General features: G+C 38.4%; 225 protein-coding genes, 2 pseudogenes, 2 riboswitches and 1 other annotated feature (2 of these 230 only partly in view). Of the genes and pseudogenes, 78 read left to right on the top strand and 149 right to left on the bottom strand.

The genetic code is table 11. The features are described from left to right. From ACQKEV_RS01420 to ACQKEV_RS01375, 10 genes are all read right to left on the bottom strand, one after another. Nucleotides 1-782, bottom strand: the 5' portion of a protein-coding gene (locus ACQKEV_RS01420; protein WP_427442653.1) for a S66 family peptidase. 220 nt of this gene lie to the left of the window's left edge; 782 of the gene's 1002 nt are visible here — the first part of the coding sequence; its start codon is at nucleotides 780-782; the stop codon falls past the left edge of the window. Nucleotides 783-930: 148 nt separating this feature from the next. After that, nucleotides 931-1719, bottom strand: a complete 789-nt coding sequence (locus ACQKEV_RS01415) for a YqhG family protein (protein ID WP_427442651.1) — start codon at nucleotides 1717-1719, stop codon at nucleotides 931-933. Between the two features lie 26 nt (nucleotides 1720-1745). Then, nucleotides 1746-3278 (bottom strand): DEAD/DEAH box helicase, encoded by a 1533-nt coding sequence (locus ACQKEV_RS01410; RefSeq protein WP_427442650.1) that lies wholly within the window; start codon nucleotides 3276-3278, stop codon nucleotides 1746-1748. Nucleotides 3279-3493: 215 nt separating this feature from the next. Next, the gene (locus ACQKEV_RS01405; RefSeq protein ID WP_427442648.1) at nucleotides 3494-3913 is read right to left on the bottom strand and encodes a hypothetical protein; all 420 of its coding nucleotides are present in this window, start codon (nucleotides 3911-3913) and stop codon (nucleotides 3494-3496) included. A 503-nt stretch (nucleotides 3914-4416) separates the two neighbouring features. Further along, nucleotides 4417-7311: an EAL domain-containing protein gene (locus ACQKEV_RS01400; RefSeq protein ID WP_427442646.1), complete on the bottom strand. Its 2895-nt coding sequence runs from the start codon at nucleotides 7309-7311 to the stop codon at nucleotides 4417-4419. After that, complete coding sequence (locus ACQKEV_RS01395; protein WP_427442644.1) at nucleotides 7271-7984, bottom strand: MHYT domain-containing protein; 714 nt, start codon at nucleotides 7982-7984, stop codon at nucleotides 7271-7273. Before ACQKEV_RS01395 ends, ACQKEV_RS01400 begins: the two co-directional genes overlap by 41 nt. A 565-nt stretch (nucleotides 7985-8549) precedes the next feature. Then, nucleotides 8550-9389, bottom strand: a complete 840-nt coding sequence (locus tag ACQKEV_RS01390; protein WP_427442642.1) for a TIGR03943 family putative permease subunit — start codon at nucleotides 9387-9389, stop codon at nucleotides 8550-8552. Between the two features lie 13 nt (nucleotides 9390-9402). Continuing rightward, nucleotides 9403-10293, bottom strand: coding sequence for a permease (locus ACQKEV_RS01385; RefSeq protein WP_427442640.1), 891 nt, complete (start codon nucleotides 10291-10293; stop codon nucleotides 9403-9405). A gap of 807 nt (nucleotides 10294-11100) precedes the next feature. Next, a complete protein-coding gene (gene helD / locus ACQKEV_RS01380) occupies nucleotides 11101-13404 on the bottom strand; it encodes an RNA polymerase recycling motor HelD (RefSeq protein ID WP_427442638.1) in 2304 nt (767 codons plus the stop codon). Between the two features lie 304 nt (nucleotides 13405-13708). Further along, entirely contained in the window at nucleotides 13709-14272 is a 564-nt protein-coding gene (locus ACQKEV_RS01375) for a DUF4256 domain-containing protein (protein WP_427442636.1), read from the bottom strand. 450 nt (nucleotides 14273-14722) lie between these two features. Here ACQKEV_RS01375 and ACQKEV_RS01370 point away from each other — a divergent pair, with 450 nt between their 5' ends. Further along, entirely contained in the window at nucleotides 14723-15553 is an 831-nt protein-coding gene (locus tag ACQKEV_RS01370) for a lipase family protein (protein ID WP_427442634.1), read from the top strand. Between the two features lie 36 nt (nucleotides 15554-15589). Beyond that, complete coding sequence (locus ACQKEV_RS01365; protein ID WP_427442632.1) at nucleotides 15590-16420, top strand: lipase family protein; 831 nt, start codon at nucleotides 15590-15592, stop codon at nucleotides 16418-16420. Nucleotides 16421-16697: 277 nt separating this feature from the next. Here the strand turns inward: ACQKEV_RS01365 and ACQKEV_RS01360 are convergent, their stop codons facing one another. Both ACQKEV_RS01360 and ACQKEV_RS01355 read right to left on the bottom strand, forming a co-directional pair. Further along, entirely contained in the window at nucleotides 16698-17471 is a 774-nt protein-coding gene (locus ACQKEV_RS01360) for a TerC family protein (RefSeq protein ID WP_427442630.1), read from the bottom strand. 590 nt (nucleotides 17472-18061) lie between these two features. Further along, nucleotides 18062-18196, bottom strand: coding sequence for a hypothetical protein (locus tag ACQKEV_RS01355; protein WP_427442629.1), 135 nt, complete (start codon nucleotides 18194-18196; stop codon nucleotides 18062-18064). 297 nt (nucleotides 18197-18493) lie between these two features. Here ACQKEV_RS01355 and ACQKEV_RS01350 point away from each other — a divergent pair, with 297 nt between their 5' ends. From ACQKEV_RS01350 to ACQKEV_RS01335, 4 genes are all read left to right on the top strand, one after another. Continuing rightward, nucleotides 18494-19405, top strand: coding sequence for a glycerophosphodiester phosphodiesterase family protein (locus ACQKEV_RS01350; RefSeq protein ID WP_427444788.1), 912 nt, complete (start codon nucleotides 18494-18496; stop codon nucleotides 19403-19405). Nucleotides 19406-19711: 306 nt separating this feature from the next. Next, complete coding sequence (locus ACQKEV_RS01345) at nucleotides 19712-20038, top strand: nucleoside triphosphate pyrophosphohydrolase (protein ID WP_427442628.1); 327 nt, start codon at nucleotides 19712-19714, stop codon at nucleotides 20036-20038. A 790-nt stretch (nucleotides 20039-20828) separates the two neighbouring features. Beyond that, complete coding sequence (locus ACQKEV_RS01340) at nucleotides 20829-21113, top strand: hypothetical protein (protein WP_427442627.1); 285 nt, start codon at nucleotides 20829-20831, stop codon at nucleotides 21111-21113. Further along, the gene (locus ACQKEV_RS01335) at nucleotides 21074-21523 is read left to right on the top strand and encodes a hypothetical protein (protein WP_427442626.1); all 450 of its coding nucleotides are present in this window, start codon (nucleotides 21074-21076) and stop codon (nucleotides 21521-21523) included. Before ACQKEV_RS01340 ends, ACQKEV_RS01335 begins: the two co-directional genes overlap by 40 nt. Before the next feature lie 139 nt (nucleotides 21524-21662). On the opposite strand, the pseudogene ACQKEV_RS01330 reads toward ACQKEV_RS01335, so the two are convergent. From ACQKEV_RS01330 to dndB, 12 genes and pseudogenes are all read right to left on the bottom strand, one after another. Beyond that, nucleotides 21663-21909 (bottom strand): annotated as a pseudogene (locus tag ACQKEV_RS01330) (IS21 family transposase); the annotation flags it as partial. Between the two features lie 333 nt (nucleotides 21910-22242). Beyond that, nucleotides 22243-24693, bottom strand: a complete 2451-nt coding sequence (locus tag ACQKEV_RS01325) for a hypothetical protein (protein ID WP_427442625.1) — start codon at nucleotides 24691-24693, stop codon at nucleotides 22243-22245. A gap of 42 nt (nucleotides 24694-24735) precedes the next feature. Next, nucleotides 24736-25197, bottom strand: a complete 462-nt coding sequence (locus ACQKEV_RS01320) for a DNA phosphorothioation-associated protein 4 (protein ID WP_427442624.1) — start codon at nucleotides 25195-25197, stop codon at nucleotides 24736-24738. Then, nucleotides 25190-27184: an AAA family ATPase gene (locus ACQKEV_RS01315; protein WP_427442623.1), complete on the bottom strand. Its 1995-nt coding sequence runs from the start codon at nucleotides 27182-27184 to the stop codon at nucleotides 25190-25192. The genes ACQKEV_RS01320 and ACQKEV_RS01315 overlap by 8 nt, the downstream gene beginning before the upstream one ends. Beyond that, nucleotides 27184-27360 carry a hypothetical protein gene (locus tag ACQKEV_RS01310; protein ID WP_427442622.1) on the bottom strand — a complete coding sequence of 59 codons (177 nt, stop codon included), beginning with the start codon at nucleotides 27358-27360 and terminating at the stop codon, nucleotides 27184-27186. Before ACQKEV_RS01310 ends, ACQKEV_RS01315 begins: the two co-directional genes overlap by 1 nt. Before the next feature lie 24 nt (nucleotides 27361-27384). Next, on the bottom strand, nucleotides 27385-28836 hold the full coding sequence (locus ACQKEV_RS01305; RefSeq protein ID WP_427442621.1) for a DEAD/DEAH box helicase family protein: 1452 nt from the start codon (nucleotides 28834-28836) through the stop codon (nucleotides 27385-27387). Nucleotides 28837-29034: 198 nt separating this feature from the next. Next, nucleotides 29035-29253: a hypothetical protein gene (locus ACQKEV_RS01300; protein ID WP_427442620.1), complete on the bottom strand. Its 219-nt coding sequence runs from the start codon at nucleotides 29251-29253 to the stop codon at nucleotides 29035-29037. Between the two features lie 207 nt (nucleotides 29254-29460). Beyond that, nucleotides 29461-30579: a cysteine desulfurase family protein gene (locus ACQKEV_RS01295; RefSeq protein WP_427442618.1), complete on the bottom strand. Its 1119-nt coding sequence runs from the start codon at nucleotides 30577-30579 to the stop codon at nucleotides 29461-29463. Nucleotides 30580-30587: 8 nt separating this feature from the next. Then, a complete protein-coding gene (locus ACQKEV_RS01290) occupies nucleotides 30588-30959 on the bottom strand; it encodes a DndE family protein (RefSeq protein ID WP_269927372.1) in 372 nt (123 codons plus the stop codon). Next, on the bottom strand, nucleotides 30956-32944 hold the full coding sequence (dndD, locus tag ACQKEV_RS01285) for a DNA sulfur modification protein DndD (RefSeq protein ID WP_427442616.1): 1989 nt from the start codon (nucleotides 32942-32944) through the stop codon (nucleotides 30956-30958). The genes ACQKEV_RS01290 and dndD (ACQKEV_RS01285) overlap by 4 nt, the downstream gene beginning before the upstream one ends. 15 nt (nucleotides 32945-32959) lie before the next feature. Continuing rightward, entirely contained in the window at nucleotides 32960-34552 is a 1593-nt protein-coding gene (gene dndC, locus ACQKEV_RS01280) for a DNA phosphorothioation system sulfurtransferase DndC (RefSeq protein WP_427442614.1), read from the bottom strand. A gap of 1 nt (nucleotide 34553) precedes the next feature. Then, on the bottom strand, nucleotides 34554-35651 hold the full coding sequence (gene dndB, locus ACQKEV_RS01275) for a DNA sulfur modification protein DndB (RefSeq protein WP_427442612.1): 1098 nt from the start codon (nucleotides 35649-35651) through the stop codon (nucleotides 34554-34556). 187 nt (nucleotides 35652-35838) lie between these two features. Here dndB and dptF point away from each other — a divergent pair, with 187 nt between their 5' ends. Genes dptF through dptH form a run of 3 tightly spaced genes read left to right on the top strand, consistent with a single transcriptional unit; the run spans nucleotide 35839 to nucleotide 44790 of the window. Beyond that, nucleotides 35839-38124, top strand: coding sequence for a DNA phosphorothioation-dependent restriction protein DptF (gene dptF / locus ACQKEV_RS01270; RefSeq protein ID WP_427442610.1), 2286 nt, complete (start codon nucleotides 35839-35841; stop codon nucleotides 38122-38124). A 5-nt stretch (nucleotides 38125-38129) separates the two neighbouring features. Then, on the top strand, nucleotides 38130-39536 hold the full coding sequence (gene dptG, locus ACQKEV_RS01265; protein WP_427442608.1) for a DNA phosphorothioation-dependent restriction protein DptG: 1407 nt from the start codon (nucleotides 38130-38132) through the stop codon (nucleotides 39534-39536). Further along, nucleotides 39517-44790 carry a DNA phosphorothioation-dependent restriction protein DptH gene (gene dptH, locus ACQKEV_RS01260; protein WP_427442606.1) on the top strand — a complete coding sequence of 1758 codons (5274 nt, stop codon included), beginning with the start codon at nucleotides 39517-39519 and terminating at the stop codon, nucleotides 44788-44790. Before dptG ends, dptH begins: the two co-directional genes overlap by 20 nt. 32 nt (nucleotides 44791-44822) lie before the next feature. Here dptH and ACQKEV_RS01255 read toward each other — a convergent pair whose 3' ends face one another. The 8 genes from ACQKEV_RS01255 to ACQKEV_RS01220 all read right to left on the bottom strand — a co-directional run bounded on the left by ACQKEV_RS01255 (nucleotide 44823) and on the right by ACQKEV_RS01220 (nucleotide 51793). Then, nucleotides 44823-45191, bottom strand: coding sequence for a hypothetical protein (locus ACQKEV_RS01255; RefSeq protein ID WP_427457668.1), 369 nt, complete (start codon nucleotides 45189-45191; stop codon nucleotides 44823-44825). A 4-nt stretch (nucleotides 45192-45195) separates the two neighbouring features. Continuing rightward, entirely contained in the window at nucleotides 45196-47211 is a 2016-nt protein-coding gene (gene dndD, locus ACQKEV_RS01250; protein ID WP_427442602.1) for a DNA sulfur modification protein DndD, read from the bottom strand. Between the two features lie 10 nt (nucleotides 47212-47221). Next, the gene (locus ACQKEV_RS01245; RefSeq protein WP_427442600.1) at nucleotides 47222-47407 is read right to left on the bottom strand and encodes a DNA modification system-associated small protein; all 186 of its coding nucleotides are present in this window, start codon (nucleotides 47405-47407) and stop codon (nucleotides 47222-47224) included. A gap of 198 nt (nucleotides 47408-47605) precedes the next feature. After that, nucleotides 47606-48595 (bottom strand): HNH endonuclease domain-containing protein, encoded by a 990-nt coding sequence (locus tag ACQKEV_RS01240; protein WP_427442598.1) that lies wholly within the window; start codon nucleotides 48593-48595, stop codon nucleotides 47606-47608. Between the two features lie 298 nt (nucleotides 48596-48893). Beyond that, entirely contained in the window at nucleotides 48894-49160 is a 267-nt protein-coding gene (locus ACQKEV_RS01235) for a hypothetical protein (protein WP_427442596.1), read from the bottom strand. A gap of 257 nt (nucleotides 49161-49417) precedes the next feature. Next, on the bottom strand, nucleotides 49418-49939 hold the full coding sequence (locus ACQKEV_RS01230; RefSeq protein ID WP_427442595.1) for a topology modulation protein: 522 nt from the start codon (nucleotides 49937-49939) through the stop codon (nucleotides 49418-49420). 30 nt (nucleotides 49940-49969) lie between these two features. Further along, nucleotides 49970-50836, bottom strand: a complete 867-nt coding sequence (locus ACQKEV_RS01225; protein WP_427442593.1) for a phosphotransferase family protein — start codon at nucleotides 50834-50836, stop codon at nucleotides 49970-49972. 123 nt (nucleotides 50837-50959) lie between these two features. Beyond that, nucleotides 50960-51793: an STAS domain-containing protein gene (locus tag ACQKEV_RS01220; RefSeq protein WP_427442591.1), complete on the bottom strand. Its 834-nt coding sequence runs from the start codon at nucleotides 51791-51793 to the stop codon at nucleotides 50960-50962. Nucleotides 51794-52028: 235 nt separating this feature from the next. On the opposite strand from ACQKEV_RS01220, the gene ACQKEV_RS01215 reads away from it, so the two are divergent. Next, nucleotides 52029-52574 (top strand): hypothetical protein, encoded by a 546-nt coding sequence (locus ACQKEV_RS01215; RefSeq protein ID WP_427457665.1) that lies wholly within the window; start codon nucleotides 52029-52031, stop codon nucleotides 52572-52574. Further along, on the top strand, nucleotides 52546-52854 hold the full coding sequence (locus ACQKEV_RS01210) for a TIGR04104 family putative zinc finger protein (protein WP_427442586.1): 309 nt from the start codon (nucleotides 52546-52548) through the stop codon (nucleotides 52852-52854). Before ACQKEV_RS01215 ends, ACQKEV_RS01210 begins: the two co-directional genes overlap by 29 nt. Before the next feature lie 64 nt (nucleotides 52855-52918). Here ACQKEV_RS01210 and ACQKEV_RS01205 read toward each other — a convergent pair whose 3' ends face one another. After that, on the bottom strand, nucleotides 52919-53614 hold the full coding sequence (locus tag ACQKEV_RS01205) for an ABC transporter ATP-binding protein (protein WP_427442584.1): 696 nt from the start codon (nucleotides 53612-53614) through the stop codon (nucleotides 52919-52921). A gap of 3 nt (nucleotides 53615-53617) precedes the next feature. Next, nucleotides 53618-54685 (bottom strand): ABC transporter permease, encoded by a 1068-nt coding sequence (locus ACQKEV_RS01200; protein WP_427442582.1) that lies wholly within the window; start codon nucleotides 54683-54685, stop codon nucleotides 53618-53620. A gap of 180 nt (nucleotides 54686-54865) precedes the next feature. On the opposite strand from ACQKEV_RS01200, the gene ACQKEV_RS01195 reads away from it, so the two are divergent. From ACQKEV_RS01195 to ACQKEV_RS01175, 5 genes are all read left to right on the top strand, one after another. After that, a complete protein-coding gene (locus tag ACQKEV_RS01195) occupies nucleotides 54866-55180 on the top strand; it encodes a hypothetical protein (RefSeq protein ID WP_427442580.1) in 315 nt (104 codons plus the stop codon). 1 nt (nucleotide 55181) lies between these two features. Then, a complete protein-coding gene (locus ACQKEV_RS01190) occupies nucleotides 55182-55865 on the top strand; it encodes a CPBP family intramembrane glutamic endopeptidase (RefSeq protein ID WP_427442578.1) in 684 nt (227 codons plus the stop codon). Between the two features lie 211 nt (nucleotides 55866-56076). Then, nucleotides 56077-56916 (top strand): CPBP family glutamic-type intramembrane protease, encoded by an 840-nt coding sequence (locus ACQKEV_RS01185; protein ID WP_427442576.1) that lies wholly within the window; start codon nucleotides 56077-56079, stop codon nucleotides 56914-56916. Next, complete coding sequence (locus ACQKEV_RS01180; protein WP_427442574.1) at nucleotides 56916-57590, top strand: hypothetical protein; 675 nt, start codon at nucleotides 56916-56918, stop codon at nucleotides 57588-57590. Before ACQKEV_RS01185 ends, ACQKEV_RS01180 begins: the two co-directional genes overlap by 1 nt. 15 nt (nucleotides 57591-57605) lie before the next feature. Beyond that, nucleotides 57606-57872: a hypothetical protein gene (locus tag ACQKEV_RS01175; RefSeq protein ID WP_427442572.1), complete on the top strand. Its 267-nt coding sequence runs from the start codon at nucleotides 57606-57608 to the stop codon at nucleotides 57870-57872. Between the two features lie 119 nt (nucleotides 57873-57991). On the opposite strand, the gene ACQKEV_RS01170 is transcribed toward ACQKEV_RS01175, so the two are convergent. Both ACQKEV_RS01170 and ACQKEV_RS01165 read right to left on the bottom strand, forming a co-directional pair. Further along, nucleotides 57992-58588: an NADPH-dependent FMN reductase gene (locus tag ACQKEV_RS01170; protein ID WP_427442570.1), complete on the bottom strand. Its 597-nt coding sequence runs from the start codon at nucleotides 58586-58588 to the stop codon at nucleotides 57992-57994. 17 nt (nucleotides 58589-58605) lie between these two features. After that, a complete protein-coding gene (locus tag ACQKEV_RS01165) occupies nucleotides 58606-59589 on the bottom strand; it encodes a ring-cleaving dioxygenase (protein WP_427442568.1) in 984 nt (327 codons plus the stop codon). A gap of 442 nt (nucleotides 59590-60031) precedes the next feature. Between ACQKEV_RS01165 and ACQKEV_RS01160 the strand changes: the two genes are divergently transcribed. After that, nucleotides 60032-61246: an MFS transporter gene (locus ACQKEV_RS01160; RefSeq protein WP_427442566.1), complete on the top strand. Its 1215-nt coding sequence runs from the start codon at nucleotides 60032-60034 to the stop codon at nucleotides 61244-61246. Between the two features lie 232 nt (nucleotides 61247-61478). Here the strand turns inward: ACQKEV_RS01160 and ACQKEV_RS01155 are convergent, their stop codons facing one another. The 6 genes from ACQKEV_RS01155 to ACQKEV_RS01130 all read right to left on the bottom strand — a co-directional run bounded on the left by ACQKEV_RS01155 (nucleotide 61479) and on the right by ACQKEV_RS01130 (nucleotide 66899). Beyond that, nucleotides 61479-62006 (bottom strand): AAA family ATPase, encoded by a 528-nt coding sequence (locus tag ACQKEV_RS01155; protein WP_427442564.1) that lies wholly within the window; start codon nucleotides 62004-62006, stop codon nucleotides 61479-61481. A gap of 379 nt (nucleotides 62007-62385) precedes the next feature. Continuing rightward, complete coding sequence (locus ACQKEV_RS01150) at nucleotides 62386-62826, bottom strand: NUDIX hydrolase (protein ID WP_427442562.1); 441 nt, start codon at nucleotides 62824-62826, stop codon at nucleotides 62386-62388. 75 nt (nucleotides 62827-62901) lie between these two features. Continuing rightward, a complete protein-coding gene (locus ACQKEV_RS01145) occupies nucleotides 62902-63852 on the bottom strand; it encodes a DUF2268 domain-containing protein (RefSeq protein WP_427442560.1) in 951 nt (316 codons plus the stop codon). 155 nt (nucleotides 63853-64007) lie between these two features. Next, nucleotides 64008-64292 carry a YiaA/YiaB family inner membrane protein gene (locus tag ACQKEV_RS01140; protein WP_016428722.1) on the bottom strand — a complete coding sequence of 95 codons (285 nt, stop codon included), beginning with the start codon at nucleotides 64290-64292 and terminating at the stop codon, nucleotides 64008-64010. Nucleotides 64293-64492: 200 nt separating this feature from the next. Next, nucleotides 64493-64678 carry a Spo0E family sporulation regulatory protein-aspartic acid phosphatase gene (locus ACQKEV_RS01135; protein ID WP_427442557.1) on the bottom strand — a complete coding sequence of 62 codons (186 nt, stop codon included), beginning with the start codon at nucleotides 64676-64678 and terminating at the stop codon, nucleotides 64493-64495. A 286-nt stretch (nucleotides 64679-64964) separates the two neighbouring features. Next, nucleotides 64965-66899 carry an endonuclease MutS2 gene (locus tag ACQKEV_RS01130; RefSeq protein ID WP_427442555.1) on the bottom strand — a complete coding sequence of 645 codons (1935 nt, stop codon included), beginning with the start codon at nucleotides 66897-66899 and terminating at the stop codon, nucleotides 64965-64967. A 612-nt stretch (nucleotides 66900-67511) separates the two neighbouring features. Here ACQKEV_RS01130 and ACQKEV_RS01125 point away from each other — a divergent pair. Beyond that, on the top strand, nucleotides 67512-68699 hold the full coding sequence (locus tag ACQKEV_RS01125; protein ID WP_427442553.1) for a CapA family protein: 1188 nt from the start codon (nucleotides 67512-67514) through the stop codon (nucleotides 68697-68699). A 343-nt stretch (nucleotides 68700-69042) separates the two neighbouring features. On the opposite strand, the gene ACQKEV_RS01120 is transcribed toward ACQKEV_RS01125, so the two are convergent. The 5 genes from ACQKEV_RS01120 to ACQKEV_RS01100 all read right to left on the bottom strand — a co-directional run bounded on the left by ACQKEV_RS01120 (nucleotide 69043) and on the right by ACQKEV_RS01100 (nucleotide 74392). Then, complete coding sequence (locus tag ACQKEV_RS01120; RefSeq protein WP_427442551.1) at nucleotides 69043-70131, bottom strand: GerAB/ArcD/ProY family transporter; 1089 nt, start codon at nucleotides 70129-70131, stop codon at nucleotides 69043-69045. A gap of 150 nt (nucleotides 70132-70281) precedes the next feature. After that, nucleotides 70282-71487 carry a Ger(x)C family spore germination protein gene (locus ACQKEV_RS01115; RefSeq protein WP_427442549.1) on the bottom strand — a complete coding sequence of 402 codons (1206 nt, stop codon included), beginning with the start codon at nucleotides 71485-71487 and terminating at the stop codon, nucleotides 70282-70284. Further along, entirely contained in the window at nucleotides 71484-73001 is a 1518-nt protein-coding gene (locus ACQKEV_RS01110; protein ID WP_427442548.1) for a spore germination protein, read from the bottom strand. The genes ACQKEV_RS01115 and ACQKEV_RS01110 overlap by 4 nt, the downstream gene beginning before the upstream one ends. A 196-nt stretch (nucleotides 73002-73197) precedes the next feature. Beyond that, nucleotides 73198-73488 carry a hypothetical protein gene (locus ACQKEV_RS01105; RefSeq protein WP_427442546.1) on the bottom strand — a complete coding sequence of 97 codons (291 nt, stop codon included), beginning with the start codon at nucleotides 73486-73488 and terminating at the stop codon, nucleotides 73198-73200. Between the two features lie 82 nt (nucleotides 73489-73570). Beyond that, nucleotides 73571-74392 carry a Ku protein gene (locus tag ACQKEV_RS01100; RefSeq protein WP_427442544.1) on the bottom strand — a complete coding sequence of 274 codons (822 nt, stop codon included), beginning with the start codon at nucleotides 74390-74392 and terminating at the stop codon, nucleotides 73571-73573. A 115-nt stretch (nucleotides 74393-74507) separates the two neighbouring features. Here ACQKEV_RS01100 and ACQKEV_RS01095 point away from each other — a divergent pair, with 115 nt between their 5' ends. The 5 genes from ACQKEV_RS01095 to ACQKEV_RS01075 all read left to right on the top strand — a co-directional run bounded on the left by ACQKEV_RS01095 (nucleotide 74508) and on the right by ACQKEV_RS01075 (nucleotide 79510). Further along, entirely contained in the window at nucleotides 74508-76352 is a 1845-nt protein-coding gene (locus tag ACQKEV_RS01095) for a DNA ligase D (RefSeq protein ID WP_427442542.1), read from the top strand. 60 nt (nucleotides 76353-76412) lie between these two features. Beyond that, a complete protein-coding gene (locus tag ACQKEV_RS01090) occupies nucleotides 76413-76637 on the top strand; it encodes a hypothetical protein (RefSeq protein WP_269927422.1) in 225 nt (74 codons plus the stop codon). A gap of 380 nt (nucleotides 76638-77017) precedes the next feature. Further along, entirely contained in the window at nucleotides 77018-78295 is a 1278-nt protein-coding gene (locus tag ACQKEV_RS01085) for an IS110 family transposase (protein WP_427442538.1), read from the top strand. Nucleotides 78296-78743: 448 nt separating this feature from the next. Then, nucleotides 78744-78953, top strand: coding sequence for a hypothetical protein (locus ACQKEV_RS01080; RefSeq protein WP_427442536.1), 210 nt, complete (start codon nucleotides 78744-78746; stop codon nucleotides 78951-78953). 173 nt (nucleotides 78954-79126) lie between these two features. Continuing rightward, entirely contained in the window at nucleotides 79127-79510 is a 384-nt protein-coding gene (locus tag ACQKEV_RS01075) for a hypothetical protein (protein ID WP_427442534.1), read from the top strand. Between the two features lie 235 nt (nucleotides 79511-79745). On the opposite strand, the gene ACQKEV_RS01070 is transcribed toward ACQKEV_RS01075, so the two are convergent. Continuing rightward, nucleotides 79746-80372, bottom strand: a complete 627-nt coding sequence (locus ACQKEV_RS01070; RefSeq protein ID WP_427442533.1) for a hypothetical protein — start codon at nucleotides 80370-80372, stop codon at nucleotides 79746-79748. A 218-nt stretch (nucleotides 80373-80590) separates the two neighbouring features. Then, nucleotides 80591-81076, bottom strand: a complete 486-nt coding sequence (locus ACQKEV_RS01065; protein WP_427442531.1) for a hypothetical protein — start codon at nucleotides 81074-81076, stop codon at nucleotides 80591-80593. 795 nt (nucleotides 81077-81871) lie between these two features. Between ACQKEV_RS01065 and ACQKEV_RS01060 the strand changes: the two genes are divergently transcribed. Beyond that, nucleotides 81872-82579: a DNA alkylation repair protein gene (locus ACQKEV_RS01060; protein ID WP_427442529.1), complete on the top strand. Its 708-nt coding sequence runs from the start codon at nucleotides 81872-81874 to the stop codon at nucleotides 82577-82579. A 210-nt stretch (nucleotides 82580-82789) separates the two neighbouring features. Here the strand turns inward: ACQKEV_RS01060 and ACQKEV_RS01055 are convergent, their stop codons facing one another. Continuing rightward, the gene (locus ACQKEV_RS01055; RefSeq protein WP_427442527.1) at nucleotides 82790-83773 is read right to left on the bottom strand and encodes an ornithine cyclodeaminase family protein; all 984 of its coding nucleotides are present in this window, start codon (nucleotides 83771-83773) and stop codon (nucleotides 82790-82792) included. 66 nt (nucleotides 83774-83839) lie between these two features. Next, nucleotides 83840-85144 (bottom strand): MFS transporter, encoded by a 1305-nt coding sequence (locus tag ACQKEV_RS01050; RefSeq protein ID WP_427442525.1) that lies wholly within the window; start codon nucleotides 85142-85144, stop codon nucleotides 83840-83842. A gap of 174 nt (nucleotides 85145-85318) precedes the next feature. On the opposite strand from ACQKEV_RS01050, the gene ACQKEV_RS01045 reads away from it, so the two are divergent. Both ACQKEV_RS01045 and ACQKEV_RS01040 read left to right on the top strand, forming a co-directional pair. Further along, entirely contained in the window at nucleotides 85319-85834 is a 516-nt protein-coding gene (locus ACQKEV_RS01045; RefSeq protein ID WP_427444786.1) for a helix-turn-helix domain-containing protein, read from the top strand. A gap of 125 nt (nucleotides 85835-85959) precedes the next feature. After that, entirely contained in the window at nucleotides 85960-86859 is a 900-nt protein-coding gene (locus ACQKEV_RS01040) for a thermonuclease family protein (RefSeq protein ID WP_427442523.1), read from the top strand. 211 nt (nucleotides 86860-87070) lie between these two features. Here the strand turns inward: ACQKEV_RS01040 and ACQKEV_RS01035 are convergent, their stop codons facing one another. Beyond that, on the bottom strand, nucleotides 87071-88258 hold the full coding sequence (locus ACQKEV_RS01035; RefSeq protein WP_427444784.1) for a hypothetical protein: 1188 nt from the start codon (nucleotides 88256-88258) through the stop codon (nucleotides 87071-87073). Between the two features lie 315 nt (nucleotides 88259-88573). Here ACQKEV_RS01035 and ACQKEV_RS01030 point away from each other — a divergent pair, with 315 nt between their 5' ends. Continuing rightward, complete coding sequence (locus tag ACQKEV_RS01030) at nucleotides 88574-89671, top strand: MBL fold metallo-hydrolase (RefSeq protein ID WP_427442521.1); 1098 nt, start codon at nucleotides 88574-88576, stop codon at nucleotides 89669-89671. A gap of 319 nt (nucleotides 89672-89990) precedes the next feature. Next, a complete protein-coding gene (locus ACQKEV_RS01025; RefSeq protein WP_427442519.1) occupies nucleotides 89991-90740 on the top strand; it encodes an aminoglycoside phosphotransferase family protein in 750 nt (249 codons plus the stop codon). Nucleotides 90741-91029: 289 nt separating this feature from the next. On the opposite strand, the gene ACQKEV_RS01020 is transcribed toward ACQKEV_RS01025, so the two are convergent. From ACQKEV_RS01020 to ACQKEV_RS01010, 3 genes are all read right to left on the bottom strand, one after another. Then, nucleotides 91030-91311 (bottom strand): DUF6509 family protein, encoded by a 282-nt coding sequence (locus ACQKEV_RS01020; RefSeq protein ID WP_427442517.1) that lies wholly within the window; start codon nucleotides 91309-91311, stop codon nucleotides 91030-91032. 85 nt (nucleotides 91312-91396) lie between these two features. Continuing rightward, nucleotides 91397-91723 (bottom strand): VOC family protein, encoded by a 327-nt coding sequence (locus tag ACQKEV_RS01015; protein ID WP_427442516.1) that lies wholly within the window; start codon nucleotides 91721-91723, stop codon nucleotides 91397-91399. A gap of 15 nt (nucleotides 91724-91738) precedes the next feature. After that, the gene (locus ACQKEV_RS01010) at nucleotides 91739-93391 is read right to left on the bottom strand and encodes a M20/M25/M40 family metallo-hydrolase (RefSeq protein ID WP_427442514.1); all 1653 of its coding nucleotides are present in this window, start codon (nucleotides 93389-93391) and stop codon (nucleotides 91739-91741) included. A gap of 109 nt (nucleotides 93392-93500) precedes the next feature. Here ACQKEV_RS01010 and ACQKEV_RS01005 point away from each other — a divergent pair, with 109 nt between their 5' ends. After that, entirely contained in the window at nucleotides 93501-93797 is a 297-nt protein-coding gene (locus ACQKEV_RS01005) for an MGMT family protein (protein ID WP_427444782.1), read from the top strand. A 33-nt stretch (nucleotides 93798-93830) separates the two neighbouring features. Then, a complete protein-coding gene (locus ACQKEV_RS01000) occupies nucleotides 93831-94352 on the top strand; it encodes a GrpB family protein (protein WP_427442512.1) in 522 nt (173 codons plus the stop codon). Between the two features lie 228 nt (nucleotides 94353-94580). Here the strand turns inward: ACQKEV_RS01000 and ACQKEV_RS00995 are convergent, their stop codons facing one another. From ACQKEV_RS00995 to ACQKEV_RS00980, 4 genes are all read right to left on the bottom strand, one after another. Beyond that, the gene (locus ACQKEV_RS00995; RefSeq protein WP_427442510.1) at nucleotides 94581-95540 is read right to left on the bottom strand and encodes a nuclease-related domain-containing protein; all 960 of its coding nucleotides are present in this window, start codon (nucleotides 95538-95540) and stop codon (nucleotides 94581-94583) included. Nucleotides 95541-96135: 595 nt separating this feature from the next. After that, nucleotides 96136-96693 carry a M15 family metallopeptidase gene (locus tag ACQKEV_RS00990; RefSeq protein WP_427442508.1) on the bottom strand — a complete coding sequence of 186 codons (558 nt, stop codon included), beginning with the start codon at nucleotides 96691-96693 and terminating at the stop codon, nucleotides 96136-96138. A gap of 130 nt (nucleotides 96694-96823) precedes the next feature. Next, complete coding sequence (locus tag ACQKEV_RS00985; RefSeq protein ID WP_427442506.1) at nucleotides 96824-97783, bottom strand: ABC transporter permease; 960 nt, start codon at nucleotides 97781-97783, stop codon at nucleotides 96824-96826. Further along, complete coding sequence (locus ACQKEV_RS00980) at nucleotides 97752-98675, bottom strand: ABC transporter ATP-binding protein (RefSeq protein ID WP_427442504.1); 924 nt, start codon at nucleotides 98673-98675, stop codon at nucleotides 97752-97754. Before ACQKEV_RS00980 ends, ACQKEV_RS00985 begins: the two co-directional genes overlap by 32 nt. Nucleotides 98676-98849: 174 nt before the next feature. Here ACQKEV_RS00980 and ACQKEV_RS00975 point away from each other — a divergent pair, with 174 nt between their 5' ends. Together ACQKEV_RS00975 and ACQKEV_RS00970 are read left to right on the top strand one after the other, a co-directional pair. Further along, the gene (locus tag ACQKEV_RS00975; protein ID WP_427442502.1) at nucleotides 98850-99566 is read left to right on the top strand and encodes a serine hydrolase; all 717 of its coding nucleotides are present in this window, start codon (nucleotides 98850-98852) and stop codon (nucleotides 99564-99566) included. A gap of 302 nt (nucleotides 99567-99868) precedes the next feature. Then, nucleotides 99869-100153, top strand: coding sequence for a hypothetical protein (locus ACQKEV_RS00970; protein ID WP_427442500.1), 285 nt, complete (start codon nucleotides 99869-99871; stop codon nucleotides 100151-100153). 251 nt (nucleotides 100154-100404) lie between these two features. Here the strand turns inward: ACQKEV_RS00970 and ACQKEV_RS00965 are convergent, their stop codons facing one another. Further along, a complete protein-coding gene (locus ACQKEV_RS00965; protein ID WP_427442498.1) occupies nucleotides 100405-100836 on the bottom strand; it encodes a YkvA family protein in 432 nt (143 codons plus the stop codon). Nucleotides 100837-100889: 53 nt separating this feature from the next. Continuing rightward, nucleotides 100890-101624: a sulfite exporter TauE/SafE family protein gene (locus ACQKEV_RS00960; RefSeq protein WP_427442496.1), complete on the bottom strand. Its 735-nt coding sequence runs from the start codon at nucleotides 101622-101624 to the stop codon at nucleotides 100890-100892. Nucleotides 101625-101738: 114 nt separating this feature from the next. Here ACQKEV_RS00960 and ACQKEV_RS00955 point away from each other — a divergent pair, with 114 nt between their 5' ends. Continuing rightward, nucleotides 101739-102254 (top strand): GNAT family N-acetyltransferase, encoded by a 516-nt coding sequence (locus tag ACQKEV_RS00955; RefSeq protein WP_427442494.1) that lies wholly within the window; start codon nucleotides 101739-101741, stop codon nucleotides 102252-102254. Nucleotides 102255-102317: 63 nt separating this feature from the next. On the opposite strand, the gene ACQKEV_RS00950 is transcribed toward ACQKEV_RS00955, so the two are convergent. Further along, on the bottom strand, nucleotides 102318-102707 hold the full coding sequence (locus ACQKEV_RS00950; RefSeq protein ID WP_427442492.1) for a hypothetical protein: 390 nt from the start codon (nucleotides 102705-102707) through the stop codon (nucleotides 102318-102320). A gap of 83 nt (nucleotides 102708-102790) precedes the next feature. On the opposite strand from ACQKEV_RS00950, the gene ACQKEV_RS00945 reads away from it, so the two are divergent. Then, complete coding sequence (locus ACQKEV_RS00945; protein ID WP_427442490.1) at nucleotides 102791-103426, top strand: histidine phosphatase family protein; 636 nt, start codon at nucleotides 102791-102793, stop codon at nucleotides 103424-103426. A 101-nt stretch (nucleotides 103427-103527) separates the two neighbouring features. Here ACQKEV_RS00945 and ACQKEV_RS00940 read toward each other — a convergent pair whose 3' ends face one another. The 5 genes from ACQKEV_RS00940 to ACQKEV_RS00920 form a co-directional block, all read right to left on the bottom strand. Further along, the gene (locus ACQKEV_RS00940) at nucleotides 103528-103791 is read right to left on the bottom strand and encodes a 2TM domain-containing protein (RefSeq protein ID WP_427442488.1); all 264 of its coding nucleotides are present in this window, start codon (nucleotides 103789-103791) and stop codon (nucleotides 103528-103530) included. Nucleotides 103792-103947: 156 nt separating this feature from the next. Beyond that, nucleotides 103948-104520: a GNAT family N-acetyltransferase gene (locus tag ACQKEV_RS00935; RefSeq protein WP_427442486.1), complete on the bottom strand. Its 573-nt coding sequence runs from the start codon at nucleotides 104518-104520 to the stop codon at nucleotides 103948-103950. Between the two features lie 70 nt (nucleotides 104521-104590). Further along, nucleotides 104591-104857, bottom strand: coding sequence for a hypothetical protein (locus ACQKEV_RS00930; protein WP_427442484.1), 267 nt, complete (start codon nucleotides 104855-104857; stop codon nucleotides 104591-104593). Between the two features lie 55 nt (nucleotides 104858-104912). Next, nucleotides 104913-105701, bottom strand: a complete 789-nt coding sequence (locus tag ACQKEV_RS00925; protein WP_427457661.1) for a class I SAM-dependent DNA methyltransferase — start codon at nucleotides 105699-105701, stop codon at nucleotides 104913-104915. A gap of 105 nt (nucleotides 105702-105806) precedes the next feature. Next, on the bottom strand, nucleotides 105807-106019 hold the full coding sequence (locus ACQKEV_RS00920) for a hypothetical protein (RefSeq protein WP_427442480.1): 213 nt from the start codon (nucleotides 106017-106019) through the stop codon (nucleotides 105807-105809). 625 nt (nucleotides 106020-106644) lie between these two features. On the opposite strand from ACQKEV_RS00920, the gene ACQKEV_RS00915 reads away from it, so the two are divergent. Then, on the top strand, nucleotides 106645-107466 hold the full coding sequence (locus ACQKEV_RS00915; protein ID WP_427442478.1) for a protein-glutamine gamma-glutamyltransferase: 822 nt from the start codon (nucleotides 106645-106647) through the stop codon (nucleotides 107464-107466). Between the two features lie 399 nt (nucleotides 107467-107865). Here ACQKEV_RS00915 and ACQKEV_RS00910 read toward each other — a convergent pair whose 3' ends face one another. From ACQKEV_RS00910 to ACQKEV_RS00860, 11 genes are all read right to left on the bottom strand, one after another. Continuing rightward, nucleotides 107866-108321, bottom strand: a complete 456-nt coding sequence (locus ACQKEV_RS00910) for a GNAT family N-acetyltransferase (RefSeq protein WP_427442476.1) — start codon at nucleotides 108319-108321, stop codon at nucleotides 107866-107868. A 191-nt stretch (nucleotides 108322-108512) separates the two neighbouring features. After that, nucleotides 108513-108986 (bottom strand): acyl-CoA thioesterase, encoded by a 474-nt coding sequence (locus tag ACQKEV_RS00905; protein ID WP_427442474.1) that lies wholly within the window; start codon nucleotides 108984-108986, stop codon nucleotides 108513-108515. Between the two features lie 82 nt (nucleotides 108987-109068). Next, the gene (locus tag ACQKEV_RS00900; protein ID WP_269926805.1) at nucleotides 109069-110031 is read right to left on the bottom strand and encodes an ABC transporter ATP-binding protein; all 963 of its coding nucleotides are present in this window, start codon (nucleotides 110029-110031) and stop codon (nucleotides 109069-109071) included. Beyond that, nucleotides 110028-110969, bottom strand: a complete 942-nt coding sequence (locus ACQKEV_RS00895; protein WP_427442472.1) for an NlpC/P60 family protein — start codon at nucleotides 110967-110969, stop codon at nucleotides 110028-110030. The genes ACQKEV_RS00900 and ACQKEV_RS00895 overlap by 4 nt, the downstream gene beginning before the upstream one ends. Nucleotides 110970-110982: 13 nt before the next feature. After that, on the bottom strand, nucleotides 110983-112086 hold the full coding sequence (locus ACQKEV_RS00890; protein ID WP_427442470.1) for a mandelate racemase/muconate lactonizing enzyme family protein: 1104 nt from the start codon (nucleotides 112084-112086) through the stop codon (nucleotides 110983-110985). A gap of 19 nt (nucleotides 112087-112105) precedes the next feature. Further along, nucleotides 112106-113029, bottom strand: coding sequence for a S66 peptidase family protein (locus tag ACQKEV_RS00885; protein ID WP_427442468.1), 924 nt, complete (start codon nucleotides 113027-113029; stop codon nucleotides 112106-112108). A 111-nt stretch (nucleotides 113030-113140) separates the two neighbouring features. Beyond that, entirely contained in the window at nucleotides 113141-114784 is a 1644-nt protein-coding gene (locus ACQKEV_RS00880) for an ABC transporter substrate-binding protein (RefSeq protein ID WP_427442466.1), read from the bottom strand. Between the two features lie 62 nt (nucleotides 114785-114846). After that, nucleotides 114847-115974: an ABC transporter ATP-binding protein gene (locus tag ACQKEV_RS00875; protein WP_427442464.1), complete on the bottom strand. Its 1128-nt coding sequence runs from the start codon at nucleotides 115972-115974 to the stop codon at nucleotides 114847-114849. A 5-nt stretch (nucleotides 115975-115979) separates the two neighbouring features. Further along, on the bottom strand, nucleotides 115980-116933 hold the full coding sequence (locus ACQKEV_RS00870; protein ID WP_427442462.1) for an ABC transporter permease: 954 nt from the start codon (nucleotides 116931-116933) through the stop codon (nucleotides 115980-115982). Beyond that, nucleotides 116933-117868 carry an ABC transporter permease gene (locus ACQKEV_RS00865; protein WP_427442460.1) on the bottom strand — a complete coding sequence of 312 codons (936 nt, stop codon included), beginning with the start codon at nucleotides 117866-117868 and terminating at the stop codon, nucleotides 116933-116935. The genes ACQKEV_RS00870 and ACQKEV_RS00865 overlap by 1 nt, the downstream gene beginning before the upstream one ends. A gap of 12 nt (nucleotides 117869-117880) precedes the next feature. Next, nucleotides 117881-118705 (bottom strand): M55 family metallopeptidase, encoded by an 825-nt coding sequence (locus tag ACQKEV_RS00860; RefSeq protein WP_427442459.1) that lies wholly within the window; start codon nucleotides 118703-118705, stop codon nucleotides 117881-117883. A gap of 518 nt (nucleotides 118706-119223) precedes the next feature. Further along, nucleotides 119224-119436, top strand: a binding site (T-box leader). Nucleotides 119437-119513: 77 nt separating this feature from the next. Between ACQKEV_RS00860 and trpE the strand changes: the two genes are divergently transcribed. The 8 genes from trpE to ACQKEV_RS00820 all read left to right on the top strand — a co-directional run bounded on the left by trpE (nucleotide 119514) and on the right by ACQKEV_RS00820 (nucleotide 126427). Beyond that, nucleotides 119514-120881 carry an anthranilate synthase component I gene (gene trpE, locus ACQKEV_RS00855; RefSeq protein ID WP_427442457.1) on the top strand — a complete coding sequence of 456 codons (1368 nt, stop codon included), beginning with the start codon at nucleotides 119514-119516 and terminating at the stop codon, nucleotides 120879-120881. Then, the gene (locus ACQKEV_RS00850) at nucleotides 120878-121459 is read left to right on the top strand and encodes an anthranilate synthase component II (RefSeq protein WP_427442456.1); all 582 of its coding nucleotides are present in this window, start codon (nucleotides 120878-120880) and stop codon (nucleotides 121457-121459) included. Before trpE ends, ACQKEV_RS00850 begins: the two co-directional genes overlap by 4 nt. Before the next feature lie 32 nt (nucleotides 121460-121491). Beyond that, a complete protein-coding gene (gene trpD / locus ACQKEV_RS00845) occupies nucleotides 121492-122523 on the top strand; it encodes an anthranilate phosphoribosyltransferase (protein WP_427442454.1) in 1032 nt (343 codons plus the stop codon). Next, the gene (trpC, locus tag ACQKEV_RS00840; protein ID WP_427442452.1) at nucleotides 122520-123308 is read left to right on the top strand and encodes an indole-3-glycerol phosphate synthase TrpC; all 789 of its coding nucleotides are present in this window, start codon (nucleotides 122520-122522) and stop codon (nucleotides 123306-123308) included. The genes trpD and trpC overlap by 4 nt, the downstream gene beginning before the upstream one ends. Then, nucleotides 123308-123922, top strand: coding sequence for a phosphoribosylanthranilate isomerase (locus ACQKEV_RS00835; RefSeq protein WP_427442450.1), 615 nt, complete (start codon nucleotides 123308-123310; stop codon nucleotides 123920-123922). The genes trpC and ACQKEV_RS00835 overlap by 1 nt, the downstream gene beginning before the upstream one ends. Next, nucleotides 123919-125133, top strand: coding sequence for a tryptophan synthase subunit beta (gene trpB / locus ACQKEV_RS00830; RefSeq protein WP_427442448.1), 1215 nt, complete (start codon nucleotides 123919-123921; stop codon nucleotides 125131-125133). The genes ACQKEV_RS00835 and trpB overlap by 4 nt, the downstream gene beginning before the upstream one ends. Beyond that, a complete protein-coding gene (gene trpA, locus ACQKEV_RS00825) occupies nucleotides 125126-125914 on the top strand; it encodes a tryptophan synthase subunit alpha (RefSeq protein ID WP_427442446.1) in 789 nt (262 codons plus the stop codon). Before trpB ends, trpA begins: the two co-directional genes overlap by 8 nt. Before the next feature lie 231 nt (nucleotides 125915-126145). After that, nucleotides 126146-126427 carry a hypothetical protein gene (locus tag ACQKEV_RS00820; RefSeq protein WP_427442445.1) on the top strand — a complete coding sequence of 94 codons (282 nt, stop codon included), beginning with the start codon at nucleotides 126146-126148 and terminating at the stop codon, nucleotides 126425-126427. A gap of 5 nt (nucleotides 126428-126432) precedes the next feature. On the opposite strand, the gene ACQKEV_RS00815 is transcribed toward ACQKEV_RS00820, so the two are convergent. The 4 genes and pseudogenes from ACQKEV_RS00815 to ACQKEV_RS00800 all read right to left on the bottom strand — a co-directional run. Then, nucleotides 126433-126642, bottom strand: a complete 210-nt coding sequence (locus tag ACQKEV_RS00815) for a hypothetical protein (protein WP_427442443.1) — start codon at nucleotides 126640-126642, stop codon at nucleotides 126433-126435. A 318-nt stretch (nucleotides 126643-126960) separates the two neighbouring features. Next, on the bottom strand, nucleotides 126961-128388 hold the full coding sequence (locus ACQKEV_RS00810) for an aldehyde dehydrogenase family protein (RefSeq protein ID WP_427442441.1): 1428 nt from the start codon (nucleotides 128386-128388) through the stop codon (nucleotides 126961-126963). Nucleotides 128389-128432: 44 nt separating this feature from the next. Beyond that, a complete protein-coding gene (locus ACQKEV_RS00805) occupies nucleotides 128433-129413 on the bottom strand; it encodes a DUF4003 family protein (protein ID WP_427442439.1) in 981 nt (326 codons plus the stop codon). A gap of 23 nt (nucleotides 129414-129436) precedes the next feature. Beyond that, a pseudogene (locus tag ACQKEV_RS00800) lies at nucleotides 129437-129874 on the bottom strand (phosphotransferase enzyme family protein); the annotation flags it as partial. A 49-nt stretch (nucleotides 129875-129923) separates the two neighbouring features. Between ACQKEV_RS00800 and ACQKEV_RS00795 the strand changes: the two are divergent. From ACQKEV_RS00795 to ACQKEV_RS00780, 4 genes are all read left to right on the top strand, one after another. Continuing rightward, complete coding sequence (locus ACQKEV_RS00795) at nucleotides 129924-130184, top strand: YusW family protein (protein ID WP_427442438.1); 261 nt, start codon at nucleotides 129924-129926, stop codon at nucleotides 130182-130184. Between the two features lie 108 nt (nucleotides 130185-130292). Further along, a complete protein-coding gene (locus ACQKEV_RS00790; protein WP_427442436.1) occupies nucleotides 130293-131297 on the top strand; it encodes an NADP-dependent oxidoreductase in 1005 nt (334 codons plus the stop codon). Between the two features lie 117 nt (nucleotides 131298-131414). Next, a complete protein-coding gene (locus ACQKEV_RS00785) occupies nucleotides 131415-132236 on the top strand; it encodes an aminoglycoside N(3)-acetyltransferase (RefSeq protein WP_427442434.1) in 822 nt (273 codons plus the stop codon). A gap of 66 nt (nucleotides 132237-132302) precedes the next feature. Continuing rightward, entirely contained in the window at nucleotides 132303-133640 is a 1338-nt protein-coding gene (locus ACQKEV_RS00780) for a M20/M25/M40 family metallo-hydrolase (RefSeq protein ID WP_427442432.1), read from the top strand. A gap of 1 nt (nucleotide 133641) precedes the next feature. Here the strand turns inward: ACQKEV_RS00780 and ACQKEV_RS00775 are convergent, their stop codons facing one another. After that, a complete protein-coding gene (locus ACQKEV_RS00775) occupies nucleotides 133642-133803 on the bottom strand; it encodes a hypothetical protein (RefSeq protein ID WP_427442430.1) in 162 nt (53 codons plus the stop codon). Nucleotides 133804-133858: 55 nt separating this feature from the next. Beyond that, a complete protein-coding gene (locus ACQKEV_RS00770) occupies nucleotides 133859-134467 on the bottom strand; it encodes a zinc dependent phospholipase C family protein (RefSeq protein WP_427442428.1) in 609 nt (202 codons plus the stop codon). Between the two features lie 223 nt (nucleotides 134468-134690). Beyond that, nucleotides 134691-134873, top strand: a riboswitch (Lysine riboswitch). Nucleotides 134874-135008: 135 nt separating this feature from the next. Between ACQKEV_RS00770 and ACQKEV_RS00765 the strand changes: the two genes are divergently transcribed. The 6 genes from ACQKEV_RS00765 (at nucleotide 135009) to ACQKEV_RS00740 (ending at nucleotide 139781) form a co-directional block, all read left to right on the top strand. After that, entirely contained in the window at nucleotides 135009-135848 is an 840-nt protein-coding gene (locus tag ACQKEV_RS00765) for a transporter substrate-binding domain-containing protein (RefSeq protein WP_427442427.1), read from the top strand. A 60-nt stretch (nucleotides 135849-135908) separates the two neighbouring features. Beyond that, the gene (locus tag ACQKEV_RS00760) at nucleotides 135909-136655 is read left to right on the top strand and encodes an amino acid ABC transporter permease (protein WP_427442425.1); all 747 of its coding nucleotides are present in this window, start codon (nucleotides 135909-135911) and stop codon (nucleotides 136653-136655) included. A gap of 16 nt (nucleotides 136656-136671) precedes the next feature. After that, on the top strand, nucleotides 136672-137412 hold the full coding sequence (locus ACQKEV_RS00755) for an amino acid ABC transporter ATP-binding protein (RefSeq protein ID WP_427442424.1): 741 nt from the start codon (nucleotides 136672-136674) through the stop codon (nucleotides 137410-137412). A gap of 260 nt (nucleotides 137413-137672) precedes the next feature. Then, on the top strand, nucleotides 137673-138170 hold the full coding sequence (locus ACQKEV_RS00750) for an NUDIX domain-containing protein (RefSeq protein WP_427442422.1): 498 nt from the start codon (nucleotides 137673-137675) through the stop codon (nucleotides 138168-138170). Nucleotides 138171-138201: 31 nt separating this feature from the next. After that, nucleotides 138202-138972, top strand: coding sequence for an alpha/beta hydrolase (locus ACQKEV_RS00745; protein WP_427442420.1), 771 nt, complete (start codon nucleotides 138202-138204; stop codon nucleotides 138970-138972). A gap of 29 nt (nucleotides 138973-139001) precedes the next feature. Continuing rightward, a complete protein-coding gene (locus tag ACQKEV_RS00740) occupies nucleotides 139002-139781 on the top strand; it encodes a hypothetical protein (RefSeq protein WP_427442419.1) in 780 nt (259 codons plus the stop codon). Nucleotides 139782-139884: 103 nt separating this feature from the next. On the opposite strand, the gene fosB is transcribed toward ACQKEV_RS00740, so the two are convergent. From fosB to adh, 5 genes are all read right to left on the bottom strand, one after another. Then, nucleotides 139885-140298 (bottom strand): metallothiol transferase FosB, encoded by a 414-nt coding sequence (gene fosB, locus ACQKEV_RS00735; RefSeq protein WP_427442417.1) that lies wholly within the window; start codon nucleotides 140296-140298, stop codon nucleotides 139885-139887. A 3-nt stretch (nucleotides 140299-140301) separates the two neighbouring features. Further along, nucleotides 140302-141063, bottom strand: a complete 762-nt coding sequence (locus tag ACQKEV_RS00730) for an NUDIX domain-containing protein (RefSeq protein WP_427442416.1) — start codon at nucleotides 141061-141063, stop codon at nucleotides 140302-140304. A 57-nt stretch (nucleotides 141064-141120) separates the two neighbouring features. Then, entirely contained in the window at nucleotides 141121-141327 is a 207-nt protein-coding gene (locus ACQKEV_RS00725) for a hypothetical protein (RefSeq protein WP_427442414.1), read from the bottom strand. 285 nt (nucleotides 141328-141612) lie between these two features. Further along, complete coding sequence (locus ACQKEV_RS00720; protein WP_427442412.1) at nucleotides 141613-141981, bottom strand: DUF779 domain-containing protein; 369 nt, start codon at nucleotides 141979-141981, stop codon at nucleotides 141613-141615. Nucleotides 141982-141999: 18 nt separating this feature from the next. After that, entirely contained in the window at nucleotides 142000-143520 is a 1521-nt protein-coding gene (gene adh / locus ACQKEV_RS00715; RefSeq protein WP_269926837.1) for an aldehyde dehydrogenase, read from the bottom strand. 205 nt (nucleotides 143521-143725) lie between these two features. Between adh and ACQKEV_RS00710 the strand changes: the two genes are divergently transcribed. Continuing rightward, entirely contained in the window at nucleotides 143726-145324 is a 1599-nt protein-coding gene (locus ACQKEV_RS00710) for an SWIM zinc finger family protein (RefSeq protein WP_427442410.1), read from the top strand. Between the two features lie 125 nt (nucleotides 145325-145449). On the opposite strand, the gene ACQKEV_RS00705 is transcribed toward ACQKEV_RS00710, so the two are convergent. Genes ACQKEV_RS00705 through ACQKEV_RS00695 form a run of 3 tightly spaced genes read right to left on the bottom strand, consistent with a single transcriptional unit; the run spans nucleotide 145450 to nucleotide 147716 of the window. Beyond that, nucleotides 145450-147102 (bottom strand): b(o/a)3-type cytochrome-c oxidase subunit 1, encoded by a 1653-nt coding sequence (locus tag ACQKEV_RS00705; protein ID WP_427442408.1) that lies wholly within the window; start codon nucleotides 147100-147102, stop codon nucleotides 145450-145452. A gap of 2 nt (nucleotides 147103-147104) precedes the next feature. Next, nucleotides 147105-147572, bottom strand: coding sequence for a cytochrome c oxidase subunit II (locus tag ACQKEV_RS00700; RefSeq protein WP_269926839.1), 468 nt, complete (start codon nucleotides 147570-147572; stop codon nucleotides 147105-147107). A 15-nt stretch (nucleotides 147573-147587) separates the two neighbouring features. Next, a complete protein-coding gene (locus ACQKEV_RS00695) occupies nucleotides 147588-147716 on the bottom strand; it encodes a cytochrome C oxidase subunit II (protein ID WP_427442406.1) in 129 nt (42 codons plus the stop codon). A 59-nt stretch (nucleotides 147717-147775) separates the two neighbouring features. On the opposite strand from ACQKEV_RS00695, the gene ACQKEV_RS00690 reads away from it, so the two are divergent. Continuing rightward, on the top strand, nucleotides 147776-148081 hold the full coding sequence (locus tag ACQKEV_RS00690) for a hypothetical protein (protein ID WP_427442405.1): 306 nt from the start codon (nucleotides 147776-147778) through the stop codon (nucleotides 148079-148081). Here ACQKEV_RS00690 and ACQKEV_RS00685 read toward each other — a convergent pair. After that, entirely contained in the window at nucleotides 148049-149017 is a 969-nt protein-coding gene (locus ACQKEV_RS00685; RefSeq protein ID WP_427457658.1) for an NERD domain-containing protein, read from the bottom strand. The genes ACQKEV_RS00690 and ACQKEV_RS00685 overlap by 33 nt on opposite strands. 181 nt (nucleotides 149018-149198) lie before the next feature. Between ACQKEV_RS00685 and ACQKEV_RS00680 the strand changes: the two genes are divergently transcribed. Continuing rightward, on the top strand, nucleotides 149199-149345 hold the full coding sequence (locus tag ACQKEV_RS00680) for a hypothetical protein (RefSeq protein WP_427442402.1): 147 nt from the start codon (nucleotides 149199-149201) through the stop codon (nucleotides 149343-149345). Nucleotides 149346-149361: 16 nt separating this feature from the next. Here ACQKEV_RS00680 and ACQKEV_RS00675 read toward each other — a convergent pair whose 3' ends face one another. Further along, nucleotides 149362-150057, bottom strand: coding sequence for a Crp/Fnr family transcriptional regulator (locus ACQKEV_RS00675; protein WP_427442400.1), 696 nt, complete (start codon nucleotides 150055-150057; stop codon nucleotides 149362-149364). Nucleotides 150058-150310: 253 nt separating this feature from the next. Here ACQKEV_RS00675 and rluF point away from each other — a divergent pair, with 253 nt between their 5' ends. Together rluF and ACQKEV_RS00665 are read left to right on the top strand one after the other, a co-directional pair. Next, entirely contained in the window at nucleotides 150311-151015 is a 705-nt protein-coding gene (gene rluF / locus ACQKEV_RS00670) for a 23S rRNA pseudouridine(2604) synthase RluF (RefSeq protein ID WP_427442396.1), read from the top strand. 24 nt (nucleotides 151016-151039) lie between these two features. Next, a complete protein-coding gene (locus ACQKEV_RS00665; protein WP_427442394.1) occupies nucleotides 151040-151759 on the top strand; it encodes a DUF6904 family protein in 720 nt (239 codons plus the stop codon). Between the two features lie 135 nt (nucleotides 151760-151894). On the opposite strand, the gene ACQKEV_RS00660 is transcribed toward ACQKEV_RS00665, so the two are convergent. From ACQKEV_RS00660 to ACQKEV_RS00645, 4 genes are all read right to left on the bottom strand, one after another. Then, entirely contained in the window at nucleotides 151895-152743 is an 849-nt protein-coding gene (locus ACQKEV_RS00660; RefSeq protein WP_427442392.1) for a hypothetical protein, read from the bottom strand. Further along, nucleotides 152740-153258, bottom strand: a complete 519-nt coding sequence (locus tag ACQKEV_RS00655; protein ID WP_427442390.1) for a cupin domain-containing protein — start codon at nucleotides 153256-153258, stop codon at nucleotides 152740-152742. Before ACQKEV_RS00655 ends, ACQKEV_RS00660 begins: the two co-directional genes overlap by 4 nt. Before the next feature lie 117 nt (nucleotides 153259-153375). Then, nucleotides 153376-153645 carry an RNA polymerase sigma factor gene (locus ACQKEV_RS00650; RefSeq protein ID WP_427442388.1) on the bottom strand — a complete coding sequence of 90 codons (270 nt, stop codon included), beginning with the start codon at nucleotides 153643-153645 and terminating at the stop codon, nucleotides 153376-153378. 249 nt (nucleotides 153646-153894) lie between these two features. After that, nucleotides 153895-155079 (bottom strand): MFS transporter, encoded by a 1185-nt coding sequence (locus ACQKEV_RS00645; protein ID WP_427442386.1) that lies wholly within the window; start codon nucleotides 155077-155079, stop codon nucleotides 153895-153897. Nucleotides 155080-155277: 198 nt separating this feature from the next. Here ACQKEV_RS00645 and ACQKEV_RS00640 point away from each other — a divergent pair, with 198 nt between their 5' ends. After that, entirely contained in the window at nucleotides 155278-155634 is a 357-nt protein-coding gene (locus ACQKEV_RS00640) for a hypothetical protein (protein WP_427442384.1), read from the top strand. Between the two features lie 141 nt (nucleotides 155635-155775). On the opposite strand, the gene ACQKEV_RS00635 is transcribed toward ACQKEV_RS00640, so the two are convergent. The 6 genes from ACQKEV_RS00635 to ACQKEV_RS00610 form a co-directional block, all read right to left on the bottom strand. Continuing rightward, on the bottom strand, nucleotides 155776-156498 hold the full coding sequence (locus ACQKEV_RS00635; protein WP_427442382.1) for an amino acid ABC transporter ATP-binding protein: 723 nt from the start codon (nucleotides 156496-156498) through the stop codon (nucleotides 155776-155778). 15 nt (nucleotides 156499-156513) lie between these two features. Continuing rightward, nucleotides 156514-157176: an amino acid ABC transporter permease gene (locus ACQKEV_RS00630; protein ID WP_427442380.1), complete on the bottom strand. Its 663-nt coding sequence runs from the start codon at nucleotides 157174-157176 to the stop codon at nucleotides 156514-156516. A 30-nt stretch (nucleotides 157177-157206) separates the two neighbouring features. Beyond that, a complete protein-coding gene (locus tag ACQKEV_RS00625; RefSeq protein WP_427442378.1) occupies nucleotides 157207-158013 on the bottom strand; it encodes a transporter substrate-binding domain-containing protein in 807 nt (268 codons plus the stop codon). Nucleotides 158014-158033: 20 nt separating this feature from the next. Beyond that, the gene (locus ACQKEV_RS00620) at nucleotides 158034-158909 is read right to left on the bottom strand and encodes a MurR/RpiR family transcriptional regulator (RefSeq protein WP_427442376.1); all 876 of its coding nucleotides are present in this window, start codon (nucleotides 158907-158909) and stop codon (nucleotides 158034-158036) included. A gap of 180 nt (nucleotides 158910-159089) precedes the next feature. Beyond that, nucleotides 159090-159650 carry a 3D domain-containing protein gene (locus ACQKEV_RS00615; RefSeq protein ID WP_427442374.1) on the bottom strand — a complete coding sequence of 187 codons (561 nt, stop codon included), beginning with the start codon at nucleotides 159648-159650 and terminating at the stop codon, nucleotides 159090-159092. A 544-nt stretch (nucleotides 159651-160194) separates the two neighbouring features. Beyond that, nucleotides 160195-161103 (bottom strand): NAD(P)/FAD-dependent oxidoreductase, encoded by a 909-nt coding sequence (locus ACQKEV_RS00610; protein ID WP_427442372.1) that lies wholly within the window; start codon nucleotides 161101-161103, stop codon nucleotides 160195-160197. Between the two features lie 150 nt (nucleotides 161104-161253). On the opposite strand from ACQKEV_RS00610, the gene ACQKEV_RS00605 reads away from it, so the two are divergent. After that, nucleotides 161254-161760, top strand: a complete 507-nt coding sequence (locus ACQKEV_RS00605) for a cupin domain-containing protein (RefSeq protein WP_427442370.1) — start codon at nucleotides 161254-161256, stop codon at nucleotides 161758-161760. 90 nt (nucleotides 161761-161850) lie between these two features. On the opposite strand, the gene ACQKEV_RS00600 is transcribed toward ACQKEV_RS00605, so the two are convergent. The 3 genes from ACQKEV_RS00600 to ACQKEV_RS00590 all read right to left on the bottom strand — a co-directional run bounded on the left by ACQKEV_RS00600 (nucleotide 161851) and on the right by ACQKEV_RS00590 (nucleotide 168132). Then, nucleotides 161851-163677: an APC family permease gene (locus ACQKEV_RS00600; protein ID WP_427442368.1), complete on the bottom strand. Its 1827-nt coding sequence runs from the start codon at nucleotides 163675-163677 to the stop codon at nucleotides 161851-161853. Between the two features lie 137 nt (nucleotides 163678-163814). Then, a riboswitch (cyclic di-AMP (ydaO/yuaA leader) is annotated at nucleotides 163815-163963 on the bottom strand. A gap of 271 nt (nucleotides 163964-164234) precedes the next feature. After that, a complete protein-coding gene (locus ACQKEV_RS00595) occupies nucleotides 164235-164861 on the bottom strand; it encodes a spore coat protein (RefSeq protein WP_427442366.1) in 627 nt (208 codons plus the stop codon). A gap of 202 nt (nucleotides 164862-165063) precedes the next feature. Beyond that, nucleotides 165064-168132 carry an efflux RND transporter permease subunit gene (locus tag ACQKEV_RS00590; RefSeq protein WP_427442365.1) on the bottom strand — a complete coding sequence of 1023 codons (3069 nt, stop codon included), beginning with the start codon at nucleotides 168130-168132 and terminating at the stop codon, nucleotides 165064-165066. A 134-nt stretch (nucleotides 168133-168266) separates the two neighbouring features. Between ACQKEV_RS00590 and ACQKEV_RS00585 the strand changes: the two genes are divergently transcribed. Continuing rightward, complete coding sequence (locus ACQKEV_RS00585; protein WP_427442363.1) at nucleotides 168267-169130, top strand: TetR/AcrR family transcriptional regulator; 864 nt, start codon at nucleotides 168267-168269, stop codon at nucleotides 169128-169130. Between the two features lie 103 nt (nucleotides 169131-169233). Here ACQKEV_RS00585 and ACQKEV_RS00580 read toward each other — a convergent pair whose 3' ends face one another. From ACQKEV_RS00580 to ACQKEV_RS00565, 4 genes are all read right to left on the bottom strand, one after another. Further along, complete coding sequence (locus ACQKEV_RS00580; RefSeq protein ID WP_427442361.1) at nucleotides 169234-170139, bottom strand: HD domain-containing phosphohydrolase; 906 nt, start codon at nucleotides 170137-170139, stop codon at nucleotides 169234-169236. A gap of 124 nt (nucleotides 170140-170263) precedes the next feature. Further along, the gene (locus ACQKEV_RS00575; protein ID WP_427442359.1) at nucleotides 170264-170692 is read right to left on the bottom strand and encodes a hypothetical protein; all 429 of its coding nucleotides are present in this window, start codon (nucleotides 170690-170692) and stop codon (nucleotides 170264-170266) included. Between the two features lie 182 nt (nucleotides 170693-170874). Further along, a complete protein-coding gene (locus ACQKEV_RS00570; protein ID WP_427442358.1) occupies nucleotides 170875-171270 on the bottom strand; it encodes a DUF1761 domain-containing protein in 396 nt (131 codons plus the stop codon). Between the two features lie 767 nt (nucleotides 171271-172037). Beyond that, entirely contained in the window at nucleotides 172038-172991 is a 954-nt protein-coding gene (locus ACQKEV_RS00565) for a TRM11 family SAM-dependent methyltransferase (protein WP_427442356.1), read from the bottom strand. Nucleotides 172992-173223: 232 nt separating this feature from the next. On the opposite strand from ACQKEV_RS00565, the gene ACQKEV_RS00560 reads away from it, so the two are divergent. Continuing rightward, a complete protein-coding gene (locus ACQKEV_RS00560; protein WP_269926861.1) occupies nucleotides 173224-173418 on the top strand; it encodes a hypothetical protein in 195 nt (64 codons plus the stop codon). A gap of 87 nt (nucleotides 173419-173505) precedes the next feature. On the opposite strand, the gene ACQKEV_RS00555 is transcribed toward ACQKEV_RS00560, so the two are convergent. From ACQKEV_RS00555 to ACQKEV_RS00540, 4 genes are all read right to left on the bottom strand, one after another. Then, complete coding sequence (locus ACQKEV_RS00555) at nucleotides 173506-174162, bottom strand: DUF2642 domain-containing protein (protein ID WP_427442354.1); 657 nt, start codon at nucleotides 174160-174162, stop codon at nucleotides 173506-173508. Between the two features lie 17 nt (nucleotides 174163-174179). Further along, nucleotides 174180-175538: an arsenic transporter gene (locus ACQKEV_RS00550; protein ID WP_427442353.1), complete on the bottom strand. Its 1359-nt coding sequence runs from the start codon at nucleotides 175536-175538 to the stop codon at nucleotides 174180-174182. Next, nucleotides 175531-175677, bottom strand: coding sequence for a hypothetical protein (locus ACQKEV_RS00545; RefSeq protein WP_269926864.1), 147 nt, complete (start codon nucleotides 175675-175677; stop codon nucleotides 175531-175533). The genes ACQKEV_RS00550 and ACQKEV_RS00545 overlap by 8 nt, the downstream gene beginning before the upstream one ends. A gap of 156 nt (nucleotides 175678-175833) precedes the next feature. Next, nucleotides 175834-176832 (bottom strand): hypothetical protein, encoded by a 999-nt coding sequence (locus ACQKEV_RS00540; RefSeq protein WP_427442351.1) that lies wholly within the window; start codon nucleotides 176830-176832, stop codon nucleotides 175834-175836. A gap of 215 nt (nucleotides 176833-177047) precedes the next feature. Here ACQKEV_RS00540 and ACQKEV_RS00535 point away from each other — a divergent pair, with 215 nt between their 5' ends. The 4 genes from ACQKEV_RS00535 to ACQKEV_RS00520 all read left to right on the top strand — a co-directional run bounded on the left by ACQKEV_RS00535 (nucleotide 177048) and on the right by ACQKEV_RS00520 (nucleotide 179818). Then, the gene (locus ACQKEV_RS00535) at nucleotides 177048-177356 is read left to right on the top strand and encodes a YciI family protein (RefSeq protein WP_427442349.1); all 309 of its coding nucleotides are present in this window, start codon (nucleotides 177048-177050) and stop codon (nucleotides 177354-177356) included. 82 nt (nucleotides 177357-177438) lie between these two features. Continuing rightward, the gene (locus ACQKEV_RS00530; protein WP_427442347.1) at nucleotides 177439-177624 is read left to right on the top strand and encodes a YfhD family protein; all 186 of its coding nucleotides are present in this window, start codon (nucleotides 177439-177441) and stop codon (nucleotides 177622-177624) included. 30 nt (nucleotides 177625-177654) lie between these two features. Then, on the top strand, nucleotides 177655-177843 hold the full coding sequence (locus tag ACQKEV_RS00525) for a hypothetical protein (protein ID WP_427442345.1): 189 nt from the start codon (nucleotides 177655-177657) through the stop codon (nucleotides 177841-177843). 301 nt (nucleotides 177844-178144) lie between these two features. Further along, nucleotides 178145-179818, top strand: coding sequence for a ribonuclease J (locus tag ACQKEV_RS00520; RefSeq protein ID WP_427442343.1), 1674 nt, complete (start codon nucleotides 178145-178147; stop codon nucleotides 179816-179818). 346 nt (nucleotides 179819-180164) lie between these two features. Here ACQKEV_RS00520 and ACQKEV_RS00515 read toward each other — a convergent pair whose 3' ends face one another. The 7 genes from ACQKEV_RS00515 to ACQKEV_RS00485 form a co-directional block, all read right to left on the bottom strand. Next, the gene (locus ACQKEV_RS00515) at nucleotides 180165-181268 is read right to left on the bottom strand and encodes a GerAB/ArcD/ProY family transporter (RefSeq protein ID WP_427442342.1); all 1104 of its coding nucleotides are present in this window, start codon (nucleotides 181266-181268) and stop codon (nucleotides 180165-180167) included. A gap of 96 nt (nucleotides 181269-181364) precedes the next feature. After that, nucleotides 181365-182480, bottom strand: a complete 1116-nt coding sequence (locus ACQKEV_RS00510; RefSeq protein ID WP_427457655.1) for a GerAB/ArcD/ProY family transporter — start codon at nucleotides 182478-182480, stop codon at nucleotides 181365-181367. Nucleotides 182481-182513: 33 nt separating this feature from the next. Further along, on the bottom strand, nucleotides 182514-182747 hold the full coding sequence (locus ACQKEV_RS00505; RefSeq protein WP_427442339.1) for a hypothetical protein: 234 nt from the start codon (nucleotides 182745-182747) through the stop codon (nucleotides 182514-182516). Between the two features lie 2 nt (nucleotides 182748-182749). Further along, nucleotides 182750-183943: a Ger(x)C family spore germination protein gene (locus ACQKEV_RS00500; protein ID WP_427442337.1), complete on the bottom strand. Its 1194-nt coding sequence runs from the start codon at nucleotides 183941-183943 to the stop codon at nucleotides 182750-182752. A 3-nt stretch (nucleotides 183944-183946) separates the two neighbouring features. Continuing rightward, entirely contained in the window at nucleotides 183947-185566 is a 1620-nt protein-coding gene (locus ACQKEV_RS00495) for a spore germination protein (protein ID WP_427442336.1), read from the bottom strand. A 349-nt stretch (nucleotides 185567-185915) separates the two neighbouring features. Beyond that, a complete protein-coding gene (locus tag ACQKEV_RS00490) occupies nucleotides 185916-186512 on the bottom strand; it encodes an SET domain-containing protein (protein ID WP_427442335.1) in 597 nt (198 codons plus the stop codon). A 139-nt stretch (nucleotides 186513-186651) separates the two neighbouring features. Further along, a complete protein-coding gene (locus ACQKEV_RS00485; RefSeq protein ID WP_427442333.1) occupies nucleotides 186652-187557 on the bottom strand; it encodes a TIGR01777 family oxidoreductase in 906 nt (301 codons plus the stop codon). A gap of 312 nt (nucleotides 187558-187869) precedes the next feature. Here ACQKEV_RS00485 and ACQKEV_RS00480 point away from each other — a divergent pair, with 312 nt between their 5' ends. Further along, complete coding sequence (locus ACQKEV_RS00480; protein ID WP_427442331.1) at nucleotides 187870-188370, top strand: SRPBCC family protein; 501 nt, start codon at nucleotides 187870-187872, stop codon at nucleotides 188368-188370. A gap of 61 nt (nucleotides 188371-188431) precedes the next feature. Here the strand turns inward: ACQKEV_RS00480 and ACQKEV_RS00475 are convergent, their stop codons facing one another. Continuing rightward, nucleotides 188432-189730, bottom strand: a complete 1299-nt coding sequence (locus ACQKEV_RS00475; RefSeq protein WP_427442329.1) for an NCS2 family permease — start codon at nucleotides 189728-189730, stop codon at nucleotides 188432-188434. A 274-nt stretch (nucleotides 189731-190004) separates the two neighbouring features. Continuing rightward, on the bottom strand, nucleotides 190005-190757 hold the full coding sequence (locus ACQKEV_RS00470) for a hypothetical protein (RefSeq protein WP_427442327.1): 753 nt from the start codon (nucleotides 190755-190757) through the stop codon (nucleotides 190005-190007). A 188-nt stretch (nucleotides 190758-190945) separates the two neighbouring features. Here ACQKEV_RS00470 and ACQKEV_RS00465 point away from each other — a divergent pair, with 188 nt between their 5' ends. Next, nucleotides 190946-192100 carry a polysaccharide deacetylase family protein gene (locus ACQKEV_RS00465; protein ID WP_427442325.1) on the top strand — a complete coding sequence of 385 codons (1155 nt, stop codon included), beginning with the start codon at nucleotides 190946-190948 and terminating at the stop codon, nucleotides 192098-192100. 112 nt (nucleotides 192101-192212) lie between these two features. Here the strand turns inward: ACQKEV_RS00465 and ACQKEV_RS00460 are convergent, their stop codons facing one another. The 5 genes from ACQKEV_RS00460 to ACQKEV_RS00440 all read right to left on the bottom strand — a co-directional run bounded on the left by ACQKEV_RS00460 (nucleotide 192213) and on the right by ACQKEV_RS00440 (nucleotide 196795). Continuing rightward, nucleotides 192213-192926: an ABC transporter ATP-binding protein gene (locus ACQKEV_RS00460; RefSeq protein WP_427442323.1), complete on the bottom strand. Its 714-nt coding sequence runs from the start codon at nucleotides 192924-192926 to the stop codon at nucleotides 192213-192215. Further along, complete coding sequence (locus ACQKEV_RS00455) at nucleotides 192923-193702, bottom strand: ABC transporter ATP-binding protein (protein ID WP_427442321.1); 780 nt, start codon at nucleotides 193700-193702, stop codon at nucleotides 192923-192925. The genes ACQKEV_RS00460 and ACQKEV_RS00455 overlap by 4 nt, the downstream gene beginning before the upstream one ends. Next, nucleotides 193692-194642: a branched-chain amino acid ABC transporter permease gene (locus ACQKEV_RS00450; RefSeq protein ID WP_427442319.1), complete on the bottom strand. Its 951-nt coding sequence runs from the start codon at nucleotides 194640-194642 to the stop codon at nucleotides 193692-193694. The genes ACQKEV_RS00455 and ACQKEV_RS00450 overlap by 11 nt, the downstream gene beginning before the upstream one ends. 12 nt (nucleotides 194643-194654) lie before the next feature. After that, nucleotides 194655-195530: a branched-chain amino acid ABC transporter permease gene (locus ACQKEV_RS00445; RefSeq protein ID WP_427442317.1), complete on the bottom strand. Its 876-nt coding sequence runs from the start codon at nucleotides 195528-195530 to the stop codon at nucleotides 194655-194657. A gap of 86 nt (nucleotides 195531-195616) precedes the next feature. Further along, nucleotides 195617-196795 (bottom strand): ABC transporter substrate-binding protein, encoded by a 1179-nt coding sequence (locus tag ACQKEV_RS00440; RefSeq protein WP_427442315.1) that lies wholly within the window; start codon nucleotides 196793-196795, stop codon nucleotides 195617-195619. Nucleotides 196796-197169: 374 nt separating this feature from the next. On the opposite strand from ACQKEV_RS00440, the gene ACQKEV_RS00435 reads away from it, so the two are divergent. Then, nucleotides 197170-197493 (top strand): hypothetical protein, encoded by a 324-nt coding sequence (locus ACQKEV_RS00435; protein ID WP_427442313.1) that lies wholly within the window; start codon nucleotides 197170-197172, stop codon nucleotides 197491-197493. Between the two features lie 24 nt (nucleotides 197494-197517). Further along, nucleotides 197518-199515: an ABC transporter permease subunit gene (locus ACQKEV_RS00430; protein ID WP_427442311.1), complete on the top strand. Its 1998-nt coding sequence runs from the start codon at nucleotides 197518-197520 to the stop codon at nucleotides 199513-199515. A 63-nt stretch (nucleotides 199516-199578) separates the two neighbouring features. On the opposite strand, the gene ACQKEV_RS00425 is transcribed toward ACQKEV_RS00430, so the two are convergent. From ACQKEV_RS00425 to ACQKEV_RS00405, 5 genes are all read right to left on the bottom strand, one after another. Continuing rightward, nucleotides 199579-200118 (bottom strand): dihydrofolate reductase family protein, encoded by a 540-nt coding sequence (locus ACQKEV_RS00425; RefSeq protein WP_427442310.1) that lies wholly within the window; start codon nucleotides 200116-200118, stop codon nucleotides 199579-199581. A 32-nt stretch (nucleotides 200119-200150) separates the two neighbouring features. Continuing rightward, on the bottom strand, nucleotides 200151-200714 hold the full coding sequence (locus ACQKEV_RS00420) for a maltose acetyltransferase domain-containing protein (protein ID WP_427442308.1): 564 nt from the start codon (nucleotides 200712-200714) through the stop codon (nucleotides 200151-200153). Between the two features lie 26 nt (nucleotides 200715-200740). Then, nucleotides 200741-201301 carry a shikimate kinase gene (locus ACQKEV_RS00415; RefSeq protein ID WP_427442306.1) on the bottom strand — a complete coding sequence of 187 codons (561 nt, stop codon included), beginning with the start codon at nucleotides 201299-201301 and terminating at the stop codon, nucleotides 200741-200743. A 275-nt stretch (nucleotides 201302-201576) separates the two neighbouring features. Beyond that, entirely contained in the window at nucleotides 201577-202158 is a 582-nt protein-coding gene (locus ACQKEV_RS00410) for a TetR family transcriptional regulator (protein ID WP_427442305.1), read from the bottom strand. After that, on the bottom strand, nucleotides 202158-203153 hold the full coding sequence (locus ACQKEV_RS00405; RefSeq protein WP_427442303.1) for an aldo/keto reductase: 996 nt from the start codon (nucleotides 203151-203153) through the stop codon (nucleotides 202158-202160). Before ACQKEV_RS00405 ends, ACQKEV_RS00410 begins: the two co-directional genes overlap by 1 nt. Nucleotides 203154-203566: 413 nt before the next feature. Here ACQKEV_RS00405 and ACQKEV_RS00400 point away from each other — a divergent pair, with 413 nt between their 5' ends. Together ACQKEV_RS00400 and ACQKEV_RS00395 are read left to right on the top strand one after the other, a co-directional pair. Continuing rightward, nucleotides 203567-204001: a MarR family winged helix-turn-helix transcriptional regulator gene (locus ACQKEV_RS00400; protein WP_427442301.1), complete on the top strand. Its 435-nt coding sequence runs from the start codon at nucleotides 203567-203569 to the stop codon at nucleotides 203999-204001. Between the two features lie 140 nt (nucleotides 204002-204141). Beyond that, nucleotides 204142-204666 (top strand): NAD(P)H-dependent oxidoreductase, encoded by a 525-nt coding sequence (locus ACQKEV_RS00395; RefSeq protein WP_427442300.1) that lies wholly within the window; start codon nucleotides 204142-204144, stop codon nucleotides 204664-204666. Nucleotides 204667-204775: 109 nt separating this feature from the next. Here the strand turns inward: ACQKEV_RS00395 and ACQKEV_RS00390 are convergent, their stop codons facing one another. The 3 genes from ACQKEV_RS00390 to ACQKEV_RS00380 all read right to left on the bottom strand — a co-directional run bounded on the left by ACQKEV_RS00390 (nucleotide 204776) and on the right by ACQKEV_RS00380 (nucleotide 208072). Further along, on the bottom strand, nucleotides 204776-206416 hold the full coding sequence (locus ACQKEV_RS00390) for a hypothetical protein (protein ID WP_427442298.1): 1641 nt from the start codon (nucleotides 206414-206416) through the stop codon (nucleotides 204776-204778). Beyond that, a complete protein-coding gene (locus ACQKEV_RS00385; protein ID WP_427442297.1) occupies nucleotides 206409-207209 on the bottom strand; it encodes an ABC transporter ATP-binding protein in 801 nt (266 codons plus the stop codon). Before ACQKEV_RS00385 ends, ACQKEV_RS00390 begins: the two co-directional genes overlap by 8 nt. Before the next feature lie 455 nt (nucleotides 207210-207664). Continuing rightward, complete coding sequence (locus tag ACQKEV_RS00380; protein ID WP_427442295.1) at nucleotides 207665-208072, bottom strand: organic hydroperoxide resistance protein; 408 nt, start codon at nucleotides 208070-208072, stop codon at nucleotides 207665-207667. 294 nt (nucleotides 208073-208366) lie between these two features. Here ACQKEV_RS00380 and ACQKEV_RS00375 point away from each other — a divergent pair, with 294 nt between their 5' ends. Beyond that, nucleotides 208367-209653, top strand: a complete 1287-nt coding sequence (locus tag ACQKEV_RS00375; RefSeq protein WP_427442293.1) for a GntP family permease — start codon at nucleotides 208367-208369, stop codon at nucleotides 209651-209653. 19 nt (nucleotides 209654-209672) lie between these two features. Next, complete coding sequence (locus ACQKEV_RS00370) at nucleotides 209673-210449, top strand: 3-hydroxybutyrate dehydrogenase (protein WP_427442292.1); 777 nt, start codon at nucleotides 209673-209675, stop codon at nucleotides 210447-210449. Nucleotides 210450-210509: 60 nt separating this feature from the next. On the opposite strand, the gene ACQKEV_RS00365 is transcribed toward ACQKEV_RS00370, so the two are convergent. Next, nucleotides 210510-211982: a glutamate synthase subunit beta gene (locus ACQKEV_RS00365; protein ID WP_427442290.1), complete on the bottom strand. Its 1473-nt coding sequence runs from the start codon at nucleotides 211980-211982 to the stop codon at nucleotides 210510-210512. A 22-nt stretch (nucleotides 211983-212004) separates the two neighbouring features. Beyond that, nucleotides 212005-216597, bottom strand: coding sequence for a glutamate synthase large subunit (gene gltB, locus ACQKEV_RS00360; RefSeq protein WP_427442288.1), 4593 nt, complete (start codon nucleotides 216595-216597; stop codon nucleotides 212005-212007). Nucleotides 216598-216969: 372 nt separating this feature from the next. On the opposite strand from gltB, the gene ACQKEV_RS00355 reads away from it, so the two are divergent. Continuing rightward, nucleotides 216970-217113 carry a hypothetical protein gene (locus ACQKEV_RS00355; RefSeq protein WP_427442286.1) on the top strand — a complete coding sequence of 48 codons (144 nt, stop codon included), beginning with the start codon at nucleotides 216970-216972 and terminating at the stop codon, nucleotides 217111-217113. 272 nt (nucleotides 217114-217385) lie between these two features. Then, nucleotides 217386-218699, top strand: coding sequence for an MFS transporter (locus ACQKEV_RS00350; protein ID WP_427442284.1), 1314 nt, complete (start codon nucleotides 217386-217388; stop codon nucleotides 218697-218699). Between the two features lie 57 nt (nucleotides 218700-218756). On the opposite strand, the gene msrA is transcribed toward ACQKEV_RS00350, so the two are convergent. From msrA to ACQKEV_RS00335, 3 genes are all read right to left on the bottom strand, one after another. Beyond that, the gene (msrA, locus tag ACQKEV_RS00345) at nucleotides 218757-219716 is read right to left on the bottom strand and encodes a peptide-methionine (S)-S-oxide reductase MsrA (protein ID WP_427442282.1); all 960 of its coding nucleotides are present in this window, start codon (nucleotides 219714-219716) and stop codon (nucleotides 218757-218759) included. Nucleotides 219717-219798: 82 nt separating this feature from the next. Beyond that, nucleotides 219799-220830 (bottom strand): phosphotransferase enzyme family protein, encoded by a 1032-nt coding sequence (locus ACQKEV_RS00340; RefSeq protein WP_427442280.1) that lies wholly within the window; start codon nucleotides 220828-220830, stop codon nucleotides 219799-219801. 57 nt (nucleotides 220831-220887) lie between these two features. Next, the gene (locus ACQKEV_RS00335) at nucleotides 220888-221316 is read right to left on the bottom strand and encodes a DUF1801 domain-containing protein (protein ID WP_427442278.1); all 429 of its coding nucleotides are present in this window, start codon (nucleotides 221314-221316) and stop codon (nucleotides 220888-220890) included. 258 nt (nucleotides 221317-221574) lie between these two features. On the opposite strand from ACQKEV_RS00335, the gene ACQKEV_RS00330 reads away from it, so the two are divergent. After that, nucleotides 221575-221808 carry a hypothetical protein gene (locus tag ACQKEV_RS00330; RefSeq protein WP_427442276.1) on the top strand — a complete coding sequence of 78 codons (234 nt, stop codon included), beginning with the start codon at nucleotides 221575-221577 and terminating at the stop codon, nucleotides 221806-221808. Between the two features lie 89 nt (nucleotides 221809-221897). On the opposite strand, the gene ACQKEV_RS00325 is transcribed toward ACQKEV_RS00330, so the two are convergent. The 7 genes from ACQKEV_RS00325 to ACQKEV_RS00295 form a co-directional block, all read right to left on the bottom strand. Next, a complete protein-coding gene (locus ACQKEV_RS00325) occupies nucleotides 221898-222761 on the bottom strand; it encodes a proline iminopeptidase-family hydrolase (protein WP_427442274.1) in 864 nt (287 codons plus the stop codon). An 83-nt stretch (nucleotides 222762-222844) separates the two neighbouring features. Continuing rightward, entirely contained in the window at nucleotides 222845-223129 is a 285-nt protein-coding gene (locus ACQKEV_RS00320) for a hypothetical protein (protein WP_427442272.1), read from the bottom strand. 14 nt (nucleotides 223130-223143) lie between these two features. Further along, nucleotides 223144-223938 carry a hypothetical protein gene (locus ACQKEV_RS00315; protein ID WP_427442270.1) on the bottom strand — a complete coding sequence of 265 codons (795 nt, stop codon included), beginning with the start codon at nucleotides 223936-223938 and terminating at the stop codon, nucleotides 223144-223146. Between the two features lie 135 nt (nucleotides 223939-224073). Then, nucleotides 224074-225456: an MATE family efflux transporter gene (locus tag ACQKEV_RS00310; protein WP_427442268.1), complete on the bottom strand. Its 1383-nt coding sequence runs from the start codon at nucleotides 225454-225456 to the stop codon at nucleotides 224074-224076. Between the two features lie 129 nt (nucleotides 225457-225585). Continuing rightward, entirely contained in the window at nucleotides 225586-226773 is a 1188-nt protein-coding gene (locus tag ACQKEV_RS00305) for a NupC/NupG family nucleoside CNT transporter (protein ID WP_427444781.1), read from the bottom strand. Nucleotides 226774-227539: 766 nt separating this feature from the next. After that, entirely contained in the window at nucleotides 227540-228775 is a 1236-nt protein-coding gene (locus ACQKEV_RS00300; RefSeq protein ID WP_427442266.1) for an ATP-binding protein, read from the bottom strand. 457 nt (nucleotides 228776-229232) lie between these two features. Then, the gene (locus tag ACQKEV_RS00295) at nucleotides 229233-230282 is read right to left on the bottom strand and encodes an LLM class flavin-dependent oxidoreductase (protein ID WP_427442264.1); all 1050 of its coding nucleotides are present in this window, start codon (nucleotides 230280-230282) and stop codon (nucleotides 229233-229235) included. A 288-nt stretch (nucleotides 230283-230570) separates the two neighbouring features. On the opposite strand from ACQKEV_RS00295, the gene pgeF reads away from it, so the two are divergent. After that, nucleotides 230571-230686: the beginning of a peptidoglycan editing factor PgeF gene (gene pgeF / locus ACQKEV_RS00290; RefSeq protein ID WP_427444780.1), read on the top strand. It continues 658 nt past the right edge of the window; 116 of the gene's 774 nt are visible here — the first part of the coding sequence; its start codon is at nucleotides 230571-230573; its stop codon lies off the right edge, out of view.

The following is a 230686-nucleotide window of genomic DNA, read 5'->3' as shown; positions in this document are numbered from 1 at the left end:
GCAACCTTTTCAAATACTCCATTTAGTTTTAATAGATTAAAGTTCTTTTCAACGACGGATGCCGTTTTCATTGTGTCCTCCAAGAGGAGAATATCCCCTCTCTGGATAACCGGCATATAAGGACTTCCCCAAATGCCATACATGGCATTTAAATTGCCACCAACTAATCGGCCCTGTGCCATTCCTTCATTAACGCATACCCATTCATTATCCCTTTGTTCTTTATCACCCGTTTTAACTTCCCAGTTTAAAGGTTCATCCGTCCAGATTGGCGGTGTTGGGATGTCATAAGGAAGTCTTTGTTCTTCTATTAACATGTCTTTGAAATAATCATATGTATAGTCTAGAAATGGTTCAAATTCTCCGAAAGAAGGCACCAGGGCCGGTCCATAGAATGTTGGAATTCCTGTTTGCGCATAGATTCCTAGCAACACCGCAGTAGCATCGGAGTACCCAATCATGATTTTCGGGTTGGCCTTAAAAGCCTCGTAATCAATATACGGTAACAGCGCATTGGAATTCGTACCGCCGATCGTTGACATAATCATTTTAATCTCTGGGTTTCGGATTAATTCGTTTAATTCGTCGGCTCGTTCTTGTATGGTTCCCGACCGGTAATGATCATATTTGCCGGTAAGATTTCCTTCAACGATTTCAAACCCTTTGGATTCCAAAAAGCTTTTGGCTCGATGATAGCGTTTCGGTGAAGAATAGGTTATGGGTGACGATGGTGAATAAATGCCGATTTTATCCCCTTTTTGCAAGCGATTTAACAGTGTCATATATGGTTCTCCTTTTCAATAAACAGGTTTTTCTTGTCTAGGAGTAACAATAGCATGTAGCGTAATATCTGAATAGTCATTAAATTAGGCTTTTTTATAAACAACACGAAAAAGCTAAAAAGCTTTTCAGCCTTCTAGCTCCCATTTATTAAACCGATTGCATGTAAAACAATCCACCGTTCACGATGTCAATGTTAATTCGTGTCTGGTACTGCTCGTCCATTGCCTTTTTCTCCATCTCGTAACACTCCGGCTTTTTGTCCATTGCTTCATAGAAATGTTCCAAAACTTGTCTGTCCTTTTGCCATCTACTTTTCGCTTCATCCGCCCAGGTATGGTCGTCTTGCTGGATGAGGCTTTCAACTGCAGCATCCAATCGCTCCAGGCCGCGCAGCGGTTTAATGATATACATCAAATCGAAGGCATTTTTCGGTATGGTAGAATCCAAATCCAGGTCCCGAATTTCTTCTTGAAAACTGTGTTTCATTTCACCTGTCATCAAGTTAATCCCTAATGAGTACAGCATTTCTTTCGTCTGGTCGCTAAAATACGATACTTTATAGTTCACACCTAACCATGGGGTTAAGATGGGTTGTGAATTTGAGTTCATGGATACTTGTTCATACATATGCACAAATGAACCGAGGTCATTGGTTGCTTGAAAGATTTGATTGAGCCGCGGCGAACCAAAATGCACAACTTCCCCTTTGATTTCTTCTTCCAATTTGTTTTGATCGGTAATTAACGTAATTTGTGCCGGACTCGGAACTCCATCTGTATTTTCAATGTATTGCCAGTAATAGGGACGGTTCATGATTTTTTTGTCCATGTCGATGGTCAATTGAACCGTGATGTAGTGGTCATGTTCTTTCACAATCTGGCAATTGTTTTCTTTGAAAAATCTTACTAAGTACTCGTGGATTTGTTGTGGATACATATGATTCCTCCTCTAGATGATGCAGATCAAATGGATTGTTTATATGTGGATAAAATACTATCCAGCTCACCCACTGCTTTCTCAAATACATCGATTTTCACATGGAGCAATTCCAAAATATCTTCTTCAATCGTTTGTTCAATGGCCAAGTTGTAAATATGCACATCATGTTCCTGTCCCAATCGGTGGACACGTCCGATTCGTTGCTCCAGCTTCATTGGGTTCCATGGTAAATCATAGTTTATGACGTGGTGACAGAACTGTAGGTTTATTCCTTCCCCACCCGATTCAGTCGCAATAAGCACTTGTGCATGGTCTTTAAACAATTGCTTCATCCAGTCCCGTTTACTCGCCTTGAACTTCCCGTTAAAAATAACGCTTGTGATTCCTTTCGAATGTAAATACCACTGCAAATACGCTTGGCTAGCACGGTATTCGGTAAACAGGATCACTTTATCATTGGCCTCGGTAATAATTTCATAAGCTTTTTCCGCTTTTGCGTTGATTTCCAGGGCTATCAGCTTTTGAATGATTTCTTCGATATAGCGAACTCCTTTTGGATCCGTGCATTTTTGACGCATTTCGTTCAAGGTTAAATACGTCGCTTCTTTACTGCTGCACATTTCCTTTTGCAGCGTAATCATCGTGAACGGACTAGAAAATTCAGGTGAGATATTTTTCAGTTCCAAAATCATATCGTAAACTTCTTTTTCTTGTTGGGTAAACTGAATAGGAATCGTCTGAACACGTCGGCTGGTCCATTCAATACCTGTGTCCTGTCTACGATTTCTGACCATCACTTGATTGACCAGCTCTTTTAAGAACTCATCATTTTCCCAGTTATGCTTGCTGGCAGAGAATGCCGCTTGAAACGTCTCATAATCACCAAGATGTCCAGGTTTCAGCAAAGATATTAAATGAAACAGTTCAAACAAGTTATTTTGAATAGGCGTGGCCGTCAGCAACAAACAAAACTTTTTCTTTAACTCTTGAACAAACTCATAGTTTTTCGTTTTATGGTTCTTTAACTTATGCGCTTCGTCCACGATGATTAAATCATAGTCCTGCTCATAGATGTGTTCTTTATGAGGGCTTCTCTTCGCCATGTCCATACTCATCACCACAACGTTGTAATGATCCAATCCGTAGTTTTTGCGATAAGCGATGGCTGGAATATAAAACTTATGGTTCAACTCTTCCACCCATTGATTAATTAAAGATGCTGGGGCTAAAATTAACGCTTTTTTCACCAAACCCCTAACGAGATATTCTTTCATAATTAAACCAGCTTCAATGGTTTTACCGAGCCCCACTTCATCTGCGAGAATCGCTTTTCCATTCATACGCTCAATCACCATTTCAGCCACTTCTAGTTGATGTGGCAGAGGCGTCAAGTTTGGTAAGTATTTTGGAGATTGCAAACCTGTAAAATCAGTAATCAAGTTTGTCTTTACTACGTCATAACTCATCTTATATAGCGTCCAGTTATCCCAATTTTCTCGATTTTCCAAGCGTTCGATAAAGCCTTCTTTCCAAGCAGACGACCTTTCAATGATCATATTATTCACCTCATACAGCTTCTTCTTTCTAATAAGATGTCCCAAAAAGGATTTGCTATGATTTATTAATGAAATTTCCCAATTTAAGTACCTTTTTGCTCAAAAAAACCAAAAATAAAAAAGCTGATTGAAGTGGTAATATCCCTCCGATCAGCTTTTCTTCTTAATCTCTCAAGTTTTCATTTATGTCACTTTCAAGTTATCATTGTTGTTCGTCATACCCATTTACACTTATACCTATTTGAAGAAACTACTTCCACCTCGAACGTCCTGATTAATTCACAGATATTATAAAAGGCAAGTATATTCCGTTCTGTTAAACCTTTCAGATCGTCATCATCGATATACACAATCGCATCATCCTTTTTATCAAAATGACGTTTCCTTGAATATAACGGCGTGTTATTCAAACTACTTAAGCCATTTTTCGCGATATCAAAAGTAGACAACTGGAAAATCGACCCTTCAATATAGTCTCTTTCCCACGAAAAGATCAAAACTAAATCGTATTCTGTGATTACGTGTATCGTCTCTTCTTTTGTTAAGAGCATGACTTCAACCGTCTTCCCAACGAATTCTCTTAATTCTTCCATTGCATGTACTGTCAGTGAAGGTTTTCTTTTTAGTATAAACATACTTTCACCTCTTTCTTATTTAAGAAACAGCAAAGAACCCCATTTTCCCAAAAGAAATTAGTTTATCTCTTCTCTTTTTGTAAGTTAACTAGTTCTCCAGTATCCCGTTTTAGTCACTTGAACATTTAAAAATAATGTAAATTTTCAATTCATGATGTCTTTACTCTAGTTCGTTTAAAAATTTAGTTTTATTCTTAAAAGATACGATTTGCAGCAATTCTGTGCGTTAAAAAAATTCTATTAAACGTATTATACAACCAACTCTTTTATCATACAATAGTACCGTTTTTAATTATTTTAAATTTCCATACAGTCATTTAGTCACTTTAATTATTTAGTTATATAGACCTTGATTACTTCTTATCGAAAACTTTAAATTGTAGGTATTTGTATTCACTTGTTTTTCATGAAAATAATAGCCAACCTCAGAAATGAAGTTGGCTATTAATACTTCAGAATTACTTTTTTAGTCGTCACACTTTTACTCTTTAAATCTCCGTCCTTCAGATGTTCAGCAGTTGTTTTTGTTTCGTAATATCTCTTTCCACAATGATTAACTGTTCCACTTGACCGTCACCTGCAATGACTGGCGAGATTTTTGCTTCCAAGTAAATCAATTCCTTATTTTGGTGAACGTACCGATACTGCACCACACTGGACGTTTCCGACTCCCTAACCTCGTTGAATGCATTTTGAACTCTTTGTAAATCAGCCGGATAGACGAATGAATAGGCAGTTATCCCCTTTAATTGATCCACTTGGTAACCCTTCACTATTTCACTGGCTGGAGAAGTATAAACAACGACATTGTGCTCGTCTATTACCGAAATGACATCCGTCGTATTTTCGGCTATTAAACGATAGTTATTTTCACTATGTTGCAACGCCCGTTCCACACGTTTTCTTTCTGTAATATCTACACACGAAGCGATTACCTCCACTACTTTGCCTCTTCGGAAAACAGGACGTAAAGTCGCAAGATAAACTATGCCATTCTCTTCTCCTTCGTAGGAGACATTTAGTTCCCCTTGCCACGCTCTTTGGTAATACTTTTCTTTCTTTCGAGCTCTTTCTATAGGAAGAATTTCCGCAAGTTCTTTTCCTACGACCAGCTCCGGAGATAATCCGATTCGGTAAACCAATTCCCCATCGCACATCGTGTGAATTAATTTTCCATCTTTTAATTTATATTTAAGCGTCATACCGTTTTGTAAACGAATGGTTTCTTGCAACTCTTGTTTCGCCATCTCCAATTCTCTTTCCAGCCACAATCGATGGCTGATTTCGCTGGTCAGTCCGTACTTTCTAATAATCCTTTGGAAGTTAGGAAATTGTGCTTCTATGTTTTCTGCAGGAATCGGCTTACTCAATAAATAACCTTGGACTGCATCGCATAGGTTTTGTTGAAGAAAGTCCAAATGCTCTTTCGTTTCCACACCCTCAGCAATCACTTGAATATTCAAGTGATGAGCCATCGATATGATTGTTTTGACAATCGTGGCATTGCTTTGATCTTGATGGCAATCCCGAATAAAGGATTGATCAATTTTCAAGCAATCAATTGGGAATTCTTTTAAATAAGACAAAGAGCTATAGCCAGTTCCAAAGTCATCTATACTGATTTTTACACCTAACTTTTTCAATGCCTGTAAAGTATTGATCGTTTGCTTTACATCAACGGTCATACTTTCAGTAATTTCTAGATCCAAGTACTTCGCTTCTAGTTTTGTTTCAGCCAATACACTCTCCACAACTTCCACTAGATTACTTTGCGAAAACTGTCGAGAGGAAAGGTTGACCGATACGACGATTGGCGGGAAGCCAGTCAGTTGCCATGCTTTGTTTTGGGCACAAGCCGTTTTCAAAACCCATTCACCAATGGGGATGATGAGCCCTGTTTCTTCTGCTATCGGAATGAAATGGAACGGTGAAACCATTCCTCTTTTCGGATGATTCCAACGTATCAATGCTTCATTCCCAATATATTCACCCGTACTTAAATGGAATTGCGGTTGATAATGGAGGATTAATTCATCATTTTCAATCGCTTTGTATAAATCCATTTCGAGCTCGAGGTTCTCTCGTGATTTCCCATTCAAGTCTGCCGTGTAAAAATGATAACTATTATTGCCATGTTTTTTGGCAAAGTTGAGCGCAGAATTGGCCATATCCAATAATGCTTCAGTCGTATTCCCGTCATTTGGATACAGACTTATTCCGATACTCGGGTTTACATACACATCTTGTTGGACATTGGTCAACGGTAAGGTGACGGCCTCTAAAATCAATTGTGCGATTCGTGCTGCCCGTTCATGATCCGTGTTAGGCACTAGTATGACGAATTTATCTTCCTGCCAGCGAGTCAATAAATCCCACTCTCCTAGCACCTGTTGGATTCGTTCACTTGCCAATAATACAAGGGAGTTCCCTGTTTCCTGACCTACTGTATCTTTAATCGTTTTCAGACGATCCAACTCCAGCAATAAAATAGCTGTTTCTTTTTGATCATGAACCAATTCTTGTAGCCGTTCATTTAAAAAATTGCTATTGGGTAAGCCGGTCAAATGATCATAATACGCCATATGTTGTATCGTTTCTTCCGATTTTTTGCGGTCTGTAATATCAACAATGGTTCCAATTAGTGCATTTTCCCCTTTATATCGCGCTACAGATCCATGGACTTCCAAATAAGCCATTGTGCCATCTTTTTTTATGGCCCGATATTCATATCGAACGGATTTTACGCCCTTATTAATTCTTTTGGAAATATTTCCGGACACAAGCGGAAGATCTTCTTCATACACATAATCTTGCAGCTTGAGATTGTACATTTCCTCCTGGCTATACCCCAGGATTTCCTCCAGGCGTGGATTAGAATAGACGATTTTGTGGTTGTGATAAATATAAACACCCATGATGGATTGTTCGACTAAACTGCGATATTTTGATTCCGCTTCTATCAAAGCCTCTTCAGCACGTTTGGCTTCAGTAATGTCATTGATAATCCCAAAAACGCCTACAATCTCTTGGTCAACAACAATCGGGATTCCCTTAACCTTCAAATCCTTACGAAACCCATCTTTATGAAAAATCACTGTTTCATAATTAACTGTTGTGCCCCCTGCAGCTAAACTAAATTGGTGAATCGTATGTTCCAGAAAATCTGGATGAATGAGCGATGCGAAACTTTCATGCCTCAACTCATCAATCGTATAACCATATAGAACATTTACGGATTTATTAAAGTCTATAAAATGACCTTCTAAATCAAATAATAAGACAGCTTCTGAATTTTCATCAAATAGCGATTTATAGTATTGTTCATTAACGTTTAATCGCGCTTTCTGAACAGAAAATTTAACGTCTACATATGAACTGATTAGTACCAAAGCTATCATAAAAATTGCACCGATCCCTTATACCCAGTGCCAGCTGAGTTTCTTCAACTGTTTGGAAATGTATCTCATGACCTTGGAATGTGTATGTGAATTTGGTGCCATACATTGCGATATAATGCATGGCCGATATGGAAAGGGCCATCAAAATGCCTCTAACCGCTTTTGTATGAATGGATAAGTGGAATTCTTTTATGCGGGTATCATAGATGGTTTTATAAAAAATGATGGATGAAATAAATGCCAGTAGGACAGAGACAAGGATACTGAAAGGATGATAGGTAAACGTTGCATTAGCGTGTATGGCTCCCATTCCGATATATTGCAACCCAATAAAGCTTGTAGCCAGAATGAAACAGCCAAATACGAAATTAGCTCTGTTTACTTGATCTTGCGAGACAATCAGTAAAGTAACAAATGAAGAAAATAAGGTCACAGCCAAAGAAATACTCAAAATCATGATGTTGTAATGAATGGTTGCCGGCATCATAAACGCAAGCATCCCAATAAAATGCAGTGCCCCTGCACCCATCGTAAGTGAACCAACTATTAACCACAAGATTCTTTTTCGGTTGGAGACACGCGTCATCCTAGCCGCAATATCAAAAACGGAAAAGGACGTAAACAATATAACGATAAAAGATAATAAAACGAGTAAAATATTATAATTCCCCATTATTGTATGCCCCACAATAACACCACCCTACTTTTTTCTAAGATTTTCACATCATACCTTCGAACGACTGTAAACATTCTTCGACAAATTTCTATATTCCTTATATCATATCAGTGGTTACATAGTCCTGTTAAGCGAAAAATTAAAAATAGTTCAAATATACTGAATAAGATTATTTAATTTTTATAACCCTCCAACATCACTAGGACACAAGACATAACAAAATGAACACATTCCCCTTTTTCTTACTTGGTATATTCAAATATTTTCGTGAATCCAACCTCATGCGATTAATTTTGATATCAAGCGTAATCATGGCGAAAATCTTATTCTATAAAAAAAGCGAATCGAGAGTGACATTGTCACTAGCCGATTCGCTCTTTTTCTTAAATTGGGCTCTCGGTTTTTATACACAAAGTAAATCGTGAATATAAATAATTTCTGCAGTATCTGCCTAAGGATTCCCTGGTAAACAATAACGAATGATATAAAATGGCCACCATTAAAACTATACGGCGGCCATTTCTTTACGTGTATGAATATTCATCTTTATTTACAATGCAATTTAACTTCCCCGATAAACGTAAGGTTCTTTTGGTTCTTTCATACTTTTCCAATCTGTGACATTCAAGATAGGAATGGTAGATTTAAATGGTTGATAGTAGACGGAGGATATTGTTCCCTTCACATGTACCCATTCGTCATCTTTAATATCGATATCCTTTGGAAATTCAACTAACATCCCAAAAACACCCGAATCAGCTACACAGTGTATGATGCCGAACCGCAGGACAAAGAGCTGTCGATCATTAACCGTTTCACCTTTAAAAGAAAACCCATCAAATTCAACCGTTTTACCAAGAAAATCACCGGGATATTTATAGATTGTCTCCAATCCTTTCAAATAATCAGTATCTTTTAACACAATATTCTTTTTAGATAAGTATTTTTTCTTTTCAATATCCATTAACTCATCGTAGCCTTCTTTGCCATAGTAAATACTTGTGTCAGGTTTCAAATATTGAGTTTGAGCATATTTTTCGGTTGTTTCAATTGCTTTAAAAGTAAAACCTTTAGATTTAACAATAGTCGAATCCAACGTTGAAATAGGAAGGAAAAATCCTGTTACTAATGGAAATATAAAAACGCAATAAATGAACCATCTCTGAAAAAAAGGTTTGCTTCGTTCGTCACTATGGTACTCATCACAACACGTTTCATCAAGTGAATTTTTTTCTTTCTTTATGTCCGTATAGATTTGCACAACGGTAAGAATACCAAATATAAAAATGGCACTATATGATAAATAAGCATATTTCATATTAATATATTTCGTAATATTTCCTGAAGCATGTAGATGTGCAAAGAAAAAAGTGAAAAGTAGTAAAATATAGGTTCGTAACATCACTGCCCCTCCTTCATATGAAAAGTGAGCCAACTAAAACAAAAATGGCTATATAGCCAATCAGAATGAAAATAAAGCGTTTATTAAATACGCTAATCATCATAAGCGTATTTTTAATGTCTACCATTGGTCCAAATACAAGAAACGCAACGATAGAACCAACTGAAAAAGTACTACTAAATGAAGACGCAATAAAAGCATCTGCTTCTGAGCAAAGTGACATGACAAAGGCAAGGAACATCATAACAAGCGATGAAGTAACCTCAGTGTGACCGATATCTAGTAATGTAGACGTTTTTAAATACGTTTGCATCGAAGCTGCAATAAATGCCCCAATAATTAAGTATTTACCTACTGAGAAAAATTCGTCTACTGCATGTTTGAGCATATCAACGAATTTATTCATAAATGTCTGATCTTTAGAAGAATGATGATGATGATGGTGAGTATTTATCGTTCCCTTTTCTAAAAGTTGATTTCCTTTGAACTGAAACGACAAGATTATACCCACCAATATCGCTACTATAAGAGCAAGACCACTTCGGTATACCACCATATCCCACTGATTTCCAAAAGCAATAAAAGTAGAAAATAATACGATTGGGTTAATGATAGGACCAGTTAACATAAAAGGTATTGCAGCGTGTAGAGGCACCCCTTTCAAAAGAAGCCTACGAACAATTGGTACAATCCCACACTCACATGCAGGAAATATTGCCCCAAATACGGTACCAGACAAGACAGCTAGAAAACGGTTTTTAGGTATTATCCGTGCAATCATTTCTTCAGATACAAACATCTGAATAAAACCTGAAATAAACACGCCAATCAGTATAAAAGGAATTGATTCTATTAATATGCTTATAAATATTGTATTTAATTGCAAAAATGATTGAAAAAACATTAACATACCCCATTATCTATAAACCTAAAATGACTAAAATATGATTATAACATTGATAATCCGGATAAAAGGTGGTCTCTATTTCCATCTTTCGAAGACATTGTGTACTTTCACTTCCTTATGCAAAAGAAGAAATCATCAAAATATGAAGGAAATTGGATATATTTTTCCATTAAATTTCATAGCAACTTTTACAAATTGATCACGGTAACTTGTAATTGGACGCTAAAGATTCTTATTTGTTCCAAATGCACACTACATCTTGTTTCAGAAGTAACATAAGTAAATACAGTGTAGGAATTGATTTATGCCGTTTTACTGCTTCATTAGTTTCACCCGGTATCAGAAACATTTCGTTTGCGAAAACTTTCATGATTGTTGAAAATTCCACGATTGTTTTTGAGAGAATGGCGCATTTCGAACACCAATTCACTGCACACTAACCAAGAAATAGAGCCAATCTAAGTGACGTCGTCACCCCGATTGGCTCTATTTCTTTCTTCTCCATATTACTTGCGTCTTTCTCTTCACTTCAACCTACACGCACAGGAATTTTTGATATTGTTATACGCTAATTTTAGACAGTCTATTATGCATGTTTTCACAATAAAACCAGACAGAAATTTGATGGAAAATAAAATCTTTTTGGAACTAGGATTTTCTTGGGTGGCACCACTTAAATTATGACAATTTACAAAAATGAATATTTATTCAGGTTCTCAATTTCAATGCTCCCCACCTACAAGTTTCAGGTAAATTCATATGCAATTGTCGTGTATAATCTGAATAGTTTTTTGCACAGGTACCTCATAAAAACGGAGTGGGTTCTCCCAAGCTATAAAGTTGCAAGTGATGCATTGCTCGCGTGCAAACGGTATAGAAGACGCGACGAAGGCTTTCATCTCCGTAAACATGCGTCGATGCATCGTACACAATGACCGCTTCAAATTCAATTCCTTTTGATAAATAAGAAGGAATCACAACTACTCCTTGTTCATATTCCATAGAGCCTGTCGTCATCAACTTCAATTCGGGAATAGTAGATAACCCTTCATAGGCATAACCACTTTCCTCAACAGATTTACAGATGATTGCAATACTCTGGTAGCCGCACTCTTGCAACTGCTCTACTTTCTTGATGATGTGTTGATGAAGTTCTTCTGCACTGTCTACTCGTTCTAACCGAGGGCTCTCTCCGTCACGTTCAAATGGAATAATTTGATTGCCGTTTGGTATGAGTTTTCTGGTGAAGTCGACGATCGGCTTTGTCGAACGGTAACTTCGGGCTAAATAAATGACCGTTGCTTCGTCTGGTCCGTACAAATCCAATAGAGACTGGAAATCATTCATTTGACGAGCATGCGCAAAAATCGCTTGATTAAAATCACCGAGCACCGTCATTCGTGCTGCAGGAAACAAACCTTTGATAAATCCAAACTGAAATGGCGAATAGTCTTGCGCTTCATCAATTACAACTTGTTTAATGGAACGATTAGCCTGGAATCCAAGGATTAACTCTTTTAAATAGACGTATGGCGTCGCATCTTCATACAACAGGTTGCCTTTATCCAATTCTCCACATGTTCGTTCACAAATTGACGGCCACTCTAGAGGTAACTCGTGTGATGAGAAGCGTCGCATGCTTGTAGGATCCTCAAAAAGCTGTCTGTAAAGCTGGTTGAAATCCACAAAATGAAACGCTCGAACTCGTTTTCGCAAAGTGTTGAGTTGTTGACGGACGATCAACTGCGCGAGTTCTTTTGGGCTCATATCGTAATCCGCCATCGCCTCCCTTTCATAACCATGTTTCTTGGCTAAGTACCGATGCGCTTTATGGTAGGCTTCGTCACTTAACAAGTCCATCTTTTCTTGAACCCACGGTTTTTGCCACTCCATTTTCGCCACTTCAGCGATTTTTTTTATGAGCCAGTCCCGTAATTTTTCGATTCGATTGAGTAGTCGAAGTGACGTGTGGTGCTCATAAAACCACTCTTCCATTTGTTTTGCGCTCACCATGAGTTCCCTTCGAAAGCGAAGATCTTGGAAACACATACCAGCGCTTTCCAATGATCTGTGATAGGTATTGATCGCATCAAAAAAATCTGTCGAAGCCTTCCATTCAATACTGGCCAATCGTATGTGGTAGGAAGGGTCTTTCGTTTTTGTATAGACATACTCTAATTGATCAAATGGATTCTCCACTTGAAATTGTTGATCGAGTCGTTGATGCAAGTATTGTTGAAAAGTCACTTGGTGCATGTTTATTTCACCGAGTTCCGGAAGCACATTGGCGACGTAGCTGTTAAACATAGAGTTTGGGGAAAATAAAATGATTTGATCACTCGTCAGACTTTCGCGATAGTGGTAAAGCAAATAGGCAATCCGTTGCAGCGCGACCGAGGTCTTGCCGCTCCCAGCTGCACCGTGTACAATGAGCAATTTCCCATGGTCATGACGAACTATTTGGTTTTGTTCCTGTTGAATGGTGGCGACTATCGAATGCATTTGCTTATCAGTGCCTTTTCCAAGCACTTGTTGCAAAATCTCATCACCAATTGTTAAAGTGGTGTCCAATATCGTTTCTATATTGCCACCACGTATGATGTATTGCCACTTTTTTTCTAATGTCCCTTCAACGATATCTCCTGGAATCGTATATTTTGCTGGACCTGGCTGATAATCGTAATACACACTCGAGATTGGTGCTCGCCAGTCATAAATGAGAAAATCATCCCCACTTCCGTCTTTAAGTGTGGAGATCCCGATGTAGATTTTTTCAGACGAAGATGTCCCGTCTTCTAAAAAATCAATTCGACCGAAATAAGGGATTTCTTGCATGCGATGAAGTGTAGCTAAGCGTTTTGATGTATGGCGATGCAAACTTTGACTGACAGCTAATGCTTCCGCTTCTTGACGCAAACCAATAATCGTTTCTAAATAATCATCAAATGAATCTGTACTTACTTTCACTTCTTCCCAAAAGTGTTTCCGAATGTTGATGACTTCTTTTTTTCGTCGTGACGTATCTCCATCAAGTTTCTGTATTTCGTTTGTGATGACGTCCATGACATGATCCAATCGTTGTTGTTCCTGTTTCGGTTCAAGTTTCATCGCAATCGCCCCTTAAAAAGTTTTCTCAAAACGCTTGACTATTGACGAATCGATATTGTATACTTAAAGTAAGGAAAACTATATCATTCGTAAATATAAGCATATCTTTATAATTTTATCATATACAACAGAACCTGTCACTAGTCGAATCGCTCTTGCGGATCGATTCCTATAAAAAAACCGACCTTGATCTCAAGGTCGGTTTTTTATGTTTGTTGAATTGTTGTGGAATTACAATTGAACATATACCAAATAAAAAATTAAGACCATCTGAGATAAACCCTGCGATTAGTATATTCCAAATTTAAACCTTCAATAATCCCCTAAACCCTCTCGCAGCATAATATGAATCAGCTCCATTGTGGTACACAAAGACCGTGTCATAGCGACGATCACAGAACAATGCGCCGCCGAGTTTGCGGATATTGTCTGGTGTTTGGACCCAACTGGACGTCTTGGTGTCAAATTCCCCAAGCGTCTGGAGGTGTCGGTACTGTTCTTCGTTTAACAATTCGATGCCTATTTCCGCCGCTACGTCTACCGCAGTATTTTCAGGTTTGAATTTTTTGCGTGCGTCGAGGGCCGCGCGGTCGAAGCAGAAACTTCTGCGCTCTTTCGGACTTTCTTTGGCGCAGTCGCAGAAAATGTATTTGAGAGCTTCTTCATCATAACCAATGACATCCGGTTCCCCGCCAGTTTGTTCCATTTCGTTTAGGGACCAAAGCTTTTCTGGACTGTCTTCTAACTTAGATTGCACGTCTTGCCAGTTAATTCCTTCATGGCGTTCTGCGTGTTTTTCAAAACGTTTTTGCAGTGTTTCGAGTAATATGTTTTGCTCTTCAGATGATAAGGTTTTGGTAGGGTTCATCGCTTTTCTCTCCCTTTATTAAGTTTCTAGTATTTATGTTATATCGTTTTTACTACTTTCACAAATTGGATTCTTTTTTTCTGCACTTTAAGATTTTTGAATCGTACTCACTATTAAAAAACCAGTCTTAGAAAAGCGAGTTTTCATGCAGGTAACTCTCAAGATCTGAACAGAAAAACATATAGACTAATTATTAAAATTCCAGACTAATTCCCCCTGGGTGGCACCGCGTAATTTATGACTATTTATATAAATGAGGATTTATTCAGCCACCCTTTTAAGAAACCCCTTACCTACAACTTTCAGAAAAAACATATGCAATTGTCGTTTATAATCTGAATTATTTTTTGCACAGGTACCCGTTAACCCAACACTATTAGTAATTCAGGACTTTAATTCATATGTTAACGTAGACAAAATTGAGCCTAAATTAGGAAAGGGATTGTGTATATGGTTTTTTCAGATAAAGACATTGTTTTTAATAGTAAAATCGCGATATTCCTTGCAGCAATGAGCTATCAGACATATCCATTCTTTTTAGAAGGGAAGCTTTTTTTACCAATAGACTTTAAACTTCGATACACCATTCGTGCTTTTGCTGACGTGGAGAATCCTACGGAATTAGTATTTGGTTTTATTGCTGAATCTAAAGAACAAATCGTTATAGCATTTAGAGGATACGCGGCATATCCTACAGATCTTTTAGCATCCTACGACATACTTCAAGTACCTTACCCTTTTGTTAGAAATGGGGGGAAATCGTCACGTGGCTTTACTTGTATTTATCAATCAACAAGAAATAAATTAATAAGCGAATTAAACAAACTGCCTGACTCAAAAAGGCTGTTTATTACCGGTCACAACTACGGAGGAGCTTTGGCCACGTTAGCGGCATTAGATATTGCAGTAAACACCAGATTTAAAAATCCCTATGTTTATACTTATGGCAGTCCGCGTGTTGGAGACCCTGACTTTGCCTTCCGCTTCAACAAAGAGGTCAAAAATAGTGTTCGTGTTGTAAATATTCATGACTCTTTTCCAACTTTCCCAGCAAAGAAATATCCACCTCCTTTTACGGAGAAAGGATTAGTTTATCAACATGTTGATACAAAATTCCCCATCTCATTTCAGTTAAATAATACGACCCGTAATGATGCGATTGGCTGTTATTTTAAATACCTCAGTAAAATGAATCCTGTTTTTTCTAAATCATTATGTTTCGAAAATCCAGGTTTTTGTCCAAATACAGAAATGTGTTTTCCTTTTCGAGGAAATTGTTAGCGTTTGAGGTTTTGAATAAAAGAAAGGAGCTGCAAAATGAATTCAACAAAGAATATTTTTAATACGAAAGATGCGATATTGCTTTCGGTCATGATTCACCAGTCCTATCAACTTTTTGAAAATGGAAAGCTGATCTTACCAAAAGGCTATAGTCTCCGATATACCATTCGCGCGCTTGCTGGTGTTGAGGAGCCAGAGTCGGAAGTATTTGGTTTTATTGCAGAGTCACAAGAAACAATTATTGTAGCTTTTAGAGGAACGCGGACATTTAAGGATAATGAGTCGGATCAAGACTTATATCAAGTACCTTATCCTTTTGTCAGAAATGCAGGAAAAACGCATCGCGGATTTACATGTATTTATCAATCGACAAGAAATGAATTTATCAGAGAATTAAACAAGCTTTCTCCAACAAAACAACTGTTAATTGCTGGCCACAGTTTAGGAGGAGGTTTAGCAGTATTAGCTGCTTTGGATATTGCGGTGAACACCGGGTTTAAAAATCCTTCCGTGTATACATATGGCAGTCCGCGTGCAGGAGACCCGATCTTTGCTTCCACGTTCGACCAAAGGGTAAAGAATAGTGATCGCATTTACAATATCCACGACATTATCCCGACTTTACCGGATCAAGCGTATCCGCCTCCTTTTACACAGAAAGGATTATACTATCAGCATGTTAACAGGAAGTATGCCCTCTCTTTTCAGCTGAATAGTGTAGCAGTACGGAACCATGAGATTGTCTGCTATTTTAAAAACCTAAGCCAACAGAATCCTAGTTTTACTAAAGCTTTATGTGCTAATAATCCGGGTTATTGTCCCGATACGGGATTATGTGTTCCGTTTATTGGAAAATGCGGTGAGTAGCTCCACAAATAATTAAGTTTTTGAAAAAAATAAGAAGCAAAGGCAGCATCAAACTGCTTTTGCTTCTTAATTTTCCGATTGGACAGAAAGAGCCGGCCACCCTGTAAAGGCAGCTAGCTCTTGGAAAACTTACTATATTTATTGTTTATTTCCGAAAATAAACTCTTCTTTTTGCTGTCTAATCTTAATCATTTTATCCAAGCAATTGTTACTAAAAGAGCGATAAGGTACTCAGCTTACATAAAAACTTATACTCACCCTCATCTTATTTTCTCATTTATAATTCTTCATTCTCTAACGAATTATTAGCCGGTGCAAACCAACCGAGTAGAGCAATACCAATTAATACTCCATAGAAAATCAGAGTCCAAATGGTACTGTGGGGAAAATCATGGTCTAGAACACCAATATCATCATGGGCAAGAGTAATTACAGCAAGCTTGACACCGACCCAAGCCACAATTGCATATGCCGTAGTTTCCAATGCTGGTCGTTGATCGAGTAGCTGGACAAACCAGGTTGCTGCATACTTAATCAGGATAAGACCCGCAATCCCTCCAAGAAGCACAACAATAAACTTTCCTCCATCCATGCCGCCAAAATCATCGAGTGGTGAATCCGGAAGACCAAGGGCTATAGCTACCGCTGCTAAAATCGAATCAATTGCAAAAGCAAGATCAGCTAAACCAATCTTCCCTACTGTGGGCCAGAACCCTTTCCCTGCAGATTCTTCTTTAACTTCCTCGCGAATATTCTCATTTTCTTTCCCGAACTTGGCCTGAATAACATGCTTTAAGCCCAAGTAAAGAAGATAAGCTGCTCCTATCGCCTGTACTTGCCAGACGTTTGCGATAAAAGAAATGGCAAAAAGTGCAGCAAATCGGAAAAAGAAGGCCATGATAATGCCGTAGTTTATCGCTCTTTTTTTCTGATCTTCGGGTAAATGCTTAGCAATTACTGCTAGGACAAGTGCATTGTCAGCCGACAACAAACCTTCTAATCCGATTAGAATTAATAACGCCCAAGCATATTCAATCCAGATAGACTCCATAAATAACTCTCCATTCTAAAACTTGAATTGTGATGTAATAATTTCGCTAAAAATACTATTACCCTTACCATCTAAAGATAATCTTATGTTGGCGATTCATTGTTGTCCAACGATAAGAACCATCTTTTATAGACAAGTTTAAGGACTGGTTCCTATAAAAGGTACCAGTCCTTTTTTAATTGCTAATAGTTCGGATCGACTATTCGAAGAAACTTTCTAGAAATCAGTTCGTTCTGGTTCAATTAATTACGAGGGTTCCAAGAATTTTATTTTTAAATAGCCAACAGATAGAGTGTAATCAAAAAAGTGGTGATTCCTGATTTTTTTATTAGATTTGCGTTTACAGGACATACAAGACGAATAGTATCCAAGTTTCTCACCTCAATTAACATACTAAGTAAGTCAAAAATTTTGATTAGTTAAATCCAAGGTGTGTGTGATGAATTTGAATAAGATAATCTCTTTGCTTTAGCCCTTTGAGTGGACTTAATTAAGAAGTCGATAAATCGGATCAAAAAAATGTTTTCCCAAGATTTTCGTTGAATTTCCACGTTAATGACTCTCCTTTAAATCGCATTTTTGTTTTTCCTTTATCTAACTTTTAAAGGGATCCGTTGCCGTTTATGAAATGGAAACGTAGCAAAAGTTCCAGCGACTCCACTGATGACTAAAAATGAAAGGATAGCGATAGGTAGTGGTCTCTTTTTCAAACGTGTTTGATTCATGTAGAACCTCCTTGGATTAGAGCTTGCACCTTAAGTGTAGTGGATGAATATGGAGAGGATGTTAATGATGTATTAAGACATTGTTTAGAAAATGGATTTTTTTATGAAATTATGAACTTGAACTTGAACTTGAAAAAGAGAAACTTAATTTACGGCCAATTAGATGTATAACCCATGAACCATAAGTAAACGGTTGACGTCATATTAGGAAATTTTAAATTTGAGGAGGGAAAATCGTTGAAGCGAAAAAAGTGGTTAAGGAATTTATTCCTCTTTGTCATTGCACTGATCTTGTTCATGTTTTTCAACAATAGCTCGTACTTCACGAAAGAACGACAGACTGAGCCCTTCCTTCTTGCCCATCGGGGTCTTGGCCAAACGTTTAGCATGGAAGGAATCGAAGGGGATACATGTACGGCGGAGCGAATATACGAACCAGATCACCCTTATCTTGAAAATACAATACCATCGATGCAAGCAGCATTTGATGCCGGTTCCGATATGGTCGAGCTGGACATCAAGCCAACAAAAGATGGACAATTCGCCGTGTTTCACGACGGGACTTTGGAATGCCGCACCAACGCCAAAGGAATGGCCAGCGATTATACAATGGACGAGCTGAGGAAAATGGATATTGGCTATGGCTATACAGCCGATAACGGCAAAACCTACCCCTTCCGTGGAAAAGGTGTCGGTCTCATGCCTACCTTGGATGAAGTGTTGACTCATTTTCCAAATCAATTGTTTTTGATTCATATTAAAAGCAATGATCCAGAAGAAGGTGAACAACTAGCTGATTTCCTTTCCCATCTCCCTGAAGATCGACTCGAGCAGTTGACGGTCTATGGTGGCGATGAACCCATTGCCTCTTTGCAAAAACGTATGCCACACTTGCGTGTCATGTCAAAAGAAACTTTAAAAAGTTGTGTTCTACCATATATAGGTGTTGGCTGGACTGGCATAATGCCTAATGCGTGTAAACATTCACAGATTCATATCCCTGAAAATTATGCTCCGTGGATATGGGGCTGGCCTAACAAATTCCTAAACCGTATGGACAAGGTAGATACGAGAGTCATTGTAGTGGCAGGTGACGGAGGTTGGTCGGAAGGATTTGATTCGAAAGAAGACTTGAACAGGTTGCCTCTTAATTACTCTGGAGGGATTTGGACTAATCGAGTTGATTTGATTGCACCGAGCGTGAAATGATAGCCTTGTTAAATTAGGAAATTTCATGTTATGGATTTAGGTTTTTGGGGGATCAATGGACGTTTATTGGCTGCACCATAACTCAAGGGAGTAAAAGAGCGAATGGGTTCGTCACTCTCCTTCAACCTACTGTATTGGTTTTTTATTTTGGTCTACTAAAGAATAAAGAATTGACCTTCCTATAGAAAGAGTAAGCAGCCGAAGATGCAATTTCGGCTGCTTGTGTAGACCTAATCTCACAATAACAGAAAAATAGAATGCTATAATTCTTAATAATTAAAGAGATTTATGGAGGAGACTCTTATTATGCCCATCTACAACAAACTAGTTCGAGACGGAATCCCTTCTATCATTAAAGCAAAAAACCAAAAATTCAGGATGAATATCCTGGACACAGATCAACATGCCATTGAGATTATGAATAAATTGGTTGAGGAGTTGACGGAGTACCAGGAAGCTCCTACTAATGAAGATGCTGTTGAAGAACTAGCAGATTTATTGGAGCTAATTTATGCTGTGTTGCCACTCCATGGTTCTAGTATAGAGGAATTAGAGAAAGTGCGTTTGGCTAAGCGAGAGAAGCGTGGTGGGTTTGATAAAGGCTTCTACTTGATTGAAGTTGAAGACAAATAAAATCCTTGGGATGGTTATCATTCCAAGGATTTTATTATGAAGGAGCCCAGCCCTATTCAAAGGCGTTTAGTTCTTCGTAATTCATGTAGTTTTACAAACCGGGTAAAGTAATAGTTTTCGAATTAATAGTTTCGGGTACCCAATATTAACTTACCACTTAATCGCACTCTTATCTTTCCTCGTAGCCTGACGAATTCCTTCATAACTTACTTACCTCCAAAGAATGGTGTTATAAGCAGTAAGATTCATCGATTGTTAGTCAATTCAAATTCATGTAAATATATTGTTTTTTGTTGGCTTTACAACTCTTAGCCTTTTCAATTTCAATTTGAAAAGGCTCGAGAATCAGTTCGGTTAAAACACAATCATATAAAACGATTAACTGAACTTCGGATTTTTTTATAAGGACTTTTTCTCAATTTAAATCTTTTCTGTTATATCGGATGCATTAATTCAAAAATATTTTTAAAAAGGATGTATTGGCAAGTGACATTATTAAATGAAATTTCATACATATTTTACTTGCCAAATACAATGTGACTTTTCAAAAAGACATACCTGGAGTATTCATATTGAAACATCAAGTATTACACCCATTCTTCTCTACCTTTTAAAAGAAGCGGGGCTATTAGTGAAGAATAAAATGTATTTGAATAATACTTGGTACCCTCTAAAGTCACCTTCAGTAAGTAAATACCTAATGGCATACATTAAACCCAACTTCAAAAATATAAATAATACAATCACAGGAAACATACATTAGAAAAATAATGAAATGGAGTGAGTTTATTTGGCTGAAGATCAATCTATCTGGGAAATCATACTTCCTTACGATTATGTTAGCTCAAGTCTTGACATGGGGTTATATCTAGCGCACCCAAACAAAATGAAGCCATCCTTTGTTCCACATCCTAGTGAAATTACTTTATCTAGTTTTATTAATTTGCAAAAAGAGAAGGATTATCTTTTTGTTATGAATGAATTAAAGTTCATTAATGAATTTGGAAAAAAAAAATCATCTCTATTCCGGAAAAAATGGATGTTGTTGCGTTTGCTTTTAGATGGTTTGATTTAGGTCTCCAAGGCGGTGATTATGTTTATCAACCAACAATATTCCAGTCAAGATATAAGCTTGTTACATTTTGTACCTATAGTATGAATTCGGATGGTTTAGCAAATCTTAGAATTTTGACCGTTAATTTAGATGAAAACACGATACATGATCAGTGGTGGGATGATGAGTGGACCGAGGCACTTGAAAAGAAAATACCTGCTGTATTTAATCATTTAGAATGGGGAGAAAATAACTTACAGATATATCTTAATGCCTCAAGAGACGAATTGATTGCAAATTCCTCTTTTAACCAAATAGATGTTGTTATTCACTTCATATGGAATGAAAGTAGTTGGTTTTTAAAATCAATAAGTCTAGAACCTTTAGATACCTATATAAATAGAGTTGGATTCATAATAGAAAAGCTATAGAAAAAAGAAATAAAGTATTTACATTTACGTCCAAAATAGTTTACCGAAAAATATTTTCAACACGCTTCTGCTCAGGCGACCCAGAGTGGTACAGTCGATCTGAAGCTACTTACCCATCGGTTGTTATCGGTTATTAAACAATGGCCTCTTGTTGCCTCAAAATCGCTTTTTCTCAATTTGATAGATTTCACGCACTTCACTTACATATAAAATGGATAACACTCCAAAAGCCAGTCTTGGATCTGCGCCGCACTTAAATGCGGGTACTCTTCTAACCATGAGACAATCCAATCCCGAAAAGGATCAAGTTTCTTCGCTTTCCGATGAGAATTCCCTAAGTACTCTCGAGCTTCTTCAAATCTCATTTCTAAATATTTATAGACACTAAGCCCGGCCATGATGAAGATGTACGAAAATGCAGAGTATCAGGAACTGAATGAGCGAATTAAACGGGCATTGACTACTCTAGACTCCCATAAATAAATCACAATTGAATAACCTTCAATCGAGTAGGAAGGAAGTATTACTTCGTCCTCTCACCTAACGGTTCGTAACGTTCGGTGAGAGGACGTTCAAAACTCCTGTCAGTCCTTATCGTAAGGATTAACCTAATTTTGTACAAAGGAAGGAAAGGTCTTTTATAATGAATGAAGTCAGATGGTAACCCTTCCAAATCCACTAGAAAAGGGCTATGGTCATAATTAAAGGGAAAACGTTACTTATTTATTTTTTAATCTCTTTGATCGTTGTAATTCAAACAATTTCTTTCTTACCACATCTACGTGGCGTTTCAATCTGTTACTTGCAATGGGCAGTACTTCATATGGTGTAAGATGAGCAAACTCCACAAATATTAGATCATTTAGTAGTTTCATATCTTCATCTGACCAATTCAGTTCTTGGTCTAACTTAATGGCATAAAATTCCTCTTTTAAATTTTCCGAAACCTTATTACTCCAATATGATTGACAAGCAGTGGCTGAAATCCCAATTTCTTTGGATACATCTTCTGTAATGGATCTTAACGTTCGTCCCTCACGAGTTCCATCTAATATCGATGAAATAAGAAGATTTTCTTTCGCTAAATCCCAATTATTAGGATTAGCTGTATTATTTATGACTAATTCTTTTTCGTTTTTGATTTTTTTCTCTTTGTTATTTCTATCATCTTTATCACTCATCTTTACATCATTTTCATTATTTAACAACTTTTCATTCCCAAAAAATTGTATTAAAGCTTCTTCTAAGACCATCGATTTACTTATCATATTCTCTTCAGAGTAATTATCAATTTGTTTAAGTATTTTATTATTTAATCTAAAAGTTACCTCTAAATTAAGATCATTTTCTATTGCTTTACTACTTTTTTCAGCTTTCCATTCTAATAGCATTTGACGTAATAATTTTGTTTCTTCTACATCAAATACTTGTTGATTCTTGCTATTATTTTCTTTGTGCTCATCGTTCATAATCACATCATTTTCATTTTCACCTTTAGACAAAGAAGTTGTTGCATCACTTGATATATTATCATTCTTAAGTTCATTGTTATTTATTTTTGCATTAATTTGATTCATTACTGAATGATGTTGAATTTCTTTAGTTAGAGCAGAAGTGTTTACCCCTCTTTGTTCTAACTCAGTGAGTGTTTGTCTCCCTTCTTTTAAATCTTCAGACACTTCTTTTAGTAATTCGTTTCTATCTTTTTTTGTCCATAACTTAAAGAAGCCATCATATTTGTACCCTTTACTTTTTAATAGAAGTCTTAACTCTGAATTTTTTATGCCAAATGTGTCTACTACCTTCACAAACGAATTCTCTTTATTAAGAAAACTTATTATCTCCTCAATATTTATCTCTTTTTTAGAATTGTCATTTTTTTTTGTATTCTTTAAGTCTTTTTCAGTTTTGTTATTATTAATCCATTTTTTCATTTCCTTGTTATAAAGGTATCCCTCGTATTCTAATCTAGCCTGTAAATTTGTAACAAATGGCACTCTCAATTTTCTGTTTATTACAAATTCATTAGATACATCATACAGTGATTCTCCTTTATTCAACCTATTTACTATCTTTTCTAAATATTCTACATCTTTTATAACTTTCTCTAATGGAGTATGTTGTTTATATGAAACATTTTGGAGTATATCCGTCGTATGTTTAAGTATATTTTCATTTTTTATCATTTCATCATTTTTGGTCTGGATATTAGTTATACTATTTTGATTTTCGATTTGATGGTCACGTTTTAGGTATTCCAAATCTCTAAATTGGATAAAATTGCCGTTCTGATTACTTAATTCCGCTAATAATTTTAATCCAAATTCACTAAATAACATTTCAAACTGCGTTGCATTAAGAGAAGGAATTGCAAGATTTATTTTTCTTGTAATTTCTTTATTAAGCTGTAAAAAATGTTTGTTCAATATAAATTTATTTGAAGATAGACTAAAAAAGTAGTTCGAATTTATTCCTAATATAGTATTAACTTGAAGACTAGTATAAAATTTTGTCCCACTAGTTATAATATGTTCCAGTGTTCCTGTATCTAAATCTCTTACAATTGTAATTCCTTCAATATATGTCTCGATTTTCGAAGCTTCTACTTTCGATTCTAAGGTCCACACCTTTCGAAAGTTAGCTTCTTTAAGCGTTTCTTTTAACTCATTTATTTCAATTTTTAATTGATCTGCCACATCTTCAATACTTTTCTTCTTGGAATTAAGTAAATTTACAATCTTTAATACATCCGATTGTATTAAGGATTGATTATTAGCATTATAAAAAGAAGTCCAACGTTTTTTATAGTTATACCTTATTAATGTTTCTATCAAAGTATTTATTGATACATTATATTGATCGGCCAAATCATACAAATTACTTCCGTAGAATAATTTGAACGGAACAGTACTTATTTGTTCAGCTGAAATATACTCTCCTACTACTTCTTCAGACTGGTTTTCTTTTAACCATTTATTGGAATTAAAATCAAGATAGTAGTTTTCTTTTTTAAGATAATTTTTTATTATACCGGGTTCTACTTTATACAAACTGGATAACTGTTCAAGACTGTCTCCACCATTTAGTTTAGTTACAATATCATGAAGTTTGTCTACTACAAGAAACTCTCGATCCTTAAGATGAGAATTCACAATATCTAGGATATCCATTCAAGTTACATCCTTCTCTAATTATTTCTATTGTTTAAATGCCTAAAAGGATAGCATATCTGCTATACCTCTTAAATTTCTGTCTTTATCATTCACTTCATCTTCCATACTCATAATAAAATCAAATAACGAAGTTAATGCAACCTTGGGATTATCAGTCACAAGGTTATAAAGTATCTCAAAACCACCTGCTGCATATTCTTCAAAAATTTGCATCTTTTTATCAAACGAATCTGGATCATCCTTAAGAATGGAGATATCTTCCGTTTCTACTAACGCTATTGCATTAATTATAGTCTCATCTGTATCTAATGTGAAAACACTCCAAGGAATTCCTTCTGCAGAACTTGAGAATTTCATTCTTTTTTGTTCCATAAACCCAATGGCCCCAGAAGTCATAAATACATCTTTGTATGTTGAAAAAACCCCAAATTCTTCCGAATCTATGAGTGTTTTATAACCGTCCTCTTGATTCTTAGGTCGTTTAATTCTTCTATTAGACATTTGTACTAACCACCTCTACAACTTCGGTATATTCATAAGGTCTTACTTTATTTTGTCGTGGATCATTGTAAAGGAGTTTATATTCTTTTCCAATATAATCCTTTAAATGCTCACTTACTTCTCCTTTCCATTGAGAGGAAGACACTATTACAACAACTTGATCAGCGAGTTTATAAATTCCATTTGCAATTCTTTCTCTATGATCCGAATCGAGAGCTCCAAATGGAGAATCCATTACGAGAGGATATATACCGCCTTCATCAAAATCAACTTTTTGATCTTTATAGTGTTCTCGTGCAATGTCAACTATTGCCCCTATGAAAGATAGGCTAGTAATCTGTCTTTCTCCTTGGGACATTCCAACAATATTTTTGTTTTCGTTTAAGACATTCAATTCATAGTTATCTGCAAGCTGAACGTCATAACCTTTTCTTAAAAACTGAGAGTAAACTTTAGTTATTCTCTCTTGCAATTGTGATTTAACAAGCTTTTCCCGTACTTTTAGGATCTCTTGCATCACAATCTCGAGCTGCTGCAATGCATCCATGCGTTTTTGGGTCAATAATCCTTTTTCTTCAAGTATTTGATACTTTTTCTGTTCAGTAGTTTTTTCTTTGATATTTTTTAGGACGGTCTCTAAATCATTTTCTATAACACCTAATCGCCTTTCAACCAAACTTTTTTGATTTACTAGTGCCACTCTTTTATTTTCTAATTCAACAATTTCTTCAGTCTCTTTACCAGTTAGCTTTGAGCTTATTTCGTCAAGTTCTTCTGACAACATATTTACCTTTTGTATTTCAGTAATTTCATTTTTCTTCAATTTTTTTAATTCAGAAATAAGATTTATCTTTCGTTCTTTAATGACTTTTAAATTGCCTATCATATCATAAATATTATTTTGGTAGGTGTTAAGATTTAAACTATCTTTTAGGAGTTTTAGTTGTTCTAAATGTATGGAATTTGATGTTAGGGAACTCCCACAGATACATTGACCTTTAGAAATGATTTCCTCTATAAATACACTACTAACACCTGTAAATACATCTACGGCACTATTGTTTTTTTTGATAATTGTATCCGCTTTTTGAGTGGCTGAGTAGCTAAATGCAAGATAACCGATTTTACTCATTTTTTCTTTGAGATTTTTTCTTATTTCTTTAATCGTTTGTTTAATCTCAAGCAGCTCTGTTTGTTTATTGTCTCTTTGAGATTGTAATTGTTTTGCTCCTTCTATTTGCTTTAACCGGGTTTCAACTTCAATTATTTGTTTATCTAATGCACTTAAGTTACTTTTTTGAAGAATTTCTTGTTCTTTTAATTCTTCGCGGTTTCCTTCTAATTTATCAAGCTCTTCAATGATGTTAATAATTAGAGAATTACCAAACTTCTTTAGCTCACTTCTAAATCTAATCCTAGCTTTCTCTGTATGTGTAATGGCTCTCTCAAGTATTTCAAGACCCATAATATTTTTGATTGCTTTTTTTATATCTTCTGTTCCACTTTCTTTTGATAAGTTATCTATTCTTTCTCCATCGAAAAAGAAATAAGTTCTTAAATCTTCAGGAAGTATTCTATTTAATTCAACAGTAGGATTATTTACTGTTCTAAATAATCCACCTTTTTCTATATAATTTACTTGAACTTCTGGTTCAAAATATGTAACTTCACCATGTAAGGATTTTTTCGCTCTAATCTTTCGAGTTACAGTATATTCTTTTCCACTATCAATAAAATTAATCGTAACTGAACCTTCTACTTCTTCTATTGCTATTGCAATTGCATGCTCATTTATGATATCTTTCTCATTTGGAAGATTATGCAATCCATACAAACACCAACTAAATGCATTTAGAAGAGCCGTTTTACCAGATCCATTTTCACCGTGTATAACCGTAACATTTCTATTAGCCGATCTAGAGAATTCAATCGTTTGTTCTTGATAATATTGTCTGAAATTTTTTAATTTAATGTATTGAATTAACATTATTCATTAATCCTCTCTTTTACAATGTTAACAATATCGTTAATAATTGTAGTCCCTTGTAAATTTTTCAGATGTAAGACTTCTTTTTCTGCTTGTAGTATTTCTTTCAATATTAAAGCGCTAGAATCAGGTAACTCAGCTAATAAAGATTCTATTTTCTCTCTCTCCATGCGCATACAAAACTCCTCCTTAAATTTTCTCTATATGTCTAATAAATTATAAGCATGCTTTATTTGATCTAATTTTTGGTGAGCTAGCGGACCATTTATAGCTAGACTAGCAAACTCACTAAATCTATTTAATTCTCGTTTTATCATATTTCTTTCAGTATTAAATAAAGTTTGTTCAATATATTTTATATCCTCTAAGTTTCTAGGTATCACAATAAAATCATGTATATAGGAGTATTTCTTGTTTGGATGTTTTCTTAGAACTCTTCCTCTTCGTTGAATGAATTCTCTTGGATTTGAACTACTTGCTAATATAAAAGCTCTTTGTGTTGCCGGGACATCTACACCTTCATCCAGACATTTAATGGCTACAAGAGTCTGCAACTCACCTGACTCAAATTTTTCTAACAAATTCTTTCTGGTTTTCCCATCTTCACGTGAAGTAAATGTATGCACTTTCATATTTAAATCTGTGCCAAGTAATTTTACAACAGTATCTAATTGCTTCTTACCATCTACATTACTATCACCACAATAAACGATATTATGACTATCATCTTTATGCTCCAGCATAATTTCTTTTAATTTTCCGATCTTATTTCTAGCATGATTAATAACTCGTGCACGCTCAATTAATAAACCTTCAATTGATTTATTATCATCTCTGGAAGTATCTTCTTTTGGATACATTTTCATTATTTTTCTTGTAATTTCAAAATACTTCTCACTCTCATCTTCCTCTAATACGATTATGTGAGGATAATAATAATATTCAGTAAGAAATTGTCCTATTGCTTGATTTAATCCAAACTCAAATACAACTTTCCCCCCAAAATAGTTAATTAATTCTGAAGTACCTTCCTCATCAAACCATCGATTTGGGGTTGCAGACAATGCAAGCCTATAGGGGAAATTTTCATTTAAATGCTTCCTGCTTTTTGCAGCACCTAAATGATGTGCTTCATCAGCCACAAAAACAATGTCTCCCTTAAAGGAACTAATTATTTTTTGCATTGTAGCAGTGGCATACGTGGCATTAGTTGTAATTAAACAAAAGTGATTAACTACTCCACTATTAAATGCCGAAACATAATTAGCTAGATCATCTTCCCATAATTTCCTTGAACGGTAAGCAACAATCGGAGACATATTAAATAGAATTATATCTTTAACCCACTGGTCAACTAAATGTGTATAGGGACAGACTATAATCACAGCAATGCGTTTAGTTACCTCTCCTAATTTTGCTATAGCTGATAGAGCTGTAATTGTTTTTCCAGTACCCGTTGCCATTTCTAATAGGCCTTGACAATCGTTACGAAACCAACTCTTAATTGCATTTTGTTGATATAATCTAATCTGGAAATGAGGTGGAATCAATGGGTAATATTCTTTAATTTCTTCTTTATTTTCTTCTATATAACTTACCTCCGGATCTGAAATAATACTGGCATCTTTTTTATGCGGAATTTTCTTTTCCAAAGGGACCGAACTCCTTTTAAACCTCTTTTATCATAAATAAAACCACTTCAAGCTAAACGATTTGAACAAGCAAACTTTTCTATTAACTTACTTTCTATTGTAGATTAGTTCATTATTAATTTATATATATTGGAAATAAAAAAAAGACCCATCCTTTAATAGGACAAGCCAACCAAGATATGTTTTTATTTTCTACTATTATTTCATCACTTTAATAAAGATTTTAGCTTCCTTTATTTTCCCAGAGATTCCTGCTTCACTCATCTCTGCTAAAAAAACATTTGCTTCTCGACGGGAGTTAAATCGTGTGGCTAGTTCTAATACTCCATCCAAAACTTTCCCTTCAAAAACTTCATCTTCCACTACATATAAATCTTCTAATGTTTCAATCACATATACCGTTTCTAATTCTTCCATTTCAGATTCTCCTTTTGAGTTCTTAAATACTTCTCAGAGATATTGTAATAACTAATATCATATTTTTATAGATAGAAAATGATCGTTCTCAATAAAACTTAGTAGTTTATAAAGGCGCAAGTGAACGACTGAAAGTATTTCTCAGACGTCTCTCCCTTTATATATATTTATACATATATTCCACATAAGTCTTCCATAAGTCATTAACTATAGTTCATTAAAAATATTTAAGTCTTCATTTTCAATAGTTGGAGATAATGAAAATCTAATCGTATTTCTCACTTGATCAATGGACAAACCAATTGCATCGAGTACATGTGAAGGTTTACTTGAGCTACATGCAGAACCTGTAGAGGCGGCTATGAAAGGAGCTAACTTTTTTACTAATATTTCATTATTTATCCCTTTAAATTGAACGCTTAATATTCCTGGAATCTTATGCTCATTATCATGATTAAATATTAGCATATCCTTAAATTTACCATTCAGTATAGTAGTTAAATACCCCTCTAAAACACATAATTTCTTAATATTGTTTGAGAGGTTCGTTTGCGCCATTTCTCCAGCTTTGCCCATACCGACAATATTATGAACTGCTGATGTACCACTTCGATAACCCTCTTCTTGACCCCCTCCATGCATTAGGGGGGTAATTTTTGCTAATATGTCATAACGATCTTTACGTATGAAAGCTGCTCCAATTCCTTTAGGTCCATGAAATTTATGAGCCGAACATGACAAGAACTTAATGCCAGGAAACTCTATTAAATCGATTCCAACTTTACTAACTACTTGCGTTGCATCTGTATGCAAAAAAACTTCTCTTTCAAGGCAAATTTCAGAGATTGCTTTCATATCATTTAAAGATCCCAACTCATTATTACCCCAAATAATCGAAACCAATATAGTTTCATCAGTAATGCTCGAGGATAGTTCACTCAAATCCACTCTTCCGAAGTTATCTACATTTAAATATGTAACTTCAAATCCTTTTGTTTCTAAGAATTTACAAGTTTCTAAAACGGAAGGATGTTCTACCTTAGTGGTAATAATATGATTACCGTTTTTAGAGTAATAATCTGCAACTCCTTTAATAATCATATTATTACTTTCAGTTGACCCACTAGTAAATATAATTTCTCGCTCTGTACAACCAAGCAAGGATGAAATAGAATTCCTTGCTTCTTTTACAGCATTTTTAGCATTTTCAGCTACTAAATAATATTTACTAGAAGGGTTTCCGTATTCCTCCATTAAATATGGAAGCATTGCACTTCTTACTTCCGGTAAAATTTGTGTAGTTGCACTATTGTCTAAATAGAGCATTTCATCACCTATTCTTCCAATTTTAATAGATTCAATAATAATTTCTCATAATTCCCTGCATGCTTATATTCATTTTCAAGGAGGATGATTCCTCGTTCTAAATGAGCATTAAACAAATCGGGAAAGTATTCTTCGTCAGATATACTTGATTGGGCATGTTGTCTAATAATCGCTTTAAATAGGTAATCATTTTCTCCCGTTAAAGCATTACGATGAATATCAACCCCTGCTTTATCTTCTACTTTTGGAGGTTGAGCAGGATTTTTCACCGATAGTGCTATAGCAATCCGGGCCAAAACGTTCCATGTTAGGTTTGTGCTACTCTGAAGAGAATTTAGCAATTCTCCGGTATGTTTAGATGTTTTAAGTCGAAAATTCATATTTTCACCTCATTTTTAATGACAGGAAAATAATAATTCTTAATATGGGTTTCTTTGTTAATAACGTCAAAATCTAATATATATTCTTTAGAGATATGATTTTTCAACATTTTATAATGTACCTCATCTATTTCAGTATCAGTGGATAAGATAATTGCCTGTCTACCACAATTCGGGATAAACTCTGTTAACAAAGTTGATTTATGTGTTTTATCCAATCTACCTAATAGAGAATCAAAAATGAAAGGAACTTTTCTTCCCGAACATTTAAAAATAGATCCAATTAGTGAAATTATTAAAATTTCTTTTTCTCCAGCAGATAACGTTGTTTTTTCAATTTCTTCGCTTTGGGAATCAAGCAATACAACGTTATAAGTTTTCGGATCAATTCTAATCGAGTTTATATAATTTTGCTTTCTAAACATTTTTTTCAGCAAAACCGATGCTTCAATTTGAACTTCCTGAAGTTTTTTCTTGAGTTGTAATTCTCTAAATCTTTTACTCAATTCTATAATTTTTTGAGATTCTAGATAAGAACTTTTTGTTTTTTCCGTATCTTTAATAACTAATTGATGCTTTTCAATTGATGTGGAAAGATTATTATATTTATTTCTTAAATCCGTTATTTTAGAACCAAGATTCACTATTTTTTGATCTATATTAACTAATTGTATTTGCAGTTTCTCCATATTACTTAGCATAGAATTAAACTCATTGGTGGAATCATTTACTTTTAGTTTTCCACGAAGAACTTGTAGATTTTCAAGCTTTTTTCTATTTTCACTGATCATCGAAGTAATACCGATAGCCTCGGTAGAACAAACAGAATGATACATATTTTCAACTAAACTACTTTCAGAAAATGATGCACCATGAATTTGTCTAATTACTGTTTCAGGTTTAACTAGATCCAATAACGATATTTTTAATTTGGCAGCTATATTTTCATCACTTAGTTTATCAGAAAACAAACTAATCAATCCTTCTAATTTTTCAGGTGATAACTTTTGGTCTAACTGTCTGAATAAATGGTTAGATTCTTCATTAACAATTTGACTTCTTGTTCTAGTTAACAATTGTTTTGATATTAGGAAAGGTAAAAGTGTAGATACGAATTCTTTAATCTTTTCTGTGTTTTGTTTTCTTTCCTGCTCTAATATATTTATTTCTTTTAAGATCTGATCTCTTTGAGCTTTGATTAGTCCACCATGTGTATCAAAGTCTTTTTTAAAAGAGATATATTCCTCAGTGTATTCTTGCTTTTGTTTATTAAGATCCTCTAATAAAGCAGTTACTTTATTAATTTCTTCTTTTAAATGTTTTTCTTCTTCATTTAAACGGAATAATTCCTTTTCAAATGATGTCATTTTGTTAAAATCAAGTGTTTGATTTGAATATGTCATCAAGTCGGTTTCAAGAACCTCAAATAGATCTAAATTAAAAACAACTCTCGATAACTTACTTAAGTATTCAGACAATAAATCCTTATTGACAATTCGTGCTATTTCTTCACCGTCAAATAGGCAGAAATCTAATAGCTGAGGAGGCATTACTTCCTTAAGTTGTGATTGAAATAGATCTTTCTCGGAGTCACTTAAGTGTTTGCCATTTGCAAGAATATCGTACGTTTCTTTAAGAGTCATTTTCTTTATATGCCATGTCCGATATAAAGAGTAGTTAATTTTTTCGAAATTGTTAATTAGAGTGAAATCAAGTTTTATTTTAAAATCATCGCTTTCTTCTTTCTTCGCTTGATGATTCAACATGCTTTTTATTCTTTTAAAATACTCATTACTTTCATTTTTATGCCCAAAGCTATACGCTCCAAACAAGCCTAGTTTAATTGCATTTAACAAGGTAGTTTTACCTGCTCCGTTTTCGCCCCCAATGAGAATGACATTTTTACCGTTCTCTGTGCGAAGGTCAAAGCGGTTGAATCCTTTATATGGCCCAATATTTGTTAACTGAATCTCATTAATAATCATAGTTAAACCTCATTTTTACAAATGTAAGTAGTCTTGTTTCAAAGTCTTGCCGATTTCTTCCATTAAACCTCGTCTTACTTTATAGCCTGCATAGTCTTTTTCAATGGAGATAAGTTTTTTCATAACTTTTAGATCAATTTTGTATTGATCACATAAAAGCTCTAAATCGGATATTTGTTCTTTGTTAAATAGTGGTCGATCGTCTATTTCCCAGTCATAAGAGAGACCTATAATGTTCTCGTAGATAGCAGGTATAGAATCTTCCCAGTTTCCAGTTTTAAACCATATTTTACGTATAGCCTTAAGTTCTTCTACACTGATCAGTTCGTAGTGTGGATCGTCAGGATGTTGGAGATTTTTTTGAGCCATTAATAATTTTTCTAAGATTTCTTTTCTTGTATCTAAATTAAATGGTCCTAGACCTAAAAGTGCATGTTTTATGACAATCTGGCCATCTAGAGATTCTTCTTCATACTGCACAAGAATTTTATGATCATTTTTGTTACTAAGATCTATATTATTATTTGCTACATATGTTTTTAGATCATTTTTCTGAACTATTGTATAGTCATCAACCGGTATATAGTGCTTAGCTCTGCTTGACTTTTTGGGAATCAAAACTTGCTTTTTCCCGTCCTTTTCTTCTATTTTAACTTCTTTAAAATAGACTTGGCCATTCATTCGATATTTCATTCTTTTTGTACGATCATCTCGGATAGAAGCCAACCAGTTTCTGAAGTCTAACAATGGTTTCATCCAATCGTGGCCACTTTGTATAAAACCAGTAAGTGCTTTATCTTCATTTACAACAGTACATACCCAACAGCCAAATCGACTGTTCCCACAAGACCCAGCACTTTCTTTTATAGATTTATCAACGATTAATGGACATTCCCCGCTACTAGAATCTTGATATAATCGATGTAAATCAAAATTGTCGTCTCCCCAAGGTGATGGATGGTTTAATAGGTAATCCCAAACATCATCCAATGCAAACGAACGAATTGGTGCATATACAAATGCATTTGAAAGTGTAGTATGTTTCATAAATAGTTTTCCTTCCACAGTATGGGAACGAATCACATTACCTCTTGTTGTACTTTCATCTTCTCGCACTCCAAGAACCATTACTACTTCTCCAAAAGAAGAAACTTTATCCGTAACAAACTGATTTGCTGGATCTATCTTTAAACGATCAGTACACCATCTAAACTGTTGGTTAGGAGAGGGATAACCTCTACCAATAATATTTACCCAAAAGGATTGATCAACTTTCGGCTTTACTTTATGAGTTTCAAAAGGCAAGTCTCTATTTAAAGCCTCATCTTGAATTCTTCTCAAAGTTTGATTTATTGAATTAATTATTAAAGGTGTCTCTACCAAAGTATCTGAAGAGATGATATATACTTTTTTGTGAAGCTCTTCTTTTTTCATTTCACTCAAAGCCTCAAAAACCAACTGTACAACCACAGTAGAATCTTTCCCACCACTATATCCTACTACCCATGGTCGATCATCCATTTTATACGCTGTTTTTATTTGAGTTTTAGCATCTTGAACGATATTTAATTTATTTGTGAATATGTCGCTAATTAATCCAACGCTCATTTCATTCAACTCCTTTATTAAACTTATCTTCGTTTTGCTTTTCTGTGTCAGTTAGAGGCAAACCTATAAGATTCTTAATTTGAATAGCCGTCAACTGTATTGTCTGGCTTGTTTTTTGTATACGACCATTATGATTAAAAGCACGCCCTAACCATAGAGAGTTATTTGTCCTATGCCAATCTATATTTGATAATTTTTTTATATAAGTAGTCCAATCATCTGAGTGATATTCACGTAGATATTTCCCAACCACTCCTAATGCTTCAACAAAAACCGCATGTCCAACAATATAATTAGCACGTAATTCTCTTGTATTAATCTCTTTTTTCAAAACAGAATTCCATTCAATTATCGAGTTACATAATAAGGACCAAAATTCATACACAAACTCCTCATCTTTAATGGAAATATTCTCACCCTTGTTTTTACCTAGTAATTTCAAATTAGTATTATAGATATGATTCAACGCTAATATTTTTGGGGAATTCTTAGATAGGGAAACCCTTTCCTTATCGGTGTATCTTGTTAATAAAGGAATCTTCGCAATTATATCTTTTGTTATGATGGATAATTTATCACGATGATCATATAAAATCCCAATTGATGAAGTGGTGTTTACCGCATGTCTGTTTAGATCCGAAAATATTTGCTGCGATTTTTTTAACCCATGATCATGAAAAAATACAACAGAAATTGTCTCACTTCCCAACTCTGGAGACAACTTTAATGCTTCCTCAATTGCTGCTCGACGGTGCTGCCCATCATTAATTAAAAATCGAGCGTCCAGAGCAATTCTTAATTGTCCTAAATCCTTTGAATTAGCATCTTGATTAAACGGTGTGAAATAAAGATCACCATCAACAGAAGCTGTAATCGAGGAAAAAACATAATCATTTATATTATCTACAATGTAGTTGGTCATCTCAGGAATTCGAGCCTTGTTCAGAATTCTTTGAGAGCGATGTTCCGGTGGAATCTCATCTTCATCAAATAAAAATATCTTCGGTATAATTCTGAGTGGACACATCGCAACAAAATATTCCTTGCCTGCTTGGATACCTCTAATCGCAGGGAAATTATAACTAAAAGTCGCGTCCAATGTAATACCCTCCATTTACGTACGTAATTTTAATATTATTATAAAACCGTTTCACATAAAATACAAGGAAAAAGACGAACCTTTATTCGTATTGTATGAATAAACTCGCATTAAACTTAACTTCCTTATTATTTACAATCCCCTATGTTAAAATGTAATTAATATGAAATTTCGGAGTTGATAATTGATGACCTTCAACGGAGGTTTTTTAAACTTTTTAGAAGATAGTAGCCCTATAGGAGCTCAAATAGCAAAAAAAATGGAAGAATTAATATTCGAGGATCCAAGTAGTTCAATAATAAAAGCTCGAGTTTTTGCTGAAGAAATTATTTCCCAAGTATTTAAGCATGAAAATATTGAGGTTTTTTATCTTTCATTAAACGATAAAATATCATTCCTTTCTAAAGAAGGTTATTTCAAGAGAGATATCCAAAAATCGTTTGATATTATCCGTTTAGCTGGTAACAAAGCTGCACATGATGGGCAATTTAATGATATTACAGAAGCATTTAAGCTACATAAGGAAATGTACAATATTGGGGTTTGGTTTTATGAGGTCTATTCTCTTGAACAACAATTAAAAATACCTTTATATCAAACACCTCAAATAAAACCAAAAGAAAATATAGAGGACATTGTTAGGAAACAAATTGGAGAACTTATCGGGTTAGTTAATTTTAACCATTTGAAACCTGAAAATTCTTTTAAAACAGACATTACTAAAGTTAAGTCAGATGAAAAAATAGAAACGTCATCTAACATTCTCACAAAGGATTTACAAAATGATCAAAGTTATTTATTAAGGGAACTGACACGTTTAAAGGATTCTTCACAAGAAGCCATTGAGAATGCAAGTCACTTCAGTGCTTTTAAAGACTATATGCACGTTGATCGTAAAATCCAATTGGATCTTGAAAACATCTTAAACACTAGAGATTCAAATTCAGGAAATCTAATTTTATTATGTGGTAGTGTTGGGGATGGAAAATCCCACTTATTAGCCTATCTAAAAGAAAAAAGACCTGATTTAATTAAAGATTACATTATATACAACGATGCTACAGAAAGCTTTTCTCCAAATAAAGACTCAATGGAAACTCTAGAAGAAATATTGAACAATTTTTCTGATGAGAAAATCGAATGTTCTACGGGTAAAATAATTCTCGCAATAAATATGGGTGTATTGCATAACTTTATTTATAGAAATCATAAAAATTATACTTATAAAAAGCTAAAAATATTTATTGAAAATAGTGAACTATTTTCAAACAATATTACTGCAAGTTTTAGTAAGGGAAATATAGATTTATTAAGTTTTAACGATTATCATTCATACGAACTTACTGTAAATGGACCAACATCAACATTTTATTCTGCATTAATTAACAAAGTATTTAGTCCTTCTTTAAACAATCCATTTTATTTAGCTTTACAAGAAGACGAAATTAGAAATCTTAATACAATTGTTCATGAAAATTACAAGTTTATGCAAAACTCATTTGTTCAAGAACAAATCATACAACTTATTATCCAATCGATTATAAAGAAAAAATTAGTAATTTCAGCGAGAGCCTTTCTTAATTTTTTAGCAGATATATTAATACCCGATGTTGTTGTTAATAAAAAGCTTCTAAATGATTTTGAAGTATTAGAACAATCACTGCCAAACCTGTTATTTAATAGAAGAGAGAGATCGATAATATTGGAAGCAATCAGCCAATTAGATCCAATCCACTATAGATCCGTTTATACTGATCAACTCGCAGTAAATTTGAATACGCTAAGTAATTGGACTCCTATTATTAATGAGTATATTCAAGACGAAGTATCAAAAAATTGGATAGATCCAATAATAACGGACAATAATTTAATCAATCATTCTTTTAATATGTTTTTTGAGTTCTTTGTTCGATTAAACTACTTAGTTAATAAGGAATTTTCATTTTCAATTAGTACCCATGATTATAAAGATTACCTTAATAATTTATATTTTTTTAATATTGGCGATTTGCACCATATTAGAAATGTTTATGAAGAAATTAAATCAGCAATTTTCAAATGGAAAGGCAGTCCTAAAAAGGAATATATATATCTTAATAATCCTTCAGAAAAATTTCGATTATCCCAAAAATTAAACTTAAGTCCAACTCTAGACCATCTTTCAAAGAGAACTGAAGAATCAATTGATACCTTCAAGTCATCAATTATCTTAGGTTATAAAAATGGTGAGATTTCAAACAATATATATTTGGAAATTGATTATCCACTATACCAATTGCTTAGGAAGGTTCAAGCAGGATATCGACCAAATAAACAAGATGCTGAGGATGGAATTAAGTTCGTAGAGTTTATCGAAAAAATATATAAATTTGGAGATAAAAAGAAAGAAATGCTCGTTCACTTTCCACAAGATAATAGATTTTACATGGTTAAACGTGGTGATTTTGAATCATTTGTATTTGAAAGGGAGTAATAATAGTGGTGCAAGATACTCTGGATCTTGATAAGTTAAATAGTCTTCTGAGTAAAGGAAAGCATGATACTGGTGAAGTATTAGATGTGTTGCCCTTTTTATCGAAAAGAACTAAGAAAATAAAAGGTCAATTCAACAAAGTCCTTGGTGAATATATAAGAAATATTTGTGAGGTTAAACTCGATGAAAAATCATTAAAAAGAGATGATTTTTATGCCTCTCAAGTAGAAAATGAATTAAGTGAACATATTGCAAGTAGTGTCGAGTTCAAAAATGAAGATGACAAATATGACTTTATTCGATTTATAGATCAATTCTTGTTTAATCAAGATGAAATCAAACCTATACATCCATTTTTGTTTAATTTTATCAAGATTGATTCCAATTTAAGTAATGAATTTGGTAAGTACTCCAATTTCATGAATGATGTCTTAGTCAGGGACAATTTGGAAATTAAGAATATTTTCAAAAGTAAAGAAACCGATGATATTCTTACCGAACTAATATTAAACAAGATGGATGTCTTAAAAGAAATTAAGCTAGAAAAAAAGGGACAATATCAGGCTTTATTTGAACCTCTATCAAGTTTATATCAAGAAGATTTAATTTATCTTAGCCAATATAAAGATTATTTTTTAACATCATTTCCTTTATTGACCCAATATTTCGTTTTTATGTATGCGTGCCAACTTATCGTTAAATTTGAACGATTTTCTGAGAGTGATTTAGACGAAGTGCATCCACTTTACTTCACACTTGAGTGGGAAAGTGTGAGTAAAAGAAGAATGGCTGCGGATGAACTTGAGGGATTTAGGTATATAAAAAAAAATGCTACAAACCTTTTTCCTCACATTCACACAATCTCTCATCTCAACCACAATTCTCTTAACCCAACGAATTCTGACGGTCATAGAGCTTTTATTCCATATTACGAATTACAACAACTGATACAAGAGAACGGATCTGAATACGAAAAAGATTATTTAACAGAATTGAAAAAATGGATTGTTATGTACTCCAAACTTAAAAACATCGAACCAAAAAAAGAACCTGAAGATTTATCTGCTGCCTTTAAAATGTTATTTGATTGCATACAAAAAGGTATGAGCAGTGAGGTTATTGAAAAATACGGGAGAAACTTAGAAGATCTAGGCTCTAGTCAATTTATAAAAAGTCGAGGTAGTACAGGGCAAGTCTTAAATATTAAACATGATTTTCTCCTTCTTTTAACAGCAGTATCTGTTAAAAACAAAAGGATTCCCCTTAATGATCTATTTCTCGAATTTCGTAAAAGAGGAATAGCGTTAGATAGGTATTCTAAAAAAGAAATCATAACGTTATTGGATAAGTTAAACATTCTAGACAAAAAAAGCGATAGTGGTGATGCTCATTATGTCAAACCAATTCTTTAAATATATATCTTCATTAATAATGGAATATTTCAATCGAGAGGGTATAAAAGCTGGCGATAGATATTACCTTCAATTGGATAATGTTTCAGATGTAGAAAAACTAGTTAATGGAATGAAAGAAAATGATTCACAAAGCTTTAATTATAAGCATGAACTAGGTGATGAGTATCATACTTTCTCACTTCCACTTGATGGAGTGAATTTAGTTGTGGCTAATACTTCTAAAGTCGTAAAACCTGATTTCTTAGTAACATTAAGAAATTTAGTTGGCGAACAGAAAGGCATTTGGAAAGATACTGCACTAATTAGTATTGTTTCGGAGCAATTAGACTCTATTCAAGGAGGTAGCAGTGATCTACAAAAAGAGGGAATGCCCCTACATCCTAACTCTCTTTTCGTAAGTTTAAAAAATAAAATTGAAAATAGCATTCTTGAAAAAACAGATCAAATTATTTTATTAGATAATTTGGATCGTCTTCTTAAGGAACAAGTTTTTCTTAAGATAAACTTGTTCGATTTTGAAGATATATTTTCAACATTAAATAAAGGTAGCATTAGTGATAAAGAATACTACAAATTCGGTCTCTTTAAAGATCCTGATTTGAGTACATTTAATGGTAAAGAACAAAAGAAACGAATTGATGAAAACAGAGACTTATTTGATTTTGTGAAAAAGGTTCATAACTTCGGATTAGATAAAGAAGAATTAGAATATCGGTTCAGTCCAGCTGGTGCAAATGAATTAATTGCAGAGAACTGGATGGAAATCGAATTTTCTAAAGTATTTAAACATCATAGTGATTTTATTAATTTAAATAAAAAGACAAAAGTCGAGTTAAACTCTATTAATGTTTTGGATAAATTAGTCCTTTGGAACAAACCTTTAAGTGAAAAAACTAGCGGAAAGAGAAAAAGGAATATTGTTATTTTTAATCCTGATGGCAAAAAAGAAGTCGATCTTCAATTGGTTTTCAATTTAATTGGAAGTTCAAAAAGCCTTTCATCTCAATATCTTAAGATTCCCAGACATTTTTCTTCAAACTTAGACGTTAAGGTAATGTTGACAAAATTAACTGCAAAAATTAAAACTGAACCAAACAAACCAACTTTTGTACGTTTCTCATATAAGCATGATAATAAAGCTGCTTTAGGAGCAGAATTTTCTATTGCGGTTTTACCTATTGATCCTATTTATTTGGATCAATATAAATCAAGTTATTTAATTGATGCAGATAATGGTAACCTACAAATTCAATATGAAGACGATGAGTTGCATTTTGGCGATGGTTTAGTTACTAAAAAAATAGAGATTAAAGAAAACAATCAACACATTGCTGTAACACAAGACGAAAAACTCACTATTATGCCTCTACCAGAAGCTTACAATGATGAGGATGAATTAAAAATAATAATTGATTTTGATCAAGTAAGCATTCCTATTATTTTAAAAAATGAGTTACCAGAATCTTCGCCAATATCTGGGTATCGATTATGGAAATTAATACGAGAAACTGACCGAGATATTCAGTGGATTAAAGAGAATAACCGGTTAATACTTGAAAACAGAGAGTTCTATTTCCATTCTGAATACCGTGAATTTTTTGAGTGGGAAAGTTACTGGATTGAAAAGGGTCTAAAACATGCTAAATTCGAATCAGGTCAGCTCATCACACAAAATATAAATTTGAGTGATAATTTACGCGAGGCATATAGTCGTTTAATAAATTACTTTAAAATTCGTAATTCTATCCCAAGTTTATGTACCATTACAGCGGATTTAAAAACTCGTGCTCTAGAGTATATAAACGAATATCAAAGGGAAATAAGCACTTTTAAAGATGGGTCTCCAGCAGGATCAAAAGGAAGAGATTTATTTAAATTAGGAACCATTGTTTCTAATGAAACTTTGTATTTCACTCCACTACACCCAATTATGCTCTCATTTAAATTAAAAGTTTATGAATTGTTGAATACAGAGGAAGTTGAAAATAGTATTTCAAGCCGTATTACCCCTGATTCTCTCGTTCCATATTTATATGACGAAAAAACACTTTTCAAGCCCGAACATCAACAAGCGGTTATGGAATGGTTAACTTTTAAGCCTGTAAAACAAATTTCTGTATCTGATGCTAATCAATTTCTAGCTAAAGTAGTTAGTGATAAAATATCACAGTTTAAAGAACATTTCTCTTACTTATTTATTCAACTGTCTCAGGCACCTCTTCAACTTAATGTAATAAATATTACGAATGATATAGAGGTTGTAAGAGGAATTTTACAATGGATGTTAGATGAGATTAAAAAAAATGGTGCCGAAAATTTAAAACCTATTGAAGTAACTTTATATAAAAACGAGAATATGGAAAGCGCTTTTGAAATATATGCCCGTACGGATACAGTAGAACATTTTGAGGAATTATTCCAAATCAGACTAAACAAGATTAAGGACATGGATCCTGAAGATGTATTAAGAATAATGAGAGAAAAACTTTTCTTTTATAGCCAAGAGCCAAGTTCAGAGTTTAGATATGCACATATTTCATTTTATAAAATGCACGCCCAAGAAAATTATGCTATTCAGCCTATTAACGATATGAATACTGGCCTAGCAATCGAAGGGTTATATTCAAGTATCCCTTCTATGAGAGACGCAGAGACTTACAAGAGCGGTTTCGGAACAAAGGGTTATAGTAATAGCGTAGATGATCTTAGCTATCTTACTAGAACAGCTTATTATTTTAATGAATTGGCAGCCAATTTACGTAATGGTGGGAATGATAGCTATAGAAAAGGCGAAGCCATTTTATCTCGTATTACAACTGCGGATGAAATGACTTTAGAAAAGATTTTCAAATCTTCTTATTGGGTAACGTTTGTTGACCCATCTGTCGATTTAGAATTCTTCAATAAATACAATGGTAATTTAGTTGTAATTCATTATAGTGATCAATATTCTTCGTCAAGTCGTTTTGATGCCATTACAGTGACGGATAAATCTCAACAATATTATGCTGTAATCAAAGAGTTTCTTCTTCAAAAGAATGTAGAAGGAACCGACGAAAATGTTCTTAATACAATCAAAGCCTTTAATACTTTTAATGGTGAATGGTTATTAAGAATCATTGGAAGCAAGGGACATTTTGATAGAGAGAAATTAAGTATAATATCTGCTATCAAATATTCTGTTTCATATTTTGATCATCCTAACATCTTATGGATTCCCATCTCTCTTGAAGAAGTTCTGCGTGTAGCCGGTGTGGTAGGATTAAGCAAAAGTGAAGGTGTTTTTACTGCAAAAAACCTTCAAATGAAAGGAAGTAAAAGCGACGACTTGCTATTAATCGGTTTAGAAATTAATAATGGGCAGATCGCTCTTCACTTCTATCCTATTGAAGTTAAAATCGGTTTAAATACGGGTGAAGTCTTAAATAAAGCTCGATCACAAGTCAAAAACACTAAAAACATCTTCATTGAGGCTTTAACAGGAGAAATGGGAGAATCTTTCTCTGGTAGATTTTATCGTAATTTCTTCGCTCAACTTGTAATATCAAATGCAAAAAAATTGGAGCAAAGTGACTTCTGGATTGAAAAAAATTATGCTCTCTCAGATGTAGTTATTGAAAAACTATTAAGGGATGATTATATTGTTTCAAACAGTTTATTGAAATATATCGGTGAAGGCGCAATCTTATCTTTCCAGAAAGATGCTTATCATCGAAGTGCTCTTTTAGAGGACGAAGTTTTATTGTTAAACCTTACAGAAAAAGATGGATATGAAGGGTTAGTAGCATCAATAAAACAAATGAGAACATGGATGCATGAAGAACAAAATGATTTTATAAAAGAAGAAATGCTTTCAAGCTTATATAAAACAGAGACAATATCTTCATCACAAAAAACAATAAGTGTGCCACTAACTACATCTGTAGAAAAAGGAATTTATACTCTAAATACCGAACCCATCGTTTCAGACACAACTCTTGAAGAGTCTCCTGATAGTGATGAAACCGAAATTGAGTTATTTGAAGGTTCAGGTAACGATTCTCCAGATAAAGAAGGTTTGTGTAACCCCATCCATAAAGAAGATTCCGTTTTAGATCAAGTAAACGATGAAAAGATTGATTCTATACCGCTGGAAAAGTTAAGAATTAAAATTGGACGAGCTGAAAATTCTAGTAGAGAAATATACTGGGAATATGGTAATAAAGGATTAGCCAATAGACATTTATTAATTTCCGGAAAATCTGGCCAAGGAAAAACATATTTTATGCAGTGTTTGCTTCTAGAAAAATCGAAATTGGGTATCCCGAGTATTGTGATCGATTATACCGAAGGTTTTTTACCAAATCAGTTAGAACCCGAATTTGTTGAATTTTTAGGTGACAAAATAATTCAAAAAATTGTATACAGTGAGAAATTGCCAATAAATCCATTTCAAAGGAATGTTCGCGATATTGGTGGTATTCATTTACCTGAATCTAACACAGATGTGGCTGAACGTATAAAAAGCGTATTTTCTGCGGTCTATAAAACATTAGGAATCCAACAACAAAATGCGATCTATGAGGCTGTTTTAAAAGGATTAGAAATATATGAAAGTAATTTAGATTTATTGAAACTTAAAAAACTTCTTGAGGAAGATGGTTCTAGTTACTCTAAAACGGCACTTTCTCAAATAAGACCTTTAATCGATCGCAATCCATTCAGTATCGATAATGGGATAGATTGGAAAAAACATATTGAAAGCAATGGTGAAATCTATATTATTCAATTAACCGGTTTTCCAAGAGATGTACAATTGATAATCACTGAATTCATCCTATGGGATTTATGGAATTATTCTGTAAGATTCGGTAATAAAAACGAACCAATTCCAGTTATTATGGATGAAGCGCAGAATTTAGATCATACTGAAAAATCTCCTTCTGCGAGAGTATTAACAGAGGGCAGAAAATTTGGTTGGTCGGCATGGTATGCAACACAATTTTTAAAATCACAATTAGACATAGATGAATTAGCTAGGTTACAAAATTCATCTCAAAAGGTTTATTTTTCACCCCCAGAACAAGAGTTATCAAATATAGCTTCTAGTTTAACTAAAGAAGTTCAAGAAAAAAAATACTGGGAAAATAAATTGAGCTCCTTAAGAAAAGGTCAGTGTATCGTTCATGGCCCTATTCTTCAAGACAATGGAGATTTATCTAACCCAACGGTAACGGTTGTAAACATAATTCCTCTTTCTGAGAGAATATAATAAAAAAATCCCACCTAATTGGTGGGATTTTTTTACAAAATACTTAAGCGGAAGTCTTCTAGAGAAGTTTTCCTTTCATATTCTTGTTTAAGTGTTTGTAATCCTTTTTCAATAAACAATATCATATGTTGATGTAAATGGTCCTCATCTAAAGTCTTTTGCACCTCGTTTATTATAAGATGCTTAAATAATAAGTACTCCTTGTCTTTTATTACATTATCTGGGATTGTCCATTTGTTTTTGGAATTAGGAAACACATCTTCTACTGGTCCATTTGAGACTGAGATCCCCTTTGCAAGAGCTATCCGGACAACCATTGGTCGTTCTGTTTCTAAAACCTCAACTATCAAATCAAGTATTTTCTTTCCCTCTTCTGATAAGTACATTCTGCGATTAGACATAAATTCACCCTTTTATAAAATCGAAGTAACCATCTCTGATAACAGTATATTTTTTTGTTTCATTATAATCCAACATATATTGTTTATAAGAATGTTCTTCCATCACATTTATATACTCTTTAGTAATTTCTGTATCTGTTGATAAAATAATTACTTGTTCACTTAGTTCTTTATAATAATAATTTATCAGATGATTTCTATGATAACTATCGAGCCTTCCTAAAGGAGTATCAATAACAATTGGCAGAGATAAATCGGAAGCCTTAGTAAGCGCCCAAATTAAAGCGGAAGAAATCATTTGCATTTCTCCTGCAGATCGCTCTTCGATACTAATTTCCTGCATTTTGTCATTGTAAAGTCGAATAGAATAAGTATTAATATCGAATTCGATCTTTCCAAACTCATCTTGTTTTCTAAACAATTTTTGTAACATCTTAGAAAATTCTTCTTTTATTAATGTTGCTTTCATTGTAGTAACCTCTGTAACATATTGTTCCATCGTATCTATTATATTGCCTATATCTTCTTTACTTTTTAGAAGATCTTCCAAACTGCCATCTTGATCTGCTAAACGTGTTATCTGATTTCTAAGATTGGTTCTTTCTTCATTCTTCAAACTTAATTTGCTATTAATAGATTTATATCTTAATTTATTTTCACCCAATTTAATTGTTAGTAAATCAATTTTTTTATTTTCTTCATCTAAATCAACGGATTCTGGAGCGTTCCTAATTTCTATTTCTAGAGAATTAAGTTTTTGTTGTAATTTTTCAATTTCATTAATATATTTAGTGATTTGGATTTCATCTTTAATTGGAGTATTAACAAGATAATTATAATCGTTATTGGATATATCATGAATTTCATTGTAATCAGAAGATATAGTGTTTTGAATTGAATTTTCTTTAATCCATATTTCTTCTCCAAGTTCATGAATTTGAAGTACTTGCTCTTTGGTTAATGCAGGTTCAATATTTTGATTTAGGAGCTGACTGATGAAATTACGATAAGGTGTTAATGAAGCATTTTGAAGGATCCTTTTATGATTTATTTCATTTTCGAGCTTTAATTGTTTTTTGAGTTTGTATATTTTATCTCTTAAAATAATATTTATTGTATATTTTTGTAAATAATTATCCAACTCATTTTTTTTGATTTCAAGTTCTGTTTCAATTCTTGATTGTTGTTTAATAATCACTTCACGAGATTTTGAGTTCCGTGAAATTTTTGTATTACGTGCTTCTTTCGTAGAATCAATTAATTTATCAAAATTTCGAATTTCGGCAAGATATTTGTCCCTTTTAACTTCAAAATTTTTCACATCTTGTTCTATTTTATCTAAATCATTCTGAATGCTATTTAATTTGACCACACTAACTGACTTTGCAATCTTATTTTCAACGGCATTCTTATAAAATTTCAAGTCAGATAATAGTTGGCTATATGCTGCCATTCCTGTAATTTTATGAATTGCTTCTTTCATTTCATGACTATTTTGTCTTAAGATAATATCTTTAATTTCCTCACCATCAAATATAAAAAATGGAGCGGCATGATACGGTATTATCCTATCAATAAATTTATTGTAAACTTCAATATTATCTATTCTTGCAACTTTAGATAAACTTGACCCAGGTTTTTTTACTTCTAGATTTCTTTCTTCATGTGTAACTCTTTTATATTTATCAAAAAACCATTTTGCTTTTAAATTCCATTCTTCTCCGGAATCGGTTTCCAAAATTAATGAGAGAGAACATTCTAGACCACCCTCCTCAAAAAATGTGTTATTTATTACATTAGAGAACAACCTTTTATGTTCGGTTTCGCTCATGCCTCGTTTTCCAAAAAGAACATAAAGAATTGCTTTAAGAATTGTTGTTTTGCCAGCCCCGTTTAAGCCACCTATTAATATAATATTTTGTCCTTTTTCTTCTCTAATGTTTTTCGGAATATAAAGATCAATTTCTTGAATGCCATAGTAAGTTTTATAATTATCAAAAACTAACTTTTTTAATAACATGGTTTATCACCTACTTAAGTTTAGTATGGTAGTTTATTAATTCTTGATACTCTTTAATTCTTGCACTTTGAGTTACATTTTCATAAGAGAATTTTTTACTTGAAGTTATTAAATCCTGTGCAAGAGCAGTCGAAATATTTTTTTCCTTACAAAGCTTATGTAATAGTTCTAATTCTCTTCTTTTACTTTCTTTCATATACCTCACCCTAATTCAAATTTTTCACTGGTCTGTAAATTTCCCACTGTAATTTTTAGTGAAAATAAACATTCAATTTAACAATTGATACAATTTTATCATAAAGAGACAGACAAATCCTTTTGATACCATATTTTGGAATATTTAAATATTAACTTTCTCTTCTGAAACAGGTAAAAGATCTCTAAATCTCATTTCTTAATTTACCGGCTCCCAGCCTTTTTCAAATCCGTTTAGCTCAGCATATTCATATAGTTTTACAAACTGGGTAAAGTTATAGTTCTCCATGTACTGCTTCACATATACGTCTCCTACTTGTTGGAACAGAAGGTTCCGTTCATTGATTTTCTTTAAGTATCGCTCAGCCGGCAACTTGCTACCTTTGCTCGAGTTCAGCGAGCCTGTCGTCAATACGAAGTTCCAGAGCTCATCGGAATGAACAAAGCTCCACGGAACAAAGTGATCGACGGCAATTGAGTTTCGCCCGATAGCTAAAGGTTTCTCGGTATAAAAGCAACTGATCCCGGAATGTTCCATCAGTAATTGTTGGAATTGAAGCAGTGATTCACGTTGCGTGATGTTTTCGATTTCCTCCAACAGTATCCCTTGTGTCGCAAACGGATTTTTCTTCTGCAGAAACTTCGCCAGCTCATAATTAACCAATTTGAAGACGTTTGTTTGGTATTTCAAGAGAAACTCATACCCTGATGGGGTCAGTTTTACCTTACGTTCTTTCTTCGAGAACCCGTATAGAACACCATCCGTATCTGCATAAAGTGCGCCAACGACATATTTCTGGACGATATTTCTTTCGATGGAATGTATAAGTGAAATCTGAAGATCCTCTGGAATGGAATCGAACACAACGCCATCTGGTATCGTGTGGTTCAGTTTAAACGCTATTAATTCCGTCTCAATCTGTGCTTGCTTCCCTTGTGAATAGCCGTTTCGCACAACCAAGTTCCAATATAATTTCGCAAAAGATTGAGCGAGCTGATTGAAGTAAATCTCCAGTTCACCATTCGCCTTATAAAGGTTTTCGATGATTGCTCTGAGCAATGCAAACTTGTAGGAAGTAGTCTTCTTTGCCTGTGGAGAGAGTACTTTCATCAAAACTGTCCAAATTTGATCTTCGGACACCACATGATATTGGCCTTCCCCTTCTTTCAACTCCCACCCTTGACTCAATCAGTTCACCCCACATACTGGAAAATATCTTATTAACTTTATCCTAGCATATCTTCAAGAGGATGGTAGACTTATGATTGATTCTTTCAGTTAAAGTGTTAGAAATAATTAAAGAATAGAGCAGCCGAAATTGCATCTTCGGCAAAGGTTGTAAGGTTGAGACGAACGCAGCCGCAAGATTGCTAATCAGAAAAAGAGGGACGAATGAAGTGACCTGGTCACTTCATTCGTCCCTCTTTCATTCATTGGGTTATGGTGCTGTCGGGTGCTGCCCATAGCGAACCCGGAAACCCTATACTCAACTACTCATTTGACTAAACGTTTTCAACTTCTGTAAATAGAAATTCTCTGCTTCTGCCCGGTTCCCAATCAGATAATCCTCTTGTGTTATTCGTCGTGCGGACACAATGCCTTTCGCTTTTACGCCGGGCATGTGTTGTGCATCTGCCATGACATCCAGTAACGTGTACCCTACAGGTTTGATAAAATGCCTAGCCACACTTACTTCTTTCCGTAAACCCACGTGGCCGTATTTCATAATGACTTTCCAGTAGGACCATTCCATCGTTTTCCACTCCTATCCTTAGGTAATGTGAAACGTTCAGCTTCGCTCAATACTGATTGAATATTCAGTCTTATCATTAAAGTATATTCTAATACCCCTTACCAAAGAACCTTTTTAATGGAAATCACTGATATTGGGTCTCAAAGGAGTTCATTTCTGACTAAAAAAGTGAAAGAGCAGCTGAAATGTATCTTCAGCTGCTTCTTTTTTGTAAAGTGAGTGACCATTGTTTCGTTTACCAAACCGACCTTAGGGTTCTACCTCTTTACGTTTTCTAAATACAATCGAATGTCTTTCTTACTCTTCAACGTAATGACTTCTTTGGCAGGACCTGTTTTCAGGAAGTTTTGAAGGCGGTCATCCATTTTTCGCTTTCTTGGATAGTAAGTCGTGATGATAAATTTAATGAATGCCCAATCGAGTTTTTCTTCACACCCAGCTGTCATATCCGGCCTCGTTTTCCCTAGGTTCATCAGCCAACGTTTGACGACCCGGTAGAGACATACATGTAGAGGCAGTTCTAAATAGATCATTGTATCGGCATGTGCTGCTCGAAGGTCAAATGTATTGGTGTAATTGCCTTCTATAATCCATTGATCTTGGATGACGATTTCCTGTTGGGCTTTTGAAAATTCCTCTAGAGAAGCTTCCACCCAATTAGGTTTCCAAAATAGCTTATCTAAATGGATAACCGGAAGAGTCAAGGATTCTCCCAATTTCCGGGCAAATGTTGACTTCCCAACGCCAGCTGATATCCCAATTACCATTATTTTTTTCATCCTGTCCCCCCCCTTTTATTGCATTTGGCGTTATCTGTATGCCTGTATTCCATTCTCTAATGCTTCGGCATCATTGTTGTCTACTCCGTGTAAAGCTTCTTGCAAGGCAAACGTACTCCGATAGAAATGGACCCGTTGTGCAATTTCTTTCCCATTTGGATAAAGAGCGATGCACCGATTGAAAAAGTCTTCTCCATAGCTCGAAAGGATTCCAGCTAAATCATAAGCAGGGTCGCCTATTCCCGCTCCACCAAAATCAATAATGCCTAATATTCGGCTTTCTACTGGGTTCCACAAGATGTTCGATCCCCCAAAGTCACCGTGGATTAAGGTTGGAGTGACTTGAAGGTCATCGTTTAAAAACGATTCAAATCGATGCGTTACCTGGTCTTGTGCATCTTTTCTCATAAATGAATAGAGCTTTGTTTGAATGTTCTTATACAATTCACCCATTTCTTCTTGTGGGGTTTTCATTTGTTTTTTACCCAGTCCAGAAATCGAATCAAGTGGTGTCGCATGCAGTTCCAATAGAAATGAAACGAGTTGTGTGGCAAGTTGACGCACTGTTTCTTCCTCTTCAATTTTTAAGAAGTCTTGCTTCCACAAGGGAGTACCTTCTATTAAATGGTATCCTGTAAAAACCATGCCAACCTCTTTTGGTTCGAATGATTGATACAGTGGATAAGGCGTCGGCAACTTCATTCGATTGTGTATTGCCTCTAAAATCTTCGTTTCTCGACTTAATTGCTCGATTCCTTTTTCATACTTTGGAAAACGGAACACCAGCGATTCGTTTACCACCAGCACATCGTTATTTTGTCCATTTTCATTTTGTGCGCATTGGTCAATAATAAGCTCTGGATAGACCTGTTGAATGCGTTCTATGTAACTGTTCATTCCTACCCACCACCCTAACCTTCTTTATTACTCCTCATTTGATTTAACCAATACAGTCGCCATAAGCCAATAATTTCCTATAAAAAAAGCTGAACGAAGTTTTCTTCGCTCAGCTCGTGGTATTTACTTATGGTCCGGATTAATTAAATAGATGTTCAATGCTTGTTGCAGTGTTCCGAATGTCTTGGTGTCTTTATCGAATTTGATGCCGAGTGTCAGCATTTTTCGGACGACATCCGCTCTTAATCCTGTAATGACGGTGCGGCAGCCCATCATGGATGAGCCATCGATCGTTTTCATTAAATGATCGATTACTTCCGACTCCATGTCGGCAATACCGGATAAATCCATAATTAACGTTTGGATGCGCAATCTTCCAACCTCTGTTAATACTTTTTCCTCTAAAATGCTATTGCGGAAAGAATCGACCGCTCCAATCAAAGGTAGAATGCAGATGGTTGAAGTAATCGGAATGACCGGTACCGATAAGTTCTCGACTAGTTGTCGTTGAGCCGTTAACAACTGGTCTTTATAGGAAGAGTAATTGATAAAGAATGAATTCAAAAATTGGTCAATGAGGTTGTTTACTCGTTTCTCTAAATTGAAAAAATGACCCTTTAATATATCGGGCGTACCTTCATTAAATTCTCGAATGAACTTCCATATCGTTCTGCGAATGGCTTGTACCCATTCGAGTTTGAAAGTTAACGCCAAAGAATGCGTAGCCCAGGCAATTCCTTCTTGTCTTGCAAAGGCACGGAGTTCATTTTCGCGACCTTCCAGAACATAAAAAACAAGACGGTGCGCATTGTTGATGAGGTCGATATCTCCGACTCTTAAAATATCGTTTATTTTATCTTTTACATTCACTGCTTGTTCAAGTAAATTGCACTCGAACTGTTGTTTATTTTCTTGAAAGTATGCCTTCAGTTCCGTATCTAAAATTGTAGTTACCATTTTAATCCCCCTTAAAATAAATAACGAAGGTCGACTCAATTATATCCTCTTAAATAAACCATATAAGTACCGCATTAACAAAGGTATATTTTTCTATTTTCAGACAATTGTACTAGGAGTTTCTCCCCAATCGGATTAATACCCTGTTTTTAATCCGCTAAACCTATTAAATTTTTGTTTTCCGAAACCATTTCCTCCCAATTTCGTATAAGTATGAAAAGAGGTGAAGCAACCAATGAGAAAGAACATAATAATGGTCACCAGTATTCTTGTGGTCACCGCTGCTCTCTTTTGGTTAGGGAATTTGAGCACACCCTCTCCTGGCTCGTCCTCTGGAAATGGAAACCCAGCGATAATATTCATGGGGTTGCTTCTGGTGCTGTTTTTCATCTTGGTGTATTTGCGGAAACGAATTATAGATGCCCTACGAATCACGCGCACTACTATACTCTTAGTAATCGCAGGGACCATCGCTCACTTTGTGCTCGGCATCCTGTATCAACGAAGTGCTTACCTCGCCTATCGTCAGGTCATTGCCAATGCGTATGAAAAAGAATTCGGCTACGTTGATTCGGTGTATATTAATCAAATTACCTCTTTCCAGTCTTTGTCCATTCACCTCAATAACCAGTACTTCAACGTTAATACATTTCTAATGTTTTGTTCATTGTCCATTTTACTTGCACTGTTCTGGAATCTTATCAAGAATAGGAAAAAGAATCAGAATCCGACGGAAAATACCTTGAAAGGGATTGATCAACTTGGGCATACAAAAATGTGAGCATTGTACCCACAGATTCAGTTGGAGCAAGCTATTTAAAAACAATTGGTTGTCATACAAACCGATTCAATGTAGTCTTTGCAGCACTAGACATCAAATCACTTACTTTTCGAGAGTATTAACATCTATTTTAATCATTGTACCCATGAACGTTTATGGGTTTCATTTTGCAAGAGAATGGCAAGTACCTCTTAACTACTCAGTGCTCATCATAATATTAATAGGAATCTTTATTTCGCTCTTATTTCCATTTATCGTGAAGTACAAAGCGGTTGATTAAACAGCAAAAACCATCCCCTTATGGCCATTCATGTGCCGGGGATGGTTTTTTATTTTGGTACTAACTAGTGAATTTCTTCCTCATTATGTTTCTCTTCTAGCTTGATATCGCCATCGACCATTTTGTATACCTTGTCACAGTAACTGATCAGACGGGTATCGTGCGTGACGACGATGGTGGTTGTGTTTTTGTTTTTCGTTTCTCTTTGCAGCAGCTCCATTACTTCGTAAGCGCGGTCCGAGTCGAGAGAAGCTGTCGGTTCGTCTGCGAGTAAAATGGAGGGGTTGCTGTAAAGCGCTTTGGCAATCGCCACTCGTTGACGTTCCCCGCCGGATAAGTCAGCCGGGTACTTATGACGCAAGTCGCTGATGCCAAGGTCTTCATACAGTTGCTCAAGTTCTTGTTTCGTCATATTGCCTTTTTTCACGTTATCGAGCAACTTCATTTGATTGTTCACTGTCAGGAAAGGAACTAAGTTTGATGCCTGCAGAATGAAGCCAATTTCCTTCAGACGGATTTTGGAGCGTTTTTTCTCGCTCATATCGGTGATATTGTTTGCGTTAATGATGACATCGCCTTCACTTGGCGTCTGTAAACCACCCGCGATGGTAAGGAATGTACTTTTCCCCGATCCAGAAGGCCCGATAACGGCAATCAGTTCTCCTTTTTCCGCTGTGAACTGTGTTTCTTTCAATGCTTCCACTTTTTTATGTCCCGTGCCAAACGTTTTCTTCACGTTTTTCAATTCTAGAATCGCCATGAGTTAACCCCCTATCGCTTTCAATGGATCGATTTTCACAATAGTCAATACCGAGAATACCGCTCCTAAAATCGCCACAACAATGAGAACCAAACCATATAGAAGCATTGTCGGGATATCAAAGGATACCGGAACCGCTGCCGGCAGGAATGCACCTGTCAATATCGTCAGCCCAAAGCCTACTGCAACCCCAACCGCTGCAAGGATGAATGTCTGTGCAATGACTGAACGTGATAGATAGCCATTTGAAATTCCTTGCGCTTTCATAACGCCGAACAGACTGAGTTTTTGCACCGTCAATACATAAAGGAAAATGGCCACGATAACAGATGAAATGACAAATAAAAAGTAAATCATGAATGACAGCGTTAGATTTTGTACGGTATAACCTGGCAAGTTCTGAATGAATTCTTCCATTTCAATCGTTTCCAAGTCTTCATTGTCCGTAACGGATTTCAAATCATTTGTTCTCAGGACAACGCCGTTGATTTGGTCTTCATTTTGTTCCGCCGCTTCCCCGAATTTCACACGATGGAAAGTGGCCAGTTCTCCATAAAGTACAGGAGCTGCATTGAATCGTGCATCTTCTGTAAAGCCGACGATGGTCAATTTTTCATCGGTAGAGGACAGTTCCAGTTCATCTCCTAATTGAAAGCCTTCTTCTTTTAATGAATCACTCGCAATGACTTCGTTTTCACCGCTGAACTCTTCACCTTCCGTGACATCCGGCATAATGAATTCGTTTTTCTCAATACCGAAGATGGCAACATTCGCTTTGATGTCTCCTGAAGTTGCGATGGCATTCAACTGTCCAAGAACAGCGACTTCATCTGCTTCAATATCATCCAGTTGATCAAGCGTCATGGATGACTGAGGCATGCTTTTATCTGACTCACTTGTCAGGACAATGCCATCCCCTTGCCATTTGTCGACCGCTTCCCTATTCAAGTTTTCAAGCCCACTTGCCAATCCCGACAGGAAAAAGACGAGATAGGATACAAGCATTAAAACACCTGTAATCAACAGAAAGCGCAGTTTGTTCTTTTTGATTTCATTCCAAGCCAAAAACATCGTTTCACTTCCATTCTTTTGTATAATTTCATGTTTTGTAGTCTACATAATCAGTATGTTAAGTGAGATTGTTAAATACAAGTTATAAGCCTGACAAATGTGTCGGAAATGAATTCGCTTGTGTTATGGTAGAATAATCCATATATAATTTCCTAAAATTTCACGAGGGACGGTGATCGGGTGAAAAGACGTATTTTAATCGTATTTCTTGCCATTTCTGTAGTGGGACTTATTTTCAGTGTGTACGATCTGCTTCATGAGTCTAAGGCGAAGGCCTTGTCAGTAGCTTTTATAGAAGAAACTTATCAGTGTGAGAACGATATGAGAGCCATTATATATGGGAAAGACGATGAATATTATGCGGTTTCTGTTCGCTCAAATGATGACCTATCAAAATCATTCTATCTGAAAATACGTTTGTCCATGTGGTTTCAACTAGAAGAGATTTTGGATGCGACCGAATACAATGAGGCTTTTTCTTGCGAGGAGGACTAAGATGTTTAAAGATATGAAAATACGTGTTTTTGTTGGCTTGACGATTGTCTTTGCAGTAGGAGTGGAATGGATTTTATCCAGGTATGACATTCCTGAAATCTCCAAACGTATGATTTCAGATTTCGTTACGTTTGAAACAGTGGCTTTGTTGTTTTTTGGGTTTAATATGCATAATACACCTATACATAACGTTGTTTCCAAAGGCAGAGAGAAGATTTCGATTCTTTCCATCCTAGGGATTGCACTAATTTTCAATGTCTTTTCACTTACTTCATATTGGTTCTACATATATGTACAGGATTCGTTAGTTACTTTGAATCCCTTTGTCATTCTACCTCCGACTGGAAGTACTTTTTTGTTAATACTCATGATGATCACGTCGACGTTAACCCGCCCCATTTCTGAAGAATTTGTCTTTCGTGGCCTATTGTTGAACCGTCTAATTAAGAAAACAAATATGTGGAGCGGCATTTTAATTTCGAGCTTGATTTTTGCGTCTGTACATATGCATTTAGAAAAAATGATTGCTACTTTCCTATTTGGCGTTATTGCATCACTCCTATATTTAAAGACGAAAAGTTTATTCGTTCCGATTCTCCTCCACATTGTTCATAATGCGATTGTCTTTATTCAAACATCCATATTCCCTGCTTGGACCAAATCCCTTTTTCTTAGCAAATTCTGACGATATCCATGTCAACGCTGTCCTGAAAAGCACGTCTCTTGTGATTAGTTTACTATTAATGATTCTCATCATTTTGTATCTGGCAAGAAGCATATACTCCGATAGACGAAAAGTAGCCTCAAAATCACAGATAGAGGATTTTCCTCAGCAATCCGAAACCATTTCCTCCCAATAACGTATAGGTAAGTAGAGAAAGATAGGGGTTGAGAAAATGTTTGAAGAGATGAAGACGCGTCATTTTATTGGCTTGCTTATTCTGTTGAGCATAGTATTTGGGTTTATATTTGGAGTACTCTCCATTTTCATTCCAAATGGAGATGAATTTGTTGAAGCAGGAATCACACTCGTTTTGTATGTAGTAGCACCAGTTTTGTTCTTCCGGCACCATTTCCGAAAGCAGGGTCGGTCTGTTCGTGAAGTGGTATTTAAAGAAGGGGCGGTTGAATGGCTGCCAAGTTTACTTGGCATCGTTGTGATTTCCATCGCATTTTCTTTAAGTATATTTTGGCTACAGTTATTTGCTTTGTATCCTCTGTTCCCAGGTTTTGTAGATTTCCTGTTGGAACCCATTCCAATGCCGGAAAATCCGGTTTATTTAGGCATTATGCTGATTAGTATTGCCGTTATTGGTCCCATTGCAGAGGAATTTATCTTCCGTGGTGTTTTATTGCACCGGATGATGAAGAAAACGTCGATGTGGGGCGGCATCATCATTTCCAGCATTCTGTTTGGTATTTTGCATGCAGATGTGTTTGGCGCATTTATTTTTGGTGTCATAGCTTCTCTTCTATATATAAAGACACGCAATTTATTGATTCCGATTTTGATGCATATCATTAATAATTCGATTGCTGTCATTTGGATGTACGTGGCACCGACTTCGCCCAAATGGGGCATTATGAATAGCTCTGAGTTATATGAGAAAGCGTTGCCAAACGCAATTGTTCTCGTCATCAGTTCTATTTTAATAGGATGGGTTATTGTGCGATTAATGAAAGAGTTACCGAAGAAACCACATATAGAAGTAGCGTCAGAAGAAGGGGCTCAATGATGGAAGATCAACGAATAATTGTCCGTAACATTAAAAAGTTGCTCTTGGGGATTGGCTTGATGGTGTTGGTGATGATTTTAAACTTTCCTTTTCCCCATGCAGAGCCTTTTGTTGCAGGTAATATGTCGGCCATGAATATCCCGATCAAGGATAGGGATGGTTACATGTTTGGCGGAATCATTTTATTTTTCATTTTGATTGTTGGCATTTATCTAGTTGGGACTTCAATTGGGAAGTATCGAAAGCGTCTGGTGTTCCTGGCGATTATCCTCTACTTCTCATTGCCTTTCATTTTAATCAATGTTTATCAAAACACAGTCGCATCGGGTATTTACGCCATACATTATGAATTGGACTCCAGCCAATGTGCATTTGAGAAATTAGATGAGACTAAGATGAAAGTCCAGTGTCAGTTACCCTTTGAGAACTTTAGTGAGAAAACAACTAATTTTGACGTATCATTTGATGACCAAGCGTTCTTTGAAGAACGATTCAATGTGATTCCTTTGATTAATGAAAATGGACCCTATCCCGTTACACTTCAAGGCCATGAATCAAAGCTAGTGATTATACAAACCGAAGTGGAATTATCCAAATTAAAAGGTTTAACTGGTGGAACCGCGTATCAAGTACACATTGAAATATCACAAGGAAATAAATTGAGACGATTATAAAGGAGGGTGTTTAAGATGACATTTGGGAAAGCTGTTGCTGCATTCATTTCCGCGTGGCTCATCAGTAACTTTACGTATTTGCAATTAGAGTATTTCCAATACAATTTGTTCAGTGACGGTCAATTTGTTTGGGTATCGCTCTTCAAATTTGTGTTGGATATTCTACTGTTTGTTATTCTTTACGTCGGCATGTATTATTTGATTTCATTCATTCAAAGTTGGAGAATGCGAGCACGGTATGAAGCCGGTCAAAGAGAGCGTGCTAAAGAGAAAAAATCTTAACGGCAAGTGTTGAATATTCATTTGTTATCCTTTGAGCTATTCTCAACAAATATTTTTATAAAAACACAAAACGCGCATGAGTTCATGCACGTTTTGTGTTTTGTTATTTTAAACTAAGATTATTGACGTATAGTTTTTAATGCAGTTGACCAAGGAATAACTTGATCTAGCATTTGGTTGACGGAATCCGCTTGGACTGGAGCCGGTTTCAGTTCTGCTCCGTTTTCAAAGTCAGTGAATAAAGACAATGCAGGGTGTACGCGTACATCTGCTACCGATAATTCTCCTAGAATTCCACGTAAATGTTCTGCCGCACGAGCGCCTCCGACTGAACCGTATGAAACGATGCCGGCCGCTTTGTTGTTCCATTCCACGCGCAAATAATCCAATGCGTTTTTAAGTGCCCCAGTAATCGAGTGGTTGTATTCTTGTACGATGAAAACGAATCCGTCCTGCGCTGCGACTGCTTCAGACCACGCAGCTGCACCTGAAGCGTCTGCGCCACTTTCACCAAGTAGCGGCAATTTATAATCCGCGATGTCGATAATCGTATAGTTCGCGTCTCCGCGCTTATCTGCCAATTCCTTTACCCAGTTTCCTACTTGTGGGCTTAAGCGCCCTTCACGTGTTGAACCTAGAATAATTCCGATGTTTAATTTTGTCATTGTTGTTTCCTCCTCTTTTTTTGTTCCAAATAATCTATTGAAAATTCCCATTTTGTTCTTTCACCTCCCTACAAATACTCTTTATTAATCGTTAATGTACTGCGCACGGTGTCAATCGAACGTACCATTTGTTCAATCTGTACGCGTTTTGGTTCCAAGAATGGAGGCAAGGATAGTTTTTCTCCTACCGTTTCGTATGGCTCATCCCCCATAAAGCCTGGGCCGTCTGTTGCCCATTCAAAAAGAATTCCTTGTGCCACTCGAGCGTAAAGCGATTCAAAGAAGAAACGATCGACATAACCGGATGTGTTGAATCCGAATTGTTCCATGCGGTCGATCCATTCCTGTAAGACGTTGGTATCGGCCACACGGAATGCCGCATGGTGGATCGTACCGAACCCTTGGTGTCCTCGAGGGAGCAAGATGTTATGTTCCACAATCACTTGAGCCCCGTTACCGCCTTCTCCTACTTCGAAGAGATGGAAGGAACCTTCTTTTGCGATTTCGCGCATCAGCATCGCTTTTTCCAGTACTTCTTTCAACTGATCAAATTCTGCAACTCGGATGTGAATCGGACCCAAGCCCGTGATCGCGAATTCCAGTGGAACCGGACCATTTTGCCACGGTGTTCCTGAGGCTATCCCTTCGTTGTTCTCATCTGAAATCAACATGTATTGCTGATCATCAAAGTCCACGAACGAAATGGTTTTCTTGCCGAACACTTCTTGAATACCTTTGTGTTTCACTTCGTATTTATCGAAACGCTTCATCCAGTAATTCAAAGCTTCATCAGTTGGAACACGGAATGCAGTTTTATAAATTTCGTTCGTTCCATGTGTCCCTTTCTGGATGCCTGGAAAATCAAAAAACGTCATATCCGTACCCGCTGATCCTTTGTCATCTGCAAAGAACAAATGGTATGTCTTTATGTCATCCTGGTTCACTGTTTTCTTGACCAATCTCATACCTAATACATACGTGAAAAACTCATAGTTCTTTTCTGCACTGCTGGTAATCGCAGTTACATGATGGATTCCTTTTATTTCGTTCATTAAAAATCCGCTCCTTTTTAGATGATATATATTTATCTCGAATTCGAGATATATGATTAAAAAAATTTAAACTTCGATAATAAGCAGTTCCAAAGATGAAAATTCTGTTGGAATGAGCGCATTGCAGCTCCACTTTAGCATTTGCAGGCCACACAATGATGCTTATAGCTTTAAGATTAAGATTCGGCAATTCAAATTCAATTAATCTTGAATTAATTTATCTTTAATTCGAGATAATAATACCATACATTTATTTAAACGTAAACACTTTGACTTTAAATTGCTGAGAAACGTTAGGTGCTATGGTTGTCTGTATATCCAGTGTAGTATGCAATTTAAAGCGCCAAAAAAATTTTGGGTCTCGAAGCACTTGTATTCCACTCGGACACGTTTATAATTCAAAATATATCCACCTATTCTTTGAATTTTGACGGAGATTCTTATGAGACCTTATAACGAGAAAATCAGTATATACAACGGCATGGCTTCGACCGTTGCCATGAATTTTTCCAATAACTTTTTTCCGATATTTGCGATTACCATTCTGAATGCAACCAATTACCAAGTCGGGTTGATCAGTTCTTTGCCTCCACTGATAGCTCTGTTGATGACCATTCCTGCAGCCATACTGGTGAACCGAGCGCACGAATATAAAAAATTGGTGTCGCTGTCGATTGTCCTGGCACGCGTTATGTTTTTATTAATTGTCGTACTTGTTTACTTGCCTACCGAGTCTATGCAAGCATGGGCATTCCTCGGTATTATCGCCTTTATGAGCATACCGAATACGGTAGCGAATATCGGTTGGCAGACGTTAATCAGTGGCATGATTAATGAATCGCGGCGTGGCGAGTTCTTTAGTGACCGTAATCGTTTGCTGACAATGGTCGGTCTAGTATCCACTTTGCTTATCGGCATCGTGATGAAGGACTTTTCGGAGAACACCACAGCCTATCAAGTTTTATTCGCCATTGCTTTCGGCTTTGGCTTAGTCGAAGCCTTCCTGATGATGAAGCATAAAGAAAATCCTTCTATTGCGGAAGGACCGGTATTGAAAAAGAAATTGATGGATTGGTCCATTTTCAAGCATTCAAACTATGTATGGTTTTTAGTCGCAGCCTTGTTTTTCAATTTCGCTTGGCAAATGGCATGGGGAATTTTCAATATTTATCATGTACGTGTTGTTGGAGCGACGATTTTTTGGATCAGTATGTTTTCCGCGGGTAATATGTTGATGCAGATATTGACGTTCCCTCTATGGAAGAAATGGGCGGAGCGCAAATCGAATGTCCGTGTCTTCGTATGGGCAGCAATCGGGATGGCGACTACTCCCTTTTTAACGGTGTTATCAACCAATTTGTATTATTTAACTGCGGTCCAAACCCTATCTGGATTCTTCTTGTCCGGAGTCGTATTACTTTTGTTCAATCTGTTACTTGAACAATCACCCGAAGCAACTCGCACATACTGCATCACCACATACAACGTACTGCTAGCATTCATGGCATTTCTTGCACCACAAGTCGGTATCTGGCTGTTGAATATATGGGGAGTCGAAAATGCCATGTATCTGAACTCAGGCCTTAGACTGTTAAGTGCCGCATTGTTTTATGCCGTCTATGTCCGTTATGGAAGAACGCCTAAAACGACGATTTAATATGAGAGCAAATAACTAATGTAACCGCTAATCCTTAATTGCCACCCGTTCAGTTATCTAGTACGAAACCTAAATTAAACACAAAAAGAGCCCAAATTCGCATATGAATTGGGCTCTATTAAATGCCTAAGGCTTTCTTATTTTTGTTCATCATTTTAATACTTGGAGAGATACATCTAGAAGATATTTATTTCATTCTTTGTAAAATTAAATTTGAAGTTATTTGAGTGGTCTAATTTATAATTACAATTTCTCCTTCACCATTTGGAACTTCAAAACCATTCAGGTAAGAAGTTAGAAGTTCTTCAGAAATAGGGAACGAATTTGCATCAAAACTTTTATTACGTATCTTAAGTCGTTCACGTAAATCATTTGGATGAACTTTTAAATAGATAAGTTTCCATTTACCGCCAGAATCCTCTATAAGTTTTTTATATTGGTTCCTTCTTACTCGATCCCAAAAACTGAAGTCAATTACCACCTGTTGTTTATCGTGAATTAACTTTATTAAACGGTTGCGTAATTTTCTTTCTGCATCTTTCCTGTATTCCTCAAATTTACCCATTGGGAAATCAATCCCCCAACGACCATTAGTGGCCCATATTTCTTCATCAATAGAAAGACGTACAAAACCTTCCTTTTCTAATAATTGTGAAAAAGTAGTTTTCCCAGAACCAGCCACTCCACACATCATCACCACTAAAGGAGTTACATCATTTCGTTCACTATGAATTAAGTCAAAATTGAATTTTTCAAACATCTGTATTCTCCTACACTTTTTGATGTGAATTCCTACATTCCCTTAAGTTAATATTCAATCGAATTTTTACTAAACTAACTTGTTAGTTGAATAACAAAAGAGCTTTTTGTACCAGTAAACTGAACGGGTTATCATAAGTGAATTAGCGATTTTTTTGAGCTTACTGCTGTTAGCTAAATCCTCATCTGGCGATCTACAATAATTAAAATAAATTTCTTACTATACGAATGAGCAGTCTCGGGATAAAGGTGAGGATACCTATAATAATCTCAGCTAGGATCGAATCTCGAATCTCCCTGTTCATCTGTCTTAAAAAACCATCTTCTTTTTTCCTTGGATTGTTCTTCATTCTTTTCCCCTCTGTATCTTTCTTCATGACTTAAAAACTGACTATTGTATGTTGCTGTGCCAATTTATCCGCAAGTTTAATATTGTGCTTTAAATAAACAGGCAAATCTTGATGATTCATGATTTCTTCGGTTGTCATCCACAAAACTTCATCCACTTCATCCGGGCTCTTAGCAAACGCTTCGCCCGATTGGTGATCGCAAAGAAACACGATGTCGACAACATTCTCTCTTGAATCCGTAACAAAGGATGAACTATTTACATACCTAAGATTGGCAACCTCAATGCCCACTTCTTCCGCAATTTCTCTTATTAGTGTTCTTTCTAAAATGTCTGTAGAGACGCCTTCTTTGTCAACCTGTCCGCCAACCAGAGACAGTTCTCCACCAGCGTGTTCTTCTTTCTCGCTGCGTCTGATTAACAGCCACTTTTCGTTGTGATAGATTGCACCCTCGACATTTACAATAAACATACTATTTCCTCCATGTGTTCAACATTTTCGTTCTTAAAATCTTCGATATGATTCTCACGAGTAATATTGATACTTTCACTCATCCTTATACTTACTCATCAACAAAATTTCCTCTCCCGGCAACTTCGTCCACTCTTCTAGGGATACGTCTGGATTCTCTTTTTGGAAGCTCTCCATTATTTGATAGCCAATTTTATAATTGGACCATTGTGGAAGTCCTTTAGCAGGGTTTCCATTAAAGAATTCATACCACAGTTCTAGATCCGTGGAATCTCGATTTTCCATAAAAAGCTTCCAGGCTTGTTCTTTAGCAGGACCTGCCAATGGTTCAATCCAAGGTACCTCAACATTAGGATAGATCATCTTCGCGAAGGCATCTGCCTTCCCCTCCATTACACTTCTATCTAACACGGAGTATACGCCAGCCTGCTCCAATGCGACACCATGATGATACTCGTGGGCAACTGTATACTTTAAGTGCTCTTCTAGAAATTCAGGATCAATTAGAATGATAATCGTGTTTTTGTTCCAGACCTCCCCTGACACATAACTCATGACTTTCAAAAATTCTTTCATTTCAGGAATAGCAGGCATTACATAGACGGACTTGTTCCCGCCTGGAAGTTGTTCAGCAGATTCTTTTAACGCCTCAGCAATCAACTCATTGATGCGTTCCTGTTTGTCGACTAAAGCATCCATTGACTTCTCCAAAGCCTTTATGTCAGTGGGTGGAGTGAACATCCAATGATTAATATACGAATACCCGTGCACGACTCTGAATGCCTCAACGACCGATTGTCGATATAGCTCATCTACCTTTTCGGGCTGTTTTTTCGCACTTTCTAGGAAATCTTCAAACTCTTGATAATAGGTGTGGATTTTAAACTCCTGTCCTTTATGCTCAAAGACAACCGGTGTTTGAAACTTCGTTTCTTTTGGATGTGCTACTTTTTCAGTTTCATTGGAACAACTAACTAGGGTGAGTAAAAGGCTGAATATCATGAAGATGCACGTCAATTTTTTCAAAGTAAATTCCTCCGATGGATGGGGTTAAAATGACCACGTACACACCTGATTTGTGTTATTTACTTATACGGATAAAAAGTAAAAAAGTTCCAATGTTTTTTGATTCACCTCAAACAAAAAGCACCCCAATCGGAGTGCGATTTCTTCAAGTTTTATTACGATTCCTTCGATCCACTAGGAATTCTTGTATTGTTAAATTGTCTTTCCTGTTCTGCCAGGATATCGTTGTCTTCCGCGTTATCACGCGTAACTTTTTGAGTAAGGATTGCACCGACTGCGACCAAAATCATCACTGCGATATAATACCCTTTTTCGTTTAATTGTAAGTTGTCTGCATTATATAGACCGATTGCGAACATGACTACTCCTGCAAAGAATGTAAAATACGCCAGGACGGTAAAGGCTACCGTATTGCGTCTTCTGTATTTTGTTGGATACATAAAATCCCCTTCTTTTCTCTATATTTACTTTTTATTATATAGGATATGAGTGGAATTTTTAGGTATTTCATAATAAATAATTGTATTTTCACATTTTTCAGACCAGTGTAATTGTGTAAGTAAAAACAAAGACAGAAGAAAGGGCTTGATGCCTTTCTTCTGCCTTATATACGTTTGAATCTGAAACATTTGATGGATGGCTAGACGACAAAATTGAATTGGTAAATCCCTTGATACTGATTAAGTAACTCATCCAATTCTTGGCTGCACACAACAACGCTTGGATGGCTCATGCCTAAGTGTTTTGCTTTCTTATACATTTCTCTTTTTTTACAGTTAATCTGCTTTAGTGTCACGTTCGTTTTACCCATAGGTTGCGTCTTCATATTTCCCTTCCTCCATACCCATATGATTTTGAGAGCACATAGTTGTAGCAGTCAGTCAGAAAAGCGTTTTAAACACAGGGCTTCGGTTGTCTAATAAGCATGTTTGCAGAAGGGGTTTTCCCTTTTAGGTTACACCATTTACTATACATTTCAATTATATAACGGCTATTTCTTGAAATCAATATATGGTATTAATTTTATTTTTCGACACAACATATTGTGCAAATAAGTCATTTTTCTCAAAAAGAAACCACAGAAAGCTGAATTGCTTCTTGTGGCATTCGGCTTACTCTTCATCCTCCAAACTTAAGCCTTTTACATGTTTACGATTAAGCTGTTTCTTTACTTTACGATACGTTTTAGATTTAAAAATGATATCGTAATCATAGTTTTCCGGATAAAGTTCACTGCCTTTAATGTGCAGCTGTAAACGTTTATGGTTGAAGGCTTTCTTATCACCTTTCACTTGCACAATGTAGTTCCCATTGCTGTCGGGCCCTTTATACACAATGCCCGTCTCACTCGTGGCAGTGATCGTCACATTGTCCCCTTGTTCAAACTGCGCTACTTTTTCTTCAATGACTTCCTTTTGCAGTTTCGTTTTTCTTGCATATTTATTTGTCGTGATTTGCTGCACGTAGTGGAGGTCCTTCAAATCCACTTCATTTGCAGTTTGAATAGTTGACGGCTCACCTTTATACGATATGTCTTGCGCTTTTCGGATCAACTGCGGGTGTAATCCGAGCTTCAATGCAATATCAAACGCCTGACTTTTTCCGCTTTGCCCAAGCAACAAACGATACGTAGGACGCAACGTCTCGAGATCGAATTCCATCGAACCATTCACAAACCCATCTTTTCGGTCGGCAAAATCTTTCATTTCACTGTAATGGGTCGTCGCAAACAACGTCGCCCCTTTTTCAAACAACTGCTCCAGGATAACGATGGCCAATGCCATCCCTTCACTCGGATCCGTTCCTGAGCCAAGCTCATCTAGCAGAACGAGTGACTGATTATCGGTTTTCTTCAAGATGTCGATGATATTCAAAAGGCGTGAACTGAATGTACTTAAATTTGCTTCAATGCTTTGGCCATCACCTATATCCACATAAATTCGATGGAAAAGGTGAAGACTGCTTCCCTTTTCTGCTGGAATGTACAAGCCTGTCTGAGCCATCATGGTCAGTAGTCCGATGGTTTTGAGCGTGACGGTTTTCCCCCCTGTATTCGGGCCCGTAATGACCAGTGCCCGATCGTTCTCCCCGAAATGGATGGACAAAGGAACGGCATTGCCTTTTAGCATAGGATGCCTAGCCCCATTCAAATAAATGATATAGTCTTCATTCAACATCGGACGTTCCCCATCAATGGAGACACTGTACTTCGCTTTCGCAAAAATGATGTCGTAATGATGCATCGTGTCCATCGCAATACTGATGGCCAGTTCCTGTTCCAGAAACTTTTCGGTCAGTTCATACAAGATTTTCTCCACTTCGTGCTCTTCCGCAATTCTTAGATAGTCAATCGATTCTTGCATCTCTTCCAACTCTTTCGGCTCCATGAATAAAGTAGCCCCCGATGCGGATGAATCAATCACCGTTCCTTTTACTTTCGATCGATACTCTCTTTTAACGGCAAACACGTATCGACCATTTCTTTCTGAAACCATCGCTTCCTGTAAATAAGGTGCAAACGTCTTTGACTTCACCATCGTTTGAGCTCGTTCCTTTACTTTAGCCAGTTGCATCGACAACTGTCTTCGAACGGTCGAAAGTTCTTTTGTGGCATAATCGTCTACTTGCCCGTGTTTCAAACAACGTGTGAGTTCCGCTTCCAAGTCGTTTAAGTCTCCGATTGATTCAGCATACAAATGAATAGTCGGTGCAGCATACTGTTTATCCTTCATAAAGCGCTTCAATTTATTGCAGTGATCCAGGAAAGAAAGTACGCGGGTAAATTGATCTGCCCGAATGTATAATCCTTTCTTTGCTTGTTCGATATATTGCTCCATGTCGTTCAATGTATGAATCGGCACACTGGCACTGATTTTCATAATTTGGAGTGCTTCATGCACTTCACTTAATGCATGTTCGATGCTTTTCTTATTCGTTGTTGGTCGCATTCCTTCAATTGAGTTCTTCGCCCGCTCCGTAATCGCAAAGCTCCCAACTTCCTGTAAAATCTCCTGATATCCCAATACATCAATGGTTTGTTGATTCATTTTTTTCGTCCTCCCTATTTTCAAACAAAAAAGCCGACATGAAAACACTCATGACGGCTTAGAAGATGTTTCTAATAATGGAGCCCCTGATCTGCGCACAAAAATGGCTTTGTTTGACAAAAATCAAACGAACGACCGTTTTTAGACACAAAAAAAGCGATGACAAATACATGCCATAGCTGGGATACCCCATTCTTCTTTGCTATGATGCTTGTTCTTAACAATTCTTGAAAAGCGCATACTGAATAAACCAAGTAATTCTTGGTTTTTTACTGCTTTCAAGACCGTATTAAAATGACGGTTTAGTTAAGAACTCCCACACTCATAAACAAACTCCTCTTTTGGATCTTTCTTCTTTAACACATTCAGAATATGCGAATGTCAGAATTTTGTCAATAATAGCATACCATTTTGGAAGGACTTTTCATCCATTTCTAGAATACCCTAATGGAAAGATACTATAATTAAACTTTTCATTCTTCCAGCATATCAATCTTCACTGCTACATACGTATTATCGTCGTATCTTTTGTCAACACTAGATACTAATTTGCGATACAAGTTGTTAGCACTCTTTTTATATCGTAGCAAATGTATATTTTGGAGGAACTATATGAAAAAGTACTTTTTATTAATTGCCTTATGTCTGTCCCTGGTTGGCTGTTCTCAGTTTTCTGCTCCTGAGCTACCAATAGACAATGTCCCGGTTGCCAATGCAATGGAAATTGAAAAGGGTAAAGAACCTTTGAAACCCGTCCCAGTCAAAGCTTTCAAAATTGAAAAGCCGGTGGTGACTAAAGCTAAACTTGTAGCAATTGGCGATATACTGCTTCATCAACCCGTGTATACAGATGCAAAAACGCCTGATGGTACCTATGATTTCATTGACATGTTTGAGAAAGTAAAACCGATTATCGAAAGCGCCGATCTTGCCGTTGCCAATCAAGAAACGATGATTGGTGGCGCGGAGCTGGGTCTTTCCAGTTACCCCCTTTTCAACAGTCCTTATGAGATTGGAGATGCTTTGAAGTACGCTGGAATCGATATCGTAACCATTGCCAACAATCACACACTGGATAAAGGCGAAAAAGCCATTCTGAACGCCATTAATTATTGGGATCACATTGAGATGCCGTATACAGGTGCTTTCAAATCGGCTGAAGACCGGAACACGATTCGCACGGTTACGAAGAATGACATCACGTTTTCTTTTCTATCGTATAGTTATGGAACAAATGGCTTGCCCGTCCCTGAAGGTAAACCTTATTTAATTAATTTGATTGACCTGCCTTTAATCGAACAAGACGTGAAAGCGGCCAAAGCGATTTCGGATGTGGTGGTTGTGTCCATGCACTGGGGAAATGAATATGAAAAAACGCCAAGCGACACACAAATCAAGTTAGCCAATGAACTATCGCAAATGGGCGTGGATATCATCATTGGCCATCACCCACATGTTCTTCAACCAGTGGATTGGATTGAACGACCGGACGGGACGCGAACATTCGTCATGTATAGCTTAGGAAACTTTTTATCTGGCCAGGAAGGCTTGGAGAGAATGACAGGTGGCATTGGTGGCGTAGAAATCACGAAAGTCGTGAATTCCGAGGAAACGGTTATCCTTTTAGATCATCCTAGTTTCGTCCCGACTTATGGGTACTACAAAGACAAGCGCGACTTTGAAGTCATCCCAATGCACTTGTTGACGGACTCCTACTTACCTGGCCATCAGCTGCACTACGAAAACACACAAAAACATATGAATGCATATACAAATGACCTAACGTTTATTGAAAAATGAATACGTAAAGAAAGAGGATAGCATGTTGGCTATCCTCTTTTCAGTTTGTAGAATGTTTGAATTTAACTGCATACTAAGTGAGACTCAGAAATGCAGATGTGGTTTTGCCGTGAAGAAGTATATGCTAAAAGATACTTTTACAACGTGAACGTCGATTTTTCCTACGTGGAGCTCAATTTTTCCTACGTCAACGCCAATTATACCTACGTGAACGTCATATATTACAACCAAGAATCTAATTAAAACAATTCTCTTTTAGGTTTCACTACGGGAAAAGTGTCTTTTCATGCTGCGAAAGTATTCTTTTGTCATCAGCCTGAAAGAGGATAGCACACTGCTATCCTTATGTCTGTTTATCTTTCTTCAAAGCAATGCCAATCATCATGATTAATACCAGAATTACGTAAAGTGTAAACCACCACAGTGTCCAATATTTTGCCACAAAGTCAGTGAAATCTCTCGTATTTCGATGAATTTCATTGCTCATCACCCAAGTGATGATGCCAACTGGAAGTAAAAAAGGATGATAATTTTCGTGTTTTGATATGTGTTGTAATCCTTTCAAAACTGCAAAAAGACAGAGACAAATTTTTACCAAAATCCCAAAAATCCAAACCACTGCAATTACCACTTCAACTCGTTCAAATAGTTCGATGATGGTGATGTCCTTCATCATCGCATAGGTTGAATACGTAATTCGGGTAACCATATAGGGACCTTCTGTACCTACTGTCAGAAAAACAGTAAAGACCAGGATAAATCCTGCAGATAATATGGCCATTAGATAACTTTTCATTAACTTTTCTTTTTGTGTGACGAAGGTAAAGACTGCGCCTAACAATATGATTTCGATGAAAGGGAATCCCAGTGTATTGTAGGCACCATGTGTGATTGAAAGGAAACTTTCATTCAAAACTGGCTTTAATTGACTTATGTCAAACTTATTGGCGATTAATGCTACTGAAACGCCAAAGAGTAACAGCATCCATGGCAGTAAAAATTCGTTCACACTCGCCATATTGTTCAATCCATAATAACAAGAGTAAATAGCCAGCAAAATAATCATGATTTGATAAGTCCACTCATTGGAATCAGGAATGACATTGATGACCATGAAGTTACTTAAATTGCGCACGATGTAAGCAGCTAAATGAATGCCATAGAATACAATCAGCAAGTTAATAAACATGCCTACCCATTTCCCGGTCACATTTTCCACAATCGAGAAAATGGATAAATAGTTATATCTCTTTAATAACATCATCCAAAAGACGTTTAGCAATAACCCCATCACTACAGCTAATAACATCGAAATCCAAGCATCCCGATAAGAGGCAGCAGCTGTTATGCCGGGGGCCATTAATAGAGAGCTACCGTAAATAAAACTAATTACTAGAAGAACAAGCTGCCAGCGGCTAATGGAATGATTCATGAGTTACCACCAAAGAAAAGTTGAAATATTGGTTCATAAACGGCGCCAATCCATTCGGCAAATGGCAGCGTTTGCTTCTTCATTAAAAAAACGCTTGTGTATCCCATGGTAAACAACCAAAGAATTGATAACGTAAATTGGTATCGTCTGCTATTCTTTTTCATGGATTGAGTTCACCCTTGTTCCTACAGATTCCATTCGAATAAAGATGACTGGATCAACCTTAACGTTTGCTAATTCGTTTCCCCACTCTTTTTTGTACTTTTCCTTCCACTTTTTAGGCTCTTTTTCGTACACTAATTTCCCGAATCCAAAAACATCAAGTTTTTGTTCTTTTGCTTGTTCTACTGCTCTTTCAATATCTTCTTTTATGGCAGCTTCCACTTGCTTTTCCATATCAATTAAATTATTGGGATCGCTGACATCCATATTGCATGTAATTTCTTGCAAAACAGCAGTACCTGAAATGTTTACTTGAAACGTAACTTCCGAGTCTGTAACCAATGGTTTTACATTGGATTTAATATGTTTCACCGAGAAACCAATGTATCCATCCTCATTTTCACATTCATCCGTAATAATAATTGGTTCTTTTACCCTGTTATTAACCATCGCCCAACCGATTGCTTGATTATCATCATACCAACCCGTCAGACGGTCTTTATTAAAAAGAGCGAGCCCTGTTATTTTAAACGTCTTATTGTTTGCATTAATATTCTCTAGATTGGACATTTCTTTTCCCATCTCAGATAAATTTAACCGCTCTACTCCAAGGATGACCGGGTCCCTGTGATCCCCATACGTCCAGTTAATAACTTCTCTTTCTGTGATTCCTTCTGATATTCCCGTCGAGGCAGACGCAATTTGTATTCGATTCTTTAACGATTCAGCAGGGTTTTTGAAAATCGGCGTATACAAGGACAATATATCTTTGGCTTTTGAGTTCTTAGCCACTAACATTGCTACATTATCTCTTATTTGATTATTCCGCTCGATAAAGTCAAAAATCATGGAAATACCTGTCTCTCTTGCATATTCTTCCCCTACGACAATACATGTCACATGCGAAAACATGGCTTTACGCGGGAGGATATTATTTACTTTCTTCACCGCTTCATATAAAGTTTTCCCTCGTTCCGTGTACGTGTAAACCGTGCCTCCTGATCCTGATCCCTGAACATTGCTTTGCCCGCTAGGATTAACGACTTGTAAATGGACAACCGTCTCTTCTCCTTCTTGGTCTATGCCAATGGATGAAACAATTAAAATTTCATTCAGTTCCGACTTCCCCTTGCAACCTGCCAACATCAAACTGACAAACAATAAAAGCAATATAAACTTAATAGAACCTCTCATGATTTATGAGCCCGCTTCCGATGGAACTTCGTCTGTGTCCACCATAATGGAAACCTGAAAATACCATCCTTCAGCTTATCAGGGTGAAAGGATAGAATCGGCGTAAAAAACGGTTTCCCCATCGATGTACGGGAACAAAGATGAATTAGTAGACCCAAAAAGAAGAAAATGATGCCAAAAATGCCCGCTGTCGCGGCAAAGGTCATGTTCACGAAACGTAACAATCTCGCCGCACCACTGTGTGCATAATAAGGTGATACAAAACTTGAAATGGCAGAGAGGGCTACCACAATGACAATGGCTGGTGACACCAAGCCCGCTGCCACTGCAGACTCCCCAATAACAATTGCCCCAACGATGGATACGGCTGAACCAATCGGTCTAGGCATTCGTATGCCGGCTTCCCGTAATATCTCAAACATAATTTCCATTAATAATGCTTCAACGAAAGCCGGAAAAGGAACACCTTCACGTTGAGCAGCAAGACTAACCAACAAGCTGGTCGGAATCAGTTCATGGTGATAAGTTGTAACGGCAATGAAAATAGCCGATAGGGAAATAGAAAGAAAAAAGGCAATGATCCGGATGAAGCGTGTTAACGTAGAGATGTCAAAATGGTGATAATAATCTTCTGCAGCCTGGAAAAAGGAAATAAATGTTGTCGGTGTAATTAATGCAAATGGCGTGCCCTCCATCATAATCAATACTTTACCTTCCACAAGGGCTGCAGCGGCACTATCCGGTCTTTCCGTCGCTTGAAAAGTTGGGAAAGGTGAATAGCCTTTCTCTTGTATCAACTCTTCCAGCATGCCACTTTCAAATACTTTATTGGTATTTACATTAGCAACTCTTTTTAATACTTCTTGAAGTACGTCTTGTTCCACTTGGCTTTCCAAGTAAGCCACCAAAATCGGTGTTTTGGTAATGTTGCCAACTTGAAACGATTTAAATCGAAGAGTTGGGTCCATAAGTCTTCTTCTAATCAAAGACGTGTTGACGAGCAGTGTTTCAGTAAACCCTTCTCTAGAACCCCTAACAATGGTCTGGGCTATTGGTTCTTCCACTGCACGGGACGGCCAGGTTTCCAAGGGTACAGTAAACGCTTCATTTAGACCCTCAACAAATATAGCTACCTGTCCTTTTAATATGGACATAATGACATCTTCCACTTGTTGGTTCGAACTGATCTCTGCTGAAACGTCCAATTGATGAATGACATCAGTTGCCTTACCACTTTTCCCTTTAGTGCGCTGCCAGTTATTGATTGGTTCGATGACCGATGAGTCCAACTGTTTTTTATTAATTAATCCTTCAATATAATAGAGTACAAAAGGAACCGGCTTTTCAAGGAAATGAATCATTCTAACATCTGAACTATCCCCGAATATCGTCTGCATTTGCTGGATGTTGTTTGCCAACACTGTGGATACTTGATTCACTGTTTTTAATGTCGGAACAACAGGTGTTTCCGAATTATGGCGTTTTCTTTGAAAAAACGAAAAGGGCTTGCTCATTCCTTGAACACCTCCTTATATACACTCATGTTTTGTTATAATGGCTATTTTTATGCAAAAACTTGGAAAAAGAAAAAGAGTCTCACCTATTCTGAAGGCGAGACTCTAAAAGAAGTTTTACTATGTATGATGAATTCAGTTGGAATAGTGAAGGAATCTTGGAATGTGTTAGACTCCTAACCAAATCATGCAGTTATTATTTAAACGAACGAAACGTATCGATAAAGATTTGTGGATTGCTGTGAATGTTGAATGGAAAGACGCCTTGATTGGTATGGAGATATAGAATGCCCGCTTCTGAGGAAAAAGGTTTGTAGGAAACGTCCAGGACTTGATTGAGTGTGAACTCTGCTCTTGCTGTCTTCACAGATTCTGGGGTAATCATCAGTTCGTGATGCGTGGCGATTTTCTGCAATTTGTAATACAAGTCGATTTTTCGTTCGACTACCGTGTAAATAATCACAGCGTGTTGCTTTTCATTCATCATCCGGCGTCCCTCCTTTGCTTTTATGGTACAGGAGATAGGCTGAAAAAAGCAAAACATACAAAGGACACTCGTCCCCTGTATGTTAAGACGTTTTTGCCGCTTTCTTTCGGGTCGCCGGCTTTTTCTTTTTGGTTTTATCCAGCGAGGCTTGAAGTGCAGACATTAAATCGGTCACATTTGAAGGGGCTGCAGCTTGTTTTTCGCTTGCTGTGACTGTCTTGTTACCATTTTTCTTGTCTTCGATTAATTCCATTAATGCGGTACGGTAATCATCTGTGTATTTTTCGGGTTCGAATTTCGTTGTTAATTGCTCTACCAATAACAATGCCGTATCCAGTTCTTTCTGGACGATCACTGGTTCACTCGGAATATTTGGTACGTCTTTCGCATTTCGTACTTCATCCGGAAAATGAATTGTTTCCATTATTAATATTTCTTCGTAAACTCGGACTACTGCCAACTGTTCTTTTGAACGGATCATGATTTTGGCCACGCCAATTTTCCCCGATTCCGTCAAAGCCTTTTTCAGAAGAGAATACGCTTTTCCTCCTCCGCCATCCGGTGCCATGTAATAACTTCTTTCAAAATAAATGGGATCAATTTCTTCCAACTTCACGAAATCAATGATTTCCACTGCTTTATCATCATTTTCCTTTTTCAATTTCTCCAGTTCTTCGTCGTCCAACACGACAAATTTATTTTTCGAATACTCGTAAGCTTTGATGATGTCTTCGCTTTGCACTTCTTTTTTACAGCCTTCACATACCTTTTGATAATTGATTGGCGTGTGACACTCTTTGTGTAATTGGCGTAATTTAATATCTTTATTCTCTGTCGCAGCGTGGAGCTTGACTGGAATATTCACCAGTCCAAAGCTGATGCTTCCTTTCCAAACCGTATGCATATTCGATTCACCACCTCTATTTCTTTTTCTTACTATGCATTTTTCGCCTAAATTTATGTATCAGGTGCTGAAAAATACAAAAGCTAGGAAAAACAACCGAGAGTAGGATAAAAATTTGAAGCCGATGCTGTTAACTGCTGCAACAGACATTCCAACGGGCAAAGACTGGTTGTACGAAGTAAAATACGATGGCTTTCGTTGCCTTCTTGAATGGGTAGAAGAAACGCCAACTCTTAAAAGCCGCAACGGCAAAGTGCTCAATCCGATGTTTCCGGAAATTATGGCTTTTTGTCAGGATATTTATCAAGATATCCGCTCTTTTTTGCCGTTGATGTTAGACGGTGAATTGGTTTATTTGGTGAATAATCAACAAAGCAACTTTTCCATTGTCCAAATGAGAAGTCGCATGCGCACGCAACGCGTCCTTAACCAGCATGCACAGGAATTCCCTTGTCATTATGTTGCGTTTGATATATTAACCAGTAAAGGTGAAATTCAACACAGCTTATCTTTCTCAGCGCGCAAACAGCTTCTTCGTAAGGTGTTTAAATCCCTTAACTTGCCACAATCCGTTAACTATCAAGATCGAGCTCTCATTCAAACGGTGGAGGAAACCAAACATAGTAAGAAATTGTGGCATCAAGTAAAAATTAATAACGGGGAAGGCATTGTCGCCAAGGAAAAAATGAGCAAATGGCACAGTGATAAACGTACCGGTCACTGGATGAAAATTAAAAACTGGAGATATGTAACAGTAATCTTATCCAAATACGATCACAACAATGGATTTTTCCATGGATCCATTTACTCCAAAGGCAAGTTGATTGAAGTTGTCACGTTTCGTCATGGACTGAAAAAAGAAGAAATAACTACTTTGAAAACGTTATTCGAATCAAATGGGACTTTAATTTCTTCTAATATATGGGGACTTGAACCATCTATTTGCGTCGACATTGCCTGTATTGACTTTGATGGCAAACACTTAAGGGAACCTCGATTTGATTCATTTGTCTTTGACAAAGACCCTGCCGATTGCGATTGGAAACAAATGCAACGTCAGCTTTATCCTCTACCCGAAAATGTAAAAATCACGAATCCGGACAAGCCCGTGTGGCCATTACTAGGTTTGAACAAAGATGATTACTTGCTTTACTTGCAACATGTCTCTCCTCACATGTTGCCTTTCCTACAGGACCGCCATCTTACTGTTATCCGCTTCCCACATGGTGCGGAAGGCGAAAGCTTCTATCAGAAAAATGCGCCTGACACGATTCCCTATTTTCTTGCAACGTCAAAGGCAGATGACATCACACATATGGTGTGCAATAATCTTGAATCCCTAATGTGGCTCGGGAATCAGCTGGCACTGGAATTTCACATTCCTTTTCAGACAATTGCGACCGACAAGCCGACAGAGATTGTTTTTGATTTAGACCCACCATCAGTTCATGAGTTTCCACTCGCCATTGAAGCCGCGCAACGAATGAAAGCCATTTTTGATCAATTTGGCTTGAACTCGTTTGTGAAAACATCAGGTCGCAAAGGATTGCAAGTGTATATCCCCTTGCCTTTTAATCGATTTTCTTATAATGAAACACGGGTGTTCACCAAATTTGTTAGCGACTTCTTATGCGAACAGGAACCCCAGTGGTTTACGACAGAGCGATTGATCAAGAACCGACACAACAAATTGTACTTGGATTATGTGCAACATCATGAAGGAAAAACCATCATTGCGCCCTATTCAGCCAGAGGAACCGAACAAGGTTTGATTGCGACACCGTTAACTTGGGATGAAGTAAATGAATCCTTAAAACCTGATTTATTCTCTATTCCTGCCGTCTTGGAACGACTGAAAAACAAAGGCAACCCTTTCCGAGATTTCCGGGAGAACGCAGACGAATTGAAATTTGCGGATGTATTAAGACAATTGAAAGAACTAGTTAAAAGTAAGGCGTAACTCTACGAATTGCTTCCTTCATTTCGGTGAAACTAACCATTAAAAGTAAGGATGATATCGATGCAAATTGAAAATCCAATGGTGACAGGTGCAGGTCTGCCAAGTGATCCACAACAAGCGATTGTGGTCTATAATTGCGATTACTGCAATGGGGAAATCTTTGAAGAAGACATCTGCGTGGTATATGAAGATTTAATCTTTTGCAGTAGCGACCACCTTGGCGAGCACTTAGTAAAACATGACCTGGCCGAAGAAATTACGGCGCATACAGAAACTTCACATTGAACAAGAAGAGCACCCGATAAGCGAAGCGAAAACTTAAAACACAAAAAAGGGACAGCTGCTGTTGCAGCTGTCCTTAACTAATTAGCTTTGTTCTTGGTTTCTCCCATATTGGGGGGCTATTCGCATTTCTCCAAAAACCCCATTAACACTGGCTCATGGCATCTATGTTTATTTACTTTATGGTCTTTCAATAAGGCTATGTTACCCATACTGGATAATTATGTTAAAATAAATAATATATTGTGAAATTTTTCACTTAAACTAACGGGGCAGCATTCCTGTTTGAAGGATGTTCAGGCTCTTGAAAGAAAAAGAGCCCTCTTGTATGATGCTGAGTGTCAACGTCGAATTGACCCAACATCAAACAGGAGGACTTCTCTATGAATTTTAAATGGAATGAAAAACTTAATCAAGTGACTGAACATACACTCGTCGTAGGCATGGACATTGCAAAGCGTGTTCATTACGCTTGCTTTGTTGATGAACGAGGGCGAGTGATCGAGAAAGCCTTTGCTGTACATCAATCAAAACAAGGCTTTGAAAATTTGTATGAAAAGATTCGCCAAACGATGAAGGAAGCTAAGAAAACGGAAGTCATTGTCGGAATTGAGCCTACAGGCCACTACTGGATGAACTTAGCTAGTTTCCTTGATCAGTATGGTATTCCTCTCGTTATGGTGAATCCAATGCATGTCAGACGCTCAAAAGAATTGGACGATAATTTGCCAACTAAGAACGATAAAAAAGATGCCTTAGTCATTGCTCGCTTAATGAAAGATGGGCGTTTTAGCTATCCACGTTTATTAAAAGACGTAGAAGCAGAACTCCGAATCGGATCTACCCTCCGTTCAAAGTTAACGGAAGACTTAGCGAGTATTAAGAATCGAATCATTCGTTGGCTCGATCGTTATTTTCCGGAGTTTTCACAAGTTTACCCAGCTTTCGGAAAGATGGCACTCGCGACACTCGAAATGACTCCGTTGCCGCAGGATATTGATGGGAAAAGTGCTGAAGAGCTAGTCTTTCTTTACCGTCAGGTAAAAGGAATGAGAGCGCCGCAGCTACCTAAAGCAAAGCTTCTCATTGAAGTAGCTATAAACTCAATTGGGCTGACAGAAGGGACGCAGATGGCACGACATGAAATCGCCACGCTCCTACGCCAGTACCGATTGTTAGAAGAAGAAATTGAGACGGTAAATTGCCAATTGGCCGAAATGGCCAAAGCGACTGCGGAATACGAATTTCTCGCTTCTGTACCTGGATTGGGGGATGCAACAATCGTCGATCTGTTATCGGAAGTGGGAAGCTTTTCAATCTATGAAAATCCACGCCAACTCATCAAACTAGCGGGATTAACATTGCGTGAAAATTCATCTGGGCAACATAAGGGGCAAAAACGGATCTCCAAACGTGGTAGAAAGCGACTTAGATATATTCTATTCAAGGTAATCGTTCCACTTATTCGCCATAACGAAGCCTTCAAACAGCTTCATGAATACTACACTACTCGTCAACAGAATCCTTTACGCGGAAAGCAGTCGATGGTGGTCTTATGCGGAAAATTACTGAAAGTATTACACGGCATATGTAAAAAGAAAGTCCATTTTAATGAGCAGTATATGATGAAGGATCTTTACTGCCTCTCAGAGGCAGCGTAAACATTTCAATGATCGATTTATGACAGAAGGATGACACGGAGAAGCCAGCAACATAACTAAACTAAGACCATGAGTCCCCGGGGCAGCTTAGCAGGCCTCTGCCTTATGAATAGACCGAACGAAGGAATGTAAGCGCACTGACGCTAAGAGACATGGGAGGGTCCGTCATCATAAGTTTCGCAGAGATCCATTGTGCATCACATAATGGCTAATTAAAGCTAATGATTACCATTAGTTTTAGCGAAGCGTACTCTCCAGATGGTAATAAAAACTATATATTCAAATCTATGTTTATATCAAACGAAAAAAATATTTTTCCTCACATCACGAAGTGATGTAAACCGTTGATACATCAATGTTTATTGAGGGAGGTTAGTTTAAGAAGGAAATCCTAATGATTTGTTGAAATTAATAATAATGATTATTCGGTGCGAAGGGATTTGGAGAAATGGACTTAGATATCCTAAGAAATGCAATAGAAGGCAGTAATATAGAGGAAGCAGAAAGTATATTAGAGGAAGTAGGGACAAATAGAAATGTAAATGCAGTTCCTCTTCTCATTGAATACTTGAAAAATACGGATAACCATAGGCTAAGAAATGCAATTGAGACAACAGGATATACTCTCGGATGCCTTAGAAATGTTATTCTCACTTAAGAAAATATAATACTGTGACTACAATCTTATTGAACTAACGGATGCTTTACTTCAATAAGAAGTAAAGCTTTTTTCTATCTCAACAAGCCAGCAGTTCGATCAGTAGAATAAGTTTGAACGCTTGGAACTTATATTTAGTAATAATCGTATTTATTAGAAAAGGAGTTAATTTTATGAAAAAAGTTGGATTGATTTTAGGTGTAATTTTAGTCATTATTGCCGTGTTTGTATTTGTTAATAAATTATACTATCCTTCTCTTCCGATAGAAGGTATTTCAGCAAAAGAAGCGATCGAAAAACTGAAAGAATCGAATAGTGAAATAGTTGAAATTGCATTAGAAGGTAATTCAAGGTGGTATATCACAAGTAAAGAAAACAAAGGCCTTGCCATTGCTGAAGAAAATATAAAACAAATGGTTGAATCTAATGGATGGGAATTTAAACAGAAAGATGGCGCTGGTTTGTTCTTTGAAAAAGAAGGAGAAAGATTAATTGCCACTACACAAATGTGGACTAAAAATTATGTTCTCGTTAAAATTCCAAAAAATTTCAATTAATCTTGAGAGTTTTTTATTATTCAACGAGTGCTTTACTTGAAGATCATTGAGCTACTTAGACAGCTTTTTTTCTTATTGTACTAGCCTTACTACACCATAACCTAAAGAATTAAAAAACGAGCTGTGACTTAGTCACAGCTCGTTTTTTATATTCGCACAGACAATAATGCGGTAGAGTTGGAAACAATCATTAATAGTTCAAAAATCCTTTATTAAGGATAAAAAAATCCGAGTATTAACGTCCCAATCTTCTAGAAAATTCCCACGCAATCTCAAGTTTTGAAACAGCCTCTTGTTTTTTCAAGTTAATATATTCAGCTAATATGTGTGGATGACATACCACAGAAAAAGCAACGAACTTCCCAGCTCCACTCATCAATAAACCAGCATAAATTTCATCTATCTTGCTTTCATCTTCCCCGATACTGTGCAAAAGTCTATTCGTGTTTGGATTTCCTTTTAAAGAAGAGAGTAATCTAGTTGTTTCCTCACTACTCTTTAGCATATTGTTGATAGAAAAATCCATTGGTTTTCTTTCTTCCATTTTCATATTATTTTTTAATTTAAATAACTTATAAGTTAATAGGTCAGCATCAGGATTAAACAATTTAAATATCATATATGAAAGTCTTGAACCTACCGGCACTAAGAAAACAAAATAAATTAAAATAATCGCGAACCCGCCAATCCATCCCTCAAACAAGAAACTTGCTATTATAAGTATCCAAGTAGCAATGCCGAATATTACTTCAATTTTCCCACTTTTCAAACCATTGTTATGTAATCCGAAAAAATTTAAAAAATCAGCAAGAAAAATAGCTATTACAAAAATATACCAAGAACTATGAGTATAGAAGTCCATACATAATCCCCCCTTTTAGAAAAATTATTAATTGCACCACTTCTTTTTTAATTTCAGTATTCTATTCACTTGGCTTCTATAAACGTTGCCAACATTTCTTTATAAATAACATAGAATTAAAGTTCTAATACAATTTTGTTATTCTCGTTTCATTTAAAGGTTTCTATATATTTATGAAATATATTCTAGACTTAAGGTGATAAGTTATTTAATATTTATTATTTTGTGATGCCCAGACCTAAAGCTAATGCTACTTCAGACATTGTGTCTCCGGATTGAATTCGAATGTCTTGGGCCCGATAGTAATTATCCAAATAACTACTATGCAATTTATATGAAACTTTTTTAGTACCGTATGTTTTAGCTTGCAGTAAACATATAAATTTCAAATAAGCGTCAATTTCAACAAATAAATTTTTTAAAAACCCTTGCATGCCTTTTATTTCAAAAGCAAAATCCGAGATTTCAGAGTTTAACATTAAATTGTCAATATATTCAATAATATCATTAATACGTTGAATTAAATCTTCGGTGGAACTTATCACTTCTTGAAAGGGATATTTCTTTCCCCCAATGAGTACTGGTAAGCTGTAGCGAATATTAAATTTTAATATAACATTCTCATTATCAATGTGTTTGGTTAATATTTGGTTAATTTCTATTGAATAAAATTGAAGGTCATCAAATGAAGTTGTGTTATTCATATATTTCTTCCTCCTTTCTAGTAAAATGAACCCTAAGACGTCTCTAATTCCTAAGTGTAAATATTACCATTTCATTTTATGTTTATATACACCATTTTATATTAGTCCAATAGTATCACAAAGCACCCTTTTATTATGAAAATATTTAGTTCATCATATACATTAGTAAAACGTATCTTTTTCTGTTTTCCACTTAGTGCTTCCGGTTAATTAAAAACTTTTACCTTGCATTTATTACAGTTCGAGAAAGGACCAAGTTTCGTGTTTTTAATAGGAATATTGATTTTATGCTATTTTCTATTGGATAGCATTTGGGCAGTAGGTTTATTATTCATTATTTATATGATTACTATGTTTTGGCATACAATTATGACTTTAGAACTTAACAAAGATGCATGGATTACTACTAAAAGAACAAAGAAAAAAAGAGAAGAATTGTCCACTGGTTAATAACTCTCGCGTGTATCATGTTTTTATGTATTTATTTAGGGGGTAGGTTATTCGGAAAAATATTTGTTTTAATTAGCATAGGAATATTTATTTGGAATTATTTTAAAGAAAAAGTGCATATTGCTTTTGAACAAAGGAACATATTGAGATGTTCAAGAATCAGGCAAAGTTTTTCATTGAGAACAACATCTCAAATCCGAAAGAATATTACAATTAATAATAAGTGGTCAATCTCTTTGAACTAGCGAAGCAGGATGGTTTCTCATTTTCGATTCAAAACAATGCTTAATATAGAATACTAATTGCTTACCATTAAAATATGAATAAAAAAGGACGTGCAACTCGATGGATTTCGAAACAGTTATGCAGGAGCTAGAAGCCCTTGGCAAGGAACGAACTAAAAAAATATACATATCTAACGGTGCACACGAGCCTCTTTTTGGTACAGCTACAGGCGCTATGAAGCCTATGTCAAAGAAGATAAAAATTAATCAACCTTTGGCTGAAGAGCTTTATTCCACAGGCAACTACGATGCGATGTACTTTGCAGGAATCATTGCAGATCCACAAGCTATGACTGAAGCGGATTTTGATCGTTGGATGGATGCAGCGTATTTTTACATGCTGTCTGATTATGTCGTGGCAGTAACATTATCAGAGTCAGACATTGCCCAAGAGGTTGCTGATAAATGGATTGCAAGCGGTGAAGAGCTGAGAATGTCAGCTGGCTGGAGTTGCTACTGTTGGCTTTTAGGTAATCGTAAAGACCATGAGTTTTCCGAATCTAAGATTTCCAATATGCTTGATCTTGTTAAAAATACGATTCACGATTCTCCAGAACGAACGAAATCTGCTATGAATAATTTTCTATACACCGTGGGGATTTCCTATTTGCCTCTCCACGAAAAAGCAGTTGAGACCGCTAAGGCTGTTGGGCTAGTAGAAATCAAAAAGGCACAGAAAAAAAGCAGTTACCTAAACGCTCACGAAAGTATTCAAAAAGAAATTGATAGAGGGAAGCTCGGTTTTAAACGCAAACATGTAAGATGTTAAAAATCAGTTTTGCATCGGTGTGTTGACAAGAATTAGCACTTTCCAATGTAAGTTCCTTAGATAAGGGATTAGTTTAATCAGAAGGAAGAACATTACGTACTAAAAAATAAAACGAGATAATACCGTCGCTAAATGCGATGCTATTATCTCGTTGTAAGCTGCTATTTACATCAAGAGAACCCGAAGGCTAAGCTGATGCTCCAGGAGATATTAAACTTCTACATCCATCCCTACTCCTGCTTCTTTTGCTTTGGCATAGACGCCTTTTGCAACAGCAAGATCGAAATAAGCAGTGCCTACGGATTTAAAGAATGTGATTTCTTCTTGTACTTCTCTTCCCGTCTCTGTTCCAACAACAAGTTCCCCCAGTTGTGCATGGACTTCTTCGAATGACCAGTTGCCGCTAGCTGCCGCGTGCATCAATTCCCCAGCTTCCTCTTTTACGCCCGCCAAATCGTCCACTACAATTTTATCTGCACTTAACACAGTAGTTCCGTCCACTTCACTCATATGGGGCAAGTATGACCCTACCCCATTAATATGAGTTCCTGGTTGAATATCACATCCCCTGAAGACAGGTTCGTTGGAGCGTGTCGCACAGCAAATAATATCCGCTTGCTTCACCGCATTGGAAACGTCGCTTGCAATTTCAAACGGCATATCGACGCCAAAAGAACGTAGCTTTTCACCAAATGTCTGCGCTTTTTCAGGTGTCCGATTAACTAGAATGATTTTGTTAATATTGCGAACCGCAAGTACTCCCAGCACTTGTTCAAAAGCCATGGCACCCGTGCCAATCACTGTAAGAATGCGACTGTCTTTCTTAGACAAGAAGTCCGTTGCAATTGCACTAAGTGCGCCCGTACGTAATCGTGTTAAATACGATGCATTCATCATTGCAATATGCTCGCCGTTAGTTGCATCTGAAAGCAATACAACACCTTGTGTGGTTGGCTTTCCTTGTGCAGGATTTCCAGGGAAAATCGTCACTACTTTGACCGCTGATACATTACCCGCCGAATCTGCACTTGGCATATATAATGCGGAGGCTTCCTGTTCAGGAAATTCCAGGACAGTTCGATGTGGATTGTTAATTTTCCCAGCCGCTTTCGCTTTTAATACCGCTGAAATATCTTCAATGGCATCCGCCATTTTATATAATTGTTGAATCTGCTGTTCGTTGATGATTAACATGGTCTTCCTCCTTACAAAAACGTTACTGCTCAAAATTTAGCCGACTAGGAAGAAAAAAAGAGTCGCTTACGCGCGACTCTCTTTTCCTACAACGATTCGTTTTGATTGTTGTCGACTGCGATCTTTCACTGCCCAAATCGATACAAGTGAAATAAGTGCCGTGAACACAATATAAAGTGCAACGGGTACATACGAATTATCAAAACGCGCCAATAATGCCGTCGCTACAAGTGGAGCTGTACCACCCGCTATTGCTGCACCAATTTGATAACCTAATGAAATGCCCGTATAGCGTACTTTTGCATCAAAGATTTCAGAGAACATTGTGCCAAGAACCGCCGTAATCGGAGCCCAAATGATGCCAAGTCCGATAACTGTTGCGATGATTAACAATGCAACGGACCCTTGTTGAATCATCCAGAAGTACGGGAATGCAAAAAGTGCCATCCCGACAGCACCAGCAACGTATAACTTTTTGCGTCCTACTTTATCCGATAAGTTCCCCATGATTGGGATTAAAATCGTTGTTACAACAGTAGCAATCATAACGGCCGTTAAAGTTGATGTTCGTGTAAATCCTAAATTTGTCGTTGCGTATGATACAACGAACGTACTGAAAATATAGAAAGGTGCCGTTTCCACCACTTTTGCTCCGATGGCAATCAACACTTCACGCCAGTGATATTTCAGTGTGTCGACAATCGGTAATTTAGGAATATCGCCAGACTCCTGCACTTTTTTGAACTCAGGTGTTTCATCAATGCCTTTACGAATCCATAAACCGAAGATAACTAATAAAGCGCTTAAAATAAATGGTACACGCCAGCCCCATGTCATAAATGACTCTTCAGGAAGCAAAGTCATTACCCATAAAGCGACCGTTCCCATCAACATCCCGATGGTTACACCCATTTGTGGAATACTGCCGAATAATCCGCGTTTTTCAGGTGGTGCGTATTCTACCGCAAGTAAAAGTGCCCCTCCCCATTCCCCGCCGATTCCTAAACCTTGGACTAAGCGAAGTGTAATCAATAGAATTGGAGCCCAAACGCCAATTGCTTGGTACGTTGGCAATAATCCCATCCCAAACGTTGCAACCCCCATTAAACTTAACGTTAAGACAAGCGTTTTCTTACGGCCAATACGGTCACCGATGTGGCTGAAAATCACACCGCCAAATGGACGGATGAAAAAGGCTAAAGCAAATGATGCATAGGCTAATAAGAGTCCGACTGTCGGATCCTCATTTACAAAGAATAGTTGGTTAAATACAAGTGCAGCAACTGTTCCGTATAAGAAATAGTCAAACCACTCGATTGAACTCCCTACTAAACTCGCAATCAAGACGCGACGGGTTTGTTTTTTGTCCATCATAAATCCCCCTTGTGAAATAAAATTGAAGTGACACTTTAATTTCTCTTGTGATTCATTTTAGACAGTACTAAATTTTCTGTCAATACTTTGTCGCAATTAAATATCATTGCTGTCCCCATTTTGAGTGATGTATGATGAAAGTAAGAGATTATGATGAAGCGAGGAATTCTGATGCCGCAAGGATCTATAGGCGATACATTAAAAAGTCTTCGCAAAGAACGGAAATTGACGTTAAAAGCTTTGGCTGAACAAACCGGAGTGTCCATCAGTTTTTTATCGCAGGTTGAACGTGGAAAATCGAGTGTTACGCTTGAATCGCTAAAGAAAATTGCGGATGCACTCAGTGTGAATCCGAGTGTGTTTTTTGCAGAAGAACATACCCAGGAAGATTTGGCTATCCGCAAAGAGCGGTTTTATTATAAGGACTTGTCCCATGGCGTTCGAGATGCCAGCTTCTCTCCTATTTTGGTCACCCTTCAACCGGGAGAAAATGAAGGAAATGCATTCTCACACGGTGGACATGAATTTCTGTTTATTGTGGAAGGCGTATTAACAGTTGAAATGGATGGCAATCGGGTAGAACTCAATGAACAAGAATCCATTCTATTCGACGCGCGCAAAACACATTATTGGTTTAACCATACCGCAAAAGATGTACGATTTTTGGTCGTTTCATCTAAAAATTAAGCAAACCTCTTCAGAATCTTGAAGAGGTTTTTTATTTGGCTTTGGAATACAATCGCAAACTTGATGTTTGATTCGAGTAGGTTGTTGTTATACTAGAAAAGGATATATCAAGGAGGATTTTAATAGTGACTTTTAGTTTTAAGAACAAATTAATATGCTTGATTGTTGGAAGTGCCCTTATTTTTTCTGGTTGTGGCACAACAAGCATTGATAATGAGAAGTATGAACCCGTTGTAAAAGAGACGACAAACAAAGAAGTTGTCACGAAAGAAGTCGAGGAAGATTCGAATGAAGATACAAATTCTTCTGGTGAAACGACTACCGTAAAGCCAGCAGCATCTAAGCCCGCTCCGAAAATCATAACCGCACCTCAACAAGGTACGACGGATCAAATACCAGTAACCCTGGTGTCGACAACAGACGGTGATACCATTCGCGTTATGTATAATGGCGTTGATGAACCCGTACGTTACTTGTTGATCGATACACCAGAGACGAATCATCCCCGTTTAGGAAAGCAACCTTTCGGGCCAGAAGCGAAGGAACGCAATCGGGCTCTCGTGAATAGTGGGAAATTAACACTTGAATTTGATATTGGGGAAAAACGTGATAAATATGGACGGCTATTGGCTTACGTTTATGTAGACGGCAAAAGTGTCCAGGAAATATTGATTCGCGAAGGGCTGGCACGCGTTGCGTATGCGTATCCACCAAACATACGTCATCTAACACTTTACGAAGAAGCGCAAAAAGAGGCACAGTCGAAGAGAGCTGGTTTCTGGGCAGTAGAAGACTATGCCACAGATTCTGGGTTTGATAGCTCTTCGACAACACCGAGCGGTTCAACAGGTGGCGGAGAATCTTCAAGTACAACAGGAGAAACATCCAATTCGACAGGAACGACCGAGTGGTTCGAAAATTGTACGCACCTTCGTACCAAGTATCCGAACGGAGTGCCAAGCAACCACCCGGCCTACCAATCGAAAATGGACCGTGATAAAGATCAATTTGCGTGCGAGCGATAGGTTGAACATGTGCTGGATGAGGAAATTCGATAGAATTTAACGATTTGTGCAACCTGGAATGCGATTCTGTCTACCTGGACTTGCATTCTGTCAACCTGCATCGCAATTCTGTCTACCTGGACCATCATTCTGTCTACCTAGAACTAATATTCACCTAGAGAATCTAAATAGGACCTTTCCAATAATTCGGAAAGGTCCTTTTGCTTTTCATTTACAAGAAACCTACGAAAATACCTGCCAGGATGACAGAAACAATCGTCACGGTAATGAAGCCAGCGACTAACATTGGTGGCAACATGTGACTTGTTAACACTTCCCGTTCTTTTTCATCCGGTGTTAACGAATTGATGACCTCATTGGTGATGATATAGTCCGCTGGGAACCCGTATAGTGCGGTTAAAGATACGGCAAACGCCATTTCTTTGCTGACTTTCAGTACCTTGCCCATGATGAATGAGAACACGTACATTCCTGCTACACCAATCGCAATACAACCAATCAACGGGTAGATTAATTCGAGCATCATATCTGGTGTGGCATTTTTTAAGCCATCCAAAATGAACAGCATTAGCCCTAAAATGGCGAACCCGAACCCGTTCGCTTTTTTCAATGGGTGTTTTTCCAAAAATCCAACACTTGTCGCAATTACACCAAAGAGTAAACAGAGGACGAATGGACTTATGGTCACAACTGGTGCAAGCCATGTTGAAACTTGATACGCTAAAAATCCGACAAAAGCCAGACGGAAAAATTTAAAGAAATCCGTGTTGTATTTTTCAGGCATCCAGTTAAATAACTTCAATTCACTTGAATGTGTTTTACCCCGCTCTTCCGCTTCTTGCTTCAAATCAATTTCGCCATTACGGAATTGTTGGAGTAAACGTTTTCCTTCTTTTTTCAACATCACAGACGTCAACGGATATCCAGCAAACCCTTGCATCACGTAGATCACAATGGCAAAAACAGCTAGACTCGGAAGTCCGGCATCCGCTGCGCCTTCAGACATGATAAGTGCGGACACAAGCCCGCCAACTAGTGGAGGAATGGCGACTATAATCGTTTCACTGCCAAATAAGAAAGTACCGATTGCAAATAAGGCTGCGATGATTCCTAGAATTCCTGCCAGTGCGATTAAAATGGTTTTCCATTGATTCATCAATTCCTGCAATGACAGTAAAGTACCCATATTAGTAATTAACAAGTAGATTAACATCACTGCTACGACCGATGGAATTCCTGAGATTTCCACGATATTTGCGGGGAAAAATGTCCAATAACCGATTAAGAAAAGAACGGCACTGATAAAGATTGAAGGAACCCACGCTTTTGTTCGAATCGCTACTACATCTCCTATAAAGAGAATGAAAACTAAAATACTTAAAGCTAACATCTGTGACATAAAATCCCCAACTCCCCGTCCACTAATCTCTTTCGCTTCGTTTGTCGAAGTAATGTGTACTACAGTAACATGATTCGACACGATAAATATATAGAATTAATAGAATTTAATGAATATTTAACATTTTAAAGCGAATAACATGCATGTAATCGGATAAATGATGCACGAGCGATTGAATATTGTCATGATGTATGTTGCGTTTTATGGGAATTAATGGACAAAGATACCAATTAGCACTCTTAAAATATGACGAAACCCCAAATATCTTTTATGCTACATATATCAGGAAAACATGACATATTAGAGGTGCCCTACATGAAAAAACTTTTACTTGGAGCGGCAACATTTGCTACAGCTTCCACTCTCTTTTTGCAGCATTATCCAGCTTTCGGGAAAGCACCGAATGCCAAGAGAAAATTAGTATTTAACGCATCCCCTAACTTTGAGAAGAATAAATTTAAGAATTTTTCAGATACGACCATGTCTAATGATTTACAAACATTAGGCTCCATCATTAGAGATTATGCTAAAAAAATTCCTGATTCAATGCCCACCCGTTCGCTTCCGACAGAACAGTTTCAATGGAATAACCTTCAAGATTCACAAACAAGCGTGACATGGTTCGGACATTCAACCGTGATACTGAATCTTCATGGGAAAACGGTATTCATCGATCCGATGTTGGGACGGTCACCATCCCCTTTTCCCCAAATCGGAATGAAACGGTATAGTGAAAATTTGCCTTTTGATATTAAAGAAATTCCAACTATCGATATCGTCCTTTACTCACATGATCATTATGATCATTTGGATTATGAATCCGTAAATTTGCTGAAACACAAAGTCGGTCAATTTATTGTGCCTCTTGGTGTCGGGAGTCGCCTGGAAGGTTGGGGTGTTGCACCTGAGAGAATTAAAGAACTCGATTGGTGGGACACTTTTGACCATTTAGATATTCAATTTATCAGTACTCCTGCCCGCCATTTCTCAGGCCGCAGTCTGTTGGATCACAATTCTACTTTATGGAGTTCTTGGGTCATTAAAAGTGGAGAATCGAATATTTTCTATAGTGGGGATAGTGGCTACGATACGCATTTTAAAGAAATCGGAGAGAAGTATGGTCCTTTTGATTTCACCATGATGGAGTGTGGACAGTATGACAATCGTTGGAAAAACATTCACATGAAACCAGAAGAAACAGTACAGGCCCATCACGATTTAAAAGGCAAATTGATGATGCCTATCCATTGGTCCGCTTTTACACTTGCCTTTCACGCATGGACCGATCCGATTGAACGTGTCACAAAAGCTACAAAAGAACATGACGTTGCTCTTACGACGCCTAAAATTGGACAGTCTGTATTCATTGGTTCTGAAGATTATCCTGTTGAGGAATGGTGGAAGTTGGTTTGATTTACACCTGTTACTGGCAATTAACCGATGTACGTTTTGGCAGTATGTTTATTAATCTTTATGAAACATTACTGAATGGGAAAACGAATAAATACTAATATTTATTCGTTTTTTTGATTGCATGATTATTGAACTAACGGTAGGTTAGGGTTAGTTGAAGAGGATTATGTAATGGGAAGGATTTTGCTCTAAATTTAACGAATAAAACCCCTTTGCTTCTTTTAGCTTGGATGTCAAATCAATGTAATATTATAAGTTAATGGTGGACTATAATAGTACTAATGAAGCAGGTTAATAAAAAATGTAGGGAGAGTACCCAATGATTTTAGGTAATCCCATAGCAAGAGGAAATACTGCAAAAATTTATCTTTCCGATAACAAAATAGTAAAATTTTTTAACGATCTTCTGCCAGATACGGAATCCATGAATGAAGCAAATAAACAAAAATATGCCTATTCATGTGGCCTTCCTGTACCTAAGGTTTTAGAAGTTACCAAGATAAACGGAGAACAAGCAATCATAATGGAATATGTTAAGGGAGAAACATTAGGAGATTTAATGTTGAAAGATAAAGAACAAGCAAAATATTACATGAATATTTCAGTCGATATGCAACTTGAAATTCATAGCATTATTCCAGATGCAATCGAACCAATGTATGATAAATTATACCGTCAAATCGAGACTGTAAATAAATTAGATAAAAGACAACAATCTTACTTGTTAAAGAAATTGGATTCATTTACATACGAGAATAGGCTATGTCATGGTGACTTTCATTTATTTAATCTGATTATGACAGATAACCAAGTGGTAGTTTTAGATTGGGTTGATTCGAGTGCAGGAGATATTCGTGCTGATATATATCGGACCTATCTTTTATATTCCCAATATTCGTCTGAATTAGCTGATATGTACTTGCGACTTTATTGTGAAAAGAGTGGCCTATTAATGTCTGAAGTTTTTCAATGGGCACCTATTATTGCTGGGGCAAGATTATCTGAAAGAGTCTCATCGGAGAATTCAGAACGTCTTATGGAGATTATAAATCACTACTGTCCATTATAGTATGACAACACTATGTGCGTAATTTCACTTAAACTAAACGAATGCTTTAATTTATCACAATAAGGGACTAAAATAAAAAATCAGAATTATGCATCTTTATGCATTTAATGCATATTTACATTCATAAAGATAATAACTACATTTTGCAATTGCCAAATACAATTTATTCTCCACTTTTATCAGCAGTCTCTTTTCACAATTATCGATAACTATTCAAATGGCATAAAAAACCCTTTTTCATCGCCTAATCTTATCTAATAAGATCACAGCTTTGAAAAAGGGTTTTATTTTACGCTAATGTATTTTTGCAGTAGGCAAGAATTTCTGCCTCTTCGTCATCTTCTAGTGCAAAATCCAAAACTTCATTCGAAGCTTTATCGGTAAAATGGTATTGCACGATGCGATGTGTATCCTCTTCTACAGCCAGAATAACACGCAATTCCAATCCGCCTTCTGTATATAACTCATCTTCTTCATCAACTTCAACGGCAAGCAGAAACTCAAAACGATCTCCAACAATAATGCCCGTAGGGTCGTTCATTTTTTCAACCATGTGATTTGTAATTTCCATGTGGCATTCTCCTTTGTCAGTTCTTTGAACTCCCCTCATTGTATACTGACCTGTAGCCACTAAACAACTCTATCGATTTTCTTTCCTATTCCTCCCACACATTAAACACCATTCCGAATGGGTCGCGGACATAACAATCTCGTCCTTTTCCTTCCCAGCGAACAATTTCACAACCGTTTTCCACTAAGTGTTGCTTTGCTTCATTCAAATCTTTTACAACGAATTCCATGATTGGACCCAGGTTTTCGTTTCCTTGCATTAGAAATATGGAGTTGTGATTCGTTTGGAATTCCACTTCCTCGACTTCACTTTTTTCAGGCTCTTTTAAACCTAAAACATTTTCGTAAAAGTGTTTTGCTTTTTCCAGGTCATTCACTTGGAACCCAATGTTCTTCGACATTCTGTAATTCATCCTAGCGCCTCCAGTTTATTTACCACCGATTAGTTGTTGAATCACTTCATTCGTTAAGTTTGGCACGATGTTCAGCGAAAAGCTCTTTTCCATTCGTTCGTATTGTTTGTGTGCGTCATATCCATAAGGTCCGATGTTAATGACTGGCACGTTTATGGCCCGAACGGCTTCGTAATCCACAAAATGTTTCGTTCCCCATCCTGGGTTATTCGCTGAAACTGCCGAAATTCCTGCAGCATCATCACTCAATGCCACAAAACTCATGTCTGAAATATACGGGAAGAAGTTTTTTGTCACGATTGGATGCGGATACTCAGGTTGTACAGTTTCGACCGCCACTTCCAATGCATCAAGCAAATTCTGTTCTTTGTCATTTTTACCTGTCACTTCGATTCGAGGTGAATAAAGGGATGAGTAGAACATGATGATGGCCGGATTTTTATCGGGCATCCATTTCCATGCTTCTTCGACGACACGGGCTGCGAACATGCGGGTATCCAGTTCCGGTTGCTGTAATAATTGTTCGTTGAACGCATTCATATGTGTGTCGTAGGCTTCGCCGTGCTCTTTTTGTAATAAGGAATGCATCTCCTCATATGTCATCACACGTGGTTCCCAGGGTATGTCATTCATCGGTTCCCCACTTACTTTACTGAAAGCCACATAGTTTTCTTTGAACTCCGATAATGCGGTCGTGAATGCCGTTTCCGCTTCTACTTTCAAGCGATCGAGCACTTCTTTCGGCGACCACGAGTGAATGAAGAAATTGAAGTACACATACGCAGAGAGTGCTGTTTGCACCGTGTATGTAGCCTTCAAATCCATCTGTTTCAATGAAACCGGAGGTACGGTTATCTCCCCGAAAGCTTCATTGCACAGTGCTGGATTATAACTGATTTGTCTCGTTAAATGCGCAGCGATGAAATTAGGATCAATTCCTTCAAAACAAGAGCCTACATGCGTTTCCGAGCCTGTAATGAAGAACGATGGCAATAACTTTCCGACCGTTCCTTTGTAAATGTAACGATTCGGATCCCCTTTGTAGCGCGGTGATACAAAGTCCGCATTGATTGCTGCTACATAATCAAATCCATGTACCTCACGTAGACGTTTCAATTCGCTTAAAGCAGAGATAATACCATGTGAACCGTCTTCCTCATCACATTCAAAGACCACCATTAAATTCCCTTCAAGTTCTTCAGGGTGTTCCGAATAATATTTCAACAAATAAAGATGGCTTGCCACGCCTGATTTCATGTCCAGCATGCCTCTTCCAAACTCAAACTCTCCCGATTCGAGATGGCTTCGTACTTCTTCTGTTAAGTCTTCCTTATGCAGCGCTTCCGCCAAAGCATCTGGGTCGAGTGCGAGTTCCTTTAAATTGAAATCATCAATGCCGACTGTATCGATATGGCCCATCAACAGAACAGTTTTATTCGAAGGATTCTTTGTCCCTTTCACAAAGGCAATGACATTGTAGCGCTCCTGGTCATCGTTTTCCGTCTGCTGGTAGATGACATGATCCACTTGCTGCTGAAAATAGGGGTAAGACGAAATTAATGTATGTAACGCTTGGGATAGAACCTTCTCCCCGCCTTCATTCACAATACTTTCTATTCGAACCAACTGTTTCGTCAACGCCAATACTTCTTCACGACAATCAAACATATGGGACACTCCTTTACATTAAATACTTAGATACCCGTAATATACCATATTCAGTCGACATGATGAACGAGGTTTGATTACAATGAAAGTAGTTAGGGGTGACCGAGAAATGCAACCATTCACAGCAGAAGTCGTTCGGATATTAAAGGAAATACCTGAAGGTTACGTCGTTACCTATGGACAAGTCGCACGCATGGCGGGCAGTCCCCGCGCAGCAAGACAAGTGGTGCGAATTTTACATACGATGAGTGAAAAACACGGCTTGCCTTGGCATCGTGTCGTCAATGCACGCGGGGAAATAGCCGTGCCCGATGAAGAATCAAAAGAGTTACAGCGCATGTTGCTACAAGGAGAAGACGTTGAATTCTTAAGTGATGGACGAGTGGATTTGAGTGTGTTTGAGTAACCGTTAGATATATTTTAGGCTGGGGGAAATCAAATGAAAGTTCGGCTGACTAGCTTCAGTGAAGAATGGGCACTTATGTATCAAAAAGAGGTTCATATTTTAAGTGGACTTTTTGGAGATGAAATCATTCGATTTGAACATTTCGGCAGCACATCTGTTCATGGTTTAAAAGCAAAACCAGTCATTGATATGATGGGAATCGTAAAAGACATCCATAAAATTGATTTATTCAATGAGAAAATGGATTCACTCGGATACGATGTGGCTGGAGAGTACGGGATTGAAGGAAGAAGATTCTTCCGAAAAGGCGGAGAAAACAGAACGCATCACATCCATATCTATCAACACGATAATCCACAAATAGCACGCCATCTAATTTTCCGCGACTATTTGCGTGCGCATCCATTGGAAGCTACGAAATATAGTCGTTTTAAAGAGGAGCTGGCGAAACAGTATGAGAACAGCCGTGAATATAGTGCAGCAAAAAATATGTTCGTGAAAGAAATGGAACAGAACGCACTGAAGTGGTTTGAGAAAACTAAGAGAACATGTTAATGAACGTTTAGGCGGTGCGGTTAATTGGGGTATAACCATCGTTAATTGGGGTAACTTCAAGTTTATATGGGGTTTGGTGTCATTTAAATGGGGTTGTGATGAGGATATTTGGGATTGGAATTCATTTATTTGGGATTGGAGAGTTTCTTGCACAAAAATACCTCCTCGAGCAGTTTCGAGGAGGGCAAATTGGTTCTTTTTTTCTATGGAAGAATCGCTAATATACTTTTAACTCCCGTTTTTCTTGTAATCAAAATAGTATTCCATTCTTTTCTTTGAGCCACTCTTTTTCATTTTCGAATTCCTCAAGATTTCAGTGGCTACTTTACACTCTGTATGGAGAAATCGACAACACTCCTTATTATTAATTTTATGACTAATCAACATCGAATAATCTGCTAATGCACCTATGTGAGCAGTTTTAGAATGAATTCCACAAATTCTGCATGTCCAACCTCTCAGAATTCTTTCCATTCTAACATTCTGGCATTGACTACAAATCACACCCGTAATAATGTCTTCTGGATTGATCGAATAATTTTTTGTTAAGGGAAATGGATTGTAATCTTGATGATTTCCCAACAACGTTTCAATAAGATTTACAATTTTTAATGGATTTAATACTCTTTTCATCCTCGGGCGGGTTCGAATAAAATGGGGTAAATCCTGAAGTCCCAATATGGGAATAGTAGTTTCTTCGAAAGATAAAGAACGATTAGCATCTTTGAAAACTACAGCAGAATAGATAGGAAGTTGGATATTCCTCATCTCCAAAAAATCATTAAACAAGTCAGTCATTTCAATAACTTGTCCAATCGGATTCTTAAAATAATCACTTTGGCCAGAAGGAAGCACTCTCTCTAATTGTGGATGATTATTACGAATGGTGATATTGCCTGAAATATTTTTCATTTCTAAGATGATTGCATAATAGGGAGTCAATATTAAACTATCCATTTGAAAATAATCTGTTGATTTCAAATGCAAATCATGGAAAATAAAATAATCAAACTTAAAGTTTAATCGATTTAACAAAGAATCTAAGTGGTTCTCCCCGTTCATGCCTGATTTAATAATCCTTTGTTGCAATTGAAGATATGAAAAACTCGGATGGGTCTCAGGAAGTCTTCGCAATGCTGCTTCTATTCCTCGCAATTTCATTGAAGATGAACGTTCTTTTACAATCAACGGTACAATCCCCCTTTTAGTAAGATTACACTCGTCCAACCTTTTCGACCTCCTTTTCAGCTAAACTTCCATTTTGAGCACTTTTGAGTGTACAAAATTAAATTTTGAGCTTAATTCCGTGGAGCAAAATTGAATTTTGCCATAAAGCGTCTCTGAGATAATAGAATAGATTTTTATTTGGGGTAACTTTAAAGATAAATGGGCTTCTTGGGATGTTAACTGGGGTAACGTTAGGTTTATTTGGGGTTTACGATAGTTTAATTGGGGTAACTTCCAAGTTATTTGGGGTAGCCGCTTTTTCTCCACAAAAATACCTCCTCGAGCAGATTTTCGAGGAGGGCAAATAATGATTTTTGCATAAACCGTCTCTGGGTTATAAGAATAGATTTTTATTTGGGGTAACTTTAAAGATAAATGGGCTTCTTGGGATCTTAACTGGGGTAACGTTAGGTTTATTTGGGGTTAAGGATAGTTTAATAGGGGTAACTTCCAAGTTATTTGGGGTAGCCGCTTTTTCCCCACAAAAATACCTCCTCGAGCAGTTTCGAGGAGGGCAAATTGGTTCTTTTTTCGCTTCGCTACTATAGTTGATACTTTACTTTTCCATCTTATCCTCTGGTCGCCAGCCATTCTGCAAGTCGCTGATCGATAAGTCGAAAGTATATTCTAAATGGGGGTAGTCCTTGAAACCAGGCCAGTCCGCTCCTGATAAAAATCCGAGATCCTTTCCGATGCGTATCACTTCAAACCAGTCCGCTTCCCCGTTGCCATTCAAGTCGCGCTGTAAATCATAGCTGATCGTTCCGTCACTGTTTTGCAGGACGAAATCGATGGCAAGTCCGTAGTTGTGGTAGCTCTCACCACCACGAGCGTACGTAACGATGTCACCATCGTATGTGCGTCCTTTTTCGTATAGAACGTCCTGTGATTCAACGGATCGGAAGCTATCAGTAATTAAAATTGGAATACCGATTTCCTCAGCTTCCTCGATTAATTGATTGCTCTTTTCTCCTACGATCGGATGCAAACCTTCCGGTAATGGGCGTTCTAGTCGTTCTTCTCTAAATTCAAGTTCATTGTGGACCCAAACAAAGAAGAGTCCGCCGATGACGAGCCACAATAGAATATTCAATACGGTCCATAATCGTTTCATACGAACTCCTCCTTTCCCCACACTGCTTTTCATCATACGTAAATTCTCCAGCGCTTTCAATGAATCAAACTGACCAATGGGCAATTGAATAAAAAAGTCGCTCCTCCGAAAAGGAACGACTCTTTCAAAATTAAGCTGTCACGTCTCGTTTTGTAAACGACCAATAGCTGATCAATAGGAATAAAACAACATACACAGTCAACACGGCAGCAGACAATGGCCAAGTAATGCCTGGAATAAACATATTGCCCGTAAGGTATCCAGTTAAATCAGTATGCGTAAACATGATGTACTTTGTAAATTCGTAATTTCTTAGGAAATAGACAATATTCGGACCCATAAACATAAGGAAAATCGATAATCCGATGGCAAGTGAACTTGTACGGAAAACACTTCCGATCATAAACGCAAAGGTCGTGAATACCATGATTCCGATAAATTGCAAACCATATAAAGCTAAAACTCGACTCCAATAAGATACTTCCACTACTTCCCCGCCGCGAACTTCTAGCAATGCACCAGTTCCTGCAGCGTCAAAGAATATGTATCCGGCAATCACGTTCGCAATAAGTGCAATAATCGTTAACGCTAATGCATAGAGCAATGATGTAACGTATTTTGACGTCAAAATTTTCCACCGTTTCACAGGTCTGCTCAACAACATTTTAATCGTTCCTTGAGAAAATTCGGATGCCACGATACTCGCTGCTGCAATGACTGCAAACATGAGCACCAAGGCCAGCAACTGATAGGAGTCCATCAAATTTTGTTCTCGATCACTAAATTCAAAAGGAGCTACGTTTTCAGTTAACCGGTATTCTGTAATCGCTAGTTCCTCTTCAAATTGTTTTTTGGTACCCTCACTAATCTTTGGGTTTGCGAGTTCAGCAGTTAAATACGCTTTCCTTTCAGCTGCGTTTTCTTTCCAAGTTGGTTGGTCTGTCGGTTGAACTGTATTATTATCTGCCCACTTTGAAATGCCTGTAATTCCAATTAAAATGACGACTAATAACCCCGCCATAATCCATGTGGCTTTTTTATGCCACAATTTCATCCATTCATTTCTTATGAGATTCAGCAATTTGGCCACCTCCAGTCATTTCGAGGAATTGATCTTCCAATGTTTTACGGAACGGTTGCACTGCGAATACTTGAAGATTTGCCGTTACCATCGCCTCAATGATTGCTGGAATTTGACTCTGCTCCACTTTAGCAATGAACCCTGCACCACTCGCTTCAATGAATAAACCTTGCGCGATCAATAGCTTACTAGTCAACTCAGCGGGTTGTGCCTCAATATAATAATGTGCTTCCTCCACTTGGTTCATTTCACGTATATTAATGAGTTGTCCGTTTTGAATGATGGCAATCCTGTCACACATCAACTCGATTTCGGAGAGCAAGTGACTCGAAACGAATACAGACACACCATCTTCAACGGCGATTTTACGCAAGTATGTTCGGAATTCACGGATACCGGCAGGATCCAAACCATTCGTTGGTTCATCCAAAATTAAAAATTTTGGACGATGTAACAATGCTTGCGCAAGGCCAAGACGCTGACGCATACCTAGTGAATAAGTAGAAACTCTTTCATGAATACGATTTTGCATGCCCACTTGTTCGACGACTTCCGTGATGCGTTCTTTCGAGATGCTTTTGTTCATACGCGCAAAATGAACTAAGTTTTTCCACCCCGACATGTATTTGTACATTTCAGGGTTTTCGACGATGACCCCGACCTTGCTCATCGTTTCTTCAAAGTGGTCACTCAATGACTGACCTTCCACCACTACTTCTCCACTTGTCGGCTTCATCAATCCTGCCATCATACGAATTGTCGTTGTTTTACCAGCACCATTGGGTCCTAGAAATCCGGTAATTTGTCCGGGGAATAATTGCAGATTCAAGTTATCAATAATCTTCTTTTTGCCTATGGCTTTTGACAAGTTCTTTAATTCAACAATCGGTTGTTGTTCCACTCTTTTCACCTTCCTTAAACGAGACTTTATTCATCTACTTACTAAGACGAAGTAACCAGATAAAAGTTCATATTAACTAATACGAAATACGCTCGCCTAAGTTTCATTTTTTTCACCACAAGGATTTATTTGGAAAAGCTTTTGAACTAAACTAAGGAAAAGGAGTGGGTTCAGATGAGGTTGGAATTATTTCCCGGGAAATATTGTTTACATTTGGAGTATCCAATTGGAGTCATTCGTTATTCGAAAAATATAGATGAATTATTTAAGTCTGCCAGTGTCATCAAGCTCCCTATTTTTCTCTATGGCATGCACCATGCAAAGGATATACATGAAGAGTTAGAAGTCTCCACTGAAGACGTCGTGGATGGATCAGGCGTACTGCAAACACTTGTTACACAACCAAGAACTTTTTCAGTTCGAGATTTGCTTGCGCTCATGATGGTCGTTTCAGATAATACGGCAACCAACCTTTTGATTAGACGTTACGGGATGAATCGATTGAACTCCTATATTCAACATCTTGGCATGACGAAAACGGTATTAGGTCGCGAAATGCGGGACCTTGTTGCCATCTCAGAAGGTCGGGACAATTTCACTTGTGGACGAGATATGGTCGCTTGCTTAAGACATATGGTTAGTTCACCGGTTTTTTATGATCTGTTGCAAATCCTGGAGAAACAGCAGTTTCAAAATAAAGTTCCTGCTGGAGTCAACAGTGACCAGTTTGTCTTCTTCAATAAAACAGGCGAACTAGATGATGTGGATCATGATGTCGGGTTATTTATGTATAAAGGCCAAGTCGGATTATTTGTCGGTCTGACTGAGGGGAGTAATTCTTCGGGGAGAGATTTGCTGCACGAATTCGGACATATGTTGGAAGACTTGTAATGTAAAAGTGGAGTCCTACTTACGGAGATAAAGAAGGATAATCGTTATGGGACACAGAATACAAAAATTACCACATTTAATAATAGAGGCGATGTATTCATGAGTGCTTGTTTTAATAACGTTCAAGATGTTCTGGAAAATTACAAATCTGCAATTTTCGAGAAAGATGTTGAGAGATTTTTGTCTACTTACGCATCGGGCATACATATTTATGATTGTTAGGGAAATTGGGAGTCCATTGGTATTTCCCATTGGAAGGAAACAGTAAACGGTTGGTTTAAGTGATGAATGGAGGTGTAGTTATGTGGATCATATTTGGGGTTATTGCAATAGTAGCAACTTTTATAAATCTTTATATGTATATAGCAGGAAAGGATTATAAGCTTGCTATGGCGCTAGGATTATCATTTACAGCCTTAACACTTTGTTCAGAATACAGTCTTGTATCTGGGTGGGTAAAAGCAGAAGATTGGTCAGCTTTATTAGATGTAGTACCCGGTATGGAAAGGGCATTATGGTTTTTGACAATTGTTTCTATCTTACTAAATATAGCACCTATACTTTTAGAACTAAAAGGTAAGAAATAATTACTTATTGTCACATCATTTATATAACATGCAATTATTGTGTAAGTCTTTATGTATAACTAACAGGTGCTTTAGTGAAAAAGATAAAAAAATGAGCTTTGAAATGCTTTTCCAGAATCATTTATCTATACAATATCAACCATTAACTTTAACAAAGCCAAACAAAAATAAAAAGAGGTATTCAATTGTATAGCTAATTGGATACCTCTTTATTTTGAATACGGATAGACGATTCAATACCGCCCGCTCTTTTATTTTTTCGGTAGCATAAGATCATCTATATTATTGTCAGTTGGTCCAAACCAGGATTTCATTTTCTCATACGCTTGTTTTTTCGTTGGTTCATCGATATGAGAAATCACTTGATACAAAGCATACGCAATTACACTTGCGTCATCTGCCAAACCGACCACTGGAATGAAATCCGGAAGTATGTCTGCCGGGAAAATCAGGTAGCCAAGTGCTCCTGCAATCGTGAGTTTTGCAGAAGTCGGTACTGCTGGATTTTGAGCAGTGAAATAAAGCAACAAGCTTGTGTATACTGTTTTTTCTCCTGCTTTTTTACCATACTTCACAATTTTATTCCAAAATTTTTCGTCATCGTAATGCTCATGCGAACTCTCGATTTGCTCCTGTGGATCCACGTTTTTCAGCAAATTCTCTTGAATATCTTGCTTGTTCATTTCATCACTCCTTTCTATTAGTATGTCGGTTTGAATGACAGTTTTCAATGATACTATAGGATGTTTTCCACGACCAATTGCAAAATGAGTAAAGCGGTTACGACACGTAATATGGGTTTGACGTATTGCGGTTTTAATTTTTCCGCAATACGGACTCCCAGTTGAGCACCCGTAATGGAACCCGCCATCAAAGCAAGGGTCAATGGCCAAATGATGGCACCCGATGAAATATAGCTGATTGCTGCACCGAAACAACTTGAAAAAGTAGCCAGCCTAACTAACCCTACAGATTTCACATACGCAATGTTTAAGTAGCTGAACAAATAAAGCATCAGCGTGCCTTGTCCTGGACCAAAGAGCCCATCATAAATTCCAATCCCAAATAAACCCGGTCCACTCACCTTACTCAGTTTCAATGGTTCTTCTCCTGTGAAATTGCCTTTGCCAATAAAGGATGTGACAAATGCAAAAGCGAGGAGAAAAATCGCCAGTACATACAAATTGCTCGCTGAGAGCTGGGAAGCAATAAATCCTCCGGTCACTCCGCCACCCAAACTGATTGGAATCAGCCAAAGTGAGTCCTTCAACGAAATTTGTTTGCGTTTATACAATGTAAAGAAACTGGAGAATGAACTCACTGTGTTGGATACTTTATTTGCCCCAATGGCTGAATGAATCGGCATTCCAAGCAGTAACATGGTAGGCAAACTGATGAGCCCACCTCCCCCTGCCAGTGTACCGATCGTTGTAGCTGTAACTCCTATAAAATACAGTAGAAAATAATCCAACCTAATCACCTGTCTTTCTTATTAACTTTATTGTACTTCGCGTCTCGAAATAAGAAAATGACGATGATATAATAGAGTACAATAAGAAAAACTTATGACAAGGGGAATATTCGAATGTTTAATGGTACTAAAATTCGTTTAACTGCCATGAGAAAAGAAGATTTACCAACATATCGCCAATGGAACAGCTTGGAATCATTTGGACGTTATTATAACGCTTCTCCTATGCGTGAGGAATCAGAAAAAAATGCTGAACAGTTATTGGAGCATTCTGACCGTAGTTTTCGTTTTGCCGTCCGACCGATTGATTCGGAGCAATTTTTAGGTGTTTGTGCCATCGAAGATATTTTATGGCCACATCGTGTAGGCTGGCTGTCCATAGCTCTTGGACCGGAATTTCACGGCAAAGGCTTTGGCACAGAAGCCATGCAATTGTTGACGATTTATGGTTTCAATGAACTGAATCTTCATCGTTTACAACTGACGGTGTTTGGCTACAACGAAGGTGCCATCAAACTTTACGAATCCCTCGGTTTCAAGCACGAAGGAACATTCCGTGAGTTTTTGCAACGTGACGGTAAGCGTCAAGACATGCACTTATATGGACTGCTCGTTTCTGAAGTGGAATAAGGTTAAAAAAAAAGACGCTCGTCCCCAAAAATCATTTTACAATGACTTTTGGGACAGCCTCTTTTATTGTACTTTTGACTTAGTAAAACGTTGATATAAGTTACGAATGATGCCACTCACACTTAGGATAAATAAAATGATTAAAGTAATTTGAATGATCACGATCATCCAATCAGGAAATGACAGGATACCCGCTCCGATCAAATGATTTAAACTCATGAAAATCAGAACTAGCGCTACGAGTGAAGCGGCCAATATGCCAAAAAGCGCAAGTAATTGAACAAAAGATAATCGCTTTATATGTTTTCGCAAACGCACGATTTGCAAGAGGATTACCAGGATGAACAATATAGAGGATAGTTCCGCAGACCCTATGTAGATGGAATTGACAATGTAGAAAGCTAAGATAATGCTGATAATGATGCTTTGGTATTTATCGATAATTGCTAGCATGTTTGTATCGCTCCTTTATTAGTACTACGCAAAACCTGACGAAAAGTTTCAACTTAGATGAAATAAGAGAAATGAGGAATATTATGCTGACTCTATATATTACACGACATGGTCAAACAGAATGGAACGTTCAATCCCGCATGCAAGGATGGGCAGACTCTCCGTTAACTGCTACCGGGATTTCTGCCGCTTCTCAGTTAGGCAAGCGACTTAAAGATGTTCCACTCGATGCTGTTTACAGCAGTACTAGTGGCCGTACCATCCATACCGCACAACTCATTATCGGGGAACGTGATATTCCTCTCATTCAAAAAGAAGATTTACGCGAAATCAATGTTGGTGAATGGCAAGGGCTGCTTTCTTCTGATATTGAACGGGATTATGCGGAGCAAGTCAAAACCTATTATGAACGCCCGAGTCAATACGAGTCTACTTCTGGTGAAAGTTTTCATATGTTGAAAGAACGTGTGCTGCGTGCAGTAGAAGAAATTGCCATCGCACATCCTGACGGTCACGTCTTGATTGTCACGCACGGTGTCGTTAAGAAGTGCCTTATCAATCACTTCAGTGGGGCTGATTTGGATATATTGTGGGATCCCCCTTTTATTCACGGTACAAGTTTGACTATGTTGGAGATTGATACAGATCGACGCGAATTGACCATGATCGGCGATATGTCGCATGCGGAAGAAGCGAAAGGTCCTGTTAAAGTACAATAAAAGAGAATTTGAAGGCTGCAGATGCAGCCTTTTTTTGTTAATCAAAATACTCACCAAAAGAAAAAGCATTACCGGAGTACCAGCAATGCCTTCTTACATATTTACTTTTCCATGTATTCCTTAATTTTTCGTTCTTCCCAATCCGCGCCGAATTTGCCATAAGCGAGAGTGGAAATACCATGTACAGTTACACCAATTCCCCAGCCACATAGTGGATAAAAGAACCATAAATCACTTGGATCCGAAATCATGTTAATAGCAAATAACATGATGTTTACTAAAACGTAAACCATTAAATGAATGTAGAATGCTTTTAGATTCTCGACCCTTTTCTTAGCCCTTGCATACTTTTCATTTGTCTCCATGTGCCACTCCCCTTAAAATCACAGTTCTTGACTATATTATGCTCATCTTTAATCGTTAATTAAAAATGCTTACTTTTTATTCAAGACTGTTGTAATGCTTTCTAGGAGTTGAATCAGATCTTTGATTAGAGCTTCAAATGATTATGTCTGCATGTTTTATCCCTTCAAGGAAAAATCTTTTACGTTACATGCTACTTTCGAGAGTTTTACTTTCCAAATCATATGATCTGATCCCTCTCCCCAAAAATTATTCAGCAAATAAGACGGAGATCCATATTTCTTTTGCCAAATCTTTTGTGCCGTTTTATAGCCACTGTCCAAACAAAACTCTTCTGTTCCCTTATTTTGCAATGCACGATACATGGCATTTAAAAGTAAGTTCCCTATCCCATTGTTTTGGTACTGAGGGTGGACAAAGACTGTACCAATCTCAATTAACTCTTCATAAGCATTATCAGTGCACTTGCAAATAAGTTCATTTGCCGGACCGTAAGCAATTGAACCAACAATTTGATTGCCATCCAAAGCAATCAAGAAATATCTGTTTTCTCCGCAACTATCCAAATCAGCTGCAAGGAATTGTTTCTTGGATTCTATTTCTTCTTTCATCTCATTTACCAAGTCCCCAATGCCTTCTTTGTTAAATGTATCCGTAATCACGATTTCGAAAAAATGATGCAATTCTTGAATGTCTTCATATTTCGGCCTTCTAATTTCAATGTGTTCCATGTAAAAACGCCTCCATTACTTACAGACCCCCAAAGATATAGGATTGTGCAAGAAAAATAACAATTAACTATTATTGAAACGCCAAAATAATGCAAACAACTCCCAATCCCGCTGATGGCAAATAGACCCATTTATCTTCTTTATTAAAAATACTAGCTGCTGCTTCCAAAAACGCAAAAAGAGCCACGCAACTAACTACTAATCGGAAAAATAGTTCTCCAAAATTAGTGGTGAACCCGTAATAAAGGACACCAGCAAAAGCAATTATCAACAAGATATTTACTATTTCTAATGGCTTTGAACGTTTTCTTGTTCTCTTTTCAAAAAATAAGCCCATTCTTAAAACCACCTTTACTTGTACTATCCGAACAAAATAGTTAAATTGCACACATCTAAAGCGAACTGCTTTTTTGGCATACATAAATCAATTCGGTACTGCCTTTTTGAATTGGTGATTTGTTCCACGAATCATATGTATAGAGAATGCTGAATCCATTTTGTTCAATCAATCTTTCCATTTCCATTGGAAAAACGTAACGCAACAAGATGCGATCTTTTTCAGTTGAAACAACTTGATTTTGATCATTCAAAATTTCCCTTGTGGAAGTACTGGTAAGTATTTGGGTTAAAGGATCATATGAGTCCACCTCATATTCAGTGACTTTTCGCATACGTTTATCGACATACGTTCGTTTTGATTCATCTATGATTGCCAGCTCACTTAAAATAGGAAACCTTGTATTAAAAATGAAGATACCTTCCTCAATTAAGTGTGCATGCACGGACTGGAATAAGTTATTCTGGGCCTCATTCGTTAAGAAGTGTTGAAATGAGTTTCCAGTCATATAGATTAATGAGCCAGATTTATTTAACTTTAACTTTGTACAATCCTGTAACTCCCATTGAATAGGCAAATTTGTATTTCTGGTTTTCTTTCTCGCTCGATCTAACATTCCTTCATTAATGTCTACACCCGTTAACTTGAATCCCTTTTGTGCCAAGGGGATTGTCAAACGCCCCGTCCCACAAGCAAGATCAATTATCTCCCCATTTATTTTCTCTGCCCATTCTAAAATCAAAGGAAAATCCTTTAAGTAATTTTGATACTGTAGGTCGTAATATTCCGGGTCATTGTATTTTTCCATGTTATTTTCAAAAATATCTAGCGCATGTTTGGTCAATTTCAAACTCCCTTTTAAATTAATTGATTTTGCCATAATAAAGTTTGTTATTTTATAGTCATTTTTTCTTATTTAAGGTCCGCGCCACTTGCATGGTTCTCCAACTCAGTTAGTAACCACTTCTTTTTTTAAAATGAAGATTTCTCGTATAAACGCCCCAATCACGCCAGATAGGAAGACGATGGCAATCAAGTTGACTACTTTTACTAGAGTACTAGGCGTGTAGATGACTTGAATACTTTGGCCAATGACAAATAAGCCATAGACTATGCACATAATCAGTAGAAATTTTGGTGTAGCTTTTATTCGATTCTTCATCATTGGCCTCCAATAATAACTGTCATTTGTAAATTCTATACAAATACAGGAAATTCCTTCTCCTGCGACAATCAACACTTACATTTAAGCCTCATTTAGCAGTGCTTTGATATCGTTAATTTCGAACAAAACAAACAATTTGTTATTGAGTAACTTTCTCAGCCTGAAAATGACATTTTTAATTAGAGTCTAGACGAAAGTAGAAATGTTGTACTGCTTGTTCATGGAATCAAGAAAAGTGTTTGGTGCGAAAACTTTAACGCGACTTGCGCATTGGTGTTTTCAGACTTCAATGGCATTTTTTCAGACGTGATGCCTCTTTTTTCAGACGTCGTCTCCATATTTTCAGACGTGAATCGTTAAAAGTCAGACTGAGCGTCCGCTCACCCGATAAAACAATAGATTTTGGGTGCTGATTGCTTTGCTTCGTAGCCTTTTCTATCCTCCTGCGGTTACTCGTCGCGAGCCCGCGGATAGTGGAGCTGGTTTTTCAAAGCACCAATGAGGAAAGTGAGAAGTGCGAATGTCAATATGGATATCCGTTATGATAGCCACACATAAAAATGATTCCTGAATATGCTAAGAATAATGTCAATTATTAATCGAACTTGGAAAGAGGAATATTATGATTCAAATATCGGGGGTGCCTTTTCAGCAAAGTGACTTGTGGACAGCTGGGAGTATTGAAAGATTGATTGTAGAGAAGATGATGGAACAAACCGTCGTTTACTCATATGAATCTATAGCTGAATTATCGTTCGAGCTTATATTACGAAAAAATATCATAGCAAGCGCAAGAGCCATGCATCAAAGCAATCCGCGGTTTGAAACATTTGCAAATGCCCGTAGTAATCCTCAATACTGGCAGTTGACGAGTAGCGGCGGATTCCTATTGAAGAATGGTGTAAAGCCATCTGAAGCCATTCAAGATATCTACTTGAACAGTGAACAATATGCTTTTGAATGTGCTACGGCAATGGTCATAATCTTTTACGATGCGGTCTTAAAATCTATAGGCGAATCGTTATTTAATCAATTATTTCAAAACAACATTTATTTATACAGCTGGCAATATGATTCCGAACTTCAAATTAGACCGTATTATTCGTTCCAATCTTTGCCTGGAGATGTCATATATTTTAAAAATCCAGAGTTCGACCCGCAAACCCCTCAGTGGAGAGGGGAAAATGCCGTTGCTTTAGAAGATAGTACGTATTTTGGTCATGGGTTAGGAATAATGACCTCCGAAAAAATCATAGATGAACTGAATCTTAGGAGGAAGCCAGAGTCAACTCAATCTGCCTATCTAACAAATGTAATTGGAAGACCTTCTTTTAAACATTTAGCAAAAATTTCTATGTCGCAACCCAGTTATGTGGTTCATAATCTCCAACCTATCGTCCATCATAACGAAAGTTCAATTCCAATTGATCGATTAATGATCTAAGTACGACCATTGAGGTTGTCAATTATTGCGATAAAAATAGAGATATATCCACAAATAAAGGACGATCAATTGTACTGCACCCCGAAAGTTAGACCACAAAATCTAACTTTTGAGGTGTTTTTTTGGTCAAATATGATGGATTCAAGCAAAAGTTGTTCACACTTATTTAGCTGGTGAAGGTGGATATTATGCCCTGGCTACTAGATTTGGAGTTCCAAGTAAAAAGAATTTAAGAAAATGGGATCAGTACAAATTCACCCATGAAGATAGTCTTTTTGTGTTGTACTTAAAATTTTTGCATCTCATTAGATACGTTGTTAACACTTGCTTACCATGACTCTGTCCATACTGGCCAATGATAAATAAAATAACCCTTCTTTTTGAAACCGCAATTAGAATTTATAATTTCTTTTCCATAAATACGCTATTGGGGTCCTCCTTGTAATCAGAAAACGGGTTACAATAATTGAACCCGAAACTTGAATAAAGTCTTCTTGCTGGATCGAAAGAATCCATTGATCCCGTTTCCAAACTTAACTTTTGATAACCACGTCGTTTGGCTTCTTCAATTATGTGTTGAAGTAGTCGTTTTGCAGCTCCTTTGCGAAGATGGGATGAAGAAGTTCGCATTGATTTGATCTCTCCATGCTGACTATCAAGTTCTTTAAGTGCCCCACATCCAACTAATTCTTTCCCTTCCCATGCACTCCAAAATGTAATATCTTGTTGTTGCAACTGCTCATGATTGAGAGCATGTATACTTTCTGGCGGTGAATGCATTGTCATACTATGAAGATGCTCATTTATCAATTTAGTAATTTCTGAGCCCTTTAAATCATCTATTTTAATATCCATCATTATCCCTCCGTAGTTTTTAATTGTAGTGGACTAGCAATCTCATTTCATATTTAAAGCGTTAGTTACCTTATGTAATGAACTATTTATAGACCACCAAATAAGTAGGATAGAGCATTTTTATTTCTAAATATCATCACGACCAGTACTGACCATAAAAAAGCGGCAGCCTGTAAGCCACCGCTTTCTTTCTATAATTTCATTTGAATTCTTTGTTTCCGGTGTTCTCTTCTTGCAGGTCCTGAGTCAAAGAGGCGTTGTTCGCTCTCTGTTTCAGGTCGTATACCAGGAACCGGCATAGGTTTTCCATCTTCAACTGCTACAAATGTTAGGAAAGACTCCGTTGTTAACTTCGTTTCTCCAGTCAATAAGTTCTTCGATTGCACACGTACATACACTTCCATCGAAGTGCGGCCTGTCGAGCTCACGATGGCTTCCATCTCCAGCACATCTCCAACCCTTGCGGAAGATAGAAAATCCACTGAATCGATTGATGCGGTGACAACCGGCATATTGCAATGTTTCATCGCCGTTATTGCACCGATTTCATCAATATAGGATAAAACTCTACCCCCGAAAATTGTGTCATGGTGATTCGTGTCCGGCGGTAAGACGAGATGTGTTTGGATTGTTCTCGACTGGCTCATTGGTACTGAATTTGTCATGATGATCTTCCCTTCGTTGCTGAATAGATTCATCATACAAAACGATATAGTGATTGAAAAGTTTCACGGTTTACAATTGTTGTTACTCGTACAAGTGACACGCCACAAAATGACCTGGTTCCTGTTCCTGCCATGCAGGTTTGACGTTTGCACAAACCTCCATCGCCATCGGACAACGCGTTCTGAACACACATCCTGAAGGTGGATTGATCGGACTCGGTAATTCTCCTTCGAGTAAAATGCGTTCGCGCGATTCTTCGATGTCCGGGTCAGGAATCGGAATAGCGGACAATAATGCTTGCGTGTACGGATGAAGTGGGTTTGCATACAGTTGGTCACTGGTCGTCAATTCCACCATATGTCCTAAATACATCACGCCGATACGGTCTGAAATGTATTTAACCATTGAAAGGTCATGCGCAATAAATAAATAAGTTAAGCCTTTTTCGCTCTGCAATTTCTGCAGTAGCTTCACCACTGAAGCTTGAACAGATACATCCAGCGCCGAAATGGGTTCATCCGCAATGATGAAGTCAGGGTCAAGTGCCAAGGCACGTGCAATTCCGATACGTTGACGTTGACCGCCAGAGAATTCATGCGGATACCGGTTGGCATGGTCACGATTGAGACCAACATCCTCCAATAACTGATAAACCCGGCGTTGCATATCTTCTTTTTTCTTATGTAACCCGTGAACTTCCATCGGTTCAGCGATAATTTCAAATACCGTTGAACGTGGATTAAGTGAAGCATATGGATCTTGGAAAATCATTTGCATATTGCGTAAAAATGCATAACGGTCGTTTTCGCCCATCGTATGCACATTTTTCCCAGCGTACGTTACTTCGCCTTCCGTTCGATTATATAACCCCATAATCGTTCGTCCCGCTGTTGATTTACCACAACCTGATTCCCCAACGAGTCCGAATGTTTCTCCTTGGTAAATGTCAAAACTGATGCCGTCCACGGCTTTCAATGTTTGGTTTTTACCTAGATCAAAATGGCGTTTTAGATCTTTTACTTCAAGCAATACTTGACCGGTCATGACGCTTCCCCCTCAGCTCTTGCGTAGCGTCTTACCGCGCACAATTCTTTTACAAATTTCGTTCCCTCAAGTTCGATTACTTCAATGTGTTGTCCTGTGGATGGTGAATGAATCATTTGGCCGTTGCTTATATAAATGCCGACGTGTCGAACATTGCTAGAACCAACGTTTGCAAAGAACAATAAATCACCAATTTCCCACCGACTCATGTCGGCTATCTCTACTTCTTCACCACTTTTTGCTTGATCGTCGGCATCCCGAGGGATGAAATAACCATGCGCCTTTAACATATTGTAACTAAACCCTGAACAGTCATAGCCATAAGAAGACATCCCGCCCCAGAAGTACGGAAGTTCCAAAAATCGCATAGCACTCGATACGATGTCGTCCCCTGAGCGTTCAATGAAAGCTTCAATTCCTGGCCCATGCTCTATTTCTTCGCTCGATAGTAGCGCTTCACCATGTGGTGTTGAAACTAAAGTGAATTGTTCATTATTATCGATAACTGGAAGAATCGTATTAAATGGTACTACCAGTAAAGGCTTTAAATCTTTTGTCCAAAGCTGCGCTTTCGGCACTGTCACTTTGGCAAACCCAAAGTCTGAGATGCGTTCCATTTCTTTTAATTGAGCAACCGGTATCCATCCCGGATAACCACGGCTATCCTTTTTGGAAGGTTGCCATGTACAGATGACTTTCGCCCAGTCACCAACGATTTCCTCAATCAATACATGTTCCCCGTAAAGGATTTGTGTTTGGACACGATTGCCATCACACAAATCAAGCAAATCCTCATACTTCATAGCCTCCAGCCACTTTGTAAAACGGACTGGGTTTTCAAGTCCAGGGGCATCCTGTTCTCTTGCAGACTCAGGCGAAGTCCATACTGTCGCAACAGCGACTGAACAAACCCAAGTAGTAGATGATTGAAATAACATATGAAATTCCCCCTTACCCTTTACGATGAAATCGTTTATTCATTAAATCTGTATGTAACCCGAGCCCTGGCTTGCGTGTAAATCGAATATGTCTGCCGTCGTATACGATGCCGCCTTCAACGATATCTTCTGCTAGCATTAACGGCGCATCAAGATCAAAGCGGGTCACATTCGGCTGACTTGCAGCAAAATTTGCGGCCGCCGTTATGCCCAGTTTCGTCTCAATCATGCTACCTGTCATACATTCAACACCATAACTTTCAGCCAAGGCATTAATTTTTAACGCTTGATAAATGCCGCCAGCTTTCATCAGTTTGATGTTGATTAAGTCCGCCGCACGGAGTTGCAGAACGCGTAATGCGTCTTTTGGTGTGAAAATACTTTCATCCGCCATTATCGGTGTATGTGTGTGCAAGGTTACATGCTGTAAACCTTCGATATCATGCGCTTTCACGGGCTGTTCAATCAATTCGATTTCAAGTCCGGCATCTTCCATCTGCCCAATCGCACGAACCGCTTCTTTCGCTTCCCAGCCTTGGTTGGCGTCCAGTCTAAGTTTCGTTTCATAGCCGATTTTTTCACGAATGGCTTGAATGCGTTCCACGTCTTTCGCGATATCATCGATGCCTACTTTTATCTTCAGCACATTAAATCCGCTTTTCACATAACGAGCTGCGTCTTCAGCCATTTCTTCCGCATCATTAACACTGACAGTGAAATCGGTTTCCAGTGTATCGCGATAACCGCCCAATAATGTTACTAGCGGGAGACCTGCAAGTTGCCCAAGCAAGTCATGAATCGCCATATCAATGGCGGCTTTTGCACTTGAATTTCCTACCATGGAACGATGCAGTTTTTGGAATACCCGCTCCGAATGATGTAAATCCAGCCCAATCAGTTGTGGACCCATTACATGATCAATCGCAAACTGAATACTCCCTAGGGAATCACCCGTAATAACATGGGTAGGTGGGGCCTCCCCCCACCCAATATATCCATCTTCTGTTGTTATTTTTACAAAAATGGAGTCTGCAATCGTCACGGTACGAAGTGCAGTTTTAAAAGGTTTTGTGAGCGGTACCGCAACCGAAAAGGTTTCAATTGAATGTAGAATCATGGTCGTTTCCCCTCCCGTTTTACTTAACGCCAGGTAAAATCGTCAATGTTTTGGCATCGCCATCCAATTTCGCTTCCACTCCTAGTGGCACAGCAAAATGCGGCTCGCAATGTCCGATTTTAAATCCAGAAACGACTGGTTTTCCTAAGTCGCCTAGGTAATGTTCCAGTACTTCGCCGAGTGTTAAAGTCGTTTTGCGTTTTTTCGGCTCTGCTCGAGCAAAATCACCAACTACGATACCAGCTACATCTTGAAGTTTCCCAGCTAGACGTAATTGATTTAACATGCTGTCTACTTTATAAGGTTCTTCATCTACATCTTCAAGCAACAGTAACTTCCCACGTGTATCGATTTCATATTTAGAGCCTAGTGCACTCACTAGTAATGAGAGATTCCCGCCGACTAATTCCCCTTGTGCATTCCCGCCACTCAATGTAGTTAACGGAGAAATAGCTTCTGTATAATGCAGTTCAATTGGTTCGAATAATTGATTGAACATACGTGCGGATAAATCCTGGAATGTATCTTTTCCTACATCGGATGCCAACATTGGTCCATGGAAAGTTACCACATTCGCGAATTGTCCGATTGTTGTATGAAGGAATGTGATGTCGCTATAGCCCCATAAAATTTTCGGTTGTTCCGCCATTAACTGAAAGTCGATACGGTCAGCGTAACGGCCTGCCCCGTACCCACCTCCTGCGCAAATGATGCCTTTAATGTGTGGATCAGCAAGCATTGCTTGTAGATCTTCCAGACGTTCATCATCTGTACCTGCCAAATAGCCGTGGACGTTTTCAACGTGTTTGCCCATTTTGACGTTCAATCCCAGTTGTTCCAAAAATGCGAGCGAGCGTTGCAAGCTTTCTAAGTTGGGAGGACTTGACGGGGCAATAATGCCAATCGTATCCCCTTTTTGTAATCGTAATGGTCGTATGCGCATGCGTGTGTTGCTCCTCTCTTCTATTTTCAAAAAAAGTTATTTTCTTTAGTATAACTTCTTTTGAAAACAGAAGGGTGCGGCGCCATATTCAGACGCCGCAACTTCTATTATTTATTCATTCGTTTTGTCTACCCATTTAAGGTCTAAGTAACCCACTGGGTGACGAACGATTCCTGAAACGTTTGGTTTTTGCAATGCCACTTGGTTATAGAAGTGGATTGGGAAAATCGGCATTTCAGCCATTAATATTTTCTCTGCATCCATCAATAACTGCCAGCGAGCTGCTGCATCAGTTTCTGCTTTAGCATCAGCAATCAACTTATCGAATTCTGCATTTGACCAGCCCGTACGGTTCATTGAAGAACCTGTGATAAAGCTTTCAATCGCGTTCACTGGATCTGCATAGTCATGTAAGAAAGAAGAACGTGACAATTGGTATTTCAATTCTTTTTGTTCAGAAGCAAATACACTTCCTTCAACGTTCGCTAATTCAACATCCACGCCTAAAGCTTCTTTAAACTGCGCTTGCAACGCAACTGCTATGTTTTGATGTGTATCTGAAGTTGAGTACGTTAAAGTTACAGTCGGCAATGTGTCGTAGCCTTCTTCTTTCATACCTTCTTCTAACAATTTCTTCGCTTCTTCAGCGTTGAATTCAACTAAATTGCCTACTGTGTCACGGAATTCTTTACCGTCCGGACCTTGGAAGCCGTATGAAACGAAACCATGTGCTGGTTTTTCACCGTTTTTCGTTACGAATTCAACTATCTCTTGTTGGTTAACTGCTGTTGCGAAAGCTTTACGAATTTTTTCGTTCGTGAAAGGCTCCATTGTCGTATTGAAACGGTAGAAATAAGTACCTGCTTGGTCTTGAATTGACACTTCTTCGCTGTCCATCAATTCTGCAGCCAATTCAGAAGGAACGTCAGATACGTCAAGTTCATTTGCTTGGTACATTTGGTACTCCGTATTCGTGTCGTTGACCATTGCCCACTCGACTTTATCAAGCTTCACAGTGTCAGCATCCCAATACTCTGGGTTTTTCTCAAATACCATTTTCGCATCATGTTCCCACGTTGTTAATTGGAATGGTCCGTTTCCTACGAAGGATTCAGCTTCAGTGAACCACTCTGCGTTTTCTGTTGCTACTTTTTCATTGATTGGGAAAAAGCTTGGGTTAGTAATGATATTCAAGAATGCATCTGTTGGTGCAGTCAATTTTACTTCGAATGTTTTTTCATCTACTGCTTTCATTGCTACATCTTCAATCTTACCTTCACCTGTGTTGAATGCTTCTGCACCTTCGATGAAGTATCCAAGGAATGCTGCTGGTGAAGCTGTGTTTGGATCTAACATGCGTGTCCAGCCGTAAACGAAGTCATTCGCTGTTACTGCGTCTCCGTTCGACCATTTTGCATCTTCACGAATGTGGAATGTGTATGTCAAACCATCTTCAGATACATCAATCTTTTCAGCCGTTGCTTCTACTGGCTGATGGTCTTCTCCTAAACGAGTCAACCCTTCCATCAAGTTGTTCAATGCATTCCAAGAAACAGCATCAAAGCCAACCGATGGATCGAATGATGTAGGCTCGCTGCCGTTGTTCAAGTAAAGCACTTTTTCTTCAGCTGTTTCTGTTTCTTTGTCGTCTCCGTCTTTGTCTGCTGGCTTTTCGCCTGCGTCATTATTCGCAGTACATGCTGTTAGTACAAGTGCGAATACGGCTGTCAATAATAACAAGAGCCATTTCTTCATGTGTGTTTTCCCCCTCGGAATTGTTTTCATGCTTTATGATTATGCACCTAGGTGCGTTCATCCTATTTTTGAGCTGCTGCCAAAAATGCTTGTGCACGTTCGTCCTGCAACCAGCAGTCAACGCGATGTGTCGCTGATTTTATCGTTGTGTCCGGATGTACGTGTTCACAAACTTCCATTGCAAACGGACATCTTGCTGTAAATGCACACCCTTTTGGTGGCGCAAACAAGTCGGGTGGCGTGCCTTCAATCGGCTGTAGTTCTTCCGCAATCAAATCGAGACGCGGCACCGAATTGAGCAAGCCTTGCGTATACGGATGCTGAGGTGTATAGAAAATTTCACGCTTCGTACCAAGTTCAATAATCTTACCAGCGTACATCACCGCGATACGATCCGCGATTTTTGCCACAACGCCTAGGTCATGGGTAATCAAGACAATGGATACCCCTGTCTTCGCTTGAATTTCTTCAAACAATTCGAGGATTTGTGCTTGAATCGTTACATCTAGTGCAGTTGTCGGTTCGTCTGCGATTAATAATTCCGGTTCGCAAATGAGCGCAATCGCAATGACAATTCGTTGACGCATCCCGCCTGAAAACTGGTGAGGATACTGTTTCAGACGTTCCTGTGGGTTTGGAATGCCCACCAGACGAAGCATAGCCAGCGCTTTTTCTTTCGCTTCTGTTTTGCTTGATTTCGTATGAGTAAGTACACCTTCCATTAACTGCTCGCCAATGGTAAGGGTTGGGTTAAGTGCCGTCATCGGATCCTGGAAAATCATCGATATGTCGACACCCTGTACTTTACGAAGTTCTTTTTTCGTCATATTCGTCAGATTGACATCTTTGAACATTACTTTGCCATCCGAAATGCGACCTGGTGGCTGTGGAATGAGTCCCATGATGGCATTGGACGTTACGGATTTCCCACAACCCGATTCGCCTACAATCGCCAGTGTTTCTCCTTTTCGAAGATTAAAGGATACACCACGGACAGCATGGACATTTCCACCATAGGTTTTGAATGACACATGTAAATTGTCTACCGACAAAATGATGTCTTCGGTTATGACTTTTTTACGTTTCGTTTTTTGCGTGTGCGCCGTCACAACCGCTTGTTGAGTACGCCCGACTTCCGCGCGTCTTTCTCTCGCCAATTCTCGGGCGTTTTCTAGTTGCTGTTCGTTCATATGTGTCACCCCCTTAACTTCGGATCAAGTGCGTCTTGTAGTCCGTCACCAAGGACGTTAAATGCAAACATGGTTAATGAAATAAAGAATGCCGGGAAGAATAGTCTCCACCAGTGACCTGATAGGATAACTGGCAAGGCATCATTCGCCATAACACCCCAACTTGCAAATGGGGCTTGAATGCCGAGTCCAAGGAAACTCAGGAAGGCTTCCGCGAAAATGGCACTCGGAACTGTCAATGTCATTTGGACAATAATTGGACCCATGGTATTCGGCAATAAATTACGTCGAATGATTCGTGGGGTCTTTGCTCCAAATGATTTGGAAGCTGTCACGAATTCATAGTTTTTGATTTGCAATACTTGTCCCCTGACAATCCGGGCCATTCCGACCCATCCGGTAACAGTCAGAGCGACGATAATTGTTGTTAAACTCGGACCCATAACGACCAATAATAAAATAACAACTAATAAATGCGGCAAGCCGTAAAGCACTTCAATGATGCGCATCATGATAGCATCTGTACGGCCGCCTTTGTAGCCACTGAAACCGCCGTATATGACTCCGATGAAGAAATCAATCAATGCTGCGGCAAGTCCAACAAACAATGAAATCCGTGCGCCATACCATGTGCGTGTAAATACATCGCGTCCCATTTCGTCCGTCCCAAACCAATGTTCACTTGAAGGTGCCTTGTTTTGGTTCGGCAAGTCCATTCCATCTACAGCATGTGGGGAGAACATTGGGCCGAAAATCGCGAGTACGGCAAGGAGAACCAGGAAAATCAAACCGGTCATCGCCAATTTATTTGTGCGAAGTCGGCGCCATGCATCTTTCCAATAGGATAAGGAAGGACGAACGACGGCTTCCGCTTCGACTAAATCTTTTTCTTTCTTACGGAACCATTCATCAGGTACTTGGTTGGGTGATACGGGTGTTGATTCGTGGTTGATAGTCATCACGCATCCCCCTCTTTCTTATGCAATTTAATACGTGGATCCAGGAAGCCATAAACCAAATCGACGACGAATAACATGAACACAAGAATCGTGCTATAGAATACGGTTGTTCCCATAATGACCGGATAATCCCGGTTGTTGATACTTTCAACGAAATATTTCCCCATCCCAGGAATCGCGAAAATTTTCTCGATGACGAACGTTCCTGTCAGAATCCCGGCAAGCATGGTCCCCATAATTGTGACAACAGGCATCAAGGCATTGCGCAATGCATGTCTTGCAACAATACGAAACGGTGACAACCCTTTTGCTCTCGCCATCTTTATGTAATCCTGCGTCAATACTTCAAGCATCGATGAACGTGTCAGACGCGCAATGATGGCCATTGGACCAGTGGCTAGTGCGAGTACCGGAAGCACCATATGCATCGGACTCGACCAGGTGGCTGGTGGGAAAATATTATAATCTACTGCTAGTTTTTGAATCAGTAATGTAGCAAGCACGAAGCTTGGAACGGAGATTCCAATTACCGCAAACGTCATTGCAAAGTAATCAATAATTCCGTTGTGCCGCAGTGCCGCAAACGTTCCGAGTAAAACACCCGAAATCACCGCTACCAAAATAGTGACCATCCCAAGCTCAAAGGATATCGGGAAGCCCCTGGCGAGCAGTTCATTGACTGTCTCATTCGGTTTTTTTATAGATGGTCCGAAATCCAACGTAACGATTGATTTCAAGTAGTATAAATATTGGACTGGAAGGGGTTCATCCAGCTTATAAAAGCGTTCCAGATTGGCTTGAATCGTTTCATTTGTCGTCCGTTCTTCATTGAACGGTGAGCCTGGAATTGAGTGCATTAAAATGAATGTCAGTGTCGCGATAATCAGAATGGTCATGATCATCATCAAGAAGCGTTTGATTGTATATGAGAACATGTCGCGTCCCCCTTAACAGAACGTCGTCTGCATCGCTAGTTCCACTTGAACTAACATTGCTCGGTACGCTTCCAAAATATCTTTTGCTTCAAATTTCACAATCGTTGTTCCAGGTTCGATTTCACAGCCAGGCATAATTGCTGCCCATTCTGCTTGTCCGTAGTTTGCGAATTCAATTCGCAGTGTTGGGTTGGTAGGAGGGATAAGTGGTTTAACCAAATGACGATTGTCCACCGCTTTTTGGATTTGCTCATTCAACAATGCATGTGATTTCTTCGGATGCATCGTTTTGACCGCCTGGCGTGTGATGGATTCTTTCACTGCAACTGTTGTAATGTTTGGAATGAGTGCTGCCGCTTCACGGCAAGCTCCGTCATCCCCTGCAACCATGATGACCGGCACACCAAAATGACCAGCTACATAGGCATTGAAACCAAGCTCCCCAACTTCCACTTCATTGATGTACATATTCCGTACACCAAAAATCATAGAGTGACTCATGACACCTGGTTGCCCTGCACGCGAGTGGTAACCAGCGAAAATCGCTCCATCATATGTTTCATCGAGTGCTTGCACCATGGAGTAAGGTTTCACTCCACCCGTAATCAACATTGCTTCCGGATGCAAATCTTCGACGAGTAAATTATTCATTTGTGAATGGCTATCGTTTACTAAAATATCGGTAGCCCCTTTTTTCAGTAAACCCTCAATTATGGCATTTGCTTCGTTTGTCATGATACGACGGGCGCGTTCATAGTTGTGTTTCTTCGAATCTACGAAAGTGTGATCAGGCAAACCTGTAATCCCTTCCATATCGATCGAGATAAAAAATTTCATATTCGTGATGTCCCCCTCATACCATTGATACATATTTTTATTTTTGTGAATTTTTGGTTATTGTTATTATTAAAAGGTACCAAAATTATTAGAATATTTCAATATACTTTGAGGATTTTTTTCGTTTTACGAAATGATTTTATGAGGATGTTGGAAGAAAATTGTAGACCTCGAGAGTGGGAATACCCCCTAAAGAAACGTGCTAGAACAACATTTAATGGCCGAACCCCATTTAAACGGGTTGGTACCCCAGTTAACTGGTTAGATACCCCAGTTAACGCGGTGGATACCCCAGTTAAACGAGTCGGTACCCCAATTAAACACCGTCCAACACCAAATAAAATGCCATCTATTACGAATATGCATTTCCCGCCAACTTATTCCTTTAAAAGGATTTCAGTTGACATCTGCTTTCATGCGTACTACGATAGGAACAACTTTTTTGTTCGGGATTTAGGCAGAAGGTGTCGGGAGCGACATCGCCGGTGAGAACACCAAGTTGAGCTGAGTTGAGTTGAGAAAAATCGATGACAAAGAATAGTAGCTCAAGTGCGTCTTCATAGAGAGTCAGCGGACGGTGGAAGCTGATAGACAACTTCGTGTGAATGGTCTTTGGAGAGTTTCCCAGAAAATTAGTATGGGAAAACGTGTGATCTACGTTACAGATCCTAGAGTGAAAGCCAGTATTGGCTTTTAATTTGAGGTGGCACCACGGTCATTCCGTCCTCTGTACATGAACTTTTCTGTTCATGTACAGGGGACTTTTTTGTTTTCCGGGTGCTAACGAGCTGAGCAGAGGAGAGATTAGATGCAAACACATGCCGTAAAAACAACACGTGTCACAATCAATGGAGACACTTTATCGCCCATCGCGATTTTCAAAAGGTTACAGGGAACGCGGAAATTCCTGCTCGAAAGTTCTTTGAAACATGAGGCATCAGGTCGCTATTCCTTCATTGGCGCAAATCCAGTGCGAGAATTACGTGGTTCCCCAAACGAATTAATTGAACGTTCACTGCTGACGGGGGAAATCACCGTGCATAGCGGAAAACCTATTGAATCTTTGAAAACGTTGCTACCCTTTGAGAACGATGATCTGGAGTTCCCTTTTACGGGAGGAGCAGTTGGTTATATCGGATACGACGTCATTGCACACTATGAAAACATTGGTACTGCCCTCCCTGACGAACGTAATATGCCGGATATCCATTTGCTGATTTATGAAACGATCGTTGTCTATGACCATCAAAAACAAGATGTCACCATTTTGCATAATGGCGCAACCCCTTCTCCTATCGAAGAAATCGAACGCCAGCTGGCAGAGAAGGAATTTGAAGAAGAAGACAGTGACCAAACTTGTCTTCCCTTCACATCGAATGTCACCAAACAATCGTTTATCGATCAGGTTGAACGCGCAAAAGAATGTATTCGCGCTGGGGAAGTTTTTCAAATCGTTCTTTCTCAACGATTGCAAGCAACTTATACAGGTGACCCTTTTTCGCTGTACCGAAAACTACGGAAAGATAATCCTTCCCCCTACATGTTTTACGTCGATTTTGACGAACACGTAGTACTCGGTGCTTCTCCTGAAAGTTTGCTGAGCATTCAAGGAAATCGCGTGACGACAAATCCGATTGCAGGAACGAGAAGGCGAGGTCTTACACCCGAAGAAGATGCGCTACTTGCAAAAGAATTACTCGCTGATCCAAAAGAACTGGCTGAACACCGTATGCTCGTGGACTTGGGAAGAAATGATTTAGGGCGAATCAGCGAAGTTGGCAGCGTCCATTTAACGAAATATATGAACATCGAAAAATACCAACACGTCATGCACATCGTTTCTGAAGTGGCTGGCACTTTGCGAAATGACCAGCATCCGCTTGATGCACTGGTCGCCTGTTTACCTGCAGGAACTGTAACGGGAGCACCTAAAATTCGTGCTATGCAAATCATTCAAGACATGGAAAACGTTAAACGCGGCGTGTATGCAGGCGCAGTTGGCTACATTGGATTTAATGGAAATATCGATATTGCGTTAGCGATTCGAACACTGGTTATCAAAGACCAAACCGCCTATGTCCAAGCGGGTGCCGGCATTGTATATGATTCCGACCCCCAATCGGAATTTGAAGAAACGTTGCACAAAGCGAAGTCGTTATTGGAGGTGCTGTCATGATTTTGCTGCTAGACCACTACGACTCGTTTACGTACAACTTGTACCAAAGCCTTTCGATGCTTGGCGAAGAAGTAACAGTTGCCCGCTATGATGAGATTTCGATTGATGAAATTCGTCACATGAACCCAAGAGTGATTGTCCTGTCACCTGGTCCAGGTTCACCAAATGACAAGTTGCATTCTTTATCGATTATCCAGGAATTTTACCAAACCATCCCCATGCTCGGCGTTTGCTTGGGTCACCAACTTCTTGGCGTGGCATTTGGTGCGAAAATTAAACAGGCTGCGATGGTCATGCATGGAAAAGTATCTGCTATACGGCATTCACACGTAGGAATGTTTGCTTATTTGCCGCAACCCTTACCTGTCATGCGCTACCATTCGCTCGTCTTGGAGGATTTGCCTCCTTGTTTCAAAACCACAGCCATTTCGATGGATGATCGTAGCATTATGGCCATTCAACATGTGGAATACCCTCTTTATGGCTTGCAGTTCCACCCTGAATCCATTGGAACGCGAGATGGAGAGAAGATTCTTCAAGCCTTTTTAACGGATATCGCTCAGCCAGTTGAGATTTAGTCAGAAGAGATTTAGCCAGAGGAGAGATTGAGATGAGAAGATTTACAGAGAGTGTACGTGGTGGAAATTCACTGACGTACAGTGAGATGAGAGAAGCTACAAACGCCATGTTTTCAGAAGAATCTGCTGGTGTGGATATCGCGAATTTCTTAAACGCCTTATCTATAAAAGGCGAAACTACAGAAGAAATTGCAGCACTGGTTGAAGTTTTACGGGAAAATGCGACACAGATTCCTGTGACCTCCCCCCTTGTATTTGATAACTGCGGAACGGGAGGCGATGGTTCCCAAAGCTTTAATATTAGCACCACATCTTCATTCGTTTTAGCAGGGGCAGGACTGAAAATCGCCAAGCACGGAAACCGCAGTATTTCGAGCAGAACCGGTAGCGCCGATGTACTTGAAGAACTTGGCATTGCCTTGGATTTTCTACCACGCGAAGTGGATGAATTATTGAATCAAACGAACATCGCTTTTTTATTCGCTCCACATGTTCATCCAAAAATGAAACGGATTCAATCCATTCGAAAATCGATGGGAAAACCGACAATATTCAATATGATTGGTCCCTTAACCAATCCAGTGGAATTAACGTCCCAAATGGTTGGTGTATACCGTCCGGATAAATTGATGGATATCGCCGCTGCCCTTCATCGACTTGGCCGAAAAAGCGCAATTGTCTTGAGTGGTGCTGGCGGAATGGATGAAGCATCTTTGGCGGGAGATAACCATCTCGTGCTCATGAAAGACGGCGATTGTATCCCGTTTACTCTGAATGCCCAGGAAGTTGGGTTGCCATATGCTTCACTCGAAGCGATTCGTGGTGGAGACGCTAAAGATAATGCTGAAATTTTGAAGCGTGTTTTACGTGGGGAACCATCCCCTTATTTAGATACTGTGTTGTTAAATGCAGGAATCGGATTGTTCGCAGCAGGTACCGTTTCAACCATTCAGGAAGGCGTTCATAAAGCACGGAAGACCATTTCTAACGGTCGGGCGCTTAGTGTCATGAAATCAGTGATCGCATACAGCCAGAACCGGAATCATTTGGAGGTGAACGCATGACAATTTTGGAGCAGATTTTAGAAGTGAAGAAACTAGAAGTAGCAGGTTTACTGAAGCAACAAGACCTTTCAGAATTTACTAAAACGACTTCTAATCAACCTTCACTTTTTGAGAGTTTATATAACACGCAGCATTTACAGGTCATTTCAGAAATCAAACGCGCGTCCCCTTCAAAAGGTTTAATTAATGGCAATGTCAATCCCGTTCAACAGGCACTGGCTTATGAAAAGGCTGGCGCGGCAGCGATTTCTGTATTGACCGATCAACAATTTTTCAAGGGATCGATGGATGATTTACAAGCTGTTTCTTCTGCAGTCAACCTCCCCGTTCTCTGCAAGGACTTTATTATCCACCCTTTACAGATTGACCAGGCAAAACGTGCTGGCGCATCCGTCATTCTGTTAATTGTTGCGGCCCTTGAACAACCGCTTCTTCAGGAGCTATTTGACTATGCCAGTAGGTTGAACCTGGAAGTTTTGGTTGAGGTTCATGACGTAGATGAATTGCAAAGAGCTTTGGCGATAGATGCAAAAATGATTGGTGTAAATAATCGCAATCTCAAAACGTTCGAAGTGGATTTAGCGAACACCGTACAAATCGCAGCACACTTCCCTTTTCATGAGCAACGTGTATTAATCAGTGAAAGTGGAATTGCAGACGTTTCTGATGCCATTTCAGTTGCCCAAGTCGGAGCACATGCAGTACTGGTTGGGGAAACGTTAATGCGTACTAAAAATATTGACGAAATATTGCATACGTTTCACGTGAAACGTGGTGAATATTGATGACTAAAGTCAAAATTTGTGGATTGATGGAACCGGAAGATGTGAAAACAGCTATTAACGCAGGAGCTGATGCGGTTGGATTTGTGTTCGCACCCAGTCGCCGTCAACTAACTGTTGAAACTGCAAAAGAACTTGCCGATGCAGTTCCGAGTGAAGTATTGAAAATTGGCGTCTTCGTCAATAAAGCATTAGAAGAAGTGGAACGAATCGCAAAAGAAGTCCCACTGGATGTCGTTCAGCTTCATGGTGATGAAACACCCGAATATGTTCGAAATTTATCTTTCCCTACAATTAAAGCGTTATCGATAAATAGTTTTGAAGACGTACAAAAGGCCGCTCAATATGAAGTTGATTATTTCTTGTTTGATGCGCCAGGCTTAGAATTTCGTGGAGGTTCGGGTCAGTCATTTGACTGGACACTCCTTGCAAAAGCCAATATTCCGCTTGAGAAAGTCGTACTAGCTGGCGGCTTGAATGAAAGTAATGTAAGAGAAGCCATAAACACCGTCCACCCTTTTATGGTGGATGTATCTAGTGGAGTTGAGACAGAGCAAAAGAAAGATGCAGAAAAAATCCGCACGTTTATACGTGCTGTTCGAGATGAGGAGAGATGAGCGTGCAAACTACCTACAACCAACCAAACGCAACTGGACATTATGGCAGATTCGGCGGAAGATTTGTTCCTGAGACATTGATGCAAGCTGTGATTGAATTAGAGGAAGCTTACGATTTAGCTATTCAAGACGATGCTTTTCTTGAGGAATTCCGTTACTACTTAAAAGATTATGTGGGTCGGGAAAACCCCCTTTACTATGCCGAACGCTTAACGAAGAAAATGGGTGGTGCCAAGATTTACTTGAAACGTGAAGATCTTAATCATACAGGCGCCCATAAAATTAACAACACGATCGGTCAGGCACTTCTTGCTGTCCGTATGGGCAAACGCAAAGTTGTTGCAGAAACCGGCGCTGGTCAGCATGGTGTGGCAACTGCAACGGTGTGTGCGTTGCTAGACTTGGAATGTGTGATTTTCATGGGCGAAGAAGACGTCCGTCGTCAGCAACTGAATGTATTCCGTATGGAGCTGCTGGGTGCAAAAGTCGTTACCGTGACACAAGGCAGTCGAACGTTGAAGGATGCCGTTAACGAAGCGCTGCGTTACTGGGTGACGAATGTTGGGGACACTCACTACATTATGGGCTCAGTTTTAGGACCACACCCCTTCCCTAAAATTGTGCGTGATTTCCAACGCGTCATTGGTGACGAAACTCGAAAACAAATCGTCAAAAAAGAAGGTCGCCTGCCGGATGCAATCGTTGCCTGTATTGGTGGCGGCAGTAATGCCATGGGAATGTTCTATCCTTTTATTGAAGACAAAGACGTGAAATTGTTCGGCGTGGAAGCAGCTGGCGCTGGTCTGGATACCAATCAACACGCAGCTACATTGACGAAAGGTTCTGTAGGCGTTTTGCACGGCGCACTTATGTATTTACTACAAGATGATGCAGGTCAAATTCAGGAAGCACACTCCATTTCAGCTGGACTCGATTATCCAGGAATCGGACCCGAACATAGCTTCTTACATGAAAATGGTCGTGTGGAGTACACGTCGGTAACGGATGAACAGGCATTAGCTGCTGTCCAACTGCTTGCTAGAACGGAAGGCATCCTCCCCGCTCTTGAGTCTGCTCATGCCATTCATTTTGCCGGCGAACTGGCAGCTCGGATGAGTGAAGAGGAGATTGTCGTGATTTGTTTATCAGGACGCGGAGACAAAGATGTCGTTACGGTTCGCGATGCGCTTGGAGGTGGACCAAATGACTAAAATGAAATTGCAAACCGCAATAGAACAGCAAGTCGCCACTGGTGGAAAAGCGTTCATCCCTTATATCATGGCCGGGGACGGCGGGTTACACAACCTCCGTGAACAATTACTGTTTCTTCAGGAATCCGGCGCCACTGCAGTCGAGCTCGGAATCCCTTTCTCTGACCCTGTTGCAGATGGTCCAACCATCCAGGAAGCCGGGAAACGCGCCTTAGCTTCAGGCGTGACATTGCGTGGTGTGTTAGAAGAAATCATGTCTTTGCGTAATGAGGTAACAATACCGATTGTCTTAATGACATACTTGAATCCAGTGTTCCGCTATGGGATCGAAAAGTTTGCACAAGACTGTGCTGAGGCTGGCGTTAGTGGATTGATTGTTCCCGATTTACCGCTTGAAGAAAGTACGATGGTGAAGGATGAGTTCTCAAAACACGATTTGGCTCTCGTTCAATTGGTCAGTCTGACTAGCCCTCAAGAACGAATCGAGCGAATTGCGAAAGCTTCAGAAGGATTTCTATATGCAGTTACGGTTACCGGTATCACAGGTGCGCGCGCTGAGTTTGCAGCGAATGTTGGCGAACATTTGGCGAAGCTGAAAGAAGTAAGCCCGGTCCCAGTTATGGCAGGGTTCGGGATCTCCACGCCTGAACAGGTACGCGAAATGGGCAAGCTTGCAGACGGGGTCATTGTGGGAAGTCGTATAGTTGATGCATTTCATGAGGGGAATCTTGATTGCATCCGCGAGTTGATTGCCGCTTCAAAAACGGTGGAGATTGTTTAAAGTGTAAAAGTACGATTCATAATCGTCCTATACATTAAAAAGACTAATTGGAACCTCATGCGCTGAATGCACATGAGGTCTTTTTAGGAAAAAATATTATGCACTCTAATTACAACCGTACGAAAATCGACACCACAATATTTTTCCTACACAGAAAAGAAACTCTACGCATTAAATAAATATGATACCAAAATTTTATGACATCAATGAAGAATATTGGGGGCAAGAAGATTGAATAAAAATCATATGAATTCTGATTCTTATATTCAAAACACCTCAATTTCAGAAAACAATTCTGCTAAACTTGCTTTGATTGCATCAGTGATCACTACATTCGGTGATGCTTTAGCAACTGTTGCGGCTGCGCTAGCCTTAGAAGAAGCTGCTAACAGCAATACACAAGACTTCCAAAATCAAAATAGCCAAGATAAGCAATTGATACAAATGCAAAAACAAATTGATTATTTAACAAATCAAGTTGCCAAACTTAACAAGTCAAGGAACAAAAATTAGTAGAGTCAAGAATCCTTCAACTTTTCAGCTGTTATTTGTGCATCTTGTTCTTTACTTATTTTCAATAATGCCATGGTAAATATTGAAAGTCCTATTGTAATTAGCCCTCCTGCCAACCATCGAATACCATCTGGTTCCGTAAATGTATCAAAATACGTCAACGTCAATATGAGAAACCCGAACAATAGAAACAGTGTTGCGATTAAATTATTCAACCATATCCCCCCGATTTATTTTTGAGTTCTTACACCTTACGATTGGTTATTCAAAGTTTATTACTAATAAATTCTCTATTACTCTCGTTACTCCTTCTCATTTTATTAAAACGGACTGGTGTGTCTTTCCCGAAAAGAATCGTGTCCTCTCCAGAGCGAATGGACGGAAACGACGAATGACTGGACGAAAACTCAACTTGAGTGGACAGAAAACCAACTTAACTGGACGAAAAACAGCTCCGAATGGACGGAAACCCGCTCCAAATGGACAAAAAAATCACCACAATTGAGCTGATCAATTGTGGTGCTTCTTCATGTTCAAAACACGGTTTTCATCGTAATAAACTTCAATTCAGTCATTTCATCGACGGCAAATTTGACGCCTTCGCGGCCATAGCCACTCATTTTCACGCCGCCGTAAGGCATGTTGTCGACCCGGAAAGTTGGAATGTCATTGATGATGACAGCTCCCGCTTCAATTTCATCGGCCGCTTTCATCGCATCCGTCAAGACATTCGTGTAAATGGCTGCATTCAATCCAAACTGTGAAGCATTTACCCACTCGATTGCTTCATCCAATGTGTCATAAGGAATAACGGAGACAATTGGCGCAAAGACTTCTTCGCATACAACTTTCATATCTTCTTTAGCACCTATTAGTACAGTAGGATGTAGCTGACGTTCTGTAAATTCGCCTCCTGTCGCAACTGTCGCCCCTTGCGATTTTGCTTCTTCAATCCAACTGACAATGCGTTCCACTTCGTCTGGATGAATCATTGAACCGACATCGGTTTGTTCATCCAGTGGATCGCCAACTATTAGTTTTTTCGTTTCATCCACAAACCCTTGCACGAATTCATCATAAACTTCGCGGTTCACGTAAATGCGTTGTAAAGAAATACATACCTGTCCCGAAAAGCTGAATGCCCCTTCTGCACAACGTTTGACGATTTTTTCGATAGGCACACTTGGCTCTACAATCAAGGCAGCGTTTGAACCTAGTTCAAGCGTAATTTTGCGTAGACCCACTTTTTCTTTAATTTTCAACCCGACAGGAACACTTCCAGTAAACGTCACTTTTTTAACTGCTGGATGTGTAATGAGAGCGTCACTTAACTCGCTCCCGCTTCCTGTTACAATTTGAAGCGCACCATCCGGTAAACCAGCTTCTTTGAAAATATCGGCCATGACCAGTGAACTCAACGGTGTTTGGGTTGCCGGCTTCAAAACAACCGTATTCCCCACTGCGAAAGCAGGTCCTAGTTTATGCGCCACTAAATTGAATGGGAAATTGAACGGCGTAATCGCTGCCACAACCCCGATCGCTTCTTTTTTTGTCCAGCCAATTCGGTTCGCACCTCCTGGGGCAGCGTCCATCGGAATGGTTTCCCCTCGGTATTGCTTCGCTTCCTCTGCAGCAAATTGATAGGTCGCAATCGTGCGATCCACTTCACCACGAGACGTTTTCAACGGTTTGCCAGCTTCTTGCGCCAATATCATGGCGAGCTCTTCTTTACGTTCGCGCATAATGTTGACCACTTTATATAAAATTTCTGCCCGATCATAAGCCGTCCATTTTTTGAAGGAATGAAAGGCTTGTTCCGCGCCAGCAATTGCTACTTTCACATCTTCCGGTGATCCTTTTGCCACTTTAGCAAGCAGTTTTCCATCATAAGGAGCTTTCAATTCATACGTTCCACTTGCTTCACGCCAATCTCCATTAATCCAAAGTCCGGTTTCTTTCAAAAGAAACACCTCCTGAAGTCGTTATCTATACATTCGTCCCTATTCTAACATTCTCCTCCACCACTTGACGCAACTGCCGCATTCGTTGCTGCCATCGACGCAATCATGGCAGCTTGTTGGGCTTGCATCACCATTTCAATCGTAGTGGCGAAGCTAACGGAGGCTGTTCCTTCATTATCGATAATGTGTTTCGTTTCGAGTTGGACCGCTATTGGAAAAATCATCTCTTTATACCAATTGAAAAGCTTCATTGTTTCCAATTGACGGTACGTTTCAATGACATGTTGCAATTCCTCATCTTTTATTTCCAAGGTTGCCAAAAAGCCTACCATGACATAATGCATGGATTTTATTTTAATGCCTGCAGCTTTCAGTTGGTCCCTTATATGCACAGCCTGACCAACTATATTGGTTTGATAACTCGGGCTTTTATATGTAAGAATTTGCGACATCCATTGAAGTTCATTTCCCATATGAAAACCTTGTGGCCAAAGTTCCGTATAATATCGATTCATTGTTGCCGCTCGTTCTTTCTGATCTCCTGCCAGTCTTCCAAGCATGACTGCATACGGCACATCATCCGGCTGTGTCAGGAATGGATGATGTCCCTTCATCGCATCATATAAGAGTTTAGCTTGCGCAGCTTCGGCATCTTGTAAGGATTTTTCGTCACTCATTAAAAGAGCCGCTAAGTAACTGTAGACATTTGTTTTAAAGCCTGCAGATTTTAATGATTCTGTTTTCGTCAGTAAGGTATCAATTGAAATGGACGGATCTTCATCATCCTTCGTCAAGATTGCCGCCATCATATAGTGAATATGTGATCGAAGTGGTGATGTCCAGCCAGATTTTTGCTTAATCACATCTGAAGTTGCCAAGAATCGTTTGCCATCGAATGTTTTACCTGTTGTGACATAGTAACTCGCTATCGATAACGCAATTCGCTTATCAACAGTCCAACTAATTGCGCTTTTTACTTGTTCATATGTTGATAGCAAATCTTCTTTCACCTGAACCATCTTCATATCATTCACTCCTTTTTATGTATTTACGAAAAGTCGCGATTAAAAGTTTCGTTCATCCACGAGGTGAATTCTTTTTCATACGGCGTTTTTCGATATCGTAAGTTCACTTCGAGTTCCTTCAACTTATCAGACTGCCATTGTTCCAAAGTATTTTTGTTCCATGTTTTCTGAAACAGCAGGTACAAAAATAATTCCCTTACCTGTAGAAACAGCTTGAGCTGGATTAAGTCCGCTTCATTGAGTGACCGAATTTGAAGATATCCATCGAGAAAATGATTCAAGAATTCTTGTTGGAAAGTAATCCATTCTGGATGGTATGCGCTTCCAGTCCACATGGCATGATAGATGGAAGCTGACAAATCTTGGACAAACCAATTGTAAGCACAATCATCGAAATCAAAAATAATGAGTTGTTGTGCTTTAACGAAAAAATTCCCTTGATGCAAATCATTGTGAATTAGACCAAAGCGTTTTTTAGTTTTTGGATCAGATCAACCAGAAGCGCTAGATGTGAATTATGAAGAAGAAAAAGACTCTACGGATGCTGAGTATAGAAATACTGCAGATGGTGGTAGTGAGGTTACTGGTGAGGAAGCCATGGCAAAATTGAAGCCCATCCTTGAAAAATTGCGATTAAAAGAAAACATGTCAGATGAAGTAATTATTGACCAAATTGTCAGCGCTTTTGGAATTAAAGATAATTACACGTTAATTGAAGCAGATATAACTTGGCAAAATGAAGAGAAGAAAGCGATTGAAGTCAAAAAATGAATTTATTTTGAGTCCTTGACGATTGTTGAGGACTCTTTTCATGTAAAAAATAACTGGGTAAGGTACATTACTTCATATAGCTAATTATTTTACGGAGGGATGAGGATTATGCAGAAGCAAATTAAATTGATTAACCGACCTAAAGGTACACCGACGAAAGATGATTTCAAAATGATTAGTGGACCTATCGAGAGTGCCTCTGATGGCGAGGTCGTAGTAAAAACAGTTTACATATCAGTTGATCCTTATTTACGTGGCCGGATGAACGATACAAAATCGTATATTCCTCCCTTTGAATTGAATGAAATGATAACAAGCGGAGTCGTAGGACAAGTCATTCAATCGAAGTCATCTCTTTTCGAAAAAGGCGATGTTGTTTTAGGAGCTCTTCCTTGGCAAGAATATAGTGTAGTAAAAGAAAACGCGGTTCGAAAAATTGATCATCGAATGGCACCGGCGTCAGCTTATTTGAGCGTTTTGGGCATGACCGGTTTGACTGCTTATTTTGGCTTACTGGATATTGGGAAACCTAAAGAAGGCGAAACAGTGGTTGTTTCAGGAGCGGCAGGAGCTGTAGGGTCCATCGTAGGACAAATTGCAAAATTAAAAGGTGCACATGTAGTCGGCATTGCTGGATCTGAAGAGAAAGTGAAGTTCCTGCTCGACGAACTGGGTTTTGATGCAGCTATCAATTATAAGACGCAGGATGTTGCTCAAGCGTTGCGGGAAGTCTGTCCAAACGGAATCGATGTTTACTTTGAAAACGTTGGCGGAGAAATTTCAGATGCCATCTTCCCTCTTTTGAATAATTTTGCGCGTATTCCCGTATGTGGAGCGATTTCTTCTTATAATAACGAACAAGCAGACGTTGGACCTCGTGTGCAAGGGCATTTAATTAAGACAAGTTCATTGATGCAAGGCTTCACTGTTGGCAATTACTCGGCTCGTTTTGGAGAAGGTGCAAAAGAATTGGCCACTTGGTTAAAAGAAGGCAAACTGAAGTACGAGGAAACCATTACAGAAGGTTTCGATCACACAATCGATGCATTTCTCGATCTTTTCAATGGTGCAAATCTTGGAAAGGCGATTGTGAAAGTAGCGGATATTGAATAATGAAAGTAAGCGTCGTTCTGGAGTAAACCAGAGCGGCTTTTTTATAAAACAATGCATTTTCAAAGGCATCCTTTCTCCTTTACAATTGAACTATTAAAGATTTCGGAGGCCACCTACATGAGTGAATTTGATTTAGTACAAGAAACCACCTCTTTCCAATCAGTTGAAACGTTAAAACAGCAATTGCAGACGCTTGGCATTAAAGCTGGAGATGCTATCATGGTTCATTCATCCATCAAATCGATGGGTTGGATTGCCGGTGGAGCTAAAGCAGTCATCGATGCATTGATGGAAATTATTACGGAAGAAGGCACCATTATCATGCCTGCCCAATCGGCAGAGAACTCGGAGCCTTCTTATTGGATGCTACCGCCTGTTCCGAAAGAATGGCATGCTGCAATCCGCGAACATACACCTGCTTACGACCCACATCTGACCCCACTTCGAGGAATGGGAAAAATTGCGGAATGCTTTCATCGGCATCCGAAAACCATTCGCAGCTATCACCCTGTCCATAGCTTTATGGCCTGGGGCAAGCACGCTGAACAATGGATGATGGAACACCCACTGGAAGATTCTTTTGGGATGACTTCACCACTCGGCGCATTTTTGAATGAAAACGTTAAAATCGTTTTAATTGGCGTGGGTTACGATTCCTGCACAGCTTTGCATCTTTCAGAGAACTTACTAGAAAAGAAGACTTACACAAATCAAGGTGCAGCTATGCTTGTTGACGGCCAACGACAATGGATTGATTTTCAAACTTTAGATGTGGATTCAGATCGATTCTCTGACCTCGGGGAATCATTTGAAAAAGAACATCCCGAAGCATTTTATGCAGGAAAATTAGGTCAAGCCGATTGCCGCATTATTCAAATGAAACCACTGATCGATTTTGGCGCGAAATGGTTAAAAGAAAATCCAGTTAAAGAAGATTAATAAATTTTATTAGTAAAATTCTCATTTTTGTTCATCCTAATGGAATCAACATGATGGAGGAACAATATGAAAAATACGATAGTTAAAATTGCGGTTGCAGCGATTCTTGGACTGGGTGTTATTGCTCCGATTGCCTTCGCGACTCACTACACTTCTAATCAGCAAGAAGAATCTAACACTGAAACTAAAATCCTGCAGTCACTAAATGCTGATAACATGTATAACAATATTAAATTTTTATCCAAAACACCTCGAGTGGCGGGAACACAACAAGAAGACACTGCGGTTGCTTTCATTAAAAAACAATTCGAGTCCTATGGTTATAAGGTCAAGGTACAGGCTTTCACTTTCACTGACTATACGGCGCCTCACACCATTGGTTTACAGATCGAGCGTTTTTCAGTAAAACTGGATCCGCAGGCTTTGGAATATTCGGTTAGCGGAAAAGTTACCGGAGAAGTCGTTGATGCTGGGCTTGGTCAGAATAAAGACCTCGAACAATTGGACTTGACCGGAAAAATTGCACTTCTGCAGCGTGGTGTCATTAGCTTCAAAGAGAAAATGTTAAATGTGGCTGCGAAAGGTGCTGTAGGGGTCATATTTTACAACAATGAACCGGGAACCATCATGGGAAGTTTAGGTGAACCTCATAAAGGATTTGTTCCATCAGTGCTGTTGACCCAAACTGAAGGCGAGACGATGATAAGTCATATTAAGAAATACCCTCGAGCTGTTGCCTCTTTAAAAATTGAAGGAGCAAAGTCCGAACAAAATACATCGCACAATGTCATTGCCACCAAAAAGCCCAACGTATCCAAAAAAACAAAAGAAACTCATGACATCCTGGTCATCGGTGCGCATCACGATTCAGTTGCAGGGGCGCCTGGTGCTAATGATGATGCATCCGGAACTGCCATGACACTTGAACTTGCACGGGTCATGAAAGCCGTTCCAACGCACACAGAAATCCGATTTATCACGTTTGGTGCAGAAGAACTGGGATTGATAGGTTCCAATCACTATGTAGAACAGTTATCAAAAGAGGAAATCAGCCGAATCGTGGCCAACTTCAATCTGGATATGGTAGGAAGTAAAGATGCAGGTGATCTGATTTTGCAAACGGTTGATAATAAGCCGAACCTTGTGACTGAACTGGCACAGGAAGCCAGTACAGATCTGAACGGAGAGCCAACACCTTATAATCAAGGTGACAGTAGCGACCATGTTCCCTTTGCAAAAGCTGGAATTCCAGCTGCTTTATTCATTCACAACCCAGCGGAGCCTTGGTATCATAAGCCCGAAGATACTATAGACAAAATCAGTAAAGAAAAACTGAAAGACGTTTCGGAAATCGTCACTCTCGCCGTCATGAATCAAACACGCAGAGCGAATTATGCGAAGTAATTTATGAAATTGCTCTAATTCCTACGTGGATGGCGATTTTTCCTACGTGAACAGTGAAAATTCCTACGTCACCTTCATTTTTTCCTACGTGAAGGTCAATAATTACAACTGAGCGATCGCTCAGTAGGAAATCATAATCGATTGCAGTCTTGCGAAACCCCACGTACCTGGATATTGTCCAGATTCGTGGGGTTTTTTGCGCACTAGCTCGACCTACATTAACTTAAAATTGGTTTTATATGCATGATTCCTTTTTGGACTGATGTTTCTATGTATCCAATGATTTGCTCAAGAGTAAAAACATTTAATTGTTGTTTACTAAGTGCAATATCATATTTCATATCTTCTAACACATATGGAACAAAGTCATGGATGTCTTTAGAGGATACTTCTTCAATCTCAATAACTGAGCCACTACTTTCTAAAATCTCTTTAAGTTCATCTGTGACTCCGTAGTAATCTAATAACAACCCATTTAATGTTTGAAAATCGCCATGATATAAATTGAGGATATTCTGATCGTTTTCCAGTCTGTTTTTTAACCATGGTAAATAAAATCCCTTTAACCACAAGTCATCTGCGATTAGATGTGAATAATATCCTAAAATAAATGAACTGTTTTTATCAGAACGATATTTTTCAATAAAATTTTCGTAATCTACATTTCTTGAATAATCATTGACGTCGCCCGTAAAGAAATGTGATAACTCTTTAGGAGACCCTGCATCTGGTGCTATCCCTCCTAATAAAAAGGACGTTTTATCTGATATTGGAACTGATTCAGCAATTTTATAGGCTATAATACTATGCATAATTCTTGAACCCATAATAACCTTCCTTCACCTTTTGTTAGCGATTTTCATGACCACTCATATCTATTCTCTTTTAAGATATTAATTCCCTTTAAAATGGTAAAAATACAACCCTATTTATCGATAATATTATGTTTTAACAAATGCCATTAGGTAATTTCCAGATTGTTAGATTGGTTGACAGATAAATTATGTTGTTGTAGACTGTTGAACATAATTGAATATAACCTCACTTTTATGGTGAGGTAGAGGCGCGATATTTAACAGTCCTTAGAGGAGTTTGAGATACTTTGATTCTAAGGAGAAGGAAATGTCGCCGAAGTGTGTAATATTTCTCGGTATTACTTGCTGGGTCTGTAGTTAAGAACTGCAGGACTGTCTCAATAAACTTCCCGGTTTATTGAGGTGTGCTATCTCATTTGGGAAAAGAAGAGGATTTAGGGCAACTATACATATTGCGACCTGAGATCATCTCAGGTCTTTTTTTGTGCAGTTGGCCTTTTTAGTCTATAAAGACAAAGTAAAACATATATCAAACAAAAGGGGAGAACTAGTCATGAGAAAAAAATCAACCATATTTTTAACGATATTCCTTTCAACCATTTTGCTTTTAACAGCTTGTGGGTCAAGCACTTCAGAAAAAACAGGAACATCAGGAGAAAAAGATACATTTAAGGTAGGACTTGAAGCGGGATATGCACCATTTAACTGGACTCAAATGGATGACTCAAACGGTGGAGTGAAAATTGATGGCAATGCAGAATATGCAGGTGGCTATGATGTGGAAATCGCCAAAAAAATTGCTGAAGAACTAGGAAAAGAATTAGTCATCGTGAAAACTGAATGGGATGGGCTTGTACCAGCATTGGTTTCAGGTAAAATTGATGCCATTATTGCAGGTATGTCCCCTACAGCAGAGCGTAAAGAGTCAATCGATTTCTCGGACAATTACTACACATCAGAATTAGTGATGGTTGTTAAAAAAGGTGGAGAGTATGAAGGTGCTACTTCCCTCCAAGATTTCAAAGGAGCAAAAATAACGGCTCAATTAAACACATTCCACTATTCAGTAATTGATCAAATAGATGGCGTGAAGAAACAAACAGCGATGGACAATTTCCCTGCAATGCGAGTTGCGCTTGAATCAGGAATGATTGATGGGTATGTGTCAGAACGTCCTGAAGGAATCAGTGCTTCTGCGGCTAATGACAACTTTGCAATGGTAGAATTTACAGATGGCTTCGCTACTTCTGATGATGATACAGCTACTGCGGTAGGACTTCAAAAGGGCAGTGACTTAGCAGAGAAAATTAATAAAGCCTTATCAAAAATCTCAGAAGAAGAACGCCAAGAAATTATGGATAACGCTATCAAGAATCAACCGGCAGCACAATAAATGATCATGTGATACCGGCTGCAACGGCAGCCGGTTTTATATTGTTTAAGGAGGACAAAGATGAGTACTGAGTGGATTATGACGATTTTAACCAATAACTGGCCGATGTTCATTCGTGGAGCGGTTATGACACTCTTGATTTCCATTATCGGAACGATTCTGGGGGCAATCATCGGATTACTGATTGGTGTCATCAAAACGATTCCAATGCCTGATCGAGGGGCTAAAAAATGGTTATTAAAAATAATAAATGCAATTTTATCTGTGTATGTTGAGTTTTTCCGCGGCACGCCTATGATTGTGCAAGCCATGGTTATATTTTATGGGTCGGCCCTGGCATTTGGCATCAACATGGACGTATTGACTGCGGCCGTCTTTATCGTATCAATCAATACTGGGGCGTACATGGCAGAAATTGTCCGCGGTGGAATCGTGTCCGTCGATCAAGGGCAATTTGAAGCTTCCCAGGCAATCGGTATGAATCATTTTCAGACGATGATCCATGTCGTACTGCCGCAAGTCATTCGTAACATTTTGCCAGCAACAGGCAATCAATTTGTCATTAATATTAAAGATACGGCTGTTCTGAACGTCATTGGGGTAACCGAGTTGTTTTTCCAAACGAAATCTGTTGCCGGAAACAACTTCAGGTATTTTGAATCGTTCTTTGTTGCCTGTGTTCTGTATTTCATCATGACGTTTACCATCACACTTATCCTGCGATACATCGAGAGAAAATTGGATGGACCTAAAAATTACAGCATGATTGGAATGCCGTCAGATGTACTTGGGAACGGTGAACGATAAGAAAGGAGAAGATCAAATGGAAGCAGTTATTGATATACAACATCTAAGCAAATCTTTTGGAACACATCAAGTTTTGCGTGACATTGATTTCTCGGTGAACAAAGGAGAAGTGGTCTGCGTCATTGGTTCTTCAGGATCCGGGAAGTCCACTCTTTTGCGCTGCATTAATCTATTGGAAAAACCGAGCGGCGGCCAAATCATATATAAAAAAGAAAACATTTTGGATAACAAGCATGATATCCATGCTTACCGAACAAAACTCGGAATGGTCTTCCAGCAATTCAACCTATTCAACAATCATAACGTCATCAACAATTGCGTAATTGGACAAGTAAAAGTTTTGAAGCGCTCAAAGGAAGAAGCGGAAAAAATTGCAATGAAATACCTGAAAGTCGTTGGGATGGATCGATATATCAACGCTAAACCAAGCCACTTGTCTGGCGGACAGAAGCAGCGTGTAGCGATCGCACGTGCACTTTCAATGGAACCTGACGTCATGCTGTTTGATGAACCCACATCGGCTCTCGATCCTGAGATGGTTGGGGAAGTTCTTAAAGTAATGAAGGAACTTGCTGAAACAGGTCTTACGATGTTAATCGTCACGCATGAAATGGAATTTGCAAAGGAAGTTGCTGACCGTGTCGTATTTATGGACAAAGGCGTTATTTGTGAAGAAGGAACACCTGAGCAAATTTTCAATCATCCAACACAAGAACGCACAAGAGAGTTTTTAAAGAGAACCTTAATAAAGATGTAAAATAATCTAAAAATGATAACAAATTAGCATCGCATTTAGCGGTGTTTTTTTTTTACGAAAAAATACTGAGAATTATCTCTGCGTATTTTTGATTTATACATTTCTCTTCTCATTTTGTTAGTTTTTTCATGACCACTCACCTCTCTAAAAGATATTAATCCCCTTTAATATGGTAAAAGAAGGCATTTGATTTTTAAATGACGAATACCATAAGGATTAAATGTTTTTTAATACATTCTCTAGTAAAGGAGGACTTTAACATGACAACAACCTATGTAAACTGGGGGAAGTCTCGAATAAAATTAACCTGGACATCATCTTACAAACTGCCTCAACCTGAATTAATAACAAGTGTTCATGCTATTTGCTTTCATCAAGAAAAATTGCTGTTAGTGGATATAAAAAACCGCGGATGGAATTTTCCTGGTGGACATATTGAACAAAATGAATCACCACTTGAATGTGTGAAACGTGAAGTGATGGAGGAAGCGTGTGTTGAGGGAGATTGCACGTATCTTGGATATGTCGAAGTCAACCACAGTGAAAACCCATCTTGGAATAGCAATAGTCCCTATCCATTAATCGGATATCAAGTCATGTATCGAATGGATATTACTCGTATACTTCCGTTTGATGCCATTTTCGAATCTGCTCAAAGGATTTTTATCCAGCCTTTTGAAGTACCCCTGCATTGTGAAGATTGGCATGAAGTTTATGCAGACATTCTGAGTAGAGCGTTGTCATATGAAATTAATTAAGAAGCTTTAAAAAGAAGGGCTGAGAATAATCATGTTAGAAAAATTCAATTTCCGTATTTCCGCATTCAACCATGATCGGACTATTCGCGTCTATACGCCTGTCAATTACGCGGAAGAAACGAAGCGTTACCCCGTCCTTTATATGCATGATGGACAAAATGTCTTTCTGGATGAAGAGGCTATTAAAGGTATTTCACTAGATTTAAAAAATTACTTGGATGAACATAAATTAGAAATCATCGTGGTTGGGATAGATACCAATATTGTTGGGGACGAACGCAAAAACGAGTACTGTCCTTGGGTAGATGGTGAGTATAGCAAGAATTTAAGTGGTCAGGTCAGTACAACTGGAGGCAAAGGTGCCGCTTATGTTGACTTTATTGTCCATGAACTTAAGCCTTACATAGATCGAACTTATCGAACTTTGGAAGACTCGACAAGTATTGCTGGGATTTCACTAGGCGGATTAATTTCCACATATGCCGCTGCTCGTTATTCACATGTATTCACAAAAGTCGCAACTATTTCCTCTGCCTGTTGGCGTAATCAGGAAGAAATAGAGAAGCTCTTGAGAAAAACGGATTTGTCTTCAATTGAGAAGTTTTACATGGATTGTGGAACGAAAGAAGCGCATGAAAATGAAAGAATAAGCAAAGGTTTTTTAGACTCTAATCAGCGAATTTATGAAATATTAAAAGTAAAAACCCCAAACGTTAAATTTGATATTCTTGATGATGAAGAGCATAGCTATTCCTTTTTCAGAAAGCGAGTGCCTGGCGTTATTAAGTATTTATTTGAATAGCAAAAACTATTGGCAGTTAGGAGAAGTCTATGCATAACGAAATTGGAAGCCTTATTTTCAGAAAGTTAATTACAACGTCTGTCACTACAATCATTTTCTCGTTGTTGCTGGCTTCTCTCAACCTAATAGGAAGAGAAGAAATCACTTACAACCAAGGAGATCAATTCATTGGTTGGTTTCTTATTTTCTTTATGTACATTGGGGTTATCATTCTCATATACGGGAATTTGGTTTCTGTCGGAATTGAGTATTTACAACGCAAATGGTTTAAGCGACACGATTGGCTTTATGTGTTGATTCTCGGTTTTTTCGGTTTAGCGAACCAAATATTTTTTCAAGAATTACAAATGGCTATAGTCGGAGTGCTAGCTGCTTTGTTATATGCGGTGATAGACAAATTGCTCTATAGAAGAATGACAGAAAGTAAAAGCCTTAAACTCTTTTTCTTCATTCCCATTACTTCCCTTCTGATATTCTGGGCATATTTTCATGTTATTTCTCCACCTATGCCACCTTTTACAAAAGAAGATGCGATAGAATTTGCAACTTCTGGAGAAGGAACGGTTATCGATGATTTTCCTAGAGAAGTTGGGCAGTGGGAAGGCACGATTAATGGTTATCAAGTGACTCGAGAAAGTAATGCTAAGGAAATCGGAAAGGAAATTTATCTGGTTACCTTTACAGAACGTTGGCTTTGGAGTCAAAATGTTGGAGAAGGTATTTATTCTATATCTTATACAGTTGAACGAGGAAGTTTGTCTGTGCATAGTGAAGAAGGCAATTTGCCTCCGTGCTATCGCGAGAATTAATTCTATTAATGAAGTGAAATCCTCTTGAAGCATAAACAAAACAGACGTCTTCTTTATTAAGTAGAACGTCTGTTTTTGACATGATTTTTATTTTTTTAAAAACTTAGCCAAAAAACTCCACATGTTCTTTCTTATCTTTGTAATATTGCAGTCTATCCCGCATCGTGCCCGTGTGAAATTCAAACTTATGGCCATCTAAGTCTTCAAAGTAAATGGATTTTTTATCCCGCTCATCCCGCTCTCTGCCAGGCAAAATCGACACATTCAAATGGTTAAGCCTGACTAGCTTTGCTTCATATTCTTCCTCGGTAATTGTGAAAGCCATATGTGTGTAGGATTCCTTTATTTCATTTCGCGGAATGTCAGTTTCCTCATTTAGAGCCAACCACAATCCATCCAAGTCAAAATAGGCTGTCTTTCGTCCTTTCAACAATAACTTGGCTCCGAACACTTCCTTATAAAATCGGATAGAACTGTCCAAGTCATTCACGGAAAACAGAAGATGATTTATTTTCATCCGTTAACTTTCCACTCGTTCAAGTAATCGATATGGTTTTGTTTCGTACGATTCGTATGCGACATTTCCTGGTTTCATGGCATTATGGACACGTGTTGCGAAATGCTCTCTTGTGATCCAGTCGCTGACATTCGTTTCATTCAATTCAACAAACTGTACGTCGATCGTTTCACCGGGTTGAGGTGTAGGTTTCCCTTCTATCGCCTTTCCTCCATAAACGATACAAAAGACTCCGCTTGTGACATTTTGATAAACGCCTAGTATGTTCCCGATTTCCGCATGGATTCCCGTTTCTTCAAACACTTCCCGCGCCACCGCTTGTTGCAAACTCTCACCCGGTTCTACACGTCCGCCTGGCATTTCATATGTATCGGATCTATGTCCATTTCGAACCAAAAGTACTTCTCCCGCTTCATTTTGAATGAAGCCTGAGACAGCCACAACAAATCGCGAAATTGAATAGTCACCTGTCCACTCCATAAAATCTTCAGTGCTTGTCTCAAATAATGCTGGCAAAGTTTTTCGAAAAGTTTGTGCCGTTTCATGGAGTTCAGAAGCACGAATCGCTTGATCCACACGCTCAAAGTCTTCCATATCTCGGTAACCCCACATTGCCATAATTTCCGTTTTATCCGTGTTGACCCAACGACCGATTAAACGTGCACCATGCGTCAATTGATTCGGCAATAAGTAAGTGTGAAAAAAGTGATTAAACGTCTCCAGCATTTCTGGTTTGATGGTGTACATTTTTCTTCTGAACAGCATGCTATACCTTCTTTCGTTTCAGTGGATTTAATGAAAAACCTAGACGAGAATCAACTATTAATCCTCTTTTTTCGAAGTGGTTTCTTCGTACTCTGTTTCATGCTTTGTATCATGAAGTGATGACGCTTTCATATCATCTTTAGTTCCTTCTATGGCGTCGTCAAATGGCTTGTAATGATTTAGGGGCAATCTACGTTTCGTCCCTAGTCTCCACAGTGTCCAAATGATGACTCCTATTAAAATTGCCAAGAAAAAGTAGCCCACTTCAATTCACTCCTTTTAGTTGTTAGTTTCTGGTGAAGTATGTTTATTCTATTTGATACCTCTTCTACATACGTCTTGAAAACCCTTTATTCCTTGGGTTGCATTTATTCCCTTTCAACTTGATTTGTTCCTTACATGAGGGGGTTATTCCCATTGGGAGTGACTTTATTTCCCTCCAAACCTCGTTTTTCCGCTTCAACAGCGGTTTATGCCCTTCCACCCAAGTTTACTCATAAAAAAACCGTTATGCTCCAAGTTTGCACTTGAAACATAACGGATTCAAAGCTATTGATTTGAACTTGCTTGTATTTCTTTATTCTCTTCAGCAGTGAAAGCACGGGATCTAGTTAGAAACCTTTTCCCTTCCACGCCTTCGAGTGAAAACATGCCACCTCGACCATCTACCACATCAATAATTAACTGTGTGTGTTTCCAGTAGTCGTATTGGCTTTTATGCATATAGAAAGGACTGTCGCCGATTGAACCGAGCAGCACATCTTGATCCCCTATTATTAAGTCACCTTCCGGGTAGCACATCGGTGCAGACCCGTCACAGCAACCTCCCGATTGGTGGAACATAACAGGACCATGCTTGCTTTTCAATAAGTCGATCAGTTCAAGCGTAGCGTCCGTTGCGATGACACGTTCAATCATTGGTCATTCTCCTTTCAATCAAAAGAATCCTAATTTGTTTTCGTTGTAGCTAACTAGCAAGTTTTTCGTTTGTTGGTAATGGTTTAACATCATCAAGTGGTTTTCGCGACCGATACCTGACATTTTGTAACCACCGAATGCAGCGTGAGCTGGGTATGCATGGTAACAGTTTGTCCAAACACGGCCCGCTTGAATCGCACGACCGAAACGGTATGCAGTGTTCATGTTACGAGACCATACACCAGCACCTAGACCGTATAATGTATCGTTGGCAATTTCAAGTGCCTCTTCTTGTGTTTTGAACGTTGTAACAGAAACAACCGGCCCGAAGATTTCTTCTTGGAAAATACGCATTTTGTTATTTCCTTTGAAGACAGTTGGCTTCACATAGTATCCGCCAGCGAAATCGCCTTCAATGTTATTACGCTCTCCACCGATTAAGCATTCAGCGCCTTCTTGTTTCCCGATATCCAAGTAAGACAAGATTTTTTCTAATTGTTCATTTGAAGCTTGTGCACCCATCATTGTGTTTGGATCTAGTGGGTTACCTGTCTTGATTGCTTCAACACGAGCCAATACTTTTTCCATGAACTTATCGTAGATTGATTCTTGAATTAATGCACGTGAAGGACATGTACATACTTCTCCTTGGTTCAATGCGAATAATACAAAGCCTTCTACTGCTTTATCAAGAAACGCATCGTCATGGTCCATAATATCTTCAAAGAAAATGTTCGGTGATTTACCGCCAAGTTCCAACGTAACTGGAATCAAGTTTTGTGATGCGTATTGCATGATCATGCGGCCTGTAGTTGTTTCACCAGTGAAAGCAACTTTGCCGATACGTGGATTCGATGCAAGTGGTTTACCAGCTTCCAAACCGAAACCGTTTACGATATTCATAACACCTGGTGGTAATAAGTCGCCCACAAGTTCAGCAAATACTAGAATACTAGCTGGCGTTTGCTCAGCTGGTTTCAAGACTACACAGTTACCTGCAGCAAGTGCCGGTGCAAGCTTCCAAACTGCCATTAACAATGGGAAGTTCCAAGGAATGATTTGCCCAACAACACCGATTGGCTCATGGAAATGATAAGCGACTGTATCGTCATCAATTTGGCTTAAAGATCCTTCTTGCGCGCGAATTGCTCCTGCGAAGTAACGGAAATGATCAATCGCAAGTGGTAAGTCAGCGTTTAAAGTTTCACGAACGGCTTTCCCGTTGTCCCAAGTTTCTGCTACAGCAAGCATTTCTAGATTTTCTTCCATGCGATCCGCGATTTTGTTTAAGATATTAGCACGTTCAGCAACAGACGTTTTTCCCCAAGCATCTTTTGCTGCATGAGCTGCATCAAGCGCAAGTTCAATATCTTCAGAAGTTGAACGAGCGATCTGTGTGAAGTTTTGACCTGTGACAGGAGTCAAGTTATCAAAATATTGACCATTTACCGGAGCTGTCCACTCACCATTAATATAATTATCATACTTCTCTTTAAAAGTTACGATTGAACCCTCAGTGTTTGGAAATGCATATACCATTTTTAAGTTCCCCCTTTAATTGACCGACTCTTTATATGTATGCGTTTACATAATCTATCATACATACAAAATTAAGAAGTCCGTACCTCTTATATTGTCAGATTACACGGAAAATTACAACTAATATTCTACTAAAATTTTAAAAGAATCGTTAACAAATACTAATCTATCGTTTATGGTTGTTCTATATTGGAGGTGATTGATAATGAATCTTTCAAACTTTAAGCAGTTCATTCCTTCCCGTATATTTAAACGGGGCGAAGATTATTTTCAAAATGGTTTTGTCCAAAATTTAAAACAAGATAATGCTTACACTTATTCCGCAACAGTTGTAGGCTCTGAAAAATATTTAGTATTTATAGAACTGAATAATAATTATGAAATTGTTTTCTCTCAATGTGATTGTCCACATGCTCTAGAAAATTTTTGTAAACATCAAGTAGCGGTATGCTTGAAAATACTTGATAGTCATTCTTCACGGTCACAGGTTAATCCTACAAATACCGCGGTTCGTTCAAAACTTATTTACAATGATATTTTGGATAAAAATGAGTTAAGACAATCCGGTATGCTTGTTCAATCTTCTATAACTTCCGCAAAACATCGAGGTTTCATTGATTACCATCAATCTTTCAATGCACTCCACGGTGCAGAATCTGTTGTAAAATTAATGGACATATATATAGACACGAACCGTTACCAGATGGCTGTTATGACAGGTCTTCAAACTTTACAGCCAGTTGTAAAGGCATTACAGTTCTCAGATGATTCATCAGGTAATTTCGGTGAACTGATTCAACAAATACTTGCTAAAATTAATTTCGCTGTTTCATGTGGGGTTTTCTCTTGGACAAGCAAAGAAAAAAACTCTATGTTCACTCAAATTCTTAAAGCGTCTGAAAATAAGATATATGCAGATTGGTCAGACTGGAAATTCACTTTGCTCAGAGTTGCTATGCTGCTATGTGAAGATGAAAAACTGTACAACATAATGGAACAGCATTTGAAAATGCTTGAACTTCCTTTGCAATCAGAACTCGATTTCATGACCAGATTTGAATTCAGTCAGTTAAAAATTCTACAGTTTGACTTATTATCAACAAAAAAAGATGAGCAAGCTATCGAAAGTTTTCTGAAAGAAAATTTGTATTTAAATGCGATAAAGGAACTGGCCATCGAAAGAGCATTGGTTCTGAAAGATTTGGATGAAGCTATGAACATTGCTGTTGCAGGTGAACGTGAGCATGCTGAATACCCTGGATTGGTCAATCAATGGCGGATTCATCAATACAAAATATATAAATTACTTAACGACGTTCCTAATCAAAAATCCCTTGCTTTTCAACTTGTGAGGAGTGGCAATATTGAATTATTTAATGACTTTAAACAGTTGTATCCCTCTGATGACTGGCAAGATGTTTTAGAAAACCTCCTATCCATATTGAGCAATAAGAGAATAGATTCTACTTACGTTTTCATTTTAAAACAAGAGTGTTTGTATGAACGTATGCTTGACTACTGTAGGGATAATTTGCACGCTATTCAACAACACGCTCAGTGGTTGAATGCTGAATTCCCAACTGAAACGAAAGTATTGTATGGTCAATGGTTACACAACCAAGCAGAAAGTGCCTCCGCCCGTCCGAAGTATCGCCAGGTTTGTCGGGAAATCAAAATATATAGAAGTTTATTTGGTAATGATGACACTAATTTGTTGATTGAAACCTTAAAATCAAAATTCCCTAAGCGAACCGCTTTTTTAGATGAACTCAATAAAATCAATACTAAAAAAAGCATGCAGTGAAAATTCTCACCGCATGCTTTTTCTTTCAATTAATCTTCCATCGTGTTAATTTCAACCAGCATGCCTACTACCAAGGTGATGACGACAAAGAAACAGATCAGCATTAAGACCATTTCACTCAACTCCTACCATGTTTTGAATCCTTCTGAGCCAGGAGGTGCATGGTGAATCATTCCTGTTAAAGGAATGGCATAGGCAATAATGATAAGGACGAATGCAATACCAATCCAAATCCACCAGTTTTCAAGAAATTTCGGTGTGTTTTGAACGTCACTTTCTGCCATTGGAAATTCAACAAAATCCTCGGCACGTACAGCTTTTGGTGATAAAAATAGTGACATCACGACGATATAAATTAGGATCATGGCTGAAAGGAACAAAATGCTTCCTCCGATTGCCATCGTTACATGATTCGTCAGTATTCCGTCAAACCATTCCAATGCGGAAGGATGGTTATTGTAACTAGAATATGCCGTACGTCTTGGTGCTCCGAGAAGTCCTAGCAGATGCTGCGATGTTGACATTAAGAGCATACCAATCGTCCACGTAATAATTTGGATAAATCCTAGTTTTTGCATGGACTTAGAAAATTTACGACCTGTTAAATATGGAATCAACCAGAACGTCAGTCCCATGAACGTCATTGCTACCGGTGTTCCGACAGTGATATGGAAATGTCCGACAATCCATAGTGTGTTATGGACGATTTCGTTTAATTGGAAACTCGCGTTAATGATCCCGCCCGCTCCACCAGGAATGAAGAATGCCATCGCTACAAAAATGGATGTAAAGCGAACGTCTTTCCAAGGAAGTTTCGTGAACCAGCCGAATAACCCTTTTGCTCCCTTTTTACGGCCAGAAATTTCGAAGGTTGCAAACATAGAGAACGCAGTCATTAATGATGGAATGATGACCATGAATGTCAGCACGACCTGAAGGAACTTCCAGAAATTCGAGATTCCCGGTTCTGTTAATTGATGGTGGAAGCCCACCGGAATTGAAAAGAGAATAAATAAAACAAATGACAACCGTGCTAATGAATCACTGAAAACTTTTGTACCGATTAATTTTGGAACGATCACATACCAAGCCATATATGCTGGCAATAACCAGAAATACACGAGCGGATGACCGAAATACCAGAATAAAGAGCGGCTTAGCTCCACGTTAATTGTGTCCACCAAACCAAACGCCCAAGGAATGTACTGGAATAGTACAGTAGCTACCACACCTAAACAAGCGATGATCCACAGGATAATTGTCGTGATGGTCATGAAAGCAAATAATGGACTTAATTGACCTTTATGTTTTTTACGCCATACAAGATAATGACCTACCAATGCAAAGCTACTAATCCATGTACCTACTACAAACAAAGCCAATCCTACATAATACCAACCACTAGCTTTCAACGGCGCATAGAAAGTATAGAGAACTGAAGCTTCCCCAGAAACAATCATCACTGTCGCCATTAATGTTCCTAATGTTGTTACCCAAAAGCCTATCCAAGAAAAGAGACGAACTTTTGGACCGAAACTTCCTAGACTTTTACTCATACCCGTAATAAAGAAACCAAAAATAAAATAAGTCGTAAATATAAGTGCAAGCAATACGCCATGAGCAGTTAATATTTGATAATAATCTAGCCAACTTGGTAATTGAAGTGCATCATTTCTTATAAAAACCTGCAGCAACCCGCATAATGTCCCAATAAGAAAAGCGATATATGCTACTCCGATATTCCATAAAGCTAACTTTCGATCTTGTGCAGCAATCATTTTTAATACACCTCTATTTCTGTAGACATCAAGTGATGTCCAGCACCGCAGTATTCATTACAAAGAATTAAATATTTACCTGGTTTATCGAAGGTATATGATTTTGTTGTAATCTGCCCTGGAACCACCATCATATTTACTTTTGTATTATCAATCGTAAAACTGTGAACAACGTCCGTACTTGTTACTTTAAAAATAATTTCTTTTCCTGCAGGTACTTTCAGTTCTGGTGCATTATACCCGAACGCCAATGCCACAATTGCTACTTGATACGTATCATCATCGAGCTGTGTAACACCAGGCTTATCAAATGGTGCTGTTTCGTTTACTTTTTTAGGATCAATTGTATCCATTCCTCCCGAAGGTGTGTGGCCGTGAGAGAATGCACTTACGCCGACTATACTTAAAAATAAGATTAGTGAGACTAAACCAAAGACGAGCCAAATCTTTTCATATTTATGAAAATGCATATAAATCTACTCCTTTCATCTTGCTACATACATGAAATAAACAACAAACCACATGACGAGAATAATGACCCCGACTGAAAATACACTGATTAAAGTTCCTTTTAAATTTAAATCTGACGATTGACCTTTTTTACTCAATCTCATTCACCTCTTTGCGTTTCTATATTGTATCTTCAGCGTAAGCCATTGATGAGTCTGGTACTGTGACATACATCACAGTTGGCGGGGTATTTACCACGAGTGTCGTTAATTTGTCAAAATTAGAATTCGTCGGTGAGGGGCTAGATATTGATGCTAATGTTAATTTAATCGGCATGCAGCTCTGTTTAATCGGCATGCAGCTGAATTTAATCGGCATCAAGTTCTTTTTAATCGGCATCAACGGGAGTTTAATCGGCATCAAACCAGATTTATTCGGCATCGCCCAATTTTTTCAATATAAAAATCCCTTCACTAAGTCTGAAGGGATCCATGGGTCATTTTTGTGGTCTCATATTTTGATATTCTAGCAAGTACTCTCTCGTTTTTTTGGATCCCGTTTTATTGAGTTTCATCCTTCTTATAATGTCAGATGCTTCTCTCGGATTTTGTATTTTTAAGAATCGGCGAAATTCACGATTATTAATCTTGTTACTTAAAACCAAGGCATAATCCCTTAGAGCTTCATAATGTGCCGTTTTAGTAACCATGCCACAACTCCGGCATCTCCATTCTCTAAACCTTTTTTCAACTGTAAGAGCTTGGCATATATTGCATAACACTCCAGGCATAATATCTTTTGATTCGATAAAGAAATGCTGAACGATGGGTAAGGGTATGTATTCACGGTGATTACTTAATAATACATCCACTAAATCGGACAGCTCTAGTGGGCTAAGCTTGCAAAGTTCACGAGGTAATGTTCGAATAAAGTGAGGCAATTCTTGTGGACCAAAGATTGGAATAGTCACCTCATCAAATTGAAGAGAACGATTTGCATCCTTAAACACAATCGCACGATAAAGTGGCAAGCTCACTCCATTCATATTTAGAAAATCCTCAAATACATCTGTAATCTCCATTATTTGACCAACAGGATTTTTAAAATAATCAGTCTGACCAGTAACTAGAGTTCTTTCCATTTGGGGGTGGTTTTGGCGTATCTTTATGTGTCCTGATATATTTTTCATTTCCAGGATTATGGCATAATACGGCGACAGAAATAATGTATCAATTTGAAATGTCGCGGAAGATTTTAAATGAAGGTCATGAAATATAAAATAATCAAAGTTAAATTTTACACGGTTAAAAAGTTTGTTTAACACTTCCTCCCCGATAATACCTGCATTGATTTGTTTCTGCTGTTGCATTAAATATTCTCGCCTAGTATGTCCCTGTGGCAATCTACGAATGGCCGCTTCAATACCTGCCAACTTTAAAGAATCAGAACGATTCTTCATTATCATTAAATCACTTCCCAACTCATTGTTTTTTTGATTTTATATTGAATTACATTTATTGACACGTTTATTCCACAAAATTTTGTTTTGTGGCTCTTTTTGAGGGAACATTTAAAATTTCGTGCTCTCAATATGGAGGGAAATTTAATTTTGCTAACACAATCTGCTCAGTAGAGATTTTCAGAAGATGGATCGGGGAGAATTAATCGGCATGATCCTCTGTTTAATCGGCATAGAAGGTGGTTTAATCGGCATCCAGCTGAGTTTAATCGGCATCAACTGGATTTTAATCGGCATCACCAAATTTTCCCCACAAAAAAAGCGACTTACCTAGGAGGTAAATCACTTCATTAATCAATTTTACAGAAAGCAATCGGGCAGTTTTCACAATTGATTTCATCTTTTAGAAAGTCCAAATCGTGTATCAATATCTTTCCATCTACCATGGAAAGTTTGTTTTGTTTTTTCAAGTCACTTAGTAGCCTGTTTACCACTTCACGTGTCATGCCGCAAAAATTTGCAAGTTCCTGATTGGTGAGGGTCATATCAATTAAGATGCCCTTTTCGTTAGGAACGCCATAGCTATTCGTCATTCTGATCAATGTTGAATAGAGCGCTCCTTTTTTTCCATGTAACAGAAGATCACGGAATTTGGTCTGTGTTTTTTGGTGATTGATGCCCATCCACTTCATAAAGGAAACAGCAAGTTTGGCATTATGGGTCAGCTCTTCTTCCAGATCCTCAACACTTATTTTGATACATTCCACTTCTTCAATAACCTTGGCATCCAGCATATATTTGGCTGACTCAGCAAAGAGCGTGAATTCCCCGACGAACTGATTACGTCCACAAATCCTAAGAGTCAATTCACGACCCTCAGGTGTGACTTTGCCAATTTGAACTTTTCCGGTTCGTATGAAGTAAATCCCTTTGATGGGGTCGCCTTCTCGGAACAAATAAGAGTCTTTATTATACGTTTTAATACTGTGGCGTATGGAGAGCAACTCTTGCAGTTCAACGGACGTATCAATCATCCCTTCTTTCAATCAAAACACTCCTTTCATCGTTTTCTCTTGGGTAAAGGGTATCATAGAACCTTTTCTATTGGATAGTACTACCTGTGCGACATTGCCAGATTCGCGATGTTTCCTACGTGAACTCCATTTTTTCCTACGTCACCTTCGATTTCTCCTACGTGACCCCCGATAATTCCTACGTCACCCTCGATTTTTCCTACGTGAATCATATAGGTATAGAATATGGGGTATAATTAACGTACTAAATGAAGCAGGTGATGATATGCGCATAAATAAATTTTTAAGTGAAGCCGGCATTGTCTCAAGACGCGGTGCCGATAAATGGATTGAAGACGGACGCATCACAATTAATGGACAAAAAGCTGAACTTGGCAGCAAAGTGGAACCTGGAGACGATGTCCGTGCAGACGGGAAACCGGTCAAACACGAAGATCCTTATGTCTATATTGCACTGAATAAACCAGTAGGCATTACCAGCACAACCGAACGCCATATTAAAGGGAATATCGTGGATTTCGTCAATCATCCTTTACGTATTTTTCATATCGGGCGACTGGATAAAGATTCGCATGGATTGATTTTACTAACCAACGACGGAGATATTGTAAATGAAATTTTGCGTGCCGAAAACGAGCATGAGAAAGAATATATCATTAAAGTGGACAAACCAGTCACGCAAGACTTTGTTAAAGAAATGTCTGAAGGCGTAGAAATTTTAGATACGAAAACATTACCTTGTAACGTAGAAAAACTCTCTTCTCATATGTTTAAAATCACGTTGACACAGGGACTGAACCGTCAAATTCGTCGCATGTGTACTGCACTGGGATACGAAGTCAAAAGTTTACAACGTATTCGGATCATGAACATTCATGTGGATGGACTGACGGTCGGTGAATGGCGTGATTTAACGAAAGTCGAGCTGGAAGAACTATTTAGTACGCTTAACTATTCGCCAAAAAGGTAATAGAGTAGTAGGAGGCGATACCTAATGTTATCGATAACTCATACACCGAATTTTACCGGTGCACTTATACGTGGAGACTATTGGGATCTCGACGAGGTCAATCAAGCTATAAATCAAGTGATCGGCGATGAAAAGAAGTATTATGACTGGGCCGGCTCACGAAAGCGGGTACTGGATGTGGCAATTTCTATCCAACAAGCTTCACGCGCTGAGCATCATGTTGATTTTGCAGCGAATGGTTTGCATAAAGAAACGATGAAACAGCATGAAATTGTGACTTCCGAAAAAAATATTTATTATTCTGTAGAAGTGTTATGGCCCGAGCTCATTTTTAGCGTCATTGCCTTAAATGATTTCGTGCGTTTATACAGCAATAAGCACCCATATCCAACGTTGGATGTTCATGTCACAACGATTCGTAAATTTCAATCTGTGGTTGGAGAAGCCCTGCAATCCGTTATGACCAAAGAAGAACATGATCAATTCATAAAGATCCTTAGCAACAGTGAAACAAATGTTCAAGAGTATGCCATCCAATTTGTTGATATGCTTAATTTAAGTTATATTGACTTAACAAAAGAACAACGCGAAAAAGGGCTGGGCAAGCTGGCGTTAAAATTGGCATTCCCAGACAAAGACTATTATGACGTTCGCAATCAAGTAATTAAGTCCGCCAATCCAACGAAAAGCGATATTCATGATATGTCCATTACAAAAAAATATCCTGAAAAAATTGAATGGTAATTGGAGTGTGAATTTCACACTCTTTTTTTTTTGAGATTCCCCTGACACATTTGTAGGGTTGACAGCTAATTAATAGCTCGGAAGAAGGCTCAACATTCCGGCTAACTTTACCCAAAATAATTAAAAAAAGCGGTCCTATTCTTTAGGATCGCTTTTCTTCATCATCATGACATCTTCAGTTTGCTCAGTAAAGCCTAATTCATTTAATGAAGTATTTTGAGGGATATGTGAAGCAGCAATGCTAATCAATTTTGCTCCTCTGCTTTTACATTCTTTCATGATGGTTTCAATCATCTTGGAGAAATTTTTAGTGTATGGATTAATGGCAACTGCCACTATTTCAACATATCCTGTATCTTGACGTAGCGTCACACCGAAATATCCTTCTTCTTCAAATGAAACCGTGAAATCAAAATCGACCGATCCATAGTATTCCTTCATCATGGCAAATTGCTCTTCTGTTGCATTGTCGTGCTTTTTCACTAGCCTTTTCCATTTCTCAAAAGTGAACCCATTTTCTACTATCAAATCATTCTCTGCATTCACGTTGTCAAAATTACTGACCAGAATTGGCGTTCGTCTTGTTATTTCAAAACCTTTTGATATGAAATACTCAATTTGTTGTGTCCAATCACTTCTAAAACGTTGGGCAAACATCTTCCCTCCAAAAGCCTCACTCTTCGCAAATCCATATATACGACGGTAAAGTTCCTCTTGGACTTCTCCTTCATACCCTCGTAAAACCCAAGGATACCCTAAAGATATAAAATCTTGATTCCCTGTGAAGCTCATGTATCCTACACAACGTTCACCATCATAGGCAAAACATCGTAATTGCGGATGGAATTGTTGTTGTTTAATGAATTGATTTGGTGACAATGTTGGCTTCCATGCAAAAGGAAGTAGTTTCGTACAAGCATTCCAAAATTCAATTTGCCGATGTAAATCTTGAGGTCCTTCATAAAAGCGATATGTGATTGTCATTTGTAATTGCCATCCACTATTTTTTTATATGCCATTCTGTTAATGACCACTTCTTGTTGAGGATATAATTCCAATAATTCTTCTTGTGTAAAGAGCTCGAAATCATCGAAATTAAAACCAGGCGACACCATACAACCGACTAAAGAAAATGTAGATTCCAGATCAACTGAGGAACCGAATATAGCTCCTTTAGGCACGAGGACTTGTGGCATTTCCCCTTTATTAAAGTCCAACCCTAATTTCTTAGCTGTATATTCACCATTAGGGTGTATCACGTGGATAGTAAGTGGACTTCCGTCATGGAAAAACCATAATTCGTCCGATTGAAGTCGGTGTAAATGAGATATTTCGCCACTCTTTAAGCAAAAGTAAATTGTCGTGTAGAGATTCCTTGTTTTGCTATCCGACGTTTCCATTTTTTCTTCAGAATAGAAACTCCGTGTATAGTGTCCCCCTTCTGGGTGCGCTTCCATATTTAAATGTTCTATGTAATAGGTTGCATCTCGTTTTGTCATTCTCTCTCGCCCTCCCCTTATACATTCATCTTCCGCTATAAAAGAAATGGATTCAATACCTTTCGACAAAATGTGCCACGTGGAACATTTTCATTATTATCTGAATCGACATTTGGGTCACGAAATCTTTTGAATAACAAGTGAATCGATATGTGTTAAACAACATTTTATCAATAGGCTAGATAACTTACTTCCGTTATTAAATTTCTCTGGATTTGCCCAAACATCTTTAAAGACTTCGTTTAAAATTTGCTCACAGATAGCATCATCAGCAACAGTTCTGTACGAAATTTTCCACAAAAGCTGAGAGTAGCGGTCATATAAATCGGTCAGAGACTGTTGTTCCTGGTTATAAAGACCGATGATTAATTGCTCATCTGTAGTCATCTAGTCACACTCCTTACTCTGACACTACCCGACACGAATTGTATGAAACATTTTAATATGCTAAATCTAGTAATTATTTAAAAAATAATAATAAAGCACGTTAATAGTAAGCACCTCAAGTACTTTTGACGCATTAATTATTATACGTTTTATAATGTTTCTTCTTACAGAACACCCTCCTCTGGTAATGCATTTAAAGTTTTTTAGAACAAAAAAACACTTGGAATTTAATATCCCAAGTGCTGCTAATTAGTCATTTAATAAATAAGTCAATGCGTTCTTTTGACAGAAAGCAAATACGCCTGCTCCTAACGATAATAGAGCAGAGAGATAAAAGGCATTTTCAATTCCAAAAGTTTCGGCTATCCATCCGAAAATAAAAGTCGCGACTCCAAATGCCCCCGTCACCAAAACAGATTGAACTGAAAATACATGACCAAGTTGATCTGCATCTGTATGAGTTTGCATTACAGTCAATTGGGCAATCAGTTGTAATTGACCGAAGACACCAAGGAACAATGAAATGACCAGCGCAATAGACGCATAATACGGAAACAGAAACCACACTGTTAATAGGCTTGTAAGGAAACAACCCGCTCCAATCATCAGATGCGCAGGTGCCTTCATTAATTTCGTAAACAAATACCCACCGATCAAAAAGCCACCTGAATAAAAGGCATTGATGTATCCCCACCAAGCAGTGCTTTTCTCAAGTACTTCGTCAACATAGACATATAGAATTGCAGAAATCCAGACCGCTCCTGCAAATGCTGTCAATGTATCTAGCAGCAGTATATTACGTATAGGCTTTACGGAAAAGCTATACTTCCACCCTCCGGAAAGCTGCTGAGATAAGGATTGCACTTCCTCCTTGGCATGGGGTATCACTTTAATTCCGTATGTGAGCATCCATGCCAATATATATAGACAGATGGTTACAAGCAAAAGGGTTCCCCCACTATAAAGAGCGACAAAAAATGCGCCAATCGGCCAACTTACCAGATTGATTGTGTTATCGGAAATGGCTACTAAACTATTAACCTTTGGCAAATCCGATTTCCCCACCAATTCAGGCAACATGGCTTGTCGAATTGGGGTTGCCCACCCATCCAGGAAGGCGATAACACTGACCAAAATAAGAATCCATAGAATACTTTCTTCTTTGCATAAAAAAACGCCACTTAAGACAATGATTTTCCCGACCATCGAAAAAAGTAATATTTGACGTAAAGGAAACCGGTGCAAAAGAAGTGGGGTTAGAAAACTCCCAACCAGCCGTGAAAAGGTAATGGTTAATGGGATCAGTGTCAGTGTTAAAACAGACCCACTAGAGACATAAACCAGTTGTATCAGTCCCACAATATAAAGGACATCCCCACCATTGGCCATCATTTGGCTTATCCATAGAAAATAAAAAGAACGACGATCGTTCACATGAATCTCTCCTTCACTCTATTCAGTTTATTAGATTGAAAGAAGAATCTTACACTCGTCGCACCCTTTCCCCGGTTCATACTATATCCAATAATTTTACGGGAATAAAAATCTCTCTGCAAGAAATGATTTGAACGCCGTTGCCAAAAGGAACAAAATTGCATCTATTAAAAGAGATAGAATGGAGGTGAATTCATTATGTATCGCAATATGCCAGGATCAAACTGTGGTTGTGGACGTCAAGGTTTTCAAGGTGTTCAAGGTATGCAACCAAATATGCAAGTAGGTGCTCAACCAAACATGCCACCGAATATGCAACCAGGTATGCAACCAGGTGTTCAACCAGTTGTATGTCCTCCTTTATGCCGTTATACTAACTCGTATGTGAAACGTGAAGTTCCTTATATTCAACCTTTAATTACTTGCAACAGACAACACATTGTTGACGTACCTAAAACTTATTACCGTGAAATTACTCAAAATATTGTTGTTCCTCCGAACCAAAACCAAATGCCTTTTGGTGGAATGAACCCATACGGCTTCGGTCGCCGATAAACCGAACATTTTTATTCGTTCTGATGTAAAGTCCAAATGTGGGGTTGACTGTCAGACGATTCCCGAACAGATACTCCTCTTTTTATCCCCATACAAAAACCCCGATGACCAGCTTAAACTGATCATCGGGGTTTTTTCCATTTAATCGACTAATTGAATAAATTGTTTAGTACGTTCGTGACTCGGATTTTCAAAGAAAGTAACTGGATCTGCAGACTCAATAATCCGACCTTCATCCAGCATAATGACACGGTCTGCCACTTCACGCGCAAACTTCATTTCATGTGTCACCACAACCATCGTCATGCCTTCTTGTGCTAGTTGCTGCATAACACTCAGCACTTCCCCTACAAGCTCAGGATCAAGCGCTGATGTTGGTTCATCAAACAAAAGAACTTTAGGTTCCATTGCGAGTGAACGTGCAATTGCCACACGTTGTTTTTGTCCACCAGATAGCTTACTTGGGTAAACATCTGCTTTGTCAGCCAAACCTACTTTTTCAAGTAAACCTTTAGCCAAGGCAACAGCATCCTCTTTTTTCATCTTTTTCACAATCATGGGTGCTTCGATAACATTTTCAAGCACCGTCATATGCGGGAACAGGTTGAAATGTTGGAAAACCATGCCGACTTCAGCACGGATTTTTGATAATTTATGTTTCTTGGGATCCACCACTTGTCCATCCACTTCGATGGTCCCTTTATTGATTCGTTCAAGAAAATTGAAACATCTTAAAAGCGTACTTTTACCAGATCCACTGACCCCGACCAGGACGACCACTTCCGAAGGAGCGACTTCCAGATCAATGCCTTTCAAAACTTCCAAATCGCCAAACGACTTATGGATATTTGTCCCTTTTAACATTTGATCTCCTCCTTCTTATTTGTCGACATTCAATTTGTTTTCATAAAGTTTCAGTAAATATGTGAAGATCATAACCAAGATTAGATAGTAAACTCCAACTACTAAAAAGGTTTCCAGTGGTTGATAAGACTGGGCCGCTTCTCTGTTTGCCAGGGCAAACAGTTCCTGCACACTGATGATATAAACCAATGAAGAATCTTTCAAAGTAATGATGAACTGATTGCCAAGAGGTGGAATCGAGCGTTTCAAAGCTTGCGGGAAAATGATGCGTCGCATACTCTGCGCTCTGGTCATCCCAAGGGAGCTACTAGCTTCGCGTTGACCGCGATCAATCCCTTGAATAGCGCCACGGAAAATTTCCGCAATGTAGGCACCATTATGAATACCTAGTGCGATGGCTCCTGCCCAAAAACCAGACAGGGTGATAATTTCAGTTATCCCGAAATATAGGAACATGATTTGTACAATTAAAGGCGTACCTCGGATAATTGTAATATATACATTAGCAATTGTTTGCAAAATCTTTGAGCGTGATATTTTCATCAATGCAAAAACTAATCCTAGAATTGACCCTAACACAAGTGCAACAGCCGTGATTTTTAATGTCATTAGCGCAGCTTCGAGGAAGCCTGGATAAGTTCGCATGAAAACTTCAAATACTGTGTTCAATAATTCCATGGTCGTCTCCTTTCATACATGTGATGTGAATTATTTTAAAATCTCTATTCCTTCCAATTCCACATCAAGGAGATTACGTTTGAACCATTTGTTTGAAATCTCTTCATATGTTCCATCTTCTACCATTTCTTTAATTGCTGCATTAATGTCTTTTAATAATTTTTCATCTTCCGGACGTACGGCAACTGCAGCTTGTTCGATCCATAACGGTTCGCCTACTTCTTTAATTTCCATTCCTGAAGCGATTGCTTCATATCCTACAACGTCCGCAGTAATTACTGCATCTAAACGTCCTTTGACCGTTAAATCTTTCAATGCCACAACATCACTGCTGTAGTACTTGATGTCATCACTATATTTTTGAGCCGCTGTATCGTAAGTACTTTGTGCTACCACACCAATGCGCTTGCCTTTTAAGTCTTCTGCTGAAGATATATCACTGTTGGCTGGCACAAAAATCATTCCCCCAGAGTAATAGTATGGGTCAGAGAAGCTTACTTGTTCTGAGCGTTTATCTGTAATGGCCATTGATCCGATGATCGCATCGAACTTGTTGCCTTTAAGGGATTGAATAATTGTTTCCCACGGAGTCGTAACTGGGTTAGGTTCTAACCCCATTTTTTCAGCGATAGCAGCACCGATTTCCACATCGAAACCAGTTAATTTACCGCCTTCTTGGTAGTTAAATGGCTTATATAATCCACTGGATGCATAGGTTAGTTTTCCATCCTCAGTCAAACTAGTTTCACCATTAGACTTTGATTCATCACTTCCACAACCTGTAATAAGCATAGCTATAGCTGCAAGCGCAGTTAAAAACGAGTATTTCTTTTTCAAAATAAATCTCCCCTTAGCTGTTATTTTTCGTCAGTTAGTTCGGTCGTTTCATTTCGGGTGAAAATACCCTTTCTTTCGTACATGGCATCAATTCTTGCCAAGTTTTGTTTTACCTTTTCGTGCTCTTTCACATAAATGAAGCGCATGATTGAAGTAAGTAAGGCGTGTACAGCCGTGTAGGAATCGATGCTTAGCGTCGTAGAAATCGGTACGAGCAGCAATTCATCCGCGTACGGGGCAACAGGTGCATCAACATGATCTGTGATGACAATAACGGTAGAACCTTGTTCTTTTGCCGTTTGTAACGTTTCCATCACATTCTTTGTGTAACGTGGAAAAGCGAAGGCAATGAGGATATCATCTTCAGTCAGTTTGGACAATTGATGGTAATATTGCATGTCTCCTTGCATTAACAATTCTGTTTTGTCTAATACCCTATTCATCCAATGGGTAAACGAATGAGCTAAACCGAAATCGAAAAAGTTGCTTGTTACATATATTCTCTTAGCTGAGCCTATCAAATCCACAACTTGAAGTAACTGTTCTTCCTGCAACGTCTCCTTCAATTGTGAAATGCTCTTTATATCTGCATCAAGCAAATTTTTCACGATAGATTGTGACGTGTATTCGGTTGTATCTTGGTCTTCTACTTGTTCAATACGCCGCTCTGCAAGTTTCTTTTGTATTACATGCTGGAACTCCGCATATCCTTTAAATCCAAGTTTCTGAGCCCACCGGATCACCGTTGATTCACTAACTTCTACCTTTTTGCCAATCTCTGAAGCTGAAGAAAAAGCCAGCAAGATTTGATTTTCTTTAAACAAATCTGCAATTCTTTTCTGCCCTGCAGAAAAATCCTTATAGGAATTTTCTATCTTATGCAGTAAATCCTTCATAAATATTCCCTCCGAAACGATTAATCAAACTGTTTGACTCCTTCATTGTAACTAAATGCAGGTTTTCCTGCAAGTTTTGTCATTCCTTTGTAAACTTTGTGTCATTAAAACTTTTGATATCCACCATCAACTAAAAAAAGCTTACCCGCCCTAATCGGCAAGTAAGCTTTAATACATAGTTTAATTTAAAATTTTAATTTTAACTGTTTTGCGTCCCCATTTTAAAGCACTTGTCTGGTTTGGCATAAACAAATCAATTTTATTTCCTTTAATTGAGCTACCTGTATCGCCTGCAATCGCGTATCCGTAGCCTTCAACATATACTTTTGTTCCAAGTTTAATAACGCTTGGGTCAACAGAAATTACTTTTAAGTTTGGATTCTTTTTTAAATTAATACCAGTTGCCGTAATGCCAGAACAACCTCGGCAATTCCCTGTGTAGGCAGTTGTCGATACCATGAACTCTTTTACAACTGTGGTATTCGAACGGGATGGCGTTTTTTTCTTAGCGGCAGCAGTAGTAACTTTTTTTAATTTGATTTTTTGGTTCGGTTTAATCACGTCAGTTTTTAGGTTATTAATTGATTTTAATGTAGAAACTGTAATGTTATATTGTCTGGAAATTTTATATAATGTATCACCTTTTTTAACTGTGTGCACAGAAGCAGCGGCTTCCGAATCATTGGCAAAAGCGACGAGGAACATTAGTACAAAACTTAACACGAAACTGAATTTTTTCAAGTTGGTAGTTCTCCTTTATTTCTCGTTTGTAGAAATAAAATAACATTTAAACATTACAGTTTCATGACAAAACATAAGATATTTCTTTACAATTTGAGGGTGTTTATATTACTAAGGAAAAACACTAGTATTTTAAAGTTCAACAAAACATAGGTATTTTTGACTAACATACTCGAAAATCGCCATGAAAAAATGGCAGGGACCGCCACTTCGCATTCCGTGGGTTTGGCTTCAGCCACCTATGGGGGTCTTCAGCTCAAGCTATTCCCACAGGAGTCTTCGTGGCGATCCCTGCCTTACTTTTATTACGAGTATGAGGCTATAATGTGACCTGAAATTTATAATGACCTTCTCCCACTAGATGATGTGTTTAAGAACAGCGAGTGAACAACTTTTAATTGCATCCTATAGGCAACATTCATTTCTAATGTTTAAAGTGGTTCTAAAAACACCTGCCATACTTAGTGCACGGCACATCAAAATTCTATATTTATTATCTATTTAAAAATCACCCCCAGTAATTACAAATGGAGGTGCATCAATATTATTTGTCGCTTCCTAATATTCCCTCGTGAGTCAACTCTACATTCACCGCCATCGCAGCTTCCGCCCCACTAGCAGCCGCTATGATTAATTGTGCTGGGTAAACGTTAGACGCTTCTCCGGCAACAAACAGGCCATGGATCTTCGTTTTTCCTACCTCGTCCGAATGATGGCCACCAGTATCATTTAATTTAACTCCAAGGCGAGTACCTAACTCACTTGCCTGTTCGAGCTCTGGTGTAATAAAACCAGCCATGCGTTCTATGGTGTTACCATTTTCCAACTCTATTTTTTGGAGCTTTCCTTCTTTTCCGATTAAAAGACGAATCGGACTTGTCTCAGCCCTAAGCTCATTTTTTTGTATTTCTTTCGATTGGCTTTTCGTCAATTCTTCCCCATTCGTAAATAGGACGAGATCTTGAGACCAATTTCGTAATATCTTGGCGGTGTGAAGGGTGTAATCAATCCTTCCAAACAAGGCGAGTGGTTGATCTCGTACTTCCCAACCATCGCAATACGGACAATTGAAAATACTTGTACCATAAAAATCTCGCAGATTTGGGATATTTGGAAATTTCTCTTTCACCCCCGTGGCCAGAATGACTTTACGAGTAGTCCATTGTTTTTTCATTTCAGTTTTTACTAAGAATCCAATCTTCTCTTTCGTAATTTCCACCACTTTGTCTTTCAAAGTCTGGATAGTTGGGTACCGACTGAACTCTTGATGGGCAATCGCTCTGAATTCTGCTGGTTTTACGCCATCTCTCGTGATAAAACCGTGAGAGGCGTCCGTTATTTTATTGCGTGCTTCATTACTATCGACTAACACTACATTTCTTCTTGCTCTTCCTAATACTAGAGTGGCATTTAATCCTGCTGGACCTCCACCTACTACTGTGCAATCTATCATTCTCTTCCTCCTAAATATAACTATTCTAGTAACGTATTTCCCGATTTATACTTATAATCTTTCCTTCTTTGGATTCAATCAAACCGAAAGATTATTTTTTGTTCAAACGGGTAGTTATGCTATTAACAGCACCAAAAGGGAGGAGTAATTGTGATTAATTCTACTTATAAACTATTTAAGTTCGAAGATGATGGCACTATTCCAAATAATCCAGAATTACCAGTAATCTTATATCCCGGCGTTTTCAAGCAGCATCCACAAGAAATAGAACCGACTTTCAGATTGAATAATTGGCGAAACAGTTGGGTTGATGGCGTGTTTGACTATCATCATTACCATAGCAATGCACACGAAGTTTTAGGCGTGCGCTCTGGATCTGCCATATTAAGACTAGGGGGTAAAAACGGGGAAACAGTTGAAGTTAGGACAGGGGATGTTTTGGTTTTGCCTGCAGGTACGGGGCATAAAAAAATTAAGGGCAGTGCAGACTTCGAAGTTGTTGGAGCATACGCCGAGGGTAAAGAATACAACCTTAAAACAGGTCAATCCAATGAAAGACCTCATGTTATAAATGAAATTAACCAAGTTGCCGCTCCTTCAATGGATCCCGTATTCGGGAATTACGGACAAGTGATTGATCGATGGATACTTGAATAGCTAATATCTTGAAGCATTTTAAAAATGCATCCATCACTTTAAATTCTTGGATGGATGCATTTTTTTGCAGTAGTTATCTATATTTCTATATTACTTCTTGAAACGATAAGGAACTGTAGTTACAACAACATCTCTGCGATATAGCAGGATGGCTCTGATCAGTAAACTTGACTGATTGTGAAGGATATTATGCCACCCTTTTTTCGGGATAAACTGAGGAATCAAGACGGTTACACGATGGTTTGATTCATTTGCCTTATATTCCACCGTACGAATAAATTTCCCCAATGGTTGGGTAATACTCCTATATTGAGAATGCAAAGTAACAAGCCGAACATCAGGCTGGAATTTTTTCCACTTTTCTTGGAAAATATGTTCATCTTTTCTCTCAAAAGATACATATACGGCAATAATTTGTGTCGGCTTAAGTGACTTGGCATAGTTTAATGAGTTTTCAACTACATGCGTGATTCCTGCGACCGGCACAATAATGACGTTTCCTTCTATTGGCATTGCAGGTTCACAAGTAGATATACTTAACTGTTCGCCAACAGAAATATAATGTTGCTTTATTTTATGGAAAATATATACGAGCAGAGGCAAAAAGATTAGAACCGCCCAAACCTGTCCGAATTTGGTAATAAAGAAAATCATCATGACCGCAAAGCTGATAAATGCCCCGACAAAGTTAGTGATTAGTTTGACCATCCAACCCTTTGGCTTTTCCCTCATCCATTTAACGAGCATCCCTGTTTGAGATAACGTAAATGGAATAAATACTCCGACTGCATAAAGCGGAATAAGTTGTTCCGTTTGTCCTTGGAAAACAATGATGAGAAGGATGGAAGTAATTCCAAGTGTGATAATCCCATTGGAATAGCCCAATCGATCGCCTCTCATTTTGAACATGCTTGGAATGTATTTATCATTCGACAGGCTGAATGCCAAAAGCGGAAAAGCTGAATATCCTGTATTAGCTGCAAGGACCAGGATCAAGGCAGTCGTACCTTGTATGAAATAATACATGTAGTTTCGCCCAAAAATCTCGGAAGCCATTTGTGAAATCACAGTTTCCTCCACTTTGGGAGATATTCCGTAGTAATAAGCCAGAAAGACAATTCCGGTGAATAACAAAGCGAGCAATGAACCCATCATTACTAACGTTTTTGCTGCATTTTTTGCTGCTGGGTTTTTAAAGTTTGGAATTGAGTTCGAAATGGCTTCAACCCCGGTTAATGCAGAACTTCCGGATGCGAATGCTCTGAGCAATAGGAATAAAGTGAGACCCGCAACAGGTGTACCTAGAGGTGCATGCAAATCAGGTGACACATTTCCCGTAATAATGTTGAAAAGACCCACGCCAATCAGAATAAATAAAGCGATAACAAACAAATAGACTGGATACGCTAGTATGGACGCCGATTCGGTAATACCTCTTAAATTCAAGATGGTAACAAAGATAACGAGTACACTTGCAATGGCCACATTATGATCGTGCAGGCTTGGGATTGCGGAAGTAATGGCATCGGTACCTGCCGAGACACTTACTGCAACCGTCAGGATATAATCCACCAACAGCGAGCCGCCTGCTATCAACCCTGCATTTTCACCAAGATTCTCTTTCGCCACAACATAGGCGCCACCGCCACGTGGATAAGCAAAAATAATTTGTCTATATGATAAAATAAGTGCCAACAACAGAACAAGGACACCTATTGCAATCGGAATCGAATACCAAAACGCGATTACCCCTACCGTAGCCAATACAATCAAAATCTGTTCCGGTCCATATGCTACAGAAGATAATGCATCTGACGATAGGATGGCTAAAGCTTTTGTTTTGTTAAGCTTTTGATCACCTAACTCAGATGATTTTAATGGACGACCGATTAAAAATCTTTTTACTGCCGACAACATGTTTTCCACTTCTTTCTTTGATGAGCCGTCGTTTGGACAGCCTTGGATGCACTGCGAATTCCTGTAAAAGAACAACAAAATAGCCCACTAGGCATAGGGAAATAGCCTAGTGGGCTTATAGCATTCTCACTAGTTCGTATTTCTCTCTCATGACGCTTACGGAGTTAGCTGTCGGGTTTGGGCTAAAAGAGTAGCCCTACCTACATTAGTAGGATTCACCCCAAGCGGCTGAGATAGCCACGATAAGTGGGTCCCCCGTTCCAAATGGATTAAGCGATTTAGAAATATGAAACTGAAGATTATAGTACTCCCATAAAAACAACTTGTAAATATAAATTTTATATCTTTTACAATGTCTTAATATTGTTAGTTTATGCGTTAAAAGAATATACTCTTGCAACATCCGTCCATTATTACTTTAAATAACATAATTTTGTTGACTCATGTGGAATATACGACTAGCACAAATGTATGATAAACAACATTTTGCATTATGTTTTAACAGACCCAATAAAAAAGGACCAGATACTTTGGTCTGGTCCACCTTTTTAATCTTATTAATGAGTTCCCGCGTGTTGGATAGAAGATGGTGCGTAAGAATTCACAATGGCCATCGTGTCTTGTTGTGCAAGCTGCGGCACTTGGTAATAATGGTGTTTGTTTTGATAAATAGAGACTTCGTATGCCATTTCAATGCAGTTTGGCACCGAGTCTGCAAGTACTCGACGAACTACGGGGTTAGTGGTTTCTAAGGCGCACATTGCTTTTAAAGAGGCACCTGATTTGTGAACACCCAGCATGAAGCCTGAAATAATTTCATCTGACAACTCTGCACCAGATTGAATCGGTTTCTTCGGTTGTGAAGGTTTTAAACCAAAGATGAAATCATTATCTTGTTTCATCATGTATTTTTGAGTTGTTTTAGACGGATCCATACCTGTTTTGAAACATTCTGCTGTAATGTTGTATTCCTCTTGCATGAAGCTGAATTGTCTATCCAACATCGTTAATAATTCCTGATCTTGAACATGAGGGCGTAATAAAGTAAATTGGTTTAATCCCGCAACAGAAGCAGACAATACTTCATGAACATCAAACATTTCGTGACCACCATGATTCATTTGTGGTGGCACTGGACCTGTATGCATATTTTCGTGCATTTGACCTTGTGGATTTTGAGTCATTTATTAATTTCCTCCTTGTTTCATTTAATGTGCATCAGAACTAGTTTGCATCGAAACAAAAATGCTATTCACAACGTTTTTAAAAACGTTTGAATCAAACCCTGAAATGTAAACTTAATCGGAGCCATTTTAATAATCTTGATAAATAAAAAAACGTGCTGAAGGATAAAATAATCCTCAGCACGTTTTCAACAATTGTTTCTTATTCTTCTTCGGAAAGTTTTCTTTTTCGGAACTTCCCTAAAAATTCATATACCACTGGTACTACGATTAGAGTCAATAACGTCGAGCTTGTCAGTCCACCAATAACCGTGACACCCAAGCCTTTGGAAATCAAGCCACTGCCTTCAGCGCCAATCGCTAATGGTATCAATGCTCCGATTGTTGCGATTGCTGTCATCAGGATTGGTCGTAATCTTGTTACGCCGGCTTCCAAAATAGCATCACGTGTACTCAAACCTTCTTTTTCTTTATGAATGACACGATCGACTAATACAATGGCATTCGTTACTACGATTCCAATAAGCATAAGCGCCCCAATCATCGTGGAAATGCTAATCGTTTCTCCAGCGATCAGCAAGGCAACCAATGCTCCACTGATTGTAAACGGTAATGAGAACAATATCGCGAACGGCGCAATTGCTCCGCCAAATGTCACAACTAGAATCAAGTAGACAATGGCAATCGCTGCTAGCATCGCCAACCCAAGTTGCGTGAACGATTCTTGCATATCCGCTGTTACACCAGCTGTTTCGATAGTAACGTTCGCAGGAAGATCGAGTTTATCAACTTTTTTCTGAACTATTTTCGATTCAACAGAAATGTCATCGGTTGTTATTTTACCTTTCACACTCGCATAAATCTGCCCATCTCTTCTCGTAACGGTATCAGACGTTTTGCCGTCAGTAACTGTTACAACATCTTTTATAGCTACTTCCATTCCAAGTGGCGATGGGATAGTTTTATTCAATAATTCTTCCAATGAATCTGGTTTTTCTTTCATAGTATCAATGTACACTTCGAATGTTTCGCCATCTTGCTCAATTGTTGTCAACATTTCGCGCTGCACATTTGGATTTAGTGCCATCCCTACTTGAGCGGCCGTCAATCCATATTGAGCAAGTTTTGTTTGGTCTGCCACTAAAGTATGTTCTTCATAGGAATCTGCAATTGTTGATCCTACGTTAGCGATGTTTTTACCTTCATTTAGAATCTTTTCAATATCACGGATTACAGGTTCAATCGTTTCCAAATCTTTACCATATACAAAGTAGCTTATTTCATTACTGCCACCACTTGTTGCAAAGTCTTGTGATTTCCATTCCCCTGTCGTCTTGAACTTTTGAACTTCTTTCATCGCTTGTTCTTTTTCTAAAGTAAACTCTGGTGTTTCATCTTCATAAATGACATACATCAAAGCTCCGTTGTTTTGTCCAGGCATCATCGGATTTTCACCACCGATTGATACTTGAACACTTTCCACATTTTTACGATCAATGAAGAATGCCTCGACATAAGAAACTGCCTCTTCTACATCTTCTTTCGTTTCACCTGGTTTAGGTGTATAGGTGACATACATCATTTTCTCATCTTCTTCAGGCAAGAAACTTGTGCCAACGAACGGAACTAAGGCTAGACTGCCTGCAAAAAGGGCAACTGCCAATAAAGTTGTAATTAATTTATGATTAAGTGTCCATTTAAGAATTGAACGGTATATACCTGCAATTTTACCTGGCTTTTCAGGATTATGTGTATGTTTGTCCCCTAATCCATTTTTAAATAGCGAGTGGGACAACATCGGTACCAGCGTAATGGCCACTAAAAGTGAAGCCAGTAACGCAAAGACAATCGTTAATGCGAATGGTAAGAATAATTCGCCCACCATTCCCCCAACTAAACCGATTGGTAAAAACACAGCAATTGTTACGAGAGTTGATGAAAGGATTGGTACAAACATTTCCTTTGTCGCTTCTCGAATAAGGGCTTTCCCTCTTAACTTTTCAGTTGGTGAGGCCATTCTTCGGTATATGTTTTCTACAACAACTATGGAATCATCAATTACTCGACCGATTGCTACGGTCATAGCCCCTAAAGTCATCATGTTCAGTGTGATGTCCATTTGTTTAATCAACAATACGGCGATTAATAATGATAGAGGGATTGAAATAATCGCAATCAGTGTTGAACGTATATTTCTCAGGAATAGTAAAATAATCAATACAGCAAAACCAGCACCAAATAATGCCTTACTCAGCATCGTTTCTACTGATTTTTCAATTGGTTCACCTTGGTCAAATGTAAAGACGATTTCGAAGTCAGCATTGTCCTTTTCAAATGTCTTCACTTCTTCTTTCATCAAATTCACAACATCTACCGTATTGGCACCTTGAGATTTTACAACTTGTACAGCGATCGATTCTTTCCCATTCGTACGAGAAATTGATTCTGCTTTACCAACAAGTTCGATATCTGCCACTTCGCCCAATTCCACCATTGTAGGTTTAGATGGGACTGCATCGGGACTAGTTGCGACAACCGGAATTTGAATTTTTTTCAAGTCATCAATCGAAGTAATATCTCCATCGACAACAACAGATTTTTCCGTACCGTCAAACGGGAAAAGACCTAAAGGAAATGTTACGTCAGAGCCTTTTACCATTCCTTTTACCATCTCTTCAGTCAGTCCATATTCAGCCAACTTCTCTAGGTTAAACTTAAAACTGACTTCATTTAGTTGCTGACCAGTAACCGCAACGGAAGAGACTCCTTCAATTCCTTTTAATGTAGGAACGAGGTTCGTTTCTACATTTTCCGTAAGGTCCGCTAGGTTATCTTTTTCACTTGATACACTAATTGCGGCTACAGGAAATGCATTGATGCTTACTCGAGCGACTTTAGGCTCTTGTGCACCTGCCGGTAGTGGAATATTTTTAAGAGCAGCAGCTACTTCCGCTTCTGCTTCTTTCATATCTGTACCAAATTCAAACTCAATTTGGAGGGAAGAAGCATTTTGATAAGAAGAAGACATAACCATTTTCACGCCTTCTAAATTTTGAACAGCTTTTTCATGTGGTTCTGATAGTTCGTTGACTACCTGGTCAGGAGTCGCTCCTGGATAAATCGTTGTTGCTGTAACAACAGGAACCGTGATATCCGGTATTGTTTCTAGTTTCATCTGTAAACCAGCTGTTATGCCAGCCACCGTTATAACAATGGTCATTAACCATACTGCAAACTTGTTCTTTAAAACAAAATTAATGATGTGGTTCATTGTGTCTGTTCACTTCCACCCTACATTATTTGACCAACTGGTCATAATCACTCATAATATTACTGACTGGTCATTCAAAGGTCAACTATTAACCTATTATTTTACATCGTTTTTTTCAGAAAAGAGGCTTAAATATGACAAATAAAAAACATTTAATCATTGAACAGGCTTTGCACTTATTCGCCTCTCAAGGATTTGAATCTACATCCATCCAAGAAATCACCGATGCTTGTGGCATCTCAAAAGGTTCTTTTTATTTATCATTTAAATCAAAAGATGAATTGCTTCTTTCGATTTTTGAATACTTTTTCAGTGAAATATCTAAAAGATTTACAGAACTTGATGCCATGCAACACGTGACTCCTAAAGAAAAATTTCATCAGTTATTAATTATTCAATTCGAAGAGATCGACCGACATGCCGATTTCATCTTGATGCAAATTAGAGAACAGACGAACCCAATGAACAAGAATATGACAGAACTGTTAGCTTCGATGCAGATACAACATCATACAATTTTGCATAAAACATTTGTGGATGCTTATGGGAAAGATATTGAACCGTACGTTGCTGATCTGATTGTTATGGTAAAAGGACTTGTTCATGGCTATATCGAAATTATCCTGACACATCGCCATCAATTAAATACGCATCAATTATCTGCTTTTCTTATGGAACGAATAGACGATATCGTTGCTTCTTTTTTATCAAGACTGCCAGAACCTTATTTAAGTCTTCCTATGTTAAATAAGAATTTATTGCAAAATTTAGCTTCGAATTCCCCCAAAAAAGTCCTTCTTCAAGAAGTTTTAGAATGCAGAACGAACACAGTCGATGAAGATTTACTTGTGACCTTGGATGTAATTGCAGAGGAATTAAAAAAAGACAAACCTAGAATCCCTGTTATAAAAGGAATGTTGGCTAACCTTGCGGGAGATGAGGAAATGCTTTCGTTGCAGAACCAGTTGATGGTTTACGTTAAGAATCAAACGGATTAATTGCGAGGGAAATTGTTATCCTATGTTCTAAAATGTTTTTAAGAACAAAAAAAGACTTGTCGTCGTGATAAGTCTTTTTTGCATGGTAAAAAGATTAAGTTTATTAAACAACGCCTTCCTCTTTTAATACCTGTTCAAATTTATCCACTACTTCTTTATCATAATGAGTGTTCGAAAGTTTTTTCAATTCATCCAATGCGTATTGAGCACTGAAAGCTTTCCGATATGCACGGTCTTCGGTCATTGCATCGAATGTATCACTAACAGCAATAATACGGGCTTCAAGAAGTATCTCGTCATCTTTCAATCCCTTTGGATAGCCGCTACCATTTAACCGCTCGTGATGCTGTTCGATAATGATTGCTACATCCTCGTAAGCGCTTCCTTTAATCATTTCAGCTCCATCAGCTGGATGCTTTTTAATTACTTCAAATTCTTCGTACGTCAGTTTATCCGGCTTATTCAATATTTCTTTAGGAATATGTATTTTACCAATGTCGTGTAAAAAGGACGCTGTTGCAAGATTTTCTAATTGCTCATCATTTAATTTAAATTTCCTAGCTATTTTCAATGCATAATTGGCGACTCGATCACTATGCATATATGTATGTTGATCTTTGATTTCTACTTGTTTAACAATCTCCATGAACGTAGACATTTCATTTTTAAGGACGCTAAAAGTTTTTTCAGTTATTACCCATAGAAAGGTTACGTCTGTTAATGCTGTAAAATGGGTCGGTTCAGTAATTCCTTTAGCTGTGAAAGAATCATGTGGACCTAAAATCACTTTTTCTCCATTAAGTTCGCAGACAATCTTTCCCGACAAAATAAAATAGTATTCCATCACTTCTGCATTTTCAGTAGGATAAATGTAAAATAATCTATCCTTCTCAATAGTTTGAAGCAACACTTCAACTCCATCACCATCAGCCAGTAAGCTTATTTCGTTTTTATCATATATTACTTTTTCCAGAAATGACCCTTTATGTCCTATGCTAAAACCTTCCATAACGAATTCTCCTCTGTACAAACTTCTCAAAAAAAATGAGTTCTATGAAAGAACTCATTTTTTCTAATTATACCAATATTAAAATAAAACGATAGAGGATTATTAAAATAATAATTGCGATGTTTTAGTGTCCACCAATCCCAATTACACGAAGTGGATCAATCCATACTAAACGATGAGCAAAGCGTACCAGTACCCAAGAACATTCTGCCTGAACGCCAGCTTCAGCAGCTATTGCAATCGTTTCTTGAGACATTTTCAACGTTTCGTTATAAACGTCATCAATAATCACATCTAGATTAGCATTATACGTTTTTGTTAATTGAAGGAATTCAGATGCACTCTTCGTTTTACGAACGTCATTTAAGTACTGAGCTTGAAGCTCATCTGCAGCTTTCACACCTTCTTCAATTTTCACATCGATTGCTTCGTTTGTGGATTCGATAAGCTCAAGTGCATTTACTACAGAATAATCAAGTTCTTCTGCTGATGCATTTGTTCCTAAACTGAAGAATAATGATGCCGTAAATAAAATTGCTAACAACTTTTTCATGTCTTATTCTCTCCCCAAAACTATGTTTTTTTGTGTATATACATAATACAATAGGTAAAATGTTTACCATTGTAATGATGTTGTAGTGAATATTGGTTCATTTTCAATTAGTATAACTCTATTTAACTTATCTGACTATATTTATTTGTAATTTTTTGTATTATTTGATATCTAATGACTTTCTATGACATGAATCCGTGCAACGCACCTAATAAGATGAAAATCACTAGATGATCGCCAATCGCTATCATCAACGATTGATTTGTCATAAGTCCAAACAATCTATTTTTCACGTACACCAGGGTAATAATGAACCCTACCATAAATCCTACTAGCATCCCGGGTCCAAACCCGTCCGCCCCTGTAGCCTCTACTAAAATTGCCATGATGAATGAACTAATGAACGCTACTATCCCTGAAAAGATATACTTCATTGGTCCTTCAATTTCATTATGCTTTTTATCAGGATGTTGATCACCACCTAGTCTAATGGAGTAATAAACACCTCCATAAACCATGTATAAAAAACCACCAATAATAATGGCCAGTACATTCAATTCGTTTAAATCGGCTAACATAGAAATCTCTCCTTTCTCAACTTAATTCAATTTTACCTGTCGGAATTCCTGCAAGCTCACATCTTTTGTTACCAATAATTTCATTTATAAATGGATTTATATGGATATAGAGTTATAGTTATCCTTGAACTTCAATCCTCTATCATTTACCTGAACGAAAAACCTTGCGAAGTGATTCTGTTACTTTGCGAGGGTCATTCTTCTGGGCTTTGTTGTAATAATCGGGGTTGACGTAGGAATTATTCACGTTGAGTAGGAACTATCGGAGGGCACGTAGGAAAAATTGAGTTGACGTAGGAATTATCGATGGGCACGTAGGAAAAATTGGCGTTGACGTAGGAATTATCGGAGGGCACGTAGGAAAAATCGGGGTTGACGTTGTAAAAGCATCTTTTGGCTGGTGTTTCTTCGCGGCAATACCTTCTTGGTTACACTAAACTGCGAAGAGTAATCGCAGTAGCCAAACAACACTCGAACACACAGTCGCAAGTCCGCGGAAAGCGTAGCTGATCAGCGACATGTTATTCGCATTTACTAGTACAGTTTCTGCAAAGGCAATTATTTTCTCTTAAGAATGAGGTTATTTGAAAAATTTTAGTTATTTATATAGAAGAAAACCATTTTCTGTAGAAACTTTTTTCTTTTGATCCAAAATTAATTTCCTTTTTATAATTCTCATACTTGTTGGCTCATGTGGAACATATAGATGCGTCAATGTAAAAAACCTGTCCTCCACTAATTTGGAAGACAGGCTTTCATATTTTCAGCTACTGACATACTAAAACTTCTCTGGAAAATAGGCCTTTTTTGGCTACACATCGGTCGATGATCTGGAAACCAGCTTCTTCAATCATGTGATCAATTGTTTCAATCGTGACGACCACGAGTTTCTTTGAAAAAGGTCGTGCATGCTTGAGAATAGAAAGTTGATCTTCTGGAGTGGCGTGAGTGTAGAGATTGTATGGCATATCAATTATGGTGGCATCATAGTTGGACGTTACTTCCGCAATCGGCCCAAGGTCAACGTCTCCAGATAAACCGAAATGTGCTATGTTTTCACGTGATCCTAAAACGACCAGTGGATTAATATCGCGGCCTACTATGTCGATTCCCATTGACAGTGCTTCCACTAAGACGGTACCGATTCCACAACAAGGATCAATCGCTCTCACACCTTCTGGATTCGGTACTGCAATATTGGCCACTGCTCTGGCAACTCGTGTACTTAAGGCAGTGGAGTATTCACGCGGTTTTTTTAAATGATGTAACCACACGGCTTCGTTTTTCAGGTATTTCCCAAAATACCACCGTCCTTCAAATGGCACTAAACCAAATGTTATATCGGGATTATGAACATCCGCTTCCCCTTCAATAATCAGGCCAATTTCCCGTTCAATTTCACGCTTTTGTTGGTATTCCACTTTTTCCGTTGCAGCCAAATCATTAATTTTGACAAAAATAACTTTAAACGTAGAATCCAACATATTAACATCTTCCACTTGCTTTAAAATATCCGAAAGCTCATCTCCATCAAAAATCACTTGAATTCGTTCCTTCATAAAAGGACTTCTGCTCGGGTTTATTTCTTTAGAGCTTTTGAGTATTTTAGCTTGTGTATCCTTCTCAAAAAAAAATCTCATTTCCAAATGACATAAAGATTCTTCGTCACCGGTATATGCGTATGTATAAATAAAATCGCCAGTTGGCGCAAGTTGATTCAAATTATTCCCATCCTTTATCATGCTCTTGAAGGAGCAGTTACTTGTTAGTATATCAAGTGGCGGATATTTATGCCGCGAATGTGAAGAATAATTCATGCGCAAGTTTTATCGATAACTAAGTGAATTGTTTATCGATAATATTATTTTAGAAAAACTTTTTTTGTGTACATAAAGAAGAACTTTTCTACCCATACTTACTACGTACGGCCAACTTGAAAGGAGACATGATCAAATGCCAAAAAACAATCAGAATTCTTCAGGTAAAAACACTCGTAACAACACGCAAACACCTCCGAAAACCGGGCAAGCAAAAAATGGTGCTACTGGTCGTGAAGAATTCTCTCGTGAATTAACTGAAATCATTAACAAAAACACGCAAACTGGGCAAAATCAAAAAACAGCTCAAAAACGTAAAAACAACAAGTAATTCAATGTAAAAATGAAAAGAAGCAGGTTTTCCTAAATTGGATACCTGCTTCTTTTCTCTATATAAAAGGCAAAACTGCCGCCTGTTTTATTTTCCCTCATGCATAGACTTGAGATGGGCCATGTTTAAATAAATGGTTTTCCCATTTCCTTTTACCAATTCCACCAAAATATTTTCAACACCATTCAGGATTCCGATTTTTTCGGAATCTTTCCCTAAATCAAATAGCACTATTTTCCCTAAGGACTTTTTCATTTGCTCTTCAAATGTTTGAGCGAATGATTCGCCAGAAGAATGGATTTGTTGACCTGTCTTGATTTGATAAGGGGTTTGGTTGAGGTATGGGATTAGCCATTTTAGGTGCGCAACTGGAATGTACATCGTTTTAAATGCCGGCGAATTGAATACAATATAGTCTTCCTGAACGTTTTGGATATAACCGTGAACATGATGATTGCCGGTTAAGAAAAGCTCCACAAATATACCGGATGCGTTCGTCAAGATCTGTTTCAGGGATAGCTGTTTCCCCTCGAATGGTGCTGTTTCAGCATTCATGTATTCTGTATCCGTCGATTCTCCCTTGTTAACTGAAAGAAGATGGACGACTGGTAAATACACATATTGTCGACCGTTAAAGAGGACGATTAGGTCAGAACCTAATTCCAATAGCTTTCCTACAATCGTTTTTTTGGAGGATACTTCAACCTCTATTATTTGTCCTATATATGATCTAAGGCTATTCATTAATTCAACTCCTTTACTTATAAAATGAAGAGAAGCCACAAATTAAATGCAATCAACGTGACGAAAAGAGTCAATGGGATGACTAACAAAGCGACTTTAAAATATTTGGACCAGGTGATATGAACGCCATTTTTCCTTAATACAAACATCCATAACAAAGTGGCCAGTGTTCCTAATGGAGACAGTAAGGCACCAATATCGCTCCCGATGATGATGGCTATATAAGAAACTTGTAGCGTTTGCAAATCCAACCCCATATCTGTAATCATCAATGTTCCTAACATAACGGAGGGTAAGTTATTCATCAGATTGGAAAGAATACTAACTAATAGCCCAGTGATAAAACTTGCAAAGACAAAATTTTGTTTCATCATGCCTTCAAATAATTCGTTAAAAAAAGTGGTGATTCCCGTATTGTTCAATGCATACACCGTGACGTACATACCAAATGCAAAAACGAGAATATGCCACGGCGCTTTTTTAATTACGTCCAGGATTCCCATTCGCAAACTGATCCATCTAACTATGATTAATAAAACTGCACCAACAATAGCTATCGCCTCAATAGAGATGCCGTACGTAGGTAAAATAAAATAGCTTCCTCTAATGATAACAACTAAACTAATACACACTCTGAACAAAGACCAATTGATCGCTTCCAGCGGTTGAGGTATCCCTGACAATGGATGTGTCTGATGTGAATTTGAGATAAATCGTTCAATGGAGGTGTTGTTTAACGTGGATATGTTCTTTGGGATATCTTTCTTAAAGAGAAGATATAGTAACAAGCTGAGTGTGGAGATTCCAACCATGGAAGGAACAAAAGCAAAATGCGTATACGAAATCAAATCCAAACCAACCATTTTCAAACCAATCAGATTGGCAATATTACTTACTCCAATAGGTAAACTAGCTGACGTAGCAATAAATACACCTGCGAATAAATAAGGTAACTTTTGATGGGGTTTCAGCTGTAACATGTTTACGATATGGAGGATGATTGGTGTGGTAATAAGAATACTGCCATCATTATTGAAAAAGATAGTCATTAAAAAACACAGAACCATAATGTACAGGAATAACTTAATTCCAGACCCTTTTGCTTTATTGACGAGATTAACAGCTGCCCATCGGAATACCCCGATACTTTCCAACACTATACACATGACAATGGTTGAAATAATGGTGATGGATGGGCCGCTTACCAGCTTAAATATCTCGAGAATATCACTAAATGGAACAACACCTGCAACAAAGAGCAGCATAGCTCCAATGATTGCTGGGATGGATTCATTTATTCCCTGCGGTCTCCACATGATAAACAAAGTTGTGAGTGCAAATATCGTAAATGTATAAACGAGTACGTATTCATGCATTTGAATTAACCCCATTAAAACGGAATTTCATTTTCTTCTTATTCTTACGGTCAATCGGTAATGCCTGCTCTTCTATTGGAGGTGTTAATAGTTGGTAAAAGAATAGTCCTGAGACCATTAACAAAGAAAAAATGATCATTTCCTCCCCCCTTTCTACTGAAATGGAGAGTGCTCGTCACCCTCTATTTATTATTCTTCTTTCTGAATTCTGCGACTGCGCTTTTTTGTTTACCGGAACGTCTTCTTTGTATAGGAGACGTGTTGGTGGGCGATGTCACTGGAGAAGCCTCAACTACTACTTCTTTTTTTTTTCACTTGCTTGAGATGGCGTTTTTCCTTTTTGCGCTTTTTTCTTCCAACGTCTATTTCTTCGTTTATTGGCAAGATTCAACTCTTCTTCATATGTGCGTTTTGACTGAGTTGATGTTTCTTGATTAGTTGATTCCTGCTTTTCCTGCTTTTGTGATTTGTTTGCTTGCTCGCTATTAGTTGAGGTGTTAGTTGTTTGAGCATTATTGGTTTCGTTTTTTTGTTTATCTTTTTGTTCATCTTTTTGCTCGTCTTTTTGCTCTTCTGATGTATTAATGTTCAGACTGAAATTTTTCACATGATAGGTCGCGATTCGGAAAATTTCATTATTCACAACCAATACAAGGTAATCATCATTGGCTTCCACTAATAAACCTTCCATGCTTTCAGGACCTTTTCTATTGATCTTAATCCAGGAATATTTAAGATTTGTCATTAAATTAGCTGTGTTATCAGCTATTATTTGTTCATAAACTTCCTTCATTTTATTCACATTTGATTCTTCTGTTGTTTCTTCTGTCACAGTGGTATGGTCCTCTTCCACAACTACTTGGCTCGTAGTTGGAATGGGGTGACTGAAGCTCTTGATGTGTTGTTCTTTGTAAAACAGTAATCCGTCCTGTTCCGTATAAAGAACTAAAAAATCATCTTTAACGTCAATCAATGTCCCATACTTCGATTCTGGACCTTTCCCATTAACCCGAATTGTTTGATCCTTGAAGTGACCTACAAGCTCATTAAATGTAGTTGCTTTTACTAGATTGTTGGAGTCGTAAACTTTTAAAATGGAGTTAAATCGAATCTGTGAATTTTCTTTAATACTCTTTATGTGAGCCGTTTTGTAATAAATTATTTCGCCGTCTTCTTTTTGCAACGTTAAATAATCGTCGTTTACATCCAATAAAACGCCTACATTTGAATCTGGGCCACCTCTGTAAACTTGAACCGATCTTCCAACCAATGAGCTTAAATACTCATCTTTCATTCCGTCTTCCCCTTTCTTCTTATCTCAATTAACTACAAACAAATAAAAAAGCCTTTCTGAACTTAAACAGGGCAAATTATTTTGTTAAGTTTATGATTATATATATGTATGTGCTTTTCAGATGCATAGGTAAATAAACCAATTTCCAAATTGCTTAAAGGAATACGTATTTAAATTGGAGAATATATACTCATCATGTTTTTGGGGGATTCAACGTGGAAAAATTGCAATTTTTATATCAACTAAAATTAATTCCGTCTTTACTGGAAGAGACAAATTGGACTGATTATGAAAATAATATTGTTCAAAAGCACTTCGAAGAATTACAGCGATTGCAAAAAATAGGAACGCTCATTTTAGCGGGCAGAACATTAGATATGGATTCATCCGGATTTGGCATTGTCATTTTGGAAGTGAACTCCGAAGAAGAAGCAAGAACGTTGATGGAAAACGATCCGGCAGTAAAAGAAGGGATTATGACCGCCACATTATTCCCTTATCGCGTAGCATTAATTAGAGATTAATTAGTCTTAATTCAGTTACATGAAAACACCCTTTTTTAGCCATACTTTTCAAGAACAAATACTTTGGAAAGAAGGCGAGAAAATGGGTAAAGACAACCATAATTCATCCAGCAACAACAAAAATTCCTTACCGCAGACACCAAAAGCATTGAAACAAACGCCTCAGCAAGCAAGGGAAGAATTTTCTCGTGAGTTCACTGAACTTAACAATACGAATGGGAAACAAGCTAGAAAATCGACAAATCAACAAAATAGAAACAAAAGATAATCAAGCTGTACCCAATTGGAGTGATATCACGTGAGTTTCAATCGCGAAAAAGAGATTTTTTCCGATCCAGCCAATACGATTGTGAGTGTAAACGGAGTTCAAGTGTTTCTCGATAACAAGTTTGAAGATGAAACTTTAAATGAGGAAATCGCAAGAGAAAACCACGAGGAAAATGAAAAAAAATCAATTACGAAGCATCCAGAAAATAAACGGCATTAATACTGACGAACCCCCTTTCTCGTATAAAAGGGGGTTCGTTTTCATTTTCAAAGATGCAGCCTTGAAGCTTGCTGCCAGTAGATATTCTAGTGGTACACCAAGAAGAGCATATCCATCTAGAATTGAACCAACAAAAACTTATCGGAATCTTCACAAATACTCGAACATAAGTAATTGGTTATTGTTTGAAAAGAGCTTTAAAACAGGATTTCGCATTGTAAAACTTTTCCCAAACAATAAATAAAAAGAATATCTTGTGGGAATACTTCTCATAGTCATTTAACTTAGGAGGATATTTAATTTGGATACGGTAGAAAACTCATTATCCATTTTCGCCCTAGGCGGCGTAAATGAAATCGGAAAAAACATGTATGTCCTGCAAGTTGAAAACGACATTGTGGTCATCGACTGCGGATCTAAATTTCCAGATGAAAGCTTACTCGGCATAGATTTAATCATTCAAGATATTTCGTATTTACAAGAAAATAAGGACAAGGTTCGGGCGTTAGTCGTTACACATGGACATGAAGATCATATCGGTGGTATTCCTTACCTATTGAAACAATTAAATATGCCGGTTTACGCCACAAGAATGACATTGGGATTAATTGAAATTAAATTGAAAGAACATGGTCTTTTAAGACAAACTGAGATGAATCTGATTGATTCCAAGTCGAAAATCACTTTCAATGCCATTACATGTACTTTCTTTAAGACAAATCACAGCATTCCAGATTGTTTAGGAATTGCCTTTCACACGCCTGAAGGGACGGTTGTTCATACAGGGGACTTTAAATTCGATCTGACTCCTGTGAACAATGAATATGCGGACATTCATGAAATGGCTGAAATTGGTAAAAACGGTGTGCTCGTATTATTGTCGGAAAGTACGAATGCCGAACGACCGGGATTTACACCTTCTGAATCATTGGTAGGCGGGCACATTGAAGATGCATTTCGGAAGGCCAACAGAAAAATCTTTATTTCTACATTTGCATCCAATGTCCATCGGGTGCAACAAGTAGTGGATGCTGCCCAAAAAACAAACCGTAAACTCGTCTTATTAGGTCGCAGTATGGTGAATGTGGTCTCCGTCGCCATGGAGCAAGGTCATTTAAATGTTCCAGAAGGGATGATCATTGATCCGCATGATATTAAAAGAATGGCACCTGAGAACGTGGCTATACTTTGTACAGGAAGCCAAGGGGAACCGATGGCTGCTTTATCGCGCCTCGCAAGCTCCAACTATCGACAAGTAGAAATTCTACCTGAAGATACAGTGATATTCGCTTCCTCACCAATCCCTGGAAATGAACGAAATGTTTCGCGAGTTATCGATAATTTGTATCGTTTAAGAGCAAAAGTCATTTATGGTTCTGGCAGGGCTACAGGTATGCACGTTTCTGGGCATGCCTGCCAAGAGGAATTGAAGTTGATGCTGACATTGATGAGACCGAAATATTTTATTCCCATTCACGGGGAGCTCAGGATGCTACATCAGCATAGGTTATTAGCCGAATCAGTTGGTGTGGAAAGAGACAACATTTTCATCATCAACAATGGAGATGTTGTAGATGTAAACAACGCCACTGCACGTCAAACGCGAAAAGTCCCTTCAGGAAATATTTTTGTCGACGGATTGGGTATTGGGGATGTAGGGAATATCGTTCTGCGTGATCGCAAGCTGCTTTCTGAAGACGGGATGATTGTCATCGTCGTTACACTTAGTAAGTCGGATGGTCAAATTATTTCAGGTCCTGATACCATTTCTCGAGGCTTTGTCTATGCACGTGATGCAGAAGAGCTGATGAAGGAAGTAGATCGATTAGTTGTGACTACCATTCAAACGACTGAAGCTCCAAATGGACGCCAACGCAATGTACTGAAGCAAAGCATTAAAGCTACTTTAGGGAAGTTTTTATATGAAAAAACGAAGAGAAGACCGATGATTCTCCCCATCATTATCGAGATTTAACTTGATTGCACACATGAATAAAAGCGAACTCCAAAAATTAAAGGAGTTCGCTTTTTTAAATTTATAACTTTACTGGTGTGTCATTTAAAAAAGGTTTCTTCATTTTCCAGTTCGATACGGTAACGATTCACACTCTTGGGGGGAAGATCACAAACATAGTCTTGCAAACACCATCTTCGAAAATAGAAGATGGATGTTTAGTGGACCATATATAAAATTATTCACAAGTTATTCCATTTACTTTTTACTCACACCCAAATGCATCATACTAAAATTCCTCTTCAAGAGTTCCCAGGTTTCAGTTATTGAGTAAACGTCGAATAAGCTTTGACGATATTAATGATGTTCAGGATTCTTTTTTTAATTGGTTTTTGCGTAACGCATATATAACTACTAACAAAAGAGGTAAAAATAATCCTATTGATAATGAATATGAAACAAGCGTTGTACTGTCCCAATTTTTTTGGTAAATAACGTTTGGATAAACCACAAGAGAAAGGGCAATGGCAATCATGCCTAACGGTATAGTTAAGGGACGATATTCTTTTAAATTTAAAATTTGTGCAATCCCTAAAACGGAAGCGTAAAAATAAAGGGTCGCCTTAAAGTAGAGCGCAATAATCCAAAAGGCGGCCATTAACGCCTCGATACGCTGTACAAAATCCCCGATATTTATCCTTTTAGCCAATTCATAGCCAGGATATAACTGTCTTGTAGTATTCTCGGCACCTAATACCGCAACACACAAAAATGTAATGATGATGGTGACGATTCCACCTATTAAGTTTCCAATTAAAAAGGATTTTTTTCCTTGTGTAGCTTTGTTTATAAATGCAGGAAAAATCATTACCAAAATAACAGCATTGACAGAAGAGTAAACCACTAAATTCAGGGATGATTGAACAATTTTTTTTGTTCCTGCCTCATATACAGGTTGTATGTTTTCAAACTTGATTTCTGGTGAAATAAACACCACTAAAATGAGAAATAGGAAGAAGAAAACAACAATTAAGATTTCGGCCGACCTAGCGATTGTCTCTAATCCAAGACGGACACCCATCATGATAATCATTCCCATAAGTGTATTTAGCGCTACCATTGGAGTACTTGGCAGCACATGGATATTTAGAAAAGTTCCAGAATGAGCTAGAAGAGTAGAGGTATAAAGAAAAGAAAGCGACACAAATAAAAGAGAAAATATTGTCCCTATCCATTTCCCAAAGAGTTTATTATTGATTTCAATAAAAGTGAGATTTGGAAACCATTTCCCTATTGTGCAAAATAGCCAAATGACTAGTAACCCAATCCCCATCCCGAATATCGCGGCAATCCAAGCGTCTTGCTTCGCATTTTGAGCTAAGCCTGATGGTACAAGCAAGATGCTCGAACCTATCGTAAATAGGATGACTAGAACAAGAAATTGGTACGAATTTATTTTTACATCCTTCATCATTTCATATCATACCTTCCGCTCCAATAGGACTCCCGGGTACCTGTCACTGAGTTGGCAATACATTGCCAAATTGGCTTTTAGCAAATTTTTTCCCTAAGGATTTCTGGCCTCTTTTTTTAATTTCTTTTTTCGTAACCCATATATAACTACCAGCAAAAGAGGTAAAAAAAGTCCGTATGACAATGATAAGGTATTACCCGTTGTACTGTCCCAATATTGTTGGTAGATGACGTTAGGATAAATCACGAGAGAAAGGACAACAGCAAGCATGCCTAAGGGGAATGTTAACGGGCGGTAATCTTTCAAATTTAGAATTTGTGCCAAACCTAAAACGGAAGCGTAAAAATAAAGTACCGTCTTAAAGTAGAGCGCAATAATCCAAAGTGTGCCCATTATCCCCTCAATACGCTGTACAAAATCCCCAACATTTATCCTTTTAGCCAATTCATAGCTAGGATAAGACTGCCTTGCGGTATTTTCAGGACCTAACACAGTAATAGTCAAAAATGTAATAATAATAATGATGATGCCACCTATTAAGTTTCCTAATAAAAAGGATTTTTTACCTTGCTTCATTTTGTTAATAAAGGAAGGAAAAATCATTAAAAAAATAACGCAATTAACTGAAGATACTACGAAATAAAAAAAGGATGATTGAACGATCTTTTTTGTACCCACCTCAAATACAGGCTGTAAGTTTTCAAACTTGATTTCAGGTGAAATAAACACCACTAAAAAGAGAAAAAGGATGAAGAAAACGGCAATTAAGATTTCTGCAGAACGAGCGATGGTTTCCAATCCAAGACGGACTCCCATCACCACTACCCCCGCCATAAGAATATTAAGGACTACCATTGGAGTACTTGGCAGCGCATGCATGTTTAGGAAAGTCCCACAATAAAACAAAAGTTCTGAAGTATAAAGAAAAGTCGTGAGTACAAAAAAAACAGAAAAGGCTTTACCTATCCATTTTCCAAATACTTTTTCATTGATTTGGATAAAGGTGAAGTGAGGAAACCAAAGAGCTATAATGATGAATAGCCATATGACCAATGACCCCATTCCCGTACCAATTATAGCGGCAATCCAAGCGTCTTGTTTCGCTTCGGCCGCTAATACAGATGGTACAGTTAAGAGACTCGTACCAATCGTAAAAAAAATAACTAAAACTAGAAATTGGTACGAATTTATTTTAACGTCTTGCATCATTACATATCATACCTTCCGCTCTACACTGTTCTTTTACTTTAACAAAAGAGCAATAACATCATTAAGAGGTTTAAACACAAAAGTGAGTAAATCTAGTGGAGTTGGAATAGATTTTCCAAATCCTAGTGTAATACTTATCCCTACAGCAATGGCAAGAAGAATAGCAAACACAAGTAACTCTTTTTTTAACTTTTTTTCCAATAGAGGTGGAACTTCAATCCACAGAATGGTAGCCGCAATCAGGAGTATTCCTATACTTTTCAACATGATTATTTAGTTTCCTTTACATCATCTAGGAAGGAATTACCTACTGTACCCGTATGCTGAAGTTTCACGTCAACTTTAACGTTCGCTGTCAACTCTGAAAATCCACCTTTATCCCACTGCTCTTTCATCTTTTTCCATTCTTTCGGATTGGATCGATGAATGGCTTCACCAAATCCAAATATGTCTGATTCATATTGTTTTTGTACCGTTTCAATGGTCTGGTTAATGGTATCTTCCGTATCATTTTTCATGATTTTCTCTAGCTCAACAATTGTTTTTTGTTCACTAAGATTAATTGGACATTCTACATCCCCTATATTTCCTTTTACTTTAATATTGACATCTACTTCGGGTTTCCCTTTATTCATTTTACCTTTAATGTCAGATTTTAACTGAATGATTTCTATAGAAATTTTTCCTTCTTTAGGACAAGATATTACACTTATTGTATTTTCCACTGTGTTGGTGATGTCATTATACCCTCTGCTTTCCTGTTCAGTTAACCAGCCCAACAGTTTATCTTTTTTAAACACAGCTAATTGATCATATACAATTCGCGCTTCAGGAGTAATTGATTCTACATTCTGTTTGCTTGTTCCTATTTCTTGGTTCCCTGTTACTAGAATCCCCGTTAATACCGCTTCTTTTCCTTCATTTGTTAGATCTTTTATCAGCTCATCTAATACAATGCCGCTCGTTGCGGCCCAGGCAGCTTCTGACGTTTTAAGCGTGTTAAACATTTTATTAGCGGGTATGGCTTCAAGAGTTGTTGTGACATTTAGTATCTCTTCCGCGGTCATTTCCTTAGCAATAACAACATAAAAATCAGATCGAAATTCCCAATCTCTTGACAGAAACTCTAAGGATTCGCCTATTCCTTCTTCAGCTAAATCCTCACCGATTACAAGCATTCGAAGATGTCCAGGATATATTTTTCGAGGCGAGTTCTTTGTTATTTTTCGAAGAGCTTCATATACCGTTTCCCCGTTCGCCTTAAACAGGGTTACCGGTGAACGCCCAGTTGGTTTCATGGATATTTCAGAAGGTACAACCACTTGAGCAGTTACTTGGTATTCATCTTCTACTTTATCGATACCTAATGCTAATGCAATGCCAAGCTCATTTAATTCCCTCCGGTCCCAACACCCCGTGAGAAAGAGGCTGAGAATCAGGAGTACAAACATGCACTTTTTCATCGTTTACTCCCTTTCATACTCCTCATTTTTTGTTGGTTGTGGTTTTGAAGAGGCGGGATCTTGTTGACGAGTCATATTTTGTTGATTGGTTAGGCGAGGTCGAGTAAACATTTTCCATTTAGGCAAACGAATAAACGTGTCCTTTTGATCCGAAATATTAAATGGAGCTAATGGAGACATATATGGTATTCCAAAAGAACGTATACTGCATAAATGCAGAATAAGAGCAATTAAACCTATCGTAATTCCAAACAAACCGAACGCTGCTGCGATTGCCATAAATACAAAGCGCAACATCCTGACAGCGATAGCCAAGTCATAAGTAGGAGAAACAAAACTTGAAATGGCTGTTATTGAAACTACGATGACCATCGCAGCAGAAATTATGCCTGCTTCAACGGCTGCTGTTCCAATTACAAATGCCCCCACTATAGACATGGCTGCACCGATGTTTCTAGGCATTCTTATACCTGCTTCACGCAAAAGTTCAAAGGTGACTTCCATTATTATTGCTTCAACAAATGTCGGAAATGGGACGCCTTCCCGTTGGGCTGTCAAACTAATAAGGAGTGCCGGTGGTAGCATTGTGTGATGAAAAGTGGTGATTGCAATAAATAATGATGGTGCCAATAAAGCAATTGTAAATGCAAAAAAACGAAGAATTCGAATAAGACTCGCAATATCTGCACGTTGATAGTAGTCCTCGGAAGATTGAAAAAATTGAACAAATAATGCCGGAACAATTAGTACAAAGGGTGTTCCATCAACTAAAATAGCTATGCGCCCTTCCAATAGTGCCGCAGCAACTATATCTGGACGTTCTGTATTAAAAACTGTTGGAAAAGGTGAGAAAGGTGCATCCTCAATCAATTCCTCGATGTTTCCACTTTCAAGAATTCCATCAATATCTATTTTATCCAAACGCAAAAAGACTTCTTTTACTATTTTGTCATTGGCAATGCCGTTCATATACATCACGGCAACATTCGTTTTCGTGCGTTTTCCAATAATTTTTGATGCCATCCAAAGATTTGGATCTTTAATTTTCCTGCGAACTAAGGCTGTATTTACACGCAAATTTTCGGAGAAACCTTCGCGTGGTCCCCTGACTACCATCTGAGCTGATGCTTCGGTTACTCCCCGATCAACCCATTGTCTGTTGGAAATGATTAAACCTTGCTTATAACCATCAATTAAAATAACCGTATCTCCCGATAAAAGACCAGTAAAAAGTACATCGAAATCCGTTAAATATTTTATATCCCCTACTGTCATGGCAAAATCTTTTAATACGCTAATAAGATCTTGTTCAGGAGATATCTTTTCCTGCAATTCCATCCCTTTGGTATCTAACATGAGCGTTTCCAAAATGAAGTTTTGTAATGAGGGTGTGTCAGTTAACCCATCTGTATATATGATAGCAGCTTTAATGGATCCTTCTTTTCCAATATTGATTTCTCGAATGATAATATCAGTGCTTTCCCCAAGGGAATTTTTAAGAATTTGTATATTCTCTTGAAGATTTGTATTTATATCGTTTGTTGAACCTTTCTTCGTCGTTTGACTAGGTGAAGTAGATTTGGGTTGTATCTTATTCTTATTTTTGTTTTTGAAAAAGCCCATACACTACCTCACTTAACTATTTCGTTTTTTTGCACGCTTTTTCTGAATTTAATTTGAAGGAAATTCACGAAATACTACTAAAGCTTTCTTCGTAAGCATGTTCTATTTTTCTTTTTTTTATACGATTAATATGGTCATATTAAGTGAGTCCCTTGAAATAATAGGGGTATTCTTAATGGAAAACCATCGCTTTTCCTTATTTGCAGAACTAATAATGGAAGAACTAAAACCTAAAGTTTTTTGAGTAAATGGATAAATAAAAGAGATTCGGATTTTGTGAATTTTATAGAGAAAAACAAAAACGATAAAACCACTGCTAGGTTTTATCGTTTTTAGTTAGAGAGCCATTTTAATGATGATTACGATTATAGTAAATGCTCTTAATTGAATCCAGGAGATTATGTTCTTTTGTTGCAATGCTTACTTTCTCAACGAATTCGGGGCGAATAAGTGGGTAAAGTGGCTGTTCCACTTCATAAAAATGTTGGAGGGAATCAATAACCTTTGCATCCCATTCTTCATGGAAATGAAGCAAATCATCCGGGTAAACCCGCGTCCGATCCGTGCCGTCTTCCGGGAAACAATCAAATGGTTCATCGATATTTAATGTTCCATAATCATCTGTCAGCTGTTCGCCGGGATGAATATCGCGAATGGCCACTTCAAATTCATAAGCGGTCCCCATGCAATTGGCATGAAAACTGTGATTTACATATCTTCCGAGATCCCAGCAGAGAACGTATTTCCCTTCTTGATTTCGGTACGCATATTTCTTTAAAATCTCCCCTCTGTATTCGTCAATCTTCTGGAGATAATCTGCGTCCAATATTTGATCGAGATCATCCAATGCCCATATTATGGTTCCCTTTGGAATGAACTTCGTCGCAAATACCCCGAATCCTATTTGATCATTTATAAAACGTAATTCCGTATGTGGATGCATCATCTCTTAGTATTCCCCTTCACTTAGTTGGTATTAAAATTAGTTTATGCACTTGGGGAACAACTTGTTGAAAACTGTGTTTGGGATCACTTAATTCACAAGTAAAAAAACCTCCAGAAGAAACTTCGAGAGGTTTTTCTTATTATGAAATGGTCTGTTTTTTTAGGATGATTTGCTGCAATGCCTTTTCGAGTGTATCGAATGTAAACTGAAACCCTTCTTTCTCGAGTCGCTCTGGCAATACCCACCGACTTTTCAAAATGAGTTCTGTTTCGGTTTTCATGAAGACGGCACCGATTTCGAGCATCCACTTTTGAGCCGGCAATCCTAGCTTTCGATTCATCGCCTTGCGCAGTTGATTCATGAATTCACGATTTGAAACAGGATTTGGCGCCGACAAATTAAAGGCACCATTTAAGTCGGTTCTTTCCTGAAGAAACAGAATGGCCCGGTACACATCTTCAATATGAATCCAACTGAACATTTGATTCCCTGCCCCCTGTATCCCGCCGAGTCCGAAGCGTACTAAGTTGAAGTAAGGCTCCATCACGCCACCCTCTGCACCGAGTACAATGGACATGCGTAAAGCTACTTGTCTAGTACGCGGAAGTTGATAATCGAATAAGGATTGTTCCCACGCTTTGGCTACATCTACCGAAAAACCGGTGCCAATTTCTCCATTCTCTTCTGTCATGGGACGATCTTCTGCATGCCGATAGATTGTAGCTGTGCTGGAATTGATCCACAACGGAGGAGGACTGCTACAAGCCAACAGCGCGTTTCCAAGAATTTGAGTCGTCTTAGTACGGGAGCTGATGATTTCTTCTTTATTCTTGTCATTGTATCGACAGTTAACGGATTTACCTGCAAGATTGATGAGCATCTCCGCACCATCCAAAGCGTTGATTATACCCGCCTTGTTTGACCAACCAATATGCTGAGGCTGTCTAGAGATTATCATCACTTCATAACCTGTAGCTGTGAATTTATCCTCCAGGTATTGTCCAATAAAGCCTGTTCCTCCAGCTAAGACAATTTTCTTTTTCATATGACCCACCCGTTTCATAAAAGTCTTTACTAATAAGACGTCGGAATCGTGATTTAGGATGCCGTGGTGGATAGTTTTTAAATATAAATTTCCTTTATTCCTTTTCGATAACCATTTGTTCCTTTTCGATACTGTTTATTGCCGTATAAAGCTGATTTGTTCCCATACAAGCTATGTTTATTCCTCTTCACGTGCGACTTATTCCCTTTCAACCAATTCACCCCAACAAATCTACTTTATAGTCTTGGAAAGGGTTTTAGATCGTTGATGCCGAAATAGTGAACAATCGTATTTTATGGGGAGGAATTATGAATGGCAGAAAATCCAGAACTACAGGTCACACGTACATTTGATGTTCCTAAAGAAACTCTTTTTCAACTATGGACCGATGCGAACCATTTAAAACACTGGTGGACGCCTTCAGGATATTCAATTGATGTGGTCAAGTTTGAATTGCATCCGGAAGGACAGTTTCATTACAATCAAACGTCTCCTGAAGGTCACACGATGTGGGGAAAATTTGTCTACAAAGACATTGAAATGCCTGACAGACTTGTTTACATCAGTTCCTTTTCAGATCCAGATGCACAAACTTGCCGAGCACCATTCCATCCAAGCTGGCCTCTTGAAATTCTCAATACATTAAATTTCATAGATGAAGACGGGAAAACGGTTCTTGCTATGCGAGGGATGCCAGTTTCTGCTATTGAAGAAGAACTTGCCGTATTCCAGAACGCGCGGGAAGGCATTCAACAGGGATTAGCAGGAACGTTCGATCAATTAGATACCTATATTGAACACTTGAAGTCTTAATGCATTCACTAGAAATAGAAAAATGCACCCGCTGTTTATATGCGGGTGCATTTTTATTCGATTAGCCTATGACATGAACAACGAAATTCATCAGGAACAATCCTGCGATTACGTAAAGTGCCGGTGTTACTTCTCGCCATTTACCGATCGCAATTTTCAGGATTGGATACATAATGAAGCCGATAGCAATGCCATCTGCAATACTATAAGTGAACGGAATCATTGCAATGATGAACAAAGCAGGGAAACTTTCGCTCAAGTCTTTCAATTCGAGGTTGCGAATGTTCTGCAGCATCAAACTGCCAATGATGATCAGAATCGGTGCAATGGCGCTATCCGGAATCAGTTTGATCACCGGAATGAAAAACGCCGCCACTAAGAACAACACTCCTGCAGTCACAGTTGTCAGTCCTGTTCGACCGCCCGCTACCATACCAGCAGCACTTTCAACCGAAGCTACCGTCGGACTCGTTCCGAAAATACCGGACGTCATCGCAGACACGGAGTTCGCCTGAAACGCACGACTGAATCTGTCTGGACGGTTGATAAACCCTACGTGTCCATGGACTAGCCCGATGTTCTCGAAGACAATGACCATGGTCAGCGAAAATACAGCAATCCAAAATGTCATGGACAGGATATTCCCGAACGATAATGCACCGAATGCACCAAATGCTTCAGCCAAGCCTAAGGAGGCACTGTCTGTCTGATTGACATCAATCAAACCGAAGAAAGACGCAATGATGGTTCCAACCACAATCGTAATGAGAAAATTCCCAGGTACGTTGCGGATGAATAGCACGATTGCTATAAGAAATGTCAGCACGGTCGCAAGCACTTGTGCTTCTCCCAAAGACCCTAATGCCAAAATGGAACTTGAGCCTTTTTCGACGATGCCGCCTTTTTCCAATCCGATGAGCATCAGGAACAATCCAAGACCGACCGTAATCGCTTCTTTAAGCGAATGTGGTACAGCGGCACTTAATATTTTTGAAAATGGCGTAAACGCGATAAACACGAAAATAACGCCAGATACAAAAACAACTGCCAGTGCTTCCTGCCAAGAAAGACCCATTGATTGAACCATCGTATAGGAAAATAACGCATTAATTCCCATTCCCGGTACAAGCAAAATCGGTACATTCCCCCAGAAGCCCATAATCAGACATCCGAACACTGATGCTGCAATCGTTGCGACAATCGCTGCTTCAAGCGGCATTCCCGCTTCAGACAGAATAAGTGCATTTACTGCAATGATGTAAACCACCGTGAAAAATCCGATGACTCCTGCCATTACTTCGCGCTTTACTGTCGTTCCGTTCGTTTTAAGACCGAAAAATCGGTCAAACCAATTAAGCATGTTTTCAACCTTCTATTAAATTAGCCCTCTCCCAACCCGCTCTGCCTGATAAACAGGTAAGCCATTAAGGATTCTAATCATAATCTGGTCATTTGTCAATCTTTTAAAGGATCTGTAGCTGGGGCTAATTTGTGGTTTCGGAAGTTCTATTCACGGATTTTTGTCGGCTATTCGCGTTCGAAGGACAACTATTCGCAATTTTACATTCCATCGATTTTCCATAACAACAACATAAAAAGACGTCCCTTTTCCAGGTAACGTCTTTATATTTTCTTCAAGGTTGTTTTTTCTCGTGATCTTTTTGTTTCTGGTTAACCAAGAAGATTGATTGATCTGAACCCGTGAAAAGTTTTGCTAAATAAGAAGCCGTGTAGTTATACCCTGTATCAATTTTTTCAGATAAGTAATTTGTTCGTTCAAATAGAACAGAACGGAAATGGTCGATTTGTCTTAAGATTTTTTCCGTCAATGCTTCTTGGTTATCCAATCGGTTCAATACTTCAGATTGTGTATTTTCCTGGGTATTCATATGTTGCGCGATTTGTTTTTGCAGGATCAGTTGCTCATCCACTTTTTGCTCCAATTGCTCATTTTTCAACCCAACTTTATCTAATTGATTAACAACCTCTTGATTTGATTGGCTCAGCTGATTCATGTAGTTAATTAAATCTTTGTTACCTAAGACTTCTTTTTCTAATGTTGATTGAAGAGCCACACTTTTTTCATCTAACTTCCTTAACCATTCCAACACTTGAATTTCAATCTTTTCATGGTGGAAGTTCAATTTCTTCTGTTCACTAATCCCGTGTTGGAAAAACTTCCACTGATTGGTTTGTTTCGTAGCTTGCTTTTCAAATAAATCCTTTAGCTCGCTGAATGATTGATTTAATGTATCATTCGTTTCTTGCTGCGCTACCAGCAAATCAGCTAAGTGATTCTGTTTGAAAGACGTTTGATTACGCTCCACTATTTTTCCATCATTTTTATAAACATCCGGGTGCTTATCTGTATTCATAAATAATCCCATCGCTACTTACACCCCTTCCTGCAATCTTTTTTTATAATATGCATGGAATGGGAGATTGGGCATTACGTTTGAGATGAAATTTGATTTTTAATGGGCGCGAGCAAAAAAAATTTTCCTCTTCAAATCTATCGAGAGACCTTCTTTCATACACTTACTAAGAAGTTTAATAGATAAAGGGGTTATGAATGATGAAATTTAGATATTGGTTATTGTGCATCTTGTTTTTTGTCCTCACATTATTTTCTCTGCCAACTGCCAGTCAAGCCACAGACACTTCTAACCGCTATATTGCATTACATGACCGCTTATTGGCATTTAAAAAAGAAGAAATCCGTCTGGAGAACGCACAAATAATGGTTCCATTCGAAAAAATGTCACGCTACTTGTATGCGGATGTTCAAAAGTCAGACGAACAAATCACTATCACGAAAAATGATACGTCTATTTCTTATAATTTTGTTACCTCTGAAACAATCATTAATCAAGAGATTATTCCGGGGAACGCGTTGAAATTAATTGATGATATTCTGTACATCCCTGTTCGCTTGTTAGGAGAATCTACAGGTTTTAAAGTGGATTATTTATCCGATATCTTAACTGTCCGACTCTATTCAGATAATTACCCACATATGAGCCATCCACAGTTTATTCAAGAATTGAAGAAGCAACGTAAAGAAACTCCATTACCTAAACCATCACCACCTGCCGATCCTGGAAAACCCATTGTTTATTTGACCTTCGATGATGGTCCGAATCGGTATACATCCGAGCATTTGAAAATCATGCAAAAATTTAATGTAAAAGGTACATTCTTTTTTGTAGGAAATCAGATTGCCAGTTTTAAATCTTTGACCCAGTTGACTTATAAAGAAGGTCACACACTTGCGCTTCACAGTATGACGCACGATCGTACTAAAGTTTACGCATCCGCGCCAGCATTCATTAATGAAATGAAAAAAGAAACGGATATGATTCATTCACTGACCGGGTTCAAGCCTACGTTGGTTCGGACTCCTTATGGAAGTAAACCATACGTTACTTCAGCAATGCGTGGTTTGCTTAAACAGGAAGGGTACAAACTGTGGGATTGGGATGTCGATACATTGGACTGGCAAGTGAACGAAGCCAATTTCCAACAAATCATAACGAGGGTTAAAACAGGAGTGGAGAAAGCTCGCCAGGCTAAGGATCAACACATTGTCATATTGCTTCATGATCGTGTGCAGACCACTAAAGCGTTACCAGGAATCATTACATGGCTTAAGCAACAAGGGTATTCGATTCAACCTTATAAGGCTGAAAAGCATGTTTCACAAAACTTTTGGCATGATAATGAGCTTTAAAGGAACCACCTTTTATGAGCCCATTGAAGATATTTCCTTTTATCAAACAACGTTTTAATCCAATCCATATAAAAAAGGGAGTAGCTTTTAATCTACTCCCTTCAAAAATTGCTTATATACCGCCTAGATATGCCAATTTGATTTGCTCACTTGCTTGTAACTCTGCAGCTGGCCCTGAAACGACCACGCGTCCAGTTTCAATTACGTAACCTCGGTTTGCAATGGATAAGGCAACGTTTGCATTCTGTTCAACTAATAATATCGTCGTACCTTCACGATTGATCTCTTCAATAATTTGAAAAATAGTCTTTACCATAAGCGGTGCAAGCCCCATGGAAGGTTCATCAAGCAAAAGAAGTTTCGGTTTTGCCATGATGGCTCTTCCCATCGCGAGCATTTGTTGTTCCCCACCCGAAAGTGTGCCAGACAACTGTTTTCTTCGCTCAAATAATCGAGGGAAAAGTTCATACACTTTTTCAAAATCTTTGCTAATTTCTTTTGAATCTTTTCTTAAATAAGCCCCTAACTCCAGATTCTCCAAGACGGTCATATTCGAAAAAACACGTCGTCCTTCTGGAACATGAGAAATTCCAGCTTTCACAATGCCTTGAGCTGGTTTACCTGCAATTGAGGAATTCATGTAATTAATGAGTCCTGATTTGGGCTTAAGTAATCCTGAAACCGTTTTTAGTAGCGTGCTTTTTCCCGCTCCATTTGCTCCGATTAACGTTACAATTTCGCCTTCATTAACTTCCAGTGAAATTCCTTTTAATGCCTGTATATTTCCATAGTAAACATCCAATTGATCTACTTTAAGTAAAGTCATTTCGGAACCTCCTCTCCTAAATAGGCCTCAATCACTTTAGGATGGTTACGGATGTATTCAGGTGTGCCATCAGCTATTAATACCCCATGGTCTAACACATAAATTCTTTCACAGATACCCATAACCAAGTTCATATCATGTTCAATTAATAAAATCGTTAAATTGAATTTTTCTCGAACGAATGCGATTAATGACATTAGATCGTGTGTTTCTTTATGATTCATTCCGGCAGCCGGTTCATCTAATAATAATAATTGAGGTCCCGCTGCTAAAGCACGGGCAATTTCCAATCTTCTCTGTTTCCCATAAGGAAGATTCTTTGCAAGTTCATCTTTGTATTGGTCCAATTCGAAAAGCTTCAAAAACTCAAGCGATTTCTCTTCCATCTCTTTTTCTCCAGAAAAGTGATTAGGCAAACGTAAAATTGAACTAAACAGGTTGTGTTTTGCTAATGAGTGATAGGCAACCTTTACATTATCCAAAACAGATAACTCATTGAAAAGACGAATGTTTTGAAAGGTGCGACTGATTCCACCGCGTGTTACTTGATATGGTGCGAGCCCGTTCAAGCGTTTTCCGTTGAACAAAATGTCACCTTCTGTCGGTACATATACTCCGGTCAATAAGTTGAAGCTAGTCGTTTTTCCGGCTCCATTGGGTCCTATAAGACCGATTAGTTCACCCTGATGAATTTCTAAGTTAAAATCAGAGACAGCCTTTAGTCCTCCAAAACGAATGCCTACATTTTGCACTTGAAGTAAAGGTTTACTTACCATATTGATTGTCTCCTTTCGAACCTTTCCACGTTTTAAAATAATCGGTAATTTCACGTGTTCCCATCAACCCTTTAGGTCGGTATAACATGACAATGATTAAAATAAGACTATAGATAATCATTCGTGTTTCTGGATAGCTTTGTAGGAAGGTTGAAACTATCGTTAAAAATATAGCTGCTATGACAGCTCCAGATAGACTTCCAAGCCCACCCAACACAACGTATATTAAAATATCAAATGACTTTAAAAATGTGAAGTTTGTCGGCTGAATAATATAAAAATTATGAGCATATAAAGCACCTGCAACCCCCGCAAAGAATGAACCTATGACAAAGGCTGTTACTTTATAATAGGTTGTATTTATCCCCATAGCATCTGCAGCAATTTCGTTTTCACGAATAGATATACAAGCGCGTCCATGTCTTGAATTCGTAAAGTTTACAATCACAATAATAGTAATTACTAAACAAACGAAAGAAGTTGTCCATGTAGTCAAATGAGAAACTTGCATACCTGCTGCCCCACCAACATAATCAATGTTAAGAAAGATAATTCGAATGATTTCTCCAAATCCCAATGTGGCAATTGCCAAGTAATCCCCTCTTAATCGTAAAGACGGAATGCCAACAACCATACCGGCTAACGCAGCCACCAAACCAGCCATGACGATCGCAAGAGGAAAAGGTAGCTGAAGTTTCATTGTTACGATAGCTGATATGTATGCCCCAATCGCCATAAATCCCGCATGGCCGATTGAAAATTGCCCAGTAATTCCAATTATTAAATGTAAGCTAACAGCTAATATTATATTGATGATAATAAAGATGAGTGTGTTTGAATAAAACTGATCTAAAATTCCACCGGTAATGAGAAATTGGATAACTCCATAAACCACGACCGATAAAATGATAAATAACCAGAATCCGCTTATCTTTTTCATATGTCCCTTCACCTACACTTTCTCTCGTGTATTTTTCCCAAAGATGCCATTCGGTCTGAAAATTAGAATTAAAATTAGAATGATGAAAGCTGCAGCATCTCTCCATAATGAGAACCCCAAACCACTTACCACCGTTTCTACAACTCCAAGGACAAGACCTCCGACCATAGCTCCTGGAATAATACCAATACCACCGAGAACGGCAGCGACAAATGCCTTCAATCCTGGAATAACGCCCATCAACGGTTCAATCTTTGTGTAATACACACCAAAAATCACACCAGCTGCTCCAGCTAAAGCTGAACCAATCGCAAAAGTAGCGGAAATCGTATTATCTACATTAATACCCATCAATTTTGCTGCGTCTGCATCATGTGAAACGGCACGCATTGCTTTACCAATTTTTGTTTTATGTACGATTAATTGCAACATAATCATAAGTATCACTGATACAGAAAGGATTAAAATAGACTGACTGCTAATTTGAGCCCCGAATAAATCAAAAGAAATATTAGGCACTACATCTGGATATGCTTCCGGTTGAGCTCCTCTAACATATATAACACCGTATTCAATAAGAAGTGAAACCCCAATTGCGGTAATTAAGGCGGCTATGCGAGTGGCATTTCGAAGTCGTTTGTAAGCGATTCTTTCAATGAGGACACCAAATGCTGCACATGCAGCCATTGACAATAATAATGCCGGGAAAAATCCGAGACCAAACGCAGTAATTGAATAAAACCCGATAAAAGAACCTACCATGAATACGTCCCCATGGGCAAAGTTGATTAACTTAATAATTCCATAAACCATCGTGTAGCCGAGTGCGATCAACGCATAAATGCTGCCGAGAGATATTCCGTTAATAATCTGTTGAACCCATTCCATGTTTCTCACTCCCTCATAAAATCCTAACAATCTAATAAAAACAAGATGGGAGGATGATCGACTCATCCTTCCCATCTCATGTTAGATCATTCAGGATTTACTTTTGTATTAAAGACTTGTTTGCCGTCTTTGTATTCCAAAATTGTTGCAGACTTAACTGGATTATGCTGTTCATCAATTGTTACATTTCCAGAGACTAAAGCTAAATCTTTCGTTTCAGCCAGTGCATCTTTAATTTTCGTTGTGTCTAAATCTCCAGCACGTTTAATTGCGTCTACCAATAAGAAGACCGAATCATAACCAAGCGCGTTAAATGCGTCTGGTGATTTGCCGTCATATTTATCAGAGAAGCTCTTAACGAATTTTTGAATTTTCTCATCTGGATCTTCAGAAGAATAATGATTTGTAATAAATGTATTATTAAGTGCTTCAGCACCTGCTAATTCGACTAACTTCGGAGAATCCCAACCATCAGCACCCATTAGAGGAACATCAATGCCCATTTCACGAGCTTGTTTAACAATCAAACCAACTTCTTCATAATAACCAGGAATGAAAATGAATTCAGGTTTTGCTGATTTAATACGCGTCAATGTCGAACGGAAATCCGTATCTTTTGTAACATACGCTTCTTCAGCTACAATTTTCCCACCTGCTGCTTCAAATGTTTCTTTGAAAGATTTTGCAAGACCTTTTGCATAATCACTTGAACTATCAGCATAGATAGCAACTGATTTAATATTCAACTCATTTGCTGCAAAGTTAGCTGCAACTGTTCCTTGGAATGGGTCGATGAACGAAGTTCGGAAAGCAAACTCGTTTACACTACCATCTTCATTAACAGTTACATTAGGACTTGTACCCGAAGGTGTCAGTAGGATAGTTTTTGTATCATTTGCAATTTGTGCTTGAGCAACTGTATTACCACTTGTAGCTGCCCCAATAATTGCTGTAACTTTTTCTTTGCTTGTTAATCTTATTGCCTGATTTGTTGCTTCAGAACCCTCAGATTTATTATCCACTTTCACAATTTCTATTTCTTTACCATCCACTCCGCCGTCTTTGTTGATTTCTTCAACAGCTAGGTCGATTCCTTCAGCGATTGAAGATCCAAAAGAGGCAACACCGCCAGTTAGCTCTAAGTTTGCACCAATTTTAATGGTATCTCCGTCAGCTGAACCTCCACCTTCTGCTCCACAACCTGTTAAAATACTAGCCATTAATGTAGAAACCACAGCCAATTGTGTAAACTTTCTCTTTAACATACGCAATCCCCTTTTTGATAATTCTGAATACTTAACACATAATTAGATTATTCACTTTAGTAGTCAGATATTATCATTATTTTATAGTAAGCAATTTGATTGTAAAACAAGAAATCCGTTTAGTCTATATCATATTTTGTTAATTTAGATATTTCGGAATATTAATTATTATAATTTAAAGATTTTTAAAATTATATATTTGTATAAGTGTGACTTTTAATATTAATAATCAATAATAAATAGTTAGAATAATCCATATTTTTGTTTTAATTTGAAACCACAAGCTTAGTAAAAACGTATAGATGGAATAATAGGTAAAAAATGTTAACTCCACAATAAGTATAATGATATTTTAAATGATTAGGAGTGAGGTTTTGAAAAAGTTTATCACCTTAAGCATAACGATATTAATTATTGGAAGTGTGCATGGAATTACTGCCTTTATACTTGACTCTAATTTTACTGATATCGCCATTCCCTTCGGGTTAGCGGCTATATTTTTGGCATACATTTTTACAAACAAGGGCGGGGCATTAAGTCGTCAGATGGATTCGCAGATTCAAGGAGAAACTGGAATTCGAATGGACAAGACTAAAAAAGTGACAAGTCAATCATTTGTCTTCCACGGATCCATTGTGTATTTTTCTTTGGCTTTATTACTTACCCTTTATATTTATAAAGATTATTTCATTGAATAATAAGGAAACTTAAAGGAGGTTTTTATGCGAAGTTTTGCAGCCATACCATTAAAATTCATGCTTGGTATTATCGGGATATTGTTCATTAGCTGTTCACCCGTACTCTTTTCTATAAACAATCCCTTTAATTTTCAACTTTTCTTCTTATCTTTTGTAGATTTAGTAAAAGATTTAATGAACCCCTCTGAGTGGCATTTCAATTACACAGCCTCATTAAACGAAGTTGGCACATTATCTTTTAATGATTATTTTAAAGGACCCTACTTGTATTCTATGACCATATTGATACTGTCTCTACTAGTATCTTTACTTGTTTCTTTTGGATTGGCACTTTGGACTACGCTGACAAAAGGAAGTGTGAAAAGAATCACTCTAAAAGTGGTGAAGGTTTTAGAGTCATTTCCTGATTTTTCATATATTTTTCTCATACAAATAGTAGTTGTTCAAGTTTTCTTAGCCACAGATATCTTGATATTGGAATTTTACAGTTTAGGAGATAATTTAGTATATATTGCTCCAATTCTATGTCTTTCCGTTCTACCAACACTACTATTTTTCAAACTCTTCATACTTTTGTATGAAGAAGAGGCTGAACAACCATATGTAGAACTAGCAAAGTCTAAAGGATTAAGTCAATTTGATATTTTCATTCGGCATTGTACACCCAATGTGTTAAAAAGCATCTTTTTTCAATCTAAATCCATCGTATGGCTGACGTTGTCTTCCATGTTAATTATTGAATATCTATTTGGAAGCAACGGAATTCTCTATTATTTATTGTATGATTTCAGTCCTAAAGGGACCACTTTTATATTGGTTTCGATCTTTGCGCCGTTCTTTATTTTCTATTCTATTTTAGAATATGTAGTTAACAAAGAACGAATTGAACGAAATACTATTTTTGAGAAATACAATCTCCCTTTTTTGGATATTATTCAATTTCAATCGATTTTACGTCATAAAAGATTAGGTGCTAAACTAGCACAAACTTTTAAAACACTGAGAGTTACTTTATTTAAACACCGGAATATTATGATATCCATCGCTGTTGTCCTGGGGTTAATGGTCATCAGTTTCATGTACTCCGTATTATTTAACGATCAAATCGATCAAATTAATTTTGTTTATAATGATGAAGGGCGAATCATCAGTAAAGCTCCTCATCCCCCTTCTGGTGCTGTATTATTTGGAACGGATCCGTATGGTTATTCAATTTTGCAGCAATTATTGGTCGGACTTAAATACACCATCATCATTACGTTGATTATTGCCACGTTTCGGATCGTAGCAGGATATATATTCGGCCTCATTTATGTATTCTATTTGAATCAGAAAATCCGGAAAATCATTAATTCTATTGCCGACGGTATGCACTTTCTTCCTTTGACTCTGGTCGTATTTATGCTACTCCAACCGATATTGATCAATAATACTGGAGAGTGGCATACGACACTGTTTGAACGATTGCTGTTTCAGTCCTTAATTATGGCCCTCATTGTTTTACCGGTTACGACCAGCCTCATAGGAAACGAAATGAATGAAACGTTGAAAAAAGAGTACGTCCAAAGTTCTGTTGTAATGGGTGGCTCCTTATTATGGATACTAATAAAACATATAAATCCACAGTTATGGCGGAAACTTGTTTTATTTTGGACCCAACATGTCGTACAAGTACTTCAAATGTTTGTGCATCTTGGGATTCTTAATATTTTTGTTGGAGGGGCGAGGTATTATCCTGACACCCCGTATCGCTTGGTGCCAAAAATATACGAGCTATCTGGCATGATTGCCATCTCCAGAGAAGTATTTATTACGAAGCAATTCTGGATGATTATTCCGCCATTACTGGCATTTATGTTGTTAATATACTGTTTCAATACAATTGCAGAAGGGATTTCTCCTAAGTCCGCCCTACTGCTGCCTCAGCGTCTAAAAAGGTCAGAAGCAATGCAGGTGAAATCGAACATAATTAATCAAACTCTGGATTCTAAAAGCTTTGTGCGGTTGAGTGATGTAAAATAACCGTTTTAATCGCGAAAAAGTGGCTGAATCTTACCTCAGCCACTTTCTTTTATTTAAATATAATTATAATTTATCAGCCATAATATAATGGTTTTGTACAAACTGACCCATTCTTGTCGTCTTCAGAAGTTCAAGCTTTAGCTCGTGAAAGCCCTCTCCAAACAATGGAATTCCTTTTCCGAGCAATACAGGGGCTACCGTGATGATGAATTCATCGATTAGACCGTTAGCCATGAATGACGCCAGCAACGATGACCCTCCAACGAACCAAATATCTTTCCCACTTTCGCTTTTCAACCGCTCCGCAAAGTGCACAATTTCTTCTTTCACAAAGTGGACGTTCTCGCCGTCTTCATGTTCTTCAGAAGTAAACACATAGTTGATCCGGTCTCGATGTGGATACTCACCTTTTGCCATCCGTACTACGTCTTCATACGTTTTTCTGCCTAACACCATCGTATCTATTGTTTCGTAAAAAGCACCAAATCCATTGTCACCTTCGCCTTCTACCGCAAATAACCACCCCAGGTCGCCATCTTCTTTAGCGATAAAACCGTCCAAACTGGTCGCTATAAATAAAATTAACTTACGTTTTTGTTCCATTTTGACTATCCTTCCATGGATAAATTAAAACTTTATGTCATTTCAATTTTCTTGATCACTCGAGCGGGATTTCCTCCAACAATCACATTAGCTGGAACATCTTTCGTCACGACCGCTCCAGACGCAATAACAACATTATCACCAATCATTACACCAGGATTAATGATTGATCGTCCTCCGATCCAAACGTTGTCCCCGATTGTGATTGGTTTGCCATATTCGCGCATCGTGTTGCGTTCGATCGGATGAATCGGATGAGTAGCCGTATAGATATGGACGCCAGGTGCCACAAAGCAATTGTCTCCTATTCGAACTTCACATACATCGAGAATGACGCAATCAAAATTAGCGAAAAAGTTCTCTCCTACATGAATGTTGTATCCATAATCACATCGGAATGTGGGTTCAACGTATAAGCCTTCACCCGTGGAGCCAAACAAATTTTTCAACATCTCTATTCTCTTGTCCGTTTCATATTCAAGGGTTTCATTAAATAGTCTGGTTTTAAGACGGGCTGTACCGCGTTCATTTATAAGTTCTGGATCTGCGGGGTCGTACATCTTACCCGCAAGCATTTTCTCTTTTTCGGTCATCAACTTTTACCTCCAATCTCATTACACATCTATAGTTCAAATCGCTCTTGAATTAACTTCGCTGTCTCGGCTGCAGTTAAATTTGTATTGTTAATTTTCATGTAATTTTTTCTCGTCACTTCTCCATCGAACGAATTGAGCCTGAATTTATTCGCTATGCTTTTCAGATGCTCTTCTGACCATTTAATGTCACGCTTCGTTGGTTTGTGTTCAAGTCGATGAGGGGATTTATTTCTTTCAAGCCTTTCATCCATGTCTGCCTGCAACTCGACGATATAGACTTGTACGCCTTTGGATTCGAATATTTGGCTGGTTTTCTCGACATAATCCCAGTCGACTTGAACGTCGAAGCGCCACACAAATGTAAAAATCACGCCATACAGATCACTTATCGCAAACTCTTCGAACATTTGCTGTCGAAACGATTTAACCAATCGACTTCCTACTTCCGTCCCGTATTCAAAAAACGGATGTACAAGCTCGATGGTCAAATGATTATGAAACAACTTCAATTCTGTAATCTTTTCCAATTCATGCCCCACAGTCATTTTTCCGACGGCCTGAGGTCCCACGATGATGATAAATTTCATTATTTCTTTCCTTTCCAAATAACGCATTCGTTATAACGCATTGCGAATTTGCTATAAGATATATTTCGCAGGATATTCACTAAGTCAGCACAAAACTTTCCAATTTCATTCCATTGACTTGTTTTCTACATTTATACAGTAACTTCCTTTATTTACTCACTTTCGTAATTATAGAACATTCTACTTGATAGAAAAAACACCTTCGAATTGTGTACTTTAAAAAGTACTTTTCGAAGGTGTTTTAAAAATTTTTTAAAGGCGCCCTAAATACATTTTCATTTTACAATGCCAGAAAGTATCAAGTTCCATACGACTTCAAATTCTGAATTAATCGTAGGGGATGTCCACTCTTTGGCGTGTGCTGGATGATGAAATCGCGCAGTTGCCATAAAAACTCCACTTGCTGTGGATGCGGCATTACTCGATTTAAACTCTCCATTCGCTATGCCCGCTTCAATAATCGGGGTAATTTGTCCGATTAATTCCGCTATGTGAGCATTGACCACTTCTACTGATTCTTCAACAAGCGTTGTATACATTGTAAACAGCTCGGGATCTTCTTGAGCCTTTGAATGTTTGATGTGTATCAATTTTTCAATCCATAACTTTAATTGCTCTGATGACGGGCAATTCTGTTCTGTAACTATCGTTAATGGTTCCATAATACTATGGAGCCATCTTTTTGCTACTGCTTCACGTAGAGACGCTTTACTTGGATAATGACGATATATGGTGCCATGACTTACATTTAAAGCTCGCGCAACATCAACTACACTGGTTTTCTCAGGTCCAAATCGGCGAAGCACTTGCTCTGTAGTATTTAAAATTTCTTCTTTTGTCAGAGCTTGATCAGCCATCAGCGTTCACTATCCAACATGCCCATATCGGCTTCACGATAACGAGTACCAGCAACTGCTTCAGCAGGCACAGCCGCTTCAATTCGTTCCAAGTCAGAATGGCTCAAATGCAACTCCATTGATCCAAAAGCATCCTGTAAATGAGATACTTTTCTCGCACCTATGAGCGGAATCACATCTTCCCCTCTCGAAAGAACCCAAGCAATAGCCAATTGCGCGACAGTGGTTCCCTTTTCATGAGCGAGAGATCGTAAAGCCTCAACTAAAGCCAAGTTCTTATCGAGGTTTTCACCTGAAAAACGAGGAACATAACTACGGAAGTCACGAACATCCGTTTTCCGCTCCTTGGACCATGCGCCACTCAACAAGCCTCTCGAAAGCACACCATAAGCAGAAAGAGAAATCCCTAATTCACGTAAAGTTGGCAAGATGTTTTCTTCAATTCCTCGGCTGAATAGAGAGTACTCAATTTGAAGCCAGCTAATAGGGTGAACGGCATGAGCACGACGAATTGTTTCTTCACCTGCTTCAGACAAGCCAATTTGACGTACATAGCCAGCCTTCACCATATCTGCTATAGCCCCAACGGTCTCTTCAATCGGTACGTTCGGATCCACACGTGCTGGTTGATAAAGATCAATATAATCGACGCCTAATCTTTGTAATGTGTAAGATAGAGAATTTTTCACCGCTTGCGGCCGGCCATCTATACCAACCCATCCACCATCAGGAGAACGCATAGCACCAAATTTAACCGCAATAAATGCATTATCGCGCTTTGTTCCTTTTAAGGCTTCTTGCAATAAAAGTTCATTGTGACCGACCCCATAGAAATCTCCCGTATCGAATAAAGTGACGCCATCTTCAATTGCCTTGTGTATCGTTGCAATACTTTCTTTTCGATCAGTTGCACCATAAAGGTCCGACATTCCCATGCATCCAAGACCTAAAGCCGAAACGGATGGACCATTTTGACCAAGTGTTCTGTACTTCATACTATCCCCAACCCTTCTCTTCAATTTGGAGTTATTGTATCAGATTCGACAAACAACAATCAAGTGACAGATTTTGTTTTTTGTCATTATATCTAATCAACACCACTAATAACAGTTTGAGGTTATTCGATTTTCGCTATTATTTTCCCTTTAATATGGCGTTCTGAAAGACGTGTTAATGCACCTGGGTACCACTGTGAGTGTAATAGTTTCCGCAAGCATTAAAGTCCTTGTGCCAATAGACTGAGCAATTCAAATCATTCATATCCATTTTTGGCCAAGTCTTGTTGTGTCTTTAAATCTCCCGACTCGTGAGCAGCTTCTAATGAAAACAAAACTTTTCGTTGGAAGTAGTTGACCATTTCTCTCATTCATGTTAATTTGTATATGCAAATGAAACGGAGCTGATTGAAATGAATGAAGAAGAACAAGTATTGATTCATTGTCTATATTTTACGGCAAACCGATTTGCGCGTAACATGACCAAGTTGGCTGAAAGTACATTTGATTTCGGTGACTTAGCTCCATCTTATTTGTACATGATCATGACTGTAAAATTCCATCCAGGAATCACTCAAAAAGAGCTATGTCACAAGCTATCCATCGCTCCTTCTACAAGTACAAGGTTCATTGACAAGCTGGAGAAACAAAAGCTTGTCGTTAGAAAATCAAGTGGTAAAGAAACATTAATCTCTTTGACTGAAGATGGAGAAACAGTCTATGCTCAGTTTCGTATCTCACTAAAAGAATTATTTGAAGAGTATTCTGCTGTTTTAGGTAAAGAATCCAGTTTGGAATTAAGTAAAATACTTCACGAAGCAAGTAATAAATTAGAAAGAGATAAATAATTTTTTGTTTTTCATTTGCATATACAAATAACTGCTTTAATAAGTTATTTAAATACTGGAATTCTGCCGTATGCACAAAAACAAAATAAAATTTTTACACTGTCATTTGTATATACAAAATTAAAAAGGATGATTATTATATGAAAACACTAATACTAGTAGCTCACCCAAATTTATCGGGTTCTGTTGTTAACAAGACTTGGATGGAAAGATTACAGAAGGAAGAAGAGATGACCGTCCATAATTTATACGCAGAGTATCCGGATGGCCGAATTAATAAGGAACGTGAACAGCAGCTTCTGTTGGAACACGATCGAATCGTTTTTCAGTTTCCGTTTTACTGGTACAGCAGTCCTTCATTACTAAAGGAATGGCAAGATGTGGTGCTCTCTTACGGTTGGGCTTACGGACCAGAAGGCACTAAACTTCGTGGAAAAGAGTTTATTTTGGCTATTTCTACAGGTGGACCAGAAGCAGCTTATCAAGCAGGAAGCTACAATCACTACAGCATGAGCGAATTGACAAAACCATTTCAAGCAACTGCTAACCTTACGGGCATGCGTTTCTTGCCCACATTTAAAATCCAAGGCGTACGTTTCTTAGAAGAAAATCAAATTCAGGAGAGTGCTGAACAACTAGTTCGCCATCTTAAAGCTACTTATTGACCAAAAATTTAGACCCTACTTCGATATTCGAAGAAGGGTCCTTTTTATTCTTAGTGTCTGACAACTACCGAGAGCCCTAGAATTGTGAACCAAAAAACTCACTCAATACTCATCTACCTAGCGGCTTTGCTGTTGTTCTCGGAAAGATGAGTACCCAACCAATGATGACTGCCCCTAGTAGAAGGATGAAATAGATAGGCAAGCCGTATGGAATCTTCAATGCTATATAATGAGCGCCGTAAAAGAGACCAGTTATCAAGGCGAGCAAGAAAGACTTGGCTGACTTCGCTTCTTTAATAAATTTGAACGACTTTGAAAAAGGATAGCGATCATGTTTTATTAGCTTATAGGTTACAAGAGACTGTACGATTCCCGCCAGAAAAATAATGAGTAGCTGAGGAATGAGACTGATGGAAAACAGCCAAGTAAACCCGATGCTGACAGCAAGAAAAATCGGCAGGTATAGCTTAACGATGAACGATTTTAATGTGCCACTATAAATAGACGCAGTCTGCTGAATAGGAGCAGTCCCAAAAATCCAACTTGCTTTGTAGTCTCCAGAGTATTGGAGCATCTGGATGACGGGAGGTATCATAAAGTTACAGAAGTAGATTGATAAGTAAGCATTCCCACTGAAAACTTCCTCCATGGAACTAAATCGGATTTCATTCACTACAAATAGATAAGGAATGAAAAGTGACAAAGCCAACCCCGGATAAACTTTTAGTTTAAACTCCCTATCCTTTTCCATCATCAATCCAGCAAAACGAAATATTGCCCGTTCCTCTTTTGTTCGACATAGTATCTTCGACCAAAGCTCGCCAAAGCCCCTCCACTTCTTTTTCTTCCTACTCGAGTGAGTCAACAGTTTCTGCAGATTCCGTTCGAATGAAGGCATCATTTTCACATACATCATTAACGAAATGACCGGAACCAATAAAGCCAGGATGGACAATGCCAGCAACGGTATGGACGAATCCTCATGCAGTAACAGTTCGAACGGTGCTCCGAACCAAAAGGCAGGAATGAAGAGGTGCCACCAGTCGAATTGATACTCAAACCCCGCCTCGGTGAATTCAAGGGATCTCCCCACCAGTTGGTACCCTAAGAAAATGCCAATGCTCATGATAATCTGAACATAGTTAATAATGTCCTTCAGACGCTCTCCATCAAAAAATTTCAAGACTAACAAATACAGTAAAGCCGTAGCTACCACTACGAACAAGCCAACAAATATCAAGGTACCCACAAACAACAACGCAAATAGGGGGCCTTGGCTGAACAAACTAACCGCTACTGGTACGGCCACAAACGCTCCAGTAATCGATACCATATAAATCAACACGTGAATGGTTTTTGCCGCTTGTATCGTCCGATTGTCAATCGGTCTCGTATTCAACATGAATCTGTCCCGCAAATCAAGCAAAACCGTAGAAAAATCGGAAATCATCGTCGTCATCAAAATGAAGATGATAATCCCAAAGACCAGGCTCATTTGAATCATTGTATTTCCATTCATCAGAATGAAAGGAATCAAAATTAATCCGTAGAGCGCATAAATTCCCAAAGATTTCAGGAATTGATTATTTTCTTTTTCTGGATTTCCACCCTCGAAAATAGTTGGTACACGGCGGTCATCCATTGTCAGTTTCGACTGAAGAATTTTCCGCATGATATCGTAATCGATTCCGAGTCCTGTGAACAATTTACGAAATGCATCCAGCATTCGTAATGAGCGAAAATCATCCATTTCGCTGTCCTCCCGCCATTCTGGCGACAAGACGTTCGGCAATATGGCGATGATCACTAAAGCCGGTCAATTGATTGAAAATACCTTCTAAGGACCCTTCTTCCCCTTGCATGACCAGCTCCTTAAACGTTCCATCTGCTACAATCGTGCCTTCTACCAGTAGGACTATGCGTGTACTTATTTTTTCAACGACGTCCATGATATGGGAAGAATAAAAGATGGTCTTGCCTTCAGCGGCAAGCAACGTAATCATTTCCTTAATGACCATCATGCTATTAGCATCAAGACCGCTCAGAGGTTCATCAAAAAATAATAGGTCTGGATCGTGCAACAAGCTCGAGATAATCAAGACTTTTTGTTTCATTCCCTTTGAAAAGGAGGAGATGCGACTGTCATACACTTTCTCCAGTCCGAAATCGATCATTAGGTCGAGTGCTTTGTGCTCTGCTTCTTTTCGCTCGAGACCATAGAGCTCCCCAGTGAACGTCAAATATTCCCTTGGCGTCAAGGTTTCATAAAGCTCCGCATTTTCAGGTACGTAGCCAATTTTTTTCTTATATGTATTGTCACCGCCCGCGATATCTTGGCCGAAAATCTCCACTTTCCCTTGATAGCCATCAATCAGTCCTAGCATGATTTTGACGGTGGTACTTTTTCCAGCTCCGTTTGGCCCGATATAGCCAATAATCTGACCTCGGTAAACATCTAAATTAATATCGTTCAAGACCGTTTTGACTCCATACTTCATCGTCAATCCGGTCAGTGAAAGCAGTTTTTCTCTATTTTCATTCATATCCATCCCCCTATTCCAGTTTATCATAATTCCAACATTTGGAACTAAGGTATTCTGAATTTTCTACTATGTTCTATTTCTCCATAAAAAATTGGCAGGGACCGCCACTTCGCTTTCTGTGGGCTTGGCTTCAGCCACCTACGGGGGGCTTCAGCTCAAGCTCTTCTCACAGGAGTCTTCGTGGCAATCCCTGCCTTACATTTATTACGAGAATGAGGCTGTAATGCGACAACAAAATTTATGATAATTCCTTACCACTAGATGATGTGTTTAAGAAGATCGAGTGATCAACATTTAGATACATCCTATAGGCAACATTCAATTCTAAAGGTAAAAGTGGTTCTAAAACACCATCAACACTTGGTACATGGCAAATCAAAATTCTATACTTTTATATCTTCCAAAAAACCCGATTTCACATGGAAATCGGGCTAATTAAAGTGACTATGGGGACTTTAAGCAATTCGACTTCCAACATCCACCTTGATGTTGTCTTTTATCGCGCGTGAATATGGACAAACGTTGTGTGCAGCTGTGACAAGCTTTTGAGCAACTTCCAACTCTACATCACGTACAAGAACATCTAGTTTAACGGAAAGTGCATAGCCATCCGTATTTTGGTGCAATGTAACATGAGCAGTGACTTCCGATCCACCGTGTTTAATTTTTTCTTGTCCTGCCACCAAATTCAGAGCGGAATCAAAACAAGCTGCATAACCCGCCGCAAATAGTTGTTCTGGATTCGTTGTATCCTGTTTGACACCGGGCATTGCCAAGGCAAGATCGAGTACGCCATCTTCTGAGCGGATTCGCCCTTCCCGCCCTCCAGTCGCCGTAACAGTTGCTGTAAATAGTTCTTTCATTGTTTTACCACCCTTTCCTTTTGGTCTGCTTAACATCTTGTTAAAGCGCTACAACTATTGTTGCCCGTATTAAATAACCTATCCAATTAACTTGAAACTGTTTAATGTGAAATTTTGGATGTTAAAAGCACTTGCAAAGTGGGTATTTAAACCAAAGGAATACGAGTGATTAAAAACTGAATATTATACCTAGTCTTACTTGTAAAAATGTACGACTTTTTCCTTGACAGCTTAAGCGCTTGTGTCCAAAATTACAAACCTATAGGGGTATTTTAAATAAAGGAGCACGTAATCATGATTAACATTATTATCGGATTAATTTTACTAATGGCCCTCGCCTATTTAGGGTGGTCCATCATATGGATAGCACCTCTCATTGCGCTTTTGGTAGCAGGGTTAGAGGGACTTGATTTATTGCCAGCATATACAGAAATTTATATGACTGGGTTTGTAGATTTCGCTAAAAAATGGTTCCCTGTATTTTTACTTGGGGCAATTTTTGGGAAACTGATGGAAGAAACGGGCATGGCCCAATCAGTAGCTTATAAAATCACTCAATTCATAGGGAAAAAACGAGCGGTCTTAGGTGTATTGGTTGGAGCAGCTGTACTAACTTACGGAGGCGTTAGTTTATTTGTAGTTGTATTTGCTATTTATCCTCTAGCCCTTGCACTATTTCGAGAAGCCGATGTTTCAAGAAAGCTCATTCCGGCTACTATTACACTTGGAGCTTTTACGTTTACGATGACGGCACTTCCAGGAACGCCTCAGATTCAAAATATTATTCCGACTGAGTACTTCCAAACAACTCCGACTGCTGGGCCCATTATGGGTGTGGTATCTGGATTAATTATGGCGGTGGGTGGTTACCTTTACTTAGCTTGGAGAAGTAAAAGACTGCAAAGCAAAGGCGATGGATACACAGAACCTAAAAACGGGGACGAAGTGAAAGAAATTGATGCTTCCACTCTTCCAAACCCTTATCTGTCCATTTTGCCATTACTAATCGTGGTGTTTGTATTAAATATTTTAAAACTAGATATTCTTCCATCTTTATTGATTGGAATCATTGCGATCATGCTGTTGAGTTTCAAGAAATTCAAAACGTTCATTAAATCGATTAACGGCGGTGCAGCAGGTTCAGCGATGGCCATTTTAAATACGAGTGCGGCTGTTGGTTTTGGTGCAGTTGTTACGGCCGTACCAAGTTTCAAACAGTTAACCGACTTGATTCTAGGCATTAAAGGAAATCCTTTGATTTCAGAAGCAGTCGCTGTTCAGTTACTAGCAAGTATTACTGGTTCGGCATCTGGCGGTATGGGGATTGCGCTCGAAGCTTTGGGGGATAAATATTACCAACTATCCCAAACAACCGGCATCGACCCAGAAGCTTTTCACCGAATTGCTTCTGTCGCATCAGGGGCATCGATACTGCCACATAATGGCGCATTACTGACCTTATTGGCTGTAACGGGGCTAAAACACAAAGATTCATATTTAGATGTTGCGGTTGTTGGTTTTATCATTCCAACCATTGCCGTAATTGCAGCAATAATATTAGCAAGCATGGGACTTTATTAATTTAAAAGGAGATCTGATTATGTTAAAAGATAAAGTAGTGTTTATTACAGGTGCGGCTCAAGGTATTGGTTATGAAGTTGGGGAACGATTTGCTGAAAATGGAGCAAAGGTTGTCCTTACAGACTTAAATGAAGAAGGCGTCAAAAAGGCAGCTCAGCAACTTGCTGACAAAGGATACGAAACTCTTGGCATCAAGTGTGACGTAACGAACGAAGAAGAAATAAAAGCAGCCATCGATCAAACAATTGCGCATTTCGGTGAATTCCATGTCTTGATTAACAACGCTGGCTTACAATATGTATCACCAATCGAAGAATTCCCAACCGAAAAATTCGAGTTATTAATTAAAATCATGTTAACGGCACCGTTCATGGCGATTAAGCACGTGTTCCCTCAAATGAAAAAACAAAAATATGGTCGTATTATTAATATGGCTTCCATTAATGGTGTAATTGGTTTCGCTGGAAAAGCAGCTTATAACAGCGCTAAGCATGGCGTTATCGGTTTAACAAAAGTTGCGGCTTTAGAAGGTGCAGAACACGGCATTACGGTAAATGCATTATGTCCTGGCTATGTGGACACGCCACTTGTAAGAAATCAGTTATCGGACTTGGCAAAAACACGCAATGTAGAACTGGAGAAAGTATTAGAAGAAGTAATCTACCCTCTTGTTCCTCAAAAACGTTTATTGTCAGTTGATGAAATTGCTGACTACGCGCTATTCCTTTCAAGTGAAAAGGCAAAAGGTATTACAGGTCAAGCAGCCATTCTTGATGGTGGCTACACAGCTCAATAAGAAAATTTTTAAATAAAAGGAGTGTACATCCATCGTGGAAGTACACTCCTTTTTGTATGTCTATGGTAGTACCGTTGTCCCCATCAAATAGCGATCACATTCCCTCGCTACTTCACGACCTTCATTGATGGCCCATACAATCAAGCTTTGTCCTCGGCGCATATCACCTGCAGAAAAAACGCCTTCTACATTGGTTGCATACTTCCCGTATTCCGCTTTCACTGTTGAGTTAGGGTTTGTTTCCACATTCAATTGCTGAAGAAGTCCTTGTTCCGGACCATTAAATCCAATGGCTAGCAACACAAGGTCCGCTGGCCATACTTTTTCGGTACCCGGTATTTCTTCGCGTATTCGATTTCGGAGCTTTACATGGATGGTATGGACTTCTTTGACATGACCCTCGTCGTTCCCCACAAAACGCGTGGTTTGAACGGCATAAGCTCGTGGGTCTTCCCCGAATTTACTTGCAGCCTCTTTTTGCCCATACTCCAACCGATGAATGATCGGATATTGCGGCCAAGGATTGCCCAGCTCATCACGCACTGCGCCTTTTTTGTCGTATATATCAAACTGCGTTAAACTCTTGCAATTATGACGAACGGCTGTAGCCAGACAATCTGTCCCTGTATCTCCACCACCGATGACAATGACATCTTTTCCTTCCGCTGAAAGGTATTTGCCATCTTGAAGATTCGAATCCAACAAACTTTTGGTGTTGGCATGAAGAAATTCCATTGCGTAGTGAATTCCTTTTAATTCGCGTCCTTCCACTTGAATGTCCCGATGAATGGTTGCACCACCACATAAAATGCTGGCGTCAAATTCAGATTGCAGTTTTTCAACGGGATAATTTTTGCCAACTTCCATGTTTGTCATAAATGTAATGCCTTCTTGCACTAATAAAGCAACACGTCGTTCTACCATTTCGTATGGCAGTTTCATTTCTGGAATCCCGTACGTCAAGAGACCACCTACACGGTCGTTGCGTTCGAAGACTGTTACCCAGTGACCGGCTTTATTGAGTTGCGCCGCAGCTGCGAGGCCAGCTGGTCCAGACCCAATGACCGCTACTTTTTTACCTGTCCGTTTTTCGGGAGGTTCCGGAACGACCCAACCTTCTTCAAAGCCTTTTTCGATAATAGCGCGTTCCACGGTACGAATGGCGACAGGAGGTTCGTTTATTCCCAGGACGCATGCACCTTCGCACGGAGCTGGGCATGCAGTGCCGGTAAACTCAGGGAAGTTATTCATTTCATGTTCCCGCTTCAACGCTTCCTTCCATTGTCCTTGATAAACGAGGTCATTCCATTCAGGTATCAAGTGATAGACCGGACATCCGGATGTCACCCCATTGATTTCGGTTCCTGTATGACATGTAGGCACGCCACAATCCATACAACGTGCTGCTTGTGTCTGGACTTCCTGTTCCGTCATCGGCACCGTATAATCCTGCCAATCCTTTACACGCCGCTGTGGTTCGCGTTCACGTTGTGATTGACGCTCATACTCCATAAATCCAGTTGGTTTTCCCATCATATCCCTCCTTTTTGCCAGATTATTTTGCGGACCCAACCTTTTTACTTTCCTCGAATGCCGTCATCTGTGCATCGAACATGGTCAAGCCACTGTCCTGAAGCTCTTTGATTCGATTGTTTATCGTTAAATAGGATTTTGGAATAACACGCACGAATTGTGAAGAATACTTCTCCCAATATGCTAAAATGCGTTTTCCGAGACCACTATTTGTATACTCCACGTGCTGTTCAATCATCGAATAGAGCTCTTTCATCTCTTCCTTATTTTCAATGGGTTGGATCTGAACTAGTTCCGTATTGCATTGGGATAGGAATGTTTCATCTTCATCAAAAACATACGCTACGCCACCTGACATTCCTGCAGCAAAGTTGCGTCCTGTCGAACCTAAGACGACAACTTTTCCACCCGTCATATATTCACAACCGTGATCACCAACTCCTTCGACTACTACATTTGCGCCACTATTACGTACACAGAAACGTTCGCCGGCGATTCCTTGTATATAGGCTTCACCAGCAGAAGCTCCATAGAAAGCTACGTTGCCAATAATAATATTTTTCTCAGGAGGGAAAGTGACCACTGGATCGGGATGAACAATAATTTTCCCTCCAGACAATCCTTTTCCTACGAAGTCGTTTGAGTCCCCAACGAGTCGGAGCGTTATTCCCCGGGGAATAAATGCACCAAAGCTTTGGCCCGCGGATCCTTTTAATGTCAGACGAATGGTATCCTCAGGCAATCCTTTTTCCCCGTATCGTCGAGTGATTTCACTGCCGAGCATCGTTGCCGTGACCCGGTTAATATTTCGAATCGCTGTTGTAAATTCCACCGGTTGCTGATTTTCGATGGCTTTACGACAAATTGGAATCAGTTCCTGGAAATCGAGCGTCTTCTCTAAGTCATGATCTTGATCAATTGTATGATAACGTCCTACTTTTGCGGGCAAATCAGGTGAGTACAGAAGAGCAGTCAAATCGATGTCTTTTGCCTTCCAATGGTCAATCGCTTTGTTTACTTCAAGCGCATCTGTACGTCCCACCATTTCGTTGATGGTTCTGAAACCGAGTTCAGCCATTAGCTCTCTCGTTTCAGTAGCCACAAAACGCATGAAGTTCGCGACATGTTCAGCATCTCCCGTAAATTTCTTGCGCAGTTCAGGATTTTGCGTTGCAATTCCTACTGGACATGTATCCATATGACAGACACGCATCATGACACAGCCGAGCACCACAAGTGGGGCTGTTGAAAATCCGTACTCTTCCGCTCCGAGAAGTGTAGCTAATACCACGTCTCTTCCCGTCATCATTTTGCCGTCCGTTTCCACAACGATGCGATCACGAAGTCCATTTAACAGGAGTGTCTGATGGGTTTCAGCTAATCCGATTTCCCATGGTAATCCAGTATGTTTTAAACTCGTACGAGGTGCTGCTCCCGTACCGCCATCATAGCCACTGATTAGGACAAGGTCCGCTCTTCCTTTTGCAACGCCTGCAGCTATTGTTCCCACCCCGACAGCGGAAACCAATTTAACGCTAATACGAGCTCGAGGATTAGCATTTTTCAAATTATGAATGAGCTCTGCCAAATCCTCAATTGAATAGATATCGTGATGCGGTGGCGGTGAAATCAGTTCAACTCCAGTTGTAGAGCCACGAACTTCAGCAATCCACGGATATACTTTCTTACCAGGCAAGTGCCCACCTTCACCAGGTTTGGCCCCTTGTGCCACTTTAATCTGGATTTCATCTGCATTGACCAAATAGTGGCTCGTCACACCAAATCGGCCTGATGCCACTTGTTTAATGGAACTTCTTCTTGAGTCTCCATTTGGATCAGGCGTAAAACGGTCGATATCTTCTCCACCTTCACCTGTGTTACTTTTCCCACCTACACGGTTCATCGCAACAGCCAAGGCTTCATGTGCTTCTTTCGAAATGGAGCCATAAGACATCGCTCCGGTTTTGAAACGTCGGCAAATCTCCTCGACAGATTCCACTTCTTCAATCGGCACAGACTGTCCCTTCTTAAATTTCAAAAGCCCTCGTAATGATTGGAGGTTGGTTGTTTCGTCTGTTAATAGTTTTGTGTACTTTTTGAACACTTCATAGTTATTCGTTCGACATGCATGTTGAAGTGTATGGATCGTACTCGGATTGTATTGATGATCCTCACCGTTCGCACGATATTGGAATTCGTCACCAGTTTCCAGCGCTTGATTATTCCCGCGATTTTCACCAAATGCCATTTCGTGACGCATGAGCACTTCTTTTTCAATCATTTTTATGCCGATTCCACCCAGTCGTGAAGACGTTCGGGTGAAATACTTATCGATCACATCCATGTGAATGCCCACTGCTTCAAATATTTGAGCTCCACGATAGCTTTGAATCGTGGAAATCCCCATTTTGGAGAGGACTTTAATGACTCCGTCTGTTACTGAATGGATATAGTTATTTACCGCTAACTCCACTGACTCTATTTCGATTTCGCCTTTTTCTATCAGTGTGCGCACGGAATCAAAGGCTAAATATGGATTGATTCCTTCCGCACCGTACCCAAGTAAGATTGCGAAATGATGAACTTCTCTCGGTTCGCCTGACTCTATTAAAATACTGATTTTCGTACGCGTGCCTTGACGAATTAAATGATGATGCAAGCCAGAAACCGCAAGAAGTGCCGGAATGGCTGCGTATTTTTCTGACACGCCACGATCAGATAGAATCAGCAACGTATGTTCTTCTTGAACTGCCTGGTCAGCTTTTACAAATAATGCGTCGAGTGCCTTTTCCATTTGACAGTCGCTAGTTCCACTTGACGTTGCATCAAATAGCGTCGAAAATGTAATCGATTTAAACCCATCCAGTTGTTGGGTTCTAAGCTTTTGAAGTTGTTGATTTGTCAGTACTGGTGTTTTCAGACGGATATGCTTACAGCTCTCAGGACCAGGCTTTACCAAATTGCCCTCAGCACCAATTGTGGTGTCAACCATCGTCACGATTTTTTCGCGAATGGCATCAATCGGCGGATTGGTGACTTGAGCAAAAAGTTGTTTAAAGTAGTTGTATAGTAATTGTGGTTTTTTCGATAAGACGGCTAGTGGGGAATCATAGCCCATGGAACCGACTGGATCTTTACCTTCCAACACTAAGGGCTTGATGATTTTATTTAGTTCTTCTCTTGTATAGCCAAATGCAAGCTGTTGTTTTAACAACTCTTCGCCATTGTGAATGGGTGGTTGTTCCACCGCTTCAGGTATATCTTCTAGATTCTTCATGTTTTTCAGCCACTCTTTATACGGCTGTTCAGAAGCAATTTGAAGTTTGATTTCTTCATCTGGAATGATCGTTCCTTTTTCCAGATCAACTAAAAGGATTTTACCAGGAGCTAGTCTTCCCTTGTATTCAATATCATCAGCAAAAATATCCAATGCCCCAACTTCGGAACCTAGGACAATCATGCCACCCTTCGTTACATAATAACGGGCGGGCCTTAGACCATTTCGGTCAAGACAGGCACAGATTTGGTTGCCATCTGTAAATACCAGTGCTGCTGGACCATCCCATGGTTCCATTAACGTACTGTGGTATTCATAAAAATCACGTTTTTCTTCTTTGATTGTTAAATCATTCGCCCAAGGTTCCGGTACCATCATCATGGCTGTATGGGCCAGCGAACGTCCAGAGAGATGCAGGAATTCGAAGCAATTATCAAACATCGATGAATCACTGCCGTCCGCATCGATAATTGGTAATACTTTTTGCAAGTCTTCCGGACTGAAAAACGCGGATTCACATAGTTGCTCACGAGCACGCATCCAGTTGACATTGCCTCTTAAGGTATTGAACTCTCCATTGTGGATGGTATAACGATTAGGATGCGATCTCTTCCAACTTGGGAAGGTATTTGTACTGAAACGGGAATGTACAAGTGCTAAAGCGGATTTAAATTCAGGATGATTCAAGTCAATGTAAAATGAATCAAGTTGTTCGGGGATTAGCATGCCTTTGTAGACAATCGTGCGAGTTGATAAACTGCAGATGTAAACATCCTCATAGTCTTTCACACTTGCCAATTCTTTTTCAATTCGTTTGCGAATCACGTATAGCTTTCGTTCAAAATCCATTTGATCTTTAATATTTTCGTTTACTTGAATGAAAAATTGCCTAATGGTCGGCTTCGTTTTGGTCGCCACTTTTCCAACAAAAGAGTCATTGATTGGAACAGGGCGCCAGCCAAGAAATAGCTGACCTTCTTCTTCAATAATTTGTTCAAAAACTTCTTTGCTTTTCATGCGCAAGTCGTGATCTTTAGGTAAATAAACCATTCCCACACCATAGTCGCCTTCTCTCGGCAACAGGATGTTCTCTTTCTCACATTGCTTTTTAAAGAACCGATGGGGAATTTGAGTTAATATCCCTGCTCCGTCCCCTGTACTCGTATCAGCGGATTGCCCACCGCGATGCTCCATATTACAAAGCATGTTAATGGCATTCTGTACAATCCCATGGGTCTTTCTCCCGTTAATATTAGCCAGCATCCCAATTCCACATGCTTCGTGTTCTTGTTCTGGATCATATAAACCTTGTGCTGCAGGATATCCAGTTTTCGTCATGACAACGTCCCCTTTCGATTTAATCTGCTGAAAGATGTTCATTGTTTCATGAAGGGGCTCTTCATTGCATGTACACTTCCAATTTCGAAACAGTATACCATAAAATCCACATTTACACACAATTCCGATAATATTATTTATTCATTTTAATAGATAAATATGAATGAAAACGCTCTCATCATTGTTATTAAATCATATCAAATATAACAAAAACATATATGCACCAACGATTTTAGACGATTTATAGAAATTTAACTGTTTCTCTTAAAAACATTATTTATACATGTCTTCACTCTGAAATCTCGAGCAGGAGTTTAGTTTTGTGAAAGTGGGTAAACTACTTATATGTAAATAATTAAAGGAGGCAACACCATGAAAACGAAAACTAAATTTCTAGCAATGCCATTGGCGGCAGCACTTTTACTTGGCGCATGCGGCGACGATGAAAAAGAAGATGATATTGAAGTTGAGGACCCGATGTTAGAAGATGACGGGGAAAATGATGTAGGTGGATGACTTGAAGTGAAGAGATGAATTATCTCTTCGCTTTTTACTTGTTTTAATTGGAAGGGTTTTTCATCGCCAGAAATAGGGAACAAACAACTATTGTTTGAGGTTATTTTGGAAAGCTATGTGCTTAAGGAAAGAACATTACATAATTAACTATCGCTCTTATTTTCCTTTTCCCTTGAATTCCATTTTTCAAAATACCTTAAAATCATCTGCTCGTTCAATTGATTCGTTTGGAACAATAACGACGGCAAGACCATAATGAGGAGGATTTGTTAATGACAAAAGCCACAGAGCGAGCGAATACGCGTCGCATAACAGGTAACATTTTTAAAGGTTCGGTTGGAAATCTAATCGAATGGTATGACTGGTATGTCTATTCTGCTTTTGCAATCTACTTCTCTTCCGAGTTTTTCCCTGAAGGAGATTCGACGAGCCAACTTCTTAACACAGCTGCGATTTTCGCCGTCGGTTTCTTGATGAGACCCATCGGTAGTCTTTTGATGGGTCGCTATGCTGATCGTCATGGACGGAAAGCAGCTCTGACGCTTTCCATTATGGTTATGGCTGGCGGTTCTTTAATCATTGCCTTGACGCCTAGTTATAGCAGTATAGGCATTATGGCGCCGATTATTCTTGTTTTAGCCCGACTTCTTCAAGGTTTGTCTTTAGGTGGAGAATATGGAACATCCGCTACCTACCTGTCTGAAATGGCTAGTAGCGGACGTCGCGGTTTCTATTCAAGCTTCCAGTATGTCACGCTTGTTGCCGGGCAAATGGTTGCGCTCGGCGTTCAAATCGTCCTTCAGCAAGTGCTTAGTGAAGCAGATATGTATTCCTGGGGCTGGCGTATTCCTTTCGTTATCGGTGCAATGGGTGCATTAGCCGTTATGTGGCTTCGTCGTACGATGGATGAATCGGAACAATTCACTAAAATGGATACGAAAAGTAAAGAAAGCGCCGGAACTATACGTGCCCTTATGAAACACCCGAAAGCGGTTCTGACGGTTGTTGGCTTAACACTAGGTGGAACAGTTGCTTTCTATACCTACACAACATATTTACAAAAATTCATGATCAATACAGTTGGACTGGATAAAGAAGTCGTCAGTTGGATAAATTTCTTGGCATTACTTGTTTTTGTCGTCCTTCAACCTATAGCAGGTATGCTTTCGGATAAAATCGGCCGTCGTCCTTTACTAATGACTTTTGGGATTCTCGGTACGTTACTGACGGTGCCAATATTCTTCATCCTGGAGCAAACGACTAGTCCCGTTATTGCTTTCTTGTTGATGATGCTTGGTTTGGTTATCGTTACCGGCTATACTTCCATTAACGCGATTGTAAAAGCTGAACTTTTCCCTACTGAAATACGTGCTCTAGGCGTGGGATTACCTTACGCTTTCACTGTCGCTATCTTTGGTGGGACAGCAGAATTCATCGCGTTATGGTTAAAAGATATCGGACATGAATCACTCTTTTACTACTATGTAGCTGGCTGTATTGCCATCAGCTTTATCGTTTACTGGCGTATGGCAGAGTCTTCGAAAGCCTCGCATATTGAAAGAGAATTGGACACAGACAAATTTTAAAATAAAAGGGCATTCCTCCACGGGAATGCCCTTTTTATATAAGAAAATACAATGTTTTCATTCGTTGAAAAGACTAATGAACTCTCCATATCCTTGCTGTTCAAGTTGATGTTTTGGAATAAAACGGAGTGCAGCTGAATTGATGCAATACCTTGCACGATCCAGGCCTGGTCCGTCATCGAACACATGACCAAGATGTGCATCAGACGTTTTGGTGCGGACTTCAATACGGCGCATGCCGAGCGATGTATCCAGTTTTTCGGCAAGTTCATTACGACGCAGTGGTTTTGTAAAGCTTGGCCAGCCACATCCCCCATCAATCTTATCGATTGAACTGAATAAAGGTTCACCGGAAATACGATCGACATAAATGCCATCTTCGGTATGATCCCAGTATTCGTTTTCATACGCGGGTTCGGTCGCATTTTCTTTCATGACTTTGTATTGGAGCGTTGTCAGTTCTTTCTGGAGCTGTTCGTCGGTTTTCGTCATTTTCCAGTGTTTACGGATGAAATCGGCACGTCCAGATCCTTCTTTATACAGATTATAGTGAAAAGGCACTTTTTTGTAGTATTGCTGATGCTTTTCTTCCGCATCGTAAAATGGCTGTGCGGGCAAAATCTCAGTGGTAATCGGCTGGTTAAAGCGTCCACTTGCTGCAAGGACTGATTTTGATGCTTCTGCCATTGCCTTTTGTTCTTGATCATGATAAAAAATCGCCGTGCGGTACGCTTTACCACGGTCGTTGAACTGACCCTCCTCATCGGTCGGATCGATTTGCTGCCAAAACAAATCGATCAATTTTTCATACGGGAAGACAGTTGGATTAAATGTTATTTGCACAGCTTCATAATGGCCGGTAGTGTGCCTATGAACTTCTTCATACGTTGGGTTGTCGACGTGGCCACCTGTATAGCCTGAGACGACTTTAAGAATTCCGGGCTGCTCATCAAATGGCGACACCATGCACCAGAAACAGCCCCCTGCAAAGGTAGCCAGATGCGTTTGTTCAGACATTGTGCCACCTCCTTTAGTTTTACTGAGAATTTATGCGTGATGGTCATACTTCGCATAAAGAAACTAAGTAGCATGATCTTTTTTATTTGTTTAATGGTGAAGGCAACGATTGTTTCCAAATTGATCGATAATCCAAGTCGACAATCGGTTCGTTTTTCAATAGGCGTTTGCGGATACCGACTACGAGTTCGTTTTCACGTTCATTGTTGGCGAGGTCGACCTTCTTATGGAACACGCCGTACAAAGTATAGTCACGCATCTTCAAGAATAAAGGCAAGCGCTCAATCCATTCAAGCGGAATTGCTCTTACATTCATATACCCTCTCAAGAAGTGAGTCAATACTTCAGCGCCAAACGCCGAACGTGTTTCAAGCGTTTCTTCCCTGTACTTCCACCATGTTGTGTAATAGAGGGGAATGGCAATATCACTCACAAAATAGAAAAACATCGCATCATCAAAATCAAATACATGAATATCGCCTTCATGGTAGAAGAAGTTGCCAGGATGTATGTCCGAGTGAATCAATCCAAATGTTTCCCTTGTTTGTGGCAACTGTTGAATCTCCATGACAAGATTGCGATTGCCATCAATGATGACTTTATCTCCAACCGGATCGATATATTTTTCAAGCTCAATCAAATCATCTTCATCCCAACGATGACGCTGCGTTTCTGACTCATGGTAATCTTCGGTTACCAAGTGCATTTTAGCTGTAATAGCTCCCCATTTTTCAAATAGTTCCGGACCAAATTCTTGATCGTTCATTTTCACTGGGGTACCTGGAGCTTTATCAAATAAGCAGACATAAAAATAGGAATCTCCCACTGATAATTCCTCAACAAGTTGTCCATATTCAGATTTATGTACAAGAGACACATGGATATTGTGCCCATGCAGGAAATTAATCCATTTCAATTCACCTTCAACTTCCACTTTCGAACGATGCGACGAGTGTGTCAGTCTCAAAATGTATGGCTTGCCTTCCCGCTTCACTTCAAATACGTAATTCTCGAAATCGCCAAGCTTCTTAGCGTCTGTTGCATCCGCTCCAAATCGCGTTGCCGCTTCATTCAAGACGTCTTCTGAAAAAAGATTTTCCACCCATTGTTCCATATCAATATGCCCCCATTGATTTCTATTCTTGTTGTGATGAACATTACTTATCGCCGATTAGGATTTCTCTGGATACATGTTCTGCAAGAATGTGATTGATTGTCTAATTAAGTCTTTCAGTATATTTACTTCAATATCGTCAATTTTATTAATATACACACAGGCTTTTCCAGAGGTGTGCTTACCAAACTTCTCAAGCAACTGCTCCCGTTCAGTATCACCCGTTGCAAAATAGAGGCTGATTTTCGCTTTTCGAGGTGAGAATCCTACGAGTGGCGCATCGCCTTCATGCCCAGTGGGATATTTATAATGATAACTGCCGAATCCAATAATACTTGGCCCCCACATTTTCGCCTCAAAACCTGACGTCTCTGTGAATAGATCAAGCAGCTTGTATGCGTCTTCTCGTTTTTGGGGATTGTCCACCCCTTCAATAAACTCAATCACACTATAATCATTTTCCTTCGTTTTCAATTCATACAGCATATATTTTCACCTTCCTTTTTAACGAAAAAGAATTTTGCTTTGCTAATCCTTTTCGATTTTGGTTTGATGAAATCCTTTATTTTAGAAAGAATGTCCCATCATTGGAGACAATTATTAACCTTTTTATGTTCACTAGAACTTTGTGATGAAAGAAATTCAAATGCTCTCCCATTGGATTTAGGTTATACTTTTCAATATCTAAGTGATTGATTCTTTATCGGGATTCAACGAGATCGGCAAGGAAGGGTGTATGTAGAAATGGAAGATAAAAAAAACTCAAACGACAAAGGTTTACGATGGCTGTTAATTGGGCCAAATATTCTGATGTGGGGTTTATTTTTAGGTCTGTTATTATGGTTTGGAGTAAACCTAGAAGAAATCAAAGAAAATAATCGCTTAATTGTGTATTTAATTCTGTTGGGTGCACTGTTATTCGTATCGATTTTTGGTGCTTTTCGTAATTGGCTTTGGATTAAAGAAGGCAAAATGTAAGATTCGGCGCTTCAAGCATTTAAAACATCAAACCCCTCCAATCATTTATAAATTGGAGGGTTTTTTGAAAGGTTATTTAGGCTGATTATTTAAGAATTCAAGAATTCTCTTACTCTTTTCGCATATTCCTCAGGCTCTTCCGCCCCAGGCATATGTGAACTGTTTTCGAATACGTGAAACTCGGAACCTTCAACCAAACTCGCATAATATGCCGTTGTTTTTGGTGTTGCTTCATCATAGTAGCCACATGTGAAAAGACTTGGGATATCGATTTCGTGCAATCGATCGGTGACATCAAAGGTTTTTAATGTGCCCGTCACAGTGAATTCTGACGCTCCCCACATGTAGCCATATATTTGACGGTTACTCTTCGCAAAATTCGCTTGAATTTTTTCTGGTAACGGCGACAATCTGCAGACATGCCGTTTATAAAACTCAATCATTGCTTGATGATATTCTTCTGAGTCCGTTGTATTGTCCCGTTCACATTGCTCGATGGTGTCCTGTACTTCTTGAGGTAGATGTTTCATATGTTGGCGCTGGTCTTGTTCCCACATGCTGGACTTCAAACACGGACTGGAGAAAATAATACTTTTAACGCCTGTCGGTTTCTCAAGAAGGTATGCTGCGCCAAGCATGGTTCCCCATGAATGTCCGAGAATATGCACTTCATCCAATCCAAGCGCTTCTCTCACTTGAGCTAATTCTTCTACATAGCGTTCAACCGTCCATAAAGCAAGATCAACCGGACGATCTGAATTTCCACATCCTAATTGGTCGTATTGAATGACCGGTCTTTCGTCTCCAAGATCTCGAATCGGATCAGATTCCCGGCTCATCCCGCCTGGTCCCCCGTGTAAAATCAACAGTGGTATGCCAGGTCCATCCCCCGTCTTGCGATAATAAACATTTCCCCCTGTTACAGGAATGAATCCTTCGGTAACTTGCTTCATGTAATAATCCCCTTTTGTATATGTTTCTGTTAAGTTACTACTTTTTTTAGTATGGAACAATAGTTGAACGGTTTATTTGTCTTTTATGAGAAATTAATCATGAACATTAATACGCCAAGGCCCACCACCCATAACATCGGAATCGAGTTGATGATGATGGCTGTTCGTTTTTTATACACATACAGAATCCAGGAAAAAATGGAACAGAGGATAACCGCAACCGGATATATGCCAATCCCCAAAACAAAAGAAATGTTCCCAGCACTAAAGCCATTATCAAAACTCATAAATGACAAGCCCCAAATCACAAACCACGGAATCAAACACAGCACATAAAGAATCTGACTGCCAATTAAATAGATCTTCATTCTACCCTCCTTACCTATTGGGAATCTTCACTTAGCTCCATATATAAATTGGCCAAACGTCGTATTTCTTCACCCATCCGCTGATTGACAGGAAAAACATCTTCTAAATACTTTAATATATGCAAGGCAGATTCCGGTACATACTTGTACCCTTGCATCATGTCTCCGATGACTTGTTCAAACCGAGGAAATCTTTTTTCCAACCGTCGTTCATTACTAAATACATCCGGGAAGTAATCTACTTCTGGCTCGAGTAAATGCAACACGTTTAGTATATTCTCGATTGCTTCTCCTTGGACAAACTTCAAAGCGGATAATTTCTCTCCTCTGGCATAACGGCATAAGCCCACGTACAAATTGGTTAATGCTTCATTTAGTGAATAGTCCAGTGAGCGATCTTTATTTGACGAAACGTTTTTTATAGAAGGTATGTGCAGATTGTTATGACTAAAATTGGCGTCTTGCCATACAATTCGTCCTTCAGAAAACGCAATTTGTTCCATTTCTTTCTCTTCAAAAATGGCAAACTCAGCGTAAATACCGTCTTCAAAAAAAATTTTATGTCCGTCTTTCGTATTTCTAAAAGTAAACGCTAACGGATGAACTGATTCGAGCCAATCCAACTGCTCAATGAACCTGGATTTATACTTTGGCTTCACAATAACGAAGAAATCTAAATCAGAATAGTCATCCAACCTTTCAAGTTCAATCCCCACTGAACCTAACCCAAATAATAAAAGTGCCCCTCCCGTTCTTTCCAAACTCTGACCAATCGCATCCAATCTGTACAATAAATCTTGCTTTCTCAAACTCCATCCCCCTTTTGAATAGAAAAAGGGTTCAACCACCGAACATGCGAGGTTGAACCCAATCGTTACATTGCCTTTAGTAATCTTAATTTGAAATTATCATTGTGAGTAAAATCTGTCAACTTCAGTTATCTATTACGTTTGGGTCGTCTCTGTGACTTCCGGAGGAACGAGTGCATATTTTTCCCATGCTCTGCTTTTCCATCGGAAATACATAATGATGGCCCGCGTCCATTCATCTGCTGCAATAGCCAACCATATGCCCGGCAGACCCATATCCAAATGAAAGACGAAGAGATATCCTAAGGGCAAACTCATCAATACCATTGAAAAGACCCCGATAAGGACCGGAAATTTGGCGTCTCCTGCAGCTCGCAGTGAATTGATGATTACGATATTCATTGTCCGTCCTGTCTCCAAAAGGATACTGAGTAACAAAACGGTGGACGCGATCTTGATTACTTGTGGATTATCCGTAAATAACCCAATTAGCTGATTGCGGAAAATCATCACCAGCATGACCATACTTAACGTGAAGATAAGGGCTGATTTCAAACTCTTCCATAATCTCGAATAAGCTTCTTCTTTTTCATTCGCCCCGACTAATCGTCCGACAATAATGGCAGTTCCCATTCCGATGGCAATGGCAAACAAAAACGTGAACATGGAAATATTCATCGCATATTGTCTGGCTGCCAAGGATTCTGCCCCAAGGTAGGTCGCGTAATAGAAGAAGACAATTTGACACGCCTGATACATGACCTGCTCAAATGCCGCCGGAATCCCGATATGCAGAATCTTGCCAATGTATTCCTTGGATAAGGTAATGTAATAGTGAAATTTCACTCTATATTCCATGACTTGATAGAGCAACCAAAAGAACACAATGAGTGCCAGGAATCGACTGATCACTGACGAAATGGCGGCACCTTGAACCCCCAATTCAGGAAATCCGAATTTCCCGAAAATAAGCAAATAGTTACCGACAACGTGAAAGATATTCATGCCCAATGAGACATACATGGTTTGTTTCGTCCATCCATGCACGCGAATAATGGCCGCTAATGAATTAATGATGGCTTGAAGAAAAATGGCGCCACCTACAATGGACAAGTATTGTTCAGCGTATGCCAATACTTCACCTTGTAAGTTCATGGCCGACATCATGCTTCTGGCAAACACTAAGTACCCTGCACTTATGACAAGCCCGATGCCGAGATTTAATGTAACTGCTAGCCCCGATATTTTGGATGCTTCGATATACCTCTTGGAACCAAGATATTGGGAAACAACGATTGCCGCACCAGTTCCCACGACTTCAAGTACTAAAATCGCGATGTGTATATATTGATTTGCTGCCCCTACTCCGGATACAGCATCATCCGAAAGCGCACTCAGCATGAACGTATCGACAATTCCCATTAACATAAAAAGAAAGACTTCTAAAAATATAGGCCATGTCAGACTGAATAATTTCAGCTGTTTCATTGGCTTGTTCTCTGCTTCAATTGTTGCCATTTTTTCACCTACTTCCCAAGTAACAATATGTTATCTTACCAATTACTAGGAAAAAAAGAAAGACAAGTAACCCAGTGGTTACTTGTCCCAATTATTTTTCAGAAAGGTCATTTCTTCAGAAAAGCTATATTAGATAAATAGTCCAACGACTGTAGCTGTTAATACCGATGCCATTGTAGCAACTAACAACATCTTGAGGCCAAACTTGGCTACAACGCCTGATTGTTTTTCATCAATTGCCTGTACCGTTCCAATGATGATTCCAATCGAACTAAAGTTAGCAAATGATATTAAGAAAGCTGATACAACGCCTACAGTTTTAGCAGACAAGTTAGGAATCATTTCTTGGAAGCCTAACATGGCAACAAACTCATTAGAGATGATCTTTGTTCCCATTACTCCGCCTGCTTGTACCATTTCATTAGCTGGTACACCCATTAACCAAGCTACAGGTGATAATACATAGCCCATAATCGTAGTCAAGTCTATTCCAATAGTTGATGTAAGAACAAAGTTAATCATCGCAATAAGAGAGATGTACGCAATAAGCATAGCTCCTACAATTCCTGCAACTTTCATCCCATCAATAGCACCATTACCAATTGCCTCAAATAGAGACTTGTCATTGATCATATCTTTAACTCTAATTTCTTCTCCCTCAACGGATTGAGCCGGAGCCACCATAGAGGCAAGCAGTAAACCTGACATTATATTAAGAGGTAGAGCTACCAGTACGTATTCAGCAGGTATCATTGTCATATAAGCTCCTACAATGGATGCTGATACACTTGTCAGTGATGCCGTAGTAGCAATAAATAATCTATTCTTATTCATTTTAGGAATATGGTTCTTTACAGCAATTAAAGCACCTGTATCTCCAAAGATTGAAGAAGCGACAGTAGAGAAAGATTCAATTACAGGAAGACCTGTTAATTTAGAAACTGCTCCTCCAAGATACTTGATCATAAGAGGTAAAATTCTGATGTAAGTTAGAACACTTAGTAAAGTAGATGTGAAGACAATCAGCAGTAAAACCGAGATAAAGAATACTGGACGGTCATTCTCAAACTCAAAGCCACCAAAGACAAAAGCTATCCCTTCATTACCAAACACCATCAACTTCGCGAAAAAGTCAGTGACAGCTTTTACTACCTGTCCACCAATTGTTGTGTTAAGCATTGCATAAGCTGTAATAAGCTGAGCTACGAACAAAATTACAACTGCTCTATAGTTGATGTTTTTCTTATCATTCGACATTAAGAATGCCGCTCCAAGTAATACAATAACTGATAAGATTGCTGTTAATATTCCTGTCATGTTGATTACTCCCCATTTCATCAGTTTATTATTTTGCATCCTCTGATTTGATAACCATGTCTGTCCTATCCATAATCTGCAGACTTAATTCTTTAAGTTTTAAATAATCCATGTCATCGCGGAATTTTTCAGTTCCAATAATCTATCTACAAAGATTTAGCTTTTCCCAATCATTTAACAAAATACATTGTTAAATGAAATCGTTTTCTTAAAACGCTACATATCTAGAAACCACAATTTTTTTAAAAAAATTAAAGTGATGGAACAGAACATTTTATACACACGTGATTATTACTACAAATTGCTTCATCGTGTTAGGTTTAACATAATCAAGAGGATTTATTAAAAGGTGAACTTATTTCTCCAAAAACAAAAGCTACAGACGATAATAAAAAACAAAAAATGCATCTCAAGAGAGATACATAAACAATATACTATATCAAAATGGAATCTCTTTAATTTTGAAAACTTATACTTTACTGATTTTTTGATGGTCTAAATAAAAAATGGAAATACTACCAACAACTGAGCAGTATGAACAGGTACCAGATCACTGTTTCTCTTTGATAAGATAATGCTTACCACATTTCCTTTTTCAGCCTTGTTTGTTGCCATTTTCCCACCCATTGCTAGCTTAAACAGACTTCATTTTACCTATAAACAGGAAATAAAGCTCATCCAGGGTCTTATCATAAAAAGAACCCATTCACTGTTTATGTGAATGGGTTTATCTAGAGATTGGAAAGCACGAATTCTCTTTTTATAGCTATTGCTCCAATCTAGCCAGCGGATGCGTTACAACTGGGAAACGGACAATAACGGTGGTTCCTTGTCCCTCTATACTTTCAAAATGAATCGTCCCATTATATTTCTCGACAATGTTAAAGCAAATCATGAGTCCAAGTCCCGTACCTTTACTTTTTAAGGAGTAAAATGGAGACCCAAGTGATTTCAATACTTCTTCAGACATACCAAAACCTGTGTCGACTACTCTAATTTCAATTTCTTTCTTTTTTTGTTCAGCCACAATTAGAACAGACTCGCCTTTATTGGATACCTCAATTGCATTTTTTACCAAGTTAATTAGTAACTGTTTAAATTCGATGGGATTGGCTGCAATATATATTCTCTCTTCTACAAGCAGTTCAATGTTATTTTGATGAAATACGCCATAAGACATCAGCAAGTCCGCTACACTTTGCAGGGCTTTTCGAACATCTACTGTTTCCATTTTTTGATCTTTATCTGGTTTTGCTGTGGTTAAAAATTGGGAGATAACATGTTCTGCTGTATTTAATTCTTCAATCATCATTGAAAAGTTGCTTTTTACGTCTTTGCTGACCGAACTGTCATTTTCATAAAACTGTAAAAATCCTTTTACCACAGTTAGTGGATTTCGGATTTCATGTGCGACTGCAGCTGCCAATTGGCCCGTGGTTTTTAACCGCTCCGATTGCTGCAACTCCTCATAATACAGTTGTTGTTTTTTTATTCGATCAGAAGAAATATAAAAAATAAGATAGATAATGATTTGGCTCCCGATAAAATTAATAATATTTCCGGTTAAATCCATCGTGATATGCGAATAGTTGTCACCTTGATCGATTAATACAACATAACTAAACGTTAAAGTAATTAACAAAACATTAAACACTAAAGAGAAATAAAACAGTTTTGAATCGAAAAACAAAATGGAAAATGCAGGAATAAAGCAGAGGAAAATAAACGTCGACCAGGTTTCTGGATATAAAAAGAAAAGCATATAGAAATAAGCTGCACCTACAATGATGGTAGTGAGTCTAAAAAGATATTTCTCATACTTTGGATAGATTAATAAGCTTGCCGATAATAAAACGACTAATGAAATATGTACAAGGAAACCTGCCTCAGGACCATCATAACGTGGAATTACAACAATTAACCCACTTGTCATTAGAGCAATCGTCATGATGGTTAAAAAATAATACTGTTTTTGGTTCATATTTTTATAAAATTGTTTCACGAAGACACACCTTTGTTTGTAAAATTCTTCAAGCTAATTCTATTATAATCTTTTTTTTTCATTTACGAAAAAATATCAGCACTTCTATAAGAATAACATCAGATCCAGATGGATTAGACGAGCTGATGAAAAAAATGCTGACATTACACAGAACTCAGTGACACCAAGCCTGTATTAAACGTGCATAACTCCGCGTACTTTGTCATATCGTGATGTATGGAGGGAATAAAATTACGAAGGAACAGAAAACTGCAGATGTCATAAAGAAAGGAATCGGTTTTGGATCTTGCCTTGCGATGGTTATCTCTTACACAGCTTATCAGTCCATTGGTTGGGCCATTATTCACGGTTTTTTTAGTTGGTTTTATGTCCTTTATTATTTTATAAAACATTCACCTGAATTATTTTAAAACCAAAAGACAGACTTCAGAAAACGAAGTCTGTCTTTTGGTCCTGATTATTGCGTTGCTTCCCACTTCGAGACTTCTTCCCGAACGATCGGTGCCACTTCTTTCCCTAACAGTTCAATGGCATTCATTACATCTGCATGTGGCATCGTTCCAACCGGTACGTGCAGCATAAAACGTGTGATGCCTACGTTTTTGCGCAGGTGAATGATCTTTTGGGCAACGGTTTCCGGATCCCCTACATACAATGCCCCTTTAAAACTTCGAGCTGCATCAAATGCCGCACGATCGTAATGACCCCAGCCTCTCTCCCGTCCAAGGACGTTCATGACTTGCTGGGTCGGTGGGAAAAATTTATCTGCAGCTGTCTCATTTTCGGCTGCAATAAACCCGTGTGAATGGGACGCAATCGGTAATTTGGATACGTCATGACCTGCCTTAGCCGCCGCTTTCTTATAGAGCTCAACAAGTGGGGCAAACTGCAAGGGGCGTCCTCCTATTATTGCCAAAACCAGCGGCAGTCCCAATAGTCCTGCGCGGACGACCGATTCACTATTACCCCCGCTTCCAATCCATACAGGCAATGGATTTTGAACTGGACGCGGATATATTCCCAGATTATGAATGGCAGGACGATGCTTTCCAGACCAGGTTACGAATTCGGACTTCTGCAATTTCAGCAACAAGTCCAACTTTTCTTCAAACAGTTCGTTATAGTCCTCTAAATCATAGCCAAACAGCGGAAAGGATTCGATAAAAGAACCCCGTCCAGCCATAATTTCCGCACGCCCATTCGATATGCCGTCAAGCGTTGCAAAATCTTGAAATACCCGGACAGGATCTGCAGAAGAAAGCACCGTTACTGCGCTCGTCAGTCTGATCCGCTTTGTCTGTGAAGCGGCGGCGGCCAACACAACGGCTGGAGAAGATGCTGCAAAATCATGACGATGATGCTCCCCTACCCCGAATACATCTAAACCCACTTGATCCGCAAGCACAATTTCTTCCACGACTTCCCGCAATCGTTGCGCATGACTGATTACTTCACCCGTTTTTAAATCAGGTGTGGTCTCTACAAACGTGCTGATTCCTATCTCCATATACAAATCCTCCTATGTAATCATCCGTTTTCTTATGATATTTTTATTTTCTTTAATATACTTCATTTTCGAGATTTTTACCTTTCGAAGGATTTCTAAAGTTAGTGGGTTGAGAGAGAGGTTATTGCTACTGTTTTTGCAGAGGAAAGGTATCTTCATAAATATTTTGTTTACCGGTAATGGCAGAGTACTTATCGGGGATAAAGAACGCTTTTTCTCACAATCATTGAAAACAGAGTGTCCTATACATCAGCAGAACAGTACTATATATTAAAATCAGGTGATGATATGAAAACAAACATATATTTAAACAATGAGAAATTTATTGCAGGAATGACCTTGAAAGATAATGTTGAACTGGAGCACAACAATATGGCTCTCCACGCCTGTCAAACCACGGCTGA

The organism is Paenisporosarcina sp. NPDC076907 (assembly GCF_050269735.1).
In the GTDB taxonomy this organism is placed as follows: Bacteria; Bacillota; Bacilli; order Bacillales_A; family Planococcaceae; genus Paenisporosarcina.
The sequence above is the reverse complement of the archived record's forward strand: the minus strand, read 5'-3'. Positions and strand labels throughout refer to the sequence as shown.

Bases quoted from the DNA above. Each gene is read 5' to 3' on its own strand.
- ACQKEV_RS00660 (WP_427442392.1), bottom strand. From the start codon at position 152,743: ATGACAATCACATATCGCTTTTATGAAGGACCTCAAGATTTACATCGG.
- ACQKEV_RS00770 (WP_427442428.1), bottom strand. From the start codon at position 134,467: ATGGGTTCAAGAATTATGCATAGTATTATAGCCTATAAAATTGCTGAA.
- ACQKEV_RS00890 (WP_427442470.1), bottom strand. From the start codon at position 112,086: ATGATTCTACATTCAATTGAAACCTTTTCGGTTGCGGTACCGCTCACA.
- ACQKEV_RS00530 (WP_427442347.1), top strand. From the start codon at position 177,439: ATGGGTAAAGACAACCATAATTCATCCAGCAACAACAAAAATTCCTTA.
- ACQKEV_RS00805 (WP_427442439.1), bottom strand. From the start codon at position 129,413: ATGAAGATGGTTCAGGTGAAAGAAGATTTGCTATCAACATATGAACAA.
- ACQKEV_RS00760 (WP_427442425.1), top strand. From the start codon at position 135,909: ATGAGTACTGAGTGGATTATGACGATTTTAACCAATAACTGGCCGATG.
- ACQKEV_RS00500 (WP_427442337.1), bottom strand. From the start codon at position 183,943: ATGAAAAAGTGCATGTTTGTACTCCTGATTCTCAGCCTCTTTCTCACG.
- adh (WP_269926837.1), bottom strand. From the start codon at position 143,520: ATGGTATATGCATTTCCAAACACTGAGGGTTCAATCGTAACTTTTAAA.
- ACQKEV_RS00310 (WP_427442268.1), bottom strand. From the start codon at position 225,456: ATGGCAACAATTGAAGCAGAGAACAAGCCAATGAAACAGCTGAAATTA.
- ACQKEV_RS00880 (WP_427442466.1), bottom strand. From the start codon at position 114,784: ATGAAGAAATGGCTCTTGTTATTATTGACAGCCGTATTCGCACTTGTA.
- ACQKEV_RS01225 (WP_427442593.1), bottom strand. From the start codon at position 50,836: ATGAACAGTTACATAGAACGCATTCAACAGGTCTATCCAGAGCTTATT.
- ACQKEV_RS00955 (WP_427442494.1), top strand. From the start codon at position 101,739: ATGTTTAATGGTACTAAAATTCGTTTAACTGCCATGAGAAAAGAAGAT.
- ACQKEV_RS00865 (WP_427442460.1), bottom strand. From the start codon at position 117,868: ATGTTCTCATATACAATCAAACGCTTCTTGATGATGATCATGACCATT.
- ACQKEV_RS00860 (WP_427442459.1), bottom strand. From the start codon at position 118,705: ATGAAATTTTTTATCTCGATCGATATGGAAGGGATTACAGGTTTGCCT.
- ACQKEV_RS00920 (WP_427442480.1), bottom strand. From the start codon at position 106,019: ATGAAGAATCGAATAAAAGCTACACCAAAATTTCTACTGATTATGTGC.
- ACQKEV_RS01135 (WP_427442557.1), bottom strand. From the start codon at position 64,678: ATGAAGACGCAACCTATGGGTAAAACGAACGTGACACTAAAGCAGATT.
- ACQKEV_RS00490 (WP_427442335.1), bottom strand. From the start codon at position 186,512: ATGATGCATCCACATACGGAATTACGTTTTATAAATGATCAAATAGGA.
- ACQKEV_RS01005 (WP_427444782.1), top strand. From the start codon at position 93,501: ATGCAACCATTCACAGCAGAAGTCGTTCGGATATTAAAGGAAATACCT.
- ACQKEV_RS00710 (WP_427442410.1), top strand. From the start codon at position 143,726: ATGAATCTTTCAAACTTTAAGCAGTTCATTCCTTCCCGTATATTTAAA.
- ACQKEV_RS00425 (WP_427442310.1), bottom strand. From the start codon at position 200,118: ATGGAACAAAAACGTAAGTTAATTTTATTTATAGCGACCAGTTTGGAC.
- ACQKEV_RS00730 (WP_427442416.1), bottom strand. From the start codon at position 141,063: ATGCTGTTCAGAAGAAAAATGTACACCATCAAACCAGAAATGCTGGAG.
- ACQKEV_RS01360 (WP_427442630.1), bottom strand. From the start codon at position 17,471: ATGGAGTCTATCTGGATTGAATATGCTTGGGCGTTATTAATTCTAATC.
- ACQKEV_RS01345 (WP_427442628.1), top strand. From the start codon at position 19,712: ATGCCCATCTACAACAAACTAGTTCGAGACGGAATCCCTTCTATCATT.
- ACQKEV_RS01205 (WP_427442584.1), bottom strand. From the start codon at position 53,614: ATGGCGATTCTAGAATTGAAAAACGTGAAGAAAACGTTTGGCACGGGA.
- ACQKEV_RS00505 (WP_427442339.1), bottom strand. From the start codon at position 182,747: ATGTTGAAAAGTATAGGAATACTCCTGATTGCGGCTACCATTCTGTGG.
- ACQKEV_RS01295 (WP_427442618.1), bottom strand. From the start codon at position 30,579: ATGCTCTATTTAGACAATAGTGCAACTACACAAATTTTACCGGAAGTA.
- ACQKEV_RS01235 (WP_427442596.1), bottom strand. From the start codon at position 49,160: ATGGAATGGTCCTACTGGAAAGTCATTATGAAATACGGCCACGTGGGT.
- ACQKEV_RS00780 (WP_427442432.1), top strand. From the start codon at position 132,303: ATGAAAAATACGATAGTTAAAATTGCGGTTGCAGCGATTCTTGGACTG.
- ACQKEV_RS01165 (WP_427442568.1), bottom strand. From the start codon at position 59,589: ATGAACGAAATAAAAGGAATCCATCATGTAACTGCGATTACCAGCAGT.
- msrA (WP_427442282.1), bottom strand. From the start codon at position 219,716: ATGTCTGAACAAACGCATCTGGCTACCTTTGCAGGGGGCTGTTTCTGG.
- dndD (WP_427442602.1), bottom strand. From the start codon at position 47,211: ATGTTATTAAAAAAGTTAGTTTTTGATAATTATAAAACTTACTATGGC.
- ACQKEV_RS01200 (WP_427442582.1), bottom strand. From the start codon at position 54,685: ATGTTTTTGGCTTGGAATGAAATCAAAAAGAACAAACTGCGCTTTCTG.
- ACQKEV_RS00375 (WP_427442293.1), top strand. From the start codon at position 208,367: ATGATTAACATTATTATCGGATTAATTTTACTAATGGCCCTCGCCTAT.
- ACQKEV_RS00745 (WP_427442420.1), top strand. From the start codon at position 138,202: ATGTTAGAAAAATTCAATTTCCGTATTTCCGCATTCAACCATGATCGG.
- ACQKEV_RS00430 (WP_427442311.1), top strand. From the start codon at position 197,518: ATGCGAAGTTTTGCAGCCATACCATTAAAATTCATGCTTGGTATTATC.
- ACQKEV_RS01155 (WP_427442564.1), bottom strand. From the start codon at position 62,006: ATGTTTGAAAAATTCAATTTTGACTTAATTCATAGTGAACGAAATGAT.
- ACQKEV_RS00440 (WP_427442315.1), bottom strand. From the start codon at position 196,795: ATGTTAAAGAGAAAGTTTACACAATTGGCTGTGGTTTCTACATTAATG.
- ACQKEV_RS00875 (WP_427442464.1), bottom strand. From the start codon at position 115,974: ATGAACGAACAGCAACTAGAAAACGCCCGAGAATTGGCGAGAGAAAGA.
- ACQKEV_RS00600 (WP_427442368.1), bottom strand. From the start codon at position 163,677: ATGTTGTCGGCAGTAAAAAGATTTTTAATCGGTCGTCCATTAAAATCA.
- ACQKEV_RS00320 (WP_427442272.1), bottom strand. From the start codon at position 223,129: ATGAAGATCTATTTAATTGGCAGTCAGATTCTTTATGTGCTGTGTTTG.
- ACQKEV_RS00465 (WP_427442325.1), top strand. From the start codon at position 190,946: ATGAAATTTAGATATTGGTTATTGTGCATCTTGTTTTTTGTCCTCACA.
- ACQKEV_RS01120 (WP_427442551.1), bottom strand. From the start codon at position 70,131: ATGAATCATTCCATTAGCCGCTGGCAGCTTGTTCTTCTAGTAATTAGT.
- ACQKEV_RS01130 (WP_427442555.1), bottom strand. From the start codon at position 66,899: ATGAATCAACAAACCATTGATGTATTGGGATATCAGGAGATTTTACAG.
- ACQKEV_RS00295 (WP_427442264.1), bottom strand. From the start codon at position 230,282: ATGGAGATAGGAATCAGCACGTTTGTAGAGACCACACCTGATTTAAAA.
- ACQKEV_RS00975 (WP_427442502.1), top strand. From the start codon at position 98,850: ATGAGGTTGGAATTATTTCCCGGGAAATATTGTTTACATTTGGAGTAT.
- ACQKEV_RS01370 (WP_427442634.1), top strand. From the start codon at position 14,723: ATGGTTTTTTCAGATAAAGACATTGTTTTTAATAGTAAAATCGCGATA.
- ACQKEV_RS00400 (WP_427442301.1), top strand. From the start codon at position 203,567: ATGAATGAAGAAGAACAAGTATTGATTCATTGTCTATATTTTACGGCA.
- ACQKEV_RS00415 (WP_427442306.1), bottom strand. From the start codon at position 201,301: ATGAAATTTATCATCATCGTGGGACCTCAGGCCGTCGGAAAAATGACT.
- ACQKEV_RS00935 (WP_427442486.1), bottom strand. From the start codon at position 104,520: ATGGAACACATTGAAATTAGAAGGCCGAAATATGAAGACATTCAAGAA.
- ACQKEV_RS01395 (WP_427442644.1), bottom strand. From the start codon at position 7,984: ATGGGGAATTATAATATTTTACTCGTTTTATTATCTTTTATCGTTATA.
- ACQKEV_RS00895 (WP_427442472.1), bottom strand. From the start codon at position 110,969: ATGTTATTTCAATCATCTACTACTTGGGTTTGTTCAGTCGCTGTTGCG.
- ACQKEV_RS00945 (WP_427442490.1), top strand. From the start codon at position 102,791: ATGCTGACTCTATATATTACACGACATGGTCAAACAGAATGGAACGTT.
- ACQKEV_RS00655 (WP_427442390.1), bottom strand. From the start codon at position 153,258: ATGACAAAACGAGATGCAACCTATTACATAGAACATTTAAATATGGAA.
- ACQKEV_RS00595 (WP_427442366.1), bottom strand. From the start codon at position 164,861: ATGACTCAAAATCCACAAGGTCAAATGCACGAAAATATGCATACAGGT.
- fosB (WP_427442417.1), bottom strand. From the start codon at position 140,298: ATGAAAATAAATCATCTTCTGTTTTCCGTGAATGACTTGGACAGTTCT.
- gltB (WP_427442288.1), bottom strand. From the start codon at position 216,597: ATGACGAAAACTGGATATCCTGCAGCACAAGGTTTATATGATCCAGAA.
- ACQKEV_RS00540 (WP_427442351.1), bottom strand. From the start codon at position 176,832: ATGAAAGATGAGTATTTAAGCTCATTGGTTGGAAGATCGGTTCAAGTT.
- ACQKEV_RS01190 (WP_427442578.1), top strand. From the start codon at position 55,182: ATGTTTAAAGATATGAAAATACGTGTTTTTGTTGGCTTGACGATTGTC.
- ACQKEV_RS00950 (WP_427442492.1), bottom strand. From the start codon at position 102,707: ATGCTAGCAATTATCGATAAATACCAAAGCATCATTATCAGCATTATC.
- ACQKEV_RS01090 (WP_269927422.1), top strand. From the start codon at position 76,413: ATGCAAATTGAAAATCCAATGGTGACAGGTGCAGGTCTGCCAAGTGAT.
- ACQKEV_RS01365 (WP_427442632.1), top strand. From the start codon at position 15,590: ATGAATTCAACAAAGAATATTTTTAATACGAAAGATGCGATATTGCTT.
- ACQKEV_RS01010 (WP_427442514.1), bottom strand. From the start codon at position 93,391: ATGTTTGATTGTCGTGAAGAAGTATTGGCGTTGACGAAACAGTTGGTT.
- ACQKEV_RS00330 (WP_427442276.1), top strand. From the start codon at position 221,575: ATGGAAGATAAAAAAAACTCAAACGACAAAGGTTTACGATGGCTGTTA.
- ACQKEV_RS01245 (WP_427442600.1), bottom strand. From the start codon at position 47,407: ATGAAAGAAAGTAAAAGAAGAGAATTAGAACTATTACATAAGCTTTGT.
- ACQKEV_RS01060 (WP_427442529.1), top strand. From the start codon at position 81,872: ATGGATTTCGAAACAGTTATGCAGGAGCTAGAAGCCCTTGGCAAGGAA.
- ACQKEV_RS01050 (WP_427442525.1), bottom strand. From the start codon at position 85,144: ATGGACAAAAAACAAACCCGTCGCGTCTTGATTGCGAGTTTAGTAGGG.
- ACQKEV_RS00350 (WP_427442284.1), top strand. From the start codon at position 217,386: ATGACAAAAGCCACAGAGCGAGCGAATACGCGTCGCATAACAGGTAAC.
- ACQKEV_RS00835 (WP_427442450.1), top strand. From the start codon at position 123,308: ATGACTAAAGTCAAAATTTGTGGATTGATGGAACCGGAAGATGTGAAA.
- ACQKEV_RS00700 (WP_269926839.1), bottom strand. From the start codon at position 147,572: ATGCATTTTCATAAATATGAAAAGATTTGGCTCGTCTTTGGTTTAGTC.
- ACQKEV_RS01105 (WP_427442546.1), bottom strand. From the start codon at position 73,488: ATGATGAATGAAAAGCAACACGCTGTGATTATTTACACGGTAGTCGAA.
- ACQKEV_RS00620 (WP_427442376.1), bottom strand. From the start codon at position 158,909: ATGAAGGATTTACTGCATAAGATAGAAAATTCCTATAAGGATTTTTCT.
- ACQKEV_RS01320 (WP_427442624.1), bottom strand. From the start codon at position 25,197: ATGTCTAATAGAAGAATTAAACGACCTAAGAATCAAGAGGACGGTTAT.
- dndC (WP_427442614.1), bottom strand. From the start codon at position 34,552: ATGAGCGTTGGATTAATTAGCGACATATTCACAAATAAATTAAATATC.
- ACQKEV_RS01035 (WP_427444784.1), bottom strand. From the start codon at position 88,258: ATGTCACAGATGTTAGCTTTAAGTATTTTAGTTTTCATTCTCTTTATA.
- ACQKEV_RS00930 (WP_427442484.1), bottom strand. From the start codon at position 104,857: ATGGGCTTATTTTTTGAAAAGAGAACAAGAAAACGTTCAAAGCCATTA.
- helD (WP_427442638.1), bottom strand. From the start codon at position 13,404: ATGAAACTTGAACCGAAACAGGAACAACAACGATTGGATCATGTCATG.
- ACQKEV_RS00390 (WP_427442298.1), bottom strand. From the start codon at position 206,416: ATGGATGATTTTCGCTCATTACGAATGCTGGATGCATTTCGTAAATTG.
- ACQKEV_RS00940 (WP_427442488.1), bottom strand. From the start codon at position 103,791: ATGGAGACAAATGAAAAGTATGCAAGGGCTAAGAAAAGGGTCGAGAAT.
- ACQKEV_RS00610 (WP_427442372.1), bottom strand. From the start codon at position 161,103: ATGATAGATTGCACAGTAGTAGGTGGAGGTCCAGCAGGATTAAATGCC.
- ACQKEV_RS00570 (WP_427442358.1), bottom strand. From the start codon at position 171,270: ATGTTAGCCGATTTAAACGAATTGAATGTACTGGCCATTATTATTGGT.
- ACQKEV_RS00640 (WP_427442384.1), top strand. From the start codon at position 155,278: ATGTATCGCAATATGCCAGGATCAAACTGTGGTTGTGGACGTCAAGGT.
- dptF (WP_427442610.1), top strand. From the start codon at position 35,839: ATGACCTTCAACGGAGGTTTTTTAAACTTTTTAGAAGATAGTAGCCCT.
- ACQKEV_RS01410 (WP_427442650.1), bottom strand. From the start codon at position 3,278: ATGATCATTGAAAGGTCGTCTGCTTGGAAAGAAGGCTTTATCGAACGC.
- ACQKEV_RS01185 (WP_427442576.1), top strand. From the start codon at position 56,077: ATGTTTGAAGAGATGAAGACGCGTCATTTTATTGGCTTGCTTATTCTG.
- ACQKEV_RS00785 (WP_427442434.1), top strand. From the start codon at position 131,415: ATGAGTGAATTTGATTTAGTACAAGAAACCACCTCTTTCCAATCAGTT.
- ACQKEV_RS01125 (WP_427442553.1), top strand. From the start codon at position 67,512: ATGAAAAAGTACTTTTTATTAATTGCCTTATGTCTGTCCCTGGTTGGC.
- ACQKEV_RS00395 (WP_427442300.1), top strand. From the start codon at position 204,142: ATGAAAACACTAATACTAGTAGCTCACCCAAATTTATCGGGTTCTGTT.
- ACQKEV_RS00335 (WP_427442278.1), bottom strand. From the start codon at position 221,316: ATGCTGTATGAATTGAAAACGAAGGAAAATGATTATAGTGTGATTGAG.
- ACQKEV_RS00510 (WP_427457655.1), bottom strand. From the start codon at position 182,480: ATGATGCAAGACGTTAAAATAAATTCGTACCAATTTCTAGTTTTAGTT.
- ACQKEV_RS01080 (WP_427442536.1), top strand. From the start codon at position 78,744: ATGGACTTAGATATCCTAAGAAATGCAATAGAAGGCAGTAATATAGAG.
- ACQKEV_RS00665 (WP_427442394.1), top strand. From the start codon at position 151,040: ATGTTATCGATAACTCATACACCGAATTTTACCGGTGCACTTATACGT.
- ACQKEV_RS00380 (WP_427442295.1), bottom strand. From the start codon at position 208,072: ATGAAAGAACTATTTACAGCAACTGTTACGGCGACTGGAGGGCGGGAA.
- trpA (WP_427442446.1), top strand. From the start codon at position 125,126: ATGACTAAAATGAAATTGCAAACCGCAATAGAACAGCAAGTCGCCACT.
- ACQKEV_RS00765 (WP_427442427.1), top strand. From the start codon at position 135,009: ATGAGAAAAAAATCAACCATATTTTTAACGATATTCCTTTCAACCATT.
- ACQKEV_RS01000 (WP_427442512.1), top strand. From the start codon at position 93,831: ATGAAAGTTCGGCTGACTAGCTTCAGTGAAGAATGGGCACTTATGTAT.
- trpC (WP_427442452.1), top strand. From the start codon at position 122,520: ATGACAATTTTGGAGCAGATTTTAGAAGTGAAGAAACTAGAAGTAGCA.
- ACQKEV_RS01100 (WP_427442544.1), bottom strand. From the start codon at position 74,392: ATGCATACGGTTTGGAAAGGAAGCATCAGCTTTGGACTGGTGAATATT.
- ACQKEV_RS00545 (WP_269926864.1), bottom strand. From the start codon at position 175,677: ATGATCATTTTTTCTTTGTTAATGGTCTCAGGACTATTCTTTTACCAA.
- ACQKEV_RS00325 (WP_427442274.1), bottom strand. From the start codon at position 222,761: ATGAAGCAAGTTACCGAAGGATTCATTCCTGTAACAGGGGGAAATGTT.
- ACQKEV_RS00385 (WP_427442297.1), bottom strand. From the start codon at position 207,209: ATGAATGAAAATAGAGAAAAACTGCTTTCACTGACCGGATTGACGATG.
- ACQKEV_RS00720 (WP_427442412.1), bottom strand. From the start codon at position 141,981: ATGATTGAACGTGTCATCGCAACGGACGCTACGCTTGAACTGATCGAC.
- ACQKEV_RS00460 (WP_427442323.1), bottom strand. From the start codon at position 192,926: ATGACTTTACTTAAAGTAGATCAATTGGATGTTTACTATGGAAATATA.
- ACQKEV_RS00650 (WP_427442388.1), bottom strand. From the start codon at position 153,645: ATGACTACAGATGAGCAATTAATCATCGGTCTTTATAACCAGGAACAA.
- ACQKEV_RS01065 (WP_427442531.1), bottom strand. From the start codon at position 81,076: ATGAATAACACAACTTCATTTGATGACCTTCAATTTTATTCAATAGAA.
- ACQKEV_RS00550 (WP_427442353.1), bottom strand. From the start codon at position 175,538: ATGCATGAATACGTACTCGTTTATACATTTACGATATTTGCACTCACA.
- ACQKEV_RS00870 (WP_427442462.1), bottom strand. From the start codon at position 116,933: ATGACTATCAACCACGAATCAACACCCGTATCACCCAACCAAGTACCT.
- ACQKEV_RS00970 (WP_427442500.1), top strand. From the start codon at position 99,869: ATGTGGATCATATTTGGGGTTATTGCAATAGTAGCAACTTTTATAAAT.
- ACQKEV_RS00990 (WP_427442508.1), bottom strand. From the start codon at position 96,693: ATGAAACGATTATGGACCGTATTGAATATTCTATTGTGGCTCGTCATC.
- ACQKEV_RS00850 (WP_427442456.1), top strand. From the start codon at position 120,878: ATGATTTTGCTGCTAGACCACTACGACTCGTTTACGTACAACTTGTAC.
- ACQKEV_RS00910 (WP_427442476.1), bottom strand. From the start codon at position 108,321: ATGGATATTAAAATAGATGATTTAAAGGGCTCAGAAATTACTAAATTG.
- ACQKEV_RS01045 (WP_427444786.1), top strand. From the start codon at position 85,319: ATGCCGCAAGGATCTATAGGCGATACATTAAAAAGTCTTCGCAAAGAA.
- ACQKEV_RS01085 (WP_427442538.1), top strand. From the start codon at position 77,018: ATGAATTTTAAATGGAATGAAAAACTTAATCAAGTGACTGAACATACA.
- ACQKEV_RS00450 (WP_427442319.1), bottom strand. From the start codon at position 194,642: ATGAAAAAGATAAGCGGATTCTGGTTATTTATCATTTTATCGGTCGTG.
- ACQKEV_RS01215 (WP_427457665.1), top strand. From the start codon at position 52,029: ATGAGAAAGAACATAATAATGGTCACCAGTATTCTTGTGGTCACCGCT.
- trpE (WP_427442457.1), top strand. From the start codon at position 119,514: ATGCAAACACATGCCGTAAAAACAACACGTGTCACAATCAATGGAGAC.
- ACQKEV_RS01110 (WP_427442548.1), bottom strand. From the start codon at position 73,001: ATGAGCAAGCCCTTTTCGTTTTTTCAAAGAAAACGCCATAATTCGGAA.
- ACQKEV_RS00905 (WP_427442474.1), bottom strand. From the start codon at position 108,986: ATGACAAATTCAGTACCAATGAGCCAGTCGAGAACAATCCAAACACAT.
- ACQKEV_RS00405 (WP_427442303.1), bottom strand. From the start codon at position 203,153: ATGAAGTACAGAACACTTGGTCAAAATGGTCCATCCGTTTCGGCTTTA.
- rluF (WP_427442396.1), top strand. From the start codon at position 150,311: ATGCGCATAAATAAATTTTTAAGTGAAGCCGGCATTGTCTCAAGACGC.
- ACQKEV_RS00480 (WP_427442331.1), top strand. From the start codon at position 187,870: ATGGCAGAAAATCCAGAACTACAGGTCACACGTACATTTGATGTTCCT.
- ACQKEV_RS00705 (WP_427442408.1), bottom strand. From the start codon at position 147,102: ATGATTGCTGCACAAGATCGAAAGTTAGCTTTATGGAATATCGGAGTA.
- ACQKEV_RS00590 (WP_427442365.1), bottom strand. From the start codon at position 168,132: ATGAACCACATCATTAATTTTGTTTTAAAGAACAAGTTTGCAGTATGG.
- ACQKEV_RS01025 (WP_427442519.1), top strand. From the start codon at position 89,991: ATGATTTTAGGTAATCCCATAGCAAGAGGAAATACTGCAAAAATTTAT.
- ACQKEV_RS00365 (WP_427442290.1), bottom strand. From the start codon at position 211,982: ATGGGAAAACCAACTGGATTTATGGAGTATGAGCGTCAATCACAACGT.
- ACQKEV_RS00750 (WP_427442422.1), top strand. From the start codon at position 137,673: ATGACAACAACCTATGTAAACTGGGGGAAGTCTCGAATAAAATTAACC.
- ACQKEV_RS00740 (WP_427442419.1), top strand. From the start codon at position 139,002: ATGCATAACGAAATTGGAAGCCTTATTTTCAGAAAGTTAATTACAACG.
- ACQKEV_RS01300 (WP_427442620.1), bottom strand. From the start codon at position 29,253: ATGGAAGAATTAGAAACGGTATATGTGATTGAAACATTAGAAGATTTA.
- ACQKEV_RS00445 (WP_427442317.1), bottom strand. From the start codon at position 195,530: ATGGAATGGGTTCAACAGATTATTAACGGAATATCTCTCGGCAGCATT.
- ACQKEV_RS00515 (WP_427442342.1), bottom strand. From the start codon at position 181,268: ATGAAGGATGTAAAAATAAATTCGTACCAATTTCTTGTTCTAGTCATC.
- ACQKEV_RS00410 (WP_427442305.1), bottom strand. From the start codon at position 202,158: ATGGCTGATCAAGCTCTGACAAAAGAAGAAATTTTAAATACTACAGAG.
- ACQKEV_RS00340 (WP_427442280.1), bottom strand. From the start codon at position 220,830: ATGGAACAATGGGTGGAAAATCTTTTTTCAGAAGACGTCTTGAATGAA.
- ACQKEV_RS00495 (WP_427442336.1), bottom strand. From the start codon at position 185,566: ATGGGCTTTTTCAAAAACAAAAATAAGAATAAGATACAACCCAAATCT.
- ACQKEV_RS01070 (WP_427442533.1), bottom strand. From the start codon at position 80,372: ATGGACTTCTATACTCATAGTTCTTGGTATATTTTTGTAATAGCTATT.
- ACQKEV_RS00355 (WP_427442286.1), top strand. From the start codon at position 216,970: ATGAAAACGAAAACTAAATTTCTAGCAATGCCATTGGCGGCAGCACTT.
- ACQKEV_RS00560 (WP_269926861.1), top strand. From the start codon at position 173,224: ATGCCAAAAAACAATCAGAATTCTTCAGGTAAAAACACTCGTAACAAC.
- ACQKEV_RS01255 (WP_427457668.1), bottom strand. From the start codon at position 45,191: ATGTCTAATCGCAGAATGTACTTATCAGAAGAGGGAAAGAAAATACTT.
- ACQKEV_RS01140 (WP_016428722.1), bottom strand. From the start codon at position 64,292: ATGTATCCAACAAAATACAGAAGACGCAATACGGTAGCCTTTACCGTC.
- ACQKEV_RS00305 (WP_427444781.1), bottom strand. From the start codon at position 226,773: ATGACAGGAATATTAACAGCAATCTTATCAGTTATTGTATTACTTGGA.
- ACQKEV_RS00455 (WP_427442321.1), bottom strand. From the start codon at position 193,702: ATGGTAAGTAAACCTTTACTTCAAGTGCAAAATGTAGGCATTCGTTTT.
- ACQKEV_RS00585 (WP_427442363.1), top strand. From the start codon at position 168,267: ATGACAAATAAAAAACATTTAATCATTGAACAGGCTTTGCACTTATTC.
- ACQKEV_RS00790 (WP_427442436.1), top strand. From the start codon at position 130,293: ATGCAGAAGCAAATTAAATTGATTAACCGACCTAAAGGTACACCGACG.
- trpB (WP_427442448.1), top strand. From the start codon at position 123,919: ATGAGCGTGCAAACTACCTACAACCAACCAAACGCAACTGGACATTAT.
- ACQKEV_RS01115 (WP_427442549.1), bottom strand. From the start codon at position 71,487: ATGAGAGGTTCTATTAAGTTTATATTGCTTTTATTGTTTGTCAGTTTG.
- ACQKEV_RS01020 (WP_427442517.1), bottom strand. From the start codon at position 91,311: ATGGAAATTACAAATCACATGGTTGAAAAAATGAACGACCCTACGGGC.
- ACQKEV_RS00915 (WP_427442478.1), top strand. From the start codon at position 106,645: ATGATTCAAATATCGGGGGTGCCTTTTCAGCAAAGTGACTTGTGGACA.
- ACQKEV_RS01075 (WP_427442534.1), top strand. From the start codon at position 79,127: ATGAAAAAAGTTGGATTGATTTTAGGTGTAATTTTAGTCATTATTGCC.
- ACQKEV_RS01030 (WP_427442521.1), top strand. From the start codon at position 88,574: ATGAAAAAACTTTTACTTGGAGCGGCAACATTTGCTACAGCTTCCACT.
- ACQKEV_RS01350 (WP_427444788.1), top strand. From the start codon at position 18,494: ATGTTTTTCAACAATAGCTCGTACTTCACGAAAGAACGACAGACTGAG.
- ACQKEV_RS00555 (WP_427442354.1), bottom strand. From the start codon at position 174,162: ATGAATAGCCTTAGATCATATATAGGACAAATAATAGAGGTTGAAGTA.
- ACQKEV_RS01290 (WP_269927372.1), bottom strand. From the start codon at position 30,959: ATGAATTTTCGACTTAAAACATCTAAACATACCGGAGAATTGCTAAAT.
- ACQKEV_RS00485 (WP_427442333.1), bottom strand. From the start codon at position 187,557: ATGAAAAAGAAAATTGTCTTAGCTGGAGGAACAGGCTTTATTGGACAA.
- ACQKEV_RS01405 (WP_427442648.1), bottom strand. From the start codon at position 3,913: ATGTTTATACTAAAAAGAAAACCTTCACTGACAGTACATGCAATGGAA.
- ACQKEV_RS01170 (WP_427442570.1), bottom strand. From the start codon at position 58,588: ATGGGAATTTTCAATAGATTATTTGGAACAAAAAAAGAGGAGGAAACA.
- ACQKEV_RS01180 (WP_427442574.1), top strand. From the start codon at position 56,916: ATGGAAGATCAACGAATAATTGTCCGTAACATTAAAAAGTTGCTCTTG.
- ACQKEV_RS01160 (WP_427442566.1), top strand. From the start codon at position 60,032: ATGAGACCTTATAACGAGAAAATCAGTATATACAACGGCATGGCTTCG.
- ACQKEV_RS00475 (WP_427442329.1), bottom strand. From the start codon at position 189,730: ATGCTTAATTGGTTTGACCGATTTTTCGGTCTTAAAACGAACGGAACG.
- ACQKEV_RS01220 (WP_427442591.1), bottom strand. From the start codon at position 51,793: ATGGTAACTACAATTTTAGATACGGAACTGAAGGCATACTTTCAAGAA.
- ACQKEV_RS00680 (WP_427442402.1), top strand. From the start codon at position 149,199: ATGGATCGGGGAGAATTAATCGGCATGATCCTCTGTTTAATCGGCATA.
- ACQKEV_RS00575 (WP_427442359.1), bottom strand. From the start codon at position 170,692: ATGAAAAAGTTGTTAGCAATTTTATTTACGGCATCATTATTCTTCAGT.
- ACQKEV_RS01415 (WP_427442651.1), bottom strand. From the start codon at position 1,719: ATGTATCCACAACAAATCCACGAGTACTTAGTAAGATTTTTCAAAGAA.
- ACQKEV_RS01335 (WP_427442626.1), top strand. From the start codon at position 21,074: ATGGATGTTGTTGCGTTTGCTTTTAGATGGTTTGATTTAGGTCTCCAA.
- ACQKEV_RS01385 (WP_427442640.1), bottom strand. From the start codon at position 10,293: ATGTTTTTTCAATCATTTTTGCAATTAAATACAATATTTATAAGCATA.
- ACQKEV_RS00580 (WP_427442361.1), bottom strand. From the start codon at position 170,139: ATGGAAGGTTTTAGCATAGGACATAAAGGGTCATTTCTGGAAAAAGTA.
- dptH (WP_427442606.1), top strand. From the start codon at position 39,517: ATGTCAAACCAATTCTTTAAATATATATCTTCATTAATAATGGAATAT.
- ACQKEV_RS00470 (WP_427442327.1), bottom strand. From the start codon at position 190,757: ATGGGATTATTTATGAATACAGATAAGCACCCGGATGTTTATAAAAAT.
- ACQKEV_RS01400 (WP_427442646.1), bottom strand. From the start codon at position 7,311: ATGATAGCTTTGGTACTAATCAGTTCATATGTAGACGTTAAATTTTCT.
- ACQKEV_RS01375 (WP_427442636.1), bottom strand. From the start codon at position 14,272: ATGAACCCTACCAAAACCTTATCATCTGAAGAGCAAAACATATTACTC.
- ACQKEV_RS01015 (WP_427442516.1), bottom strand. From the start codon at position 91,723: ATGAATTACAGAATGTCGAAGAACATTGGGTTCCAAGTGAATGACCTG.
- ACQKEV_RS00900 (WP_269926805.1), bottom strand. From the start codon at position 110,031: ATGACCGGTCAAGTATTGCTTGAAGTAAAAGATCTAAAACGCCATTTT.
- ACQKEV_RS00370 (WP_427442292.1), top strand. From the start codon at position 209,673: ATGTTAAAAGATAAAGTAGTGTTTATTACAGGTGCGGCTCAAGGTATT.
- ACQKEV_RS01325 (WP_427442625.1), bottom strand. From the start codon at position 24,693: ATGGATATCCTAGATATTGTGAATTCTCATCTTAAGGATCGAGAGTTT.
- ACQKEV_RS01175 (WP_427442572.1), top strand. From the start codon at position 57,606: ATGACATTTGGGAAAGCTGTTGCTGCATTCATTTCCGCGTGGCTCATC.
- ACQKEV_RS01315 (WP_427442623.1), bottom strand. From the start codon at position 27,184: ATGTTAATTCAATACATTAAATTAAAAAATTTCAGACAATATTATCAA.
- ACQKEV_RS00755 (WP_427442424.1), top strand. From the start codon at position 136,672: ATGGAAGCAGTTATTGATATACAACATCTAAGCAAATCTTTTGGAACA.
- dndD (WP_427442616.1), bottom strand. From the start codon at position 32,944: ATGATTATTAATGAGATTCAGTTAACAAATATTGGGCCATATAAAGGA.
- ACQKEV_RS00635 (WP_427442382.1), bottom strand. From the start codon at position 156,498: ATGTTAAAAGGGACAAATATCCATAAGTCGTTTGGCGATTTGGAAGTT.
- ACQKEV_RS00685 (WP_427457658.1), bottom strand. From the start codon at position 149,017: ATGATAATGAAGAATCGTTCTGATTCTTTAAAGTTGGCAGGTATTGAA.
- ACQKEV_RS00965 (WP_427442498.1), bottom strand. From the start codon at position 100,836: ATGAACAAGCAAGATATTCAAGAGAATTTGCTGAAAAACGTGGATCCA.
- ACQKEV_RS00630 (WP_427442380.1), bottom strand. From the start codon at position 157,176: ATGGAATTATTGAACACAGTATTTGAAGTTTTCATGCGAACTTATCCA.
- ACQKEV_RS01055 (WP_427442527.1), bottom strand. From the start codon at position 83,773: ATGTTAATCATCAACGAACAGCAGATTCAACAATTATATAAAATGGCG.
- ACQKEV_RS01230 (WP_427442595.1), bottom strand. From the start codon at position 49,939: ATGAAAAAAATAATGGTAATTGGGATATCAGCTGGCGTTGGGAAGTCA.
- ACQKEV_RS00695 (WP_427442406.1), bottom strand. From the start codon at position 147,716: ATGAGATTGAGTAAAAAAGGTCAATCGTCAGATTTAAATTTAAAAGGA.
- ACQKEV_RS00885 (WP_427442468.1), bottom strand. From the start codon at position 113,029: ATGCGCATACGACCATTACGATTACAAAAAGGGGATACGATTGGCATT.
- trpD (WP_427442454.1), top strand. From the start codon at position 121,492: ATGAGAAGATTTACAGAGAGTGTACGTGGTGGAAATTCACTGACGTAC.
- ACQKEV_RS01310 (WP_427442622.1), bottom strand. From the start codon at position 27,360: ATGCGCATGGAGAGAGAGAAAATAGAATCTTTATTAGCTGAGTTACCT.
- ACQKEV_RS01390 (WP_427442642.1), bottom strand. From the start codon at position 9,389: ATGTTACGAACCTATATTTTACTACTTTTCACTTTTTTCTTTGCACAT.
- ACQKEV_RS01355 (WP_427442629.1), bottom strand. From the start codon at position 18,196: ATGAATCAAACACGTTTGAAAAAGAGACCACTACCTATCGCTATCCTT.
- ACQKEV_RS01150 (WP_427442562.1), bottom strand. From the start codon at position 62,826: ATGTTTATTGTAAATGTCGAGGGTGCAATCTATCACAACGAAAAGTGG.